General features: G+C 40.3%; 214 protein-coding genes, 3 tRNA genes, 1 other RNA gene and 27 pseudogenes. 103 read left to right on the top strand and 142 right to left on the bottom strand.

Annotated features, from left to right (window positions below):
- Positions 1–939 precede the first annotated feature (939 nt).
- On the top strand, positions 940–1,359 hold the full coding sequence (locus tag JEU79_RS23250; RefSeq protein ID WP_198266316.1) for a hypothetical protein: 420 nt from the start codon (positions 940–942) through the stop codon (positions 1,357–1,359).
- 290 nt (positions 1,360–1,649) lie between these two features.
- On the opposite strand, the pseudogene JEU79_RS23245 reads toward JEU79_RS23250, so the two are convergent.
- Positions 1,650–2,810, bottom strand: a pseudogene (locus JEU79_RS23245) (IS3 family transposase).
- Between the two features lie 90 nt (positions 2,811–2,900).
- Here JEU79_RS23245 and JEU79_RS23240 point away from each other — a divergent pair.
- The 5 genes and pseudogenes from JEU79_RS23240 to JEU79_RS23220 all read left to right on the top strand — a co-directional run bounded on the left by JEU79_RS23240 (position 2,901) and on the right by JEU79_RS23220 (position 7,981).
- Positions 2,901–3,149 carry a PEP-CTERM sorting domain-containing protein gene (locus tag JEU79_RS23240; protein WP_198266315.1) on the top strand — a complete coding sequence of 83 codons (249 nt, stop codon included), beginning with the start codon at positions 2,901–2,903 and terminating at the stop codon, positions 3,147–3,149.
- A gap of 137 nt (positions 3,150–3,286) precedes the next feature.
- Positions 3,287–4,798 carry a sulfotransferase gene (locus tag JEU79_RS23235; RefSeq protein WP_198266314.1) on the top strand — a complete coding sequence of 504 codons (1,512 nt, stop codon included), beginning with the start codon at positions 3,287–3,289 and terminating at the stop codon, positions 4,796–4,798.
- Between the two features lie 5 nt (positions 4,799–4,803).
- A pseudogene (locus JEU79_RS23230) lies at positions 4,804–5,445 on the top strand (IS3 family transposase); the annotation flags it as partial.
- A gap of 165 nt (positions 5,446–5,610) precedes the next feature.
- A pseudogene (locus JEU79_RS23225) lies at positions 5,611–6,770 on the top strand (IS3 family transposase).
- Positions 6,771–7,168: 398 nt separating this feature from the next.
- The gene (locus tag JEU79_RS23220; RefSeq protein WP_198266313.1) at positions 7,169–7,981 is read left to right on the top strand and encodes a tetratricopeptide repeat protein; all 813 of its coding nucleotides are present in this window, start codon (positions 7,169–7,171) and stop codon (positions 7,979–7,981) included.
- A gap of 459 nt (positions 7,982–8,440) precedes the next feature.
- Here JEU79_RS23220 and JEU79_RS23215 read toward each other — a convergent pair whose 3' ends face one another.
- From JEU79_RS23215 to JEU79_RS27855, 3 genes are all read right to left on the bottom strand, one after another.
- A complete protein-coding gene (locus tag JEU79_RS23215; RefSeq protein ID WP_246540691.1) occupies positions 8,441–9,304 on the bottom strand; it encodes an IS3 family transposase in 864 nt (287 codons plus the stop codon).
- Positions 9,282–9,602, bottom strand: a complete 321-nt coding sequence (locus tag JEU79_RS27160) for a transposase (protein ID WP_198263033.1) — start codon at positions 9,600–9,602, stop codon at positions 9,282–9,284. The genes JEU79_RS23215 and JEU79_RS27160 overlap by 23 nt, the downstream gene beginning before the upstream one ends.
- A 488-nt stretch (positions 9,603–10,090) precedes the next feature.
- On the bottom strand, positions 10,091–11,104 hold the full coding sequence (locus JEU79_RS27855) for a M23 family metallopeptidase (RefSeq protein ID WP_281401106.1): 1,014 nt from the start codon (positions 11,102–11,104) through the stop codon (positions 10,091–10,093).
- Positions 11,105–11,201: 97 nt separating this feature from the next.
- Between JEU79_RS27855 and JEU79_RS23205 the strand changes: the two genes are divergently transcribed.
- Positions 11,202–11,645, top strand: a complete 444-nt coding sequence (locus JEU79_RS23205) for a DciA family protein (RefSeq protein ID WP_198266312.1) — start codon at positions 11,202–11,204, stop codon at positions 11,643–11,645.
- 20 nt (positions 11,646–11,665) lie between these two features.
- On the opposite strand, the gene lpxC is transcribed toward JEU79_RS23205, so the two are convergent.
- The 17 genes from lpxC to mraZ all read right to left on the bottom strand — a co-directional run bounded on the left by lpxC (position 11,666) and on the right by mraZ (position 31,454).
- Positions 11,666–12,577 carry a UDP-3-O-acyl-N-acetylglucosamine deacetylase gene (gene lpxC / locus JEU79_RS23200; protein ID WP_198266311.1) on the bottom strand — a complete coding sequence of 304 codons (912 nt, stop codon included), beginning with the start codon at positions 12,575–12,577 and terminating at the stop codon, positions 11,666–11,668.
- Positions 12,578–12,812: 235 nt separating this feature from the next.
- Positions 12,813–13,985 carry a cell division protein FtsZ gene (gene ftsZ / locus JEU79_RS23195; protein ID WP_198266310.1) on the bottom strand — a complete coding sequence of 391 codons (1,173 nt, stop codon included), beginning with the start codon at positions 13,983–13,985 and terminating at the stop codon, positions 12,813–12,815.
- 144 nt (positions 13,986–14,129) lie between these two features.
- Entirely contained in the window at positions 14,130–15,365 is a 1,236-nt protein-coding gene (ftsA, locus tag JEU79_RS23190; protein ID WP_198266309.1) for a cell division protein FtsA, read from the bottom strand.
- An 82-nt stretch (positions 15,366–15,447) separates the two neighbouring features.
- Positions 15,448–16,272: a cell division protein FtsQ/DivIB gene (locus tag JEU79_RS23185; protein ID WP_198266308.1), complete on the bottom strand. Its 825-nt coding sequence runs from the start codon at positions 16,270–16,272 to the stop codon at positions 15,448–15,450.
- A gap of 9 nt (positions 16,273–16,281) precedes the next feature.
- On the bottom strand, positions 16,282–17,271 hold the full coding sequence (locus tag JEU79_RS23180) for a D-alanine--D-alanine ligase (protein ID WP_198266307.1): 990 nt from the start codon (positions 17,269–17,271) through the stop codon (positions 16,282–16,284).
- A complete protein-coding gene (murB, locus tag JEU79_RS23175) occupies positions 17,261–18,229 on the bottom strand; it encodes a UDP-N-acetylmuramate dehydrogenase (RefSeq protein WP_198266306.1) in 969 nt (322 codons plus the stop codon). Before murB ends, JEU79_RS23180 begins: the two co-directional genes overlap by 11 nt.
- A 22-nt stretch (positions 18,230–18,251) precedes the next feature.
- A complete protein-coding gene (gene murC, locus JEU79_RS23170) occupies positions 18,252–19,691 on the bottom strand; it encodes a UDP-N-acetylmuramate--L-alanine ligase (protein WP_246540690.1) in 1,440 nt (479 codons plus the stop codon).
- Positions 19,691–20,809 carry an undecaprenyldiphospho-muramoylpentapeptide beta-N-acetylglucosaminyltransferase gene (gene murG / locus JEU79_RS23165; protein ID WP_198266305.1) on the bottom strand — a complete coding sequence of 373 codons (1,119 nt, stop codon included), beginning with the start codon at positions 20,807–20,809 and terminating at the stop codon, positions 19,691–19,693. The genes murC and murG overlap by 1 nt, the downstream gene beginning before the upstream one ends.
- A 31-nt stretch (positions 20,810–20,840) precedes the next feature.
- On the bottom strand, positions 20,841–22,247 hold the full coding sequence (ftsW, locus tag JEU79_RS23160) for a putative lipid II flippase FtsW (RefSeq protein ID WP_246540689.1): 1,407 nt from the start codon (positions 22,245–22,247) through the stop codon (positions 20,841–20,843).
- On the bottom strand, positions 22,237–23,676 hold the full coding sequence (murD, locus tag JEU79_RS23155; RefSeq protein WP_198266304.1) for a UDP-N-acetylmuramoyl-L-alanine--D-glutamate ligase: 1,440 nt from the start codon (positions 23,674–23,676) through the stop codon (positions 22,237–22,239). The genes ftsW and murD overlap by 11 nt, the downstream gene beginning before the upstream one ends.
- A gap of 14 nt (positions 23,677–23,690) precedes the next feature.
- Entirely contained in the window at positions 23,691–24,773 is a 1,083-nt protein-coding gene (gene mraY / locus JEU79_RS23150; RefSeq protein WP_198266303.1) for a phospho-N-acetylmuramoyl-pentapeptide-transferase, read from the bottom strand.
- Positions 24,773–26,257 (bottom strand): UDP-N-acetylmuramoyl-tripeptide--D-alanyl-D-alanine ligase, encoded by a 1,485-nt coding sequence (locus JEU79_RS23145; protein ID WP_198266302.1) that lies wholly within the window; start codon positions 26,255–26,257, stop codon positions 24,773–24,775. The genes mraY and JEU79_RS23145 overlap by 1 nt, the downstream gene beginning before the upstream one ends.
- A complete protein-coding gene (locus tag JEU79_RS23140) occupies positions 26,257–27,981 on the bottom strand; it encodes a UDP-N-acetylmuramoyl-L-alanyl-D-glutamate--2,6-diaminopimelate ligase (RefSeq protein WP_198266301.1) in 1,725 nt (574 codons plus the stop codon). The genes JEU79_RS23145 and JEU79_RS23140 overlap by 1 nt, the downstream gene beginning before the upstream one ends.
- On the bottom strand, positions 27,978–29,741 hold the full coding sequence (locus JEU79_RS23135) for a peptidoglycan D,D-transpeptidase FtsI family protein (protein WP_198266300.1): 1,764 nt from the start codon (positions 29,739–29,741) through the stop codon (positions 27,978–27,980). Before JEU79_RS23135 ends, JEU79_RS23140 begins: the two co-directional genes overlap by 4 nt.
- A 38-nt stretch (positions 29,742–29,779) precedes the next feature.
- Positions 29,780–30,070 carry a cell division protein FtsL gene (gene ftsL / locus JEU79_RS23130; protein WP_198266299.1) on the bottom strand — a complete coding sequence of 97 codons (291 nt, stop codon included), beginning with the start codon at positions 30,068–30,070 and terminating at the stop codon, positions 29,780–29,782.
- A gap of 4 nt (positions 30,071–30,074) precedes the next feature.
- A complete protein-coding gene (rsmH, locus tag JEU79_RS23125; RefSeq protein WP_198266298.1) occupies positions 30,075–31,007 on the bottom strand; it encodes a 16S rRNA (cytosine(1402)-N(4))-methyltransferase RsmH in 933 nt (310 codons plus the stop codon).
- Between the two features lie 9 nt (positions 31,008–31,016).
- Positions 31,017–31,454, bottom strand: a complete 438-nt coding sequence (gene mraZ / locus JEU79_RS23120) for a division/cell wall cluster transcriptional repressor MraZ (protein WP_198266297.1) — start codon at positions 31,452–31,454, stop codon at positions 31,017–31,019.
- A gap of 511 nt (positions 31,455–31,965) precedes the next feature.
- Here mraZ and JEU79_RS23115 point away from each other — a divergent pair.
- Both JEU79_RS23115 and JEU79_RS23110 read left to right on the top strand, forming a co-directional pair.
- On the top strand, positions 31,966–32,319 hold the full coding sequence (locus tag JEU79_RS23115; protein ID WP_198266296.1) for a hypothetical protein: 354 nt from the start codon (positions 31,966–31,968) through the stop codon (positions 32,317–32,319).
- 59 nt (positions 32,320–32,378) lie between these two features.
- Positions 32,379–33,584 carry an IS66 family transposase gene (locus JEU79_RS23110; protein WP_246540688.1) on the top strand — a complete coding sequence of 402 codons (1,206 nt, stop codon included), beginning with the start codon at positions 32,379–32,381 and terminating at the stop codon, positions 33,582–33,584.
- A gap of 315 nt (positions 33,585–33,899) precedes the next feature.
- On the opposite strand, the gene rnpB is transcribed toward JEU79_RS23110, so the two are convergent.
- Both rnpB and rsmI read right to left on the bottom strand, forming a co-directional pair.
- Positions 33,900–34,273, bottom strand: an RNA gene (gene rnpB, locus JEU79_RS23105) — RNase P RNA component class A.
- Between the two features lie 33 nt (positions 34,274–34,306).
- Positions 34,307–35,179: a 16S rRNA (cytidine(1402)-2'-O)-methyltransferase gene (gene rsmI, locus JEU79_RS23100; RefSeq protein WP_425511199.1), complete on the bottom strand. Its 873-nt coding sequence runs from the start codon at positions 35,177–35,179 to the stop codon at positions 34,307–34,309.
- Between the two features lie 89 nt (positions 35,180–35,268).
- Here rsmI and JEU79_RS23095 point away from each other — a divergent pair, with 89 nt between their 5' ends.
- The 5 genes from JEU79_RS23095 to JEU79_RS23075 all read left to right on the top strand — a co-directional run bounded on the left by JEU79_RS23095 (position 35,269) and on the right by JEU79_RS23075 (position 40,408).
- On the top strand, positions 35,269–37,308 hold the full coding sequence (locus tag JEU79_RS23095; RefSeq protein WP_198266294.1) for a penicillin-binding protein activator: 2,040 nt from the start codon (positions 35,269–35,271) through the stop codon (positions 37,306–37,308).
- Complete coding sequence (locus JEU79_RS23090) at positions 37,292–37,672, top strand: YraN family protein (protein ID WP_198266293.1); 381 nt, start codon at positions 37,292–37,294, stop codon at positions 37,670–37,672. Before JEU79_RS23095 ends, JEU79_RS23090 begins: the two co-directional genes overlap by 17 nt.
- 43 nt (positions 37,673–37,715) lie before the next feature.
- Positions 37,716–38,300 carry a phosphoheptose isomerase gene (locus JEU79_RS23085; protein WP_198266292.1) on the top strand — a complete coding sequence of 195 codons (585 nt, stop codon included), beginning with the start codon at positions 37,716–37,718 and terminating at the stop codon, positions 38,298–38,300.
- 99 nt (positions 38,301–38,399) lie between these two features.
- Entirely contained in the window at positions 38,400–38,996 is a 597-nt protein-coding gene (locus JEU79_RS23080; RefSeq protein WP_198266291.1) for a BON domain-containing protein, read from the top strand.
- 20 nt (positions 38,997–39,016) lie between these two features.
- Complete coding sequence (locus JEU79_RS23075; protein WP_198266290.1) at positions 39,017–40,408, top strand: FAD-binding oxidoreductase; 1,392 nt, start codon at positions 39,017–39,019, stop codon at positions 40,406–40,408.
- A 60-nt stretch (positions 40,409–40,468) separates the two neighbouring features.
- On the opposite strand, the gene JEU79_RS23070 is transcribed toward JEU79_RS23075, so the two are convergent.
- The 6 genes from JEU79_RS23070 to JEU79_RS23045 form a co-directional block, all read right to left on the bottom strand.
- Positions 40,469–40,873 (bottom strand): ClpXP protease specificity-enhancing factor, encoded by a 405-nt coding sequence (locus JEU79_RS23070; protein ID WP_198266289.1) that lies wholly within the window; start codon positions 40,871–40,873, stop codon positions 40,469–40,471.
- Positions 40,874–40,985: 112 nt separating this feature from the next.
- Complete coding sequence (locus tag JEU79_RS23065; RefSeq protein ID WP_198266288.1) at positions 40,986–41,618, bottom strand: glutathione S-transferase N-terminal domain-containing protein; 633 nt, start codon at positions 41,616–41,618, stop codon at positions 40,986–40,988.
- 120 nt (positions 41,619–41,738) lie between these two features.
- A complete protein-coding gene (locus JEU79_RS23060; protein ID WP_198266287.1) occupies positions 41,739–42,470 on the bottom strand; it encodes a cytochrome c1 in 732 nt (243 codons plus the stop codon).
- Positions 42,467–43,708, bottom strand: coding sequence for a cytochrome b (locus JEU79_RS23055; protein ID WP_198266286.1), 1,242 nt, complete (start codon positions 43,706–43,708; stop codon positions 42,467–42,469). Before JEU79_RS23055 ends, JEU79_RS23060 begins: the two co-directional genes overlap by 4 nt.
- Positions 43,708–44,316 carry a ubiquinol-cytochrome c reductase iron-sulfur subunit gene (petA, locus tag JEU79_RS23050; RefSeq protein ID WP_198266285.1) on the bottom strand — a complete coding sequence of 203 codons (609 nt, stop codon included), beginning with the start codon at positions 44,314–44,316 and terminating at the stop codon, positions 43,708–43,710. Before petA ends, JEU79_RS23055 begins: the two co-directional genes overlap by 1 nt.
- Positions 44,317–44,712: 396 nt before the next feature.
- Positions 44,713–45,459 (bottom strand): Nif3-like dinuclear metal center hexameric protein, encoded by a 747-nt coding sequence (locus JEU79_RS23045; protein WP_425511198.1) that lies wholly within the window; start codon positions 45,457–45,459, stop codon positions 44,713–44,715.
- Between the two features lie 198 nt (positions 45,460–45,657).
- Here JEU79_RS23045 and JEU79_RS23040 point away from each other — a divergent pair, with 198 nt between their 5' ends.
- Positions 45,658–46,731, top strand: a complete 1,074-nt coding sequence (locus tag JEU79_RS23040) for a S1C family serine protease (protein WP_214660665.1) — start codon at positions 45,658–45,660, stop codon at positions 46,729–46,731.
- A gap of 176 nt (positions 46,732–46,907) precedes the next feature.
- On the opposite strand, the gene hisC is transcribed toward JEU79_RS23040, so the two are convergent.
- From hisC to JEU79_RS22990, 10 genes are all read right to left on the bottom strand, one after another.
- Positions 46,908–47,990 carry a histidinol-phosphate transaminase gene (gene hisC / locus JEU79_RS23035; RefSeq protein WP_198266363.1) on the bottom strand — a complete coding sequence of 361 codons (1,083 nt, stop codon included), beginning with the start codon at positions 47,988–47,990 and terminating at the stop codon, positions 46,908–46,910.
- Between the two features lie 27 nt (positions 47,991–48,017).
- Positions 48,018–49,325: a histidinol dehydrogenase gene (gene hisD / locus JEU79_RS23030; RefSeq protein WP_198266282.1), complete on the bottom strand. Its 1,308-nt coding sequence runs from the start codon at positions 49,323–49,325 to the stop codon at positions 48,018–48,020.
- 196 nt (positions 49,326–49,521) lie between these two features.
- Positions 49,522–50,154, bottom strand: a complete 633-nt coding sequence (gene hisG, locus JEU79_RS23025; protein WP_198266281.1) for an ATP phosphoribosyltransferase — start codon at positions 50,152–50,154, stop codon at positions 49,522–49,524.
- 44 nt (positions 50,155–50,198) lie between these two features.
- A complete protein-coding gene (gene murA, locus JEU79_RS23020) occupies positions 50,199–51,458 on the bottom strand; it encodes a UDP-N-acetylglucosamine 1-carboxyvinyltransferase (RefSeq protein ID WP_198266280.1) in 1,260 nt (419 codons plus the stop codon).
- A gap of 201 nt (positions 51,459–51,659) precedes the next feature.
- On the bottom strand, positions 51,660–51,914 hold the full coding sequence (locus JEU79_RS23015; protein ID WP_198266279.1) for a BolA family protein: 255 nt from the start codon (positions 51,912–51,914) through the stop codon (positions 51,660–51,662).
- An 83-nt stretch (positions 51,915–51,997) separates the two neighbouring features.
- Positions 51,998–52,327: an STAS domain-containing protein gene (locus JEU79_RS23010; RefSeq protein ID WP_198266278.1), complete on the bottom strand. Its 330-nt coding sequence runs from the start codon at positions 52,325–52,327 to the stop codon at positions 51,998–52,000.
- Positions 52,328–52,366: 39 nt separating this feature from the next.
- Entirely contained in the window at positions 52,367–52,840 is a 474-nt protein-coding gene (gene mlaD / locus JEU79_RS23005; protein ID WP_198266277.1) for an outer membrane lipid asymmetry maintenance protein MlaD, read from the bottom strand.
- 83 nt (positions 52,841–52,923) lie between these two features.
- A complete protein-coding gene (gene mlaE / locus JEU79_RS23000; RefSeq protein WP_198266276.1) occupies positions 52,924–53,697 on the bottom strand; it encodes a lipid asymmetry maintenance ABC transporter permease subunit MlaE in 774 nt (257 codons plus the stop codon).
- A 38-nt stretch (positions 53,698–53,735) separates the two neighbouring features.
- Entirely contained in the window at positions 53,736–54,539 is an 804-nt protein-coding gene (locus JEU79_RS22995) for an ABC transporter ATP-binding protein (protein WP_198266362.1), read from the bottom strand.
- A 235-nt stretch (positions 54,540–54,774) separates the two neighbouring features.
- Positions 54,775–55,458 carry a hypothetical protein gene (locus tag JEU79_RS22990; RefSeq protein WP_198266275.1) on the bottom strand — a complete coding sequence of 228 codons (684 nt, stop codon included), beginning with the start codon at positions 55,456–55,458 and terminating at the stop codon, positions 54,775–54,777.
- 38 nt (positions 55,459–55,496) lie between these two features.
- Here JEU79_RS22990 and JEU79_RS22985 point away from each other — a divergent pair, with 38 nt between their 5' ends.
- The gene (locus tag JEU79_RS22985) at positions 55,497–55,685 is read left to right on the top strand and encodes a hypothetical protein (RefSeq protein WP_198266274.1); all 189 of its coding nucleotides are present in this window, start codon (positions 55,497–55,499) and stop codon (positions 55,683–55,685) included.
- Positions 55,686–55,974: 289 nt separating this feature from the next.
- Here the strand turns inward: JEU79_RS22985 and JEU79_RS22980 are convergent.
- From JEU79_RS22980 to JEU79_RS22970, 6 genes and pseudogenes are all read right to left on the bottom strand, one after another.
- Positions 55,975–57,137: pseudogene (locus JEU79_RS22980) on the bottom strand (IS3 family transposase).
- Between the two features lie 174 nt (positions 57,138–57,311).
- The gene (locus tag JEU79_RS27150) at positions 57,312–57,620 is read right to left on the bottom strand and encodes an IS66 family transposase (protein WP_198262504.1); all 309 of its coding nucleotides are present in this window, start codon (positions 57,618–57,620) and stop codon (positions 57,312–57,314) included.
- On the bottom strand, positions 57,617–58,186 hold the full coding sequence (locus tag JEU79_RS27145; protein ID WP_246540687.1) for a hypothetical protein: 570 nt from the start codon (positions 58,184–58,186) through the stop codon (positions 57,617–57,619). The genes JEU79_RS27150 and JEU79_RS27145 overlap by 4 nt, the downstream gene beginning before the upstream one ends.
- Positions 58,152–58,283 carry a hypothetical protein gene (locus JEU79_RS27850; RefSeq protein ID WP_281401104.1) on the bottom strand — a complete coding sequence of 44 codons (132 nt, stop codon included), beginning with the start codon at positions 58,281–58,283 and terminating at the stop codon, positions 58,152–58,154. Before JEU79_RS27850 ends, JEU79_RS27145 begins: the two co-directional genes overlap by 35 nt.
- Positions 58,277–58,729 (bottom strand): hypothetical protein, encoded by a 453-nt coding sequence (locus JEU79_RS27140; protein ID WP_246540686.1) that lies wholly within the window; start codon positions 58,727–58,729, stop codon positions 58,277–58,279. The genes JEU79_RS27850 and JEU79_RS27140 overlap by 7 nt, the downstream gene beginning before the upstream one ends.
- Entirely contained in the window at positions 58,659–58,937 is a 279-nt protein-coding gene (locus JEU79_RS22970; RefSeq protein WP_198266273.1) for a hypothetical protein, read from the bottom strand. Before JEU79_RS22970 ends, JEU79_RS27140 begins: the two co-directional genes overlap by 71 nt.
- 441 nt (positions 58,938–59,378) lie before the next feature.
- Between JEU79_RS22970 and JEU79_RS22965 the strand changes: the two genes are divergently transcribed.
- The 20 genes from JEU79_RS22965 (at position 59,379) to JEU79_RS22870 (ending at position 75,115) form a co-directional block, all read left to right on the top strand.
- On the top strand, positions 59,379–60,113 hold the full coding sequence (locus tag JEU79_RS22965; RefSeq protein ID WP_198266272.1) for an MlaA family lipoprotein: 735 nt from the start codon (positions 59,379–59,381) through the stop codon (positions 60,111–60,113).
- Between the two features lie 147 nt (positions 60,114–60,260).
- Positions 60,261–61,256: a calcium/sodium antiporter gene (locus JEU79_RS22960; protein WP_343075025.1), complete on the top strand. Its 996-nt coding sequence runs from the start codon at positions 60,261–60,263 to the stop codon at positions 61,254–61,256.
- 35 nt (positions 61,257–61,291) lie between these two features.
- Positions 61,292–61,819: a 3-deoxy-manno-octulosonate-8-phosphatase KdsC gene (gene kdsC, locus JEU79_RS22955; protein ID WP_198266271.1), complete on the top strand. Its 528-nt coding sequence runs from the start codon at positions 61,292–61,294 to the stop codon at positions 61,817–61,819.
- Between the two features lie 38 nt (positions 61,820–61,857).
- Positions 61,858–62,451, top strand: a complete 594-nt coding sequence (gene lptC / locus JEU79_RS22950; protein WP_198266270.1) for an LPS export ABC transporter periplasmic protein LptC — start codon at positions 61,858–61,860, stop codon at positions 62,449–62,451.
- Positions 62,452–62,480: 29 nt separating this feature from the next.
- Complete coding sequence (lptA, locus tag JEU79_RS22945) at positions 62,481–63,065, top strand: lipopolysaccharide transport periplasmic protein LptA (RefSeq protein WP_198266269.1); 585 nt, start codon at positions 62,481–62,483, stop codon at positions 63,063–63,065.
- A gap of 17 nt (positions 63,066–63,082) precedes the next feature.
- Positions 63,083–63,820: an LPS export ABC transporter ATP-binding protein gene (gene lptB / locus JEU79_RS22940; RefSeq protein WP_198266268.1), complete on the top strand. Its 738-nt coding sequence runs from the start codon at positions 63,083–63,085 to the stop codon at positions 63,818–63,820.
- A gap of 448 nt (positions 63,821–64,268) precedes the next feature.
- Entirely contained in the window at positions 64,269–65,807 is a 1,539-nt protein-coding gene (locus JEU79_RS22935; protein WP_198266267.1) for an RNA polymerase factor sigma-54, read from the top strand.
- Positions 65,808–65,968: 161 nt separating this feature from the next.
- Positions 65,969–66,292, top strand: coding sequence for a ribosome hibernation-promoting factor, HPF/YfiA family (gene hpf, locus JEU79_RS22930; protein WP_198266266.1), 324 nt, complete (start codon positions 65,969–65,971; stop codon positions 66,290–66,292).
- Between the two features lie 112 nt (positions 66,293–66,404).
- Entirely contained in the window at positions 66,405–66,854 is a 450-nt protein-coding gene (locus tag JEU79_RS22925) for a PTS sugar transporter subunit IIA (RefSeq protein WP_198266265.1), read from the top strand.
- Positions 66,855–66,865: 11 nt separating this feature from the next.
- Positions 66,866–67,384 carry a hypothetical protein gene (locus JEU79_RS22920; RefSeq protein ID WP_198266264.1) on the top strand — a complete coding sequence of 173 codons (519 nt, stop codon included), beginning with the start codon at positions 66,866–66,868 and terminating at the stop codon, positions 67,382–67,384.
- 66 nt (positions 67,385–67,450) lie between these two features.
- Complete coding sequence (rapZ, locus tag JEU79_RS22915) at positions 67,451–68,305, top strand: RNase adapter RapZ (protein WP_198266263.1); 855 nt, start codon at positions 67,451–67,453, stop codon at positions 68,303–68,305.
- 140 nt (positions 68,306–68,445) lie between these two features.
- Positions 68,446–68,865: a PTS sugar transporter subunit IIA gene (locus JEU79_RS22910; protein WP_198266262.1), complete on the top strand. Its 420-nt coding sequence runs from the start codon at positions 68,446–68,448 to the stop codon at positions 68,863–68,865.
- Complete coding sequence (locus JEU79_RS22905; RefSeq protein ID WP_198266261.1) at positions 68,862–69,128, top strand: HPr family phosphocarrier protein; 267 nt, start codon at positions 68,862–68,864, stop codon at positions 69,126–69,128. Before JEU79_RS22910 ends, JEU79_RS22905 begins: the two co-directional genes overlap by 4 nt.
- Positions 69,129–69,397: 269 nt before the next feature.
- A complete protein-coding gene (gene mgtE, locus JEU79_RS22900) occupies positions 69,398–70,771 on the top strand; it encodes a magnesium transporter (protein WP_198266260.1) in 1,374 nt (457 codons plus the stop codon).
- A gap of 6 nt (positions 70,772–70,777) precedes the next feature.
- Entirely contained in the window at positions 70,778–72,025 is a 1,248-nt protein-coding gene (locus JEU79_RS22895) for a sialidase family protein (RefSeq protein ID WP_198266259.1), read from the top strand.
- Positions 72,022–72,660 carry a hypothetical protein gene (locus tag JEU79_RS22890; protein ID WP_198266258.1) on the top strand — a complete coding sequence of 213 codons (639 nt, stop codon included), beginning with the start codon at positions 72,022–72,024 and terminating at the stop codon, positions 72,658–72,660. The genes JEU79_RS22895 and JEU79_RS22890 overlap by 4 nt, the downstream gene beginning before the upstream one ends.
- A 55-nt stretch (positions 72,661–72,715) precedes the next feature.
- Positions 72,716–73,345, top strand: coding sequence for a sigma-70 family RNA polymerase sigma factor (locus tag JEU79_RS22885; RefSeq protein ID WP_198266257.1), 630 nt, complete (start codon positions 72,716–72,718; stop codon positions 73,343–73,345).
- A complete protein-coding gene (locus tag JEU79_RS22880; protein WP_198266256.1) occupies positions 73,342–74,130 on the top strand; it encodes a hypothetical protein in 789 nt (262 codons plus the stop codon). Before JEU79_RS22885 ends, JEU79_RS22880 begins: the two co-directional genes overlap by 4 nt.
- 34 nt (positions 74,131–74,164) lie before the next feature.
- Positions 74,165–74,782 carry a gamma-butyrobetaine hydroxylase-like domain-containing protein gene (locus tag JEU79_RS22875; protein ID WP_198266255.1) on the top strand — a complete coding sequence of 206 codons (618 nt, stop codon included), beginning with the start codon at positions 74,165–74,167 and terminating at the stop codon, positions 74,780–74,782.
- A gap of 3 nt (positions 74,783–74,785) precedes the next feature.
- Complete coding sequence (locus tag JEU79_RS22870) at positions 74,786–75,115, top strand: glucosamine--fructose-6-phosphate aminotransferase (protein WP_198266254.1); 330 nt, start codon at positions 74,786–74,788, stop codon at positions 75,113–75,115.
- A 196-nt stretch (positions 75,116–75,311) separates the two neighbouring features.
- On the opposite strand, the gene greB is transcribed toward JEU79_RS22870, so the two are convergent.
- Positions 75,312–75,818, bottom strand: coding sequence for a transcription elongation factor GreB (gene greB, locus JEU79_RS22865; protein WP_198266253.1), 507 nt, complete (start codon positions 75,816–75,818; stop codon positions 75,312–75,314).
- Positions 75,819–76,051: 233 nt separating this feature from the next.
- Between greB and JEU79_RS22860 the strand changes: the two genes are divergently transcribed.
- Together JEU79_RS22860 and JEU79_RS22855 are read left to right on the top strand one after the other, a co-directional pair.
- On the top strand, positions 76,052–78,169 hold the full coding sequence (locus JEU79_RS22860) for a carboxy terminal-processing peptidase (protein WP_198266252.1): 2,118 nt from the start codon (positions 76,052–76,054) through the stop codon (positions 78,167–78,169).
- A 312-nt stretch (positions 78,170–78,481) separates the two neighbouring features.
- Positions 78,482–78,700 (top strand): hypothetical protein, encoded by a 219-nt coding sequence (locus JEU79_RS22855; RefSeq protein WP_198266251.1) that lies wholly within the window; start codon positions 78,482–78,484, stop codon positions 78,698–78,700.
- A 104-nt stretch (positions 78,701–78,804) separates the two neighbouring features.
- On the opposite strand, the gene recQ is transcribed toward JEU79_RS22855, so the two are convergent.
- From recQ to dapA, 3 genes are all read right to left on the bottom strand, one after another.
- A complete protein-coding gene (gene recQ / locus JEU79_RS22850) occupies positions 78,805–80,631 on the bottom strand; it encodes a DNA helicase RecQ (protein ID WP_198266250.1) in 1,827 nt (608 codons plus the stop codon).
- Positions 80,632–80,700: 69 nt separating this feature from the next.
- Entirely contained in the window at positions 80,701–81,912 is a 1,212-nt protein-coding gene (gene bamC, locus JEU79_RS22845; RefSeq protein ID WP_214660664.1) for an outer membrane protein assembly factor BamC, read from the bottom strand.
- 67 nt (positions 81,913–81,979) lie between these two features.
- Positions 81,980–82,849, bottom strand: coding sequence for a 4-hydroxy-tetrahydrodipicolinate synthase (dapA, locus tag JEU79_RS22840; RefSeq protein WP_198266248.1), 870 nt, complete (start codon positions 82,847–82,849; stop codon positions 81,980–81,982).
- A 283-nt stretch (positions 82,850–83,132) separates the two neighbouring features.
- On the opposite strand from dapA, the gene JEU79_RS22835 reads away from it, so the two are divergent.
- The 3 genes from JEU79_RS22835 to JEU79_RS22825 are packed head-to-tail and all read left to right on the top strand — an operon-like array spanning position 83,133 to position 85,648.
- Positions 83,133–83,681 carry a glycine cleavage system transcriptional repressor gene (locus tag JEU79_RS22835; RefSeq protein ID WP_198266247.1) on the top strand — a complete coding sequence of 183 codons (549 nt, stop codon included), beginning with the start codon at positions 83,133–83,135 and terminating at the stop codon, positions 83,679–83,681.
- 33 nt (positions 83,682–83,714) lie between these two features.
- Positions 83,715–84,185 carry a peroxiredoxin gene (locus JEU79_RS22830; RefSeq protein WP_198266246.1) on the top strand — a complete coding sequence of 157 codons (471 nt, stop codon included), beginning with the start codon at positions 83,715–83,717 and terminating at the stop codon, positions 84,183–84,185.
- 32 nt (positions 84,186–84,217) lie between these two features.
- Entirely contained in the window at positions 84,218–85,648 is a 1,431-nt protein-coding gene (locus JEU79_RS22825; protein WP_198266245.1) for a PhoH family protein, read from the top strand.
- A gap of 57 nt (positions 85,649–85,705) precedes the next feature.
- Here the strand turns inward: JEU79_RS22825 and JEU79_RS22820 are convergent, their stop codons facing one another.
- The 7 genes from JEU79_RS22820 to JEU79_RS27130 all read right to left on the bottom strand — a co-directional run bounded on the left by JEU79_RS22820 (position 85,706) and on the right by JEU79_RS27130 (position 92,366).
- The gene (locus tag JEU79_RS22820) at positions 85,706–86,680 is read right to left on the bottom strand and encodes a DUF3108 domain-containing protein (protein ID WP_198266244.1); all 975 of its coding nucleotides are present in this window, start codon (positions 86,678–86,680) and stop codon (positions 85,706–85,708) included.
- A gap of 39 nt (positions 86,681–86,719) precedes the next feature.
- On the bottom strand, positions 86,720–87,796 hold the full coding sequence (locus JEU79_RS22815) for an AI-2E family transporter (protein ID WP_343075024.1): 1,077 nt from the start codon (positions 87,794–87,796) through the stop codon (positions 86,720–86,722).
- A complete protein-coding gene (locus JEU79_RS22810) occupies positions 87,793–88,167 on the bottom strand; it encodes a Crp/Fnr family transcriptional regulator (protein WP_198266243.1) in 375 nt (124 codons plus the stop codon). Before JEU79_RS22810 ends, JEU79_RS22815 begins: the two co-directional genes overlap by 4 nt.
- A 216-nt stretch (positions 88,168–88,383) precedes the next feature.
- Positions 88,384–89,823, bottom strand: a complete 1,440-nt coding sequence (locus JEU79_RS22805; RefSeq protein WP_246540685.1) for a YcjF family protein — start codon at positions 89,821–89,823, stop codon at positions 88,384–88,386.
- Complete coding sequence (locus tag JEU79_RS22800; protein ID WP_198266242.1) at positions 89,765–91,297, bottom strand: GTPase; 1,533 nt, start codon at positions 91,295–91,297, stop codon at positions 89,765–89,767. The genes JEU79_RS22805 and JEU79_RS22800 overlap by 59 nt, the downstream gene beginning before the upstream one ends.
- Positions 91,298–91,427: 130 nt before the next feature.
- Positions 91,428–92,012: a hypothetical protein gene (locus JEU79_RS27135; protein ID WP_246540684.1), complete on the bottom strand. Its 585-nt coding sequence runs from the start codon at positions 92,010–92,012 to the stop codon at positions 91,428–91,430.
- Between the two features lie 24 nt (positions 92,013–92,036).
- On the bottom strand, positions 92,037–92,366 hold the full coding sequence (locus tag JEU79_RS27130; RefSeq protein ID WP_246540683.1) for a hypothetical protein: 330 nt from the start codon (positions 92,364–92,366) through the stop codon (positions 92,037–92,039).
- Positions 92,367–92,771: 405 nt separating this feature from the next.
- Here JEU79_RS27130 and JEU79_RS27125 point away from each other — a divergent pair.
- From JEU79_RS27125 to JEU79_RS22770, 5 genes and pseudogenes are all read left to right on the top strand, one after another.
- Positions 92,772–93,374, top strand: a pseudogene (locus JEU79_RS27125) (IS1595 family transposase); the annotation flags it as partial.
- A gap of 166 nt (positions 93,375–93,540) precedes the next feature.
- Positions 93,541–93,591, top strand: a pseudogene (locus JEU79_RS27120) (hypothetical protein); the annotation flags it as partial.
- Between the two features lie 297 nt (positions 93,592–93,888).
- Positions 93,889–94,188, top strand: coding sequence for a transposase (locus JEU79_RS27115; protein WP_246540682.1), 300 nt, complete (start codon positions 93,889–93,891; stop codon positions 94,186–94,188).
- Positions 94,185–94,346 (top strand): hypothetical protein, encoded by a 162-nt coding sequence (locus tag JEU79_RS27110; protein ID WP_246540681.1) that lies wholly within the window; start codon positions 94,185–94,187, stop codon positions 94,344–94,346. The genes JEU79_RS27115 and JEU79_RS27110 overlap by 4 nt, the downstream gene beginning before the upstream one ends.
- A 47-nt stretch (positions 94,347–94,393) precedes the next feature.
- Positions 94,394–94,741, top strand: a pseudogene (locus tag JEU79_RS22770) (IS1595 family transposase); the annotation flags it as partial.
- Here the strand turns inward: JEU79_RS22770 and JEU79_RS27845 are convergent.
- Both JEU79_RS27845 and JEU79_RS27840 read right to left on the bottom strand, forming a co-directional pair.
- Entirely contained in the window at positions 94,742–95,401 is a 660-nt protein-coding gene (locus JEU79_RS27845; RefSeq protein WP_198266238.1) for an OmpP1/FadL family transporter, read from the bottom strand. It abuts the pseudogene before it with no gap.
- Complete coding sequence (locus JEU79_RS27840; protein ID WP_198266237.1) at positions 95,394–96,002, bottom strand: OmpP1/FadL family transporter; 609 nt, start codon at positions 96,000–96,002, stop codon at positions 95,394–95,396. The genes JEU79_RS27845 and JEU79_RS27840 overlap by 8 nt, the downstream gene beginning before the upstream one ends.
- A 650-nt stretch (positions 96,003–96,652) precedes the next feature.
- Between JEU79_RS27840 and JEU79_RS22755 the strand changes: the two genes are divergently transcribed.
- Entirely contained in the window at positions 96,653–97,945 is a 1,293-nt protein-coding gene (locus tag JEU79_RS22755) for an OmpP1/FadL family transporter (protein WP_198266236.1), read from the top strand.
- Between the two features lie 298 nt (positions 97,946–98,243).
- On the opposite strand, the gene JEU79_RS22750 is transcribed toward JEU79_RS22755, so the two are convergent.
- Both JEU79_RS22750 and JEU79_RS22745 read right to left on the bottom strand, forming a co-directional pair.
- Positions 98,244–98,474, bottom strand: coding sequence for a sulfurtransferase TusA family protein (locus JEU79_RS22750; RefSeq protein WP_198266235.1), 231 nt, complete (start codon positions 98,472–98,474; stop codon positions 98,244–98,246).
- 267 nt (positions 98,475–98,741) lie between these two features.
- A complete protein-coding gene (locus JEU79_RS22745) occupies positions 98,742–99,068 on the bottom strand; it encodes a rhodanese-like domain-containing protein (protein ID WP_198266234.1) in 327 nt (108 codons plus the stop codon).
- 96 nt (positions 99,069–99,164) lie between these two features.
- On the opposite strand from JEU79_RS22745, the pseudogene JEU79_RS22740 reads away from it, so the two are divergent.
- From JEU79_RS22740 to soxA, 6 genes and pseudogenes are all read left to right on the top strand, one after another.
- Positions 99,165–100,111, top strand: a pseudogene (locus JEU79_RS22740) (IS1595 family transposase).
- Positions 100,112–100,542: 431 nt separating this feature from the next.
- Complete coding sequence (locus JEU79_RS22735; RefSeq protein WP_198266233.1) at positions 100,543–102,024, top strand: M48 family metalloprotease; 1,482 nt, start codon at positions 100,543–100,545, stop codon at positions 102,022–102,024.
- A 365-nt stretch (positions 102,025–102,389) separates the two neighbouring features.
- Entirely contained in the window at positions 102,390–102,767 is a 378-nt protein-coding gene (gene soxX / locus JEU79_RS22730) for a sulfur oxidation c-type cytochrome SoxX (protein ID WP_198266232.1), read from the top strand.
- A 59-nt stretch (positions 102,768–102,826) separates the two neighbouring features.
- The gene (soxY, locus tag JEU79_RS22725; protein WP_343075023.1) at positions 102,827–103,318 is read left to right on the top strand and encodes a thiosulfate oxidation carrier protein SoxY; all 492 of its coding nucleotides are present in this window, start codon (positions 102,827–102,829) and stop codon (positions 103,316–103,318) included.
- Between the two features lie 24 nt (positions 103,319–103,342).
- Positions 103,343–103,660 carry a thiosulfate oxidation carrier complex protein SoxZ gene (soxZ, locus tag JEU79_RS22720; RefSeq protein WP_198266231.1) on the top strand — a complete coding sequence of 106 codons (318 nt, stop codon included), beginning with the start codon at positions 103,343–103,345 and terminating at the stop codon, positions 103,658–103,660.
- A gap of 17 nt (positions 103,661–103,677) precedes the next feature.
- Positions 103,678–104,532 (top strand): sulfur oxidation c-type cytochrome SoxA, encoded by an 855-nt coding sequence (gene soxA / locus JEU79_RS22715; RefSeq protein ID WP_246540680.1) that lies wholly within the window; start codon positions 103,678–103,680, stop codon positions 104,530–104,532.
- Between the two features lie 264 nt (positions 104,533–104,796).
- On the opposite strand, the gene JEU79_RS22710 is transcribed toward soxA, so the two are convergent.
- Complete coding sequence (locus JEU79_RS22710) at positions 104,797–106,542, bottom strand: SulP family inorganic anion transporter (RefSeq protein WP_198266230.1); 1,746 nt, start codon at positions 106,540–106,542, stop codon at positions 104,797–104,799.
- 506 nt (positions 106,543–107,048) lie between these two features.
- Between JEU79_RS22710 and rnd the strand changes: the two genes are divergently transcribed.
- From rnd to JEU79_RS22695, 3 genes are all read left to right on the top strand, one after another.
- Positions 107,049–108,191 (top strand): ribonuclease D, encoded by a 1,143-nt coding sequence (gene rnd / locus JEU79_RS22705; protein WP_198266229.1) that lies wholly within the window; start codon positions 107,049–107,051, stop codon positions 108,189–108,191.
- Between the two features lie 209 nt (positions 108,192–108,400).
- Entirely contained in the window at positions 108,401–109,543 is a 1,143-nt protein-coding gene (locus JEU79_RS22700; RefSeq protein WP_198266228.1) for a DUF3549 family protein, read from the top strand.
- A 113-nt stretch (positions 109,544–109,656) separates the two neighbouring features.
- A complete protein-coding gene (locus tag JEU79_RS22695) occupies positions 109,657–110,643 on the top strand; it encodes a serine/threonine protein kinase (protein ID WP_198266227.1) in 987 nt (328 codons plus the stop codon).
- Positions 110,644–110,667: 24 nt separating this feature from the next.
- Here the strand turns inward: JEU79_RS22695 and JEU79_RS22690 are convergent, their stop codons facing one another.
- A complete protein-coding gene (locus tag JEU79_RS22690) occupies positions 110,668–110,976 on the bottom strand; it encodes a DUF3301 domain-containing protein (RefSeq protein WP_198266226.1) in 309 nt (102 codons plus the stop codon).
- Between the two features lie 106 nt (positions 110,977–111,082).
- Here JEU79_RS22690 and JEU79_RS22685 point away from each other — a divergent pair, with 106 nt between their 5' ends.
- Positions 111,083–111,730 (top strand): OmpA family protein, encoded by a 648-nt coding sequence (locus JEU79_RS22685; RefSeq protein WP_198266225.1) that lies wholly within the window; start codon positions 111,083–111,085, stop codon positions 111,728–111,730.
- Positions 111,731–111,870: 140 nt separating this feature from the next.
- Positions 111,871–112,719 carry a class I SAM-dependent methyltransferase gene (locus tag JEU79_RS22680; RefSeq protein WP_198266224.1) on the top strand — a complete coding sequence of 283 codons (849 nt, stop codon included), beginning with the start codon at positions 111,871–111,873 and terminating at the stop codon, positions 112,717–112,719.
- Between the two features lie 72 nt (positions 112,720–112,791).
- Here JEU79_RS22680 and JEU79_RS22675 read toward each other — a convergent pair whose 3' ends face one another.
- Positions 112,792–113,211 (bottom strand): OsmC family protein, encoded by a 420-nt coding sequence (locus JEU79_RS22675; protein WP_198266223.1) that lies wholly within the window; start codon positions 113,209–113,211, stop codon positions 112,792–112,794.
- A 269-nt stretch (positions 113,212–113,480) separates the two neighbouring features.
- Between JEU79_RS22675 and crp the strand changes: the two genes are divergently transcribed.
- From crp to JEU79_RS22650, 5 genes and pseudogenes are all read left to right on the top strand, one after another.
- Complete coding sequence (crp, locus tag JEU79_RS22670) at positions 113,481–114,116, top strand: cAMP-activated global transcriptional regulator CRP (protein ID WP_198266222.1); 636 nt, start codon at positions 113,481–113,483, stop codon at positions 114,114–114,116.
- 25 nt (positions 114,117–114,141) lie between these two features.
- Entirely contained in the window at positions 114,142–114,330 is a 189-nt protein-coding gene (locus JEU79_RS22665) for a hypothetical protein (protein ID WP_198266221.1), read from the top strand.
- Positions 114,331–114,361: 31 nt separating this feature from the next.
- Positions 114,362–115,351 (top strand): annotated as a pseudogene (locus tag JEU79_RS22660) (IS3 family transposase); the annotation flags it as partial.
- 368 nt (positions 115,352–115,719) lie between these two features.
- Positions 115,720–116,202: a DsbA family oxidoreductase gene (locus JEU79_RS22655; RefSeq protein ID WP_198266219.1), complete on the top strand. Its 483-nt coding sequence runs from the start codon at positions 115,720–115,722 to the stop codon at positions 116,200–116,202.
- A gap of 43 nt (positions 116,203–116,245) precedes the next feature.
- Positions 116,246–117,520, top strand: coding sequence for a hypothetical protein (locus JEU79_RS22650; protein WP_198266218.1), 1,275 nt, complete (start codon positions 116,246–116,248; stop codon positions 117,518–117,520).
- Between the two features lie 54 nt (positions 117,521–117,574).
- On the opposite strand, the gene bioA is transcribed toward JEU79_RS22650, so the two are convergent.
- The 6 genes and pseudogenes from bioA to JEU79_RS22620 form a co-directional block, all read right to left on the bottom strand.
- Positions 117,575–118,885 (bottom strand): adenosylmethionine--8-amino-7-oxononanoate transaminase, encoded by a 1,311-nt coding sequence (gene bioA, locus JEU79_RS22645; protein WP_198266217.1) that lies wholly within the window; start codon positions 118,883–118,885, stop codon positions 117,575–117,577.
- An 8-nt stretch (positions 118,886–118,893) separates the two neighbouring features.
- The gene (trpC, locus tag JEU79_RS22640; protein ID WP_198266216.1) at positions 118,894–119,697 is read right to left on the bottom strand and encodes an indole-3-glycerol phosphate synthase TrpC; all 804 of its coding nucleotides are present in this window, start codon (positions 119,695–119,697) and stop codon (positions 118,894–118,896) included.
- Between the two features lie 137 nt (positions 119,698–119,834).
- Complete coding sequence (gene trpD, locus JEU79_RS22635) at positions 119,835–120,854, bottom strand: anthranilate phosphoribosyltransferase (protein WP_198266215.1); 1,020 nt, start codon at positions 120,852–120,854, stop codon at positions 119,835–119,837.
- Positions 120,855–121,208: 354 nt separating this feature from the next.
- Entirely contained in the window at positions 121,209–121,787 is a 579-nt protein-coding gene (locus tag JEU79_RS22630; protein ID WP_198266214.1) for an anthranilate synthase component II, read from the bottom strand.
- 1 nt (position 121,788) lies between these two features.
- Positions 121,789–123,342, bottom strand: coding sequence for an anthranilate synthase component I (gene trpE / locus JEU79_RS22625; RefSeq protein ID WP_198266356.1), 1,554 nt, complete (start codon positions 123,340–123,342; stop codon positions 121,789–121,791).
- A gap of 71 nt (positions 123,343–123,413) precedes the next feature.
- A pseudogene (locus JEU79_RS22620) lies at positions 123,414–124,228 on the bottom strand (IS1595 family transposase); the annotation flags it as partial.
- 133 nt (positions 124,229–124,361) lie between these two features.
- On the opposite strand from JEU79_RS22620, the gene JEU79_RS27100 reads away from it, so the two are divergent.
- Positions 124,362–124,931 (top strand): BrxR family helix-turn-helix transcriptional regulator, encoded by a 570-nt coding sequence (locus tag JEU79_RS27100; RefSeq protein ID WP_246540677.1) that lies wholly within the window; start codon positions 124,362–124,364, stop codon positions 124,929–124,931.
- Positions 124,919–125,209: a BrxR family transcriptional regulator gene (locus JEU79_RS27095; RefSeq protein ID WP_246540676.1), complete on the top strand. Its 291-nt coding sequence runs from the start codon at positions 124,919–124,921 to the stop codon at positions 125,207–125,209. Before JEU79_RS27100 ends, JEU79_RS27095 begins: the two co-directional genes overlap by 13 nt.
- A 7-nt stretch (positions 125,210–125,216) precedes the next feature.
- Here JEU79_RS27095 and JEU79_RS22605 read toward each other — a convergent pair whose 3' ends face one another.
- The 4 genes from JEU79_RS22605 to JEU79_RS22590 all read right to left on the bottom strand — a co-directional run bounded on the left by JEU79_RS22605 (position 125,217) and on the right by JEU79_RS22590 (position 126,791).
- Positions 125,217–125,384, bottom strand: a complete 168-nt coding sequence (locus JEU79_RS22605) for a hypothetical protein (protein WP_198266211.1) — start codon at positions 125,382–125,384, stop codon at positions 125,217–125,219.
- 84 nt (positions 125,385–125,468) lie between these two features.
- Positions 125,469–125,810 carry a hypothetical protein gene (locus JEU79_RS22600; RefSeq protein ID WP_198266210.1) on the bottom strand — a complete coding sequence of 114 codons (342 nt, stop codon included), beginning with the start codon at positions 125,808–125,810 and terminating at the stop codon, positions 125,469–125,471.
- A 37-nt stretch (positions 125,811–125,847) separates the two neighbouring features.
- Positions 125,848–126,219 carry a hypothetical protein gene (locus JEU79_RS22595; RefSeq protein ID WP_198266209.1) on the bottom strand — a complete coding sequence of 124 codons (372 nt, stop codon included), beginning with the start codon at positions 126,217–126,219 and terminating at the stop codon, positions 125,848–125,850.
- Positions 126,220–126,371: 152 nt separating this feature from the next.
- Complete coding sequence (locus tag JEU79_RS22590; RefSeq protein WP_198266208.1) at positions 126,372–126,791, bottom strand: hypothetical protein; 420 nt, start codon at positions 126,789–126,791, stop codon at positions 126,372–126,374.
- 198 nt (positions 126,792–126,989) lie between these two features.
- Here JEU79_RS22590 and JEU79_RS22585 point away from each other — a divergent pair, with 198 nt between their 5' ends.
- Genes JEU79_RS22585 through JEU79_RS22575 form a run of 3 tightly spaced genes read left to right on the top strand, consistent with a single transcriptional unit; the run spans position 126,990 to position 128,985 of the window.
- Complete coding sequence (locus JEU79_RS22585; RefSeq protein WP_198266207.1) at positions 126,990–127,451, top strand: DUF255 domain-containing protein; 462 nt, start codon at positions 126,990–126,992, stop codon at positions 127,449–127,451.
- Positions 127,403–128,287, top strand: coding sequence for a thioredoxin domain-containing protein (locus JEU79_RS22580; protein ID WP_198266206.1), 885 nt, complete (start codon positions 127,403–127,405; stop codon positions 128,285–128,287). The genes JEU79_RS22585 and JEU79_RS22580 overlap by 49 nt, the downstream gene beginning before the upstream one ends.
- A complete protein-coding gene (locus JEU79_RS22575; protein WP_198266205.1) occupies positions 128,284–128,985 on the top strand; it encodes a glycoside hydrolase family 76 protein in 702 nt (233 codons plus the stop codon). Before JEU79_RS22580 ends, JEU79_RS22575 begins: the two co-directional genes overlap by 4 nt.
- Before the next feature lie 430 nt (positions 128,986–129,415).
- Here the strand turns inward: JEU79_RS22575 and JEU79_RS22570 are convergent.
- Positions 129,416–130,572: pseudogene (locus tag JEU79_RS22570) on the bottom strand (IS3 family transposase).
- Positions 130,573–130,645: 73 nt separating this feature from the next.
- Positions 130,646–131,140: a hypothetical protein gene (locus JEU79_RS22565; protein WP_198266204.1), complete on the bottom strand. Its 495-nt coding sequence runs from the start codon at positions 131,138–131,140 to the stop codon at positions 130,646–130,648.
- Between the two features lie 521 nt (positions 131,141–131,661).
- Here JEU79_RS22565 and JEU79_RS22560 point away from each other — a divergent pair.
- Positions 131,662–132,060, top strand: a pseudogene (locus tag JEU79_RS22560) (thioredoxin family protein); the annotation flags it as partial.
- A 233-nt stretch (positions 132,061–132,293) separates the two neighbouring features.
- On the opposite strand, the pseudogene JEU79_RS22555 reads toward JEU79_RS22560, so the two are convergent.
- Positions 132,294–133,445, bottom strand: a pseudogene (locus JEU79_RS22555) (IS3 family transposase); the annotation flags it as partial.
- A 158-nt stretch (positions 133,446–133,603) separates the two neighbouring features.
- Here JEU79_RS22555 and JEU79_RS22550 point away from each other — a divergent pair.
- From JEU79_RS22550 to JEU79_RS27090, 5 genes and pseudogenes are all read left to right on the top strand, one after another.
- The gene (locus tag JEU79_RS22550; protein WP_198266203.1) at positions 133,604–133,819 is read left to right on the top strand and encodes a tetratricopeptide repeat protein; all 216 of its coding nucleotides are present in this window, start codon (positions 133,604–133,606) and stop codon (positions 133,817–133,819) included.
- Between the two features lie 6 nt (positions 133,820–133,825).
- Complete coding sequence (tnpA, locus tag JEU79_RS29035; RefSeq protein ID WP_425511197.1) at positions 133,826–134,014, top strand: IS66 family insertion sequence element accessory protein TnpA; 189 nt, start codon at positions 133,826–133,828, stop codon at positions 134,012–134,014.
- Between the two features lie 87 nt (positions 134,015–134,101).
- Complete coding sequence (tnpB, locus tag JEU79_RS22545; RefSeq protein ID WP_198266202.1) at positions 134,102–134,248, top strand: IS66 family insertion sequence element accessory protein TnpB; 147 nt, start codon at positions 134,102–134,104, stop codon at positions 134,246–134,248.
- 281 nt (positions 134,249–134,529) lie between these two features.
- Positions 134,530–134,610, top strand: a pseudogene (locus JEU79_RS29030) (hypothetical protein); the annotation flags it as partial.
- Between the two features lie 60 nt (positions 134,611–134,670).
- Entirely contained in the window at positions 134,671–134,910 is a 240-nt protein-coding gene (locus JEU79_RS27090) for a hypothetical protein (RefSeq protein WP_246540674.1), read from the top strand.
- Positions 134,911–134,978: 68 nt separating this feature from the next.
- Here the strand turns inward: JEU79_RS27090 and JEU79_RS22535 are convergent.
- Positions 134,979–135,722 (bottom strand): annotated as a pseudogene (locus JEU79_RS22535) (IS3 family transposase); the annotation flags it as partial.
- A 136-nt stretch (positions 135,723–135,858) separates the two neighbouring features.
- On the opposite strand from JEU79_RS22535, the gene tnpA (JEU79_RS22530) reads away from it, so the two are divergent.
- From tnpA (JEU79_RS22530) to JEU79_RS22520, 3 genes are all read left to right on the top strand, one after another.
- On the top strand, positions 135,859–136,089 hold the full coding sequence (gene tnpA, locus JEU79_RS22530; protein ID WP_198263189.1) for an IS66 family insertion sequence element accessory protein TnpA: 231 nt from the start codon (positions 135,859–135,861) through the stop codon (positions 136,087–136,089).
- 88 nt (positions 136,090–136,177) lie between these two features.
- Positions 136,178–136,444 (top strand): IS66 family insertion sequence element accessory protein TnpB, encoded by a 267-nt coding sequence (gene tnpB / locus JEU79_RS22525; RefSeq protein WP_198263387.1) that lies wholly within the window; start codon positions 136,178–136,180, stop codon positions 136,442–136,444.
- 163 nt (positions 136,445–136,607) lie between these two features.
- On the top strand, positions 136,608–137,237 hold the full coding sequence (locus JEU79_RS22520; RefSeq protein WP_198266201.1) for an IS66 family transposase zinc-finger binding domain-containing protein: 630 nt from the start codon (positions 136,608–136,610) through the stop codon (positions 137,235–137,237).
- 155 nt (positions 137,238–137,392) lie between these two features.
- Here JEU79_RS22520 and JEU79_RS22515 read toward each other — a convergent pair whose 3' ends face one another.
- From JEU79_RS22515 to JEU79_RS22495, 5 genes are all read right to left on the bottom strand, one after another.
- Positions 137,393–137,581: a hypothetical protein gene (locus JEU79_RS22515; protein ID WP_198266200.1), complete on the bottom strand. Its 189-nt coding sequence runs from the start codon at positions 137,579–137,581 to the stop codon at positions 137,393–137,395.
- Positions 137,582–137,619: 38 nt separating this feature from the next.
- The gene (locus JEU79_RS22510; RefSeq protein ID WP_198266199.1) at positions 137,620–137,862 is read right to left on the bottom strand and encodes a hypothetical protein; all 243 of its coding nucleotides are present in this window, start codon (positions 137,860–137,862) and stop codon (positions 137,620–137,622) included.
- Positions 137,863–137,945: 83 nt separating this feature from the next.
- Positions 137,946–138,188 (bottom strand): hypothetical protein, encoded by a 243-nt coding sequence (locus JEU79_RS22505; RefSeq protein WP_198266198.1) that lies wholly within the window; start codon positions 138,186–138,188, stop codon positions 137,946–137,948.
- Positions 138,185–138,835 carry a transposase gene (locus JEU79_RS22500; RefSeq protein ID WP_198266197.1) on the bottom strand — a complete coding sequence of 217 codons (651 nt, stop codon included), beginning with the start codon at positions 138,833–138,835 and terminating at the stop codon, positions 138,185–138,187. The genes JEU79_RS22505 and JEU79_RS22500 overlap by 4 nt, the downstream gene beginning before the upstream one ends.
- A gap of 59 nt (positions 138,836–138,894) precedes the next feature.
- Positions 138,895–139,137 (bottom strand): hypothetical protein, encoded by a 243-nt coding sequence (locus JEU79_RS22495; RefSeq protein WP_198266196.1) that lies wholly within the window; start codon positions 139,135–139,137, stop codon positions 138,895–138,897.
- 146 nt (positions 139,138–139,283) lie between these two features.
- On the opposite strand from JEU79_RS22495, the pseudogene JEU79_RS29025 reads away from it, so the two are divergent.
- Together JEU79_RS29025 and tnpC (JEU79_RS22475) are read left to right on the top strand one after the other, a co-directional pair.
- Positions 139,284–139,920 (top strand): annotated as a pseudogene (locus JEU79_RS29025) (IS66 family transposase).
- Positions 139,921–140,069: 149 nt separating this feature from the next.
- Positions 140,070–141,023 carry an IS66 family transposase gene (gene tnpC / locus JEU79_RS22475; RefSeq protein ID WP_198266194.1) on the top strand — a complete coding sequence of 318 codons (954 nt, stop codon included), beginning with the start codon at positions 140,070–140,072 and terminating at the stop codon, positions 141,021–141,023.
- Here the strand turns inward: tnpC (JEU79_RS22475) and JEU79_RS22470 are convergent.
- Entirely contained in the window at positions 140,999–145,198 is a 4,200-nt protein-coding gene (locus JEU79_RS22470) for a TIGR03790 family protein (RefSeq protein ID WP_198266193.1), read from the bottom strand. The genes tnpC (JEU79_RS22475) and JEU79_RS22470 overlap by 25 nt on opposite strands.
- Positions 145,199–145,822: 624 nt before the next feature.
- Here JEU79_RS22470 and JEU79_RS22465 point away from each other — a divergent pair.
- The gene (locus tag JEU79_RS22465; protein WP_198266192.1) at positions 145,823–149,410 is read left to right on the top strand and encodes a translocation/assembly module TamB domain-containing protein; all 3,588 of its coding nucleotides are present in this window, start codon (positions 145,823–145,825) and stop codon (positions 149,408–149,410) included.
- A 156-nt stretch (positions 149,411–149,566) separates the two neighbouring features.
- Here JEU79_RS22465 and JEU79_RS22460 read toward each other — a convergent pair.
- Positions 149,567–150,471 (bottom strand): annotated as a pseudogene (locus tag JEU79_RS22460) (IS3 family transposase).
- A gap of 211 nt (positions 150,472–150,682) precedes the next feature.
- On the opposite strand from JEU79_RS22460, the gene JEU79_RS22455 reads away from it, so the two are divergent.
- Complete coding sequence (locus JEU79_RS22455) at positions 150,683–151,213, top strand: hypothetical protein (protein WP_214660661.1); 531 nt, start codon at positions 150,683–150,685, stop codon at positions 151,211–151,213.
- Positions 151,214–151,337: 124 nt separating this feature from the next.
- Complete coding sequence (locus JEU79_RS22450; protein WP_198266190.1) at positions 151,338–151,559, top strand: hypothetical protein; 222 nt, start codon at positions 151,338–151,340, stop codon at positions 151,557–151,559.
- 16 nt (positions 151,560–151,575) lie between these two features.
- Here the strand turns inward: JEU79_RS22450 and JEU79_RS22445 are convergent, their stop codons facing one another.
- The 7 genes and pseudogenes from JEU79_RS22445 to JEU79_RS22415 form a co-directional block, all read right to left on the bottom strand.
- Positions 151,576–152,100 (bottom strand): hypothetical protein, encoded by a 525-nt coding sequence (locus tag JEU79_RS22445; RefSeq protein ID WP_198264586.1) that lies wholly within the window; start codon positions 152,098–152,100, stop codon positions 151,576–151,578.
- A gap of 329 nt (positions 152,101–152,429) precedes the next feature.
- Positions 152,430–153,598 (bottom strand): annotated as a pseudogene (locus JEU79_RS22440) (IS3 family transposase).
- 315 nt (positions 153,599–153,913) lie between these two features.
- Complete coding sequence (locus tag JEU79_RS22435; RefSeq protein WP_214660660.1) at positions 153,914–154,774, bottom strand: Eco57I restriction-modification methylase domain-containing protein; 861 nt, start codon at positions 154,772–154,774, stop codon at positions 153,914–153,916.
- On the bottom strand, positions 154,738–155,013 hold the full coding sequence (locus JEU79_RS22430) for a hypothetical protein (protein ID WP_198266189.1): 276 nt from the start codon (positions 155,011–155,013) through the stop codon (positions 154,738–154,740). Before JEU79_RS22430 ends, JEU79_RS22435 begins: the two co-directional genes overlap by 37 nt.
- A 117-nt stretch (positions 155,014–155,130) precedes the next feature.
- Positions 155,131–155,550, bottom strand: a complete 420-nt coding sequence (locus JEU79_RS22425) for a cupredoxin domain-containing protein (RefSeq protein WP_198266188.1) — start codon at positions 155,548–155,550, stop codon at positions 155,131–155,133.
- A 44-nt stretch (positions 155,551–155,594) separates the two neighbouring features.
- Positions 155,595–155,885 (bottom strand): hypothetical protein, encoded by a 291-nt coding sequence (locus JEU79_RS22420; RefSeq protein WP_198262940.1) that lies wholly within the window; start codon positions 155,883–155,885, stop codon positions 155,595–155,597.
- Positions 155,886–155,919: 34 nt separating this feature from the next.
- A complete protein-coding gene (locus JEU79_RS22415) occupies positions 155,920–156,276 on the bottom strand; it encodes a hypothetical protein (protein WP_198266187.1) in 357 nt (118 codons plus the stop codon).
- A gap of 348 nt (positions 156,277–156,624) precedes the next feature.
- Between JEU79_RS22415 and JEU79_RS22405 the strand changes: the two are divergent.
- A pseudogene (locus tag JEU79_RS22405) lies at positions 156,625–157,549 on the top strand (IS3 family transposase); the annotation flags it as partial.
- Between the two features lie 112 nt (positions 157,550–157,661).
- Here the strand turns inward: JEU79_RS22405 and JEU79_RS27835 are convergent.
- The 6 genes and pseudogenes from JEU79_RS27835 to JEU79_RS22375 form a co-directional block, all read right to left on the bottom strand.
- Positions 157,662–157,793 (bottom strand): hypothetical protein, encoded by a 132-nt coding sequence (locus JEU79_RS27835; RefSeq protein ID WP_281401101.1) that lies wholly within the window; start codon positions 157,791–157,793, stop codon positions 157,662–157,664.
- Positions 157,794–158,222: 429 nt separating this feature from the next.
- Positions 158,223–159,201: pseudogene (locus JEU79_RS22395) on the bottom strand (IS3 family transposase); the annotation flags it as partial.
- 238 nt (positions 159,202–159,439) lie between these two features.
- Positions 159,440–160,066: an IS1 family transposase gene (locus JEU79_RS22385; protein WP_198266185.1), complete on the bottom strand. Its 627-nt coding sequence runs from the start codon at positions 160,064–160,066 to the stop codon at positions 159,440–159,442.
- Between the two features lie 516 nt (positions 160,067–160,582).
- Positions 160,583–161,320: a penicillin-binding protein 1C gene (locus JEU79_RS28200; RefSeq protein ID WP_343075020.1), complete on the bottom strand. Its 738-nt coding sequence runs from the start codon at positions 161,318–161,320 to the stop codon at positions 160,583–160,585.
- A 95-nt stretch (positions 161,321–161,415) separates the two neighbouring features.
- Positions 161,416–162,735 (bottom strand): penicillin-binding protein 1C, encoded by a 1,320-nt coding sequence (pbpC, locus tag JEU79_RS28195; RefSeq protein WP_343075019.1) that lies wholly within the window; start codon positions 162,733–162,735, stop codon positions 161,416–161,418.
- A 32-nt stretch (positions 162,736–162,767) separates the two neighbouring features.
- Positions 162,768–167,780, bottom strand: a complete 5,013-nt coding sequence (locus JEU79_RS22375) for an alpha-2-macroglobulin family protein (protein ID WP_198266184.1) — start codon at positions 167,778–167,780, stop codon at positions 162,768–162,770.
- Positions 167,781–168,172: 392 nt separating this feature from the next.
- Between JEU79_RS22375 and JEU79_RS22370 the strand changes: the two genes are divergently transcribed.
- The 6 genes from JEU79_RS22370 to JEU79_RS22345 all read left to right on the top strand — a co-directional run bounded on the left by JEU79_RS22370 (position 168,173) and on the right by JEU79_RS22345 (position 175,920).
- A complete protein-coding gene (locus JEU79_RS22370; RefSeq protein ID WP_198266183.1) occupies positions 168,173–169,507 on the top strand; it encodes an ABC transporter substrate-binding protein in 1,335 nt (444 codons plus the stop codon).
- A 152-nt stretch (positions 169,508–169,659) separates the two neighbouring features.
- Positions 169,660–170,607 carry an IS1595 family transposase gene (locus tag JEU79_RS22365; RefSeq protein WP_198262526.1) on the top strand — a complete coding sequence of 316 codons (948 nt, stop codon included), beginning with the start codon at positions 169,660–169,662 and terminating at the stop codon, positions 170,605–170,607.
- A gap of 111 nt (positions 170,608–170,718) precedes the next feature.
- Entirely contained in the window at positions 170,719–172,914 is a 2,196-nt protein-coding gene (locus tag JEU79_RS22360; protein WP_198266182.1) for an ATP-binding protein, read from the top strand.
- Between the two features lie 100 nt (positions 172,915–173,014).
- Positions 173,015–173,998, top strand: a complete 984-nt coding sequence (locus JEU79_RS22355; protein WP_425511196.1) for a TRAP transporter substrate-binding protein — start codon at positions 173,015–173,017, stop codon at positions 173,996–173,998.
- An 81-nt stretch (positions 173,999–174,079) separates the two neighbouring features.
- Entirely contained in the window at positions 174,080–174,625 is a 546-nt protein-coding gene (locus JEU79_RS22350; protein ID WP_246540669.1) for a TRAP transporter small permease, read from the top strand.
- Entirely contained in the window at positions 174,622–175,920 is a 1,299-nt protein-coding gene (locus JEU79_RS22345) for a TRAP transporter large permease (RefSeq protein ID WP_198266180.1), read from the top strand. Before JEU79_RS22350 ends, JEU79_RS22345 begins: the two co-directional genes overlap by 4 nt.
- Before the next feature lie 420 nt (positions 175,921–176,340).
- On the opposite strand, the gene JEU79_RS22340 is transcribed toward JEU79_RS22345, so the two are convergent.
- Positions 176,341–176,428, bottom strand: a tRNA-Ser gene (locus JEU79_RS22340).
- A gap of 91 nt (positions 176,429–176,519) precedes the next feature.
- A complete protein-coding gene (locus tag JEU79_RS22335) occupies positions 176,520–178,412 on the bottom strand; it encodes an ATP-binding cassette domain-containing protein (RefSeq protein WP_198266179.1) in 1,893 nt (630 codons plus the stop codon).
- 412 nt (positions 178,413–178,824) lie between these two features.
- Here JEU79_RS22335 and JEU79_RS22330 point away from each other — a divergent pair, with 412 nt between their 5' ends.
- Positions 178,825–179,385 carry a hypothetical protein gene (locus JEU79_RS22330; RefSeq protein WP_198266178.1) on the top strand — a complete coding sequence of 187 codons (561 nt, stop codon included), beginning with the start codon at positions 178,825–178,827 and terminating at the stop codon, positions 179,383–179,385.
- Here the strand turns inward: JEU79_RS22330 and JEU79_RS22325 are convergent.
- The 4 genes from JEU79_RS22325 to JEU79_RS22310 all read right to left on the bottom strand — a co-directional run bounded on the left by JEU79_RS22325 (position 179,375) and on the right by JEU79_RS22310 (position 182,155).
- Positions 179,375–180,010, bottom strand: coding sequence for a TIGR04282 family arsenosugar biosynthesis glycosyltransferase (locus JEU79_RS22325; protein ID WP_198266177.1), 636 nt, complete (start codon positions 180,008–180,010; stop codon positions 179,375–179,377). The two genes, JEU79_RS22330 and JEU79_RS22325, sit on opposite strands and share 11 nt — an antisense overlap.
- On the bottom strand, positions 180,010–180,717 hold the full coding sequence (locus tag JEU79_RS22320; RefSeq protein WP_198266176.1) for a TIGR04283 family arsenosugar biosynthesis glycosyltransferase: 708 nt from the start codon (positions 180,715–180,717) through the stop codon (positions 180,010–180,012). Before JEU79_RS22320 ends, JEU79_RS22325 begins: the two co-directional genes overlap by 1 nt.
- A 48-nt stretch (positions 180,718–180,765) precedes the next feature.
- Entirely contained in the window at positions 180,766–181,725 is a 960-nt protein-coding gene (arsS, locus tag JEU79_RS22315) for an arsenosugar biosynthesis radical SAM (seleno)protein ArsS (RefSeq protein WP_198266175.1), read from the bottom strand.
- Between the two features lie 127 nt (positions 181,726–181,852).
- Complete coding sequence (locus JEU79_RS22310; RefSeq protein ID WP_214660659.1) at positions 181,853–182,155, bottom strand: STAS domain-containing protein; 303 nt, start codon at positions 182,153–182,155, stop codon at positions 181,853–181,855.
- Between the two features lie 817 nt (positions 182,156–182,972).
- Here JEU79_RS22310 and JEU79_RS22305 point away from each other — a divergent pair.
- The gene (locus JEU79_RS22305) at positions 182,973–183,989 is read left to right on the top strand and encodes a GGDEF domain-containing protein (protein ID WP_198266173.1); all 1,017 of its coding nucleotides are present in this window, start codon (positions 182,973–182,975) and stop codon (positions 183,987–183,989) included.
- An 11-nt stretch (positions 183,990–184,000) separates the two neighbouring features.
- On the top strand, positions 184,001–184,591 hold the full coding sequence (locus tag JEU79_RS22300) for a slr1658 family protein (protein WP_198266172.1): 591 nt from the start codon (positions 184,001–184,003) through the stop codon (positions 184,589–184,591).
- A 253-nt stretch (positions 184,592–184,844) separates the two neighbouring features.
- Here JEU79_RS22300 and JEU79_RS22295 read toward each other — a convergent pair.
- The 3 genes and pseudogenes from JEU79_RS22295 to JEU79_RS22285 form a co-directional block, all read right to left on the bottom strand.
- Positions 184,845–185,459, bottom strand: a pseudogene (locus tag JEU79_RS22295) (IS3 family transposase); the annotation flags it as partial.
- Positions 185,393–185,569: a transposase gene (locus tag JEU79_RS29020; protein ID WP_198266171.1), complete on the bottom strand. Its 177-nt coding sequence runs from the start codon at positions 185,567–185,569 to the stop codon at positions 185,393–185,395. The gene JEU79_RS29020 and the pseudogene JEU79_RS22295, both read right to left, overlap by 67 nt.
- 338 nt (positions 185,570–185,907) lie before the next feature.
- A pseudogene (locus tag JEU79_RS22285) lies at positions 185,908–187,068 on the bottom strand (IS3 family transposase).
- A gap of 38 nt (positions 187,069–187,106) precedes the next feature.
- On the opposite strand from JEU79_RS22285, the gene JEU79_RS22280 reads away from it, so the two are divergent.
- Both JEU79_RS22280 and JEU79_RS29015 read left to right on the top strand, forming a co-directional pair.
- Positions 187,107–187,346: a hypothetical protein gene (locus tag JEU79_RS22280; RefSeq protein ID WP_198266170.1), complete on the top strand. Its 240-nt coding sequence runs from the start codon at positions 187,107–187,109 to the stop codon at positions 187,344–187,346.
- 175 nt (positions 187,347–187,521) lie between these two features.
- A pseudogene (locus tag JEU79_RS29015) lies at positions 187,522–188,528 on the top strand (IS3 family transposase); the annotation flags it as partial.
- 388 nt (positions 188,529–188,916) lie between these two features.
- Here JEU79_RS29015 and JEU79_RS22260 read toward each other — a convergent pair.
- The gene (locus tag JEU79_RS22260) at positions 188,917–189,336 is read right to left on the bottom strand and encodes a hypothetical protein (RefSeq protein ID WP_198266168.1); all 420 of its coding nucleotides are present in this window, start codon (positions 189,334–189,336) and stop codon (positions 188,917–188,919) included.
- Here JEU79_RS22260 and JEU79_RS22245 point away from each other — a divergent pair.
- Positions 189,287–190,335: pseudogene (locus JEU79_RS22245) on the top strand (IS3 family transposase); the annotation flags it as partial. The gene JEU79_RS22260 and the pseudogene JEU79_RS22245 overlap by 50 nt on opposite strands.
- A gap of 489 nt (positions 190,336–190,824) precedes the next feature.
- On the opposite strand, the gene JEU79_RS22240 reads toward JEU79_RS22245, so the two are convergent.
- From JEU79_RS22240 to JEU79_RS22230, 3 genes are all read right to left on the bottom strand, one after another.
- Complete coding sequence (locus tag JEU79_RS22240) at positions 190,825–192,138, bottom strand: hypothetical protein (protein ID WP_198266167.1); 1,314 nt, start codon at positions 192,136–192,138, stop codon at positions 190,825–190,827.
- Positions 192,139–192,272: 134 nt separating this feature from the next.
- Positions 192,273–193,478, bottom strand: coding sequence for a type II toxin-antitoxin system HipA family toxin (locus JEU79_RS22235; protein WP_198266166.1), 1,206 nt, complete (start codon positions 193,476–193,478; stop codon positions 192,273–192,275).
- On the bottom strand, positions 193,475–193,753 hold the full coding sequence (locus JEU79_RS22230; RefSeq protein WP_198266165.1) for a helix-turn-helix domain-containing protein: 279 nt from the start codon (positions 193,751–193,753) through the stop codon (positions 193,475–193,477). Before JEU79_RS22230 ends, JEU79_RS22235 begins: the two co-directional genes overlap by 4 nt.
- Before the next feature lie 454 nt (positions 193,754–194,207).
- Here JEU79_RS22230 and tnpA (JEU79_RS22225) point away from each other — a divergent pair, with 454 nt between their 5' ends.
- The 3 genes from tnpA (JEU79_RS22225) (at position 194,208) to tnpC (JEU79_RS22215) (ending at position 196,487) form a co-directional block, all read left to right on the top strand.
- On the top strand, positions 194,208–194,531 hold the full coding sequence (tnpA, locus tag JEU79_RS22225; protein ID WP_198262602.1) for an IS66 family insertion sequence element accessory protein TnpA: 324 nt from the start codon (positions 194,208–194,210) through the stop codon (positions 194,529–194,531).
- On the top strand, positions 194,528–194,794 hold the full coding sequence (gene tnpB, locus JEU79_RS22220) for an IS66 family insertion sequence element accessory protein TnpB (RefSeq protein WP_198263387.1): 267 nt from the start codon (positions 194,528–194,530) through the stop codon (positions 194,792–194,794). Before tnpA (JEU79_RS22225) ends, tnpB (JEU79_RS22220) begins: the two co-directional genes overlap by 4 nt.
- A 163-nt stretch (positions 194,795–194,957) precedes the next feature.
- The gene (gene tnpC, locus JEU79_RS22215; RefSeq protein WP_198263504.1) at positions 194,958–196,487 is read left to right on the top strand and encodes an IS66 family transposase; all 1,530 of its coding nucleotides are present in this window, start codon (positions 194,958–194,960) and stop codon (positions 196,485–196,487) included.
- 280 nt (positions 196,488–196,767) lie between these two features.
- Here the strand turns inward: tnpC (JEU79_RS22215) and JEU79_RS22210 are convergent.
- The 23 genes from JEU79_RS22210 to rlmE form a co-directional block, all read right to left on the bottom strand.
- A tRNA-Met gene (locus JEU79_RS22210) sits at positions 196,768–196,844 on the bottom strand.
- Between the two features lie 65 nt (positions 196,845–196,909).
- Entirely contained in the window at positions 196,910–197,245 is a 336-nt protein-coding gene (locus tag JEU79_RS22205) for a DUF2818 family protein (RefSeq protein ID WP_198266164.1), read from the bottom strand.
- 18 nt (positions 197,246–197,263) lie between these two features.
- Entirely contained in the window at positions 197,264–198,697 is a 1,434-nt protein-coding gene (nuoN, locus tag JEU79_RS22200) for an NADH-quinone oxidoreductase subunit NuoN (protein WP_198266163.1), read from the bottom strand.
- A gap of 121 nt (positions 198,698–198,818) precedes the next feature.
- Positions 198,819–200,363: an NADH-quinone oxidoreductase subunit M gene (locus JEU79_RS22195; RefSeq protein ID WP_198266162.1), complete on the bottom strand. Its 1,545-nt coding sequence runs from the start codon at positions 200,361–200,363 to the stop codon at positions 198,819–198,821.
- 131 nt (positions 200,364–200,494) lie between these two features.
- The gene (gene nuoL / locus JEU79_RS22190) at positions 200,495–202,465 is read right to left on the bottom strand and encodes an NADH-quinone oxidoreductase subunit L (RefSeq protein ID WP_198266161.1); all 1,971 of its coding nucleotides are present in this window, start codon (positions 202,463–202,465) and stop codon (positions 200,495–200,497) included.
- Between the two features lie 4 nt (positions 202,466–202,469).
- Positions 202,470–202,775, bottom strand: coding sequence for an NADH-quinone oxidoreductase subunit NuoK (nuoK, locus tag JEU79_RS22185; RefSeq protein WP_198266160.1), 306 nt, complete (start codon positions 202,773–202,775; stop codon positions 202,470–202,472).
- Between the two features lie 2 nt (positions 202,776–202,777).
- Positions 202,778–203,386 carry an NADH-quinone oxidoreductase subunit J gene (locus JEU79_RS22180; protein WP_198266159.1) on the bottom strand — a complete coding sequence of 203 codons (609 nt, stop codon included), beginning with the start codon at positions 203,384–203,386 and terminating at the stop codon, positions 202,778–202,780.
- A gap of 75 nt (positions 203,387–203,461) precedes the next feature.
- The gene (gene nuoI / locus JEU79_RS22175; RefSeq protein WP_198266158.1) at positions 203,462–203,950 is read right to left on the bottom strand and encodes an NADH-quinone oxidoreductase subunit NuoI; all 489 of its coding nucleotides are present in this window, start codon (positions 203,948–203,950) and stop codon (positions 203,462–203,464) included.
- Between the two features lie 35 nt (positions 203,951–203,985).
- The gene (gene nuoH, locus JEU79_RS22170) at positions 203,986–205,041 is read right to left on the bottom strand and encodes an NADH-quinone oxidoreductase subunit NuoH (protein WP_198266157.1); all 1,056 of its coding nucleotides are present in this window, start codon (positions 205,039–205,041) and stop codon (positions 203,986–203,988) included.
- 15 nt (positions 205,042–205,056) lie between these two features.
- The gene (gene nuoG, locus JEU79_RS22165) at positions 205,057–207,444 is read right to left on the bottom strand and encodes an NADH-quinone oxidoreductase subunit NuoG (RefSeq protein ID WP_198266156.1); all 2,388 of its coding nucleotides are present in this window, start codon (positions 207,442–207,444) and stop codon (positions 205,057–205,059) included.
- 169 nt (positions 207,445–207,613) lie between these two features.
- Positions 207,614–208,891, bottom strand: coding sequence for an NADH-quinone oxidoreductase subunit NuoF (nuoF, locus tag JEU79_RS22160; protein WP_198266155.1), 1,278 nt, complete (start codon positions 208,889–208,891; stop codon positions 207,614–207,616).
- A 12-nt stretch (positions 208,892–208,903) separates the two neighbouring features.
- A complete protein-coding gene (gene nuoE, locus JEU79_RS22155) occupies positions 208,904–209,398 on the bottom strand; it encodes an NADH-quinone oxidoreductase subunit NuoE (RefSeq protein WP_198266154.1) in 495 nt (164 codons plus the stop codon).
- The gene (locus JEU79_RS22150; protein WP_198266153.1) at positions 209,398–210,651 is read right to left on the bottom strand and encodes an NADH-quinone oxidoreductase subunit D; all 1,254 of its coding nucleotides are present in this window, start codon (positions 210,649–210,651) and stop codon (positions 209,398–209,400) included. Before JEU79_RS22150 ends, nuoE begins: the two co-directional genes overlap by 1 nt.
- On the bottom strand, positions 210,651–211,337 hold the full coding sequence (locus JEU79_RS22145) for an NADH-quinone oxidoreductase subunit C (RefSeq protein ID WP_198266152.1): 687 nt from the start codon (positions 211,335–211,337) through the stop codon (positions 210,651–210,653). Before JEU79_RS22145 ends, JEU79_RS22150 begins: the two co-directional genes overlap by 1 nt.
- 13 nt (positions 211,338–211,350) lie before the next feature.
- A complete protein-coding gene (locus tag JEU79_RS22140) occupies positions 211,351–211,827 on the bottom strand; it encodes a NuoB/complex I 20 kDa subunit family protein (protein ID WP_198266151.1) in 477 nt (158 codons plus the stop codon).
- Positions 211,818–212,174, bottom strand: a complete 357-nt coding sequence (locus JEU79_RS22135) for an NADH-quinone oxidoreductase subunit A (protein WP_198266150.1) — start codon at positions 212,172–212,174, stop codon at positions 211,818–211,820. The genes JEU79_RS22140 and JEU79_RS22135 overlap by 10 nt, the downstream gene beginning before the upstream one ends.
- Positions 212,175–212,381: 207 nt before the next feature.
- A tRNA-Leu gene (locus tag JEU79_RS22130) sits at positions 212,382–212,466 on the bottom strand.
- 24 nt (positions 212,467–212,490) lie between these two features.
- Positions 212,491–212,868 (bottom strand): preprotein translocase subunit SecG, encoded by a 378-nt coding sequence (gene secG, locus JEU79_RS22125; RefSeq protein ID WP_198266149.1) that lies wholly within the window; start codon positions 212,866–212,868, stop codon positions 212,491–212,493.
- Positions 212,869–212,928: 60 nt separating this feature from the next.
- A complete protein-coding gene (gene tpiA, locus JEU79_RS22120; RefSeq protein WP_198266148.1) occupies positions 212,929–213,681 on the bottom strand; it encodes a triose-phosphate isomerase in 753 nt (250 codons plus the stop codon).
- 118 nt (positions 213,682–213,799) lie between these two features.
- The gene (gene glmM / locus JEU79_RS22115) at positions 213,800–215,140 is read right to left on the bottom strand and encodes a phosphoglucosamine mutase (protein WP_198266147.1); all 1,341 of its coding nucleotides are present in this window, start codon (positions 215,138–215,140) and stop codon (positions 213,800–213,802) included.
- A 58-nt stretch (positions 215,141–215,198) separates the two neighbouring features.
- On the bottom strand, positions 215,199–215,972 hold the full coding sequence (gene folP, locus JEU79_RS22110) for a dihydropteroate synthase (protein ID WP_246540668.1): 774 nt from the start codon (positions 215,970–215,972) through the stop codon (positions 215,199–215,201).
- 136 nt (positions 215,973–216,108) lie between these two features.
- Complete coding sequence (gene ftsH, locus JEU79_RS22105; protein WP_198266145.1) at positions 216,109–218,070, bottom strand: ATP-dependent zinc metalloprotease FtsH; 1,962 nt, start codon at positions 218,068–218,070, stop codon at positions 216,109–216,111.
- A 175-nt stretch (positions 218,071–218,245) separates the two neighbouring features.
- Positions 218,246–218,866, bottom strand: a complete 621-nt coding sequence (gene rlmE, locus JEU79_RS22100) for a 23S rRNA (uridine(2552)-2'-O)-methyltransferase RlmE (protein ID WP_198266144.1) — start codon at positions 218,864–218,866, stop codon at positions 218,246–218,248.
- A gap of 147 nt (positions 218,867–219,013) precedes the next feature.
- Between rlmE and yhbY the strand changes: the two genes are divergently transcribed.
- Positions 219,014–219,325, top strand: a complete 312-nt coding sequence (gene yhbY / locus JEU79_RS22095; protein ID WP_198266143.1) for a ribosome assembly RNA-binding protein YhbY — start codon at positions 219,014–219,016, stop codon at positions 219,323–219,325.
- A gap of 226 nt (positions 219,326–219,551) precedes the next feature.
- Here yhbY and JEU79_RS27830 read toward each other — a convergent pair.
- The 4 genes and pseudogenes from JEU79_RS27830 to JEU79_RS22070 all read right to left on the bottom strand — a co-directional run bounded on the left by JEU79_RS27830 (position 219,552) and on the right by JEU79_RS22070 (position 222,509).
- Positions 219,552–220,787, bottom strand: a pseudogene (locus tag JEU79_RS27830) (IS1595 family transposase).
- A gap of 7 nt (positions 220,788–220,794) precedes the next feature.
- Entirely contained in the window at positions 220,795–221,067 is a 273-nt protein-coding gene (locus tag JEU79_RS27065) for an EAL domain-containing protein (protein ID WP_246540693.1), read from the bottom strand.
- Between the two features lie 105 nt (positions 221,068–221,172).
- Positions 221,173–221,987 (bottom strand): annotated as a pseudogene (locus tag JEU79_RS22075) (sensor domain-containing diguanylate cyclase); the annotation flags it as partial.
- 171 nt (positions 221,988–222,158) lie between these two features.
- Positions 222,159–222,509, bottom strand: coding sequence for a hypothetical protein (locus tag JEU79_RS22070; protein ID WP_198266139.1), 351 nt, complete (start codon positions 222,507–222,509; stop codon positions 222,159–222,161).
- Positions 222,510–222,674: 165 nt separating this feature from the next.
- On the opposite strand from JEU79_RS22070, the pseudogene JEU79_RS29010 reads away from it, so the two are divergent.
- A pseudogene (locus JEU79_RS29010) lies at positions 222,675–223,837 on the top strand (IS3 family transposase).
- Positions 223,838–224,069: 232 nt separating this feature from the next.
- Here the strand turns inward: JEU79_RS29010 and JEU79_RS22045 are convergent.
- Complete coding sequence (locus JEU79_RS22045; protein ID WP_198266135.1) at positions 224,070–224,558, bottom strand: hypothetical protein; 489 nt, start codon at positions 224,556–224,558, stop codon at positions 224,070–224,072.
- Between the two features lie 248 nt (positions 224,559–224,806).
- Here JEU79_RS22045 and JEU79_RS22040 point away from each other — a divergent pair, with 248 nt between their 5' ends.
- From JEU79_RS22040 to JEU79_RS22030, 3 genes are read left to right on the top strand one after another with little or no spacing between them, the layout of a single operon-like run.
- Positions 224,807–225,778 (top strand): ABC transporter ATP-binding protein, encoded by a 972-nt coding sequence (locus JEU79_RS22040; protein ID WP_198266134.1) that lies wholly within the window; start codon positions 224,807–224,809, stop codon positions 225,776–225,778.
- A 3-nt stretch (positions 225,779–225,781) separates the two neighbouring features.
- Positions 225,782–226,555 carry an ABC transporter permease gene (locus JEU79_RS22035; protein ID WP_198266133.1) on the top strand — a complete coding sequence of 258 codons (774 nt, stop codon included), beginning with the start codon at positions 225,782–225,784 and terminating at the stop codon, positions 226,553–226,555.
- Between the two features lie 12 nt (positions 226,556–226,567).
- Positions 226,568–227,260 carry a DedA family protein gene (locus JEU79_RS22030; protein WP_198266132.1) on the top strand — a complete coding sequence of 231 codons (693 nt, stop codon included), beginning with the start codon at positions 226,568–226,570 and terminating at the stop codon, positions 227,258–227,260.
- Here JEU79_RS22030 and JEU79_RS22025 read toward each other — a convergent pair.
- From JEU79_RS22025 to JEU79_RS22010, 4 genes are read right to left on the bottom strand one after another with little or no spacing between them, the layout of a single operon-like run.
- On the bottom strand, positions 227,235–227,861 hold the full coding sequence (locus tag JEU79_RS22025) for an LON peptidase substrate-binding domain-containing protein (protein ID WP_198266131.1): 627 nt from the start codon (positions 227,859–227,861) through the stop codon (positions 227,235–227,237). The two genes, JEU79_RS22030 and JEU79_RS22025, sit on opposite strands and share 26 nt — an antisense overlap.
- 28 nt (positions 227,862–227,889) lie before the next feature.
- Positions 227,890–228,525 carry a flavin prenyltransferase UbiX gene (locus JEU79_RS22020; protein WP_198266130.1) on the bottom strand — a complete coding sequence of 212 codons (636 nt, stop codon included), beginning with the start codon at positions 228,523–228,525 and terminating at the stop codon, positions 227,890–227,892.
- 27 nt (positions 228,526–228,552) lie between these two features.
- On the bottom strand, positions 228,553–229,938 hold the full coding sequence (gene mpl / locus JEU79_RS22015) for a UDP-N-acetylmuramate:L-alanyl-gamma-D-glutamyl-meso-diaminopimelate ligase (protein WP_198266129.1): 1,386 nt from the start codon (positions 229,936–229,938) through the stop codon (positions 228,553–228,555).
- A gap of 4 nt (positions 229,939–229,942) precedes the next feature.
- Positions 229,943–230,446: a hypothetical protein gene (locus JEU79_RS22010; RefSeq protein WP_198266128.1), complete on the bottom strand. Its 504-nt coding sequence runs from the start codon at positions 230,444–230,446 to the stop codon at positions 229,943–229,945.
- Positions 230,447–230,686 lie beyond the last annotated feature (240 nt).

The following is a 230,686-nucleotide window of genomic DNA, read 5'->3' as shown; positions in this document are numbered from 1 at the left end:
ATTATTACTGTAAAAATCCCTATCCTGTTTAAAATTTTTGAACTACATAGCATAGCACAAACCCAAAGATTAATATGGGTATAATGCTATATATGGGGATAAAATGTGGGAATTATAGGGGATATAAAGAGAACCTTTAGAAGAAATATCTCAAGGTCACTTTTAGACTTACTCATTTAAAAACAAGCATCACGTAACACAAACTATGACAAAACTTACGTACTTTTATACCCAATTGAGCTACTGACTTAACATTTATCGAGTTAATGCAGTTATATTCATAGCGTTTGCACATAAAAATGGAGTTATCTCAATGAAGAAATTTTACTCCTATATTAAGGTGCCATGAACAATTACTCTAAATAGTCTTAATGTAAAAAATTCTGACACTCAACGTTATAAACAAAATTAGGGGAATTCATTCGTAGTGATTCAATAGTTTGATGTCAGATAAATCCTAATTAATTACTCATTAAACACAACAATAATGACACGCTATAGTTTATTCTTAGTTTTATTACTATTATTTTTAGTATTGTCAGCTTTTTTTACACCTTGTTATTCAACAAAGATTGCCCAGAATCAAAACAAACAATTAACACCTAACAATCAACAAGTTAAGGGTTTCGGTCTAAAAAATGCATACAAACTCCGAAGAAAGAGTGCAAGGAAAGTGAACTTTCATACAATGGTTCACTTATTTTTTATCAACATTTTTATTAGTCAAGGGAATTTTTAATGAAATTTAAAAAACTAGCTACATTAACGATGAGTACCGCTATCCTAGCGGGCACAACCGGAATGGCACAAGCCAGCCATTTCAGAGGCGCAGCTATGATACCAACCATTACAAATGGTATCCTAACTGTTGAGTCAACTTCTTTTTGGAGAAAAGGAGCCTCAAATACTGTGAGTCCTACAATCGCAGGCGTTGGCACTATGTCAACAATTTCCGATACTACAGACACAACCGATAGTCGCTATGACATCCGTAATACCGTCAGCACATATGATGTAAGCAATGTTGGCGCACAAACATTAGACCTATCATGGGGCTCTTGTTGTCGTGTTAGAGGCATTAACAACTGGACCGGCAATAGCTCCGTCAGTTGGACAATGAATTCATCCATTGTATGGGATGGCACTAATGATACTGCTCCTATTTTATTTGATTTTAATTCAGTTCAACCTGAAGTTTTACGCGGCAATGCGTATAGCGACAACCTGGGTGCAACAACTGGCAATGCCGGCACAACCTTATCCTACACACAAACATTAAATGGCATTCCTTCACAGCCTCCTGGTTTCACAGTAGATCCTGCAACGGGTGAACTAACAATTGATGCCAGCTCAACTTGATGTGTCAACACTTTTCCGGACAGTTTTCTAAATATTTTTTTGGCTGTTTCAAGTGATTTTTGTCATTTTGTATTTCCTATCATTTTAGTTTCTCATGTTAACTTTAAACAGATGAAGAGAAAGGGCTTTGCCCTCTGGAACGATAGAGCCGTTCCATTCACCCAAGGTATTTTCACAACGGTAATGATCCTGTTACAATATCTTCACGGCACAGGCTGAGGAGTCGATGGCCGTCAACGGTAATATGGGCGGCATTTATGTCGCCTTTTACCCCTCTTCAATCAATCGATTTAAGCTATTTCCTGCTGTATTTCATAATCGACTGGTGACAAATAATCATTAGCCGAATGAAGTCGCTCCCGATTATAAAATACCTCAATATATTCAAATATTGCCTGCTTTGCTTCTACTCTGGTTTTGAATCGACAATGGTGCGTCAATTCAGTTTTCAAACTATGAAAGAAGCTCTCTGATACAGCATTGTCCCAGCAATTTCCTTTGCGGCTCATAGACTGAATTATGTTATGATCCGACAATATTTTTCTATGACTATCAGAGGCATATTGGCTACCTCGGTCAGTATGCCAAAGCAATCCATCCATTGGTTTACGCTTCCATATGGCCATCAGTAAAGCATCATTGACTAGCTTGGCTTTCATTCGCTCATCCATCGACCAGCCAACAATTTGCCTAGAGAATAAGTCAATGACAACCGCTAAATATAACCAGCCTTCCTTGGTGGCAATATAGGTAATATCACCCACATAGTAGCGATCAGGTTGAGAGACAGTAAACTCTCTTTCCAGTAAATTTGGAGATATACGCTTATTATGCTTGGAATTAGTCGTCGCTTTAAAGCGTCTCTTCGTTTTACAAAACAAACCGGCTTTTTTCATTAATCGACCAATTCTCCGGCGGCTTATATGAACGCCTTTTTCAGCCAGTTTTCTTTTAAGACGACGGGTTCCATAAGTCTTGCGACTGTCTTCAAACAGTTTTTTAGCTGCTCAGTAAGCGCTTCATTTTCTTTCTCTCTATCCGTTTTAGGAGAGCTAACCCAATCATAATAGCAACTACGGGAAACATCCATAAAACGGCACAGAATCGTTACCGGGTAATCTTTAGCCTGATCAGTTATCCATGCGTACTTCACAAAGTTTCCCTTGCAAAGTACGCTGTGGCCTTTTTAATAAATCACGCTCCTGAATCACTTTTGCCAATTCTTTTTTCAGACGTTTTACTTCATCATAAATGTGTTCATCACTTCTATTGGCTACCGTCTTCACCGGTTTGGAATATTTACTGATCCAGGTATGTAGAGTATTTACATTAACACCTAGCTCCCTGGCAGTCTGAGAAACGGGTTGATCCGTCTCATTAGCTAATTTGACAGCTGATTCTTTAAATTCTGATGTATAGCTTTTATTCGGTTTTTTTGTTTGATCATTCATTTTAGGTCACACTTTTTATCTTTTAGTTATTTTAAGTTGTGTGTCCGGTTAAGTATAGCCACATTATCCTTCTTAGGTACAGGCGCTAGTTTGGGTGATGTGACATTTGATCCAACCACTCAATTATTCACTTGGGATACAACTGGTTTTGCACCAGGCAGCTATGTTGCCAATATCCGTGCAACTGATGTACCCGGTGGCTTGACTGATGTTGGTCGTATCACCATTAACGTGCTGGCACAACAAACACCACCTCAAGGAATTCCTGAGCCTGCACCTTTAGCAATGATGCTTTTAGGCTTGATTGGTTTAAGATACGCCAAGAAAAGTGTAAAGTAGAAGTCAATTAATTGGTTTCTATTTGATTTAGAACAACAATAGGGGCTATAGATAATCTATAGCCCCTATTTTATGTTGTCGTTTTAGAAGCTGATTTTCATGCGATATAGTCTAAAAAAAGATGATTGGGTATTGTTTTGAATAAACCTATTAGCCGCAATGCAGCTTGCACTTGTGGGAGTGGAAAAAAATTTAAATATTGCTGTGGTAAAGAAAATTCGACACCAAATACATATACAGAAAACATAGCGGAATCATTATCCCTAGGCGCACAAGCCTTGGAAGCAAAAGATTATGCTTTAGCAGAGCCCTATTGCTTAAAAGCTGTCACATTCATGCCATCAAATGCGATCGCTTGCTACCTTTATGCTCTATGTCTTAAACAGCAAAACAAAAAAAATACATCGCTCAAATTTTTTAATAAAGCGCTAAAAAATGGCCTAAAAGATGCGGCTGCGCTTTATCACTATGGTCTATTACTCTTAGAAACAAAAAAACCGGATGAAGCCATAGTACAGCTAAAAAAATCTCTTTCACTCAAAACAAATTTTGCAGAGCCCGCGTTTATACTAGCCAACATTTACTATGAACAATTTAACTTTTTACAGGCAGAAAGATTTTACCAAAAAACACTCTCCATATCACCCAAGCACACTAACGCACTTTTTAATTATGCCCATGTACTTTATCAACAATTCAATTACCCCAAAGCATTGGAATATCTACAGCAATATATTCAAATCATGTCGACTGATCCCAAAGGCTTAGCAGAAATAGCACGGTTATTCGAACAAATGAATGATTTAGAGCAGGCTCATCATTTTGCTGAAAAAACATTAAAGCTTGAACCTGATAACTTAGATGCAACAACCACATTAGTTAAATATTACCGCCGTTCAGGAGAAACAACAAAGGCACTGCAATTATCAGAGTCGCTTAACATAGAAAATTATCCCGAACGGCTACAAGTTCAAGCATGGAATGAGCTTGGACGCATCCAGGAACTAAAGAGTAACTTTGACAACGCTTTTTCTGCTTTCTCTAAAGCTAAAACCTGTTTACTCAATCTTCAAAAATATTTTCCTTATAATGATTTAAACGATTCACTTCAACTCAATCAAACGATAGCAGAACAAACTAAAACTAATCTCATTTTCAATCCAAAAACAACGTCCCGAAAAAGCTATCAAGCTATTTTTATCATTGGCTTTTTCCGTAGTGGCACAACACTCTTAGAAAAAGTATTATCCTCATATCCTGAAGTTGCATCTTTAGGTGAATCCGACTCAATACAGTCAATTGAAAATGATTTTAACCCTGCATTACTTAAAAGATCAGGAAAACAAGAAAGCAAAAAAAACCAGCGTCTGGAGAAATTTCTTGAAGCAAAACGACAGTCTTTATTATCATTTACAAGCAATCAACTAGTCCAATCCGATTATAAATATGTTATTGACAAACAACTGTTTAACCAATTACGCATCCCTCTTATCCATCTCCTTGACCCAAATGCTTTATTTATTCGAGTGATACGACATCCTTTAGATATTGCCATTTCATGTTTTAGCGAAATTTTTTCACAACGCTTTAACTGGTCTTATGACTTAAATACTATATTAGAATATATTATTGAAATGGAAGAAAATTAATGTGAGGCGTTCATATAAGCCGCCGGAGAATTGGTCGATTAATGAAAAAAGCCGGTTTGTTTTGTAAAACGAAGAGACGCTTTAAAGCGACGACTAATTCCAAGCATAATAAGCGTATATCTCCAAATTTACTGGAAAGAGAGTTTACTGTCTCTCAACCTGATCGCTACTATGTGGGTGATATTACCTATATTGCCACCAAGGAAGGCTGGTTATATTTAGCGGTTGTCATTGACTTATTCTCTAGGCAAATTGTTGGCTGGTCGATGGATGAGCGAATGAAAGCCAAGCTAGTCAATGATGCTTTACTGATGGCCATATGGAAGCGTAAACCAATGGATGGATTGCTTTGGCATACTGACCGAGGTAGCCAATATGCCTCTGATAGTCATAGAAAAATATTGTCGGATCATAACATAATTCAGTCTATGAGCCGCAAAGGAAATTGCTGGGACAATGCTGTATCAGAGAGCTTCTTTCATAGTTTGAAAACTGAATTGACGCACCATTGTCGATTCAAAACCAGAGTAGAAGCAAAGCAGGCAATATTTGAATATATTGAGGTATTTTATAATCGGGAGCGACTTCATTCGGCTAATGATTATTTGTCACCAGTCGATTATGAAATACAGCAGGAAATAGCTTAAATCGATTGATTGAAGAGGGGTAAAAGGCGACATAAATGCCGCCCATTACCGTTGACGGCCATCGGCTCCTCAGCCTGTGCCGTGAAGATATTGTAACAGTAATGTGGCTATACTTAACCGGACACACAACTTAAAATAACTAAAAGATAAAAAGTGTGACCTAAAATGAATGATCAAACAAAAAAACCGAATAAAAGCTATACATCAGAATTTAAAGAATCAGCTGTCAAATTAGCTAATGAGACGGATCAACCCGTTTCTCAGACTGCCAGGGAGCTAGGTGTTAATGTAAATACTCTACATACCTGGATCAGTAAATATTCCAAACCGGTGAAGACGGTAGCCAATAGAAGTGATGAACACATTTATGATGAAGTAAAACGTCTGAAAAAAGAATTGGCAAAAGTGATTCAGGAGCGTGATTTATTAAAAAGGCCACAGCGTACTTTGCAAGGGAAACTTTGTGAAGTACGCATGGATAACTGATCAGGCTAAAGATTACCCGGTAACGATTCTGTGCCGTTTTATGGATGTTTCCGTAGTTGCTATTATGATTGGGTTAGCTCTCCTAAAACGGATAGAGAGAAAGAAAATGAAGCGCTTACTGAGCAGCTAAAAAACTGTTTGAAGACAGTCGCAAGACTTATGGAACCCGTCGTCTTAAAAGAAAACTGGCTGAAAAAGGCGTTCATATAAGCCGCCGGAGAATTGGTCGATTAATGAAAAAAGCCGGTTTGTTTTGTAAAACGAAGAGACGCTTTAAAGCGACGACTAATTCCAAGCATAATAAGCGTATATCTCCAAATTTACTGGAAAGAGAGTTTACTGTCTCTCAACCTGATCGCTACTATGTGGGTGATATTACCTATATTGCCACCAAGGAAGGCTGGTTATATTTAGCGGTTGTCATTGACTTATTCTCTAGGCAAATTGTTGGCTGGTCGATGGATGAGCGAATGAAAGCCAAGCTAGTCAATGATGCTTTACTGATGGCCATATGGAAGCGTAAACCAATGGATGGATTGCTTTGGCATACTGACCGAGGTAGCCAATATGCCTCTGATAGTCATAGAAAAATATTGTCGGATCATAACATAATTCAGTCTATGAGCCGCAAAGGAAATTGCTGGGACAATGCTGTATCAGAGAGCTTCTTTCATAGTTTGAAAACTGAATTGACGCACCATTGTCGATTCAAAACCAGAGTAGAAGCAAAGCAGGCAATATTTGAATATATTGAGGTATTTTATAATCGGGAGCGACTTCATTCGGCTAATGATTATTTGTCACCAGTCGATTATGAAATACAGCAGGAAATAGCTTAAATCGATTGATTGAAGAGGGGTAAAAGGCGACATAACATCACAGGATCATTACCGTTGTGAAAATACCTTGGGTGAATGGAACGGCTCTATCGTTCCAGAGGGCAAAGCCCTTTCTCTTCATCTGTTTAAAGTTAACATGAGAAACTAAAATGATAGGAAATACAAAATGACAAAAATCACTTGAAACAGCCAAAAAATATTTAGAAAACTGTCCGGAAAAGTGTTGACACATCAAACTACTTGCCTTACTTAAAAGTTATCCATCACAAGACAAGATTATTAGCTATGAATTAGCCCAAACCTATGCCCTGAATAAAAAGAACGAACAGGCAGTTAAAACCTTACAAGAATTAGCAAAATCAGCAAAAGGCGGCTCTTTATTTTCTTTGATTAAGAACATGGTTGCCATTTATAGTAGCAATAAGCAATATAAAAAAGCGATTGCACTCTTAAAAGACTATCATTCAAAGAATCCAGACATGTTGGGACTCCCCTATCTAACAGCGGAAGTCCATGTTTTAAATGGTGATAAAAAAGAGGCCTTAACGATTTTAGAGCGTTTAATAAAAGAGAAACCGGAGTTCATTCCACCTTATCAATTGGCAAGTCGCATTGCCAAGACAAACGATCCTCGTCAAAGTGAAAAGTATTTTAAACAGGCGGTTGATAACAATCCCTCACAAGATCAGGTATGGATTACATTGGCCAACTTTTATTTCAACCTTGATTCACTCAAAAAAGCGGAACAAACGCTCCGCGAAGGTGTAAAATTAAATCCCAACAGCATTACACTTAAGTTTGAATTGGCCGCAACATTGCAAGAACAGGGGAAATTAAAGGAAGCAAATAAGAATTATCGACTTATATTAGTAAAAGACCCTTCACATTATGCTGCCTTACATAATTTATTAAGTAATTTGGCCCTCGATAAAAATGGCTATAAAGAAGCTTTATCTATTGGAAAAATTATGTTCGACCGAGGCATAACTGAACCTTCAATCTTAGGTGCTTATGGAAATGTCTTACTACGTAGCGGTAACTTCCCTCAAGCAACGCTAGTATTAGAAAAGGCAATAAAGTCTATCACTGATAATTATATTGTGACCGAGCCTAAAGAGTCAGCAAACATCTTTTTGCTTGCAGGACAAGCCTACCTAAAAACAAACAAAATGGCAAAGCTAAACAAGCCTTTAAACGAGCCGTTAAACTAGGCATCAGTGAAAAAGAGAAAAAGTTGATTTCTCAATATTTATAGAGCCCTGTCCCCTAATAGTCATGTATATCATATCAATCTGGGGACAATTTCACGTTGGATTATCGAAATGAATTATTTACATATAACAATAAAAACCTATGCATTTTTCTTTGTATTAATTTTAATGATGTGTCAACACTTTTCCGGACAGTTTTCTAAATATTTTTTTGGCTGTTTCAAGTGATTTTTGTCATTTTGTATTTCCTATCATTTTAGTTTCTCATGTTAACTTTAAACAGATGAAGAGAAAGGGCTTTGCCCTCTGGAACGATAGAGCCGTTCCATTCACCCAAGGTATTTTCACAACGGTAATGATCCTGTTACAATATCTTCACGGCACAGGCTGAGGAGCCGATGGCCGTCAACGGTAATGGGCGGCATTTATGTCGCCTTTACCCCTCTTCAATCAATCGATTTAAGCTATTTCCTGCTGTATTTCATAATCGACTGGTGACAAATAATCATTAGCCGAATGAAGTCGCTCCCGATTATAAAATACCTCAATATATTCAAATATTGCCTGCTTTGCTTCTACTCTGGTTTTGAATCGACAATGGTGCGTCAATTCAGTTTTCAAACTATGAAAGAAGCTCTCTGATACAGCATTGTCCCAGCAATTTCCTTTGCGGCTCATAGACTGAATTATGTTATGATCCGACAATATTTTTCTATGACTATCAGAGGCATATTGGCTACCTCGGTCAGTATGCCAAAGCAATCCATCCATTGGTTTACGCTTCCATATGGCCATCAGTAAAGCATCATTGACTAGCTTGGCTTTCATTCGCTCATCCATCGACCAGCCAACAATTTGCCTAGAGAATAAGTCAATGACAACCGCTAAATATAACCAGCCTTCCTTGGTGGCAATATAGGTAATATCACCCACATAGTAGCGATCAGGTTGAGAGACAGCAAACTCTCTTTCCAGTAAATTTGGAGATATACGCTTATTATGCTTGGAATTAGTCGTCGCTTTAAAGCGTCTCTTCGTTTTACAAAACAAACCGGCTTTTTTCATTAATCGACCAATTCTCCGGCGGCTTATATGAACGCCTTTTTCAGCCAGTTTTCTTTTTAAGACGACGGGTTCCATAAGTCTTGCGACTGTCTTCAAACAGTTTTTTAGCTGCTCAGTAAGCGCTTCATTTTCTTTCTCTCTATCCGTTTTAGGAGAGCTAACCCAATCATAATAGCAACTACGGGAAACATCCATAAAACGGCACAGAATCGTTACCGGGTAATCTTTAGCCTGATCAGTTATCCATGCGTACTTCACAAAGTTTCCCTTGCAAAGTACGCTGTGGCCTTTTTAATAAATCACGCTCCTGAATCACTTTTGCCAATTCTTTTTTCAGACGTTTTACTTCATCATAAATGTGTTCATCACTTCTATTGGCTACCGTCTTCACCGGTTTGGAATATTTACTGATCCAGGTATGTAGAGTATTTACATTAACACCTAGCTCCCTGGCAGTCTGAGAAACGGGTTGATCCGTCTCATTAGCTAATTTGACAGCTGATTCTTTAAATTCTGATGTATAGCTTTTATTCGGTTTTTTTGTTTGATCATTCATTTTAGGTCACACTTTTTATCTTTTAGTTATTTTAAGTTGTGTGTCCGGTTAAGTATAGCCACATTATAACTTCAAACTCTCATTCTCAGACACAGAATAAAAATACAATTGATCACCTACCGGACTTTGCTAGTACGTCACCTATAAAGAATAAAAATGTACTCCTGAGCCCCAATCTCATGCATGAAATTTGCCTAAAATTGACAGAAAGTGAAATTTTACATTACAAATTTAAAGCAACTCAGATAGTAGAATTCCACATTCACTATCATAAAAAAGAACAAGTTTTCTACCCTAAATTTCCAGAAGATTTGCTCAGTCTAAATGACTCTTTTAAACCTCAACAAAACAATAGCTATTGCATGACCTGGCTAAATCGCAGTAAAAACCCTATTGGCATGACTTATAGCTATAATATAAGCGAAATAAAATAAACCACAGATACCTAAAATGCAACAAGGCACTTTCCTGAAGAGTTTAAAAAAATATTATTTTCGTACAGTGTTAATGAATTTTTGTGGATTAACCTGGCGACCATTGCGCAGTACTTCGTAATGCACATGAGGCCCCGTTGAACGGCCTGTCGATCCCATAGTTGCAATGATCTGGCCTTGTTTCACCACATCTCCGACTTTGACTGCTACAGTTTTATTATGGCCATAACGGGTACTTAATTTGTAACCGTGGTCAATCTCAATCAGCTTGCCGTAACCGCTTTGACTTTCAGCCCGGGTCACAATGCCATCAGCAGTGGCCAACACATACGAACCTGATTTACCTGCAACATCAACCCCCTTATGCATCCTTTTCTTACCGGTAAACGGATCTTTACGCTTGCCAAAAAAGGAGGAAACCCAGCCTTTTTCAGCAGGCTTACCAGTGGGTGTTGACACCATGCTAAAATGCTCTGCAATCAATAGACTTTCTAATATGGACAATTGCTTAGTGCGATTATCAATATCCTGTGTAACCTGCGCCATTCTTTTGACAAACTCACTGTATTTAATGTTTTCCATTTGATTTGCAGCAGAGACTGATTCTATAAGACGTTTTTTATTTACATCTGAATCTATAGGTCCCCCCATAGAGGGTTCAAAATCAAAGTTAAAAGCATTTTCATCCAACTCAGCCACTTCGGTTAAACGCTTACCCAAAGCATCCAAGCGAATAATATGCGCCTGTAAACGCGCCAGGCTATTGGTCAATGCGTTGATATTTTCTTGATTATGCTGCTTTAGAGAATCCAGTTCTTCTTGTTGACGTGCTAGTTCTTCTTTATATAGACTGCCAATGATTTGATTCAGCTTGGCTCGAATAGGCTCTACATTTTCTGGTTTATCGAGATCGGCAATTGAAGGGACGTGATCATTGGAAATTACACCCAAATAATAACTCACGACAGGAATACTGAGAAGCAGGAGAAAAGTGACAACAATAAAAGAACGGGACATGTCAATGTCAATCGTGGCACCGCTTCTTTTTCTAACAAAAATTATATTCATATAAGCCTTAATTTAGCCTTTTAACATGACTGGTTATTCAGGATTCATTCCATGATATAATCCGTTAAACTCTTACCTTACTTATTTATCTAACTTAATGAAAAAAATATTTCAACAACCCTCTGCCAGCATCGAGCGCCTCATGCAACATAGTCGTTATCTTGACTATCTTTCCAAGCGCTTACTGACTTACCTGCCAGATGAATTTAGCAATAAACTATCAGTCCTTGGCTTCACAAAAAAAAATCACCAGGTTTGTTTGGTTGTTGGTGCAATCAGTGCGGCTTGGGCCAGCAAACTACGTTTTTATACACCGACCTTAAAGCGTGCTCTCACCGCTGATGCTCAATTCAGCCAGTTACAAAAAATCATCATCAAAGTAGCATCAGCTAAGACTGACACAAAAAAAGCAACAAATTTGCCAAAGTACTCACAAAATGCAGCAACAATTATTCAAGGTAGCGCACAACACATCAGCGACAACGATCTAAAGGCATCATTAATGCGTTTGGCTCAACATGTCTCAAAAACCAATCAATAATATTTTATGCAATTGCCGTTTTATGCACTAGCCATAGACTTCATATAAGAAATGGGTGCTAACTCCTCATCTTCAAAGGTTACTTCTTCCCATGCTGTTTCATCAGCCAGCAGTTTACGTAAAATTTTGTTATTCAAGGCATGACCTGCTTTATGACCGCTAAAAGCACCGATCAAGCTACTGCCTAACAAGTATAAATCACCGATTGCATCAAGGATTTTGTGCTTTACAAATTCATCTTCATAGCGCAGACCGTCTTCATTAAGAATTCGATACTCATCCATCACGATAGCATTGTTTAAACTACCACCCAAGGCCAGATTATTGGCTCTTAGTTGTTCAATTTGATTCATAAAACCAAAGGTTCTAGCGCGACTGACTTCACGTACAAAGGAAGTGGAAGAAAAATCAATCTCAGCACTTTGCGAACGACCTTGAATAACAGGGTGTTCAAAATCAATATTAAAGGACACTTTAAAGCCTTCATAAGGCTCAAAACGTACCCATTTATCACCTTCTTCGACCATAACATTACGCTTAATGCGAATAAAACGTTTGGCTGCAGGCTGCTCAACAATTCCGGCTGATTGCAGTAAAAACACAAAAGGTCCCGCACTACCATCCATGATAGGTACTTCTGGCGCACTTAAATCGATATAGGCATTATCAATTCCCATACCAGCCATCGCCGACAACAAATGTTCAACGGTAGATATTCTGACGCCATCTTTCACTAAAGTCGTCGATAATGTGGTATCTCCAACATTTTTTGCTCTTGCTGGAATCTCCACTGGAGTCTCCAAATCAATGCGACGAAAGATTATGCCAGTGTTTACAGGGGCTGGTCTCAGCGTCAAATACACTTTTTCGCCAGAGTGCAGGCCAACACCTGTCGCTTTAATGCTATTTTTCAACGTAAGTTGTTTTATCATTTACGGTATTCCTAATGGATGATAAAGCTATCAACATCAAAGTGTACCATATTGACTACAAAAATCCTAACTCCCAACCCAGCGGCTTTTGAACAGAATCTATCCATTCATCAACAGCTTGATGCATTCCCTGGCATCATAGCAGCAAAATTAAACACTCCTTATTTACTGCCTAGTTTGTAACCATTGCACACCACTTATACCCGTGACACTTGGCTTTTAGGTCTATACTTTCTCAGTCGTTTTGACGACGTAGAAAAGCAGGAATATCAAGGTATTTCAGATCTTCCGTTTCACTGGTAGCGGTATATTCGTCACCCGATACTTTTTTTGTTAGCATTCTTTCTTCTTCAACAATTGAAGTATGATCAATCGTAGGCACCGCCTGAACTCGTTCACGCTCTGGCTTCACTAGCTTGATTTCCGCTTTTTCTGGCTGTGCCGCTGCTGCGCTCATGCCAATGCCTGTTGCAACAACAGTCACACGCATTTCACCATTCATTTCTGGATCAATTACTGTACCCACAACCACGGTTGCATTATCAGCGGCAAAGGATTTGATGGAATTACCCACATCTTCAAACTCACCAATTGACATATCCATGCCGGCGGTCACATTGACCAAAATACCCTTGGCGCCGGATAAATCGACATCTTCTAACAAAGGACTGGAAATCGCACGTTCTGCCGCATCAGTAGCACGATCTTCACCGGTCGCACTACCGGTTCCCATCATGGCCATACCCATTTCTGACATGACGGTACGCACATCAGCAAAATCCACATTGATTAAACCAGGGCGGGTAATCAGTTCAGCAATACCCTGAACCGCATTTAACAAAACATTATTAGCTTCTTTAAAAGCATCCAATAAAGTCGTCCCCTTACCTAAAACCGCCTGTAATTTTTCATTGGGAATCGTAATTAAGGAGTCAACATATTCTCTTAATTCAGTAATCCCATCTTCTGCCTGCTTCATACGACGAGGACCTTCCCATGGAAAAGGCTTGGTCACCACCGCAACGGTTAAAATACCCATTTCTTTAGCCAGTTCCGCAACAATCGGTGCCGCACCAGTACCTGTTCCACCACCCATGCCCGCAGTGATAAATAGCATATCCGTACCAGCAATCGCTTCCATAATACGTTCACGATCTTCAATTGCCGCTTCACGTCCAACACTTGGATTTGCACCTGCGCCCAATCCCTTAGTCATTTCGTTGCCGATCTGCAATACAGTACGGGCTGATGAATTAGCCAGAGCCTGTGCATCCGTATTTGCACAAATAAAATCGACACCATCCAGGTTGCTATTCGCCATGTGTTCAACAGCATTACCGCCACCGCCGCCAACACCCATCACCTTAATTACAGCTCGATCACTTGATGTATCCATTAATTCAAACATTCCACTTACTCCTTCTTCATAGCCAATGAAGACAAATCATTAAAAAAATATATCATCCAAAATAATCATCCATATTTTGGATCCCTAACGCGTCTATTTAAAACCTAACTACAAATTTAACAACAACACTTACTACAATATTTACTAAAAATTACCTTGAAACCACTTCTTCATTCTGGCAAAAATACTGCCTAAGCCTTTAGCTTCAGAAAATTCAAAACCACTCATTTCCTGATTTTGCTTACCGAATATAATTAAACCCACCCCCGTTGCAAAACGGGGATCCTTAACCATTTCTGTCAGGCCTTCCACTTCCAATGGAATACCGATTCGTACTGGCATATGAAAAACCTCTTCTGCCAATTCAACCGCACCTTCCATTTTCGAACTACCACCGGTTAATACCACACCAGAGGCACAAAACTCTTCCAAGCCACTACGTTGCAACTCATTTTTAATCAGCGTAAACAATTCCTCATAACGAGGTTCAACAACTTCTGCCAAGACCTGACGTGCTAAACGTCTAGGTGCACGATCACCCACACTGGGCACTTCAATTGTTTCTTCCGGATTGGTCAATTGTCGTAAGGCACAGGCATATTTAATTTTTATTTCTTCTGCATATTTTGTCGGTGTTCTCAAGGCAACAGCAATATCGTTGGTCACTTGATCGCCTGCCACTGGAAATACCCGTGTGTGACGAATAGCACCATTAATTAATATCGCTACATCAGTCGTACCACCACCGATATCAACTAGGCAAACACCCAATTCTTTTTCATCATCGGTTAACACAGCACAACTCGATGCTAACTGCTCCAAAATAATATCATCAACTTCTAGGTCACAACGATAAATACATTTAACAATATTTTGTACGGCACTTTCAGCACCCGTCACCATATGAACATCAACTTCTAAACGTACACCCGACATGCCAACCGGTTCACGAATTCCTTCCTGATCGTCAATTAAAAACTGCTGTGGTAATACATGCAAAATGCGTTGATCCGTTGAAATCGCCACCGCCTTTGCCGCATCCATCACTCGCTCTAAATCTTCACTGGAGACTTCTTTGTCTCTAATCGCCACCATGCCATGAGAATTCAGACTACTAATATGGCTACCCGCAACACCCACAAAAACAGAATGAATTTCACAGCCCGCCATAAGCTCTGCTTCTTCTATTGCACGCTTAATAGACTGTACTGTGGACTCTATATTGATGACCACACCTTTTTTCATACCACGCGCAGCATGCTTGCCCATACCAATAATTTCAACATCACCTTCAGGACCTACTTCTGCAACAATAGCAGAGATCTTGGATGTGCCGATATCCAGACCAACGATGAGACGTTTATCATTTCGCTTAGTCATATGCCTTTTTTAATCCTATTCCCTGCTCTGTTTATAAGAGATTTATTGTTATATTTATATTGCACTTATGTTACTTATGTTGCTACTTAATTTTACTTTCGTTACGTTTGCTTACTTCATTCCACTTAACACTAAATCCATTAGCATAACGTAAATCAACTCGTTCAATTGAGCTTAGATAGCGTTTTAACTTGCCAGAAAAAACCTGCACAAAACGCTCTAATTGTTGCATGACATTCTCCTTGCCTAATTGAATGTCAATATCATCAAGCAGATTCACCTCCGTTGAGGTCAACTCAAGAAACCATGCTCTACGTTTGTTCATGCCACATTTTTTTATCGTCAAGGCAATTTTTTTCAAATTGTTATTCATTGTAAAACATTGTTGTAAAACCGTCTCAGCACTGCTTTCAGGGCCTGAAAACAAAGCTAAACGAGCAAATTTTTCTTTCTGATTCATGGTCAATCGGGGTGAAAAAATCACGCCCTCCTGACTCAGAAGATGCAACGTTTTATCAACTGACTGCCAACGTACCACCGGCCTATATTCTGTAATTTCAATTAACAATTTATCTGGCCAAACTTTTCTCACTGAAACCATTTTAACCCAGGGCAGTTTAGCTAATAAATCCTGTCGAAAATAATCGACATTCAAACTAAAAAAACCGCCATTCAATACCTTTGCCGCAACTTCCTGCAACTCTCTACTCTCTTGATTCGCTAATTGATTAACCAGTTCCACTTTTTTAAATGGAAAGTTTCCCGGCTTGACTAACCAATTAACAAAAACACTAGCTACTATCACTAAACTACTCAATACGATTATTAACAATAAGCGAGCTAATAAGTTTTTCCATTGCACCTTCTTTTTCTGAACCTGTTTTTTCTGCTCACTCTTATCTGTCATGCTTGTCTATTATATTGAGTGAGCAGTTAATAATATTTTTACAATTAAATCATCAAACTCAATGCCATTATTTTTTGCCGCCATCGGCACCAAACTATGATCAGTCAACCCCGGTACCGTATTAATTTCTATCAGCCAGGCTTTGTCCTGTTCATCACACATAAAATCAACACGTCCCCAGCCTTGTGCGCCTACACATTCAAAAGCATCAATAACTAATGCCTGATATTGCTTTTCCAGTTGTTCATCCAAACCACAGGGGCAAAGATAAGTGGTATCGTCTGACACATATTTAGCCTGATAATCATAGAACTCACGGGGTGTTTCCAGGCGTATTAAAGCTAAGGCTTGCCCCTGTAAAACAGCACCCGTATATTCTTTACCTGTAATCCATTGCTCCACTAAAATTTCACTATCATATTGTGCCGCCGTATTAAGCGCATCACGCAATGATGTTTTATCATCAGCCTTGTTCATACCAATACTAGAACCTTCATGAGCAGGCTTTACCATCATTGGAAAACTTAATGATTGTTCAATCCCAGCTAATAAATCATCTGTCACTTGTTCAGCAATTACTTCAGACTTTATTAGTTCAAATGCCGGGGTCGATAAACCTGCACCCGCCCAAACTAATTTAGTCCGTAATTTATCCATGCCTATTGCAGAAGCGGCTACACCACAACCACTATAGGGAATATTTAATGCTTCCAAAACGCCCTGAATCACACCATCTTCACCACCACGGCCATGCAAGGCAATAAATGCTGTATCAAATGGATTAGCATTCAATTGCTGACAAATACTTGCCTCTTCTTGTTTAAAGCGTAAATCCAAAGCAAAAGCATCAATGCCTTTACGTTGTAATGCCGCCAAAGCCGCCGCACCACTTTTCAAAGATACGCCTCGCTCGGCTGAATCACCGCCCATAAGAACAGCAACACGTCCCAACTTTGCTAATACCTCTGTCTGCTGATTGTCATTAGCACTAGCGTTCATATTCGGCCTTCTTTTCTCCAATCACTTTGACTTCTGTTTGCAATTTAATTTGGTGTTTAGCAAAAACTGTCTCTTGTATTTTTACTATTAATGTTTCCACATCAATGGCTCTTGCCTTGGCTTTATTAATAATAAAGTTAGCATGCTTAGGCGATACCTGAGCATCATTAATTGAAAACCCTTTGAGCTCACAAGATTCAATTAATCGTGCGGCAAAATCACCCTCTGGATTCTTAAACACAGAACCCGCATTAGCCTGCTTAGTTGGCTGAGTCTCAGCGCGTTTTTTTAACAACTGTTTAATTTTTTCTTTACTTGCTAATAAGCCTTGTTCATCCTGCGGAAATTTAAAATTTGCACTGATAAACCATTCATTGCGTCCACGTTGATCGACAGCACGATATGAGACATCAAATTCATCAACTGTCCGACAGATAATTTCACCTACCTGATTAATCATTTTCACTGTTTCTACATGCCGCCATGTTTCACCACCAAAAGCCCCCGCATTCATCGCCAATGCCCCACCAATCGTTCCGGGAATTCCGGATAAAAACTCTGCACCATTAATGTTTTTATGTGCTGATTTTCTAGCAAATATTGCACAGGCGACTCCCGCCTGAGCGGTAATAAAGCAGCTTTGGCTATCATCATTGTCACAATCAATCTGTAAACTATTTAATACCCCATTGGTATAAATAATGAGTCCTTTAACACCACCATCACGTACCAATAAATTGCTACCTAAGCCAATCCAAACAATAGGTGTTGCCTGAGGCAACAATTTAAATATCATTTGTAAATCAGCTTCACTTTCAGGCTGATAAAAACATTCTGCCTCGCCACCAATACGCCATGTTGTATAGCGTGATAATACCTCATTACATTTTAAAGAACCGTGCAGTTTGTCATCTTCTACTGCTTGAGTTAATAAAGTTTGTAGGGCTGTTTTTATCATTTCTTTATATCAAAGACTACTGCTAATGACTTTTAAATTTTTCAAAAATTGCACTACCTATAGCCCCTACATTACCTGCTCCCAACGTTAATAATATATCGCCCTCTTGGATCATTTCTTCCAGCACTTCATTAATTTGTTCATGTTGTTCAATAAAAATAGGATCAACCTTGCCCCGATTTCTTATTGAGCGACTCAAGGCTCTTGAATCCGCACCAGCAACCACGTCTTCACCTGCTGAATAAACTTCTAATAACAAGAGTTGATCAACCTGGCTCAGGGCATAAACAAAATCTTCAAATAAATCCCGGGTTCGGCTATAACGATGAGGTTGAAATAGCACGACTAAACGCTTCTCAGGCCAACCACTGCGTATCGCATTAATTGTCGCTTCCACTTCCGTGGGATGGTGGCCATAATCATCAATTAACTGTACCTGACGACCGGCAATATCAAGTTCACCATACATTTGAAAACGTCGTCCAATACCTTCAAATTTTCCCAATGCCTGAATAATTTTATCTTTTTCAACGCCTAACTCAATAGCAATAACAATTGAAGCTAGGGCATTTTGCACATTATGTAAGCCTGGCATATTCAAAGTTATTTCAATCCAGTCACTATGCTCACCCTGAGCATTTTTACATGACACTTTAAATGCCGTTTTATTTAATGTTTGTCTAATATCAAAAGCCTGAACATCAGCATTGTCATTATTTAAGCCATAGGTTCTAACCGGCTTACTGATGTCATCCACCAATTCAGCCACAACTTCATCATCAATACATAAAACTGCAAGACCATAAAAAGGCAATTGGTGTAAAAACTCATTAAACGTCGCTTTTAATTTTTCAAAATCACCGCCATAAGTAGCCATGTGATCGGCTTCTATATTGGTCACAACCGAAATCATAGGCTGTAGGTGTAAAAACGAGGCATCACTTTCATCAGCTTCTGCCACTAAATACTTGCTCGCCCCTAATTTAGCGTTAGTACCGGCACTATTCAGTTTGCCACCGATCACAAAGGTAGGATCCATACCGCCTTCAGCCAGGACACTGGCAACCAAACTGGTTGTTGTGGTTTTACCATGCGTTCCGGCAATGGCAATGCCATACTTAAAACGCATCAATTCCGCCAGCATTTCAGCACGTGGAATGATGGGCACTCTTAATGCTTTGGCACGTAAGACTTCAGGATTTTCTGCATTCACCGCCGTTGAAGTCACGACTACATGCGCATCATCAACCTGCTCGGCATTATGGCCTTGATAAATGGTTGCCCCTGCTTTTTCCAGACGTTCGGTTACCTTGCTGCGCTGTAAATCAGAGCCTGATACTTGATAGCCCATATTTAATAAGACTTCAGCAATTCCACTCATACCTGCACCACCGATACCGATGAAATAAATATGTTTGATTCGTCCCATGGACAGTTCAGTATTTTCTGTACTCAAAGTCATTATGCTTGTCCTGCTAAGCGCATACATTCATCAGCCACAACTTCAGCGGCATTATCAATGGAAAGTTCACGTGCTTTTATCGCCATACTTAATAATTTTTTCTTATCTAAGGTCATTAAAATATCAACTAATGTTTCTATTGCTAAGTTATCTTGTTGCACCAAAAATGCTGCACCCTGATCGGCAAGATAAGCCGCATTGGCAGTTTGGTGATCATCCACTGCATACGGATAAGGCACTAACAGTGAGGCCACACCAGCTGCCGCAATTTCACTCACCGTTAAAGCGCCTGAGCGACAAATAATTAAATCTGCCCAGGCATAGTTTTTTGCCATATCATCAATAAATGGCATCACCTCAACAGTTATTGTATCGCTTGATAATTCTGTATAATTTTTCTCTGTTTCAGAGACATTTTTTTCACCACATTGATGTCTAACATAGATTGAATCAAACGCACTTTGTTCTAATAAGCCTTCGTTCTGAATTTTTATCAGCGCCTCAGGTATTTTTTCATTTAAAGCAGTCGCCCCTAAGCTACCGCCGACTATTAAAATATTCATTCCTGCTTTATTCGACGATTTATTTTCAAAACGCACTTCAGGTGTAGCCAATGCCGTAATTTCTTTTCTTACTGGATTGCCAATAACTCTTACTGCATTTGCCTTATCACCAAATGCCCCTGGAAATGCCGCTAAGACACTTTTTGCAAAGCGCAATAAAATTTTATTGGTCATTCCAGCAATAGCATTTTGCTCATGCAAAACCAAGGGTCTTCCTGTTAACCATCCTACAATTCCACCGGGACCAGTAACAAAGCCTCCCATGCCCAATACCACATCGGGTTGCACTTTTTTATAAACCTGCATGGTTTGATACATTGCCCTTAATAATTTAAATGGCAGTAATAAAATCGTTTTAATACCCTTGCCGCGTAAGCCACTAATGTCGATAAAATTGATGGCAAAATCATGAGCAGGCACTAGCTTTGCTTCCATACCCTTTCTTGTTCCCAACCATTCAACATGCACATCTCTTTGTCTTAAAATTTCAGCCGTTGCCAGTGCAGGAAATATATGCCCCCCCGTACCACCGGCCATTATCAAGATACTTGTCATTCTACTTTTAGTGTCATGAGTCTGTGTCATATTAAAAAGCCATTCTCGATTTTAGCTGCGATTTAACGTGTAGTGTTCTCGCATGTTGCCAATTTTTCTTATCCCAAATAAAACTCCCTAGGGGATATTTAAAACGAGTCTCATGCTCTGCTCGTAAAACCAAAGCAATCACCACACACATAATCATCATACTACTGCCGCCATAACTCATCATCGGCAGGGTCAAACCCTTGGTTGGCAAAACCCCCATGTTTACGGCAATATTGACAAAGGCTTGTAAGCCAATCCATATTGCCAAGCCAAACATGACATAGGCAGAAAAAGTTTGCTTCGCTAAATCAGCCTTCCTTGCTAAGACAAAAATGCGGCTCACCAATGCACTAAATAAGGCAATTACTGATATAGCTCCCACAGCGCCTAATTCTTCAGCTAATACTGCAAATAAAAAATCTGTATGACCTTCGGGCAAATAAAATAATTTTTGTATACTATTACCCAAACCCACACCGGTTAGTTCTCCCCGTCCAAAGGCAATTAAGGACTGAGTTAACTGAAAACCACTATCAAATGGATCTGCCCATGGATTCATAAAGGACTGTAATCGCTCCATACGATAAGGTTCTAAAACAATTAACCAATAAAAGCAAAATGCCAATAGTAAAATTAAAATGATAAATTGCCACAATCTAACACCGCCTAAAAATAACATCCCTAATGCCGTTGCAGAAATAACCACCGTCACCCCCAAGTCAGGTTCTAACAAGAGTAATACAGCGACGCCTGCGAGTACCATCATGGGCATAAAAAAACCTTTAATGGTTTTCCTCACGTTTTCATTATGTCTAACCATATAACCCGCCAGATAAATCACCATAGCCAGCTTAATCAATTCTGAGACTTGAAGATTAAATACCCCCATGGGTATCCATCTTGAACTACCATTAATTTCCCGGCCTATGCCAGGAATGAGTACTGCAATTAATAACATCAGTCCTATTAATAAAATAATCGGACCAATACTCTGCCAGAATTTCATTGGTGTAAAAAGAACTGCCGTACCAATTCCTAGCCCTAATCCTGCTGCAATTAATTGTCGATATAAATAATAAAAAGGTTCACCATTATTGCGTTCAGCAATTGAAATTGATGCCGAGCCCACCATAATAATTCCCAAAGAAATAATAGTAATGCTGATTAATAATACCCAGGGATCTAATAACCATTTTTGATTCTCTATATGCTGACTTATCGTAACCGCTACTTTTTTACTACTTTTCTTTTTTACTGCTTTTTTTAATGGTTCTTTTACCGTTTTTTTTACAGATATTTTTACAGATTGTTGATTACGTTTTTCGGCGCTTTGCTGAAACATATCAGTCAAAGAAGGATCATTGGAATGATCCCGTCTGCCATTATTAACAGTAATTTTAACTGGCATTTCTTAACTCCTTTTTCAAAGCCAGTACTTTTTCTTTAAAATCATCTCCACGTTGCATATAATTTTTATACATATCAAAACTGGCACAGGCTGGAGAAAACAAAACCACATCACCGCTATCGGCTAATTTCACAGCGGTTGATACTGCCTCTGACATTGTCTCTACTGCATAAATTGAATCATTTTTTGCACCGGCATTCAGAGCTGATATTTTTATAAGCTCTGCATCAACACCCATTAAAACAGTGGCTTTTATTTTTTCTTCTATGCTGATACCTAAGCCGGTAAAATCAGCGTCTTTACCCTCACCACCCGCAATTAGAATCACTGTCTTTTGGCTATGATTATTTTCAGTAGCCAATGAAAAAGCATTAATGGCAGCAATCGTTGAGCCGGTGTTTGTCCCTTTTGAATCATTATAAAACTCAACGTCATTTACACTGGCAATCCATTCGCAGCGATGAGCCAAGCCCTTATAAGTTTTAATTGCCTTAACTTGCTGTACTTGATCCAGAGCCAAAGGCTCAAGTAGTGCCAATGCCGCTAAAATATTTAAATAGTTATAGGTACCTTTTATTTTAATCTCGGTCGCGGACATAATTTCATTACCAGCATTCATTAATGTTCTATCTGCTTGTAAAAAATAGCTTGTTTTTATCCCCGTATAATCACTGAGTGCTTGTTCACCAAAAGTAATAATTGCATAATTTTCCTGCTTCTCATCTAATGCCCTAATGACTCGCTGGCAGGTAATTTTTTCATCACTATTAACAATGGCATTCTGGGTATTATGATAAATACTTTCTTTAACCTGTCGATAATCATCCAGACTCTTATAACGATCCATATGATCTTCACTGACATTGAGCACCGTAGCTGAAACTGTCTCTAAGCTATCAGTTGTTTCCAATTGAAAGCTGGATAATTCTAAAATATATAAGTCGCTATCTGATGACAATAAATCCAAAACAGGGATGCCTAAATTGCCTCCGGCAATAGTTTTGATGCCACAATCCTGCGCTATTTTTTCTACCAGTGTTGTTACCGTACTCTTACCATTGGAACCGGTGATCGCAATGACGGGCTTTTTAACCACTTGGGCAAACACTTCAATATCACCCATGATATTGCAGCCTTTTTCTGCCAGCGACACAAACAATTTACTGCGAATTGAAACACCTGGACTCACAATAATTTGTTTATATTGTGCAAATGTTGCAAATTCAAAATCACCCGTTAAAATCTCTAATGGTGTAAACTGTTTCTTTACCTCAGCCAATGATGGTGGTGTATTACGACTATCAGCAAAAGCAAAGGGACAACTTCTTGCTTGTAAATAACGCGCACACGACAAACCCGTGCTACCCATACCCACAATTAATGTGGCTGAGCTAAAATCGATTTGTTTGTCATGTGCAATATTGTTCATTTGATTATTTCGTTTTAACGAATCTTTAATGATGCCAAACCAATTAATACCAAAATAACGGTAATAATCCAAAAACGTACAATCACTCTTGGCTCAGGCCAGCCTTTTAATTCAAAGTGATGATGAATCGGTGCCATTCTAAAAATACGTCGTCCGGTTAATTTATAAGAAGCAACCTGTAAAATGACCGAGACGGTTTCCATGACAAAAACACCACCCATAATAAATAAGATAATTTCCTGTCTTACCACCACCGCAATAATGCCCAGACCTGCACCAAGCGCCAAGGCACCCACATCACCCATAAATACCTGTGCGGGGTAAGTGTTAAACCATAAAAACCCTAAGCCTGCCCCTACAAAAGCGGCACAAATTACAACAATTTCACCCACGCCATGAATGTATGGAATGCCTAAATAATTTGAAAAATTATAATGTCCTGTCAAATAAGCAAATATGCCTAAGGCACCTGCCACCATCACTGTAGGCATAATAGCCAAACCATCCAAACCATCGGTTAAATTAACGGCATTACTACTACCCACAATAACCAAATAGGTGAGTAAAATATAAAAAGGCCCCAAATCAATAAAGACATCTTTCATAAACGGGATCAGCAACAGCGTTTCATTTGCAGATTGTGCATTCATATACAAATAAATCGCGGCACCCAAACCAATCAGGCTTTGCCAAAAATATTTATGCCGGGCAATTAAACCCTTAGTATCTTTATGAACCACCTTGCGATAATCATCGATCCAGCCTACAACACCAAACAATAAAGTAACAATTAACACCACCCAGACATAATGATTATTTAAGTCGCCCCAAAGTAAGGTACTCACAGCAATGGCGACCAGAATTAATGCCCCCCCCATAGTTGGCGTACCGGCTTTACTAAAATGACTTTCTGGCCCATCGTCTCTAATCACCTGACCAATTTGTTTATGGCTTAATTTTTTGATCATGTAAGGACCAACTAATAGCGCAATTGATAAGGCAGTTAAAATACCTAAAATAGCTCTTAATGTAAGGTAAGAAAATACATTGAATGCGCTATAGTATTGCGATAAATATTCTGCCAGAGCTAATAACATTATTGCTCATCCTTTTTTATTGGCTGTGCATTGTTCATGTTTTGTTGAATAGCCACATCGTTGACTAAAGCTTCAACCACTGTTTCCATTTTCATACTTCTTGAACCTTTAACCAGCACAACATTATTCTTTTGCAATGTATTTCTTACCTGTTCTATTAGCTTATTTTTATTATTCGAATGCTTTGCTTGCGTCTGATCTTTTTGGCCTAAAACAATTGAATTAAACCCTTTGCTAGTTTCCTCGCTCAGTTCACCAACAGTAAATAATTTTTTAATCCCCATATAGGCTGCATCAATGCCGAGTTGATAATGTAGAGCTTGCGCTTCTTCGCCCAACTCACCCATATCACCTAATACCAAAATAGCTTCACCGTGAATGTCATCAGATACTTGTTTTATCGCATCAATTCCTGCTCGAACAGAGCCGGGGTTAGCATTGTAGGTATCATCAAAAATCAAAGCGCCATTGATGCCTGATTTTTGCTCTAAACGGCCTGCCACATTTTTAAAACTTTCCAGCCCGGCTTTAACATCATCGATTGAACAACCTGTCGCAATAGTCACTGCGGTTGCAGTCAAGGCGTTATAGACATTATGACGACCAAATTGTTGCAGATGAATTGTCTGCTCACCATTCGGCGTTTGCATTAAAATTTCTAAACCATCTGATAATTGTTTATAGTCTGCATGGACATCTGCTGATGGATGCAAGCCAAAAGTCAAACGCTTTATCTGGCCATTCTCACTGGGCTGCTGTTGACAAAAATCCAACCAATAATCAGCAAAATCATCATCGGCATTAATGACTGCAGTACCGTTAGTTTCTAGTCCGGTATAAATTTCAGCTTTAGCCTTGGCAATCCCTTCAATTGAGCCAAAGCCTTCGACATGGGCATGCGTCACATTGGTAATAACAGCAACATCCGGTTGCACAATATTAACTAACTTTTTTATTTCACCTCTATGGTTTGCACCCATTTCGATTACCGCTACTTTATGTGCCTTATTTAATCTCAATAAAGTCAACGGTACACCAATGTCATTATTCAAATTGCCCTTGGTCGCTAATACTGTTTCCTGCTCATGTTTTTGCACACTTGTATTGCCATCTCTTCTAGCAAAGATAGCAGCAACCATTTCTTTCACTGTGGTTTTACCGCAACTACCCGTAATCGCCACAATCGGCAAAGAAAAAGCGGAACTCCATAACGAGGCGATATCACCAAATGCCTGACGGGTATTTTCAACGACAATTTGCGGTAAAATAGAATCACTGCAATGTTCTACCACTAAACCACAAGCCCCTTGTTCTTCTGCCTGAGCAATGTATTCATGGGCATCAAAATTATCGCCCTTGATCGCTACAAATAAGTCACCTTTCTCCAAAGTACGGGTATTAATACTCAGCCGTGAAAACTCACGATCATCGCCAATCAGATCAACACCTAGCGCAGCAGCCGTTTGAGCAAGTGTTAATTTCATTATTTGAACCTGCTGTGGTTAGACATTTGTTTAAAAAAATCTTCAACACAGGCCTTATCGCTAAACGCTAAACGTTCACCATTGATTTCTTGATAATCTTCATGCCCTTTGCCAGCAATCAATAATGCATCACCTTTTTCTAAGATGCCTAATACCGATTCGATGGCTTTTGCTCTATCTAATTCAATCTGTACACAGCTCTGAGAAAGAGAGTCTTGATGTTCAAAGCCATTCACAATGTCAGCTATAATTTCTTCTACTGATTCTGTTCTCGGATTATCAGAGGTCAGCATAATCTGATCCGCCTGTTGCTGAGCAACTTTTGCCATGAGTTGACGCTTGCCTTTATCGCGATCACCTCCACAACCAAAAATGCAGACCAATTTGCCTTTAGTGTGTGCTTTTAAAGCAATTAAACTTTTTTCCAAGGCATCAGGCGTATGAGCATAATCAACCACAACTAATGCTTGACCTTTTTCTTCAAGATCAGGTTTTTCAACATCAGATGCCCATTGAATTTTTTCCATGCGCCCTGGCACAAGCTGTAATTTTTCTACGGCAGCAACAATTGCTTCTATATCATGTCCCTGTGAATGTAAGGCTGTGATTGCTGCCATAATATTTTCAATATTAAAGGCACCAATCAATGACGATTTAACACGATACGATTCATCTTCCAGAGCAGTGATATGTAATTGAAAGTGGATGCCTTCATTGCTCAAGTCAATTTCATCTGCGAAGTACTCTGCACGCTTATCCTTACAAGAATAAGCGAGGACAGGTACAGTATTTTTCTCTTTGGCCAAAGATTCTAAAATCACCTGACTGAATTCATCATCCTGATTCAACACGATCTGTTGCAGTGTTTTACGATGAAACAATTTCAGTTTTTCATTGCCATAGCGGGTCATATCACCATGGTAATCCAGATGATCACGCGTCAAATTAGTCAAAATAGCACAATCAAATTCAACACCATTCACTCGCCCTTGTGCTAAGGCATGTGAGGAGACTTCCATTACTAATGTCTCAGCCTGTGCATCCCGATATTGAGCAATCAATGCCTGCACAGTCACCGCGTCCGGCGTGGTGTGGGTGCTTTGTTCCAATTGACCATAAAAGCCATTACCTAAAGTACCGATGACTGCACAAGTACCGATGACTGCACATTTGTTTTTCTGCTCGTTCATCAATTCCACTAACTGAGCAATAAAATGTGCCGTAGACGTTTTACCATTAGTACCGGTAATGCCGATCACATTCATTTCATGACTTGGCTGCTGATAAAAACGCGCTGCGATTTCACCTATTTTGTCCTGTAAGCCAAAAACAGGGATCAGTGGCACATTAACTGTCTCATCCCCTTTTTTAGCGGGACAGCTTTGGGGCATATTTTTCAGCTCATCAGTCGGCTCCCAAGCGATACAAGTAGCCCCCGAATTAATCGCTTCACCGGCATAGGCAATCCCATGCTGTGAGCCATTTCCTACACTGGAGCAGGCCAAAAACAAGTACTCTTCATGTACTTTCTTACTATTAAGTGATAAGCCTTTGAAAGTAAGGGGGCAATTTTCGACCCTACTAAAATCAACAAAACCATCTAACAGTGACTGTAGATGGTTATGAGGATAGTGCTTGGTCTCTTTTTTTGTTAAGAGCCGTTTATACTCGGCTGGTACGCCAGCCGATATGCCGACTGAACTCACAAAGGGTAAGCGATTCATCCCTGCCTCCCAATATGTTGTTCGATCTGTGTCACTACATCAGGTTGTGCAATGTTATCCGGATCAATATTGAGTAGTCTTAAAGCGCCTGTCATCACGGTTGAAAAGAGTGGTGCAGCAACTAAGCCACCATAATAGACGCCATTATTGGGTTCATCTATCATGACCACGATAGCCATTTTAGGCTCAGTCGCAGGGGCATAACCGGCAAACACAGCGCTATATTTCTTTTTCGTATAACCACCATGTCTGGAGGCTTTTTTTACCGTACCGGTTTTACCCGCGACCTTATACCCTGACACTGATGCCTGTGGTGCTGTACCACCAATGGCAACAACACTTTGCATCATTTTACCCACTTGTTGCAGTGAACGCTTTGACAAACTGACTCGCTGAGTACTGACGACGGGGTCAGCGCCTAATGCATCTGAGTTCTCAGCATCATTAGCACTCTGTGACAAAAATGTAACCGGTATTCTCGTGCCCTGTCTAGCCAGGGTGCCATAGGCGCTAGTCAATTGCAGATTAGTCACGGACATGCCATAACCAAAAGATAGGGTGGCTTGCTCAATTTTTGATATTCTTCTAGGACGCACTAAACGCCCTGACGATTCACCGGGGAAACCACTACCCGTGTCACTACCAAAACCAAAGCTATAATAGGTGTCCCACAATAATGGCTTGGGTAAGCTCAGGGCAATTTTTGAGGTGCCGACATTACTGGACTTCTGTATCACTGTGGATACATCAATCGTACCATAGGCATGGGTATCTTTAATGGTCTTGCCATCAATCATGAACCAGCCATCACCCGTTTTTATCTGAGTGCTGGGGCTATAACGGCCACTATTCAGTGCTGCTGCAATAGAAATAGGCTTCATGGTTGAGCCAGGCTCAAACAGATCCGTTATCGCACGATTGCGATACAATCTTGATTTTCGATCTTGTAAGCGGTTGGGATTAAAGCCCGGCTGACTCGCCATGGCAATCACCTCACCTGTTTCAATATCTAATACCACAATTGATCCTGATTTAGCCTTATGTTGTTGTACGGTTTTTTTTAATTCTTTATACGCCAAATACTGAATACGACGATCCAGACTCAAACGTAGGTTATTGCCTGGCTGAGGGGCTTTGATTTGCTCCTCAATGGCAATAATGCGACCTAAGCGATCTTTAACCACCCGCTTACGTCCTGATTCACCACTTAGCCATTCGTTATAGGCGAGTTCCATGCCTTCCTGACCATTGTCATCGACATCCGTAAAACCCAACACATGACCAAAAATTTCGCCATCGGGGTAGTAACGTCGATACTCTCTTTGTTGATGAATGCCTTTTACATTCAAAGCTAAAATCTGCTGTGCCAAGTCTGGACTAATACGCCGCTTGATATAAACAAATTCTTTATTAGCTCTTTTTTTTACTTTATTTTTTACATATTGGCTATTCAGCTTTAATAATTTAGCCACTTGGTAAAGCTTTTTATTCTCTGCATCAAACTCTTTGGGATTAATCCAAATCGAGGCAACCGGAGTACTAATCGCCAAAGGATAACCATTTCTATCGGTAATCATCCCTCGATGGGCGGTGACTTCTAATTGGCGTAACACCCGGGCATTGCCCTGACCTTGTAAAAATTCATTATTAACGACTTGTAAATCCAATACACGCCAAACCAAAGCACAGGCAACTACAACAAGAATCAAGTAAATAAAATTGATTCGATAGTTCTGTATATAGCTATCTGTTTTCGACACGTTGCTGTCTATCCATTCTTATAACTTATAGCGTTAACTTACCGCGTTAACTCATTTTTTGTCTGCTGAATATAGATAACATCACTTGTTTTTGGCGTTATCATCTGCAATTTTTGTTTTGCTATGCGTTCAATTCGCGTATGGGTTGCCCAGGTGTTTTGCTCTAATTGCAATTGTCCCCATTCAACGTCCATATCGTCTCTTTGTTTTTCTAATTGCTGCAATTCAACAAACAACTTACGATTATAGTGTTTGACATACACCACACTGATAGCAGAAACAAAAGTAACAATCAGTAAAATTAAGATAAATAAGACCTTGCCGCTCATAGTCTTATAATTTACTCGCCACTCTCAATACTGCACTACGTGCGCGAGGGTTTTCAGCCAATTCGTTCTTACTCGCCTTAGCGCGTTTGCCAACCAATTTCATTTTTCGATTGACTTCAACATCTCTAATCGGTAAATCCGGTGGCAATTGCTCACCATCTGCCATGCGCTTAAAAAAACGTTTTACTTTTCGGTCTTCCAATGAGTGAAAACTAATCACTGCAAGATGCCCGTCTTTTGCCAGACAACGATAACTTTGTTCTAGGCAATCATCTAAATCACCCAGCTCATTATTAATAAAAATCCGTATGCCCTGAAAACTACGAGTCGCCGGATGTTTCTTTTTTTCCCAACGCGGGTGCGCCTGCTTAATAATTTCTGCTAATTGACGGGTATCGCTCAATACTTCAGTTTCCCGAGCAATCACAATGGCCTTGGCAATACGTCGTGAATAACGTTCTTCCCCGTATTCATAAATCACATTGGCAATTTCTTCTTCTTTAGCTTTGCTCAACCATTGTGCTGCACTCAGCCCTTGCTGATCATTCATGCGCATATCCAATGGCCCGGACTGCTGAAAACTAAAACCGCGCTGTGGATCATCTAATTGCGGTGAAGACACGCCAAGATCCAATAAAATTCCGTTAACCTGACCGCACAAATTTTGTGAGTTCAGATAGCTTTCCAGTTCTGCGAAGGAGCCATGATGAATGCTAAAACGCGGCTCGTCGGCAAACTTTTCAGCAGCCGTTGCAATGGCCTGTGGATCTTTATCAAAGGCGATTAAACGCCCACTTTCACCAAGCTGTTGCATAATATGCTGTGAATGACCACCGCGACCAAAGGTGCCATCGACGTAAAGCCCATTAGGCTCAATGGCCAATGCTTCAATCGATTCTTCTAGCAGTACCGGCTTATGCTCAAAGCTCATGGTCATTCAATTCACCTAAAGCGAGAGTGATTCAAGTTCAGCCGTTAACTCCAGCTCTTCATCATCTTCCCATTCACGGTTCCAGCTTTCTTCGTCCCAAACCTCAAATTTATTACCGATACCGACCAATACTATTTGCTTATCTAAGCCTGTTTTTGAACGTAAATAAGGTGGTAAATTGATACGGCCATTTTTGTCCATGTCACAATCTGTCGCATGTCCCAGATATAAGCGCTTTATTCTCACTGCCGCTTTATTAACACTGGATAAGCCCACCAGTTTCGCTTCAACATCACGCCATTCATTATGGGGATAAATCACCATGCGTTTTTCAGTGTCTAATGTCACCACTAAATGACCGGCACAATCTTCCATGAGACGTTCTCTATAGCGACTGGGAATCGCTAAACGTCCTTTGGCATCAAGATTGAGTTTGGTTACACCATTTAGCACAAGTACAGCACCGTATTATTTATACATTTTTAATGAATTTGCGTGGATTTTCATGAAAGTTCAAATTTGGCTAAAAAGTCTTATCTATGCTTGAAATAGCCCCTAGATACCACTTTATCCCATTTTGATCCATTTCGATCCACTTTGCCCCACAATGGCAACTATAGAAACTGTTGAGGACAAGGTCAAGTAAAATCGTATAAATTTACCAATTCTTTCTTTAGTGACAATAACTTAGGCGCTATATCAGTAACTTCTCAATAAGTCTGTGCAAAACTTGAAATAAAAACAAAAAAAGTCTTGACAGCATTTTAGAGGACAAAAATTGCATTTTCACTGCCCCATGTAATTTATCCCTATAAATGATCCTGTCGATCTGTCTCAGATCGAAATAGAATATTTTTGAATATTATCTTAACTGAGAGGGAGTTTGATCAACACAGGGCAAACTAAAGAGCCTTAAAAAGCCATGATACAATTGTTTTATTGAAAACAACCTGTATTGATTATAGTGAAAAAATTACCTCCAATTCCAGAGATACCTGAAGAAGAAAAGACACCGGTAGTCCGATTACTCCTTGCTTTCATGGAGCAACAACAGGAAATCATTCAAAACCAACAGGTTGAAATCGATGCCCTTAAAACAGAAGTTGCTAAGCTTAAAAAGCTACCTCCAAAGCCTAAAATAAGAGCCAGTAAATTGCCAAAGGATGATGACAATGATAATCCGACAGGTCATTCAGGAAGCAAGAAAAACAACTCAGGAAATGGGACTAGTAAAAGTCGTAAACGAAAGAAGAAATTGGCTATTCATAAAACCACCGTTATCAAACCAGATAACCTGCCAGAACATTCACGTTTTTAGGGTATCAGGATTATTTTGTTCAGGAGCTGCTGATTAAGCCTTTCAATACTCGTTATCGATTGGCTCGCTATAAAACACCCGATGGTGATACCTGTATAGGAAAATTGAGCTTTGATACACATATAGGACATTTTGGCCATACATTACAGAGTTATATCGTTTATCAATATTATCACCAGAGAGTGACTCAGCCATTGATAATACAACAATTAACAGAATTAGGTTTTGATATTTCAACGGGTCAGATCAATGAGATTTTAATCCATGACAAAGACCATTTTCATACTGAAAAAAATACATTGCTAACTGCCGGTATCAACAATAGTACTTATATCCATGTTGATGATACGGGTAGTCGTCATGATGGAAAGAATGGTTATTGTACTCACGTTGGCAATGAAACCTTTGCCTGGTTTTCAAGTACTCGATATAAGAGCCGGATTAATTTTCTACAATTGTTACGAGGTGCTGCTGTTGATTATACGCTCAACGATGCAGCACTTGATTATATGAGAGCAGAAAAATTACCTCACAAGCCATTGAGCGTTATTGAACAAAGTCATCAGACTTGCTTTGATAATGAAGAAGCCTGGAAATACTATCTGCAGAACAATAGTATCATAACACAACGGCATGTTCGCATTGCCACAGAAGGCGCTTTACTGGGGGCATTAATTAACAGTGGCTTTCCAAGTGATTTGGTGATTGTGAGTGATGATGCAGGACAATTTGATATTTTGTTGCACGCATTATGTTGGATACATGCAGACAGAGTGTTTCAGCGGATACTACCACTCAATGAGCGACATGATAAAGAACTGAACTGGGTACATACTCAGATTTGGGAACTATTTTATGATCTCAAACAATATAAACTTGAGCCAGATGATCCGTTGAAGTCAGCGATTGCTGAACATTTTGATGAATTGTGCCGGACTAAAACAAGCTTTGAAACGTTGAATCAGGCACTGAAACGATTGGCAAGAAATAAAACAGAATTACTGCTGGTATTGGAACGGCCTGATATTCCTCTTCATAATAATTTGAGTGAAAATGATATTCGAGAATATGTTATTAAGCGTAAAATTAGTGGTAGTACACGCTCAAAGGATGGGCAACTTTGCAGAGATACCTTTGTCAGTTTAAAGAAAACTTGTTTGAAACAAGGAATTTCATTCTGGGATTTTATTAATGACCGGATCAGCAAGAGAAATTTGATCCCATATCTGCCTGAGTTGCTGAAAGGTAAAGTTTGTGCTGTTTAAATGCACAGACTTATTGAGAAGTTACCTATATCATTGTTTTTAATAAGGCTAATTTACCGTTAAATCAGTAGCTTATTGATCTTTGCTCATAGAGGCTTTAGGAAATAATGTTGCAGAGAAAAAATGGCATAAAACAAGGAAGATAAAACTAAAAACAAGAGAAATACAGTAGTTGGAAGAGATTTACGCACTAAGCGCCTAATAAAATGAGTTTAGGATAAAAAAAAGGGTAAAACACAAGATATAGAGTGTACTTTAATGCAATACACACTCCATGTTGTGGTTTGTTTTTTGAACAAAAAAACAAAGAAATAAATTTAGAGCTAACCATTAAGCCGGGTTCTGTCGTGGACAGTCATTCATCTGGGACAGGCGTCGCCACCTGCCTCAAGCAACCTACCCGGGAACGATGTGGGCCACATCTGTGTTTTTCACACTGCTCCCCTATTTGGTCTTGCTCCAGGTGGGGTTTACCATGCCGCTACTGTTACCAGCAACGCGGTGCGCTCTTACCGCACCCTTTCACCCTTACCGAATCATACTCAGAGCATGATAAGGCGGTTTACTTTCTGTTGCACTGGCCGTGGGATTGCTCCCCCCAGGCGTTACCTGGCACCTTGCCCTATGGAGCCCGGACTTTCCTCCCTTTCAATACAAGTATTGAAACAGCGACTGCCTCGGTTAACTCTGGTATACATTATCCTAGAATCATATTCAGAAAGCTACTGATCTTTTAACTGCAAAGCATAATTATAAATCTTTTTCTTTTTCTTACCAGTAATTTCAACCGTCAGTTTTACCGCTTGTTTTAGACTTAATTCTTTAAGTAGTGCCTTCAAAGTATGCTCTGTTTGCTCAGACAAAGTATCCCCTTCCGGTGCAGCATAGCCCTGCACAACCAAGACAATTTCACCTTTTTGCTGGTTGCTATCTTCCTTAACCCAGTCAAGAATAGCTTGTGCGCTATCATTTCGAATGGTTTCAAAGGTCTTGGTCAGTTCTCTGGCTAAAACCAAAGTACGTTCTCCGCCCAGTTGCTCACATAATGCCGTTAATGAGGCCACTATTCGATGTGGCGTTTCATAAAACACCATAGTGCGGGTTTCTTTTTGTCGTTGTGCATAAAAAGCCGAGCGAGGACCGCCCTTTGACGGTACAAAACCCTCAAAACAAAATCGGTCAGTGGCTACGCCCGCAGCAGAAAGAGCAGCAATTAAGGCACTGGGACCGGGAATTGGGCTGACTTTAATTTTTTCCTGATGGGCTAATTTTACTAAAAAATAGCCGGGGTCACTGACCAAGGGTGTACCGGCATCTGAAATGAGGGCAATATTGCTACCTTCTTTAATTTGCTGAACTATTTTTTCTGCAAACTGTCTCTCATTATGTTCATGCAAAGCAATACAATGCGTGTTAATATCAAGCTGCTTCAAAAGGTGACCGCTATGACGAGTATCTTCGGCTGCAATTCGATCAACCTGTTTTAGAACATCGACTGCGCGGGGTGAGATATCCTGCAAGTTTCCAATCGGTGTAGCAACAATATATAATTGCCCAGGTGTCTTGTTTGAACCGCAAATTGAATGACTCTTTATATGATTAGGGTGATTTGTACGCATTAATTAATTTCCAAACTTAGGCTTAAAAAAGACTTTAACCTTAAAACATTATCAGCTAAAAAAATATGCCAAAATTATACCAATTTACTGCCATTTTTATCATTATTCTTTTTGTCTCTGCTTGCGATGCCACGAATCCTACAAAAAAAGACACGAAAAAAGCCAATAACACTCATTCTGAGCAAGCCGTAGACGATAGTAGTCTCTCTGGTGATACGCGTGCAAAATTACGCTATGCCGAACAGTTATTTGCCAATGCACAGTCTTCAAGTTCAAAGCAAAAAGGTGATTTGCTGAGCCAGTCTTTATTGATTTGTACCCAGCTCTTAATCGATTCTCAAGATCAAACAAACGCATCGGTTTCAGCCGAACAATATGATTATTCCCTGCAACTCACCGGGAAAATCATGGCACAGCTTAACAGTTTAAAATCAACATCGGGGCTCACACAAGAGCTCACACCCGAACAACAAAACCAATACCGACTTGCTACAGCAGCGATTAGCCTGGTCAATTATCAGGCTGAACAAAGCCTCATGCAGCTTGATATGGATTTTGATTCTATCCACAACGTGCAATGGGCTCAGTATTATCAACTACGTGCCATGGCCAACGCCCAACAAGGACAAGCTGAAAAAGCTGTTAAGGAATTGATCATTCGCCACGGTTACCTGACTTCTGCTAACGCACAACAAGATAACGCCAATCTAATTTGGAATTATCTGGCCAATGTTGACTTACAACAAGCCAATATTCTGGAACAGGCGACGGGTAGCAATGCCAACCTCAGTAATAGTGATCGGGCCTATCTGGGTTGGGTGAAACTGGCAAAAATTTTACGCGACTCACACGATCCGCAAACCATGAACCATGCAATTAATTTCTGGTTGCAAAGCTATCCTGGTCATCAGGCTAATCGTAGCTTTATCAACAATATCATCAAAACGCGTCAAGCATCGGTATTAAACATTCAACACATTGCCGTACTGCTGCCTTTACAGGGCAAGCTTGCCAAACCTGCCAAGGCAATTCGTGATGGCATTATGGCTTCACATTATAAAACTACCCTGTCAGCAAACATTGAATTACGTTTCTATGATACCAGCGGTGATACACCCATCTGGCAAACCTACCAACAAGCTATCGATAATGGTGCTGACTTTGTTATCGGTCCCTTAGCAAAAAGTAATCTTGAAGCACTTTCTGATACCTCAGACCTGAGCGTGCCAACGCTGGCATTAAACAGTCTTGAGGTGGCTAGTGATACAAACAATGCTAATCCAGTGCTACAAGGCAGCCTCAACAAAAAGCAGAAGTATTTATATCAATTTGGTCTATCACCCGAGTCAGCCGCCCAGCTGGTCGCTAAAAAAGCCCGTCAGGATGGTCATTATTATGCCGCGATTATGGCACCTGATAATGTTTGGGGGCAGCGTATGAATACCGCCTTTACTGCTCAATGGCAGGCACTAGGTGGTGTCGTCGTCGATACCGTTGCCTACGAATCTAAGTCACATGATTTTTCAAAAGCAATTAAATCCATGCTGAATATCGACTTGAGTGAAGCGCGCAAAAGAGAAGTAAGTCGTACCATTGGTCGAAAATTGGAATTTACACCACGTCGCCGTCAGGACATTGATATGTTATTTATGGCTGCTTTCCCACGTCAGGCAAAACAAATTCCCTTACAAATCACTTATCATCATGGCGAAACCATCCCCATTTATTCCACCGCACACATTGTTTCTAATTATCAAAATGCCCGACAGAATATTGATATGGATGGCGTCAGCTTTCCTGACATGCCCTTTTTATTAGGCACGCTCAACAATAGTGCCAGTCAGCAAAACACTTATCAAAACACCTTGTACCAGCGTTTATTTGCTTTAGGGGTTGATAGCTATCAATTAGCACCCTATGTTGACTATTTATATAAAAATCCTGCTGAGTCTTTTTCCGGTGACACGGGTAAAATAAGCATCAATAGTGATGGTCATATCGTTCGCGCACTGCCTTGGGCAAGCTTTAAACGGGGTGAAATCAGGTTAGAAAATACCAGTTCGAAGATAAAAACATATAGCAATAATCATGCTGCGCTCAATTAGCGATCACAATACCAAGGGACAGCAAGCCGAATTAATTGCCCAAAAGTATTTGCAGACACAGGGTTTAAGCATAATACAAAGTAATTTTTCCTGTCGCTTGGGTGAAATTGACTTGATCATGCAAGATAATGAATTTTTGGTTTTTATTGAGGTCAGATACCGAAAGAAAACTCACTATGGACACCCTTTAGAAACCATCAACTTTGCTAAGCAACAAAAGATTATTAAAACGATTCAGTATTTTTTACTGAACAAGCCCCAATACAATAACGTGCCCTACCGCGTAGATGCACTGGCGATACACTCTCAAACGCCCACCGGTCAGGAACACATTGACTGGGTAAAAAATGCCATACAAGGCTGAAAATACAGTACAAAAAAGTGAACAATAAGGAAACTAGTCCCCGATGAGCATATCCCGGATAGAAGCAATCTTTACCCAGAGCATTCTGGTCAAACAAGAAACATTCAATACCATTGCAGAAAATATTGCCCTAGCGGGTGATAAAATAGTGCAATCATTACTCAACGAAGGCAAAATAATGGCCTGCGGTAATGGTGGCTCTGCAGCTGATTCACAGCATTTCACCTCAGAGCTCATCAATCGCTTTGAGGCAGAACGTCCGGCCTTGCCTGCAATTGCGCTAACCACCGACAGCTCAACAATTACCTCTATTGCCAATGACTATCATTATGATGAGATATTTGCCCGTCAAATCCATGCCCTGGGGCGTGAACCTGATGTCTTATTAGCCATCAGCACCAGTGGTCAATCAAATAGCATAGTCAAAGCGATAGAAGCCGCTCATGAGCGTGATATGACAGTCATTGCACTAACAGGCAAAGATGGCGGGCTGGTGGCAGGTGTGTTATTGGATGGTGACATTGAACTTCGAGTCCCCGCAGAGCAAACCGCACGCATTCAAGAGACGCATATTACCATTGTTCATGCACTTTGCGACTTAATTGATCATCAGCTTTTTGGGGCTTAGGTGTTTAATGTTTAATGTTTAATGTTTAATGTTTAATGTTTAATGGGTCATTTTAACGAGTCTATCGCACTAAAATATTTTTTTATAACAGGAAGTTCCATGCAACGATTTATTTCTATCAGTCTGATTTTATTTTGCCTTTATTTTCTTGGTGGCTGTACTGCTGCTGTAGTCGGTGGTGCAGTGGCAGGCACCTCAATTGCGATGGATAAACGAACTACAGGAGATTATGTTGAAGACCAAAACATTAAATCTAAATTTACCCATCTTTATTATCAAAATGATGCACTTACCGAGCAAACCCATGTCAATGTCACCAGCTATAATCGTCAGGTTTTAATTACCGGTGAAGCACCAACCGATGAACTCAAACAACAACTTTCTATTATTGCCGGACAAATTAAAAATGTCCGCAAGCATTTTAATGAAGTCGTTGTCGCAGAACCCACCTCAATGAGTGTTCGTACCAATGATTCATATATTACCAGTAAAATTAAAACTTCCATATTCACTCATATTAGTGAATTAGATGGCGCTCAGGTAAAAGTAGTCACTGAAAATGGCAGCGTCTTTCTCATGGGTCTAGTCAACAGAGAGCAAGCCAAGCAAATCACTGAAATCGCTCGCACCACTAATGGGGTAAAACGCGTTATCAAACTATTTGAATACCCCAATCCCCGTGATACACGTATTTAAGTTTTGATAATGGCCTCCTAATGCAAACAGACTTTATTAGCCAACTTAAGGCATTAATTCAGCCAGACGATCGGATTTTAGACGAAGCTCTGTGCTGGAATTATGGCTATGACAATAGTCGTTTGCATGCCTTGCCCGAAGCGGTCATTTTTGCTCGTGACCATGAACAAATTGTCGCTTTAGTCAAGCTCTGCCGAGCACATCAAGTGCCGATCATTAGTCGTGGGGCAGGCACTGGAACAACTGGCGCAACTGTACCTGACAAGGGTGGCATAATTCTCTCCTTTGAACGCATGAACAAGATCCTTGAAATCGATCCTGCCAACCGCCTAATTATTGCTGAACCGGGAGTCACTAATCAGACCATTCAACAGGCAGCGGCAGAACATGGTTTTTTTTGGGCACCCGATCCCACCAGCAGTGCCGTTTGTACCATCGGTGGTAATCTAGCCTATAATTCTGCTGGCCCCAGGGCGGTCAAATACGGTACGACGCGAGATAATGTCTTACAACTGACTTTAGTGACCGGCAAGGGTGATACGCTACGCACTGGTGTCAAAACCACCAAGGGTGTTGTCGGCTATGATTTAACGCGCTTAATCATTGGCTCAGAAGGTACTTTGGGTATCATTACTCAAGCAACCCTTAAATTACTGCCGATTCCACGCGCTAAGCGTACCCTACAGATTACTTATGATTCAATCCATAGCGCCGCGACTGCCATTGCCGCCATCATGGCACAGCCTGTCATACCCTGTGCTTTAGAATTCATTGATAAGCATGCTATTGATATGATCCGCGACTATTCCACTGCTCACCTTCCTGAACATGCCGGGGCCATGTTGATGGTTGAAATTGATGGCAGTGAGAAGGCTCTTGATGAAGATTTGGAAGCCATTATTAAAGCGGCAAAAAACAATGGTCAAAAAAACAATGGCTGTCTGGAAGTCAAACAAGCTCAGTCTGCACAGGAAATTAAAGCGCTCTGGGAAACCCGCAAGGCTCTCTCACCCGCATTAAGAAAAATTGCCCCGAAAAAGATCAATGAAGATGTGGTCGTTCCAGTTTCACGCATACCTGAATTAATTGATGGCTTGGACAAGTTATCACAAAAATATGGTATACCCATTGTCAATTTTGGCCATGCTGGCAATGGCAATATCCATGTTAATTTACTCACCGATCCCGATGATGCTCAGCTACAAATTAAAGCCCATGATTGTCTGCAAGAAGTTTTTGAGTTAGTGCTTGATTTAGAAGGTACGCTATCAGGTGAACATGGTATTGGGCTGGTGAAAAAGGAATATGTAGGTAAAGAACTCGATGCAATTAGCTTGGCTTATATGCAGGCGATAAAAGAACAATTTGATCCGCAGAATATTCTTAATCCGGGGAAAAGTTTTCCTGAGTAGGAAACACCTTAGCCTGCACTCCAGCGTGGGCACAAAAAGCGTGCCCACCCTACACCTTCTCTACTTGACTAAGGTCAAATGCGGTTTCTGAGGTACTTCTTCTTTAGTCGTCTTTTTATCAGGACTAGGCTCAGGCGATAATGGGTCATGATCATCACCCTCTTCAGGGAACATCATGCCACGACCATTTTCTTTTGAATATAAAGCTAGAGTTGCCATGATAGGGACATTGACGATCATAGGCTTACCACCAAAACGTGCATTGAAGCTAACACCATCATTGGTGAGCTCTAAATCACGTGTGGCCGTTAGGCTGATGTTCAGAATAATCTTACCATCCTGAATATGCTCTCTCGGCACAACAACGCCCTCAGCTTCAGCATCGACCAGCAAATAGGGGGTTTGCTCATTATCAGTGAGCCATTCGTAAATACCACGTAATAAATAGGGGCGACTTGGAGTCATAATTAACCTGTTTATTAATTAAATAATAGCGCTATCTTTAAAAGATAGCCTAACAAAAACAAGCTTATCAAACAAAACATCATTCCATTTTGCTTGATAGACTTAGGGGAAATTAAGTAATAATTTCCATATCTTCTTCAACATCTGAAAGACTTTCCTGGAAGGATTCTCTTTCAAATAAACGCTGTGCATACTGAGTCACTGCAATAGCTGAGTCCGGTAATTCAATACACATTTCATTCAGGCGCCATAAAATCGGTGCAATAGCACAATCAACTAAGGTGAATTCCTCAGACATAAAATAAGGCTTCTGTTCAAAAACAGGGGCTATCGTTGCTAAACTTTCACGTAATTCTTTACGCTGTTTAACACCTTGCTTTTCTGTTTTGCCAATCAGTTTTTCAACCAATGGGTCCCAATCTTGTTTGATGCGAATTAGTAACATCTTTAATTTAGCACGGTTGACAGGATCAACCGGCATCAAAGGTGGATGCGGGAAACGTTCATCCAGATATTCCATAATTAATTGAGCATCATATAAAACCAAGTCACGGTCAACCAAAGTCGGTGCCGTGTTATAAGGATTTAGGTCAATTAAATCCTCTGGTAAATTTTCTGAATCAACATTAACAATTTCGTGGTTTATGCCTTTTTCTGCCAAAACCATTCTTACTCGATGACTCAAAAGATCATTCCCATCTGAGAAAAGGGTCATTATTGATCTTCTGTTTGTAAGTTGAGTCATAGTTCCTCCATAGGAAATCTTAAAACGCAAATAGGGGGCATGTAAGCCCCCTTTAAATAACTGCTCTTGCCATCAATATTAAGCTAGCCCAATATTGATGGGGCAATATTTTATCTGATATTAGTGAACGTCTTTCCAGAAATCCTTCTTCATTGCATAAGCAAATCCGAATAGAACAACTAAGAAGATCAGCACATAAACACCTAAGCTTTTACGATAGCTCTGGTTAGGCTCGCCAATATAAGATAGGAAAGTCACCAAATCACGAATCATTGTATCAAATTCTTCAGGTGCCATAGTACCTTTTTCAATGACTTTAGTGCCCACCAAGACTTTTTCGCCTTCATGCTCGTCATAGACAGCTTCCTTAACACCCTCTTCTTTCCAGAAGATATTAGGCATGCCAACATCTTTAAAGATGACATTATTGTGGCCAGTGGTTTTAGAGCTATCTGCATAAAAACCAGTCAGATAAGTGTATAACCAGTCAACACCACGTGAACGAGCCACTAATGACAAATCAGGTGGTACTGCACCAAATGACTGCTTAGCATAGTCATTTGTCATCACGGCAGTCATTGTGCCACCAAACTTAACGCCGAGGTGATTTAAGTTATCCATCACTTCGCCTTCAGTCATACCCAAGTCAGTTGCGACGCGATTAAAGCGTACAAACTTAGCAGAGTGACAGCTCAAACAATAATCGGTGAAAACCTTAGCACCACGTTGCAGTGATGCCATGTCAGTCACATCGACATTAGCAGGTGAGGTTTTAAAGCCGCCACTAGCCATCAGGCTAGAACTCATCATTGCTATTGTTGTTAATAGCAGAACCAGGATTATTTTTTTCATTTCATTGTTACCCTTTCTGGAACTGGTTTGTTTTTCTCCAACTTCGTATAGATAGGCATCAATAAGAAGAACCCGAAGTAATAAACGGTACATAGCTGAGCCAGCAATGTACGACCAGGTGTCGGAGCCATCGTACCTAACGCACCCAAAGTAATGAAAGCAACCACAAAGATTGCAACCAATATTTTATACCAACCCGCACGATAGCGTATTGATTTAACAGGATTACGATCTAACCATGGTAGGAAGAACAACACCACAATTGCAGCACCCATGGCAATGACACCCGGGAAGGCTGAACCAGCAATACTTGGAACCGCACGTAATACTGAATAGTATGGTGTGAAATACCAGACCGGGGCAATATGCTCAGGTGTTTTCAGAGGATTAGCAGGCTCAAAGTTAGCATGTTCTAAGAAATAACCAAACATCTCCGGAGAGAAAAAGACCACGATAGAAAAGAACATCAGGAAGACGATAACGCCAACGATATCTTTCACTGAATAATAAGGGTGAAAAGGAATACCATCTTTAGGAATACCATTTTCATCTTTATTTTTCTTGATTTCAATGCCATCAGGATTGTTAGAACCCACTTCATGCAGAGCAATAATATGCGCCACAATCAGGCCGATTAAAATCATCGGAATTGCAACAATGTGCAAGGAGAAGAAACGATTCAGTGTCGCATCACCAATAACGAAATCACCACGAACCCAAGTACTTAAACCTTCACCAACGAAAGGAATTGCACTCACTAAGTTAATAATAACCTGTGCACCCCAGAAAGACATTTGTCCCCAAGGTAGTAAGTAACCCATGAAACCTTCGGCCATCAGGGCTAAGAAGATTAATACACCAAAGATCCAAACTAATTCACGTGGTTTTTTATACGAGCCGTAAATCAGGCCACGGAACATGTGCATATAAACAATAATAAAGAATGCCGAAGCACCCGTAGAGTGGAAATATCGAATTAACCAGCCCCATTCAACATCACGCATGATACCCATTTCAACGGATTGAAAAGCAACCGCAGTATCAGGCTTGTAGAACATGGCCAGAAAAACACCCGACAGAATTTGGATAACCAAAACCATCATGGCTAATGAACCGAAGAAATACCAGAAGTTAAAGTTCTTAGGTGCATAGTATTTTGAAAGATGATCTTCCCACATTTTGGTCGCAGGAAAACGAGCATCAATCCAGCCCATCAAACCATTGGATTTTTGTTCCATTATGCCTTACTCCCATCTAGACCAATCAGAATAACCGAATCACTCTCAAACTTGTACGGAGGAATGGGTAAATTAAGTGGTGCAGGCATTGAGTGATAGACACGACCAGATAAATCATAGATTGAACCATGACAAGGGCAGAAATATCCGCCTTTCCAGCCTTCACCTAAAGAACCTGCGAAGGGGTTATTCAGGTCAGGCACATACTTAGGTGCACAACCCAGGTGAGTACAAACACCTTCCATTACACAAATCTTGGTATATTTATCATATGAACGGCCGAAATTTTTACAATACTCCGGCTGTCTTGACGCATCTGAATCGACATCAGCCAACATATCGATATCACTTTGTAATACCTTCATGTTAGCATCCGTACGTTTTAATATATAGACTGGCTTACCGCGCCATTCTACGGTGATCATTTGCCCTTCTTCAAGCTTGCTAATATCAGCAAGAACTGGTGCGCCCGCAGCTAAAGCTTTAGCACTGGGATTCCAGGATTTGACGAAAGGTACAGCAACAAAGGCGGCGCCCACACCACCAACCACAGAGGTGGCGGCAATTAGAAAGCGACGTTTGTTATTATTTACAGCGTCTGCACTCATTTACTTAACTCCCAAATACAAGATGTCAACTCGCTTCAAATTAATCAAAAAAACACTTGATTTCTCTTTGCTGAGATTCAGCGAAGAGAAATCGATATAATTTTTTTATGATGCACTTATTCAGGGCATTAATTAGTTTGAAGAGGGTAATTTTTCTTTATTCGATACCGAAAAAATTTGCAGTATTTTCTTAAATGCTGGGGATAATATCAAGTACAATTTCATTATTTACTAATTAAGCTGATATATATCACTATTAAGTCGCTAAAAAGCACTAATTTGCAGAAAAAGCAAACTATCCTAACTTTTCAAAAACACTAAAATAAAGACGTTCAAAAAGGCTATTTTTACTCCATTTTCAGGTGCTTTTAGCTAAGATAGCACCTAAATCACTCCTTAAACGGGATTGAAAATATCAATAAATTGATGTTCCAGTGAAAACTGTTCCGCCAGATGTGCGCCCAAGGCCTGAACACCATATCGCTCTGTTGCATGATGACCGGCAGCAAAGTAATGCACCTTGTTTTCTTTGGCTATATGCCAGGTGTTTTCGGAAATTTCACCACTGATAAAGGCATCAACACCTAAGTCAATTGCCTGCTCAATATAGCCCTGCGCAGCCCCGGTACACAAGGCTACTTTGCTAATATTTCTTGCCGCTTCCACATGCAATGGTTCTCGTCCCAAAACGGTTTGCAATTGCGTCTTAAACGCATGACCTGACTGGGGCTTAACCTGCCCTAACACCGCAATATCATTGCCCGAAAAATAAGCCTCGATGGTCAAACTCAATTTTGCCGCTAATTGCGCATTATTACCCAATATTTTATGCGCATCCAAGGGTAAGTGATAAGCTAATAGGTTAATATCATGTTCTAATAAGGACTTGATACGGCGTTTTTTTATGCCCGTCAAGACAGCATTTTCACCTTTCCAAAAGAAGCCATGATGCACTAATATTACATCCGCCTGTTGCTCAATAGCCGCATCGATCAATGCCTGACTAGCAGTAACGCCCGAAACAATTTTATTTATTGAATCCCCACCCTCAATTTGTAAGCCATTGGGACAATAGTCCTTAAACAAGCTTGTTTGCAGAAGTTCATCACAATATTCCACCAGTTTACTACGATTTATCATAATTTCACTCAAATCTTATGCTATTAAAATGAATACATCATCTACTATTTTGTGTAAAATATCAGCATGACAGCCAAAAATCACTCATCTTCAGTATTTTTTCTTATTTTTTCAGCGGTGAGCGGATTTTTGCTGGCGCTGGGCTATTATTATGTATTTTTGCCCGAGCCTACAATAGCGAATAATGATTCTACACTCAATGTGAATACAGCTTATCCTTTGGCTGCACAGCCAATACAAAACAGCTCTCAAACTGACCATAATCAACCGCCTGCCCCCATTGTGCTCACCAGCTTTGCTCCTGCCGTCAATAAAGCCGCACCGGCTGTGGTCAATATATTTACCCGCAAACGCATTAAACAGGCAAACAATTTATACAATAGTGCCACACTTCGAGCGCTCATCGATAAACGCAATCCCCCTTCGCGTTATAGAGAAGAGAATAATTTGGGCTCAGGCGTCATTGTTTCTCCACAGGGACATATTTTAACCAATAATCATGTTATTTCAGGTGCTGAGGACATTGAAGTATTACTCAGAGACGGGCGATTTTTACGTGCAGAAATCGTCGGTCGTGACTTAGAAACCGATCTGGCTTTATTAAAAGTCACCGCACAAAATTTACCTATCATACAATTTGGTGATTCTTCCAAACTACAGGTCGGTGATATTGTGTTGGCTATCGGCAATCCTTTTGGCCTGGGTAATACCGTGACCTCCGGGATCGTTAGCGCTCTTAATCGCTCTCAATTTCGAGCCAATAATTTTGATAATTTCATCCAGACCGATGCCGCCATTAATCCCGGCAATTCCGGTGGTGCGCTAGTGAATACTCGGGGCGAAATGATTGGCCTGAATACGATTAATATCAGTAATAGTGGTGGTTCTCAGGGCATTGGCTTTGCCATCCCCTCAATACTGGCACAGGATATTATGTATCAGTTAATCACTTATGGTGAAGTACGCCGTGGCTGGATTGGCATTGAAGCCAAAGAAATATCACCCATGCTAGCACAGCAGTTACACAATGAAGCAGGCTTTGGGTTACTGATCATCGGGGTATTGCAAAATGGGCCAGGACAAAAGGCAGGTATACAGGCCGGTGATATTATTACCCATATTAATAATATCAAAATCACCTCAGCTAAAAATGCCTTAAAATTAATCACTAACTTACGCCCGGGGGATATCGCCATCCTTCGGGGGGTTCGACAGAATCAATCCTTTCATTTTAAAGTACTGGCGGAAGAACGGCCTCAAATGTCGGGGTCGTAGGGATAATGCTTGTTAACTATTCAGTAAAATTACCGTATCAGACGTAGGGTGGGCATGGCTTTATCTGCCCACGCTGACCACTTATGTTTACACTTTCAGCGTGGGCATAAAAAGCGTGCCCACGCTACAATTTTATGCTGATAAAGAACTTTATTTACAGCTGGACATTCATTAGCTTAATGCTTAAGAATATCACTTAGGCTTTTGATAAAGGCGGCATTTTCTTGCTCAGTGCCAATGGTCACCCTTAGGGTGTTTTTTAGGGGGCCTGATGGGTTTGCCAGACGCTTGATGAGTATGCCTGATTGTTTCAGGGCAGTAAAAATATCATCCGATTGCCTGTCTGCTATTTTAAACAAAATAAAATTTGCCGCGCTGGGGTATTGAGTAATATTGGGCAGAGCGTTTAAAGCGCTTTGTAATTTTATTCTATCAGCACAGATTTGATCGGTTTGCTGTTGTAGTACGTCGCTATGCTCCAGGGCAAACTCAGCACTGAATTGGGTTAGCACATTAATATTGTAAGGTAGGCGTACCTTGTCAAACTCGTTGAGCCATTCTGGGCGACCGCTAAGTAGCCCTAAACGTAAGCCTGCCAGCCCCATTTTAGACACCGTACGCATGACCACTAAGTTCGCATATTCACCCAACATGGGCATAAAGCTATGTCCCGCAAAGGCATGATAGGCTTCATCAACAACGACTAAGCCCGGCGCCATAGCAATAATATCCCTAACATCCTGTTCAGAAAATAAATTACCTGTGGGGTTATTCGGATAGGCCAGAAAAATAACGGCGGGTTGGTGTTTTTCGATAGCTTCACGCATGGCGGGCATATCAAGCTGAAATTGCTCGTCCAGAGGAATGCCCTGGTAGTGCATATTAGTAAACTGAGCAATCATCTGATACATGACAAAGGTTGGCTCAGGTGCCATCACAACGCTATCGGGCTTGGCCAGTGCCATACAAATGATTTGAATCAGTTCATCCGAGCCATTGCCCAAAATTGATTTCATGCTCTTAGGCACAGCCATGACTTGCTCAATTTTTGCTGTCAATTTGGCTGCAGAGGGATCCGGGTAGCGATTCAGAGGGACATTGGCTAATTGCGATAACCAGAGTTGTTGCATCGCCTCTGGCCAAAGATAAGGGTTTTCCATGGCATCTAACTTGATCATCTCGCCGGGATCGGGCACATGATAAGCATTCAAGGCTCGAATATCGTCTCTAATCCATTCCTTAACTAAAGGCTTAACCAAGTCAGTCATCATCTACTCCATTGGCTTTTAATCGCTTGATTTAATACGATATTCTGCACTACGTGCATGGGCAGTCAAACCTTCACCCCGCGCCATGACAGAAGCAATTTTACCTAATTCAGAGGCGCCATCTTCGGAGCACATAATTAAACTGGAGCGTTTTTGAAAGTCATAGACTCCCAATGCAGAACTAAAGCGCGCTGTTCTGGAGGTGGGTAATACATGATTAGGGCCAGCACAATAATCGCCTAGCGCCTCAGCGGTATAACGTCCCATAAAAATAGCACCCGCATGACGAATTTTAGGCAGAAAAGACTGCGGTTCGTCCACCGATAGTTCTAAATGCTCTGGCGCGATATAATTACACACCTCAATGGCTTCATCCATATCTTTAACATGAATAATAGCCGCACGCTCATTCAAGGAGACACGGATAATATCTTTTCTTTCCATTTCACCTAATAAGCGCTCAATCGAAGCCTGAACTTTGTCTAAAAATGCGGCATCCGGTGAAATTAAAATCGGCTGGGCATCTTCATCATGCTCGGCCTGAGAAAACAGATCCATCGCAATCCAGTCGGGATCAGTTTTGCCATCACAAATGACTAAAATTTCTGAGGGGCCGGCAATCATATCAATGCCGACCGTACCGAATACCATACCCTTGGCTGTGGCGACATAAATATTACCCGGGCCAACAATTTTATCAACCTGAGGTACTGATTCTGTGCCATAGGCTAATGCCGCAACTGCTTGCGCACCGCCCACAGAAAAAACCTTGTCCACGCCCGTAATTGCTGCTGCGGCAAAGACTAATTCATTGATTTGGCCATCCGGAGTGGGGACAACCATGATTAATTCTTTCACACCAGCAACTTTAGCAGGAATAGCATTCATCAAAACAGATGAAGGATATGCTGCTTGACCACCCGGCACATAGAGTCCAACGCGATCCAAGGCTGTCACTTGCTGTCCCAGTAAAGTGCCATCGCTTTCAGTATAGGACCAAGATTCCATTTTTTGTTTATCATGGTAGCGTTGCACTCGTTCGACTGACACTTCGAGAGCATGACGCTGATCGTCAGGCAAGCCATCTAAGGCCTGTTGCAAACGTGCTGGTGAAATTTCTAAGACCGACATATCGGCAGCATTCATGCGATCAAATTTATTGGTATATTTAACCAGGGCTTTATCGCCCTCTCTACGCACATCGGCTAGAATTTGTTTGACCGTTGATTGCACAGAATCATCTGAGACATTGTCCCATGCCAGTAACTCTTTCATTAATGGCCAGAAATTACTATCTGATGATTCAAGACGCTTAATATCAAGCATGATAAACTCCGCAAACTCTTTATAAATTGATAATTCTAATATGTTAGCTTTAACATAATCTCATTGCTATATAGGATCCGTTCAACCTGCTTTACACTTCAAATGTAGGATGTGGTGAGGAACGAACCGCATTCTACAAGTGTAAAGATAAATGGACTTATTTGGTCAGCCCCACATACAGCAATGAGACTAAGCGCTACGAATTGACAGCTTCAGCAATACGCTCAATCAGTTGTTTGACACGATGATGTTTCATCTTCATGGCCGCCTTATTGACTACCAGACGTGAACTAATATCCGCAATATGTTCCAAAGGCGTCAGGCCATTGGCTTTTAAGGTATTACCGGTATCAACCACATCGACAATACGATCAGCCAAACCAACCAATGGTGCAAGCTCCATGGAGCCATACAGTTTAATCACTTCGACTTGAATACCTTTTTCCGCATAAAAGCGCTTGGCGGTATTAACAAATTTTGTCGCAACTCGTAAACGGCCTTTAATGGGCTGATCATCGACAGGACCTGCCGTCATCAGGCGACACTTGGCAATTTTGAGATCCAGTGGCTCATAAAGCCCTTCACCACCATGTTCCATCAGTACGTCCTTGCCAGCAACACCCACATCAGCCGCACCATATTGCACATAAGTCGGTACATCGGTAGCACGAATAATGACCAATTTAATATTGTCATGATTGGTGTCCAAGATCAGCTTACGACTTTTATCCGGATCATCAATAGGATAAATATCGGCATGAGCAAGCAAAGGCAAAGTTTCTTTAAAGATCCGTCCTTTGGATAGCGCTATCGTCAGGGTATCACTCATTTATTCATCTCTTTTTTTCGACTTATTAGTTCTTTAATAATCAATCAGCCTGGCACACGGCGAATGGTGGCACCCAACTGTAATAGTTTTTCTTCAATACATTCATAACCACGGTCAATATGGTATATACGCTCAACTTCCGTTTCGCCTTCAGCAACCAATCCGGCAATCACCAGACTCGCTGAAGCACGTAAATCAGTCGCCATAACCGGGGCGGCAGTGAGTTTATCAACGCCTTTAATAATAGCTGTATTACCTTGTAGATTAATATCAGCCCCCATTCTTTGTAATTCTTGAATGTGCATAAAGCGATTTTCAAACACCGTTTCTATCACCGAACCCGTGCCATCCGCAAGGGCATTCAAGACACAAAATTGCGCCTGCATATCCGTTGGAAATGCAGGATATGGCGCAGTTCTTAAATCAATTGACTTAGGTCGCTGACCTTTCATGTCCAGAGTGATCCAGTCTTCACCGGTTTCAATCTCTGCACCCGCTTCTCTAAGTTTATCTAATACCGCACCAAGATAATTCGGGCAGGTATCTTTGAGTTTAACCTTACCACCCGTAACAGCGGCGGCAACCAGATAAGTACCGGTTTCAATTCTATCCGGCATCACATTATGCTTCGTGGCGGATAGTTTCTCCACCCCTTCAATGGTAATGGTATCTGTTCCTGCACCGGTGATTTTAGCCCCCATTGAATTCAGGAATATGGCTAAATCAACGACTTCGGGTTCACGAGCGGCATTTTCCAAAATAGTCGTACCGTCTGCCAGAGTTGCGGCCATCAGCAAGTTTTCAGTACCGGTTACGGTGACTAAATCCATGGTAATTTTGACCCCTTTCAGACGCTTGGCCGTGGCTCGAATATAGCCATTTTCAACCTTAATATCCGCACCCATAGCCTTTAAGCCTTTGATGTGCTGATCAACCGGACGCGAACCAATGGCACAGCCACCGGGCAGTGAAACCTCTGCTTCACCATAATGCGCCACCAAGGGACCCAAGACCAAAATCGAAGCACGCATGGTTTTCACCAACTCATAGGGCGCTACGTATTTATTAATGCTACGGGTATCAACTTCGACATCCAGATTTTCATCCACCGTAATGGAAACGCCCATACGGCCCAAAAGTTCCAATGTCGTGGTGATATCGTGCAAATGTGGCACATTGCCAATAGTGGTGGCATCATCTGCCAGCAAACAGCCCATAATAATGGGCAGTGCGGCATTTTTTGCCCCAGAAATCCGAATTTCACCATCCAGACCTCCGCCACCCTTAATGAATAATTTATCCATTCAGTACTACCAAACCTTATAAGATTGAACAAAACTGAGAATTTTACCCTTTCTTATAATAATAGTCACTTTAAATGAAAGGATTATTACAAAAACTAAGGTATAAAAAGGAGATTGTTACTTGCTGAGCATTTCAAACCATTAAAATGCTCATTTTATTGGAACTTCTTAGAAAAAGAAGCCTGACAATTGGGTTAAGATTTAGCCAATTCTTAATTTACTGGCTAATTGCCATTCTTTGGGTGTATAGGCCTTAATCGTCAGAGCATGAATTTCACCACTGGTAATTTGAGGATTAACCGTCGCATAAACCATTTGTTGTTTTTTCACTGGCGACAAGCCATCAAATTTCTCTGCCACAACAATCGTGTCAAACATACCATTGTCACCATTGACCGTTACTTCTGCCGAGTCAAAACCCGCTTCGATTAATACTTTAATTTCATCAGTTGTCATAGTTTATCTCTTAATTCGTCTGTTTCAATGTGAACGTACAATAGCTGCTCAGATTAACCTTATATTGTTATGAAAATTCCATATTAGTCATCTTTCAATGACAGTGGCAGAATTTCATTCAGCCCACTAATACAGGCAATTTCATACATTTGTGCAGGCAGGTTAAAAAAAGAAATTTGCTTACCTTCCTGCTCGGCTTCTCGATACCATTCCACCAATAGAGCAAGTCCTGAACTATCAGAACGCTCCAATGAGGATAAATCGATATCAAGAATATCACTATCATCTGTAAACAAAGTACTCTGATGTTGTTTCCAAAGCACCGGTACAGACTTAAAATTTAACTGGCCTTTGAGTATGTAGTGTCCCGAAGCGACTTTTTCAAGCTTTGCAGTTGCAGTTTTCTTACTCATAAAACTTTATACTCATTTCTTTTATCATTCATCAAACATCTATTGATCGTCTTTATCACTGCCCTGACTAAACAAAAACTGACTGATTAATTTTTCCAGAACAATAGAGGATTGCGTTAAACGAAAAACACTGCCTTCTTCAAGATAATCGGGAGCCCCTCCGGGCTCAATACCGACATATTTTTCACCTAACAAACCTGCAGTATAAATTCCCACCGAGGAATCGACTGGCACTTCATCAAAATTAGCATCAATAGTCATTACGACCACCGCTTCAAAAGTAATCGGATCAACCGTAATACTGCTGACACGCCCCACTGTCACACCCGCAATAGCCACCGCTGAGCGTTCTTTTAAACCACTGATATTGTCAAAATTAGCACTCACTGTATATTGCTGACCGGCATTAAAAGCACCAATATTACTGACATTCACCGCCAATACCAGCAATGCCGCAATGCCCACTGCAACAAAAACTCCGACTGACACTTCTAATATTTTTGAATTAGACATTATCCTATTTCCACTTTAATTTATTTTTTGCGTTTTGACTCAAAAGCACTGATTCTAAAGCAACTGATTCTAAAGCACTGATTCTAAAGCATTAGTGCTGTTAATAAAAAGTCTAGGCCAAGCACCACTAATGCCGAGTAAACCACCGTACGTGTCGTAGCCCGACTCACCCCTTCCGAGGTTGGTAAGCAAGTATAGCCTTCATAAACAGCAATCCAGGTTACCACCACACCAAATACCATGCTTTTTATCACCCCACTGGCAATATCTTTCTCAAAATCAACTTTTGCCTGCATCTGCGACCAATAAGAACCTTCATCAACCCCTAGCAAATCAACACCGACCAGATAGCCACCAAAAATTCCCACCGCACTAAACATGGCGGCCAATAAAGGCATACTGATAATGCCTGCCAATAACCTAGGGGCTAATACCCGCTCAACAGGATTGACCGCCATCATCTCCAGCCCCGATAATTGCTCGGTTGCTTTCATTAAACCTATTTCAGCCGTTAAGGCTGAACCAGCACGACCGGCAAATAATAAGGCCGTAACAACAGGGCCTAATTCACGCACCAAAGACAAGGCCACTATAACGCCCAGAGACTCTTCCGCACCAAAATCAACCAGCGTATTATAACCCTGAAGTCCCAGCACCATGCCCACGAAAAAACCTGACACGATGATGATCAACATCGAACGCACGCCCACCGAGAACAATTGCTGAACAATTAATCCGGGGCGTAACATCAACGGAATAAAGGCCAAAATGGTCTGTAAAAAGAGCATCACCTCTCTTCCCAATCGAGCATAAAACTCAATGGTATTTCTGCCTAGTTGTGAAAACCAATCAAACATTATTATTTTCTTGCTTTAGTATATTTTAAGAAAGGGTCTTAGCCCGCCAGCATATCATCTTTATAGGAACGAGCAGAATAGTGAAACGGTACAGGTCCATCTGCGTTACCATGAACAAATTGGTTGACCCAGGGTGAATCAGATTGGTTCATTTCTTCCGGACTTCCATGCCCTATAATTTTACCCTGAGATAGGATGTATATTTTGTCTGCAATCGCCATTGTTTCCTGAATATCATGAGAAACAATTACACTGGTGAGTTGCAATGCTTCATTCATCGCACGGATCAGCTGCACCAAAACCCCCATTGAAATCGGATCTTGTCCCGTAAAAGGCTCATCATAAAGGATCATTTCAGGATCCAGCGCAATGGCACGAGCTAATGCCACTCGCCGTGCCATGCCGCCCGAAAGTTGACTGGGGCTCAAGTGACGAGCCCCACGCAAGCCTACCGCTTCTAACTTCATAAGCACCATATCACGGATCATGACTTCTGGCAGCTCAGTATGTTCACGCATTGGGAAGGCAATATTATCGAACACGCTCATATCCGTTAGCAGCGCACCACTTTGGAATAACATGCCCATTTTTTTTCTAACGTCGTAGAGTTTTTTATTTCTCATGGCCGGAATGTTTTCGCCATGAAAGAGAATCGTGCCTTTTTGGGGTTTTAGCTGCCCACCAATCAATTTTAAGAGTGTGGTTTTTCCTGTACCACTGGGTCCCATAATCGCGGTGACTTTACCCTTGGGGATATCAATATCAACGCCATTAAAAATTTTTGAATGGCCACGAGAAAAATGTAAGTCACGGATACTGACAATATTCTCTTCCGAGCTCATGTTTTCAGAGCGCGTGACTTCAGAGTTAATGTCAGAGGTATTAGTATTTTTGTCAGCGTCCAGCATATACTTAACTATAATCCATTTTCAGTTTTTAAAATTCACGCATGCAAATCACGAAAAGAATCTTGAATTGTAGCAAATAAACACAGCTATCTCTATAGCTATGATACTTGGCAATACCCATGACACTTGGAGATGCCTCGCTGCATTTCCAAGTGTCATGGGTATATATTCACATCAGGCTAGCAAGCAGTTGAGCATTGCGACAATTAGTTAAAGCCTGTTGGCTGGTGGAAAAAATAATATTCATAGTATGGTAATTCTCCGTGATAGTATAAGCCTGGATGGTTTCCAGCAAATGCCTTAGAGCCTTGGGTTCTAAGACATTTGCTGCCTCGACAATAGCAAAACAGGTCTTATTCTTAGCATTAGCCTCAAAACCTACTCCTGCTTCCTGAATAGGGGTAAAGGAACATGCAAAAGTCTCTGCCTGTGTGACAGAAAAACGTTGCGTTAAATTAATGCAATTGATGGGCAGCGCGTTGCTTGTCCCCCATTGCACTAACATCTCCTGTTGCATGGTTTCAGTTAAGTCCGAAAGGTTCAAGGCACAAATAAAGCCTGTATCTGTTCCATCAGCATCAGCAATATCATCCGCTAATTGTTCCAATCCTTCTAAAGCTTGGGCTGCCGTTACTGCACGGGCATTCATATTAGCCAGGCCCAAGTCGGATAAGCTTATTAGTAGCAAGTGAAATTCATTGCTATAATAGCTGAAGCGCCAGTCCTCAGGTAGGTCATCAGGATAAAAATCACTGAGAAGTGCAGGATTATCCAGGCCGGCAATGCCAAAGTTGAATTCGCATTTAGAAACAGTATCTGAAGCTATAGCATCAGAAAGAATAGTAGCACTCAAAACATCACCTCACATCAAGTGTAAAAGAACCCAAAATTATGTCAAAAGTCGTTCAACTGCAACAATTTAAGCAACAGCAACTCAAGAAAAAAAACAAAGCAAACACCTTGTGCAAAAGCGGTTTTCACCAATGGAAAATCATTCATGCTGAGCAGTTTGATGTCAAAAAAGGCAAACTTGTCACCACTTATCAATGTCAACATTGTGCCAAAATAAAAACGACTTGATGTGTCAACACTTTTCCGGACAGTTTTCTAAATATTTTTTTGGCTGTTTCAAGTGATTTTTGTCATTTTGTATTTCCTATCATTTTAGTTTCTCATGTTAACTTTAAACAGATGAAGAGAAAGGGCTTTTGCCCTCTGGAACGATAGAGCCGTTCCATTCACCCAAGGTATTTTCACAACGGTAATGATCCTGTTACAATATCTTCACGGCACAGGCTGAGGAGCCGATGGCCGTCAACGGTAATGGGCGGCATTTATGTCGCCTTTTACCCCTCTTCAATCAATCGATTTAAGCTATTTCCTGCTGTATTTCATAATCGACTGGTGACAAATAATCATTAGCCGAATGAAGTCGCTCCCGATTATAAAATACCTCAATATATTCAAATATTGCCTGCTTTGCTTCTACTCTGGTTTTGAATCGACAATGGTGCGTCAATTCAGTTTTCAAACTATGAAAGAAGCTCTCTGATACAGCATTGTCCCAGCAATTTCCTTTGCGGCTCATAGACTGAATTATGTTATGATCCGACAATATTTTTCTATGACTATCAGAGGCATATTGGCTACCTCGGTCAGTATGCCAAAGCAATCCATCCATTGGTTTACGCTTCCATATGGCCATCAGTAAAGCATCATTGACTAGCTTGGCTTTCATTCGCTCATCCATCGACCAGCCAACAATTTGCCTAGAGAATAAGTCAATGACAACCGCTAAATATAACCAGCCTTCCTTGGTGGCAATATAGGTAATATCACCCACATAGTAGCGATCAGGTTGAGAGACAGTAAACTCTCTTTCCAGTAAATTTGGAGATATACGCTTATTATGCTTGGAATTAGTCGTCGCTTTAAAGCGTCTCTTCGTTTTACAAAACAAACCGGCTTTTTTCATTAATCGACCAATTCTCCGGCGGCTTATATGAACGCCTTTTTCAGCCAGTTTTTTCTTTTAAGACGACGGGTTCCATAAGTCTTGCGACTGTCTTCAAACAGTTTTTTAGCTGCTCAGTAAGCGCTTCATTTTCTTTCTCTCTATCCGTTTTAGGAGAGCTAACCCAATCATAATAGCAACTACGGGAAACATCCATAAAACGGCACAGAATCGTTACCGGGTAATCTTTAGCCTGATCAGTTATCCATGCGTACTTCACAAAGTTTCCCTTGCAAAGTACGCTGTGGCCTTTTTAATAAATCACGCTCCTGAATCACTTTTGCCAATTCTTTTTTCAGACGTTTTACTTCATCATAAATGTGTTCATCACTTCTATTGGCTACCGTCTTCACCGGTTTGGAATATTTACTGATCCAGGTATGTAGAGTATTTACATTAACACCTAGCTCCCTGGCAGTCTGAGAAACGGGTTGATCCGTCTCATTAGCTAATTTGACAGCTGATTCTTTAAATTCTGATGTATAGCTTTTATTCGGTTTTTTTGTTTGATCATTCATTTTAGGTCACACTTTTTATCTTTTAGTTATTTTAAGTTGTGTGTCCGGTTAAGTATAGCCACATTAACTTCGCTATAGATTGATCAAAACAAACTCTCAAGAAATACTTAAAAAAACAATCTTTTTTCTTTTTGTAGGATTTAAACCACGTAACTTCTCAATAAGTCTGTGCATTTAAACAGCACAAACTTTACCTTTCAGCAACTCAGGCAGATATGGGATCAAATTTCTCTTGCTGATCCGGTCATTAATAAAATCCCAGAATGAAATTCCTTGTTTCAAACAAGTTTTCTTTAAACTGACAAAGGTATCTCTGCAAAGTTGCCCATCCTTTGAGCGTGTACTACCACTAATTTTACGCTTAATAACATATTCTCGAATATCATTTTCACTCAAATTATTATGAAGAGGAATATCAGGCCGTTCCAATACCAGCAGTAATTCTGTTTTATTTCTTGCCAATCGTTTCAGTGCCTGATTCAACGTTTCAAAGCTTCAAAGCTTGTTTTAGTCCGGCACAATTCATCAAAATGTTCAGCAATCGCTGACTTCAACGGATCATCTGGCTCAAGTTTATATTGTTTGAGATCATAAAATAGTTCCCAAATCTGAGTATGTACCCAGTTCAGTTCTTTATCATGTCGCTCATTGAGTGGTAGTATCCGCTGAAACACTCTGTCTGCATGTATCCAACATAATGCGTGCAACAAAATATCAAATTGTCCTGCATCATCACTCACAATCACCAAATCACTTGGAAAGCCACTGTTAATTAATGCCCCCAGTAAAGCGCCTTCTGTGGCAATGCGAACATGCCGTTGTGTTATGATACTATTGTTCTGCAGATAGTATTTCCAGGCTTCTTCATTATCAAAGCAAGTCTGATGACTTTGTTCAATAACGCTCAATGGCTTGTGAGGTAATTTTTCTGCTCTCATATAATCAAGTGCTGCATCGTTGAGCGTATAATCAACAGCAGCACCTCGTAACAATTGTAGAAAATTAATCCGGCTCTTATATCGAGTACTTGAACCAGGCAAAGGTTTCATTGCCAACGTGAGTACAATAACCATTCTTTCCATCATGACGACTACCCGTATCATCAACATGGATATAAGTACTATTGTTGATACCGGCAGTTAGCAATGTATTTTTTCAGTATGAAAATGGTCTTTGTCATGGATTAAAATCTCATTGATCTGACCCGTTGAAATATCAAAACCTAATTCTGTTAATTGTTGTATTATCAATGGCTGAGTCACTCTCTGGTGATAATATTGATAAACGATATAACTCTGTAATGTATGGCCAAAATGTCCTATATGTGTATCAAAGCTCAATTTTCCTATACAGGTATCACCATCGGGTGTTTTATAGCGAGCCAATCGATAACGAGTATTGAAAGGCTTAATCAGCAGCTCCTGAACAAAATAATCCTGATACCCTAAAAAACGTGAATGTTCTGGCAGGTTATCTGGTTTGATAACGGTGGTTTTATGAATAGCCAATTTCTTCTTTCGTTTACGACTTTTTACTAGTCCCATTTCCTGAGTTGTTTTTCTTGCTTCCTGAATGACCTGTCGGATTATCATTGTCATCATCCTTTGGCAATTTACTGGCTCTTATTTTAGGCTTTGGAGGTAGCTTTTTAAGCTTAGCAACTTCTGTTTTAAGGGCATCGATTTCAACCTGTTGGTTTTGAATGATTTCCTGTTGTTGCTCCATGAAAGCAAGGAGTAATCGGACTACCGGTGTCTTTTCTTCTTCAGGTATCTCTGGAATTGGAGGTAATTTTTTCACTATAATCAATACAGGTTGTTTTCAATAAAACAATTGTATCATGGCTTTTTAAGGCTCTTTAGTTTGCCCTGTGTTGATCAAACTCCCTCTCAGTTAAGATAATATTCAAAAATATTCTATTTCGATCTGAGACAGATCGACAGGATCATTTATAGGGATAAATTACATGGGGCAGTGAAAATGCAATTTTTGTCCTCTAAAATGCTGTCAAGACTTTTTTTGTTTTTATTTCAAGTTTTGCACAGACTTATTGAGAAGTTACTAAACCACAAAACAACTTATTGATTTAAAAGCAGTTTTTAAAATCACAAATAAATTGTCAATCTTTGTTCACATTTTACAACACAGTTGTTTATTTACTCATAAATTTTGACTATCATATTGTGTCCAATTATGAAGCCAACTCACGTTTAGCGTTCCAAAAACACAATGACAAACAATATGACACATTTAATATTAACAATTCGCCGTCTTTCACTATTCCTAACGATAGCGATAGCCCTTTTTAGCTTAGGATGTGCCACCACCACGCCCGATGGTGACGTTAATGATCCCATTGAATCCGCTAACCGCAGTATTTATAATTTTAATGAAGGCTTTGATAAGGCGATCCTCAAACCTGTTGCCAAAGGTTATCAAAAATTACCCGGTCCCGTGCAAACCGGCACGCATAATTTTTTCAGCAATTTAAATGATGTCGTCGTCGTCTTCAATGACGTGCTGCAGCTTAAAGTAGAACAGTTCTCTTCTGATGCACTACGCCTTTCAGTCAATACCGTATTTGGTGTCTTTGGTCTCATCGATATGGGTACTCCTATGGGCTTGCCAAAACATGAAGAAAGCTTTGCTGATACCCTGGGCTATTGGGGCGTTGCTTCTGGCCCATACATTGTCTTGCCCATCTTAGGACCCAGTAGCTTACGTGATGCGCCATCGCTTGTCGTCGATTTCTTTATGCACCCGCTGAGCTTAGTTTCACCCACTTCAGCAACTGTTGCACTGGCCTCTACCCAGGCAGTCGATGCCCGGGCAGATTTACTGAAAACCACCGACTTTCGTGACCAATTGGCACTTGATCCTTACATCTTTACCCGCGAGTCCTATTATCAATGGCGTCAAAACAGAGTTTATGACGGTGAGCCACCCAAGGTCATTATTGAAGACTTTGAAGAATAATCATTATTCTGCCAGTTTCTCAATAAAAGCCTATAATATCACTCTGATAACCTGCTAAAATGCTCTGCTATGCTCATGCTAGCGGGGCATTTTTTTGCCCCCCCCTACTATGCCCTTATGTTTTGATAGAGGATTAATGATTTACCCATGGAGATGTTATTAAGTAGTCTTGCCATTCTAAGCGGTTTTCTCTTGCTGATTTGGAGTGCTGATCGATTTGTTATGGGTGCATCCGGCATTGCTCTCAATTTTGGCGTTTCCCCGCTCATCATCGGCCTGACCATTGTTGGCTTTGGCACTTCTGCGCCAGAAATGATAGTTTCTGGTGTTGCCGCCTATCAGGGAACGCCCAATTTAGCTGTGGGTAATGCTCTGGGCTCTAATATCACCAATATTGCCCTGGTTTTAGGTATTACCGCCTTAGTTACTCCCCTTATGGTCGATTCCAAAATCCTCAAGCGTGAATATCCTATTATGTTCATGATCATGCTAATCGCTCTAGGCTTGTTATGGGATGGTGAATTAAGCCATAGCGATGGCTATATTCTCATTATCGGTATGTTTGTCCTAATGGGTTTCATCACTTGGATGGGACTGCGCGAAAAAAATCGTACCCATACCCCCAATAATGCACAAGATCCTCTGGATACCGAATTCAGTGAAGAAATTCCCCGGGACATGCCAACCCGCATGGCTTTTTTATGGTTATTCATTGGTCTTATCGTGCTTTTAATCAGTTCACGCCTATTGATTTGGGGCGCAGTAAATATCGCCCACACCTTTGGTGTCAGCGATTTAGTGATCGGTTTAACCATTGTTGCTATTGGCACCAGTTTGCCAGAATTAGCAGCCTCCATCACCAGCGCACTCAAAGGCGAACATGAAATAGCCATTGGCAATATTATCGGCTCAAATATGTTCAATTTACTGGGTGTGCTCGGCATCCCCGGTATCATGACCGGCGCTATCCTTGATCCCAGTGTACTCACGCGTGATTATCCTGTTATGATAGGACTATCTGTTTTATTCTTTGTATTTGCTTATGGTTTTAAGGGTAAGGGAGGCATCAATCGTCTGGAAGGTGCTCTGTTACTGCTTTGCTATACTGCTTATATGATTGTTATCTATCAACAAAGCACCTAACTTGAAAAAATGACAATACTAGGAAAATAGCCAATATGCAGCAAATCACTGCCAAAGCCAGTGTCATTAAATTACTGATCTGCGATGTTGACGGTGTCATGACCGATGGCCGCCTTTTTTTCGGCGATAACGGCCTGGAATATAAAGCCTTTCATGCCCGTGATGGTCTAGGCATCATGATGTTACAACGCTCAGGCATCCCGCTGGCCGTTATTACCGCTCGAACCTCTGAAGTTGTTGCTCATCGCATGAAAAACCTCAATATTGAACTGGTTTTTCAAGGCCAACTCGATAAAGTTCAAGCCTTTGAGCAATTATGCCAACAATTAGCCTTAGCACCTGAAGAAGTGGCCTATGTCGGTGATGATTTAGTTGATCTGCCCGTAATGCGCAGAGTCGGGTTAGCTATTGCTGTGGCAGACGCCCATGATCGCGTCAAACAACAGGCCGATTGGACAACACAACATATAGGTGGCCAGGGTGCAGTTAGAGATGTCTGCGAATTATTAATGCAAGCACAGGGCACGATGGAAGCACAATTTTCTCGTTACCTTCAAGATTAGGCTGGCATTAAAACAATGTCACAACATTAGCATTTACTATGGATAAAAAACTCTTTACATTATTGCTGAGCATTCCGGCAGCATCAATAGCCATCACTTGGTTTGTTTATAACAACGCCACCATTGATCAGTCACAAATTATTTTTCCGCAGCAGAACATACAAAAAAAAGTCGCTGATACTTTTTTTAATGGTGCTGAAATTCTTAATTTCAGTGTGACAGGCATTCCAAAAAGCAAAATCATCGGTGAGCAAATTTTCCACTATCCCGATGAAGAAGATTCAGAAATTGTCCAGCCCAGAATCACTCTTTTTCGTACTCAGGGCCTACCGGTTAAAATTCAGGCCGATCATGGCTGGATAAACAAGGATGGAACTCGCGTCTTTCTCAAGGGTCATACAGTCATTAGGCGAGAAAAGTCACTGAGCAATCAATTTTCTCAATTAGAAAGTCCCGAACTCACCATCTGGCCCAATAAAGACTATGCTGAAACCGATAAAGCTGTCAAAATCACTACTGACTCAACCATTGCCACCGGTGTGGGAATGAAAGCCTATATGGATAAAGAGCGTTATTATTTATTAAACAATGTCAAAGGCCGCCATATTCCGGCCAAGGCCCCAACGGAATAGAAAACCATAGCGATGGAGAACAAACTACGATGAAATCCAGAAAATTTAGCCCTATTTTTAGCAGCACTATTAACGACTCATTGCTGCCAACGCTCTTATTACTCCTAGTGGGCTTACTGCTTGCTCCGGCTAATTTACTTGCACTATCCTCCGATCGCGATCAACCGATTAACTTAGAAGCTGATGCCGCCGACATTGATGATTTAAAAGGAGTCAGTGTTTATACCGGCAATGTGATTCTCACTCAGGGCAGCATGGTGATAAAATCCAGCAAACTCACTTTATATAATGACAAAAATAAAGAACTGGAAAAAGCCGTTGCCGAAGGCACAGCAAAAAAACTTGCGACCTTCAAACAACGCCCTGAAGGCAAAGACAAAGATTTTCGTGCACGCTCAAAAACAATGGTTTACTATCTGAAAAAAGACAAAATTCATCTACTCAAAAATGCCTTTGTATGGCAGGCGGGCGACACTTTTAGCGGCGACAAAATAATTTATAACACCAAAAAAGAAACCGTCGTGGCCTCCAGTGTCAAAAATAAAAATGGCAAAACAGCCACTTCCGGCAGTCGAGTACGTGTCACTATTCAGCCTAAAAGTAATAACAAATAACTAAGTAACGAAAAAACATGTCCAGTCACCTATTAGAACTACGTGCAGAAAATCTCAATAAAACCTTTAAATCACGAAAAGTCGTCAACGATGTTTCCTTCTCCGTACAAAAAGGGGAAGTCGTCGGCCTACTAGGTCCTAACGGCGCTGGCAAAACCACCAGTTTTTACATGGTCGTTGGACTCATAAAAGCCGATAGCGGCCAGATTACCTGCAATGGCCAGGACATGACACGTCTACCTATCCATAAACGAGCCCAACAAGGCATCGGTTATCTCCCTCAGGAAGCTTCTGTCTTTAGAAAGCTGAGTGTCGAAGATAATATTATGGCTATTTTGCAGACTCGCAAAGATCTCAATCGCACCGATAGAAAAGATCGCCTTGAACAATTGCTCGAAGAGTTAAGCATTACCCATATCCGTAAGTCCGAAGGCATCAGTCTTTCCGGTGGTGAACGTCGCCGGGTTGAAATAGCCCGCACCCTCTCCATGGAACCTGATTTTATTTTACTGGATGAACCGTTTGCCGGGGTTGATCCTATTTCTGTCAGTGATATCCAGGGAATTATTTTACACCTGACGGAAAGAAATATCGGTGTGCTTATTACCGATCATAATGTTAGAGAAACCCTCAGTGTTTGTCGCCGAGCCTATATCATGAACGATGGCAGTGTCATCGCAAAAGGTTCACCTGAACGTTTGCTAAACAATGAGCGCGTGCGAGAAGTTTACCTCGGTGATAACTTTAAAATTTAGCGTTTATAGCGATTAATAGTTTATTCACCTTTTTCCCTTTTTTAACAAATTTCGTTACTATTCAGCGTATTGTAACGTACCGAAAGAGTATCCGGTTGAATAGCTTGTCTTTACTTGGTTTTGAAAACAGGGTGTTTTCATAAAGCGTCACAGGGATGTGCTCGTGCGGCCTTGTAAAGACAAGCTATTTAATCGAGTACGGTAATTATACTGAATAAATACCAAATTTCTTCAATTTAATTTAATTGTAAGCAGTTGATATTGTTTAACAATATTTTTTACTTATAAAATAACTCACTTATTTGATCCGTATCAACTGCAATGGCATGTAATTTGCGCTACTATTAAATTAAGGAATACATATTTTCCTTATATACCCCATAACACGGGTTGTAGTGAGTCAGATTGACCACTACAATGACATTGATAGGTAGTAATTATTTAGTCTATGAAACAATCGCTTCAACTCCGCTTAGGCCAGCAACTGACAATGACTCCCCAGTTGCAACAGGCAATCAAACTGTTACAACTATCCAGCTTAGATCTCCAACAGGAGATACAAGAAGCACTGGATAGCAATGTCATGCTTGAAGTCGATGAAGCCAACGACACACAATCCGATAATAACGAATCTAACAACAGTAACACTTCACTTGAAGAACACAGCAAAGTAAGTGCTGACAATGATACCCAAACTTCCAACGATGATTTAGCCACCGAACTCAGTGCCAATAGCATTGACTTTGAAAACACCCAAAATGAAATTCCCAGCGAACTCGCAACCGATTCAAGTTGGGATGATGTTTACGATACCAGTAGTAGCTTTACCGCAGGCCAAACAGCCACCAGTTCATGGAGTGGCGATGATAGCAACCTCTTTGAAAACAATGGTAAAACTGAAGACAGCCTACAAGAACATCTTATCTGGCAGATGGAAATGGCACACTTTAGTGATACCGATCAAAGTATTGCAGAAGCCATTATCGATGCTATTGATGACAGCGGCTACCTCACCCAAAGCTTAGAAGAGTTACTACAGGCCTTCGAACCTGAGGATGAAATTGAAGTTGAAGAAATTGAAGCCGTACTGCATCGCATTCAAAGCTTTGATCCTCCCGGTGTTGGGGCACGCGATCTACAGGAAAACCTATTACTGCAATTGCGGGGATTAGATAGCGATGTCCAATGGCTGAATGAAGCCAAAATTCTAGTATCTCGACATTTAAAATTATTAGCCAGCCGTGACTTTGCGACTTTAAAAAGACGCATGAAGTTAGACGAAGGTAAATTAGCCCAGGTCATTACCCTAATCAAAAGCCTGAGTCCCAGACCCGGCAGTCATATTTCTGACGATAGACCCCATTATGTGACACCCGATGTCTATGTAAAAAAAATAAATGGTGTATGGACTTGTGAACTAAACGCCGAAACTGCACCTAATATAAAGATCAATGAACAATATTTAAACCTAGTTAAAGGCGCTAAAAAAGACAGTGACATGAGTTCCATTAAAGATCACTTACAGGAAGCTCGCTGGTTTATAAAAAGTTTACAAAGCCGTAATGATACCTTATTAAAAGTATCTCGGAGCATTTTAAACTTTCAACAGGACTTCTTTGAATACGGTGAAGAACACATGCGAGCCTTAGTGTTAGCTGATGTCGCAGAAGTGGTGGAGATGCACGAGTCGACCATTTCTCGCGTCACCACACAAAAATACATGCACACGCCCAAGGGTATTTTTGAACTAAAATATTTTTTCTCCAGCCATGTCAGCACAGCAAGTGGTGGCGAAGCGTCAGCCACAGCGATACGGGCCATTATTAAAAAATTCATTGCTGCAGAAAATGGTCGCAAGCCTTTGAGTGATAATAAAATATCAGTCATGTTGGCAGAACAGAACTACAACGTGGCACGAAGGACAGTCGCAAAATACCGCGAATCAATGTCCATACCGCCGTCTAATGAAAGAAAGAGTATTATTTGAGTGCATTATAAAATGCGCTAAGCATTGTAACTAAGGGAGCCATTATTAATCAGACTTATACTTTTTAATAACGCGCCACTTAGATACTAAAAACCGGTAAAAGCGTTTTATTTATTTTTTAAATATCTCTCTTTTATCATCGTTAACGAGGAGCTAATCTTATGCAAGTAGATATAACCGGACATCATATCGACATCACTGATTCACTACGTGATTATGTTAATCAGAAAATGGAACGCGTTGAGCGCCATTTTGATATTGTCAATAATAGTCATGTTATTTTAAGTGTTGAAAAGCAACGTCAGAAAGCGGAAGCAACCCTGATGGTAAAAGGCAACAAAGTATTCGCTGAAGCCGTTGAAGAAGACATGTATTCAGCTATTGACAGTCTCATTGATAAACTGGATCGTCAAGTGAAAAAACATAAAGAAAAAATGACTGATCACCACCGTGGTGAAGTCAGTTTGAAAACCCACGAACTTTAACTGAGTTCGGCTTCACTGTCGCTGTCTTACGTAGCAAAATATCCCAGTAACACAGTGCCAGTGAAGCATTTTCTTATTTATAACTTATACATAAAAAGCAAAATCAATCATCATGAAATTTAGCAATCTTATCAAAATTGATCAGATTCAACTGAACAACCCGTCCAGTAGTAAAAAAAAGGCACTTGAAGCCATCAGCCAAATTATCGCTGATAACTACCCTGAATATAAAATTAACAACGTATTTGAAACCTTGGTCGAACGTGAGCGCTTAGGCAGTACCGGCATTGGTCATGGTGTCGCACTCCCCCATGGACGACTGGCAGAATGTACTGATACTATCGGAGTGTTTATTAGTCTAAAAAACGGCATTGATTATGATGCCATTGACAAACAACCCGTCACCCTACTCTTTGCTCTCCTTATCCCCGATCATTCCACCGAAGAACATTTACAGATACTCGCCAAACTTGCCGAATTTTTTCGTCAGGAAAAAAACCGGAAAAAATTGAGCAATGCCACCTCGCCAGAAACTGTTTATAATTTAATCATTAATCTTTAGTCGATGTTTTAATGCCCCATCTTCCTCAGCATCTTCCTCAGCATGGTGTGCTACTTGAGATTAATGCTATCGGGGTTTATCTGATAGGGGAAAGTGGTATTGGTAAGTCAGAAATAGCATTGCAACTCATCCAAAACGGTGCCTCTCTCATTTGCGATGATGCCCCAGAATTCACCATCAACAGCCCCCAAACTCAGGTCATTGGCCACTGTCCTGAAGACTTTATCAGCCTTATGCATATACATGATTTAGGCGTCATCAATGTTAGGACACTCTTTGGTGAACAGTTTGCTAAGAACAGCTCCCCTATTCACTTTATTATCCACCTGCTCAAAGCAAATGACAGACTTGAAATTATCAACCAACAAACACCCGAACAATTATTACAGCCTAACGACCAGCAATGGCAGTTTCAAGCGATAAACATACCTGGAATCAATCTGCATTTGTACCCAGGACGCAATATCATAGCCATAATAAAAACAGCACTTTTGCAATTTTCTAATTATGATAGGATAGATGCATCGTGACACATGCGTCGTAACAAATACCTTGTAATAGATACCTTATAGAGAACAGCTCAGGAAAATAACAATATGAAACTACAAATCGTCAGTGGCCTATCCGGTTCAGGAAAAACCATTGCCCTGCAAGTGCTGGAAGATTTGGACTACTATTGTATTGATAATTTACCCTTAGAATTACTCTCTGAGTTGGTGAAAAAAAGCCTAAAAAACTGGCATTATCTCGATAAAGTCGCCATTGGTATCGATGCTCGTACTCTGGGTGATAATTTTTCTGAATTTTCCCAAATTATCCAACAAATAAAAGATGATGGCATCGACTGCCATGTGCTATTTCTCCATGCGCAAACCAGTATTTTGCTCAAACGTTTCAGTGAAACTCGCAGAAAACACCCCCTGACCAATGAACTCACCTCACTGGAAGAAGCAATCGATCGAGAACGCCTTATTCTCAGCATGATCCGTGACGAGTCCAATCAACAAATCGACACCTCGACTTGCAATGTCCATCAATTGCGAGACAAAATAAAACTCTTGGATACCTTAAATAGTCAGGCCATTATGGCGCTACAATTTCTATCCTTTGGCTTCAAACACGGCCTGCCCGATGATATGGACATGATGTTTGATATGCGTTGCTTACCCAACCCCCATTGGGAGCCCTCACTACGCCCCTTAACCGGAAAAAACCAGCCCGTGATAGACTTCCTTGATCAGCAAGAAAGTTGTAATGAAATGTTTAATGACATACAGCAATATGTTGAAAAATGGCTCAGTTGTTTTGAAGACAATAATCGTAACTACCTGACCATTGCCATTGGCTGCACTGGCGGACAACATCGCTCTGTTTACATGGTGGAACGACTCACACAACATTTTAAACAGCACCGCGAATCAGTCATTGCCCGGCATAAAGAATTAGTCTAATATCTGCAAATTTAGCTAAGATTTCGCGCTCAAACAAGAGAATAATAGTGAATACAAATCTATCCCCTTTGTCCCCTATCAAAGCAAGGAATTTCAGCATATAATCTTGCCATCTTCCACTTTTTTAAGGGCATGATGACATGAGTGTCACGCTGCTACTCATCACTCACGACAACATAGGCAGTAGTATTCTCAGTACTGCAACCAATATGATGGGCGTTTCTCCCATTGTTTGCCACAACCTAAAAATCACCTCGCAAATGGATATAGAGCAAGGCTATGAATTAGCTCGCGCATTTTGCCACACATTGGGTGACAACGACGAGTTGCTCATTGTGACTGATATTTACGGCTCAACCCCCAGCAATATCGCCGCCAAACTGACCGAAAAAAGAGCCCCTAACAAATGCCTAATCGTCACCGGCATTAACCTGCCGATGTTAGTTCGAATTATGAACTATGCACACCTGAGCTTGCATGACCTGGCAGAAAAAGCTTGTTCCAGTGCCAGTGATAGTATTTTCATTGTTAATCAAACGACTGATTCTGTAGCAAAATGATTGAGCGCACACTGACCATTACCAACAAACTAGGCCTGCATGCTCGCGCTGCAGCCAAACTAGTGACCCTTGCCAGTAGTTTTAAATCCAATATCGAACTCAAAACAAGCACTAAATCTGCCAATGGCAAAAGTATTATGAGTGTCATGATGCTGGCTGCCAGCAAGGGAATAGAAGTCACTCTCGTCATCAATGGCAATGATGAAAAAGAAGCCGTTGCGGCATTAGAACTCTTAATCAAGCATCGCTTTGATGAAGAATAGTTACAAATATTCAATAGCAATATGTTAAACTATTATCTTACATAGCAACATAAAGATTCAGCTCCGCGTATTGTAAGGGGACTGACCCAGTAAGCCCATTTATCTTTACACTTGTAGGATGTGGTGAGTGCAACGAAGCGCATCAAAAACGTTTATTTAAAGCCTTTGATGCGCTTCGTTCCTCACCACATCCTACATTTAAGTATAAAGCAGGTTGATCGGTCCCTTATAAAATACCAATAGAGTATCAGGTAAAAAAAGGGGAGCCAATGCCACTGGCCCAGGAACAACAATTACAAGAGCAACAACTGCAAGAACAACTTGCCCCTGTCTATGTTGCGATTGATAAAGGCCAGGAATCCAGTGTACAGACACTGGTCAACTCTTTACACCCTGCAGAAATTGCCTTTTTAATCGAATCACTACCTGATGAAGAACAACGCGCCCGCATCTGGGCACTAGTTGCCATCGAACTTAAGGGTGAAACCCTCACCCATCTGAACGACTATATCCGTCTACAATTCATCGAATCCATGCCAACCAATGAACTGGTTGTGACCACCCGTACCATGGATCACGATGACATGGCCGACTTATTACCCGACATGCCTGATGTGGTCAGTCGGGTACTTTTGCAATCTATGGAAACCCAACATAGGGAACGTTTAGAATCCGTACTATCCTATGCTGAAGACAGTGCCGGTGGCTTAATGAACACCGATACTATTTCAATCCGCACAGATATTAGCCTTGAAACCGTGATGCGCTATCTGCGTTTTTTAGGCCAAATACCCGACACCACTGATAATCTTATCGTGGTCAATAAGGCCGGATTTTATCAGGGCGTTTTATACCTATCCGACTTATTAACCAGTGATCCCGAATTATCTGTTGCCAGTGTCATGAATACTAAGCTACGCGGCATTAATGCCAGTACCGAGCAAACAGAAGTCGCCGCCTTATTTGAACGTCGTGACTTAATCACTGCGCCCGTTGTCGATGACCTAGGCTATCTGCTGGGACGCATTACCATTGATGATATTGTTGATGTCATCCGTGATGAAGGTGAGCACACTTTTATGAGTCAGGCAGGCTTAAGTGAAGAAGACGATATGTTCGCGCCGGTATTCAGCAGCAGCAAGCGCCGCGCACTTTGGTTGGGGGTGAATTTATTAACCGCCTTGCTCGCATCCAGCGTTATTGGCATGTTTCAAGTTACCATAGAAAAAGTCGTTGCCTTAGCGGTATTAATGCCTATCGTCGCCAGCATGGGCGGTGTCGCAGGCAGTCAAACACTCACATTGGTGATACGTGGCATGGCCTTAGGGCAACTCAGTAGCAAAAATTATCAAAGTCTGATGATCAAAGAATTATCCGTCAGTCTTATCAATGGCATACTCTGGGCATTAGTTTTGGCCATTATTTCCGGTTTCTGGTTTTCCAGTCAAACACTGGCTATCGTTATCGGTTTCGCAGTAGTAATCAACCTAGTGGTCGCGGCTTTTTCCGGTGTTGTTATTCCCTTATTACTCGATAAAGCCGGTGCAGATCCAGCCTTAGCAGGCGGTGTTTTTCTCACCACCGTCACCGATGTCGTCGGCTTTTTTGCCTTTCTTGGTCTTGCCAGCATTATGCTTGTTTAAAACAATATGACTTCATCAACTCATGCCACAAAGACTAATTTAAGTCATAAACTCGTGTTTATTCTGGGCTTGATTTCTCTATTGCCCATCACTGGCTCACTTTTTAATCCTGCCGTCAAAGTTGAGTTTCAACTAAGTCCTTTAAGTGATAACTCAAACAAGACTGGCTTGGATAACAATAAGTCAGCTAAAGACAAGTCAGCTAAAAATAAGGCCTTTTTTCATAGTAGTTTTACCTCCCATGAGTCAACCCTGGAAGTCCATAGTCCCACAGCCATAGAACTGGCGAACAACAATGTGATGGCCTTTTGGTATGGTGGCACACGGGAAGGCCATCAGGATGTCAGCATTTATCAAAACATCTGGGATAATAGTACCCAGCAATGGGGACAAGACAAGGAGCTCATTACCCGTCTATTCACCCGTAATGGTACCTCCCGTTATATTCGTAAATTAGGTAATCCCGTGGTCACTCGCGGGCCGGATAATAGCATCTGGCTATTTTATGTCAGTGTCTCCGTGGGTGGCTGGGCTGGTAGTGCCATTAATTTAACCCAATCACATGACGAAGGGCATACCTGGTCAAGCCCTAAACGACTAATCACCTCCCCTTTTTTGAACCTCAGTACCCTCATCAAAGGCAGCGCCATTCATTATGCTGATGGCAGTATCGGACTACCGGTTTATCATGAGTTATTAGGGAAATTTGGCGAATTATTAAAGCTCAACAGCCAGGGTGAAGTCATTCATAAAACCCGTTTGTCCTGGGGACAAACCTCATTACAACCCATTATTTTCCCTACCTCAGAAAAAAATGCCATTGCTATGATGCGTTATCAAGGCCCCCCTCCTAATCGTATACTCATTCAGCACAGCAGCGATGCTGGGCAAAGTTGGTCAGCCGTAAAAAAAAGCACACTAGCCAACCCCGGTGCGGGAATTATTGGTCTGACTCTGAACGATAATCATGATTTATTATTGGCTTATAATAATGATCCTCAGGAGCGCGATGATCTTTCCCTCGCGATCTCCCAAGATGCAGGAGAAACATGGCAATTGGCACAAGTAGTCGAGAAAAATGTCTTAGTTCCTCCCGATAAGAGCCAGCAGTTTTCTTACCCCTGGCTGTTACAAACACAAAATGGCAACATTCACCTCTTGTATACTTGGCACAAAAGTCACATAAAACATGCAGTGTTTAATAAGTCCTGGCTACTCAGTAACAATTCTAAAACAGCAGGGAAATCACAATGAATTTTCCCATTTTCGATTTTCAAATGCTGCCCTTAAGCAGTATTATTGGGCTTAGTGGTATCTCCCTGCTTTTAGCCGCAATCTTATTACGCCTATTACTCCTTGTTAAAGTCAGTCATCAGAGCAGTTATTTTTTTGCCAGTCTATTATTTGTCATTTCATTTATGCCCATTTCAGGTGATAGTATCAACCTCTACGTGCGTGGACTTATTAATGCTCTCAGTATCACATCGCTGATTTTATTAAGCTATTATTTCAGCACTGCAACGAACACTGAGAAAAGCCAATCCTCGACACCACTACTTTATAGCATCATCGTACTCTGCGGTCTCTTTTTTTACCCCACCGCCTTGGGCTATGGCACAATTGATCCCTATGCTTGGGGATTCATAAATACCGACCATGGTCGCTTAATTCCCACTTTATTTATTATTGTTCTAACCATGCTCATGTGGCTGGCACTCATTAAAAACAACCTGCTATTATTAGTTTGCCTCACCTCAGCCACCCTAGCCTATCAATTAGGCGTATTGGAAAGCCATAATTTATGGGATTATTTATTTGATCCCGGCCTGTTTATTTATGCCCTCCTGTCTTTAGGTAGACTGACTGTAAACAAATACAGTGCAAAATAAAAAACCCTTTTTAGCATCATCTACGTCTATAATTAACACATGGAAAAATGATCAGGTGACAGACGAACAAACGGATGAGCAGTTAATTCACGCCTACCAGCAAGGTAATGTAGCCGCATTCGAGATACTTTATCTGCGCTACAAAAATGCTATCTATCATTATTTATTTCGTCAGACACAATCGACCAGTAGCGCCGATGAATTGCATCAAGATGTATGGCTAAACCTGATCAAATCCCGTTCACGTTTCAAACAGGATGCATCCTTTAAAACCTGGCTCTACACCATTGCTCGCAATCGTTTGCTCGATCATTATCGCCAAAGTAAACACCAGGCATTACATCTGGTTCGCTCATTAGCAGACACCGAAAATGCTGAAGCCGAATTAGACAAGGCCATAGAAAAATCAGGAACAAGCGTCGAAACACCTGACAACACATTGCAAACAGAGCAGTTGCAACAGCGACTACTCCAAGGAATCGATGACTTGCCCCATGAGCAAAGAGAAGTATTTTTATTACATGAAAAAAACGGCTTATCATTAGCAGACATCGCTCAAGTAACCGATAGTTCCTATGAGAGTGTCAAAAGTCGTTTACGCTATGCGATCAAGAAATTACGTCAGCACTTATATCCCAGTATCACGGATATACAAAAACAAACAGTGATCAATAAGACCTTATGAAAAAAACATTTGATAAATCCACCACCGCCACACCAACAGATGAGGTATTTTTTTCCCAATACTTAGAGGGAAACTCCAACCTGTCTGAGCTTTATCAAAGCAGTGATAGTCAAAAACCATCAAGTGAACTGGATAAAAACATCCTCTCTGCTGCCAAAGATGCTGTCAACACAAGCAATAAGTCGTGGTGGACTCAGCCAAGCTCATGGGCAGCCTCTATCGCATTATTTTCTTTAGTCGGCCTGCTCGCAGTCAATACCTGGCAAGCAGAACAACAACTAACGGAAGAAGCAATCCTCCCTCAAGCAGCAATGGAGGCAGTTTCTACATCAAATATAACAGCTGATATGACAACTGATATGACAGAGATGGATAGCATGCCCTCTTTGGCACGCAAAAAGAAATCAAAGCCCAAAGCAAAAGTGGAAAAATCCAGCATAGACACACGTAAATTGCGCTTTGACTCTAATCCAATGCCAAAAATGCAAGCTACACCAAGTGCTTTACCTAGTGCTGCAATGAAATATCAGCAAAGAGTTCAATTCAACAACGCACCGGCTCTTAGTGAGGCAACGATTCAAAATATCATTATTCCTGAGCAAGAAATACTCACCCACAAAAATCAGCACAATACCGACGAAGCGGAACAAAAACTGGTGGAAATAAAACAATTTATCAATAATGGTCAACTCAATAATGCCCGACATGCATTGCAACAATTACAAAAAAAATATCCTAATTACCCCATTGACCCTGTAATTTTGCAACACTTATCCCCACATTGATGATATCAATGACATAAATCTCAAAGTTAAAAATATGACCGAACATAATCCCATCGCAATTAATCTACACAAAAAATCACGCTTACTTGAAATCAGCTTTGATACCGGTGAAAATTATATGCTGAGTTGTGAATACCTGAGAACTCATGGTAAATCAGCAGAAATAAAGAGCGTTAACGAACCTGTTGCTGGCAAAATCAATGTCAATATTGACTCCATTGAAGCACAGGGAAGTTATGCACTAAGACTGTTTTTTGATGATGGCTATGATCAGGGTATTTATTCATGGGAAACACTCTATGAGCTGGGTGAGAATTATGAAAAAAATTGGGCAAACTACCTTGCAACCCTAGAAAAATATCATTTAAATCGTGGGGAAGCAGACAAAACGCATAACGGCCCCGCCATCATAAAAATACTTTATTTTATGGATAAACTCATTGCGTTTACCAAAGAAGAAGAAGAGCTGGAATTACCAGAAAAGGTTAAAACCATTGAAGATTTACTGGCATTTTTAAGTAAGCGTGGAATGCGCTGGGAACGCGCCTTTAAAAATGATAGCGTGCAATTTACCGTCAACAAAGAATTTGCTGAACTCTTTACCGTATTAGAACACGGTGATGAAATAGCGCTGATCCCCAAGGCTCAATAAGCCATGCCCCAACTACTTAAATCCTTGCAAAGTTGGGGGAGTGAGACATTTAAAAGCACCTTAAAAGAAGAACTTCAGACTCTTTCTGATAACGCTTTACCCCTACACCATGCAACCACTCAAGGGGGCAAAGTCGATGCATCCAATATCGCCGCATTAATCAATTCGGCATCTGAAAACAACACTCACATTCAAATCAAAGTCGGCATCTTCTTCAATGAAATCATCGCCGGATGCAATTGTGATGATGATCCCATGAGTGAAAACACTTATTGCGAGCTGCTCGTTTCAATCGACAAATCCACCGCTGAAGCTGACTTTAACCTAAAATAATCAGTTGAATCGTAGCGAGAGCGACTTAGGTGCTAAAGATTAAGGGTTTTACAGGTTATTTTGGCTTTATTCGTAGTCACCCTACGGGTGAAGTCAAAATGTTCTGGAAAATCCTTAAGATTCAGTGCATAAGGCGGTCGCAGTAGGTTCAACTGATTTTTTTAGGTTTAAGCCTATAAACATATAAGCTTACAAACTAAGAAAACGCCTCGTATTGGACACGATTCAAATAATATTCTAGCATTCCTTTAGGACCTTGGAAGACCACGTCATCCCCTTCACGTTTATTTAATATGGCCTGTGCCAGAGGGGAATCCATGCTGATAAAACCCCGCTTTACATCGAACTCATCGGGACCCACTATACGAAATTGCTGTAATGTTCCCGATTCATCTTCCAGCTCCACCCAGGCACCAAAAAAGACTTTTTTCTTATCTTCAGGAATGCGATCAACTGCCACCATATCATCCAAACGTTTCGATAAAAAACGCACTCTAGAGTCTATTTCTCGAAGTTGTTTTTTACCATAAATGTATTCAGCATTTTCACTGCGATCCCCCTGAGCAGCCGCTTCGGAAACAGTCTGCGTTATTGCCGGACGTTTTACTTTCCATAAATAACTGAGTTCTTCTTCCATGCGGGCTTTCCCCTCCGGGGTAATGTATTTTGATGAGGGTGGCCGTGGTGCTCGATAACGTCCCATTGAGTGAAATTCTCTCTAATTTTATGTGAAAAAGTAATATTTTTAACTGTTTTTCATTGATTTCATTTAAAAACCGGTAAAGTATCACTATATTTTAAAAAGATTGCCAGAAACATCAATGAGTGGTGTATTATAAAGGCAGTGAACGGACAATTAAAATCACTGTCTATACTCATAATATCTGAAAATGTAGTTTAACCCGTGTATGACACACAAAACTGAAGAAGTCATTTATGCTCAATAAATTTTTATCCATTGCCATTGCCACGATTTTTCTCAGCACGCCCTTATTTTCTGTTGCTAAAGTTTATCAGACTGAAGAATATATCCATCCCGTTGTACCGGACAAAGAGCATGCTAAACTCAGCTTTGTCATTGCCAAACAACTTCAGTACCAACATTATCGTCAAATGGTATTGGATGACAAGTTATCATCTAAAGTGTTTGATGCCTTTATCAAGTCACTGGATCCCAATCACACTTTTTTTCTCGCTGAAGATATCAAACGCTTCGAGAAGTTTCGTTATCTTATCGACAACAACTTTCGTCGTGGTGAACTCAAAAATGCTTTTACAGCCTTTAACCTTTATCAGAAACGTCATGCAGAACGCTTAGTTTACACCCTTAACCTACTGGAAAACCACTTCGACGAGCTGGATTTCACAACGGATGAAACACTGGAGATCGAGCGAGACAAACTGCCTTGGCCTGCTAATAAGGAAGCGCAAAACAAACTCACCAAGCAACAATTAAAAAATGTCATCATCAGTTTTAAACTGGCGGGCAAAGATGATAAAGAAATTCAGGAATTACTGACCAAACGCTATAAAAATCAACTCAATCGCATCAAACAAACCAATAATGAAGATGCCTTCAGAATCTACATGAATGCTCTCGCTGAATCCTATGATCCCCATACTCAGTATTTTTCTCCTCGCGTGTCCGAAAACTTTGATATCCAAATGAGTCTTTCTTTGGAAGGTATCGGTGCCATGCTACAGTCAGAAGATGGCTATACCAAAGTCAAACGCTTAGTACCTGCAGGGCCTGCAGAAAAAGCCGGACAACTCAAAGCTGGTGATCGCATTGTCGGTGTTGGCCAGGGTGTTGATGGCGAAGTCGTTGATGTGATTGGTTGGCGTTTAGATGACGTGGTACAACTGATCCGTGGCAAAAAAGGCACGACGGTACGCTTAGAACTGATTCCGCAAAAAGACAAAGATGAACATAAAACCAAAACCATTCAAATTGTCCGCAACACGGTCAAACTAGAAGAACAGGCGGCGAAAAAAGAAATCATTGAGATCAGCAATAATAGCATTAAGCAAAAAGTAGGTATCATTGAAATTCCCGCTTTTTACATTGATTTTAAAGCTGCTCAGGCCGGTGATCCCAATTACAAAAGTACCACCCGTGATGTCAAAAAACTCATTAAAGAATTACAAAAAGACAATATCGATGGTCTGATCATCGACCTGCGTAACAATGGCGGGGGTTCACTACAAGAAGTAAACTCTTTGGTCGGGTTATTCATTAAATCCGGTCCCACAGTGCAAGTTAAATCTGCCGATGGCCGTATTGCACAATTAAACGATGATAGTGATGAAATTATCTACAATGGCCCATTGGCGGTTTTAGTTAATCGTTTAAGTGCCTCTGCTTCAGAGATTTTCGCTGGTGCGATTCAGGACTATAAACGCGGGCTGATCATTGGCAATCAAACCTTTGGTAAAGGCACTGTGCAGGCCTTACAGCAATTAGAGCAAGGTCAAATCAAACTTACCCATGCGAAGTTTTACCGTATTTCCGGTGATAGCACACAAAACTTGGGCGTCATTCCCGATATACTTTTTCCGGCCTTATATGACAAAGATGACATCGGAGAAAGCTCCCTACCTGAAGCTTTACCATGGGATCAAGTCAAAAATGCCGACTACCAGCATTATCCTGAATTAAACAAACTCTTTCCTGCACTCAAAGCAAAACATCTACAACGAACAAAAAGTGATCCTGACTTCCGTTACATTGAAGAGACCGTTGCACGTATTGACAAGAAAAAAGATCAAAAAACGCTTTCTCTAAACTATAAAATTAGACAAAAAGAATATCAGGAATCCCGTCAGGAACAATTGGACATTGAAAACAAGCGCCGCATTGCCAAAGGTGAGAAGCCCTTTAAAGACATTAAAGAACTGGATGAAAAGGATGATGTGCTTGGTCTGAATGAAGATCATGATGATGAGAAAGAAAAAGATAAAAAAGACAGTGACAGCCATACCTTCCTAATGGAGTCGGCACATATTCTGTTAGATTTTATTCAGTTAAAACAGGATAAAATCGTTAAGAAATAAGCCTTACCTCCCTCTAAAGCCTATCATGAAATATAAAAATTCATTTATATTTCATGACATTAAATTACACTGGTTACTTTTCAATCAGCATTCATCATCAACATCTTGAATTCTAAACCAATTATAAAATAAGCCCTTTTTTTTCGTTTATTTTCTTGCTCTATCCTTTTTCCTCTTCCATAGTTAACAATACATCTGACAAATTTAATGCGTTTTTCAGATGAGTATCGCTGAATAAATCAGTTGATCCATCTATTCGTAGTGAACTGTAAAATTGCAGCGGTTGTTGTTTAATAACAAAAGGAGTTAAGAATGTTTCATTACACTAAACTTGATATATTTTGCAATGATGTAAAAAAATTCGCAGATGCTGATGGCTATGTGCCTGAAGCAGAAGATATCTGCCAAGATTTCAGCTATCCTGATACGCAATTCAAAGGACTTAAGAACTGGACTCAGCATATACAAAGCTCAGTTCACGCGACACGTTCTGCGCAGCAAAAACTGCATGCTTGGCAGAACCGACTATAAAAGGGTCGCTCGAATAGTTGATTTCGTCGGGTGACAAGGGGAAGGTTTGGGCTTGCAGGAGGACGCTTCGCTTTGGGCGGAAAATCAAGAGCCAAAGCCAAAGCCTATTCCATCGCCATCAGCACTTCAAGAAACTCATCCCCATATTTTTCCAGCTTACTCGCTCCCACACCACTGATTTGGCTCAATTCATGTAGGCTCACGGGATGATGTTCAACCATTTCCATTAAAGTCGCATCATGAAAAATAATGTAGGCCGGTACACCTTGCTCTTGGGCCAGTTCGGTGCGCTTTGTTCGTAGTGCTTCCCAAATCTTTTTTTCTTCTGAATGATCAGAATAACTGGAATAAACGGTACTGGTTTTTTTCCGGCGTGGGGCTTTTTTCGCTCTAACAATGTCCTTACGAAAATGCACTGTCTCCTCACCTCTGAGTATCGGGCGACTATCTTCGGTCAACTTCAGTGAGCCATAACCATCCATATCTACCGCCAATAAGCCTCTGGCCATTAATTGACGGAATACGGAGCGCCACTGTACTTCTGTCAGCTCTTGACCAATAGCAAAAGTAGATACTTCATTATGGCGAAATTGTTCGATACGAGGCGTCAATTTACCCCGCAAGACATCAATTAAATAATTTACCCCGAAACGCTGGCCGGTACGAAACACACAGGATAGTGCTTTTTGTGCCTCAGTCGTGCCTTCCCAGCTTTCCACCGGTTCCAGGCAATTATCACAATTGCCACACCTTGGCTCTGGTTGTTCGCCAAAATAACCTAATAAACTTGCCCTGCGGCAAGAAATAATCTCACAAAAGCCCAGCATCGCTTCTAATTTACGTTGTTCCAGCCGTTTAACTTCTTCAATGGCCTCAGAACTGGATAACATTTGGCGTAACATGATGACATCTTGTAGACCATAGACCATCCAGGCATCAGCTGGTAGGCCATCGCGGCCTGCACGACCAGTTTCCTGATAATAAGCCTCAATACTCTTTGGTAAATCCATGTGTGCCACATAACGCACATCGGGTTTATCAATGCCCATACCGAAGGCCACGGTGGCCACAATGACGATTTCATCTTCCCTTAAAAAGCGTTCCTGATGTAATTGTCGTACATTGGCCGATAAACCGGCATGGTAGGGCAAGGCTTTAATACCCTGCTCTGCTAACCATGCTGCTGTTTCATCAACTTTTTTACGGCTCAAACAATAAACAATACCGGCATCCTGAGGGTGTTCCGAATTGATGAACTGTAATAATTGCGCACGGGCATTATTTTTTTGTTGGACCCGATAACGAATATTGGGGCGATCAAAGCTACTGATAAATAAATCAGCAGCCCCCAGATCCAGACGTAAGGAAATTTCTTTGCGGGTACTTTCATCTGCAGTCGCAGTGAGGGCAATACGGGGCACTTGAGGGAATTGTTCATGCAAGATGGACAGTTGAATGTATTCCGGACGGAAATCATGCCCCCATTGCGAGACACAATGGGCTTCATCAATGGCAAATAAGGCCACATCTATTTGGTGCAAAAGATTCAGTGTGCGTTCCTGACAGAGGCGCTCTGGTGCGACATAGAGCAAGTCCAGTTCACCACGCATTAACTGACCTTCAACGGCCTGTACTTCTTGAAACGATAAACTGGAATTAAGAAATGCCACCGCCACACCCTGCAATTTGAGCGCAGTGACCTGATTATGCATCAGGGCAATCAATGGCGACACCACGATACCCGTGCCAGCACGAACAATAGAGGGGATTTGATAACACAATGACTTACCGCCACCGGTTGGCATCAACACCAGGGCATCCTGTCCGGATATCACCTGATTGATAATGGCTTCCTGCTCACCGCGAAAGGCGCTATAGCCAAAAACGCGATTCAGCACATCAAGTGATGAAGTACTCACAGCAGTCTGCATTGAAGTCCTTGAAAATAGGGAATGGCATAATTTGAAGGACTCGCAAAAGCCCTTCAAACAGTATTCAATTTATCTTAACTGCTCATATAATAGGTTAAGGATACGATAGGAGGTCTTCGATGTATCCGGCTGACCATTAGAATCCAAGACCAGAATAACGGTATCATCACCACGAGAAAAGAGTTTGATTTGGTACTTACTCTGATCAACAGCCACTTTGTCTTTCCAGAACTTCAGACCAGAGAAGAAGCCATCATCATTTTCTTCTGCCAAGGGATCATTGTACTGTACAAAATAAATACCATCTGCACGGCTACGATCTTCCACTACAAAGCTGATACGATCCAGAGCAACGCCGGTACGACGCCATGCACGTGGGAAGGTTTCTTTCACGACTAAGCGTGAATTACCCTGTGCATTTCGAGAAATAGTGGCTCGATCCACTTTCTTGGTTGCTGAGCGAGCCAATAAGGCTTTCGCTTTTTGCTCTTCAACACCCATATAGACCATCATACGACCCAACATTTCTGCTTCTAACTCGGGGTCTCTGGGACGCGATTTCCAAATCGTCCGCTCTGTCGTTTCATTTTCAATTACCTCTTCCATACCATAATGGGTTAGGTAGAGATTAATCTTGTCCGCTTGATCGCCCGTTTCAATACGTACCCGATATTTATCTCGAGTGCCCGCAGAATAGAAAGACTCAAGCACCGTACTTAACGCGGAACGAATAAAATCCTGTGGAATATCAGCACGGTTTTCAGACCATTCTGTTTCTAAAATACCGGTATTCGGGTTCTCACGCTTAATCAGCATACCGCTATTAAGCCAGAATTCACGCATTTTTTCCCATGCCTGAGCCTTAGTCCCCTTAATGACCAGGTAACGCACATCGTCAGCATCACGGACTAGCTCAATATTGTTTTGATCGGGCAATACTTTGTCAACCACGACACGATTACCCTGGCGTTCCTTAGCATAATCCTGATAAGAAGCATTACCACCGGTATTAATATCCGGTACTACCATCATTTCATCATAGGTCGCGGTGGTGAGATCCGGTGGAATTTCCAGGGTAGCCACATCACGACTTTGTTTTTTATAATCTACTTTTCTACCGGCGAAGGTATCATCCAGATCCGGCATAGAATCACAGGCGATCAGTGCAGACGAAATGGCAACAACCAGTGCTAATTTAGCAAACTGATGACTCGCTTTTTCTGAGCTGAGGCTCTTATTATTATATTTAGTCGCACTATATTCAGTCGCACTATATTTCATCATACACCTGTTCTATTGGGTTACTTTTTCAAATCAAATTTATTATGTTCTAGTTATTCTATTCATATCATGATGCTTGCTTAATAGCATCACGAACAACATCATGGTATTGCGCATCCAGCACCGTCAAAGGTAAGCGAATACCATCGGGAATCAAGCCCATTTCATATAGCGCCCATTTTACTGGAATAGGATTAGACTCAACAAATAGTTTACTATGCAGGCCAAGCAAACGGTCATTAATGGCACTGGCCGTTTCTCTGTCACCCGCTAATGCCGCTGCACACATTTCATGCATTGCCTTAGGGGCAACATTGGCAGTGACTGAAATATCACCCTTCGCACCCAAGAGGATCAACTCCATCGCAGTGGCATCATCACCCGAATAAATATCTAACTGGTCGCCACATTCTTCAATAATTTGCACCCCACGCTGAATATCGCCGGTAGCTTCTTTAATGCCCACTATATTGGCAATACCAGCTAGGCGAGCAACGGTTTCTGGCAACATATCAACGGCAGTTCTACCCGGTACATTATATAATATCTGTGGTATGGCAACGCTTTCAGCGATTTTTTTAAAATGCTGATACAAGCCTTCCTGAGTGGGCTTATTATAATAAGGCGTTACTAGCAAGCAGGCATCAACCCCTGCATCCATAGCACATTGAGTCAGTTCAATGGCTTCTGAGGTGGAGTTCGCACCCGTGCCCGCAATGATCGGAATACGATTTTTAGCCATCTCAACAACTTGCTTTAAAACCTTGCAATGTTCTTTTTCATCGAGAGTCGCTGACTCACCTGTCGTCCCCATGGCCACGATAGCATCGGTGCCATTTTCAACATGAAATTCAACCAGTTTTTCTAGGGACGCTTGATCCACACGACCATCTGCATGCATCGGTGTCACCAAAGCAACCATACTGCCACTAAACATTTACCATCTCCAATCATAAAAACTGCCCAAGATACCAACAATGTGGAACAAGGAAAGCCAGAGCCAATTAAATTGCGCCCTATTATCCTTGATTCCCATACAGAAAACCACTGTATATTATAAAAAGCAGGGGCACTAGAGACTCGCTATGAGTGAATTTTGACGTTCTATGCAGTAAACAGATGAAACAAACAATGACAAAAGCTTTATTTCTTCGGCTATGTGGACAATAATTTAGATATTCTATAAATAGTTTATAAACCATAGCGAGATTCACCATTCTATGACAACTCATACTGTAAATAAGTCCAACCAATTGGTTATTTCTGCCATCGGCAGTGATCGCCCCGGCATTGTTAATGCCCTATCCGAAATCATCGTACAGAATCAAGGTAATATCGATGACAGCCGCATGACCGTATTAGGCGGAGAATTTGCCATCATTCTGCTCATCTCAGGCTCTGAAGACGAACTCAAAAACATAGAGCAATTGCTAAAGCAGCAAGCATCATCACTAGCGCTCAATATTATAAGTAAGCATACCAATGATAAAAAGCCTGAACAAAACATCCCCTATATTGTCGAAGTGTTAGCTATGGATAATCCAGGCATTGTCTATAAGTTGGCTGATTTCTTTTCCTCTCGGGAAATTAATATCCAAAGCATGCAAACGGATCGTTATCCAGCACCCCATACCGGTACGCAGATGTTTGCCGTTGAATTGGTGATCACCGTACCACCTACTATTATCGTTAACGATCTCAGAGATGACTTTTTAGACCTCTGTGAAGATATGAATCTGGATGCTTCAATTGAAGCACCAAGACTTTAATTTCAAAAAAATATATTTGATCTAAGGAAATTTATGAGCCAAGTTGAAATCGGTAAAAAAGTGCCTAATTTTTCAGGCCCTGCCACCAGCGACATTGATTTTAAATTCAGTGATTATAAAGGCAGTGCCATATTACTCTATTTTTATCCTCGGGATAATACCCCTGGCTGTACTCAGGAAGGTAAGGATTTTCGGGATAATTATGCCGCCTTTGAAAGTAAGGGCATTAAAATTTTTGGCCTTTCCAGAGACAGTGTTAGAGTCCACGAAGGCTTTAAGGCCAAGCATGAATTTCCCTTTGATTTAATTGCCGACAAAGAAGAAACCATCTGCAATCTATTTGATGTCATAAAAGAGAAAAAACTCTATGGTAAAGTCCATATGGGCATTGAGCGCAGTACGTTTTTGATTAATGCTAAGGGCGTGCTGGTTAAAGAATGGCGCAAAGTGAAAGTAAAAGAACACATTGCCCAAGTGCTTGAAGCCATAGAAACCGAGTTGTAGCTTTTTTAATTAACTAAAAGGAATGCCATACGATGACAGAAGCTGAAAAAAACAATAATCCAAAACGTTTATTTGTCCTGGATACCAATGTATTAATACATGATCCCAGTGCTTTATTCCGCTTTGCTGAACATGATTTGTTCCTTCCCATGGTGGTCTTAGAAGAACTCGACAACAACAAAAAAGGCCATTCTGAAGTGGCAAGAAATGCCCGTCAGGCCAGTCGTTTTTTAGACGATCTGACCTCAGGTTCAACAGCCGAAGAAATCAAGGCAGGCTTGGATTTAAACCTGCGCATTGGCATTGACGAAGACAGCGAAGAAGCCCTCATCGCCAATGGCAAATTATTTCTGCAAACTGAACACATTTCCACCGACATTCCCATCACCCTGCCCGGACAAAAAAATGATAATTTTATTCTAGGCATTACCGTTGCCCTGCAAAAAGATCCCAAACTACCCAAAGTCTCTCTGGTGAGCAAAGACATCAACCTGCGCATTAAAGCCGCAGCCATTGGTATTCATGTAGAAGATTACAATAATGATCAAGTACTTGAAGATGTAAACCTGCTCTATAGTGGCATGTTAAATCTACCGGAAAGCTTTTGGGATTTGCATGATAAAGAAGTGGATAGTTGGTCAGAAGAAGGTCACACCTACCATAAAATAAAAGGCGATGAAGTCAAAAAATGGCTACCCAATCAAATGATCAGTATTGGAGAAGATTCCGCCTTTGAAGCCACCGTCAGAGAAAACAGCAGTGATGGTGCCATCGTTGAACAAATACAACAATATTATTCAGAAAAACAAAATGTCTGGGGCATCACCGCCAGAAATAAAGAGCAGAATTATGCCCTGAACCTATTAATGGATCCCGAAGTCGATTTTGTTTCTCTGGTAGGACAAGCTGGTACCGGCAAGACGCTTTTAGCACTGGCCGCTGGTCTGATGCAGGTGATGGAAAATAAAATCTATCAGGAAATCATCATGACTCGCGCCACGATTTCAGTGGGTGAAGACATTGGTTTTTTACCCGGCACAGAAGAGGAAAAAATGGCACCCTGGATGGGCGCTCTAATGGACAACCTAGAAGTTCTGACCCAAAATGACGACGCCGGCGAATGGGGAAAACAAGCGACCAATGACTTATTGGCAAGGCGGATTAAAATTCGCTCCTTAAACTTTATGCGTGGACGAACATTTTTAAACCGTTACATTATTCTCGATGAAGCACAAAACCTGACCTCCAAGCAAATGAAAACCCTCATTACCCGTGCCGGCCCCGGCACAAAAATTGTTTGCCTCGGTAATATCGCCCAGATCGACACCCCCTACCTGAGTGAAACCACATCAGGACTCACTTTTGTCGTGGATCGGTTTCGTAAATGGGAACATAGTGGCCATATCACGCTCAAACGTGGCGAACGTTCACGACTGGCAGACTTTGCTTCGGATGTGTTGTAATTTGTAGGCTGTGGTGAGTCGAACCGCATCCTACCAATGAAGAATAAACGCTCTCAGCTAGTTCTCCGAGACCGCCATTAAATCAATCTCTAACTTCCCTAAAGGCGCATCCATTGCCATTCTTAGGGGAATTTTTTTCTGATCATCACTGAGCCAGACATAAAAGCGGCGTTCTTTTTTAGCATCGGTCTGAATTTGATATTTTATACCTTGTCGGGATTCACCATTCAGTGAAATTGCTTCGCTGGCCATTCTTTTTACCTGATAAATACGAATATCATCCGATACCGCCACGGCAATTTCTTTTTCTGCTGTGGGCTCAGAAGTAAAATCAAGCGTACGCAAAATATAGATAAGCGATAAGGGGTCAAGCACTTGTGAACGCTCTATTTTATCACCTGACTCCTTGTGAATAAGGGCTTGTTGCTCATCTAATAAGGGATAATTTTTCAGGAAATCAGGCACGGTTCCACCACCCTCTTTTTCCCAGACTTCCTTTGTATCCAGCCCTAAAAATCCCGAGCTTTGTTTTTCCTTTTCACGATTTTTGAATAATTGCGTGATCTTATTTTGCCAGTCCAGCCAGAGAAAATGATGACTCTGATTTTCCCCCACATCCATTTCTTCAACCAACACTGTTCTTTGTAAAGCAGCATCTAAAGTGGTGGTATAGGTATAGCGTACGGGTTGAAACATTTCAGCTTTGGTATAGTTTTCAGTGCTGAGATACAATTCAAACTGATAAGCGGCCTGCTGTTCCGGGGTTTGTTTATTAGTCAAGAAAGTCATACGCACATCAGCTAAATCAGCCCATAGCAAGGAGGTTAAGAGACCTCGATAACTGAGCTTATAATGCAGGATTTCACCCGGGGAGAAAGGGAATTGATTTGCCGGAAGGTTTAAATCTGGAGTTTCTAAATTAGCACTGGCCACAGCATTTGCCTGCACAAAGAACAACAATAGCGAATAAAACACTATGCCAGATAAGCCTCTCGTTTTGTGCTCAGCTTTTATCTGTTTACTATTTTTCATATCAACATTCATTCCATGAACCCATTAAATAAAAAATACTCAGCTCGCTGATTGAGTGCCTGTATTGTCATCCGCTACCGATGGCCAAACAGCGATCACCGAACTCACCAGTGTCCCTAAGGGGATGGCAAAAAAGACCCCCCAAAAACCCCATAAGCCACCAAAAAACAAAATGGCAACAATGATTGCGACAGGATGCAAGTTGACCACTTCAGAAAACAATAACGGCACTAGCACATTACCATCCAATGCTTGAATAATACCATAGGCCAACATCAGCCAAGCAAAATCAGCTGTCCAGCCCCATTGAAAAAAGGCAATGAGAGCCACTGGAATAGTTACTACCGTTGCCCCCACATAGGGAACAACAACCGACAAGCCAACCAGAATAGAAATTAATAATGCGTATTTGAGCCCTAAAAAGCTAAACGTAATAAAGCAAATGACTGAAATAATGGTAATTTCCCAAAATTTACCACGCACATAATTACCTATCTGCTGATCCATTTCACGCCAGACCTGTGTGGACAATTGCGTATCTCGGGGAAAGAAGTTCATAAACCAATTAAGAATAATACTTTTATCTTTTAAGAAGAAAAACACCAATAAGGGCGCCAAAATTAGATAGATCATAATGGTAATACTGCTTTGAATAGAACTCAAGGACAGCGATAATACATGCTTACCCATGGTAGTGACCTCTGATTGTATCAGAGCAAAAAGCTGTAAAACCGAATCTTCAGAAATGAAGCTATAATTAGATGGCAATTGTAAAATCAATTGCCGCCCTTTTTCAATATATTTCGGAGTATCGGTGATCAGATCGGTTACCTGCCCCCATAGAAGCGGGCTGATAATAAATAAGGTCACCATTAAAGCCGTCAAGAAACCAACAAAAACAACAATCACTGAAATCAGTCGATGTTTAATCCACTGATCAAATAAAACCACCAAACCTTCTAATAAATAAGCAATAACAATAGCGGCAAAAACAGGTGCCAGCGTATCGTTAAAACCAATGACAATGGTGAATGCCAGAACTAAGAACACCACCAGAAAAATAATTTGTGGATCAGAAAAATGCCGCTGAAACCAGCGGTTAAAAATATCTATCACTTTGTGTTTCCCTGTCTTTGGCCCGATTTCTCACAGAACGCATCATAGCGTTTTTTGAATAAACTCTCTAGCTCATCAATGACACTCTCTGCCGAGCGCCCTTTGAGGATGTGTTCCGACATTAATGAAGCCGTCTCATCCAGCATGGTATTTTTCTTGAGCATGGGATAAGTGGCCGACAAGCGTTTGATGCCAGCGACCACACGTTCTTCTGCGGGACGTTCAATAACAAGCGGCTCCGCAACTTCAATTATGCGACCATCCTGCTTTGCCTGGGCTAATAAAAAATCAGCAAAAGACAATAGACTATTTTGATCGTCCTGGTCTAAATCTGAAAAAACATCGAGGAGTTTGCTTGCTGATTTGTTCATGGTGGCCTTGATTGTAAGGGTAATGAGTTAGTTGTGACCGTAGGGTGGGCACGCTTTTTGTGCCCACGCTGAGTGTGCATAATAAGCGCTTGAATCAGCGTGGGCAGATAAAGCCATGCCCACTCTACGGTTTTGTATATAAATAATCCTATTTAGTGATGCGCTTCGTACCTCAGCGGCATCCTACGTTTGTTCGATTAGATCAATATTCCGGTATCACATGCCCGCTCTTAACCGGCTCATTATATCACCTTTTGCTTGTTTTAAAATTGAGTTGCGGTCGAGTGAGTCTAATATTGACTGGACAGCAACTTTAGGACCGGCTTCACCCCAAGACTTGCCTTGACGTAAATATTGTTGCGCAGCCTTGCCCACAACTAGAGTACTATAATAGGCCACTGCACCTTGTGCTGAAGCGGTCAGGACTGTGGATAAACCGCCCGTACCGAGTTTCAATGCACTGGAAATAAAATGTATTCCCCAGATAGTGCCGAGTAACAATAGCATTTGGCTGGCAATGGTTGTTATTAATTCCCCGGCCTCTGTTTTACTTAAGGGCAGGCCATACAACTTGGCTAAATGGATCACCAAGGTGACATCAATAATCGCTGCCGCCATTAAATCCGCAACGGGCACCGGGTTTATGGCCACCGCCACCCCTTTAGACACACAATAGGTATGAATAACCTTTTCTGCCAGTTCTTTGCGCACCGCTAAAATTCGCTCACTGACTTGATCAGACAAGTCACTGGCAAATAAGCTGGCATTAATTGCCGCCAGGGTTTTTCCCTCGCCTTTTATAATAGACCACAGACAATTTTTTAGTTCCGCGACATCCGGCGGAAAAATTTTCGTTGTTTCTTTTTCATTGCCCTGTTCATCCACTAAAATATAGTGTTTTTCTGTACTACGCGCAGAGGCGGTGATTATATTTTCAACATCAACCAAACCGGCCACACGCTGTTGCAAACTACTGAGCAATAATTGCTGTTCTTTTTTAATATAACGATCAATTTTATTCAGCACCAAAACCACCGGTCTGGACTCTGACATCACCTGTTTTAAAGCCTGATATTCTGTATCCGTCATATCGCCATCTAAAACAAATAAAATAATATCAGAACGTGTCGCGACCTCATGCGCCATTTTAGCCCGTTGTTCACCCTCTATTTCATTAATACCTGGCGTATCAATAAAAAACACACCGCCTGCTTCATATTCCTGCCAATTAGAGAATTCAGTATTTTTTGTTTCACCATGCAAAGGACTGGTGGTGAATTTTTCTTGACCGATGAGGGCATTTAATAGTGATGACTTGCCGACACTAACACGTCCTAACACAGAAATATGGATATGTTGATGCTCGATTTTTTCCAGCATCTGTTCGATTTGTTGAAAATCGTCCTTGAGTGATTCACGCACCTGATCCGGCACACGGGTATCTTGCAATAAATGGCTGAGACTTTCTTTGGCAATAGAGAGGTGTTGATCGCCAGCACTTTCTGATTGCCCCTCTGATTGGCTTTCTGGCTGAGTTGCTACTTTTTCTATATCAGTTGTGTCTTTGTCCGTCACTAAGACTTTACTATAGGCACGCTCAATCGCGTTGGCGGAGCTTGAGGACCAGTTTGATAAAATCTTTTGTGCGCGATTCAATATTTTCACCCAATTGCTCCTTATACAAATCACTGACTAATGTGGGCGATAACTCACCGGTTACTTCCAAAGTACGGGCAATGGAACGTCCCAGGGTGTCAAAAATCATTCCATAAGCGACGGCATGCATCAAACCACCGGATACCGTGCCAATACCGGGAAAAGCCTTGAGCCCGTTCCCGGCAATCGCCAAGAGTAAGGGCAAACTTTTATCCATACGTAATTGTATCAGTTCAATTAGCTTATTGGCATCAATATCCGTGGCATTTACCTCATAGAGTTTGCATAAATCTTTCACCATCTGTATGCCTAAATAGCCCTGCACCAGAAGATCGGTCCCCGGACTAATCGTTGCCATTGAAGCAACCACGGCTTTTTTAGTATAGCCATTGACCAGTCGTTGACTTTGAGAGAATTTAAACCGGGCATCTAAGTCATCAAGCTTATTATTCATAAGACTGGACACAGATATTTCCCGCAAACGTTCCAATTGTTTTAAGCCTAAGTCACTGATCAACTGTGACACTCGCTCACGCAAGTCATTAACATCAATAGGCAATGGACGTTGCACACGCTCTTCTTCACCATCAGGGGTCAAGCGAATAAATTCACGCGTGCCACCCGCACTCATGGTCACTAGCGATGCAGCCGAATTGATGGCCTGAATACGTTGCTGAATACGTTCAATAATTAATGCCAGCTCTTCAGGCTGATATTGATCGGCTTTATTCAATGCCACTATGCAAGGTTTGGCCAGTGAAAGAATCGGCTGAAGCTCTTGCCATTGACTGGCAGTCAAATCGCCATCACAACAATAAATAACAATATGAGCACGCAATACCTCTTCACTGGCTAAGCTATCTAATTCAGAAAATTGTTCATTTAAGCCCGGCATATCGGTTAGCACCACATCATGACTGGTTTTGTTTTCATCCAGTAGCGACCACTGGTAATGAACAACTTCCTTAGTCGTGCCACCTAAGACACTGCTTGCTATCGATGCTTCACCAGTCAACGCCTTAATCAATGAACTTTTACCGCTGCTAATATCACCAAATAAAGCAATATAAATGCTTTGCTGATCTTTTCTTTGTGCGTATTCCTGAAGTTCAGCCGCTAATGCTGACTGTATAGTGGCTAATTCTTTTTCCTGTGCTGAGGATATTTTTTCATTGAGCGCATCCAGACGTTGACTGCTTGCTTTAATATCAATGTGTTGAGGTGATTTGTTTGCTGTTTTTGTTTGTTGTTTCTTTTTAGGCAGCAATAGACGCCAGAGAATCCCACCAAAAACTAAGCAGGCAAAGGCAATTGCACTGGCATACGTCCAAATCAACCATAGCGGCTTTTGTTGGAGTTGTTCCCAGACCGAAAAGGATAAGTTGGTAACGAAGAGAATAGCAACAAGGAAAATGAAAAATAAAACAGTGAGCGCAATGGCAATTAGCAGACGAGAAGAGGGAAAAAGTTTCATGGGCAAATCATAACAGACTGGTAAGCATTCGTCAGTATCACCGCGTGGGCACGGCTTTATCTGCCCACGCGGTCTGAATGATACATACACGCTAAGAAACTAATTAAACACAAGCCTCCCAGCAATCACCCTAGAAGTCAAAGCCACCTGAAGATTCTTTCTTCTGGCTCTTACCCGAAGCAGCACTCAAGGCTTTTTTGATGGCATCGGGTGACGCCATAATACCCATAAAGCTATTGCTACCCGCCATTGATAAATCAGGGAAGTTCATAGCGATGCGAAATTTAGCACTCAGAGCATAGACCTTACCATCTTCAGCAACAATCATTTCATAAGGAAGGTGAGCGGTAGAACGTGTATCCATGAAATCAACTTCTTTCATAATGGTGGCATCATTACTCATGCCATCAGTCATCGCAACACCAATGATGCTACGTTGCTTGCCCGGAATATCCACTTGAAAGACTTTGCTCACGCCGCCTTTTTTTGCTGCAAGCGCAGCATTAATGCTAGCCATTGCCTTGTCATAACTGCCGTGATCCGATAATAGATCAGGCTCATCAAAATAAGGCATACCAAACATATAGTGATAACCTTGTAAGTCATCTGCTGATAAGCCTTTTTCAGCACCATAGGCCATTTGTTCACCTAAAGCACTTTTTAAACTAGCGGCAACATCTTCAAGCTTGCCCGCCATTTGATAGCTATTGGCCATATAAACAGGATTAGTATAAGTGACCTATATTGTACCTTTCACATCAGTTACTGCAACACGTTGTACGGCACCATAAGCACCTGTCTTAGTGGCTGCGGCATTATTTTTTAATGCATCATTAGTAACAATAATAATATTGGCACCGGCATAAGGTGAGTATTCACCGACAATTTCAAAACCTGCTCCGGTGAGTTTATCTTTGGTACTACTGAGCGTTGCAGCCATATCACCGCTAGCAGCATCGCCCAGATAAAAAGGTTTAAGTTGTTCTGCTTGTGCAATAGAAACACTGAGCAATAAGATTAAAGCAAAGACTTGCATGAAAGTTGATTTGTTTACTAAAGATTTACACATAGGTTTTGTATCCCCCAAAATAAAATAAGAAACTGATTCTCCGACCAGCCTTCTATAATGTAGTTGTTTCGGATCAATAAAGCAATTAGCTAAAGGTCTAATTTTCCACTAGTCGCACTGTGGAATACCGTTATATTGTTTTAAGACATAAAAAAAGGGGTCTTAAAGACCCCTTCTTTTACACTTTTTTACAATGGCTAGGAAAGCTTAGAAATTCCAACCATAAGCAATACCCCAAGCATCCTGAGACATTTCAATGTCAGCTTGACCACCACCAAATGCTAATGGAATTGAGTTAGTTTCACCTTTAACTTTACTTGATTACCCACAAAGCTCCGCCATATTTCGATAATTATACTATAATTATACTATAATTAAAGTATAGATTATGTGTGGAGTAGAATGATGTCAAAAAATAAAATTCAGTTTCAAGAAGGTTATAGTTTATTTGAGCTTTTTAATGATTATGGCACTGACAAACAGTGCCGACAAGCCTTATTTAAATGGAAATTTCCTGATGGATTTGTTTGCCCAGAGTGTGGCAATAAGACTCTATTGCACTCTAGAACATCGCCATCTTTATCAGTGCCACCATTGTCATCATCAGACATCAGCAACCTGTGGGACAATATTTGATAGTACCAAACTGCCTTTATCTAAGTGGTTTTTAGCGATTCATCTTATGACTCAATTGAAGACAGCGGTTTCAGCATTAGAATTAAAGAGACAGCTTAAGGTAAGCTACAATACAGCCTGGAGTATGAAACAAAAAGATCATGCAGGTTATGAAAGAACGTGATGACAGTAAACCTTTATCAGGCATCATTCAAATTGATGATGCCTACTGGGGTGGTGAGCACAGAGGCGGCTCCAGAGGTCGTGTTCAGAAAATAAAACACCGTTCGTTGCAGCCGTTTCTACTAATGAAGATGGACACCTGATTGCAATGAATTTAAATGTGCTTAAAGGTTTAAATCCAGTGAAATAAAACGATGGGCACAAACTCATTCTTGATTACCCAAAAGCTCCGCCATATTTCGATAATTATACTATAATTATACTATAATTAAAGATAATGGAGGAAAGATGTCAAAAAATAAAATTCAGTTTCAGGAAGGTTATAGTTTATTTGAGCTTTTAATGATTATGCACTGACAAACAGTGCCGACAAGCAATATTTAAATGGAAATTTCCTGATGGATTTGTTTGCCCAGAGTTTGGCAATAAGACTTATTGCACTCTAGAACATCGCCATCTTTATCAGTGCCACCATTGTCATCATCAGACATCAGCAACCTGTGGGACAATATTTGATAGTACATGCCTTTATCTAAGTGGTTTCAGCGATTCATCTTATGACTCAATTGAAGACAGCGGTTTCAGCATTAGAATTAAAGAGACAGCTTAAGGTAAGCTACAATACAGCCTGAGTATGAAACAAAGACATGCAGGTTATGAAAGAACGTGATGACAGTAACCTTTATCAGGCATCATTCAAATTGATGATGCCTACTGGGGAGTAGTGAGCACAGAGGCGGCTCCAGAGGTCGTGGTTCAGAAAATAAAACACCGTTCGTTGCAGCCGTTTCTACTAATGAAGATGGACACGATTGCAATGAATTTAAATGTGCTTAAAGGGTTTAAATCCAGTGAAATAAAACGATGGGCACAAACTCATTTAACACCTGGAAGTACTGTTTACTCAGATGGGTTAAATTGTTTTCCTGCGGTTAAAGAAGCTGACTGTAAGCATGTTCCAATCGTCACGGGTGGTGGTGCGGCAATTGTTGATAAAATTGAGTTTATCTGGGTTAACATATGATAGGTAATATTAAAAACTCTATGAAGGAAGCTATCATTATTAACTCAAAACATTTACCTCGGTATCTTGCTGAATTTTGTTATGGGTTTAATAGACGCTTTAACTTAAAAGACATGATGCCAAGGTTTTTATGCTTGGCGATGAAAACGCACCTATGAATGGAAAGCTCCTAAAAATGGCGGAGCTTTATGGGTAATCAAGAACTCATTTAACACCTGGAAGTACTGTTTACTCAGATGGGTTAAATTGTTTTCCTGCGGTTAAAGAAGCTGACTGTAAGCATGTTCCAATCGTCACGGGTGGTGGTGCGGCAAGTGTTGATAAAATTGAGTTTATCTGGGTTAACACTATGATAGGTAATATTAAAAACTCTATGAAGGGAAGCTATCATTCCATTAACTCAAAACATTTACCTCGGTATCTTGCTGAATTTTGTTATCGGTTTAATAGACGCTTTAACTTAAAAGACATGATGCCAAGGTTTTTATGCGTGGCGATGAAAACGCCACCTATGAATGGAAAGCTCCTAAAAATGGCGGAGCTTTATGGGTAATCAAGTAACTTTATTACTAAAAGCATGGTAATAATACATAGAAATTTCACTACCCTGAGGTAAAACATAAGTCATACCAAGACTTGCATGTTCTTCAATCACAGCAGGTGCTAGGATATTGAACATAGTTTCACTTTTGCTAATAGGTTGATCAGCATAACTATAACCAGCACGTAATGTTAATTGCTTGTTCCACTGATATTCACCACCTAACTTATAAACAGTCATGTCATCCCAACCAAAACCAGAACCATTGTTAGTACCAAGGTAGTTAGCAGGGTTAAACATAGGGTTACCAGAATTATTAGGACCCGAATTTAGCTCATTACCAATTGACTTAACATCACTGAAGTTAATTTGTTGAACATCAAAACCAACTAGTAATTGATCAGTTGCCTTCCAAGCAATACCAATACCATAGTTTTCAGGCACATCTAAGTTACCACCTTCTGATAAAAGGCCTTTATAATCACTGAAATCATCCATGCTGACTTCAGAGTTATAAACCACACCAACAGTCAACGAATCAGTTAATTGTCCTTGCCAACCTAAGGAAATACCAAAGCCCCATGAGTCATCACGGCCTTTATTTGTAACATTGTTAGGCGCTTGAGAAACCTGACCAGACGCTGGACCTTGTGAAGCTGTGAAGTTATCCAAGCCCCATGGCCTTAAACTGCTGATATACAGTCACTAAAGAAACACCAATAGAGTGATTTTCATTAACTTTATAGGATAAAGTCGGTAAAATTTTGATTTGCTCTAGATTGATACCTGAAGAAGTTGGCATACCAAAAACTGCACCGGCATTGAAAAGCCCTAAATTACTATAGCTTGTGTTCATACCACCAGCACCAACAACAATCAGGCCAACAGACATGTCATCACTTATCATGTAGTTAAAACCGCCCTCTGGAATATAAAAAGGGCCATCATCACTACCACTATAACTTCCATCAACGGAAGGCGATAGGCCATTTGGAGTCATGAGCCCACCATTACCAGTAATTGTAGCAGTACGATCGGGATCAAATATTTGAATTCCCATATCAAAGCGGTTACCAACACGAACCATTGCTGCTGGATTATCAGCACCAGAGATTGCACTATCAGCCATTGCGATACCAACACCGGCACGACCATTAGCCTTAGTGCCATTACCCATCATGAACATACCATTGGTAGCCATAGCGGTTGTAGGAATAGCAGGAAGTAAAATTGCGGCAGTCACTGCTGCGGCTAGAAAACGATTTTTAATCATTACGGTTGAGCTCCTTTAAAAACTTTTTAGCGTCAGTTAATTTTTTGTGCCTTTATTGCCTATCTATTTATTTAAGCAAGGAAAACAAAAAATCATGATTATATTTATATGAACCAGTGTCTCTATATTAAAGAAGAGAATGTCACGCTTTAGCGTTTGTTATTATTCATACACTGTATTCATGTTCTTTTAGTACAAAATTGGCACGAAATTGGCACAAAATGTTGCAATAACACAACACTTTTCATCAATGTAGGATATTTTGTACACTTTTGTTCTAAATGTCAAGTTAAAACAACATTTAAAATAGCCTAAAGTATTGAGTTTCATACAATTAGTACATAATGGTAATCTAATATAGATTAGACAAAGGTCTAATTCCGAAACCAAACAAACAACAACTTATAGCGCACTTCTATTTTTGTTTTTAACTTTACACCTTAATTGCTGAATATTTCGTGCTAGTTACTGTGTATTTTTTATTAATTTATATCATTATTGTTGCTTTTTATTCATTTTTTTTACGCAAAACCTTGCCTCTTTGCACAATTAGATGTATATTGTATAATAAATACAACACATACTAATAACTAAAATCGCTACGCCATCAACTAATTAGTTTTATTTTGGCAATCAATAGGACATTGAATATGAACAAATCACTCAAATTGGCTATTGCAGCTTCTACACTTATATCAAGCTTATCGCTTAGTAGCCAGGTTATCGCATCTGGTTTTGCTATTATTGAAAACAGTGCCAGCGGCATGGGGCAGGCTTTTGCCGGTGCAGCAGCGGTTGCTGAAGATCCTTCTACTATCTTCTTTAATCCGGCAGGTATGATGTTTTTAGAAGGTACTCAGATGACTGCGGGCATGCATATTGTTGATTCTAATTCTGAATTTAAAAATAAGGGCAATACATTCTTTACGGGCACTAATGAAGGTGGCAATGCTGGAGATACCTTCTTTATCCCTAACTTTTATTATGTGCAAGATTTTGCTGGTAAATATAAAATTGGTTTAGGTGTTAATGCCCCTTTCGGCCTTGGCACTGATTTTGGTGACAAGTGGATAGGGCGTTATGCCTCTACGGAATCAGAACTTAAGTCAATCAATCTTAATCCCTCCATTGCCTTTAGAGCCAATGATAAACTTTCGATTGGTCTGGGTATGAATATTCAATATCTTGAAGCGCGGTTGGAAAAGAATATTAATCAATTTGCTTTTGGCTCTTCTGATGGCAGTCTTTCTGATGGCAGTGTTAAAGTTGAAGGCGACTCATGGGCAATGGGTATCAATGGTGGTTTTATTTATGAATTCACTCCCGCTACTCGTATTGGTGTCCATTATCGCGGTGAAGTCTCTCACGACCTTGAGGGGGATATTAAGTATAAAAACCTTTCTCCTATTTTGACCAATTTTCCAGTATTTGCTAATCAGGATGTAACTGCTGGCATAGACACACCTTCCACATTTTCCATTAGTATGACTCATCAGTTAAATGATCGACTAACACTTTTAGGTGATGTCACTCATACCAAATGGAGTAACTTTCAGGAACTTAAAATTGAAGGCGATAATGGTTCTGTGCCATCACTCGTAGAAGAAAAATGGAGTGATAGCTATCGCGTTGCTTTAGGTATGAAATACCAATACAGCCCACAATGGGTCTTAAGAACAGGTGTTGCTCGTGATGAAACTCCCATTGCCAATAAACGCCGTACCTCAAGAATTCCTGGCGATGATCGCACTTGGCTTAGTTTTGGTGCTAGCTACTCACCTAATAGTAATTTAACGATTGATGTGGGTTATTCTCATTTATGGGTTAAAGATGCCAAAATTAATGAAGAGTTTACCATTGCAGGTATAGGCACAGACTATTTAAAAGGCGAATTCGAAGCTGATGTTGATATTTTAAGTGCTCAGGCGACTTGGAGGTTTTAAGTTTAGTTGGGAATGTTTGATCTTCACCGCGTGGGCACAAAAAACGTGCCCACCCTACGGTCAGAAACAAACTGAGTATAAAGAAGCCGATGTAGCGTGGGCACGTTTTTTGTGCCCACGCTGAAAATGTGAATATAAACTCTCAAGTCAGCATCTCTCAAGTCAGCATGGTACAGATTAATCATGCCCACCTCGACATTTATTACAAAAAACAGGCATAAAAAAAGCCCGTTCTATCTGAGATAGACCGGGCTTTTTTATTAATTCATGCTGTGAAAGCATGAATCAACAACGGAAATTAAGCTTTCTTGATTAAGAACTCAAATTTACCGCCATTTTCACTGCTTTCCATTAACTCGTTACCCGTCTGGTTAGCAAAAGCTTCAAAATCTTTTACAGAACCTGGATCAGTTGCGATAATGTGAAGCACCTGACCAGCATCTAATTCTGCTAAGGCTTTCTTAGCACGTAAAATTGGTAGTGGGCAGTTTAAACCTGAAGCGTCTAATTCTTTATCAAAGTTAGCCATTAATATTCCCTCGTCTCTTTATTTATGAGCTTATGAGCATCGTCTCTGTATGAGTATCGATGAGCGTTTATGAATATGATATGCCTCTTAAAAACAATTACTGAGCCATAACATAATGTCTATTAAGTTTGTGAACACTGATTCTAGCCTAAATAATCGCTAATCACCAGTTTCTCTACCCAAGTATTCTAATATACTTTAACAGCATTTAACAAGCCTGCCAAAAGAGATAGGCCGAACGGCCAATCTCTTGCTAAATCTGCCCTTTTATACCGCGATGGGCAAGCCCATTTGCGCCCAGGTCACAATGCCGCCACGCAAGTTAAAGACATTATCAATGCCCTTAGAAGCCATGAAAGCACAGGCCTGAGCAGAACGTGCTCCGGTCTGACAATAAAAGATAATGGTATCTTCATTACTAAAGTCTTCTACTTTCAGCGGGATTATATGTAAGGGTAGGTTCTCAGAACCCCCGATCTTGCCACGAGCCACTTCTGCCGGTGTGCGTACATCAATCAGCTTGACATTGTCCGGCAAATTTTCCAGTTGACGACTTAGCTCATTCGCATCTATTTCTTTCTTGATTACCCACAAAGCTCCGCCATATTTCGATAACTATACTATAATTATACTATAATTATACTATAATTATACTATAATTAAAGTATAGATTATGTGTGGAGTAGAATGATGTCAAAAAATAAAATTCAGTTTCAAGAAGGTTATAGTTTATTTGAGCTTTTTATGATTATGGCACTGACAAACAGTGCCGACAAGCCTTATTTAAATGGAAATTTCCTGATGGATTTGTTTGCCCAGAGTGTGGCAATAAGACTTATTGCACTCTAGAACATCGCCATCTTTATCAGTGCCACCATTGTCATCATCAGACATCAGCAACCTGTGGGACAATATTTGATAGTACCAAACTGCCTTTATCTAAGTGGTTTTTAGCGATTCATCTTATGACTCAATTGAAGACAGCGGTTTCAGCATTAGAATTAAAGAGACAGCTTAAGGTAAGCTACAATACAGCCTGGAGTATGAAACAAAAGATCATGCAGGTTATGAAAGAACGTGATGACAGTAAACCTTTATCAGGCATCATTCAAATTGATGATGCCTACTGGGGTGGTGAGCACAGAGGCGGCTCCAGAGGTCGTGGTTCAGAAAATAAAACACCGTTCGTTGCAGCCGTTTCTACTAATGAAGATGGACACCCGATTGCAATGAATTTAAATGTGCTTAAAGGGTTTAAATCCAGTGAAATAAAACGATGGGCACAAACTCATTTAACACCTGGAAGTACTGTTTACTCAGATGGGTTAAATTGTTTTCCTGCGGTTAAAGAAGCTGACTGTAAGCATGTTCCAATCGTCACGGGTGGTGGTGCGGCAAGTGTTGATAAAATTGAGTTTATCTGGGTTAACACTATGATAGGTAATATTAAAAACTCTATGAAGGGAAGCTATCATTCCATTAACTCAAAACATTTACCTCGGTATCTTGCTGAATTTTGTTATCGGTTTAATAGACGCTTTAACTTAAAAGACATGATGCCAAGGTTTTTATGCGTGGCGATGAAAACGCCACCTATGAATGGAAAGCTCCTAAAAATGGCGGAGCTTTATGGGTAATCAAGATTTCTTTTATACCTTGCATTAAAACAACCCCCTGTACAAAATGTCAGTATCTATTATAGAATTAGCCAGATTGACCACTATAAAAAAGTATTTGATTATATAGTAATATACCTGAGTATTTCAAGTGGTTATTTTCAGGTGCTTATTTCAATTATAGGGACAGATTAAATAAGCCATTTATCTTTACATTTGTAGGATGCGGTGAGTGCAACGAACCGCATCAACGATGCCTGTTTAAAAACATTGATGCGCTTCGTACTTCAGCAGCATCCTACCCTAGATAGCATTGAACTAATGTTCAACTGAGTTATCTAAAAACAGTTATCTAAAAACATTCGGTGAAGCTTCTATTTCACCATTACCGACTAAACAACCGAGTATGTAAATACAAGGATAGTGGACAATTTCTATTTGTGAACCTTTTTTTGAATAACAATCGCTTTTTTTTAATACTCCATCTCTTTCTCTGCCTGAGTCTGATTTATCGCCCCCTATACGCCAAAGAAATTGAGTTGCCGGATATGGGCGCATCATCCAGTGTCGCTTTGACCCCCCATATGGAAGAGCAGATTGGTCGTGATATCGCCACCCAAATCCGCAACTCACATCAGGTGATCGATGATCTGGAAATCAATGAATATTTGCAAAACTTAGGCTATTCACTGGTGGCCAATAGCGATGATGCCTATCAAAATTTTCACTTCTTTTTAATTGGCTCAAACCAGATCAATGCTTTTGCCACCCCCGGTGGTGTGGTTGCTGTCTATAGCGGACTGGTGCTGACCACCGACACAGAAAGTGAGCTGGCATCGGTACTGGGTCATGAAATTGCCCACGTCACCCAGCGCCATCTAGCACGTTCCTTTGAAAAAGCCAGCCAGTTTAGCCTACCACTCATGGCAGGGATGATTGCTGGTATTTTACTCGGTGCAGCCAGTGGTGATGGTGGTCTAGGGGCAGCGGCAGCCATTGGCTTCTCCGCCGCTGGCCAGCAGGCACAAATCAATTATACTCGTGCTAATGAAAAAGAAGCGGATCGCGTTGGTATGCGCTATTTGGCATTGTCAGGCTATGATCCTGAAGGTATGCCCAGCTTTTTTCAAAAATTAGAACGCAAAAATCGCTATGTGGGCAAAGATTATCCTGAGTTTCTCCGTACTCACCCGATTACGGTCAATCGAATAGCGGAAGCAGCGCAACGGGCGGAACAATACAAACGCAAGATGTCACATTTTAATAGTTCTTTAAATTACCGTTTAATGAAAGCCAAGTTGACCGTTATCAGTGCTGCCAGAACGAAACAGGCCTTGCAATACTATCGTGCCAGAACGGAAAAAAATAGCCTGGCCATACACCCCGAATATTATTACGGCTATGGACTGGCCTTATTTAAAAAGCAACACTACTCACAAGCCATTAAAGTATTTCGTGCGCTCAAAGCCTCAGCACCACAAAATATGGTTTATACCAATGCACTGGCAAAAGCTTATATTGCTAGCGAAGAAAAAGCAGCCGTTAATGCCGGGCTGAAGTTATTATCAACGGCGAGTAAAAACAATCCTTATAATTTAGTCATTACCGCTAATTATGCTTATGCACTGATGCAAACGGGACAATTAAGCGAAAGTATTCTATTGCTCGAAAGTTATAATAATAATAATTTTAAGCACCCGGCTATTTATAAGCTACTGTCCAGAGCCTTAGGCAAGGATAAACAATTGGTCAAAGCCCATATTGCTGAGGCGAATTACTATTATTATAGTGGCCTGCTGGATGCCGCCATTGAGCAATTAGACATTGCCCGTAAAATCATGCCTAAGAATGATTTTTACACACTCTCAAAGCTCAATGCACGTAAACGCGCCATTGAAGAAGAAAAGGCGCTCTACGAGCTTGATGATGAGTAATTTGTCTATTTTTTGAACATTGTTCACGTTTACCCTAATGACCCTATATTTTATCAAGTTTCATTTTGCCTCATTAAGCATTTAATCAATCAAAACAACAATTTAAGATTTTGCTAACTTACTAATTTTGCTATAAGTTAGCTGCTTTTTCCTTTTTATACCTGTCAGGTATTGTATTCATTCATTAATACTGCTATTTTTACATCTGTTCAAAATGAACAAATTTTAAAATAACCCCTATCACTTGTACCTAACAATGATTTTTTGCAGAGATACCTTCCGCATCAAAGCATTTTTTAAGTCAGTATTAGGAATAAAACGAGTCACCTCACGGGGCGGGATAACTTTTTAATTAGGAGGAGTCGATGCGAAGTTTTTCAAAAATCGTATCTACAACATCAATTATTGCTGTTGCTATTACCGGTTTAGGCTTAGCCTCAACCACTGTTAATGCTGCAGGAACCAGCAAAGCTGATTTGGAAAAAGGCCAGGCATTAGCCTTTAATCGTAAAAAGGGCAATTGTCTTGCCTGTCATAGTATCAAGGGAGGCAAATTGCCTGGCAATATTGCGCCACCTCTGGTTGCTATGAAAGCACGTTTTCCTGACAGAGCGGTTCTAAGAGCACAAATTTTTAATGCAAGTGCCAAAAACCCAAATACAATTATGCCTCCTTTTGGTCGTCACAAGATCATCAGTGAAAAGGAAATTGATTTGATTACTGATTTTATTCATCAGCTTTAATTCCGATTTGATTCTGGAGTCTAGGATAAAATAACAGCAGAAAATAGATTTATGATAATGTGAGAAAATTGTTAAAAAATGCTTCAAAAGCCAAAAGGCTTTTTTTAAAAAGCAGCCTAAGTGCTAGTGTAATAACAATAGCAATTGGGGCGGGGTTTCTTACTCCTATGCGGGCTTTGGCCACATGGAATGAAGCAGCTTTTAAAACCAACAATTTACCCACAGCCATTAAATCTGCTTTAGGCAGTGATTTATCAGAAGCCAGTAATAAAATCACTATCAAAGCACCTGATATAGCCGAAAATGGTACTTTAGTACCCGTGACTGTCAGTAGCTCCTTAGAAGATGTGAGTGCTATCACCCTCTTCTCAGAGAAAAATAATGCACCTTTGGTTGCACAATTTGAACTGGACAAGGACTGTGATGCCTTTATCGCAACGCGAATAAAAATGAATATGACATCTAATGTCATTGCCATTGTTACCGCAAAGGGCAAACACTACAGCACACGCAAAGAAGTCAAAGTCACCCTTGGTGGTTGTGGCGCTTAAGTGGCGATTAACAGGTTAATTGATATGAGGAAAAGTTCGATTAAAATCCGTGCTCAGTTTAACAACGGCACGATATTAGTTAAGGCTCTGATCAGCCATCCAATGGAAACTGGTTTACGTATAAATAAAAAAACGGGTCAACCAATTCCAGCAAAATTTATTAAAAATGTAAAATGTGTGTCTAATAAAAAAGTACTATTAAATACTCACTGGGGTGTTGCTGTTTCAAAAAACCCTTATTTGTCATTTAGGTACTCTGGAGGCAGAACAGGCGATATAATCAAACTCACCTGGACTGATAATACTAACCAGACAGACAGCATTGAAGCTAAAGTAAAATAGCAAGGATAACATCTAAAATGAAAGCATCCAAAATGAAGAAAGCAGTATTAGCTTTAACCGCCGCTGGTGTCCTGGGAGGCCTGGTCAGTACTGCGATGGCAACCACACCTTCGGAAGATCTACACAATTTCCGTGATTATTTCTACAAGAAATTTCCCGGTGTATCACTGAACGAATTTGGTAATGGTGTTTATGGCATCGATCCAAAATCAAGAGAAACATGGGAAGCAATTGAAGAATTTCCTCCTTATGAAATCGCGATTGATCAAGGTGAAGAACTTTTTAATACACCTTTCAAAAATGGCAAAACCTATGCTTCTTGCTTCAAGAACGGTGGTATTGGCATTCGTCAAAACTTCCCTTTCTACAGCAAAGCTGAGAAGCAAGTAAAGACACTTGAGCAAGTGATTAATGAGTGTCGTACTAAGAATGGTGAAAAAGCACTGAAATGGAAGAAAGGCAAACTTGCCGCTATTTCATCTTACATGGCTTATACTTCTCGTGGCAAGGTCATGAATGTTAAGACACCTAAAACTGCTGATGAAATCAAGTGGTATGAAAAAGGTCGCAAACACTTCTATGGTAAGCGTGGTCAGTTAAATATGTCTTGTGCTAACTGTCACGTGGATAATGCCGGTAACTATATCCGTGCTGATATCTTAAGCCCTGCATTAGGTCACGTATCTCACTTTCCTGTTTACCGTGCTAAATGGGGTGGTTTAGGTACTATGCACCGTCGCTATGGCGGTTGTAACAAGCAGGTTCGTTCTTTACCATTGAAAGCACAGAGTGATGAGTACAAAGCATTAGAGTACTTCCATTCATATATGAGCAATGGTATTGAAGTAAATGGCCCTGGCTCTAGAAAGTAAGGGTTCTAGAAAGTAAGCTTGAAAAAGTAAATTTTCTTAAAACCTAAGCTTGATAAAAGCCCCTTATCTGGATGACAGATAAGGGGCTTTTTTTATAGCTGTAGGGTGGGCATGGCTTTATCTGCCCACGCTGACTCAAGGCAAATCTTGTATTCACACTTTTCAGCGTGGGCACAAAAAGCATGTCCACCCTACAAATGCTGAACACCCCAGTGCAGCCTGCCTCATTCTGAATTTAACCCAAAAACCTGTTTCGACCCCCTTTTATGCTGTCTTTCTGATGATCTGCTTAGGGAAAGTTAAAGGGCAATTAGCCGAATCAAACTCAGAAGATTCTCCGAGTCGTTTATAGATTGCTTCCAGCGCCATGTCTTCATTGGCAAAGATATTTTCCTGACCAATTTCATCAAACAAGCCCGTGCGGCGAAGCACTAGCAAGATCTGACGTTTTAGACCACTGAATACCAACTGAATATTATTTTCTTTGAGACGTTCATTCAAGTGATGTAAGACTTCTTCACCGGAGGCATCTAATTGATTAATTGCATCACCGACGACTAAAATATATTCGGCTTTTGGCTTATCACTCACAGCTTCAAGAATGGCATCTTCAAAAAAGGCAACATTGGCAAAGTATAAAGAACCATCAAAACGAATGGCGATAATTTGATCAGAAGTTTTCAGATCATTGACTTTCACATCGCGTAAAGTACCATCTTTATAACGTCCTAAAATCGCCACACGCGGACTCATAGTACGATAAAGATAGAGCAAAATTGCCAGTCCGCCGCCAATCATAATGCCCTTATCAAGATGTGGAGCAAAGCCCAAAGTCGCAACAAAGGTTACAATAGAAGCAATACCATCATGCTTTGATGCATGCCATGCATGAATCATTGCTTTGAAGTTAATCAGACCAAAAACAGCGGTCATGATCACTGCCGCAAGTACTGCCTTGGGCAGGTGATGCAGTAGCGGTGTAAGAAACAGTAAGGTGACAAGAACAATAATACCAGTATAAACCGATGACATTCCTGTTAATGCACCGGCATTTATATTCACCGCTGAACGAGAAAAAGAACCACTGGTTGGATAAGATGAGGTCATAGCGCCTAACATGTTTCCCAAACCCTGACCGATTAATTCCTGGCTGGGATCGATACGCTCTTTGGTTTTTGCCGCCATGGCCTTGGCAATAGAAATCGCTTCCATAAAGCCAATGAGGGAAATAACAATGGCACTTGTTACTAGAGTGCCAAATACTTCCATATTAAAAGTGGGCATCGCAATCGATGGTAGGCCTTCTGGAATCACTCCTACCACAGCGCCGTTCATGCCTTCAAAATCAATGACCCAACTAATCAGAATTGTCCCGGTAACTGCAATCAATACACCGGGGACTCTAGGCCATTTTTTTCTGGCAAACATAATACCAGCAATAGAACCCAGGCCAAAAATCAAGGTTAGTAAATGCGTTTCATCCAGATTTAGCACCACCCCCCAGATGTCATTGATAAAAAACTCACTGCGTTCTTTTTCAACGCCAAAGATCTTATTAACCTGAGATAGGGCGATGATAATTGCTGCCGCATTGGTGAAGCCCACGATAACGGGATGTGATAAAAAGTTGACGATAACGCCCAGTTTGAAGACCCCCAGCATAAACTGGAACACTCCAACGAGAAAGGCTAGCATGATTGCCAAAGAAACAAATTCTGGTGAGCCAACCACCGCTAATGGCGTGATTGCTGATGCAGTCAATAAAGAGACAACTGCCACCGGCCCCGTGCCAAGCTGGCTCGATGAACCCCATAGTGCAGCAATCATGACTGGAAGAAAGGCGGCATACAAACCAAAATACGCAGGCAGTCCAGCGAGAGATGCATAGGCCATTGATTGAGGAATAAGCACCAGAGCGACAGTGATACCGGCAATAATATCTGTCTTGACGGTATTTCCAGTCATTGGAAACCATCTTAAAAATGGTAGAACGCGTCTGATTGAACTCATTATTTATGCGTACCTAGCTGTTTGAAAAGATCAAAGATAAAACCTATACCCATGACACTTGGAAATGCAACGAGGCATTTTGACTAAGAGCCGATTGATTGTATAAGTACTACATGATTAAGGCTTTTAGTTAAAATAACGAAGTCTGCATTTCCAAGTGTCATGGGTATATAAACTTTGACCATAGAGTTAGATAATAATTGCAGGGAGAATGACGTTCTTTAGGCAGGTAAATACAGACGCTAAGACCTTAAAAAGGGTTTATTTTAGCAGCTACTTGCTATTCTCTTAGCAATGTAGATGAGTATTTTATTATATATCCATACTAAATTCAATGGATTTAGACTGCTAAGCAGTCGCTTATGCTGTACTCAAAAAAATATTAAACAACTTTCATGAGTGAGTAAATTTAACAATTAGAATATCTTAGCCACGCTAATTAAGTTAAAATAAACGCCATTATTATTTACCGACACCACTCTTTTATATAAACAGACAGGTCATAAATGCAAGTTCATTTTATTGATAATCAAGCCAGTTTAGCCGCCATTTGTCAGCAATTCGCTCAAAGTGAGTTTTTAGCACTGGATACTGAATTTGTCAGACAAACCACCTATTACCCCATTTTAGCCTTGCTTCAAGTCTGTGATGGCGAGCAAATTGCCATCATCGATCCCCTGGCTATCGAAGACCTCAGTCCTCTGATGACGGTGTTGTATAATAAAGATATTCCCAAGGCCATTCATTCCGCTCGGCAGGATATGGAAATTTTTTATCATCTCAATGATGCAGTACCTGAGGCACTCTTTGATACTCAGGTCAGTGCTGCTTTATTAGGCTATGGTGAACAAATTGGCTATGCGGCCTTAGTGAAACTATTATTGAATGTCGAGTTAGATAAATCACAAACCCGCACCGACTGGCTCAAGCGGCCATTGACTCAAAAACAAATTGACTATGCTGCTGACGATGTGCGCTATCTGGCAAAACTCTACCCGGTACAAAAACAAAAGCTTCAGGATTTAGGCCGTCTTGAATGGCTGCAAAAAGACTTTCAATTTCTGTCCAATAGCGCTACCTATACCCCTTCTCCCGACACGATGTGGAAAAAAACCAAGGGCATGAATCGGCTCAAGAAACAAAAACTGGCGGTGTTAAAAAATCTAGCGGCCTTTCGTGAAGACTTGGCGATACAACAAAACCGTCCCCGGCGCAGAGTCATGACCGATGAGTTACTTATTGCGCTGGCAACCAATCCACCCGGTGAGCTCAGTGAATTACAACAACTTCAGGGTTTGAGCCATAAGTTTCTAGAGTATAATGGTGACACCCTTATCAAGCTGATACAACAAGGTCTAGATACTCTTGATGACGATTGTCCGAAGCTACCGAGTTATGACAAGTTGAACCAAAATGAAGAGGCACTAGCAGATTGTTTGATGGCCATTGTGCATTTGTCTGCCAATAATAACAATATCAGCCCACGCTGCTTATGCTCTCGCAAAGACTTAGATGCTCTGATCAAAGGCAAGCGCGACTTAGCCCTATTATCCGGTTGGCGCAATGAACTGATTGGCAAACATTTACTACAGTTTTTAGCAGGCAAAGCACAGCTCAGCTACAATGCCGGTCAACTGGTCTTTAATTAGTGTCCATTCGTTTATTCTAGAATCATTTGATAATTATGACCGTAGGGTGGGCATGCTTTTTGTGCCCACGCTGAAAGTGTACATAATAAGCGCTTGAGTCAGCGTGGGCAGATAAAGCCATGCCCACCCTACGGTTCTTTATATAAAAAACCTATTGACGGATGGACACTAATTAAGCTCAGGGTATAATCCATAATGGAAAGCACTTTATGAAAGCAATGCGTAGTTTTAACCAGTTTTTTTCTGAAATTGACTGTCAATTTCAATGCTATAATTTAGGGCGCATTGTCTCTACTGTTGAAAAAGCCGATTTTATTGACTTTGAAGAGACCCGCATCCCCTGGCAAATGCCCTTCTTGCAACACGCTTGGTTTGCCCTGCTGTTCTGGAAAAACAAAGCTCATGGGGAAAACAAAGTCGATCTGCAAGCCAATGAAGCGCAACAGCATGTCTGGTTTATTAAATTACCATTAGATGAGCAGGCAAAACTGAATCTCGCTGCCCGTGATGATTTTTTGCGCCGTCTATTTGAAGTGCTGGGGAATTATCTCACCTTATCTCAGGAGCAAAAAAGCGATAATACTGAAGATAAGCTGAACGCATTGCAAAAAGCGATGCAAGATAACCCCTATGGTTTTACTCCCAAGCCTGAGCAAATGGCCAATTTTCATGCCATGGTACATAAGCAATTAAATTTACCGACCTCTGAGTTTTATTCCAGCACGCAAAATTATCTGGCCAAAATAGCAGACGACACCAAGCATGACAATGACTGGCAATCATTAGGCATACAAGGTTTTGCAGATATTTGTGCTCGTCTGGATGAAAGCGACACTCTTAAATATAATAATGAAAAGCTGATCAACAATGCCCTATCTCAGCTTCCCATCGAACCTTTTACTGCACTTTGTAGTTGCTTGGAAAATTATAAGATTAGCCACGACATGAGCGATATTATTTTCCAGCGCCTGAACACCCTATTGAGCAATGCACCAGCGGAACTTAATCAATGGTGTCTTGCCATAACACGAGCAAACGCACAAGCAAGCGTTTCAGACAAGCAAATTAAATTATTACAAACTGTATTAGGCTCAGCGGTTAAAGCTGATATTGAATTACTCGCCAGTCTGGCTGGTCGTAGCTGGCACGCAGTCACTCAGCCGGAAATACTACCCGATTTCCTTGAAGCTCTGGCACTTGCTGAGAGCGAATATCCCGGTGCATTTAAAGCGATTGTCGCTGACCTCATGTTTATTCCGGGGCTACGGGAGGTTATTTTAGCGGCTTTTCGTTCTCCGGAACGTTCGCCACAACTGAGTCAGGCAATCGGCTCTTTTTTTAAAACTTTATAAATTTAGTAACTACTCAGAGTATTACAAAGCACAATCTGATACGGGAGTTTTACTGATATAGTTCATGATTTTTTACACCCATAATTACTTATAACACGATCAATAGGCAAGCAATGACCGACTCAATTGAAGATTATTCCAAACTCGATCCCGATGCAGTGCTCAATGCTGTTGAAAGCAAAGGTTATTTATCCGACGCCCGGATATTGGCACTCAATAGTTATGAAAACCGGGTTTATCAGGTTGGTATTGAAGAAGAAGCTCCCATTATTGCCAAATTTTATCGCCCCGGGCGGTGGAGTAACGAGCAAATATTAGAAGAACATCTTTTCTCTCAGGAACTGCACGAACTGGATATCCCTGCAGTACCGCCTATTTTTTTAGACAATGAAAGTCTCTTTGATTATAAAGGCTATCGCTTTGCACTGTATTTGCGCCGAGGGGGACGCGCACCAGAACTGACCGATATGGATCACCTCTATTGGTTAGGCAAATTAATGGGACGCATTCATGCAGTGGGAAAAGCGTGTCAATTCCAACACCGCCCTACCCTGTCGATTGAATCATTTATCATGCGACCCTTTGAATACATCCTTGAACATGACTTTATGCCAGCGCTATTTGTTGACTCCTATAAAGCCATTGTCAGTGATATTTTGCATCACGTGCAAAGCAACTACAAACAGTTTGCACCGCAATTAATTCGCCTCCACGGTGATTGTCATCCGGGCAATATTTTATGGACAGACAATGGCCCGCACTTTGTTGATTTTGATGATAGTCGTAATGGCCCTGCGATTCAGGATCTTTGGATGCTACTTTCCGGTGAACGCCAGGAACAGGAAATGCAATTACGAGAAGTATTAGAAGGCTACGAAGAGTTTTGTGATTTTGACCGCAGTGAAATCAATCTGATTGAATCACTGCGCAGCATGAGAATCGTCCATTATGCCGGTTGGTTGGCCAAACGCTGGGATGATCCTGCCTTCCCAAGAGCTTTTCCATGGTTTAACACGGAACAATTTTGGGGTGAGCATATTTTGCAACTCAAAGAACAACTCGCTATTCTACAGGAACCACCCCTGCAACTATACCCATGATACTGGGGTATATATCCTTAGGGACTAATCAATACGATAAGCATCCATATCGATCCCCTCAAACTTAGTGCCACTGAGTTTGACATAGCCTTTATAACGGCTATCGCCATCACTACTGAACTCAAATTCATAGACTCTACACAATTGCATATAGCCATGAGGATGACGACATAAGCGTAGCTTTATCACATCCAGCGTATCATCAAGAAACTGCAGTTCCAGCCTTGCGCAGGCTGATTTTGCCTGCCCATAAGCGACCTCGTAAGCACTCACAGAATTCCACCAATACCAGATTAATCCGGCTATAGAAAAAAAAACAATATAATTAAGCATCAATATTCTACTAAAACCCTAAAAATTTAATATTTCCCTTGCAACATCTGATATAGCAAGCTATCCTAGAACATGATAAATCATTTTTAAAAGAAAAGGGATCGTTATGTCTATGAAAAAGCTATTTGCTATGTCAGCTATTGGTTTAGCTATAGGTATTGTATCAGCTTCAGCCACTGCTGGGGGTGATGGTTTTGTTGAAAATTATGTCACTACATCTTATGGTGAAGTGTGGAAAAATAGTTATGGTGAGTGCTGGCGTGATCGTTTCGCTGCCACTGATGTTAAACTAGAAGAATGTGGTTACGAAAAGAAAATGGGCGTTGCTGAAGTTATCGTTGCTAATGACGTTAAAGAAGTTGTTATGACTGATAGTGCGCCTGCATGTCCAGATATTATTGTTCTGAAAAACCTGCACTTCGCATTTGACAGCACTACAGTTAGTGACATTGATAAGTCAAAGCTAGAAGAAGCAAGAGATTTCATCCGTGCAGAAGTACCTGAAGGTTGTCATAAAACAGAAACTGTTCTAGTAACAGGCCACACTGATAGTACTGGCCCAGAAGCTTATAACCAGAGCCTTTCTGTAAGACGTGCTGAAGCAGTTATTAACTTCCTGAACTCAATTGGCGCACAAGCTACTTTTGTTGCTGAAGGTAAGGGCGAAAGCGATCCTATCGCTGATAACTCTACTAAAGAAGGTCGTGCTGAAAACCGTCGTGTTGTTATCGACATCGACACTAGCAACAACTAAGCAATTAGTAAGCTAGAGTGACTCGGCTATCAAGCTTGATAGCCGAGCACACAGCCTTTATAAAAAAGCTGTAACAGTTAATCTGTTACAGCTTTTTTTATTTCTCAAGCAATTTAATTTTCGGGTATTTTTCGGGTACGATGATACGCATTACTGCCACACAAACGGACTTATATAAAGCAGCCAAAGACCTTGCTCAACAATGGGGCTTTCATTTTGTCTCAATGGCCGATCAGGCTGACACCGAAAATTTTCAGCTACAACTCACACCACAACGACTACAATTACTGCAAACAGATAAAAAATCACCCGGCCCTATTGCAATTGATTTTGCCACAGGACAAGTTGCACATAGACGGCTTTTTGGTGGCGGTAAAGGTCAAACGATTGCCAAAGCCGTTGGCTTAAACAAAGACAGCAACCCACTCATTCTTGATGCGACGGCCGGTATGGGCAAGGATGCGTTTGTCTTTGCTTCACTGGGTGCACAAGTCATCATGATGGAGCGCTCGCCAATATCTGCTGCACTTTTGAGTAATGCGCTACAACGCGCCACAAGTGATACATCCATTGCTGAAATCATCGCTCGCATGACACTAATTTATGGCGATGCCCGCGAATTAATCCATGTCCAAAATAATAGTCACAACAGCAATAACAGCGACAATAAAGACTTTATTCACTTCAAACCCGGTAGCTCTTTTTTTACTGATCAGTTAATTGCCCAGCCTGATGTGATTTATTTAGATCCGATGTTTCCTCATAGAAAGAAATCGGCATTGGTAAAAAAAGAAATGTTAGCCTTTCAACAACTGATAGGCAATGATGATGACAGCGGTGAACTCTTGACTGCTTGCCTGCCGCTAGCCAAAAAGCGAGTTGTCGTTAAGCGCCCCATAAAAGCACCTTATCTCAATCAACAAAAACCATCATTGTCGATGAATATGAAAAAACACCGCTTTGATATTTATTTTACGCACCTTAATTAACCTGAGTTCAGTAGTAGGGTGGGCATGCTTTTTGTGCCCACGCTACGCCTACAATCATTTTGGCTCTACTATTTATCTTGTTTCAACAATCTCATAATCATGAGTAATTTCCACCGTTTGCGCCAGCATAATAGAAGCCGAACAATACTTGGTTGCCGATAATTCCACTGCACGTTCCACCATTTTTTCTTTCAAATTATTGCCACTAATCACAAAGTGAATATGAATTTTGGTAAATACTTTGGGGTCGGTTTCTGCTCTTTGTGCATTTAATTCCGCCACACAATCAGTGACATCCTGGCGTGAGCGTTTAAGAATAAGCATCACATCAAATGAAGTGCATCCCCCGAGTCCCATCAACATCATCTCCATAGGACGAATCCCCATGTTGCGGCCGCCTAAATCTGGCGGCCCATCCATGACCACAGCATGACCACTGCCAGACTGCCCCATAAACATCATGTCTTCAACCCACTTTATTTTTACATCCATCGACTTAGCCTTTTTTTTCTATAAAACACAGGGCAACATTATTTCATGACTCGTAGCTTAATATCTACTTTATTAAGCACTTAAATGTGACATCAACTAAAGATTTCTGATTAAATTATCGCACTTTTCTATTTTCATGCTATTCTATTATAGAGATGAGCATGAGGCTCAATAACTTTTTCTTTTGCAATACACTTTTTGTATAAAGATTGGCCACAACCGTCATTTTGGAATTATCCAAATCAACCATAAAGTTAAAGCAGACTAGTATGTCAATAATAAATCTAAAAGAAGAAAACCCTGCCATTACCGAATTTTTGACTCATTGCCACAAGCGAAAATATCCGAGCAAGAAAACCATTATTCATGCCGGCACTGAATCAGATACCTTATACTATATTGTTAAAGGCTCCGTTTCTGTTTTATTAGAAGATAAGGACGATCATGAAATCGTGCTCGACTACCTAAATGATGGTGATTTTTTTGGTGAAATGGGCTTATTTTCACAACCTGCCAATCGTAGCGCCTGGGTTAAAGCCAGAACCGATAGTGAAATTGCCGAGATAAGCTATAGCAAATTTAATGGCCTACGCCAAAACATTCCAGATGTGCTGTTTGAAATATCCACACAAATTGCCAATCGTTTACGTAAAACCAGTCGTAAAGTGGGTGACTTGGCCTTTTTAGATGTCACTGGACGTATTGCTGGCACTTTATTAGAGCTAGCCAAACAACCCGATGCCATGACACATCCTGATGGTATGCAAATTAAAATCACTCGTCAAGAACTGGGAAAAATCGTCGGTTGTTCACGTGAAATGGCCGGTAGAGTCCTGAAAATTCTTGAAGAGCAAAACTTAATTTATGTCAAAGGCAAAACCATTGTAATTTTTGGCACACGTTAATCATTACGCGTTATAGGTTCAAACCATGAGTATTTCCATTACTTACTACTCTGATGTCCTGTGCATTTGGGCATATTCTTCCAAAATAAAAATAGATGAAATAAAAAAGCAATTTGCCGAGCAGGTAGCAATTGATTATTGCTATACGCCTTTATTTGTTGATATGCACCAGACATTAGTAATGTGGCTATACTTAACCGGACACACAACTTAAAACAACTAAAAGATAAAAAGTGTGACCTAAAATGAATGATCAAACAAAAAAACCGAATAAAAGCTATACATCAGAATTTAAAGAATCAGCTGTCAAATTAGCTAATGAGACGGATCAACCCGTTTCTCAGACTGCCAGGGAGCTAGGTGTTAATGTAAATACTCTACATACCTGGATCAGTAAATATTCCAAACCGGTGATAACTGATCAGGCTAAAGATTACCCGGTAACGATTCTGTGCCGTTTTATGGATGTTTCCCGTAGTTGCTATTATGATTGGGTTAGCTCTCCTAAAACGGATAGAGAGAAAGAAAATGAAGCGCTTACTGAGCAGCTAAAAAACTGTTTGAAGACAGTCGCAAGACTTATGGAACCCGTCGTCTTAAAAAGAAAACTGGCTGAAAAAGGCGTTCATATAAGCCGCCGGAGAATTGGTCGATTAATGAAAAAAGCCGGTTTGTTTTGTAAAACGAAGAGACGCTTTAAAGCGACGACTAATTCCAAGCATAATAAGCGTATATCTCCAAATTTACTGGAAAGAGAGTTTACTGTCTCTCAACCTGATCGCTACTATGTGGGTGATATTACCTATATTGCCACCAAGGAAGGCTGGTTATATTTAGCGGTTGTCATTGACTTATTCTCTAGGCAAATTGTTGGCTGGTCGATGGATGAGCGAATGAAAGCCAAGCTAGTCAATGATGCTTTACTGATGGCCATATGGAAGCGTAAACCAATGGATGGATTGCTTTGGCATACTGACCGAGGTAGCCAATATGCCTCTGATAGTCATAGAAAAATATTGTCGGATCATAACATAATTCAGTCTATGAGCCGCAAAGGAAATTGCTGGGACAATGCTGTATCAGAGAGCTTCTTTCATAGTTTGAAAACTGAATTGACGCACCATTGTCGATTCAAAACCAGAGTAGAAGCAAAGCAGGCAATATTTGAATATATTGAGGTATTTTATAATCGGGAGCGACTTCATTCGGCTAATGATTATTTGTCACCAGTCGATTATGAAATACAGCAGGAAATAGCTTAAATCGATTGATTGAAGAGGGGTAAAAGGCGACATAAATGCCGCCCATTACCGTTGACGGCCATCGGCTCCTCAGCCTGTGCCGTGAAGATATTGTAACAGGATCATTACCGTTGTGAAAATACCTTGGGTGAATGGAACGGCTCTATCGTTCCAGAGGGCAAAGCCCTTTCTCTTCATCTGTTTAAAGTTAACATGAGAAACTAAAATGATAGGAAATACAAAATGACAAAAATCACTTGAAACAGCCAAAAAAATATTTAGAAAACTGTCCGGAAAAGTGTTGACACATCATAGAAACAAACTGGGCTAACAAAGGTGACTTGCAAGGCTACAATACAGCCATGCTGCAGTTACAAAAAAAATTCCCGCATATTGAAGTACACCCTGAAATTGGCCTAAAAAACCTGCCTTATTCTTCTGCTTCATGTCATTTATTTTTAAAATCCATCCAGCTATTGGAGCAATGCGGCGAAATTGCCTCTTCAGATCCACAAACAAGCCTGATGGGACAAGCCGATTGGCTAGTTCGACTCGCTTATTTTCGCGATGCTCTGGATATTTCCAACAATACTCAACTCATGCGTATTGCAGAACAACTTAATATCCCTAGAAGCCCTATTGAAAAACTGCTAAACAATGGTGAAGGAATGGCCGCTTTATCATCCTGCACCACTAATGATAAACAAAAATTAATTGAGGGCAGCCCCTCTTTTGTTTTTAATGAGGGCAGACAGCGACTTTATGGTAATATTGGCTATCATATTATTGCAGCGAATATCAAAGCCTTATTAGAAGTACCTGAAAACAAGCCTTCGTGGTATTAGTTAAATATTAAATCGCTATTTTTTTGTTCATCCAAGGATACCAATGAAAAAAATTGTCATTGCTTTGTTTGTTATTAGTATCGTCTCTTTTGGCGCTCTTAAGGGTGGCTTATGGTATTTCACCCAGCAGTTTGTCGATAATCAGATTTTTCATGCCAAACCTTTCGCACAAATTTCTTATGATGAAATAAAAACCTCATTTGCTGGCAGCGCCACAGTCACTGGCATTAAAGTCTACCTACCACTATTTGATGATAGTATTTCCATAGAATCCGTGCAATTTATTGCGCCGGATCTTATGACCCTAATCACTTTAAACAATCAATTGGAAAATAAACAAATACCTGAATCTTTAAATTTGATCATCACCGGTGCTTCCGTCAATCTCACCGGCAAACTCATGAAAATGATTGATAACCCAGACATTGAACCCACACAAATGGAAGTTTTTTCCACCCTTGCCTGTGGTGATGTTTATCGTATCGGTAGTCAGGCATTGGCAAAAATGGGCTATGATACTCTCACCAGTGATATTTTATTAAAATACCACTTCAACGCCCGTAAAAAAACCCTCAATTACACACTAAACAATGACATTCGAGACTTTAGCCGCATCAATATCAGTGGTGAATTAACAGGAGTTCGTGATCTCAATTCATTTACGAACAAGACGATACAGCCTGGAGATATAACACTGGAAATTTCCGATGACTCTTATATTGAAAGAAAAAATCGTTTTTGCGCCAGCAAAAGCAAACTAAGCATTGATGAATATATCAATGAACATACCCTTCAAGTAGAAGAATATTTATTATCCTATGGTGTGGAAGCCGAAGAAGGTTTGCTCAATGCCTATAAAACCATTCTCAAAACCCACGGTACAATTACCTTAAAAGCCGATCTCAGTGATCTCACTGGTACTGAAGAAATTGTGACTTTTGAACCTAACGATTTTATTCAGTTTGTCCGCCTAAAACTATTCGTTAACAATAAACGCATTAATGAAATTTCTATTCATGTTGACAAAGAAAAACTCATCGAGTCCGCAACCAATAAAGAAGTTGAGTTAGAAACGCCGGATCAAATCAAGAAAAAACAAGCGATCATTATTAAAAAATATCGTCCTGTTGCTATAGAGAATCTTGTTAATTTCAATGGTTTTAGAATCAAGCTCGTGACCACTAAAGACAAAACATTTAAGGGAAAATTAAAGATCGATCATCCAAGGATTTATAAGGTGGTCACGCGTTTACGTTCGGGGAATATTACCTATCATATCCCGATTGATACGATTAAATCTGCTGAGATTTTTAATTAGTGTCCATGCGTAAATAGTAGGGTGGGCATGGCTTTATCTGCCCACCCTACGTTTTTATTTACTCAAGACTTGATATATTGCGCGGGTCAATTTGCTTAAGTCCTTAGTTTCGATAATAAACGGGGGCATAATATAGACTAACTTATTAAAGGGGCGAATCCACACGCCTAGGGCAACAAAGTCTGCTTGCATGGTTTTCATATCAACCGACTCTTTTAATTCCACAACACCAATAGCGCCCTTAACCCGCACGTCTTCAACACAATCTAAACTTCGACAAATAGCCAACTCATCCTGCAATTGTGCTTCTATGCGAGCAATAGAATTTTTCCAGTCACTCGACAAGAGTAGCTCAATACTGGCATTGGCCACCTGACAGGCTAAAGGATTGGCCATAAACGTTGGCCCATGCATTAAGATACCCGCGCCATCAGCACTGATTCCCTGTACCACTTTTTGCGTTGTCATCGTTGCGGCCAGCGTTAAATAGCCCCCTGTTAATGCCTTACCCAGACATAGAATGTCAGGTACAATACCTGCCTGTTCATAGGCAAAGAGGCTTCCCGTTCGCCCAAAACCAGTCGCTATTTCATCTAAAATAAGCAACACATCATAGTCATCACAGATCGCTCTGAGCTGCTGTAAATATTCCGGGCAATAAAAACGCATACCGCCCGCCCCCTGAACCAGAGGCTCAATGATCACTGCTGCTATTTCAGCTTGATGCTGTTGTAAAAGTTGTTCCAGTTCAGCAATATTACTCGATCCATCCTCTGCACAATGGGGCTCAGGAGCAAAAAAATGTTGTGCTAAAATCCCTTGAAATAACTGATGCATGCCATTAAGCGGATCGCAAACCGACATACCACCCAGGGTATCACCATGATAACCGCTGCGCACGGTGAGCAGTTTTTGCTTACTCGTTTTCCCCTGCGCCTGAAAATATTGCATGGCCATTTTTATCGCCACTTCCACCGCCACAGAGCCTGAATCAGCAAAAAAAACATGCTGCAATGGTTCAGCCGTCAATTCAATTAATTTTTTCGCTAAAGTGACCGCAGGCAAATGCGTCAAACCACCAAACATCACATGAGACATGGACTGAATTTGCTGCTCCAAAGCAGCATTTAATACGGAATGATTATAACCATGAATTGCCGCCCACCAGGAAGACATCCCATCAATTAACTCACGACCATCAGCTAATTTAAGGCGCACACCATGAGCGGATTCAACAGGATAAGTCGGCAGAGGATCGCTCATGCTGGTATAGGGATGCCAGAGATGCGCCTTATCGTAGGCGAGCCATTCTGATGACGATGAAAAGGAGCTGATTTTATGAGCAGATGGTATATTATCAGACATGTAAGGGCTTAGAAAAAAAGCTCAGCAAGTTTTTCACCCGGTTGCTCAGCGCGCATAAACGACTCACCGACCAAAAAGGCATTGACCTGATGACTCTTCATCAAGGCCACATCTTCAGGCAAATGAATGGCACTTTCAGTCACCACAATACGATCATCAGCAATTTTATCTAATAATTCAATGGTGGTATTCAAAGTTGTTTCAAAGGTGCGTAAATTACGATTATTAATGCCCAGCAAGCGTGTCGGCAACTTCAAAGCCCTCTCCAACTCAGCTAAATCATGTACTTCCACTAACACATCAAGTGACAGTTCATCTGCCAAGGCAGCAAACTCACTCAATTGCGCATCACTGAGACAAGCGACAATTAATAGAATTGCATCCGCACCCATTAAACGTGCTTCATAAATCTGATAAGTATCAATAACAAAGTCTTTACGCAATACCGGCAATGAACAAGCAGCTCTCGCCTGTTGCAAATAAGCATCACTACCCTGAAAAAAATCAATATCCGTCAAGACCGACAAACATGCTGCACCGCCTTGCTCATAAGATTGTGCAATTTCAGCAGGCACAAAGTTTTCCCGAATCAGCCCTTTGCTTGGCGAGGCTTTTTTTATTTCCGCAATCACCGCCGATTGACCGGCATTAATTTTAGTTTCAATCGCCTGCACAAAACCACGCGTATCCGCCACTCCATCCAGAGCCGCTTTTACATCTGCTAAGGATTTAGCTGCACATAAAGCATCCACTTCCTCACGCTTACGATCTAAAATTTTAACTAAAATATCCGGTGGATTTGTATTATTCATAATAACTTCTTACTTGTTTAACTAATGTTTATTCTGAACTCGTAGGGTGGGCATGGCTTTATCTGCCCACGCAGTCCCAAAGTTTATATTCATTCCGCGTGGGCAGATAAAGCCAGCCCGCCCTACGTTTGCCATATTTACAAAAAAGACTGCGTTAAACTGGCCAAACGAGCCATCTTATCCTTAGCCGCACCCGAAGCAATGGCTTCACGCGCCTTATCAACACCCGCTTCCAATGACTCACTCAGGCCTGCACAATAAATAGCTGCACCAGAATTCAAGGTCACAATATCTCTGGCCGCACCCGCCTGATCAGACAACACCGACTGCACCACCTGCAAAGATTCTTCAGCACTATTCACCATAATGTCATCTATATTGCCACGACTCATACCAAACTGTTCAGGCGTAATAGAATATTCACTCAACTCACCCTGCTTTAATTCACAAACAAAGGTTTCGCCCGCCATACTGATCTCATCCATACCATCCGCAGAATGTACTACCATGACATGATCGCTGCCTAGATTTTTTAACACCTGAGCCAAAGGCACTAACCACTGCTTAGCAAACACACCCAACAATTGATTGGGCGCACCCGCTGGATTAGTCAGAGGTCCAAGCAGATTAAACATCGTGCGAATAGCCATTTCTTTGCGCGGCCCAATAGCATGTTTCATGGCACTATGATGCAAGGGCGCAAACATAAAACCAATGCCTAATTCTTCAATACACTGTTCGACTTGATGGGAACTAATATTCAAATTGATACCTGCTGCTTCCAGAATATCAGCACTACCAGAAGTACTGCTCACAGAGCGATTACCATGCTTGGCCACTGTACCACCCGCTGCGGCAACAACAAAGCAAGAGGTGGTAGAAACATTGAAGGTATGTAAGCCATCACCGCCCGTACCAACGATATCGATTATGTGTTCGCCGGAAACTTTAACCGGTGTAACCAGTTCACGCATCACACTCGCAGAAGCAGTCAATTCATCAACCGTTTCACCTTTCATGCGTAAAGCAACCAATAAAGCGGCTATTTGTGCTGAAGTCGTTTCTCCGGTCATGATCTCACGCATGACGTGTTCCATGTCAAGGATAGAAATATCTTGTTTTTCGACAGCGTTTGCGATGGCTGTTTTAATATCCATTGGTTTTTAACCTTTATTTTAATGCTATACATTAATACCGATGGCGGGCAGTGCCCACCAGTTTGCTTCATTGTTCCTAAACAAACTGGTGCTTGTTTCGGGACAGCTCAAATAAGCCAATTTATCTTTACATTTGAAAAATCTAACAAGTGCCCATCCGTAAATAAGTTTTTTTATATAAAGAACCGTAGGGTGGGCATGGCTTTATCTGCCCACGCTGACTCAAGCGCTTAATATGTACACTTTCAGCGTGGGCACAAAAAGCCATGCCCACCCTACGGTCACTTAAACAAGTACCCATAGCCTTCACACTGCTAATTTAAAAACTCCAATTAACAACGCAACAACTATCAACTACATATCCAAAAACGACTGCAACATCTGATGTCCATGCTGGCTCAATATCGATTCCGGATGAAACTGCACCCCTTCAATAGCCAGCTCCTTATGACGAACGCCCATAATTTCATCCATATTCCCCTGCTCATCTTCCGTCCAAGCCGTAATTTCCAAACAATCTGGCAAGCTAGCCTTGTCAATCACCAAAGAATGATAACGCGTAGCTTCAAAAGGCGAAGGCAAGCCCTTAAATACACCCTTATTATTATGATGCATCATCGAGGTCTTACCATGCATGATCTCACGGGCATGAACAATCTTACCGCCAAAAGCCTGACCAATACTTTGATGTCCCAAACAAACCCCTAAAATAGGGATCTGACCAGAGAATTTTTCAATCGCTGCAATAGAAATTCCCGCTTCATTCGGCGTACAAGGCCCCGGAGAAATCATCAAGTGATCCGGTGCCATTTGCTCAATCTCAGTCACCGTAATTTCATCATTACGATACACCTTAACATCCGCTTTTAATTCGCCCAGATACTGCACCAGATTATAAGTAAAGGAGTCATAGTTATCGATCATTATCAGCATATTATTTCTCCTGCTTACATTGTTCATTAGCATTAGAATCCAAACCACATTCAGCCATGGCTACCGCACGAAAAACGCCTCGACCTTTATTCATCGTCTCATCCCATTCATTTTGCGGCACCGAATCAGCGACAATGCCTGCCCCTGCCTGAATATGTAGTTGCTTATCTTTAATCACTGCGGTACGAATGGCTATCGCCGTATCCATATTGCCCGACCAGGAAATATAACCCACCGCACCGGAATAAATACCCCGCTTCACAGGTTCTAATTCATTGATGATTTCCATCGCACGAATCTTCGGTGCGCCACTGACAGTGCCCGCAGGAAAAGTCGCCTTCAGTGCATCCATAGTACTCATATTCTTATTCAACTCACCTTCAACATTAGACACAATGTGCATCACATGTGAATAGCGCTCAATAATCATCTTATCTGTTAATTTCACCGTGCCAATTTCAGAGACCCGACCGGCATCATTACGCCCCAAATCAATTAACATTAAATGCTCTGCCAATTCCTTCGGATCGGACAGTAAATCCTGCTCTAATTGCTTGTCTTCTGCATCAGTTTTGCCTCTGGGTCGAGTGCCGGCAATAGGACGAACAGTAATTTTACCGTCTTCAACACGGGTCAAAATCTCTGGCGAAGAACCGACAATATGAAACTCAGCCAAATCCAGAAAATACATATAGGGCGATGGATTTAAACTTCTTAAAGCACGGTATAAATCTAACGGTGGTGCATTAAAAGGAATCGACATGCGCTGAGAAACTACCACCTGCATAGCATCTCCTTCAACAATATATTCCTTAATACGTGCCACGGCTTTTTTAAAGCCCGCTTCAGTAAAACCCGAAACAAAATCGCTTTCTTTCACCTGAGTGACTTTTGAATGCGCTTGATAGGCTGTATCCGACTGGCGTAATTGATTTGCCAAGGCCTTCAGACGTTGCGTCGCTTTCGTCCATTCCTGTTCAGCATGGGCGACGGCATCTTGCACTACATCCTGAGCATCAAAATGCGCATGCACTATAAGGTAAAGCTTGCCACTGAGATTATCAAACACCAGTACTTCTTCTGACACCATTAATAAAATGTCCGGTGTGCCCAGAGGATCATCTTTATGCGTATTTTTTAATCGAGGTTCAATATAACCAATGGTTTCATAGCCAAAATAACCGACTAAGCCACCGGTAAAACGAGGCAAATCAGACTGCTCTGAAAGATGTTCGGGGATATTGTATTGTTGCTGATACTCTTCAATCCAGGCTAGGGGATCATCATGAGACAACTCATCAATAAGCTGACCATCATGGGTGACTTTAATCAGTCCGTCATCAACAGTGATAATGGTTTTACATGGCAATCCAATAATGGAATAACGCCCCCATTTTTCACCGCCATGGACAGATTCTAATAAATAGGAGTATGGGCCTGAGGCTAACTTGAGATAGGCGCTGAGGGGGGTATCTAAATCTGCCAGAATTTCATGCACAACCGGAATACGATTATAGCCTTCGCTGGCGAGTTTTAAAAATTGTTCTTTAGTCACAATCGACATAATAATCACTCAATAAATAACAAATGAATTGGTTTTATATTCAGTAGCAGACGTTGCTACTCATATAAGCATAGACTTTCTTGATTAATGGAATGATAGCTTCCCTTCATAGAGTTTTTAATATTACCTATCATAGTGTTAACCCAGATAAACTCAATTTTATCAACACTTGCCGCACCACCACCCGTGACGATTGGAACATGCTTACAGTCAGCTTCTTTAACTGCAGGAAAACAATTTAACCCATCTGAGTAAACAGTACTTCCAGGTGTTAAATGAGTTTGTGCCCATCGTTTTATTTCACTGGATTTAAACCCTTTAAGCACATTTAAATTCATTGCAATCGGGTGTCCATCTTCATTAGTAGAAACGGCTGCAACGAACGGTGTTTTATTTTCTGAACCACGACCTCTGGAGCCGCCTCTGTGCTCACCACCCCAGTAGGCATCATCAATTTGAATGATGCCTGATAAAGGTTTACTGTCATCACGTTCTTTCATAACCTGCATGATCTTTTGTTTCATACTCCAGGCTGTATTGTAGCTTACCTTAAGCTGTCTCTTTAATTCTAATGCTGAAACCGCTGTCTTCAATTGAGTCATAAGATGAATCGCTAAAACCACTTAGATAAAGGCAGTTTGGTACTATCAAATATTGTCCCACAGGTTGCTGATGTCTGATGATGACAATGGTGGCACTGATAAAGATGGCGATGTTCTAGAGTGCAATAAGTCTTATTGCCACACTCTGGGCAAACAAATCCATCAGGAAATTTCCATTTAAATATATTTGTCGGCACTGTTTGTCAGTGCCATAATCATTAAAAAAGCTCAAATAAACTATAACCTTCTTGAAACTGAATTTTATTTTTTGACATCATTCTACTCCACACATAATCTATACTTTAATAGTATAGTATAATTATAGTATAATTATAGTATAATTATAGTATAATTATAGTATAATTATAGTATAATTATAGTATAATTATCGAAATATGGCGGAGCTTTGTGGGTAATCAAGAAACCTATAGTTTAAGTTTGTTACTCAAATATCAATTGATAGAAATCATGGCATTATGGGAAGGTCGTTTAACAGCGACTCATTTAGTCAATGCGTTTGCGATTGACGTCAACAGGGCTCGAAAATTATTGAACGTTATAGAACTGAAATATCAGATGAGAATTTGGTTTATGACAAACACCTCAAAGGTTTTAAGCCCACTGACAATTTTAAGCCCGGGCTCTTTTGATGAATATATGCAATTGCTTAATAGTAACAATGATTTAAGCGCTCATCTCAGCTATTTGAAAATGGAGGCAGCTAATACAGAAGTCATTTTTTCACCTGCAAGACATATTGTACCTGAAAATATTCGCCCGATTATTGCTGCAATCTATCAGATTGACCGACTTGATATTCAGTATTCATCTTTTACCTCTGGCACAGATGAAGGGCGTGTTATCACTCCTCATTCATTGGTGTATTCGGGTTATCGCTGGCATGTACGTGCGCATTGTGAAAAAACAATGATTATCGTGATTTTGTTTTGTCTCGTATTAGTTCGGTGCCCGAAGTAGTATTGCCTTCGGAGCATGGGGTTGAGGGTGATATCGCATGGAACACACACATTATCTTAAACATTATTCCCGATCCACGTTTGTCTGAATTTCAACAAAGTATTATTGCTCGTGATTATAATATGAAGAAGCAAACCTTAGAAATCACGACTCGGGCAGCACTGGCCAACTATTATTTGCAATATTTGCGCATGACACCCAGCCTCCCCGAACAGTCTCCCGAAGCACAGCAACTGGTATTGGAAAACTATGAGCAAGTAAAACAGTATTTATATTAGCCTGAGCTTATTGCCTTTTCATCGGGCCGATATAGGATTTGGAAATCACGATATTATCAATGGCCATGTGTTGATCATAGGGGGTGTTTTTAACACCGCCATAATATAAACCAAAGTCGGCGACATCAATATTAATGTAGTCCATGTCAGTGAAACGCACATTGGTTTTTTTCAAACACCAAACGACCATCAACCCAGCCTCGGACTATGCCATCTTTGGCACCGGATGAACCTTTGATGTTTTTGCCATCGCGGGTATTCATGGTGACTTGTTGCTCAATGCTATGCCATTGACCTTTTTGATCAAACCATTGGGGGTTTTGTTCCACCGGATAGCATCACCATAAGCACCACTTTGATCGGCATGATATAAATAGGTGGTGAATGGGGTATAGCCCTCTAATGGATTATTGCCAAAGGGAACTTCTTCGGCATAACCGCCACGGGCAGACCAACCATTAGCGCCGTTAGTGGTTCGACTGCCCCAGCCTGCGGCATAGGCTGTGTTAACTTGTCGTCCAGAGATACCACCAGGACGTTTGCCACCTTGTTGTTTAATGTTTTCACCCCAGGTTTCACTGAGAAAGATGTAGATCCGCACAAACAATTCGTCGGTTTGCTGCTGGTTGAAAAATTACCTACTTTCTCGCCAATACTGACCCCATAATTTCCCAAACCCTGAGTATTGGGAGGCCCGTCTTCATATTTGATTCGCAGGCAGAGCGCATTGCCATTATCCATTGCTTTATAGCCGGGAATGCCGGGTGCAGGAGTCGATTGACTGCCATCTTTTGTCGGCCAACGGGGGATAAATCATCACATGACCAATAGTTTTTGGCATGACCACCGGTTGCCGTAGGCGATAAATATTGTCCTCCATCCACGACATCATTGCTATCAAATGAATCGTGCAAATACACATCAGGATGATTGGCAATGCCTTTATCATTGGGATACTGTGCAGCCAACCCCTGAACTGGAGCAGTATTATCCCATTGTGTCGTGGTCACGGCGAATAGGCCATGCACGGAATCACTATTGGTATATTGTGCGGTGGTGGTTAGTTTTAATTCAGCGCTGCTGATGAGCTTGCCTTTCAGTGACTCTAGATCAAACCATAAGATGATATTATTGGTATTACCCGCATACGCTTGACCCGCTGTCAGCGTAGAAGCATAGGGAGGTAAGGTGAGTATCCACTTGAAAAAGTCAGTGTGCCTGAATTTTTGTCGTGACTGTCAGCAAAGGGGCGGACATTACTTAACAAGCGTCCATTGCGGTAAACACGATAGGCTGATACCGCAATATTGTCACTGGCGGCATTCCATTGAATGATAACTTGAGAGCTATTATTGGCCGATATTGACTTGAGCTGCTTAGGAATTGAGGGGGCAATGACGTCATTGGCAGTGGTCATGATAGACAGTTTTAAATGACTGGTCATGCCCGTGTTTGATACAGCCGTTGCAGCAATTGCTTGTGTACCGCTCAAAACAATAAAGAACGGGACTAATAATAGTGCTGCAACGATATGCTGATGCTTTTTTTGTATTTCATAACGACTACCCCAGTAAACATTCATGCTATTTTTTAATATCATAAGCGATTAAGAAAACATTTATGAGATAAAGTACAAAAATGAACATTTAACCAAGTTAGTTTCGTAGCGTGGGCACGTCTTTTGTGCCCACTCTACGCCTATCACACCACAACTTGAAAATAAGCTGATACAAGCCTATAAAGCTAAAAATTCCGATTATCAGGCTCACACTGAGCATTTTTGTGGGACAAAGCAGCCCTGTTATATCAATCGTTTGATCTTGAAGACTCGCCCTACTTATTACAACACGCCCATAATCCCATCAATTGGTTTGCCTGGGGTGAAGAGGCTTTACAAAAAGCCCAACGAGAAAACAAGCCTATTTTTCTATCCATTGGCTATGCCACCTGCCATTGGTGTCATCGTATGGAAAAAGAAAGTTTTGATAATCCTGAAATTGCGCAATTCATTAATCAACATTTTATTGCCATTAAAGTGGATCGTGAGCGACGTCCTGATATTGATGAATTGTATGCCATGGCGGTGCAGTATTTTCAGGGGCAGCAAGGCTGGCCAATGAGTTTATTTTTAACGCCCAATGCTGAACCTTTTTTTTTGGTGGGGGTTATTATTCTTTCACTGAGTTTAAGCAATTGTTACAAACACAAAACAATGACTGGCAAAACAAACAACAGGAATTAACTCAGCAAGCTCAACAATTAATTAAGGATTTGCATCAACACAGTCAAAGCAATCAGCAGAGTAGCTCATTAGATGAACCACTCAGAAGACGTGCAATTAAAGATTTATTGAGTTTTACTGATGGTTATCATGGTGGCTTTGGTGAAAGTCAGAAATTTCCTCGTGAACCTTGGTTAGACTTATTTTTAGATGATAGCTATCGCTATGATTATGTAAAAAACAATGATTCGTTGACTGCTTTGACGACCAGTTTGGACTATATGGCACGTGGTGGTATTTATGATCAATTAGGTGGAGGCTTTCATCGTTATAGCACTGACCCTTATTGGAAAATTCCTCACTTTGAAAAAATGCTGTATAACCAGGCTTTATTAGTGCCCTTGTATTTATCAGCTCACCAGCTCACAGCCAATAAAAATTACTTACGCGTGGCCAAGCAAACACTTGACTTTGTTTTAAGCGAATTACACTCACCTGAAGGGGTTTTTTATTCCGCTTTGGATGCAGATACTGAAGGTGAAGAAGGTAAATATTACCTTTGGACATTGGGTGAATTTGAACAAGTATTAAATGATTACAACTATAAGCAAAATAGTGAGAAAAATAATGAGCAACAAATAGATAAAGAAATTTCCCGTGAAATTTTGCTGTCGATACCTATGGTGAGTTACAACAGGATAATATTTTATATCTGTCACAATCACTCGCTGGTTTTGCTCAAGATTTCAAAATACCGGAGGAAAAGTTCTATCCTTATGTGGATAAACTGCGCTCCATCTTATTACTGGCTCGCAATCAGCGTAGCAAACCCCATCGGGACGAAAAAATCATTATGAGTTGGAATGCGCTAATGATCAGTGCTCTGACACAGGCTAGCCAAACCTTAGAGCACCCAGAATACCTATCAGTGGCGAAAAAAGCCGCTGACTTCATTTGGCAGAAAATGGCTCAGGATGATCAACAATCATGGTATCGGGTAAATTTTAAGCATAATAATTCAGAACCGGCACAATTAGAAGATTATGCTTTCTATTTGCAGGCCTTAATCGGCCTCTATGACGCAACTCAAAATACACTCTGGCTTCAACGTGCACAACAATTATTAGAGGTGATGCGACAACAACTATGGGATGCTAAAAAAGGCGGTTTTTATAAGACTGCGATTGATAAGAAAGCCCCCTTACCCATTCGTAACAAATCCGCTTTTGATAAAATTCTGCCATCGGGCAATGCCATTGCAGCAAAAATGTTGCTTCGACTAGCCCGCAGAACGGGTGAACAAAAATATAAGGACGATGCCAAACGTATATTATCAGCCTTTGCCAGTGATGCAAAGCAAACACCCAGTGCTTTTTCCAGTCTCCATATCGCCGCCCATGAATTACGTCAGGGTGAGCATCAACTACCTGTTTATGGTGCTAGGGGTAAGCTAGTCGTTACTGCCTCGCTAAAAGAACAACCAAATGATGAGTATTTATTAGTCATTGACATTAATATAAAAAACCCTGGCATATTAACTCAAACCAACCATTAGAAGATAATCTCATCGCCAGTAAAATTGAATTATCTGACAATAGTCAATGGCAGCTCAAAAAAAAATACACTACCCCATGCCTGAAACTGTTAAACTTGATTTTAGTGATAAGCCTTTAAGTTTGTATCAGGGAAAGACTAGGATTACGGCAATAATAGAACGAACTAAGACCACACAAAGCTTTGATGTGTCCAAGTGATTTTTGTCATTTTGTATTTCCTATCATTTTAGTTTCTCATGTTAACTTTAAACAGATGAAGAGAAAGGGCTTTGCCCTCTGGAACGATAGAGCCGTTCCATTCACCCAAGGTATTTTCACAACGGTAATGATCCTGTTACAATATCTTCACGGCACAGGCTGAGGAGCCGATGGCCGTCAACGGTAATGGGCGGCATTTATGTCGCCTTTACCCCTCTTCAATCAATCGATTTAAGCTATTTCCTGCTGTATTTCATAATCGACTGGTGACAAATAATCATTAGCCGAATGAAGTCGCTCCCGATTATAAAATACCTCAATATATTCAAATATTGCCTGCTTTGCTTCTACTCTGGTTTTGAATCGACAATGGTGCGTCAATTCAGTTTTCAAACTATGAAAGAAGCTCTCTGATACAGCATTGTCCCAGCAATTTCCTTTGCGGCTCATAGACTGAATTATGTTATGATCCGACAATATTTTTCTATGACTATCAGAGGCATATTGGCTACCTCGGTCAGTATGCCAAAGCAATCCATCCATTGGTTTACGCTTCCATATGGCCATCAGTAAAGCATCATTGACTAGCTTGGCTTTCATTCGCTCATCCATCGACCAGCCAACAATTTGCCTAGAGAATAAGTCAATGACAACCGCTAAATATAACCAGCCTTCCTTGGTGGCAATATAGGTAATATCACCCACATAGTAGCGATCAGGTTGAGAGACAGTAAACTCTCTTTCCAGTAAATTTGGAGATATACGCTTATTATGCTTGGAATTAGTCGTCGCTTTAAAGCGTCTCTTCGTTTTACAAAACAAACCGGCTTTTTTCATTAATCGACCAATTCTCCGGCGGCTTATATGAACGCCTTTTTCAGCCAGTTTTCTTTTAAGACGACGGGTTCCATAAGTCTTGCGACTGTCTTCAAACAGTTTTTTAGCTGCTCAGTAAGCGCTTCATTTTCTTTCTCTCTATCCGTTTTAGGAGAGGTAACCCAATCATAATAGCAACTACGGAAACATCCATAAAACGGCACAGAATCGTTACCGGGTAATCTTTAGCCTGATCAGTTATCCATGCGTACTTCACAAAGTTTCCCTTGCAAAGTACGCTGTGGCCTTTTTAATAAATCACGCTCCTGAATCACTTTTGCCAATTCTTTTTTCAGACGTTTTACTTCATCATAAATGTGTTCATCACTTCTATTGGCTACCGTCTTCACCGGTTTGGAATATTTACTGATCCAGGTATGTAGAGTATTTACATTAACACCTAGCTCCCTGGCAGTCTGAGAAACGGGTTGATCCGTCTCATTAGCTAATTTGACAGCTGATTCTTTAAATTCTGATGTATAGCTTTTATTCGGTTTTTTTTGTTTGATCATTCATTTTAGGTCACACTTTTTATCTTTTAGTTATTTTAAGTTGTGTGTCCGGTTAAGTATAGCCACATTATTTTCACTTCCTGTTCCCGTGCCAACACCACTCGCTGGCACAACATGAAAGATTTGTCCTGTGCTGGGCTTTTTTGGGCACAGGCCGTGTGATGATAGATAAGGTACGATTGTCACTACCACCTTCCGGATCACTCAAATCAAGATTCACCTCATAATTAGTACCGGGCTGTAAAAATAACACTGAACCCGCCAGTGTATTAGCAGCATTAAAATCCACACGATAAAGTGGCAACATGGTTTGCCACTGACGACTGCCACGCACTCGGTATTTAACCAGACACACGGCATTGTGGTTATCATCACCGGTGATATTCCATTCAATACTGATAGATTTCTGTGTGGCATGGGTATTTAGCATACCCGGTACGGTATTATTTGCAGCATAGACAGAAGATATTTGTAGTAATAAGCTTGTTAATAAAAACAATTGCAGGCACTTAATTACTGGATGACAGGTCAAGCCTCGAATCAATACATCGACAGGGTGGGCACTCAAGATAGTCTCCTAAATTTAACAAGAATGGTGATTTACCAAAGCTATTACAATTTAAGGGTCAAAACTGCTACTTTGTAGACAATTTAGGCAGAAGTGGTTTGTTTATGGTTAAAGTGAGAACAGGTTGAAACATAATTTAAGGTGCTGCCCTAAAATCCAGCATGATTAAACCTAAAATAATCAGTTGAATCGTAGCGAGAGCGACTTAGGTGCTGAAGATTAAGGGTTTTACAGGTTATTATGGCTTTATTCATAGTCACCCTACGGGTGAAGTCAAAATGTTCTGGAAAATCCTTAAGATTCAGTGCATAAGGCGGTCGCAGTAGGTTCAACTGATTTTTTAGGTTAAAGCAAGTAACAACCATTCTGACACAAGGGGCTAGCTTGAAAAAACCAGTAGTGATAGCTAAGCAAGGTAACATTCGCTAAAATAAGCCAAGGCAATCGATATACTTTATCTAATGATGAGAAAATAATATGAGCAACGATGTATTTGTGTTTGAAGTCAACAAAAAAGCTTTGATCAGTATGTTTTATTAAATTCACATAAGATCCCGGTGATCGTTGAATTTATGGGCGTTTGGTCAGGCCCATGCATCGCAATGGATAATATTTTATCCGGACTGGCAAAAGAGTTTGCTGGACAGTTTATTTTTGCCAAAGTAGACATTGATGAACAAGCTGAACTCGTAAAAGAACATAAAATCGAAAACATCCCCACTTTGATGGTATTTAAAGAGGGTAAACTGATTCGCACTGAAGTCGGAGAACTGAAAGAAAATGAGCTTCGTGCCATCCTAAAAGATTACGACATTTGTCACGAAGCCGATTTGATCCGTGAACAGGCTCGTGAAAAACATCTGATGTGTCAACACTTTTCCGGACAGTTTTCTAAATATTTTTTTGGCTGTTTCAAGTGATTTTTGTCATTTTGTATTTCCTATCATTTTAGTTTCTCATGTTAACTTTAAACAGATGAAGAGAAAGGGCTTTGCCCCTCTGGAACGATAGAGCCGTTCCATTCACCCAAGGTATTTTCACAACGGTAATGATCCTGTTACAATATCTTCACGGCACAGGCTGAGGAGCCGATGGCCGTCAACGGTAATGGGCGGCATTTATGTCGCCTTTTACCCCTCTTCAATCAATCGATTTAAGCTATTTCCTGCTGTATTTCATAATCGACTGGTGACAAATAATCATTAGCCGAATGAAGTCGCTCCCGATTATAAAATACCTCAATATATTCAAATATTGCCTGCTTTGCTTCTACTCTGGTTTTGAATCGACAATGGTGCGTCAATTCAGTTTTCAAACTATGAAAGAAGCTCTCTGATACAGCATTGTCCCAGCAATTTCCTTTGCGGCTCATAGACTGAATTATGTTATGATCCGACAATATTTTTCTATGACTATCAGAGGCATATTGGCTACCTCGGTCAGTATGCCAAAGCAATCCATCCATTGGTTTACGCTTCCATATGGCCATCAGTAAAGCATCATTGACTAGCTTGGCTTTCATTCGCTCATCCATCGACCAGCCAACAATTTGCCTAGAGAATAAGTCAATGACAACCGCTAAATATAACCAGCCTTCCTTGGTGGCAATATAGGTAATATCACCCACATAGTAGCGATCAGGTTGAGAGACAGTAAACTCTCTTTCCAGTAAATTTGGAGATATACGCTTATTATGCTTGGAATTAGTCGTCGCTTTAAAGCGTCTCTTCGTTTTACAAAACAAACCGGCTTTTTTTCATTAATCGACCAATTCTCCGGCGGCTTATATGAACGCCTTTTTCAGCCAGTTTTCTTTTTAAGACGACGGGTTCCATAAGTCTTGCGACTGTCTTCAAACAGTTTTTTTAGCTGCTCAGTAAGCGCTTCATTTTCTTTCTCTCTATCCGTTTTAGGAGAGCTAACCCAATCATAATAGCAACTACGGGAAACATCCATAAAACGGCACAGAATCGTTACCGGGTAATCTTTAGCCTGATCAGTTATCCATGCGTACTTCACAAAGTTTCCCTTGCAAAGTACGCTGTGGCCTTTTTAATAAATCACGCTCCTGAATCACTTTTGCCAATTCTTTTTTCAGACGTTTTACTTCATCATAAATGTGTTCATCACTTCTATTGGCTACCGTCTTCACCGGTTTGGAATATTTACTGATCCAGGTATGTAGAGTATTTACATTAACACCTAGCTCCCTGGCAGTCTGAGAAACGGGTTGATCCGTCTCATTAGCTAATTTGACAGCTGATTCTTTAAATTCTGATGTATAGCTTTTATTCGGTTTTTTGTTTGATCATTCATTTTAGGTCACACTTTTTATCTTTTAGTTATTTTAAGTTGTGTGTCCGGTTAAGTATAGCCACATTAATCTTGCTGGTGAAACATCAGCAGCCATTTTGCTTTTGACTGATGCGATTAAAGCTGATCCAGCCAATACTCTGTATTGCCATGGATATGGTACAAATATTTCTCGACATTGGTGAGCTAGAACAAGCCAGCAATTTATTTGCCCGGCTACCTAAAGCTAGTCATGAAACTGAAATGGGTAAGGCTTTAATGGCCAACTTACATTTGCCACACTTGCCGCCAAACTCGACAGTGTTGAGGCGTTACAAAACAAGCTCAGTATTAACCTCAGTGATTTTGATGCCCAATTTGATTTAGCTATTCATCAGGAAGCGATGGATCAGCTGTTGCTACAGCTTCTATTGTCAACAACATAAGATACCCTCTCATATTTTTAGCTATTATCGAAAGAAGTTGGGTTATGTTAGCTCATCAAAACAGGTCAACACCAACAATCAACTCATTCCCATTAATTTACTGGCCAATTCCCCACAAGCAATGCAATTAAAGTAAGCCATACCAATGGTTTCAGTTTGAAATCAATTCTGATACGAACCTGAATCAGCTCAAGTCCATTCTGGATTTGCTCAGGACTGTTTCATGATAACGGGCATCACAGTCAATCAGGTTTATCTGGTTTCTGGTGTTACCGATATGAGAAAAGCAACCAATGGGCTATCACTGATTGTCTCAGAGCAATTGGAACACAATCCCTTTGATGGCAGTGTCTTTGTTTTTGTAATCTGAAATTCATGGTCTGGAAAACAACTAAAAAAGTCCCTTTAGATGCGCATTAAACAGAATAAATACAAGCATTTAACGCTCATTTTTAGTATAATATAACGCATGAGTTCAACAGACAAAATACTACCAGAAGAGATACCAACGCTCAAAAACAGGGTGCTTGAACTCCAGTCAAAAGTGGACTGGTATGAGGAACAATTTCGTCTGTTGCAACATAAACGGTTTGGTACTTCCAGTGAAAAGAAGTTCACCCCGACTTCTTTAATGAGGCAGAAACGTTCGCCGAAGAAGCACCGGAAGTCCGTGAAACCATTACTTATGAGCGTAAAAAGCCCGGTCGTAAGCCTTTACCTAAAGACCTACCTCGTAAAGTTGTTCGTCATGAGTTATCTGAAGCAGAACAAGTCTGTGACTGCGGTCATCACTTGCATGAAATTGGTGAAGTGATGTGTCAACACTTTTCCGGACAGTTTTCTAAATATTTTTTGGCTGTTTCAAGTGATTTTTGTCATTTTGTATTTCCTATCATTTTAGTTTCTCATGTTAACTTTAAACAGATGAAGAGAAAGGGCTTTGCCCTCTGGAACGATAGAGCCGTTCCATTCACCCAAGGTATTTTCACAACGGTAATGATCCTGTTACAATATCTTCACGGCACAGGCTGAGGAGCCGATGGCCGTCAACGGTAATGGGCGGCATTTATGTCGCCTTTACCCCTCTTCAATCAATCGATTTAAGCTATTTCCTGCTGTATTTCATAATCGACTGGTGACAAATAATCATTAGCCGAATGAAGTCGCTCCCGATTATAAAATACCTCAATATATTCAAATATTGCCTGCTTTGCTTCTACTCTGGTTTTGAATCGACAATGGTGCGTCAATTCAGTTTTCAAACTATGAAAGAAGCTCTCTGATACAGCATTGTCCCAGCAATTTCCTTTGCGGCTCATAGACTGAATTATGTTATGATCCGACAATATTTTTCTATGACTATCAGAGGCATATTGGCTACCTCGGTCAGTATGCCAAAGCAATCCATCCATTGGTTTACGCTTCCATATGGCCATCAGTAAAGCATCATTGACTAGCTTGGCTTTCATTCGCTCATCCATCGACCAGCCAACAATTTGCCTAGAGAATAAGTCAATGACAACCGCTAAATATAACCAGCCTTCCTTGGTGGCAATATAGGTAATATCACCCACATAGTAGCGATCAGGTTGAGAGACAGTAAACTCTCTTTCCAGTAAATTTGGAGATATACGCTTATTATGCTTGGAATTAGTCGTCGCTTTAAAGCGTCTCTTCGTTTTACAAAACAAACCGGCTTTTTTCATTAATCGACCAATTCTCCGGCGGCTTATATGAACGCCTTTTTCAGCCAGTTTTTCTTTTAAGACGACGGGTTCCATAAGTCTTGCGACTGTCTTCAAACAGTTTTTTAGCTGCTCAGTAAGCGCTTCATTTTCTTTCTCTCTATCCGTTTTAGGAGAATGTCCAACTGGGTGCTTAAATCAGCTGAATTACTGTAAACGTCAATTAAAACCCACGTTCACAATAAGCTTCAGTTAGCTCAAACTATGATCTTCAATTCGTAATTTGGAGATACAAATGAGCAACTATTCAAAAGATGCTTCGATGAAGCAACACATAGAGGCCTGCCAAGCCAGTAACTTAAGCCAGGCAGTTTATTGTCAACAACATAAGATACCCTCTCATATTTTTAGCTATTATCGAAAGAAGTTGGGTTATGTTAGCTCATCAAAACAGGTCAACACCAACAATCAACTCATTCCCATTAATTTACTGGCCAATTCCCCACAAGCAATGCAATTAAAGTAAGCCATACCAATGGTTTCAGTTTGGAAATCAATTCTGATACGAACCTGAATCAGCTCAAGTCCATTCTGGATTTGCTCAGGACTGTTTCATGATAACGGGCATCACAGTCAATCAGGTTTATCTGGTTTCTGGTGTTACCGATATGAGAAAAGCAACCAATGGGCTATCACTGATTGTCTCAGAGCAATTGGAACACAATCCCTTTGATGGCAGTGTCTTTGTTTTTTGTAATCGTCAGCGAGATAAACTTAAAATACTGTACTGGGAGCGTAATGGTTTCTGGCTTTACTATCGTACACTTGAAAAGGGAAATTCCAGTGGCCGATGGAAAAAGAACAACCCACTCTTTCGTTAACACTGAGAGAATTACAGTGGTTACTGGATGGTTTATCTTGCACACAACACCATGCTCACCCTGAAATTCATGGTCTGGAAAACAACTAAAAAAGTCCCTTTAGATGCGCATTAAACAGAATAAATACAAGCATTTAACGCTCATTTTTAGTATAATATAACGCATGAGTTCAACAGACAAAATACTACCAGAAGAGATACCAACGCTCAAAAACAGGGTGCTTGAACTCCAGTCAAAAGTGGACTGGTATGAGGAACAATTTCGTCTGTTGCAACACAAACGGTTTGGTACTTCCAGTGAAAAAGAAGCCCACCCCGACTTCTTTAATGAGGCAGAAACGTTCGCCGAAGAAGCACCGGAAGTCCGTGAAACCATTACTTATGAGCGTAAAAAGCCCGGTCGTAAGCCTTTACCTAAAGACCTACCTCGTAAAGTTGTTCGTCATGAGTTATCTGAAGCAGAACAAGTCTGTGACTGCGGTCATCACTTGCATGAAATTGGTGAAGAGACCTCAGAGCAACTGGAAATTGTTCCTGCTCAGGTATATGTTGTAGAACATGTTCAGGTTAAATATGCCTGTCGTGCTTGTGAGGAAGGCGTTAAAACTGCTCCTAAGCCTGCACAGCCCATTCCTAGAAGTTTTGCATCACCCAGCCTGCTGGCCTATATCATTGTTTCTAAATTCCTAGACAGCTTGCCTCTCTATCGACAGGAAGCGATATTTAAACGCTATAAGATAACACTTTCCAGAGCCAGTATGTCCAACTGGGTGCAGCAAAACTCGGTGAAGTAACTTATTCTTATGAATTAAGCTGAAAACAGCATTTTTTGTTTGCCTGATGCTTTTTAATTTTTTTTTTTGTTCTTTCTTTCTAAATAGCAGGCACGGGAGATGCTGCGTTTAATCGACGCATTTTCCCTAAAATCGGGGTGCATAATGGCACCTTGTCATGACTGTCTATGTTCTTTATGAAGACAACAGTCACAATGGATTTGCTTAGAGGAATACGTGCCATCAATAACACAAAGCAATGTGTTGGGTAATATGGCATACTCTTCAAGATGCTTATGTCGTCTGAGTCGTTCAAATAAATCTTTAAATGCAGGTGCAAATGTTTTAGAGGGTATGAGATCCAAAATGTCTCTTAGTTGACTATTTTAGAATTTTTTCAACATTAAAAAAGAGTGCGTAAATTATTTTGATTCTGTTCCTCTTCCATCTGTTTCTGAAATTCACTTAAAGAGGGATCTTGAAAATACATGCAGGCAAAAGCACTCATAAGCACATCATGTTGACTGTAATCACACTTTCCTTGTACTCGGCTATCTTTGATTGCATGAAAGTGCAGTGAGATGGCCTGTTTCAGGGCAGAAAAACTTAAATGTTTTTTTGCTGACTTAAAGAGGCCAAAATTCACAGTACCAAGCATATAAAAGGGAAATATTTTTTAACATGAAGTGTAACTTCTCAATAAGTCTGTGCATTTAAACAGCACAAACTTTACCTTGTTTTAGTCCGGCACAATTCATCAAAATGTTCAGCAATCGCTGACTTCAACGGATCATCTGGCTCAAGTTTATATTGTTTGAGATCATAAAATAGTTCCCAAATCTGAGTATGTACCCAGTTCAGTTCTTTATCATGTCGCTCATTGAGTGGTAGTATCCGCTGAAACACTCTGTCTGCATGTATCCAACATAATGCGTGCAACAAAATATCAAATTGTCCTGCATCATCACTCACATCACCAAATCACTTGGAAAGCCACTGTTAATTAATGCCCCCAGTAAAGCGCCTTCTGTGGCAATGCGAACATGCCGTTGTGTTATGATACTATTGTTCTGCAGATAGTATTTCCAGGCTTCTTCATTATCAAAGCAAGTCTGATGACTTTGTTCAATAACGCTCAATGGCTTGTGAGGTAATTTTTCTGCTCTCATATAATCAAGTGCTGCATCGTTGAGCGTATAATCAACAGCAGCACCTCGTAACAATTGTAGAAAATTAATCCGGCTCTTATATCGAGTACTTGAAAACCAGGCAAAGGTTTCATTGCCAACGTGAGTACAATAACCATTCTTTCCATCATGACGACTACCCGTATCATCAACATGGATATAAGTACTATTGTTGATACCGGCAGTTAGCAATGTATTTTTTTCAGTATGAAAATGGTCTTTGTCATGGATTAAAATCTCATTGATCTGACCTGTTGAAATATCAAAACCTAATTCTGTTAATTGTTGTATTATCAATGGCTGAGTCACTCTCTGGTGATAATATTGATAAACGATATAACTCTGTAATGTATGGCCAAAATGTCCTATATGTGTATCAAAGCTCAATTTTCCTATACAGGTATCACCATCGGGTGTTTTATAGCGAGCCAATCGATAACGAGTATTGAAAGGCTTAATCAGCAGCTCCTGAACAAAATAATCCTGATACCCTAAAAACGTGAATGTTCTGGCAGGTTATCTGGTTTGATAACGGTGGTTTTATGAATAGCCAATTTCTTCTTTCGTTTACGACTTTTACTAGTCCCATTTCCTGAGTTGTTTTTCTTGCTTCCTGAATGACCTGTCGGATTATCATTGTCATCATCCTTTGGCAATTTACTGGCTCTTATTTTTCGGACTACCGGTGTCTTTTTCTTCTTCAGGTATCTCTGGAATTGAGGTAATTTTTTCACTATAATCAATACAGGTTGTTTTCAATAAAACAATTGTATCATGGCTTTTTAAGGCTCTTTAGTTTGCCCTGTGTTGATCAAACTCCTCTCAGTTAAGATAATATTCAAAAATATTCTATTAATTACTCAAACCCTTTTATAATCGGTTGTTGTATTATCTCATTAGGCAGAAAATCATCCAGGCCGATGAAACAACGATGCGAGTGATCCATGATGGACGTGAGAATTGCCCTAAATCTTATATGTGGCTCTATCAAAGTGGCGGCTATCATTCCAAGTGTCCCATTGTTTTGTATGAGTATCAGCCTACTCGTGCAGGCCAACATGCCAAAACCTTTTTTAACGGGGTTTTCAGGTTACCTGCAAACGGATGGCTTTCCCGGTTATCATATATTCGAAAATGAGAACAGTGAAGTCACTTTATTAGGCTGCATGGCACATGCTCGTCGCAAGTTCCATGATGCCTATTACCCAAGAACAGTCAGAAAAAGCCTGGCATGGTACAAATGGCGATCAGTAAAATTGCTAAATTGTATGCGATTGAAAAACAAATCAAACCGCTCAATGCTGAACAACGTTACCTGATCCGTCAGGAAAAAAAGCAAACCACTACTGGATGACTTTAAAAAGTGGTGTGATGATAAAGTGACTAAAACAACAAAAGACAGTAAGTTGGGTGTCGCTATTCGTTATGTGATCAATCAATGGAAGTATCTGACTGTCTATCTTGAAGAGGGCAACCTCCAGATTGATAATAATTGGCAGAGCGGCGGATCTTTGTGATTGGGCGCAAAAACTGGGTCATGAACCAAAATCCTCGTGGTGCTGATCAATCGTGCAAACAGCGAAAGCAAACAACCTAGGCCTTTTTAACACACATTCTGACTGAGTTAAAGGCATTATGATGATGAGGCTTTAGAGCAATTGTTGCCATGGAATTTGTGATCAGCCATGATGATACGACGTGGGAAGAATACGAATTACTCAAACCCTTTTATAATCGGTTGTTGTATTATCTCATTAGGCAGAAAATCATCCAGGCCGATGAAACAACGATGCGAGTGATCCATGATGGACGTGAGAATTGCCCTAAATCTTATATGTGGCTCTATCAAAGTGGCGGCTATCATTCCAAGTGTCCCATTGTTTTGTATGAGTATCAGCCTACTCGTGCAGGCCAACATGCCAAAACCTTTTTAACGGGGTTTTCAGGTTACCTGCAAACGGATGGCTTTCCCGGTTATCATATATTCGAAAATGAGAACAGTGAAGTCACTTTATTAGGCTGCATGGCACATGCTCGTCGCAAGTTCCATGATGCCTTAAAAGCATTACCCAAGAACAGTCAGAAAAAGCCTGGCATGGTACAAATGGCGATCAGTAAAATTGCTAAATTGTATGCGATTGAAAAACAAATCAAACCGCTCAATGCTGAACAACGTTACCTGATCCGTCAGGAAAAAAGCAAACCACTACTGGATGACTTTAAAAAGTGGTGTGATGATAAAGTGACTAAAACAACAAAAGACAGTAAGTTGGGTGTCGCTATTCGTTATGTGATCAATCAATGGAAGTATCTGACTGTCTATCTTGAAGAGGGCAACCTCCAGATTGATAATAATATGGCAGAGCGGCGGATCAAACCCTTTGTGATTGGGCGCAAAAACTGGGTCATGAACCAAAATCCTCGTGGTGCTGAGGCCAGTGCTATTTTATATTCAATCGTGCAAACAGCGAAAGCAAACAACCTAGAGCCCTTTGCCTTTTTAACACACATTCTGACTGAGTTACCTAAGCTGGGCAGGCATTATGATGATGAGGCTTTAGAGCAATTGTTGCCATGGAATTTGACTGAAAAAATTCAGCCTTTAAATAAAGTGGAATGATACGTCAACGTGGGAAGTTTTGACGTATACAGTAAAGCATAGCGTACGCCAAACTTAGAGTTAGCATTAAGCGGATGGCTTCCTTTGCGGTATTCAAAGAGATTAATCACGCCATCATTGTCTGCATCAACAATACTATCATTGAGCAGTGGATTCGTACCAACAGCAATTTCCCAGCCATCCGGCATAGTGTCCCCATCCGAATCTTTAGCAATAGCCGCTTCGATAGTATTACCGTAAAAACCCATATTTAAACGACGTCCAGCATGTTCCAAAGGTGCTTTATAGCGTGGACTCCCAGTATCAACTCCCGGTGAAGCAGGCTGTAAATGATAATCACCAATGGAGGCATCAACAAATAGAGGATCACCACTTAAATTACTACTAAAGCCTGAAAATTGGCCATCACTGAGCAATGAATTCCATATTTGAAAGCCATAGGCATCCTGCAGATCAATATCATTTGCCAAAATAGAATTATTGACGCGTAGATAAATCCCCTTATTCCATTTAATGCCTATTGGAAAACCAACAATCGTAGAGCTTTCTATATTCAATGCCGTTCTAATATAGTTTCTACTTCCATTGGCTGAAATAGCCATGCCTGCAGCACCTCGATTGACCACTAAGCCATGCTCAATGGTCATCTTGGTATTCAGGTTCATAGTAATCGGCTGAGATAAATACAGCTCAACATTGCTCATGGTTATATTGCGACCTGAATACAGGTTAAATTGCCCCGATAGGGTTAATTTTAAATTATATAAACCACCCCATTTAACCGCATTAACAAAGACAAAACTACTGCTTAACTCGGCACTGCGGTCTATCGGCCCTTGTATCCTCACAGATTTAAAAAAGCCAAAAAAGCCCATTGAATATTGTCCGGAAGCCAATTGAATGGTGTCTCCATCTGAAGCAGCTCTCATGGCACGAGACACACTTGCAAAAGGTGCCTCTAAAGAACCATCATTCGTATCTTGGCCAATCGTGGCATCCACATAAAGCGTATTCGTTATAGGTGTTGAAGTCGCGTCATTGGGTAAGGAATAACGCAGATATTCAAGAATATTATCCGCCCCATCCTTATCAGGATCCTCACTGGCATCATCAGCATAAGTCTTGGTACCATAGGCAAGTTCCCAATCATTGCTCATGCCATCCAGATCGGTGTCCTCAGCAAGTAAGGGATCGGTATTGTTAGTGATTTCCAAACCATCATTGACATGATCACGATCAGTATCAGCTAAAATTGGACTGGTTTTGTAAAGATTTATTTCATCAAAATCACTCAGCCCATCCTGATCTGTATCATCTGAAGAGGGATTAGTCTTTAAATTAAACTCTTCCAGATTCGTTAGACCGTCATTATCTGAATCTAAGTCGGCATCATTGACCAAGGGATCCATGACACTGTATTTAGCTTCCCATGCGTCATTCATACCATCGCCATCAGTATCTTGATTGTTTGGGTTCGTGCCGATTTGAATTTCCCTACCATCGTCCAAACCATCACCATCCGAGTCTGCAATCTTTGGATTCGTCAGATAAAGTTTCAACTCATCCACATCCGTCAGTCCATCCTGATCAAAATCAGAGGTATTATTGGCCACGGTAACGGGATAATAATCATAAAAGGTTTGTGACTTTGCTGTTAACATGTTTTCACTGTTCACAGCGAGTCGTAAAGTGTATAGACCAACGTCTAAAGCACTAAGATCAATCGCCCCTAAATTAAGCGCTCTTTCACCACCCACACCTGACAGGTTACTTGCTTGCCAGCTACCTTCCTGATCACAGACAAAGAAATCCTCTCCTGAGCAATAATCAACATTATATTGAGTGCTAACGACAGAACTATCATTACCATTGAGTGTATCAGCCATTAATTCATCACCATCGGCAATAAAGTCATAGCTATTTGTGTAGTGAAATTTAACGGCAATAGGCGAATAAAGGGGATCACCATATAGCATACCGCTATTATAGCGTTCCGCAAACCAGACCGAATCACCCAAAGGCAAGCCGCGCATAAAATAAATCAAGGTTTCCTGAGGATGTCTATCAAAGGAATGGCCACCTGATTGATGATGACTGACGCTGCCCCAAAAAGCCGTACCATTGAGACGACTTAAGAAGTTAGCCGCATGATCACCGGCAGAAACCTGTTCATGACCCTCATTAAACGAAGCATTGCGTAAAACAATGGGTTCTAATGTATCTGTCTCAACAATTTGAACATCATCAAGACCAATACCTCCGGCATAACTGCCGGCTGTTTCTATGCGAACTCTAAAACCATCATAATTACCCGCCCAAGGCGTATTTAAAAATTCTGCACTCACACGAGCAGAACAACGTGTATCATTGGCACAATTACTGCGGGCAGTGGCATGTTTATTTGGATCAATAGTAAAAAAAGCTTCTACTTCTACCCAGTCTGTATTACCCAGAGGAATTTTATGAGGCACGGCAGAATCAACTAAACTGAAGTTTTGACTGCCATAAGACACTTGAAAGAAACCATAATCCGGCTCTTTGACATATAAATTGACTCTCAATTGAGTCAGGCGATCAATATATTCAGCCTTGTATTTGAGAGAAATACGATAGCGATGAGGTGCAAGAACATCATTTGTTTTACTAGCAAATTGAGTGCGATTAACAAAGCCAATAATCCGCTGATCATTAACGCAAGCATCCATCACAGACAAGCTTAAATCACTATAGCATTGACTATTGGCTGTCGCATTTGAATCACCAAACCAGACACTTTTACCATCGCCATCGGCACTATCATTTATAATTTCTGGAAAAGCTAAATTATTGACATCACCACCACCTTGATGGGTCCAATAAAGCTCAGTCGATGCGGTAGTTTGATACCAGGCTGTGGGCCAAACACCCAGAAAGGAAACAGGATAAGATTGAAAATTATAACCAATAAAACCTTCTGCGACACCTGCACATTGGGTGTTAATCTCTTTAAACACGTCAGTGGATTGCTGTTCACAGGCAAGGGGATCATCACTGTTTTTACACAACACCACAGAACAGGTACTATCACGACGCCAATTCATAAAACCAGAGAATTTACCATTGGTTGGCTGACCATCTAAAGAACCAAGATAAACCAAAGCATTATCGACTAGCGCTTGCCTGCCCGACTGATGCCCCGGCATTAAATCTTTACCATTGGTTAGCTTCACCACGCATTCCTGTGGTGATTTTCCAGTAGTTGAGCCCGCAGGATTATCAATATGCGTCAAACATTGATTGTTATCAACAAAACGTATTCCATTATTTAAGAGGGTTGTCAGATCATTGTATGCGCCAAAAATACCATGCTGGTATTGCCAGCCAGTACTACTATTGCCATACACATATTGATTAGGATAAGTGCGACTATAATCAAGCCAAGAGGCTCGACCGCCGGTACTACCAAATTTTGAGCCATAGTGCTTACCATAAATACCATTCTTTTCTGCAGCAATGGCTCTATCCACTAGCGCTTTAGCAGAGTCTGTACTGAGGCCATCAATACGACCAACGATTAATTCCCCATCGATTGCCGGTTCAACAGTTCTCATTCCCCTGCCATCAGCAAATGCTGTGGCACGAATATTGGAGTTAAAGGCAACATCCTTAGCGTAGTAATTCACCAACCAATGACGTAAGTAATTATCAATTGAAGTAGGGCCTCTTGCTGAACTCAGCGTTGAACCATCAACAACAACACGAGATGGTACACCACGAGTCATTACCAGATATTTGATTTTAGTCTCTGCCCGAATTTGCTCCATACTCGCTTGACAATAGAGCAAGGATTCACTGGTAGAAGGACAATCCAGAGGAATGATAGAGGCGTTTTTAAAGGTATTGGTACGCATAAACTGAATAATTTGATCACGCATGATCTTAAATTCAGTCCAGGTCAAAAAATAAGACGAAGGGACTTTAAGATGAACGATGTTATTTTTTCCAACACCCCGTTGTTCGGCATAATATTTGCCCACTACACATGAATCTTTGGCATTATCATTAACGATAATTAACACATCATCTCTATTGCCTATTGCAGGCAAACTATCATCACAGGCAGCAAGCACCTGTGTGCTGAACATCATTGAAAGCATTGTAACAGCACAAAACAATCGAACCACTTTAAAAATCATCACTTCACCCTCTGTAAAAATTGCTGAAAATCAAATAATCAGGAAATTTAATCAGAGATTGATGTCAAAGATCATCACAAATAATCTTTTAAAATGAACAAAAATAAAGGTAATTGGCTAATGGAGTGATTTACAAAGCGTATAGCTTACAACGCTGCATAAATATTATATTATGGCCATCAAGTTCCCTATGATTTTTTGGATATTGAACACTTAATCAGAACTCCCGATCTGATTACCCCCTAAATGACAATATCGCTACCCAGTGACATCCTAATCTCTTGGTTTAACCTAAAATAATCAGTTGAATCGTAGCGAGAGCGACTTAGGTGCTGAAGATTAAGGGTTTTACAGGTTATTTTGGCTTTATTCGTAGTCACCCTACGGGTGAAGTCAAAATGTTCTGGAAAATCCTTAAGATTCAGTGCATAAGGCGGTCGCAGTAGGTTCAACTGATTTTTTTAGGTTTAAGTACATTGCCATTGCACATAAATTTGTTCAATAGGTGTAAATCCTTATAAAGTTCTTATTTGGTTAATCTCACACTATGGAACGCTTAAAACACTTCTTATTTATTAGTGATTGATTTATCATGCTATTTTCAGCTCAAAAAATGTGATTTTTATGTGCTCTAAATGGCGTATTCTTAGTTTTTTTCTAGTCAGTATGGGCTTAATCCCTATTATTCTGCTCATGGGATTCTTTATCCCAGGTGTACAGAAATATCTGATTGAAGAGCCTCTGCAACCTTTTATTGCTGAGCTTGGTGTGAGCGAGATAAGTGCTGAGACACTTTACATTAGCCCCTTTTCAATTGAAATCAAACAGCTTCACGTGCAATATGAAGGCATTGAAATATCAATTAATCAGCTTGACAGTGAATTTTCACCCTTTAGCCTATTATCCAATCGCATCAAAATTAATCAGTTAATTGCCGATCAGATTATAATTAATGATCAGTCCCTAGCCATGCCAGCAGATGACAGCAAAAGCTTACCTTTTTATGGCCTATTCCCGTATTTTGATAGTGGCTTTGTTTATGAGATAAAGCGATTAGATATACAGGCGCAATACACCTCTAAAGTAACTGGGTTTGTGCAACTTTCACTGATAGCTCTGGATGTGGACGAAAACACTCAGAACCCCATTGTTTTAAAAATAGATGCACAACAACTAACTGCAATTCCTAATATTAAGGGGCTCTCATTAAATGCATCCATTGCCCTGAGGCAACAGACTGATGCCCCAGTCAATGCACAACAATCCTTTATTGATCTGGTATTAACCCAAACGGATAATAGTAAACAATTTATCTCCACTCAACTCACAATGAGTCAATTAGCCAAGCCGGACAAATGGCAATCTTTTCCTTTTACTAACAAGCGTAATAATTACCTTAAAGAACGTTTGCATCCTGAAGCCATTGAATTACAAATTACTCATAGCGATGAACAAAACAAACAATTAGCCTTGGTTAAATATAAGGGACGCTACGATGGCAATGAAGGCATTATTTCCGGTGACTTAAAATTACAAATAGCCAAAGATTTCACCCAACAGTTAAAACCCTTGTCTCTACCCGATATAGATGGTTTTATGGAAGCTAAATTTGCCTATAACATCCGTTCAAATGAAGGCAATATCAAACTGATTAATGAGTTTAATGTCAGTCACTACGTCAATAAAAAAGACTCATCCTTACCGAAAAAAATAGAGATATTCAGTCATCTATCCGCTCAGTTAGATGATAGCCATTTACAGGTCAAGCGATTATTTTTAGATCTAATAAGCAATAACAAAAAATACATTAACATCTTCACTCATAAAGCCCTATCTATACAGCTGGATAACTTGAGTGCTTTTATTTCTCAGGAAAACAGTGAGCTCTTTCAGTTTAATATTAATCAACTACCACTTAAATGGTTAAATGACTTTATCCCTGAACAAATCATTCAAGAAGGAATCCTTGACACTGAAATTAACCTTGCCATTGAAGATAAAGCGTTAAAACTCATTACTAAGCGGCCTATTAATATACATAATTTAAGCATCATTGAAAAAAATAGTCCTGATGCAGAAGAACATCATCAACAACATCTACAACAAACGGCTCTCCTATTTAAACAAAATATCAGTAGTGACTTAGCCATTCATTTAGATGAAAATAATTTCAATGCCACAATAAAAAAACTCAGCTTTTTTCACCATGATAAGGTACAAAACAATAATCCAATTCAGCAACTCTCCTCTTCAATCAAACTGAATATAAAATCCCCCATGACATTGATTCATGCGACTAATCCTCCGATTGATTACACATTAGAAACAGACGGCGATATTAACCTATTAGCCATTAGCAAATTACCCTTGTTTTCTCAAAAAGAAAAAGAACTGTCCCAAGAAATTTCTCTGACTGAACTATCAAGCACCTTACCCAAGGCCATAGCCTTGAAGTACGCTTTTGCAGCGCAAGGAAATGCTGCCACGATAAACTTAAGTCATGCTGAAGTGTCACTCAATGCTGGCAACAGCCCCAAGCAATCAAAAACGATTATTTCCTTGATAGCAGCACCCAATATAAACATTCAACTCAATGCAACTAAGAATGAACAATTCAAGCTACTCACATCAGGCAAACTATTAACGGCCAAGGTTCAGAATTTTAAATTCAACTGGTTGTCCCCCATCATTCAGCAAGTTACTGCACCCTATACTTTTTCCGGTCAGCTTGCTCATTTAGATATGACACTCTCTGCACAAAACAAGCTTGATGAGCCATCATACTCAGTGGATATCAGCACACTTAAATTCAGTGATTTAAAAGCCTTTGAAGACAAACAAGGCTTATTTGAAGACATCAATATCCACTCAAAAATACAGGCTCACTATGCTAACAATCAATTATCTATTCATTATCCCTCATTAAAAATCTTCAAAAACAAAACCCAGCTGCTTAATAATAGTGGCAAAATCAGCATCAACAACCTTAATGCTAAGGATAAATCCAAGCAGCACATCAGTATATCAGGCAAGCTGGATAGTTATTTAGAACAATTAATGCGTTTAAAGCTTGTAAATTATTACACTAAGAAAAAAGCAGGGCTGACTCAGCCCTCTATATTGAATGCCCGCTATCAATTAAAACTACAACATAATAATTTAACCATTAATCAATCCAAACTCACCATCAGTCATCCGGAAAGCCAGGGTAAATTGGTATTGACCACGCATAAAGCAATCACATTATCGTTAAAAGATAAACAACATAACTTTTCACAAGATGGTCACTTAAGTTTTGAACTCATTAACTTTGATTTAAAACCCTATGAAACAATTTTTCCTCAAACACAAGTTTCATTTCAATATGCCAATGGTTTATTTGATTTAATTCAAACTAAGAAACATCAAAGAATTGTTTTGCAAAAGCCCTTTAAAATCCATAATATTCGAATTGCTCATAAGAATAAGACAATTTTTAATCCGTTTGATCTTAATCTGGATTTTTCTGCTCAACAACATAAAAATATTGCACAAGGTGAAATAAAAAAACTTTCTATACAGTTTATTGACAACAAAGATAAAAAAGAAGCGCTGAGCCTACAGGCAAACTTTCAACTGGATATGGATAAAGAAATTATTCTACAAAAACTTGATGGTAGTTTGGATCTACTCATTACCCAATTGCTGAAACAACCTGGAGTAATGCCTCATAACACCTTAGCGCAAGGCTCGATGCAAACTCAGTTTTCCTTAACTAATAATCAGTTAAAACACCACTGGTCTATTAAGAACCTGGTTGACAACAAAGGAGAACAACTGGTCGAAGCCATTACAATAGAGGGTACAGGACAGATAAAAAACAAACACAATTTCAGTTTGAATTTACCTATAGTAATGCAAAGTGTTTCCGGAACATCCCAATTAGATTTTAAAACACAAACCAGTATCCACAATAAAAACACCCAAGTCGATATGAGTATTAATGGCCATGATGTCTTTCTAAATGACTTATTAAAACTATTAGCCGCCATTGATCCTCATACAGATAACGAAGATGAAGACCATATAAAAGAGGACAAAAAGAAGTCTCCAGCACAGCAAGCACCCACATTAGCTAAAGGTCTGGATAAAACACCAGCCAAAAAACCTTTCTGGCGTAGTGGTGTTGATTACAGTGGACCCCATTGTCAAGACAGCTTTCTCAAATATTAAGATATAATTCTGTTGGTTATTTATAGTATTAGTCTTATCCACATATCCACAGGTCTGCCAGTAGTCCAGAGACGCTTGCGATATATCTCAGGGCTACTGGCTTGGCCTGTGGATATGTGGACAAGGCGGTTGCCAGTAAAGTTGATTATCCTCTCATCATGCTGCCCGTTTTAAGTCTGGAACAACTTCTTTCATCACGCCATAGATCTCTGCAGGCGTTTTTCCACCGTGTGTACTGTGTGGTCGTTCATGGTTGTAAAACTCAAAATATTCCTTTAATGAGCTCTTTAGCTCATCAATACTTTGGTAATCCTTGAGGTAAATTTCCTCATATTTTACACTTCGCCAGAGTCGTTCAATCATAATGTTTCCGTAAATACGTGATATCTGTGCACCAAACCTGGTTATTCCTATTAATATCAATTCCTTTGAGCAAATATGGATAGAGGTTATTTACTTTGCAAGGCTTGCTGGTATTGGGTTTTGGTGCCACTGAAACCAATCCCATGATCCGCATAAGCCGTTGAACTTTTTACGATTAATTTTATAACATTTCAATCTTAATGCATTACGAATTTGACGACTGCCATAGAATGGATGTTTTATGTACAACTCATCAATCAAATTCATTAATGTTAAATCTTTATTTTGCAGAGGCTTTTTAGGTTGATAGTAATAGCTTGAACGGTTCAGGCCGATAAGCTCACATTGTTTTTGATGCTCAACTGAGGGTGCTCTTTTTCTATGCAACACCGCTTTTCTGCTCTACTCAGTTGAACATCTTCAACTTTTTTGACAGCCAGTCAGCCTCTACTTTTAGTTGACCTATTTGGCTGTACAGGTGTTCTTTTTCCTTTTCATGTTCAGCATCTTTATTCTCTAATTTTTTTTGAAAAAGTATCGGCTGCACCATCAAGCATCTGCTTTTTCCAGCTATTGACCTGGGTGGTGTGCACTTCAAATTCTGACGCAATTTCTGCGACTGTTTTTTGACCTTTCAAAGCCTCAATGGCTACTTTTGCTTTAAATTTGTTGTTGAATGTTTTTCTTTTTGTGCTCATTTTTTTGTTCCCCGTTAGGTTAGCTCTTATATCTTAACCTATTGTCCAGTTTTCGGGGTCCACTATAGATATTTCAGCACAGCTGAAAATTGATCAATTATATTATAGTGATTATATGTCATATCAGGATATAAGGGGCGAGTTAATTATTGATGATAATACCTTTCACGCTAAAGATTTAAGGATTAAATTTCATAATAGTCCCATGAAATTGGATACCCGCCTCGAATTCACCGATAAACAAGCTCGACCTTATGACATCCAATTTAAAACCTCATTAGCTCAGTTTAAAATTGGGGATTTTCTCAAAGAATTAAACCCGAAACACGTGCCCCGTGCCGATGGTGTCTTCGATGTGAATTTTGAAATCTTTGGTGATGTGAGTAATTTAGGACAATGGCGCAATGAACTACTTTTTAATTTACTGATCGAAGGACGTGACGGGGTTTATCATTTGATTCCGGCCAATGACATCATGATGCGCTCCAGTGGTACAGCAATGGTCATTGTCGGTGAAGTGGTATCAGTATTACCCACGTCTGGATTTGGTTTAGGCATTGTCAATAGAGTCATTCACTTTGCCAAGGACATTGACTATGATTTTATTCGTATGCACTTAGTAAGAAACAAAGACTTGAATACGACCATTAAAGAATTCAATATCGTCAGTCCCGAACTCCATCTGATTGCAACCGGGGAATTTCATTTAAAGAAGATACCCGCTTATTCGATCAGCCCATGAAGATGACTGCACAGCTCAATCTTGCAGGTGAAGGTGCAGCAATCTTCTATGGCCTGGGTTTATTAAAAAACAACAGGATAAGTTCGGTTTTTGGCTAGGCCCCACCATTAATTTTTCCGGAACAATGAACAATCAAACTGATAATTTTAATGAGATCATCAATGAAGCGAAAGCCGGCACTTTAGCAGGTGGTTTTACCAATCCCTTCTCCGGTCTGGTAGGCAATTTTAAATACCGCTGGTTTGATGATGAACCTCAATATGAAAGCCTTTATACTGAGGCTCATGATGAAGCCCCTATAGATAAACACAAGCCGATAAACAAAGGTGTTGATATTTTTGTATAAAAACACCCATATTTGCTCAAAGTAATGAATTTCCAAGTTTAGAAATAGTTTTTAACAATGCTTGTCTTTTGATTTTGTTATCTTCATTATGTGCTACTTCACTTAATGCTGATAACTCTTTATGTTTCTTATTATCTGCATCAAATTCTGGTAAATTCATGTGTTTAAACACATTACCCACTTGAATTGAAATATTATGACTATCAATAAAAGCTTGTACTGTAGAGCTGTTTAGTAAACCACAAAGATAATAGGCTGGCTCTGAATCATAAAAATCAACAAAAAACAATTTGTGGTCGGGAACAAAAACTTTTTGACCACTGATAGGATCGTTACCTTTTGTAATGACTGCCGCTCTAAATGATTTATTGCCAGGCTGTTCAGGCCATACCACTTTAAATGGTGCGAAAGTATAACTGCCAACATTTGAAATACAGAAATAAGGTGCGTGTTCTGTCATTCGTTTGCTATATGTTGATCTTAAAATAAGCTGGTCTTGATAGGTGCTAAAAAATCCTTCACACTTTGGTTTGTCTTCCATGTCATTTTCACAATCTTCTAATAACTGTTTTGTGATCCCTGATGTGTCAACACTTTTCCGGACAGTTTTCTAAATATTTTTTGGCTGTTTCAAGTGATTTTTGTCATTTTGTATTTCCTATCATTTTAGTTTCTCATGTTAACTTTAAACAGATGAAGAGAAAGGGCTTTGCCCTCTGGAACGATAGAGCCGTTCCATTCACCCAAGGTATTTTCACAACGGTAATGATCCTGTTACAATATCTTCACGGCACAGGCTGAGGAGCCGATGGCCGTCAACGGTAATGGGCGGCATTTATGTCGCCTTTTACCCCTCTTCAATCAATCGATTTAAGCTATTTCCTGCTGTATTTCATAATCGACTGGTGACAAATAATCATTAGCCGAATGAAGTCGCTCCCGATTATAAAACACCTCAATATATTCAAATATTGCCTGCTTTGCTTCTACTCTGGTTTTGAATCGACAATGGTGCGTCAATTCAGTTTTCAAACTATGAAAGAAGCTCTCTGATACAGCATTGTCCCAGCAATTTCCTTTGCGGCTCATAGACTGAATTATGTTATGATCCGACAATATTTTTCTATGACTATCAGAGGCATATTGGCTACCTCGGTCAGTATGCCAAAGCAATCCATCCATTGGTTTACGCTTCCATATGGCCATCAGTAAAGTAAAGCATCATTGACTAGCTTGGCTTTCATTCGCTCATCCATCGACCAGCCAACAATTTGCCTAGAGAATAAGTCAATGACAACCGCTAAATATAACCAGCCTTCCTTGGTGGCAATATAGGTAATATCACCCACATAGTAGCGATCAGGTTGAGAGACAGTAAACTCTCTTTCCAGTAAATTTGGAGATATACGCTTATTATGCTTGGAATTAGTCGTCGCTTTAAAGCGTCTCTTCGTTTTACAAAACAAACCGGCTTTTTTCATTAATCGACCAATTCTCCGGCGGCTTATATGAACGCCTTTTTCAGCCAGTTTTCTTTTAAGACGACGGGTTCCATAAGTCTTGCGACTGTCTTCAAACAGTTTTTTAGCTGCTCAGTAAGCGCTTCATTTTCTTTCTCTCTATCCGTTTTAGGAGAGCTAACCCAATCATAATAGCAACTACGGGAAACATCCATAAAACGGCACAGAATCGTTACCGGGTAATCTTTAGCCTGATCAGTTATCCATGCGTACTTCACAAAGTTTCCCTTGCAAAGTACGCTGTGGCCTTTTTAATAAATCACGCTCCTGAATCACTTTTGCCAATTCTTTTTTCAGACGTTTTACTTCATCATAAATGTGTTCATCACTTCTATTGGCTACCGTCTTCACCGGTTTGGAATATTTACTGATCCAGGTATGTAGAGTATTTACATTAACACCTAGCTCCCTGGCAGTCTGAGAAACAGGTTGATCCGTCTCATTAGCTAATTTGACAGCTGATTCTTTAAATTCTGATGTATAGCTTTTGTTCGGTTTTTTTTTTGTTTGATCATTCATTTTAGGTCACACTTTTTATCTTTTAGTTATTTTAAGTTGTGTGTCCGGTTAAGTATAGCCACATTACCCCTTATTAGGCACCAGTACATATAAATCTTTTTTGATTGAGACATAACATTCCTGTATATCTCCAGCCCCTTAACTAAAGGATATAGAAAATCAGGTTCTATCCAAAACTTTCTTGCTGGTTTTACTTTTTCATTTCTTCCAAAGTCAGGGCAGGTTTCAATTTGCACCAAATTATTATTTTTATTTGTATCAATAATTTTTACAAAATAAATACCATTTAATTCTGTGGTTACTCCTTTTCTGCCGTTAACCCAAGTGCTTGCACCAGTGATCTTTTAAATGCTTTAAAACCACCTTTCGGTGTAATAGCCCATGGTGAATCACCTCCCGTAACAGGGGTTGCCTCACACTTATCAATGTCAACTGAATCAAGAGCTTCTTGTTTTGTGAGGTGAGCAGGGATTGCTTTTTATTTCCTTTAGCCGCTTCCCATATAGCATAGGGTATAGGATATTTTATTGTGTTACCTTTGCATTTTTTAGCAATAAAAATAGCTGTTTTATTGGCTGCATCAGGAAATGGCTTTAAAGCTTTTAGATCATCAATCCCTACAGGTTGAATGATCTGATTATTTCCGATATAAAATGATCGAAAACCTGCTGAAGATGGTGATTGAAAATGAGTTTGCGTGATAACAAATGCTAAAATTCCGTCTTCATCTTTGAGCCATTTATCTGCAACGGTATAGGTGATCATTCCTGATATATCAAGTTCATTTCCACCATGAAATTTTGTTTTTGAGAAAATTCCATAATGATCACAGGTTGGCTTTATACGTTCACGGTATAATTCGGGTAATTTTGACCATCTGACCCAAGGTGGATTACCAACAACCACATCAAACTTTCCTGCAATAGCAGACCAGAAGAAATTACGCACTATACGAAACCAGATACCATTCCAGTTTCTTTCATGTAAATCCAGAATTTTTTCATAAGTATGCTTGAGTGGTGATCTCCATTCTTTCATTTCATTGGATGTAATTAATTTTTTTTGTATTAATTTTTTTTCTGTCTCACGCCACTGAGTACTTTTTGAAACTAAATTATCCATTAGTAAAAATACGGAATCTAAACGACTTCTATCAAAAGCCAATTCTGAAGGCAATAAAATTTCAGATCGGCTACTTCACTACCAATTTTATAAGAGACAATCAATTCATCTTTTTTAGGATTTCGAGCTGGGGAATACACTGCATCCGCTAAAAGAATCGGTATTTCTATATCTGTTCCTTTGTTATTGTCTAATAAATCAGAAATAGCGATTAATATATTCACTCGGGCAGTCTGGACTGCTAAAGGATTTAAATCAAAGCCCCAGACATTGTTTATGATGTGTTTTAACACTTCTAAATCACCCCACCCATCATCTGTTGCTTGTATTTTTATTTTCCTGATTAAAGCCAGTAAGAAAGAAGCTGAACCACATGTTGGATCAAGAAATCGTTGAGTTAAAAAATTTTTTTACATTGATTCTATCCAGAGTGACTTCAACCAACCATTCTGGTGTATAAAATTCACCCAGACTTTTCGTAGCTCATTTGGCACGAGATCTTGATAAAACGACTTAAGAACATCTTTTGAACGTGCGGAAGTTAATTTATCCGCTCTATACATGGAGAATGAAAGCAAAATACCTTTTAATCCATCAATTATTTTGGCTTGATGTTGTTTCAATCTTGCAACATCAAGATACCAACTGAAAATAACTTCTTCTCCAAACCCATTTATTCCAGCACCAGAAAAGAAATTACCCTGTTCAATTTCATATTCCATTCGGTCAATTAATAATTGACCATCAAGGCTGACTGTTTCTCTGATAAATCCTTTATAAGTGGTTAGTGCATGTTCGGCAACAACTTCTGCACCAAGAATTTTTATCAAAAGAGAGTTGTAAGTATGTATGACAAAAAGTGCAACAGGGATCTTCAATTCTTCAGACTTTTTTTGTTCAGAGAAATTGACTTGAAATCAATATTATCAAGAATCCCATTCACTTGGCTGATGGAAAGATTTGATGTTTGTCCATAAAGAGCTTTCCACTCTTCAAAGATCATTTTTATTTTATTATTATTTTTCTTTTCCAGTCGCTCTGATAATGCGTCAGATAAAGCCTGTAACATATTACAGCCAGCATCAGAACTATGACCAAAATCAGTGATTAGATTTTCTGATGTAACAGGAACCCATTTACAATCAGTCAGAGCCTTAACTATCAAAGATACACTGGATTCACTTAATGGTAATAATGCATCATGAACTATTTTTCCTCGGCTGTACCGTGCAAATGCAATATGCTCTGCATCGGTAACTATTCAATATAATCCTCATTGTCGAGGGATTCGAGTTTAGCACGAGTCGGGATATATTTTTTAAGCGATCAAACACCGCATTTTTAAATGCAGAACTGGAAGTACTGCCATTAAATAAGCCCTTATCCTTAAATTCAATAATAACTCTGTTATAACTGGCATCAACTCTTTGCCTCTCCATTTGAAAAGGAATATTTAAAGCATCACCAATAATCTTTATCCATCCCTGGCGTACTTCTGTTTCATTGAGCCAGTTACCTTTGTCTTTCTTAAGTTGTTTGAAAATTGTTTTATTCATAATGGCTCATAGTTAATTAGGTGAAAAATAAATGATGTCTTCTGGACTAACAATGCCTTTTGCCAGACCTAAACGCATAGCGGGTGTTTTTTTGTCTTTTCCTGCAATACAATAATTATAATAAACTCGGAATATATCGAGTAACTTAACAATGTTCTTTGGGTTGTAAGCAGAATACCCATACCACCTTCTGCCAGAACTGCTGGCAGATGAAATAACTCGCTCTAATAATGATAATCTACGTCTAACCTGCATAAAAAATTATCAATCCCATGGAGGCATGGAGGCTTAAAATTAAAAGATAAAAAGTTGACCTAAAATGAATGATCAAACAAAAAAACCGAATAAAAAGTGATTCAGGAGCGTGATTTATTAAAAAGGCCACAGCGTACTTTGCAAGGGAAACTTTGTGAAGTACGCATGGATAACTGATCAGGCTAAAGATTACCCGGTAACGATTCTGTGCCGTTTTATGGATGTTTCCGTAGTTGCTATTATGATTGGGTTAGCTCTCCTAAAACGGATAGAGAGAAAGAAAATGAAGCGCTTACTGAGCAGCTAAAAAACTGTTTGAAGACAGTCGCAAGACTTATGGAACCCGTCGTCTTAAAAAGAAAACTGGCTGAAAAAAGGCGTTCATATAAGCCGCCGGAGAATTGGTCGATTAATGAAAAAAGCCGGTTTGTTTTGTAAAACGAAGAGACGCTTTAAAGCGACGACTAATTCCAAGCATAATAAGCGTATATCTCCAAATTTACTGGAAAGAGAGTTTACTGTCTCTCAACCTGATCGCTACTATGTGGGTGATATTACCTATATTGCCACCAAGGAAGGCTGGTTATATTTAGCGGTTGTCATTGACTTATTCTCTAGGCAAATTGTTGGCTGGTCGATGGATGAGCGAATGAAAGCCAAGCTAGTCAATGATGCTTTACTGATGGCCATATGGAAGCGTAAACCAATGGATGGATTGCTTTGGCATACTGACCGAGGTAGCCAATATGCCTCTGATAGTCATAGAAAAATATTGTCGGATCATAACATAATTCAGTCTATGAGCCGCAAAGGAAATTGCTGGGACAATGCTGTATCAGAGAGCTTCTTTCATAGTTTGAAAACTGAATTGACGCACCATTGTCGATTCAAAACCAGAGTAGAAGCAAAGCAGGCAATATTTGAATATATTGAGGTATTTTATAATCGGGAGCGACTTCATTCGGCTAATGATTATTTGTCACCAGTCGATTATGAAATACAGCAGGAAATAGCTTAAATCGATTGATTGAAGAGGGGTAAAAGGCGACATAAATGCCGCCCATTACCGTTGACGGCCATCGGCTCCTCAGCCTGTGCCGTGAAGATATTGTAACAGGAGTGTTGACACATCATAACCATGCCTGATGGTCTTCATCATAGTCACCATAATCAGTAAGATAACAAATCGCTTTTTCTGGTTCAGACATATTAGGAAAAGGGTGTAAAAGCCATTTATCTTTCCAGTTTCCAATTTCCTGCATGTTTTCTAATCGATCTTTTATTATTTTTAATTTTATTTTATTTTTTGATAAATCAGGGTGTTCTTTTGCTGATCTGAAAAATAGTTCCTGGAATCATTTAAAGTTCTCCGCTTTTCATCAACAGTTAAATCCTTTGTTATTCGAACATAAAAAGCATCACAGTGATGTGTCATCGGACAGTTTTCTAAATATTTTTTTGGCTGTTTCAAGTGATTTTTGTCATTTTGTATTTCCTATCATTTTAGTTTCTCATGTTAACTTTAAACAGATGAAGAGAAAGGGCTTTGCCCTCTGGAACGATAGAGCCGTTCCATTCACCCAAGGTATTTTCACAAAATACCTGTTCAATATCTTCACGGCACATTCAGCCGATGGCCGTCAACGGTAATGGGCGGCATTTTGTCGCCTTTTACCCTCTTCTCAATCGATTTAAGCTATTTCCTGCTGTATTTCATAATCGACTGGTGACAAATAATCATTAGCCGAATGAAGTCGCTCCCGATTATAAAAAATACCTCAATATATTCAAATATTGCCTGCTTTGCTTCTACTCTGGTTTTGAATCGACAATGGTGCGTCAATTCAGTTTTCAAACTATGAAAGAAGCTCTCTGATACAGCATTGTCCCAGCAATTTCCTTTGCGGCTCATAGACTGAATTATGTTATGATCCGACAATATTTTTCTATGACTATCAGAGGCATATTGGCTACCTCGGTCAGTATGCCAAAGCAATCCATCCATTGGTTTACGCTTCCATATGGCCATCAGTAAAGCATCATTGACTAGCTTGGCTTTCATTCGCTCATCCATCGACCAGCCAACAATTTGCCTAGAGAATAAGTCAATGACAACCGCTAAATATAACCAGCCTTCCTTGGTGGCAATATAGGTAATATCACCCACATAGTAGCGATCAGGTTGAGAGACAGTAAACTCTCTTTCCAGTAAATTTGGAGATATACGCTTATTATGCTTGGAATTAGTCGTCGCTTTAAAGCGTCTCTTCGTTTTACAAAACAAACCGGCTTTTTTCATTAATCGACCAATTCTCCGGCGGCTTATATGAACGCCTTTTTCAGCCAGTTTTCTTTTAAGACGACGGGTTCCATAAGTCTTGCGACTGTCTTCAAACAGTTTTTTAGCTGCTCAGTAAGCGCTTCATTTTCTTTCTCTCTATCCGTTTTAGGAGAGCTAACCCAATCATAATAGCAACTACGGGAAACATCCATAAAACGGCACAGAATCGTTACCGGGTAATCTTTAGCCTGATCAGTTATCCATGCGTACTTCACAAAGTTTCCCTTGCAAAGTACGCTGTGGCCTTTTTAATAAATCACGCTCCTGAATCACTTTTGCCAATTCTTTTTCAGACGTTTTACTTCATCATAAATGTGTTCATCACTTCTATTGGCTAAAGTCTTCACGCTGTGATCCAGGTATGTAGAGTTTTAATAAATCACGCTCCTGGAATCTGACTTTTGCCAATTCTTTTTCATTAGCTAATTTGACAGCTGATCTTTAAATCTGATTCATAGCTTTTATTTGGCTGTTTGATCATTCATTTTAGGTCACACATCTTTTAGTTATTTTAAGGTGTGTCCGGTTAGTCTATCCACGCTAACATAAAGTCGCTTTATATTGCTTTTAATTAACCTCTGTTCTCTTTCTGATACAAAGGTGCATGCACTGTTTATGCAGAAAATCAATTTTTGCATAAACAGTCGCCATACCAACATCAGCAACTTCACAGATTCGCCTTAAAGGGGATTTATTCATTAGAAGTTTGAAAATAAGATTGTTTTTATGAGGCTGTTTTTGACCAGTTGTAGATTGTTTAACTGAAAATGTTTTCTTACAAGACTTGCATCGATAACGACTAGAACCTGATTTTGTTTTCCCAAAAGACTGGTAAAATTCTTTTCCTAACTTAATACTAATGAGATTATTTTTACATGAATTATCAGGGCATGACACCTCTGGAGTTTCTTTTAAATATTCTTCAATTCGCTGTAATTCATCCCAAATTCCTTGATTGCTCTTAACTGGGAATAACTCATTACAAGACTTGCAAATCAGTTTAGTAACTGGCTTTCGACTACCACTTGATAATTTGTAGCAGTCTTTTTGTGATTTATGGAGTTTAACTTGGCTTTCTGTGCTGGCAGGAACACCATAATTTTGGCACAATGGATTTTTGCAAAAATTAACCTGAATATCGTTAATTTCAACTGGAATTCTTGGTTGTTTTATATCAGAAGATATTTTATCCATTTAGATATCCCCTTAAATGTTGATTTTACAAGAATAATAGCTTAATTTATCGCATCTATCAACACCTTTATTTATCGGCTTGAGATAAACAAGAAGTAGGTAAACAAGAGGCTGAAAAACAAGTGTTAAAAAAGCAACCGTTAAAGATTCAGAAAAAAGTGCTTTCCATAAAGTCCAAAACACCTTCGTTTTTTGATGAAACATTCTGATTTAATGCTTAAACCTAAAAAAATCAGTTGAACCTACTGATTATTTTAGGATTAAGGCTGTTAGTTAGTGCCCACCCGTAAATAGGTTTTTTTATATAAAGAACCGTAGGGTGGGCATGGCTTTATCTGCCCACGCTGACTCAAGCGCTTATTATGTATACTTTCAGCGTGGGCACAAAAAGCGTGCCCACCCTACGGTCAAAATTATCAAATAATTTTAGAATAAACGGATGGACACTCGTTAAATACAAAAACCTGATTTTCAAGCATTACGATTTTAAGTGTATAACAAAATTATATTCTGTCACTAAATTTGCACAAATAAACTGACTTTATGACTCTGACCGCTTTGATCGATGGTATAAATCTCATAGTTTCCGGTTTTTTCAAGGGTGTATGTGAGGACTGCTCGTGTCGCACTAGAATTGACCGGCTTACCATTGACAAACCAATATAAAGCGCCGGTCCCACCCTGAGCCTTGAGGTTAATCGACAAATCAGAAACACTTCCCGCAGGTTTTTTTATTCGCTGCCCCTGAGAGATTGAGGTGATTTTTAGTTCATCCAGACTTGTTCCTAAATCAGGACTCATTGCCAGTACTGGGGGCACGGTCTTATCAAGTAACCATGATAATTGTATTTTTGGGCAGTGCTGGGTATCTGAAAAGTGTTGAGTATCCGAAAATAGTGTACCTGATGGCCAACAAATCAATGCCTGAGTCACTGAGTCAGGCTTTTTTTGTAAGTCAATGCTTGGAGAATGAGTGTCCGGTAAATTGCGACTCACTGATTTCAGTAAAGGGACTGCATTTTGCGAACCATAATGTCCTGGAACAGGTGTTCCATCAGGTCTCCCTGTCCAAATACCAATGGTATAATCTGTCGTCATACCAATTGCCCAGGCATCTCGGAAGCCATAACTTGTGCCTGTTTTCCAGGCGATGAGCTGTTGCTTGCCCGAGCGCTGAAGCAGATTTGAAAGTCGATTTCGTGTCGGTATTTGCGCAAGAATGTCACGCACAATCCATGCCGCACCGGCTGACATTAAATGGTTTTCAAATAATGGCGTCTTAGGAGTAAATCTTAAACGCCCTGCATTACCGCTGCGAGAAAAGGCACTATAGGCTGATACTAACTCTTCTAAACGTGTACCCGCACACCAAGAATAATGGCTAAATTCGGCCGACTGTTTTTGGGTAATCTTAATTTAAGACCGGCATTTTCTAATTGCGAATGAAATACCCCCGGCCCAAGAAATTGCAAAACCTGAACTGCCGGCACATTCAATGAACGCTGTAATGCTTCGCTGACGGTCACCACACCGGAAAAAGTCTGGGTGAAATTTTCCGGACGATAACCACCGGCATTAATCGCTTCGTCTCTAAGCATAGAATGTGAACTAATTAAGCCCTTATCCAAGGCCATCGCATAGAGAAAGGGTTTCAAAGTGGAGCCCGGAGAGCGTATAGCACGGATCATATCGACCTGACCATAGCGTTGTTGATCGTAAAAATCAGCAGAGGCCACATAAGCTTTGACTGCCATTGTATGGTGATTGACGACTAACACCGCCGCCGAGCTTTTTTTGCTCAGCTGGCGACTATAATCTTTAACCACCCGTTCCAAATTGGCTTGTAAATCCGCATCAATGGTCGACCTTAAGGAATGCCCTGAAACAACTTGTGATTTAAGACGTTGCGCAAGTATAGGTGCCAGCATAGGGTGTGAGTCGAGATAAGGTAATACTATTTCCAGCTTGGCTTCAGCAAGTTCATCAGCACTAATGTAAGCAAAGTGCTGTAACCTGGTCAGCACTTTATTTCTTGCCCGTTGGGCACGTTGTGGATGTCTATCAGGCCGTAAACGACTGGGGGATTGGGGTAACACACTCAATAAAGCAGCTTCTGCCAGACTCAATTCTTTAGCACTTTTACCCAGATATGCATAACTAGCAGCCTGAACACCCTCTATCGGCCCACCAAAGGGCGCTAAATTAAGGTATAGAGTCAAAATTTCTTCTTTACTATAATGCCATTCCAGTTGCAGAGCTCGAAACACCTGCTTTAGCTTGCCATGCACACTGCGTGAATGCGGATCGAGTAGTCGAGCGACTTGCATCGTCAACGTTGAACCACCGGAAATAATACGCCCGTAATATAAATTTTGCAGGCTGGCACGCAGTATAGACAGAGGATTGAAACCGGGATGATACCAGAACCAGCGATCTTCATAAGCCAGGAGGGTATCAATATATAGTGGTGAGACTTCAGCTAATGCGACCGGATAACGCCACACTCCCTGCGCATCAGAAAAAGCCCGCAATGGTGTGCCATCTTCAGCCGTAATCACCTTGGCAAACTGCTCATCAAAATTCATTTTGTCGGCAATGGGCGATATTTTATCTAGGCTAATAAAAGCAATAAAGCTGAGGGCAACTAATATTAAAATAAATTTTAGCAAAATATTTATTCTGTTCATCAACAAGCCCGACCTCACATCTTGTAATTTTGATTTATTACCCGTTGTGCTGCTGGGGTTTCACCAATCGCACGGATATAAGGACGATACATGTCTTCTGCATAAGGCGGTGGCACATTATATTCACCTGGTGTCACTGCACGGAGTAAATAATAGAGATGTTGCGTACCATGAGCAGGCAAATCAATTGCCGCCACATAGCGATCATCACGCCAGGTCTGATATTTGATATGATTGCTTGACACTCTATCGAGTAATGACTGTCCATTAATATGAAATTCATCCAATTTAATACTGTGCAGCAAATTTTGATTTTCAATTTCAAAGCCCGCAGGAATCAAATCAACGACTAAAGCATCCTGAATACGGTTTTTAGCCTGTAATGATAGCTCTACAATGATTAACGCCCCTACTCCAACTTGCTCAGGCAGAATCATTTCACCCTTGGTATTGTAGTATGTACGGTTAATATTAAAATGACTAAAATCAGGCTGAGGTGATTCAAGCGTATAAGCACTTAGTTCTAGTTCAGAATATAAACGTGACTGACTTAAGGATTTAACTGCTATACCCTGATCTATTTCAGAGCGCTCATCAGAATTCAGTGTATAGAGAAAGTCACCACTAGCAGAGATATTTTTATCCTGCATGGCCAGTGTTAGAATGGCTTGCCAGGATGGCTGCTCATTATCCATTAATGCAATACCCGTCATAAACAGCGCATTACGTTCTTGAGTACTTAAATACTGGCGTTTTGTTAGTTCATCCTGAAGTTGTATCAATAAACCTTCTATACCAACATGGTTCGGCTGAAAGCGTATTAATGCTTCGAGCATTAAACTGACATCTCTCAATACACTGCCATAATCCCCCAGATACCAATGACTATCACGCTGAATGCTCAATGCTTTGCTAATCGCAGCATCACCTCGCTTATGATCCCCCTGACGACTTAGAGCAATACCAAGATGCATTAAGGGCAAGCCTGAGCGTGCATCATTGGCATGGTAATCATAAAGCGTTCTCATCGTGCCTAAAGGGGCTTGTTTTAATGTTGATAGAACATAGGCCGCATAAGACTTATATGCCAGGCTTAAATGTTCAGGATAATCACTAAAGCGTGAATCATAGGCAGGCCGTGTACTGCGCAGATAAAATTGCAAACGTTTCAGCGCCGGTTTTAACACTGCCTTTGGCACTTCATGTCCCTGCGCTCTAGTTTGAATTAAGAAATGACTGGCATAGGCTGTTAACCACTGTTCTTCACTGCTGTGATTGTTCCAAAGTCCAAAACCGCCATTAGTTAATTGTTTTGCACTGAGACGCTGTACACCTTGCTTGATGTATTTCTTACTTTGACTTATATCAATCCTGACATTGTTAATTTTTAATTCATTAAGACCTAATTTTTCCAGATTAGATGCATTCACAAATAACCAAGGAAACGTACTACTGGTGGTTTGCTCCAGACAACCATAGGGGTATTTTAATAAGTGTGATAAATGTGTCGCCAGTTTCAGTGGCGGTTGATCTGACACAATCAGCTTAGCAAGCAAGGTTTCAGACATCAGATCCTCCGTCATTAATTTCAAGTTTACTGACTTTCCCGGAGCAATAACTTTGTATTGTTTTCTAATAATAGCAGGCCAAGCAGGTCTAATGGCTAACTGCCATTGTCGTTGCATAGCAATTTCATTGGATTGCTTTGAGTTAATTGCCAGCGTTATATTTGCCAGTCCAAACACAGCATGGCTTGTTATCTGAAAGTCTAACACCTGCTTTTCGCCCGGAGCTAAAAGCAAGTCTCGTGTATCATCGCTAATTGCCAGCAATGCATCTGCCTTGAGTGTTAAATGAATAGCTTGTTCTTCATCACTCAGATTATGCACATCCAAAGTCAATTGTGATTCATCATTGGCCGCTAAAAAGCGTGGCATGGATAATTGTGACACTAAGGGCGAAGCTACGGTAACAGCCTGTTCAAGTTGCCCATAGGAGTCTTCATTAAAAGCCAGCGCCATAAGCCGTAACTGGCCATTAAAGTCGGGGATATCCAGAGTAATTTTAGCAATCCCCTGCTCATTAAAAGTAACTGGTTGCTGAAATAATGACACGATTTTTACTTTTGCTTTTTGCAAATTACCCGCACTGGCAATATCCATGTCACCACCAAAACGCTGTTGACCTACGATGCCTGTGCTCGCATCCATTATATTGCCATAGAGATCTAGGCTATCCACATTATAACGACGCTGTGAGAAAAACCACTTGAATGCATCGGGAGTAGAAAAGCCACTCACATTCAATACCCCAACATCCACAGCTGCTAACGTCACTTTAGTGATTTTATTGTTTCTTCTTAGAAAGCTTGCAGCTAATTGAAGCTCTACCTCTAAAGAAGAAAGTGGTTTTGTTTTTTCTGGCACCACCATACTGAATTGAATTTGACGCTGACTTCTATCTAAGGGCAAATGGATTAAGCCAACTGCCCGCTTTACCTTAATGACATTGTTTTCCCCAGGCTGGTTAAAGAGTATGGTCGAAATATAAATATCATGTTGCTGCCAATGTTTTGCAATAGGAATACTCAACTGCAATTCATTAACATTCTTTAGCTCAATTTCCTGTTGCCATAATTTACCCTGATTATTTTCAACGAGCACCAAGCATCGGCCACTAAAAGGCGACTTAATCAAAAGCTGGACTCTATCTCCAGTCTTATAACTGGCTTTATCCAGACTGAGGTTGATTTTGTCAGGCCGGGTTATTTTTGCTTGTTCATTGTCGTAATACCATGAACCACCCGCATTAAATACATGACTGGTGGTCAATTTTGTTTCTGGATTAAAAATTTCTAAACGATACTCACCCCATTCAACCGGTACTTCGAGTACGGTTTTTTGTGCAGATTTAATACTTAGGACTTGTTTATAAACCGGATGTTGTTTTTCACTATAGTCCATTTGCCAATGACCGGAATCATTATAAGTCCAATAATAATCACGCCTATTTTTTATCAAGGTCACTTGTAAATCACTGGCAGAATACAATTGTCCGGATTTATCGGCATTAATCACATCAAATTTAAGCAAGCTATCAGCCTGTGGCTCATCACTATGAGGACGAATTCCCAGCAGCGTTTTAGCAGGCCAAAGACGAAACTTTGTTTGACGTTCAATTGCTCTGCCACCAGTCTCAAACAAACTGGCCGAGACCTTGATAACAATGGGTGACTGAACATTTTTCCAGCTTGGAGTGATTTTTAAATTGAGCTTGCCCTGCTTATCTAATTGAGCTTCTGCCAGATCATAATTATCATTTGCTCCCTTTTCTTCGGCCAAACCAAAAAAATAATCAGGCTGTGACTGCAAGGCATGCTGATCGATAACGGTTCTAACACGACTTTCCAGACGATTGCCCGCTGCTGGCGCACCGTATAAGTATTGTCCTTCAACAGCAATAATAAGATTTTTTTCCTGCACAACAAAGTGCTGTTTTTCTACATCACCTGCTGACGAAAGACTTAATTTCATCCGTTCAGGGAGAAAATCTTCCACCGAAAACGACCATTTTTCAGTGCTCTTATTGCCGGGCAATTGCACTTCAATATGCCAGAGGCCAGTGCGAGCATTTTTATCTAATTGTAATGCATGGTGGTAATAGCCCAGTTTTTCAGCATGCCATATAAAACGTTCAACAATTTGCCCATCCTCTTGTTTGATCAGTGCTGGTAAAGATATCCCTGGGATACTACGGCCATCAGCATCCCGCAAAAGCATACTGATTTCTACCTTTTCTCCTGGTCGATAGAGATCTCTGGGGGCATAAATAAAAGCTTCATTTTGCTGCGCAATTCGTTGGCCCACATTAAACTCTGACAAGTCCAATGCTGGGCGATGCAATTGTACCAATGACATTTGCAGATCTTTTTGTGCCAAAATACTATGAGCCTTTTTTAAGTGGTCACTAAAAGAATAGCTACCCTGAGCATCGGCCTGAATCACTGTTAATATTTTACTGTCCTTGTCTAACAAACTCAGACTGACATCATTCATGGCAGCGCCGGTGACGATTGAGCGCACATAAACATCCAATTTTCCGGGATAGCGTCTGACATGTAAGCCAATATCACTGCGCACAAAATAGGTGACAGCCTGTTCATAATCATAAGTGCCCGAAGGCTTCATTACCGCCATATAAATGCCCGCAGGCTTTAACTCAGCGATTGAATCAATCTCTAAATTTACCCGCTCACGTTTATTTTTTTCAATCGCCATATCAAACCGAGCAGAATAAACCAGTTGCGATTTATCTGCATAATGCTGTAATTGATAAGCCCCTCTACGCCCACCACGCCATGATTCTAAAAATTCAACCATACGGTCATTTTTCACCCGGTGAAATTCAATATCAACTTGTTTGATATTAATGCTATAAACAGGCAAGCCCTTAGCATGACTTAGGGGTAAAATGCCACCATCATGAGCAAAGCTCACCGAAGCCACACGGGATTTGGTCTTTATCTCCTTTTTATAGCGTTTACCTAAGGTTTGCTGATTAAGCGCTTTGAGATTGGCGAATACTGTTAACAAATAATCAGTTTCCGGTTCAATATTTTTGAAAAATAATTCTCGGCCATTTTCTGCCAATATCCATGCTCCATCAACCCGCTCACCATCCCTACGCTCCAAGACAAAGTAGGATTGAATGTCTTCACGCCTATCCAATGGCACCGATAGAACAATAGCCAGACTACTCACCCCTTTATAATCACGTTCTGTAAAATCAATAATTTCAAATTTTGTATCCTTATAACTTGCAGGAGAATTATCTTGAACGGGGGTATGATTATTTGATACTTGACCAATCTCAGATAAAACCGCTGATTTTTCTTTTTCTGACCAGGACTTATCTTCTTCACAGCCTAACAAAAACAGCAACATTAAGAGCATTAGACATTGATAGACTAGAAACTTTGGCGCATCAAAGCGGTTTAATTTTATAATTCTGGCGGTTATTTTTGTCATACCTATACCTGTAAACTTATAATTAATGGCTTTATTTGAAAGAAAAATTTAATAAAAAAGAAAAAATACATAAAATCGCTCATTTCACTTTCTTAGTGACATTCTTGACTATACTCATCATACAAAAAACATCTGAATTAATACTGAACTCAAAGCGATGAATTCTGCTCAATTGTGGCAAAATTATGGCAATAACTTGGAATTATTGCCGATGAAATAAAAAAAACACCGAATCATAAGACAAGTCCTACATTTATGGAACAAATTGTACTCTACTAACTTGAGCTAGCATCAGACTTAGGAGTAAACTTCTATCAAACCCATTACGATGATATTGAATGCCAACATTTAAGCAAAATCTAAAAACCACATACCCACTTTTTATAGCATTAATGATTTTTTTAATATCATTGTCCTCTCATGCTGATCTGCATAAAGTATCGCTACAACTCAAATGGAAACATCAGTTTCAATTCGCGGGCTATTATATGGCGCTTGAAAAGGGATTTTATAAGCAAGTTGGCCTAGAAGTCGAAATCAAAGAAGCAAAACTAGGAATCAACCTGGTTGATGAAGTCCTTAACGGACATTCAACCTATGCAGTGGGTAGAACCAACTCCCTCATTGATATCTCTCAGGGTAAAAAAATTGTTTACCTCGCCGCTATTTACCAATCATCACCCTTGGTATTAATGGCCTTGCAAAGTGCCAACATTAAAAAAATTACTGACATTAGAGATCTACGTATCATGCTCACGGGAGATAAAGAAATTGATGCCGTTCTCATTGCGATGATGCTATCTCAGGGTATTAATTATAGTGATATTCAATTACAGGCACATTCTTATAATATTAACGATTTAATTCAACACAAAACTGACTTAATGACCGCCTACATTTCCAACGAGCCTTTTTTACTGAGAGAGAAAGGCATAAAAAGTATCCTTTTTCACCCCAAAAATTATGGTTTTGACTTTTATAATGACCTATTGTTTACCAGCCAACAGACAATTGATAAAGACCCAGAGCAAGTTAGAAATTTTAAAGCCGCCTCCCTAGAAGGCTGGAAATATGCCTTTGATCATATTGAAGAAACAGTTGCCATTATTTTAAACAAATACAATAGCCAGAACAAAAGCCGTGCCGCTTATATTTTTGAGGCCAACGAACTAAAAAAACTGGCTTATTATCATACCGATCAATTAGGTAAAATAGAGCGCAAGACTTTAGAAAAAACCTATGAAATTTATAAAATTCTTGGTCTGGCAAAAGGTGACATCAACCTTGATAAGGCCATTTATCAAAAAACCGATAATGAGTTGAACCTTAACTATCAGGAATTAAAATATTTACAAGCCAAAAAAGTGATCAATATGTGTGTCGATCCAGACTGGCTACCCTTCACTCATTTAAAAAATGGTGACTATACCGGTATCAGCGCAGATATTTACAAGCTCATCAAAGAAGAGCTACCGATACCACTTAAAGTCATTGAGACTCAATCCTGGTCACAAACCATTACTTTTGCCAAGGCCAGAAAATGTGACATCATTGATTTCGCCATTAAAACTAGTGAAAGAGAAGTTTATCTTAATTTCACTGAGCCCTTCCTAAAAGTGCCTCTGGTCATCGCGACTCGCCATGAAGTCCCTTTTATTGCTAACTTTAAATCATTGCAAGAACAAAAATTGGCATTGTTGAAAACTATGCTTTTATTGACATACTGAAAAATCCTATCCCAACATTCAAATTGTCGAAGTAAAAAGTTTAAAAGATGGCTTACAAAAGTTACTTGATTACCCACAAAGCTCCGCCATATTTCGATAACTATACTATAATTATACTATAATTAAAGTATAGATTATGTGTGAGTAGAATGATGTCAAAAAATAAAATTCAGTTTCAAGAAGGTTATAGTTTATTTGAGCTTTTTAATGATTATGGCACTGACAAACAGTGCCGACAAGCCTTATTTAAATGGAAATTTCCTGATGGATTTGTTTGCCCAGAGTGTGGCAATAAGACTTATTGCACTCTAGAACATCGCCATCTTTATCAGTGCCACCATTGTCATCATCAGACATCAGCAACCTGTGGGACAATATTTGATAGTACCAAACTGCCTTTATCTAAGTGGTTTTTAGCGATTCATCTTATGACTCAATTGAAGACAGCGGTTTCAGCATTAGAATTAAAGAGACAGCTTAAGGTAAGCTACAATACAGCCTGGAGTATGAAACAAAAGATCATGCAGGTTATGAAAGAACGTGATGACAGTAAACCTTTATCAGGCATCATTCAAATTGATGATGCCTACTGGGGTGGTGAGCACAGAGGCGGCTCCAGAGGTCGTGGTTCAGAAAATAAAACACCGTTCGTTGCAGCCGTTTCTACTAATGAAGATGGACACCCGATTGCAATGAATTTAAATGTGCTTAAAGGGTTTAAATCCAGTGAAATAAAACGATGGGCACAAACTCATTTAACACCTGGAAGTACTGTTTACTCAGATGGGTTAAATTGTTTTCCTGCGGTTAAAGAAGCTGACTGTAAGCATGTTCCAATCGTCACGGGTGGTGGTGCGGCAAGTGTTGATAAAATTGAGTTTATCTGGGTTAACACTATGATAGGTAATATTAAAAACTCTATGAAGGGAAGCTATCATTCCATTAACTCAAAACATTTACCTCGGTATCTTGCTGAATTTTGTTATCGGTTTAATAGACGCTTTAACTTAAAAGACATGATGCCAAGGTTTTTATGCGTGGCGATGAAAACGCCACCTATGAATGGAAAGCTCCTAAAAATGGCGGAGCTTTATGGGTAATCAAGAAAAGTTAAAGATGGTGAACTATTTGGTTATATCGGTACGCTGGCAGGTATCGCTCATATTTTTAAAAACGAATACACCGGTGAATTAAAAATCACCGGACGCTTTATGGAAACCTGGGACATGGACTCGGCAGTACGTAATGATGATGAAATGTTATTACAGATTTTACAAAAAGCCATCAATCATATTGGTCAGGATAGGATTCAAAAAATCATTAATAAATGGATCAGCATAAAATATGAAAGTGAAGTTGATTATAGTTTAATTTGGCAAATCCTCTTTGTGGTCTTTGTTCTCGTCGTCTTTTTATCTTATCGCCAAAGAGAGTTAAAAAAACACAATCTACAATTAGAAGAGCAAAAAGAGCTCTATAATTTAGTGTTTGAAAGTTCTTCTCATGCCGTGCTTTTATTCGATACCAGTAGCAATCAATTTTTCAATTGCAATTCACAAGCCGTTAAAATGCTCAAGGCTCATTCAAAAAATGAAGTTATCAATATGCTACCTGAAGAGCTATCACCCCATACCCAACCTGATGGGCGTTTAAGCGCTGAAAAATCCAGAGAAATGGTTTCTCTGGCCATTGATAAGCCCTCCCATACCTTTGAATGGAAACATCTGAACATGAATGGGGATGAATTTTGGGTAGAAGTAGTTCTGACTCATATCTTGCTCAATAATCGTGGCGTAATTCATGTGCTCTGGAAAAATATTGACGAGCAGAAAGAAGCTGAACGACTCTTGATTGATGCTAAAGAAAATGCCATTGCTGCCACCTTGGCGAAATCTGAATTTTTAGCCAATATGAGTCATGAAATACGAACACCGATGAACGGTATTATCGGCATGACCCATCTAGCACTTGAAACTGACTCCAGTAGCAAGCAAAAGAAGTTTTTGCAGATCATTGATAAATCAGCAAAATCATTGCTAGGCATCATCAATAACATTTTAGACTTTTCCAAAATGGAAGCAGGAAAGCTCAGCATAGAAAAAATCAATTTCGATTTGCCTGCATTAATTAACGATGTTGTCGATAAGCTAAAATTTAAAAGCATTGAGAAAAACATTCATTTAAGCATCAATTATGATTCACAATTGGGCAAGCATTTTTATGCGGATGATTTAAGGTTGTCACAAGTTTTAATGAATCTCATTGATAACGCCATAAAATTTACGCCTGCCGGTAAGGTAAGCCTATCTGTCAGTAAAGTCAGCAAAAATTGCCTTCGCTTTGAAGTGAGCGATACCGGTATTGGCCTCTCAACTGAGCAACAGAGAAAACTTTTCCAATCTTTTTCTCAGGCCGATGCCAGTACCACGCGCAAACACGGTGGTACTGGCCTGGGATTATTTATTTCAAAAAATCTAGTCGAAATGATGGGTGGTAAAATCTGGTTGAAAAGTGAACTCGGTAAGGGTAGTCATTTTATTTTTGAAATTAAAATGGAAGAAATTCCTACTGACACTCATGCTCCAGAAAATTTAAAGCCTGCCATGAGTGCCGATTTAAATCAATCATCAGAAGCAGAACTCACTGCCACACTCAAACAACAAATTAATACACTTAACGGAAAAATCCTCCTCGCTGAAGATAATCAGATTAATCAAGAAATTATTTTAAGCTTACTTGAGGAGAGTAAGCTCAGTATAGATATTGCCAACGATGGCCTAGAAGCCACCGAAAAGTTCAGCAATAATCACTATCAATTAATTATCATGGACATTCAAATGCCTATCATGGATGGCTATGAAGCAAGTCAGATAATTCGTAAACAAGATAAAAACATTCCTATTATTGCCATAACAGCCAATGCCCATTTTGAAGATTTGCAAAAAACCATGCAAGCAGGAATGAATGAACATCTCAATAAGCCCATTGATGTCAATACGCTCTATGAAGTGTTGATAAAATATATCTCGGGTGAAACGACAGCGGAAAAGACTGTCTCTAAAAAATCACCTCATGATTCTGAAGAGGCCGATTTTTTAGCCGGTTTTAAAACCCTTGATACTGATTTGGGGCTTTCTTATTTCTCTGGGAATACAAACATTTACAAAAAAATATTAACTAAGTTCGCTCACGGCTATCGAAATACTGACACCTCAACGCTGAATAATGATGAAATAAAAAGACTGACACATACAGTACGAGGTCTCAGTGCAAATATTGGTGCAACGGCACTTAATACATTAACCGTCCAATTGAACGAAGTGCAAAATACTCAGCTAATCGAGGCTTTTTCCCATGCCCTATCCGCTGTAATCGCTGAAATTGATGACAAACTGAACTTACAGTGAAAATAATCTATATCAAGACATAGACAAGATAGATTCTTAGTAGTATAAATAAGACTGTTAACACACTTTATTACAATCAAAATTAGGAATAACTATGCCTCTGATTAAAATATTTTCGGTATTAATCATTTGTTCTCTCGCGTTTTCTAACACCTTGATGGCAAAAGAAATTGTCATTAAATTTTCTCATGTCACCACTGAGAAAACCCCCAAAGGCAAAGCTGCCAAATACTTGCAGGAATTAGTTGCACAACGACTCAAGGGAAAAGTCAGAATTGAAGTTTATCCCAATTCACAACTGTATAACGATAAAGAAGTACTAAAAGCGCTACTTTTAGGTGATGTACAGCTTGCTGCCCCTTCTCTATCTAAGTTTGGCAAATACACCAAAAAATGGGGTCTATTTGATCTGCCGTTCTTGTTTAAAGACAATAATGCAGTTGCCTGTTTTACGGGTGGCCCAGCGGGTCAGGCATTACTCAATGCAGCCAATAACAAAGGTTTCCAAGGTTTAGGCTATTGGCTTAATGGTATGAAGCAACTTTCTTCTAACAAACCTCTCATCGTGCCTGATGATGCCAAGGGTGAAAAATTTCGTATTATGAGCTCGGATGTATTAGAAGCGCAGTTTAAGGCCGTGAATGCCAACCCACAAAAAATGTCTTTTTCAGAAGTGTATAATGCCTTGTCAACTGGCGTTATTGATGGTCAGGAAAATACCTGGTCAAATATCCGCACCAAAAAATTCTTTGAAGTGCAAAGTGATTTCACAGAATCTAACCATGGCGTTTTAGAATATGTATTAGTGACCAGTACTGAGTTCTGGACTTCACTCCCTAAAAATATTCAAACTGAACTAGCCGCCATTATTAAAGAAGTCACCTTAAAAGAAACACAATGGGCACTTGAAGCAGCCGAGGCCGATAAAGAGTATATTATTGCTTCTGGTCGCACCAAAGTTCACACTTTAACCAATGAACAAGCTGCACTGTGGGCAACCGCAATGAAGCCAGTATGGAAAAAGTTTGAAGATAATGTCGGCATCGATAAGATTAATGCCGTACTGAAATGCAATAAGATGTAACGAGTATTGCTCTCCCGAAGCATTCACCTTTCATTCGGTGAATGCTTACTTCTTTATCTGTTCTGTTGTTTTTGAGCTATCATGCATAAACTAATCGATTATCTTGAAGAAGGTTTTATTGCCTTCTTACTCACAGCCATGACACTGGTCACTTTTTCACAAGTTGTTGCACGCTATGTCTTCAACTCCGGCGCAGTGTGGGCACTCGAATTAACCACCTACCTTTTTGCCTGGCTGGTCATGTTTGGAGCCGCCTATTGCGTCAAAAAAGGCGTACACATTAGTATAGACTCTTTTGTCGATCTGTTTTCAAAGCGTACCCGAAAATATATCACGCTCAGTGCTATTGGATTTTGTCTACTCTACTGTGCCATTCTCTTCAAGGGAGGATGGGATTATATTGCTAAATTAAAACTCATCGGCATCGAAGCCGAAGACCTGCCCATTGAAGAATGGAAAATAAAAATCATTTTACCTGTCGGTTTTGCACTGATCTTTTTCCGCTTACTCGAAGTTGCCTGGAAAGTCTATAAGGGCGAAGTTGAGACGATGCATTTTGTCAATGAGACAGACCAATTACTGGAAGAAATCAATCAAACTGAAGCACTAGAGCAAACCAAAAAATGACCGCAACCGCCCTTTTTATCATGCTTTTTTTCTTTATGCTCATTGGTGTACCGGTCGGTTTTTCGCTTGGACTTGCCAGCACTCTGACCATCTTAATATTTTCTGATGACTCCATGGCTTCTCTGGCTGGAAAAATTTTCACCGCCATGGAACACTATACTCTTATGGCTATCCCATTTTTTATTTTAGCCTCAGCCTTCTTAACTACAGGAGGCGCTGCACGTCGTCTGGTTGATTTTGCCGTAGACAGTGTGGGTTGGATACGTGGTGGTTTGGCGATGGCCTCAGTCTTAGCCTGTATGATGTTTGCTGCAGTATCCGGTTCATCACCTGCCACGGTCGTAGCCATTGGTTCCATTGTTATTGCCGGTATGGTACGTGAAGGCTATACACAATCTTTTGCCGCTGGAGTAATCAGCACCGCTGGCACCATGGGTATTCTAATTCCCCCTTCTATCGTCATGGTGGTTTATGCCGCGGCCACTGATGTTTCTGTAGGTCGAATGTTTCTTGCCGGGGTTATTCCCGGGCTCATGATTGGCATCATGATGATGATTACTATTTATTTCATTGCCCGCAAAAAGAACTTTCCCAATGTCCCGTTTAAGGGTGGTAAACAACTCCTGCATTCTGCAATCAATGCTTCCGGTGGATTATTTTTGATTGTGATCATTATGGGAGGTATCTATGGTGGTATCTTTACTCCCACTGAAGCTGCCGCAGTAGCCGCTGTCTATGCCTTTATCATTGCCGTTTTTGCTTATCGGGATATTAAATTTTCTCACGTACCCAAAGTGATCATTGATGCTGGCAAAACCAGTGTCATGCTGATGTTTATTATTGCCAATGCACTGTTATTTGCCTTCGTATTAACTTCTGAACGCATCCCGCATGAAATCGCTGAACTCATTATTTCTATCGGTTTGCCCACCTGGGGCTTTTTATTAATCGTCAACATCATGTTGCTTATCGCCGGTAATTTTATGGAGCCATCAGGAATTTTACTGATTATGGCGCCCATTCTATTTCCTATCGCGATTCAACTCGGTATCGATCCTATCCACTTGGGGATCATTATGGTCGTCAATATGGAAATCGGCATGATTACCCCACCTGTGGGGCTTAATTTATTTGTCACCTCAGGCATTACCGGCATGAGCATGATTGAAGTCATTAAGGCAACCTACCCCTGGTTACTACTACTTTTAAGCTTCCTGATGATTATTACTTATGTCCCTGAAGTGTCATTGTTCTTACCCACCTTACTCATGGGTCCTGAAACAGTCAATATGTAAACCATTAAAACTTTATTTTTCGATAAGCGATCAAGTGACCCTAAACACTTGATCCTTTGTCGGCAAAATCTGACACTTATTTAAAAAAAATCCTACACATTTTACTCATCTATCCTACATTAGAAAAAACTAATTAATGTTATCATTGAAGTTCTACTTCTGAACAATTGGAATGAATCTAATGGAATTGGAACAACAACTCAAAACGGAGATTTTGGAACTACAAAATCTAATTTCACCCAACAATCAACAAAACACACCTAAACATTTAATCAAAATGTACCAAAGTTTAATCAAATCAAAAAAAAGAAAAACTAAAACAGTTGCTTGTTTTCTCATAAATAAATAGCAGGCTTACCTACTTGTGTTTCAGGCATAAAAAAACCACCTACTCGTTTAACCAGTAGGTGGTTCTAAATATGGCGAAGAGGGGGGGATTCGAACCCCCGAAACCTTACGGTTTACACACTTTCCAGGCGTGCGCCTTCGGCCACTCGGCCACCTCTCCAAGGTCGGGAAGAATAAACCACCTTAGCAAATAAAGCAAGCAAAATTCATCCCAAAAACAAATAGCTAAGCAGTTTATATTAAAAACTCACTTAGCTACCTGACTTCTTTTCTTCCAGCTCATCCCAACGAGTATAAATCGTATCTAATTGCTGATTTACGGCTTCCAGTTCTGACAGTTTTCTTGCCACATCACCCTGATCCTGTTGATAGAACTCAGGCTGAGCAATTTGCGTTTCAAGTTCAGCCTGTTGGCTTTCCAAAGTCTCTATTTTGGCAGGCAAATTATCCAATTCACGTTGCTCTTTATAGCTCAGCTTAACTAGAGGCTTAACTTGAGCATTCACAACAGCAGACACCGGCGCATTGGTCGATTTACTCACTGGAGCTACAACTGATTTTCTCTGTCTAAGCCAATCATCATAGCCTCCGACATACTCATTGATGCCATCAGCCTCAAAAACCAATGAGCTGGTGATCACATTATTCAGAAAAGCACGGTCATGGCTGACAATAATTAAAGTACCCTTGTATTCAATCAGAAGTGATTCTAATAATTCCAGCGTTTCACTGTCTAAATCATTGGTTGGCTCATCAAGTATCAGTAAATTAGCTGGCTTGGTAAAAAGCTTGGCTAATAACAAACGATTTCTTCCCCCCCCGGAAAGGGCTTTTACTGATACTTTTGCACGTTCTGATGAGAATAAAAAATCACCTAAATAACTAAAAACATGGCGGTCACGGCCATTAATACTGACAAATTCCCTACCCTGCCCGATATTTTCAATAATGGATTTTTCTTCATCCAATTGGTTACGCAACTGGTCAAAATAAGCAATTTCCAATTTAGTCCCGAGTTTTACCTGACCGCTCTGAGGGGTCAATTCACCCAAAAGCAGGTTAAGCATAGTGGTTTTACCCACACCATTTGGACCGATAATACCAATGCGATCACCACGCATAATCACTGTTGAGAAATCTTTTACTATTACTTGTTTATCATATTGATAGCTAATATTATCGACTTCGACCACCAACTTACCGGAATTTTTCTTATCATCTAATTCCATCTTCGCCTTGCCCTGTAAATCGCGTCGCTCACTGCGTTCATTACGCATGGCCTTCAAGGCTCTGACACGCCCTTCATTACGAGTACGACGGGCCTTAATGCCCTGTCGGATCCAGACTTCTTCTTCGGCAAGTTTTTTGTCAAATAGATCATTGGCTTTTTCTTCGGCATGAAGCATTTCTTCTTTACGACGCAGATAGGTTTGGTAATCACCGGGGAAAGAAACGAGTTGACCACGATCCAATTCAAGGATACGTGTCGCAACATTTTGTAAGAAAATCCTATCGTGAGTAATAAACAACACACAGCCACTATAGGATTTTAAAAAGTTTTCCAACCAGAGTATGGATTCAATATCAAGGTGGTTGGTTGGTTCATCCAGCATTAAAATATCAGGTTCAATGACCAATGCCTTTGCCAGCATCACTCGACGCTTTAGACCACCGGATAAATCTTCAATCAGACTATCAGCTGATAATTGCAAACGAGAAATCGTTTCTTCTACTTTTTGCACCAAGGACCAGCCATTGACTGATTCCAGCTCATGCTGAATTTTTTCCATTTTGTTCAGCGCTTGCTCATCACCATTGGCCACATCATGGAGCACATGATTATATTCCTGTAGCAATCTTGCTGCATCGCCCAGTCCAGAGGCAATAATATCAAACACACTGCCTCTCGCTTCATGAGGTACTTCCTGAGACAAGGAGGAGACGATGAGACCATCTTTTTTTCGTACATCACCCTCATCTGCCTGCATTTCTCCCTGAATCAGGCGCATCAGGGTGGTTTTCCCCGTCCCATTCCGACCGATCAAACAAACCCGCTCACCCATTTCCAGGGAAAAATTGGCTTTGTCTAATAAAACGTGGGTACCAAAGGCCAAACAAAGGCCATCTATTGAAAAAATTGACATAAAAAACTCACTTCAGCTAATAATGCAGGGAAAAAACTGCGCTTAGAATATAGTAAAAACCCCCTTTATGGAAGGTTTGTTCATAAGCGCTATGATCCTAAAAAAATCAGTTGAACCTACTGCGACCGCCTTATGCACTGAATCTTAAGGATTTTCCAGAACATTTTGACTTCACCCGTAGGGTGACTACGAATAAAGCCAAAATAACCTGTAAAACCCTTAATCTTCAGCACCTAAGTCGCTCTCGCTACGATTCAACTGATTATTTTAGGATGATGGATAAATAACGAATAAGACCTATAATAGAGAAAATAGATAATAAAGAATGGACTGGTAATATAAAATGCGACAATTTCTACTCGTGTTCTTGATAATTTTTAGTACTCATTTATTGCAATCCTGTAGCAGTGAAATGGGTATTAAAGCGAATAATGCTCTCAGCGATGCTAGCAATACCTTGCGTAGCACCACCATTCAACACGAAGAAGTCGCCTACAACCCCGACACAGGGAAAATTGAAAATCGTCGTTATTCACAGTTTTATCAATTAAAAACCGACATTGTACCCGCAAGATTAGAGTTATCTCTGGTCACACAATTGCTAAAAAAATCTGTCCCCGGTGGTTATAGCATTAAAGAATTCACCCGCCGACAACAGCCCAGTGACTATTTAGCTGATAGTCATACGCAACTCTATCTGAAAAACATCACCGATAAGCCCATTACTTTTGATTTGCGCGCTCTCAGTATTGAGCACCAAAAGCTCCCTTTTTCAGAGCGGCAACTTTCTATTCCGGGCAAAGAAAGTCTTTCTATTGAGTTAGGCAGTGTGCGTATTGATCTGAGGTTAATTACTCTTTTTACCCGCATTGAATACATCGTCCAAGCTCAGGGCATAGCGAAAGATCATCAGGAAAAAGAGTTTGATATGCACCGCATGATCAAAAAATACCCCGAAAAACCTAAGCAATAAAGTCTTTAAATTCATCATGTAAGCTAAGATACTTCAAATCAGCTTTAATATCAACATCATGTTGCACTGATAATTCTTGCCAACTCAAGTCGCTACCTGCTAGCGCAAGTCTCGACTGTTGCATCACCTTATCGGTTCCCCAATCAATGTCGATAAAAACTTCTTTCACAACGCGTATTGCACCAATCAACACATACCCACCATCAGAGGCTGGTGAAAAAACCATGTCATTATGCTCAAGAGCATCAATTGCCTGCTGCAATAAAGATTGCTCAATCGAAGGACAATCTGTCCCAATGAGAATAACCTTAGAATATTGCGCCAACGCAGTAGCCAGCGCATTAAACATTCTTAACCCTAAATCAGTCCCCTCCTGCACCGTCAATTCAAAGTGTTGAGCATGCTTCATCTGCATAAAATATTGTTGCTCACTCTCAGGAGTGATGCACAGGCGCATAGGTGACAATGAAGCTGAAATAACATTGTTTATTGTATAGTCTAAAAGACGCTTATAGAGTTCGGTGGCGCGATCTGCGCCTAGGGCGGGTATCAGACGCGTCTTAACCTGCCCAAGCACCGGTTCACGAGCAAAAATAATGATAAGCGCATCAGGCTGAGTCAACATTAGGAACGCCCCGGATAATATTTTTTTAGTAATTGCTCCGGTTTTACGCCGAAAAAATACTGTAGCCTCATTTGCCACATCAATAAAACTGTTTTCATGATGCCCTTTTCTTCCCATCGTCGTGATGAGGTAATAACCGGGGCTTTAATGCAAATAATGGCCTGTTGTTTACGCAAGCGTTGACTGAACTCAATGTCTTCCATGATATCAATGAGAGGGATACCATCTACTTTGCGGTACAGTGATTTTGACACAAAAATTGCCTGATCACCGGTCGCTATTCCCGTCAGACAGGAGCGCCAGTTCATCATAGCTTCAATAATACGGAAAAACCAATGGCTACCAGAGAGGTGGACGTTAAAACGTCCCCAGAAATCAATTTGAGTGGGCTGTAGAACCTGGCTCAGAGTCTGCAAAACAATTTGAACGGCATTGGCGGGTAATAGCGTATCAGCATGAAGAAAGCAAAATATCTGACCGGCGGCCATTTTTGCCCCCAAAATCTGCTGCCTTGCCCTGCCTTTCTCTGTGCTCATCATGCGATCCACATAGGGACGCGCCAGTTCACGGGTGTTATCCTCACTCTGACCATCCACTAAAACTACCTCATGACCCTGCTCACGCAACACTTGCAAAGGCTGCAAAAAGGCAACAATAGCATGCGCTTCATTCAAAACAGGGATGATAAAGGAAATTTTTTGCCACATAGAATGCCTGCGTGTCTGCTGATACAAAGCCCTAGTTTAAACAAAAAGCTAGCTTAAAGCGCCACCACAACTACTACCCTGACCCGCAGTGCAGGCATAACAATGCCCAGCTACAATAATGTCACGCTGCTTCACATCATCGAGAGACACCGAGCTAATGTGTAGTTTACTGTCGTCATTTATTAAGGGTAAATCCAGCATCTGATTAAAATCACAGTCATAAATAAAGCCCTGCCAATCAATACTGAGATGATAACGACACATCAGCCCATCAAGATTAGCGGGTTGATAAGCACTTTGTAAGAGTTCCATATAGGGATGAAACGCTTGTTTGGATAAAAGCATACTACCAAAGCGTTTCACGGGCACATTGGTAATGGTAAACAATTGATTGAATTGTATGTCAAACTCATTGGCTAAAAATAATTTATAGTCTTGTTCCAATTGCGCCTGATCAGGTGCAAGTGATGCCCCCTGAGGGTTGTAGACAAGATTCAATATCAAGGCGCTATCCGGCTGTCCATAACCCAGTTGATTTAGACCTTTTAAAGCCTCGATACTACTTTCAAAAACACCATTACCACGTTGTTTATTAACATTTTCTTCTAAATAACAAGGTAAAGAGGCAACAATTTCCACTTGCTTGTCCGCTAGTTCCTGCATCAGGTGTTCATAGCCTGGTTCAGTCAAGATCGTGAGGTTGCAACGATCAATTATCTTCACACCCAATGCGTGCAGACTGGCAATAATAAAGGAATATTCCGGGTGCATTTCTGGTGCCCCACCGGTTAAATCAACCGTCTTGATTTGGTTGTTTTCAACAAAATCTAAAATCTGCATCAGTACTTCATGAGACATTTCTTCTTTGCGCTTAGGGCCTGCATTGACATGACAATGCAGGCATTGCTGATTACAACGATAACCTAAGTTAATTTGCAGGATATCAATGCTTTTTCGCTTAATGGCAGGAAAAGAAATTTTATTAAGAAGAGAAAGGGTTTCAAGCATGTTTTGAACAACTTATATTGACGAGTAACAAATCATAAACAGCATAGCAGATATGCTTATTTATGACATAAAAATGACAGGATGATAACAGTTCTAACTCTTATACCCGTGCTACTTGGAAATGGAGCTATGGCAGGGTGACAAGCTGATCAAAATTTGCACTTTCAAGGATTTGAATCACTTCTTCATTCGCATTGACAATTTTAATGCGCTCTTTATTGCGTTCAACAAATTCCCATAAGGCTATAATCATTCCTAAAGCAGAAGAGTCAAGATAATCTGAGTCTTTAAGATCAAGTACATATTCTTGTACCGGATCAATATCGGTATAGGCACGACGAAATTCAGATGCCAAGGGAAATTGAAATTTTCCCATAATTTTAATGGTCAATGCATTTCCACTATCTGATAGATTGGTAAGAATTGACATCAGTATAGGCTCTCCGATAAGGCTAAAAATTTTAAAATAAAATGCCAATCATTTTGGCTGTAGATAAGCCTACTATAGAACGAAATTAAAAAAAAATCATCAATTACAAAATAAAAATAATGATTTCCTTATTTTTTCCACCACTTGAATCAATAGCAATGGTCATAAAAATGTAAAATTCCTTTAATCTTTAGAAAACAGCGAGTTTCATGAGTTTTTTAATCTAACTACAGCTAATTTCAAGATTAAAAAACCACTCTAATATTTATCCACAAAATCTGTGGATAAGTCTGTGCATAAAGCGTTAATATCTTTCTTGAAACATTACTGTCATTACAAATAGCATAAACTGCTCACTTTTTAACCAATAGAAATAAAGCCTTATTTACAACAACTTATCTTTCATTTAAAGAAACAACTTTATGTAAAACCGCTAATTCATTGGATTTTAGCTTCTGAAGCACAAAAAATGAATAAAGTTGAATAAAAATATTATTTCTGTGGAAAAAAGCACCCTAAAAGCCGTTTATAACTAACAAAAAATCACATGATTACAGAACTATTACAGCTTTAAGTTATAAGCAATTGATAGTTAGAGACATACCATAAAAAAATTACTTTTTCTCACTTCTAATAGAGATTATTCAGCTAATAACATCGCCCATTAAAAAGATCAAGCTTCATATTTTCAATTAAATGATTGAAATATTTCATTCATTTACTATAGTTATCACATAACAGGATGATATTTTGAGCATGATTATGGATACGATAAAAAGCTTATTTAAAATGGATACCTTTTTTTATTAAAACAATAATGACAAAAAGTGAAATAAATACTCCAGCTACGACTAAAAAAAATGATTTAATTGAAGTTAAACCCATGAAAAAAGCCGTTGATTTACTGGATAGACAAAAACTGGATCTGGAAATAGCACTGAGCACAGCCATTGAGCACGGTGATATTGTCGAAGAACAGCTTTTTCTCGTCAACGATCAACTAAAATCAGAGGTAGAAGACCGCCGTCAGGCAGAAGAAGCCTTACGTCAACTGCTTATAACGATTAATCAACAAAATAATGACCTTGAAATAGCATTAAAAACCGCTATTGAGCATGGTGATGCAATTGAAGAACAGTTTTATGACATCAACAAGCAACTCAATAGTGAGATATGTGAGCGACAGGAAATAGAAGTAAAATTACAATCAATGGTTTTAAATTTAAATTCTCAAAAAAGTGATTTAGAGCTTTTAGTTGAGACCATTGCAAGTCATGGCGATGAAATAAATTCTCAGATGGAAGAGCAGCTCTCATCTGCAGAGACAATGGCCTATACGGATGGGCTGACCGAGATATGGAATCGGCGTTATTTTGATGAAACATTCGAAACTGAGTGGAAACGTAATACCCGCTCTAAAACACCACTTTCTTTACTGGTTTTAGACATTGATCACTTTAAACATTTTAATGATGCTTTTGGCCATGCATCCGGCGACAAATGTTTAAAAGATATATCAGCAGCGCTATCCAATATCCCCAGAAGAACAGGTGAATTTGTAGCCCGCTATGGTGGTGAAGAATTCGTCATTGTTTTACCTCTTATTGATTTAACCAATGCATTTATAATGGCAGAACACATTCGACAAACAATCGAAGATTTGGCCATTGTACACCCCAAAACAGATTGTGGTTATGTCACTGTCAGTATTGGGGTCGCTTCAACCATTCCCAAACCACATGACAAAGCACAGACCTTATTTGACAAGGCCGATAAAAATCTTTACATGGCCAAAGCAATGGGTAGAAATCAAATTGGAACAGATAAAAACTAGGACCCCCATAAATGATAGAAATAGATGAAACAATTGGTTGTTTTTCAGATATTGAAAACAAATTATCAACAGGAGAGAATTTACAGCTTGGATTTCTGGCCAACTCCATCCCCTTGAAAGAAAGGTGGAGAAATAATGGCTTGTCTGCTGATTTTATGGGTGATTATGCCACCACCTTCTTCCCAAAGAATGAGAATAATCCCGAAACAATTGCACGTCAGGCTGAAATAAAGTCCGCAGTGTCTTATGTGGCAAATGAATTATTAGAAAATGCCATGAAATACAGTGATAAGGGTGATAATTGTTTAATAAGTATCAGCTTAATTTTTGAAGACAATCAAATTATTTTGACCGAATCGAATTCAGTGGCTATTTCATCCGTACAGAACTACAAAAGTTTTGTTCATAAATTAAGTCAAAGTGATCCCATGGAAATGTATCTTGAGCAATTAGAAGCAAAGGCATTAGATGATAATATGACTTCAGGGCTTGGCTTCCTCAGTATGATTAATGATTATAGTGCAGAACTGGCTTGGCAATTTAAATCATCCAAAACACAAGATGTCATTTCTGTAACCACTGAAGTTCGTTTACCCATTTAGTCTAGACTCACACAACTTAAAATTTCCAAAAATAGATTTAAACATTAGGATGTAGTACAGTGGACCCCATTGTCAAGACAGCTTTCTCAAATATTAAGATATAATTCTGTTGGTTATTTATAGTATTAGTCTTATCCACATATCCACAGGTCTGCCAGTAGTCCAGAGACGCTTGCGATATATCTCAGGGCTACTGGCTTGGCCTGTGGATATGTGGATAAGGCGGTTGCCAGTAAAGTTGATTATCCTCTCATCATGCTGCCCGTTTTAAGTCTGGAACAACTTCTTTCATCACGCCATAGATCTCTGCAGGCGTTTTTCCACCGTGTGTACTGTGTGGTCGTTCATGGTTGTAAAACTCAAAATATTCCTTTAATGAGCTCTTTAGCTCATCAATACTTTGGTAATCCTTGAGGTAAATTTCCTCATATTTTACACTTCGCCAGAGTCGTTCAATCATAATGTTATCCATTGCTCTGCCTTTGCCGTCCATGCTGATTTTTATATCATTGGCCTTTAGAACACCTGTAAATGCTCTGCTAGTATATTGAGCACCTTGATCCGTATTGAAGATTTCTGGCTTTCCATATCGTCGCAGTGCTGTTTCCAGACTACTGATACAAAAGCTTTCTTCCATGCTGGTTGACACTTCCCAGGACAGCACAAAACGGCTACTCCAGTCCATAACAGCACTTAGGTAGACAAATCCATGTGGCATCCGTAAATACGTGATATCTGTGCACCAAACCTGGTTATTCCTATTAATATCAATTCCTTTGAGCAAATATGGATAGAGGTTATTTACTTTGCAAGGCTTGCTGGTATTGGGTTTTGGTGCCACTGAAACCAATCCCATGATCCGCATAAGCCGTTGAACTTTTTACGATTAATTTTATAACATTTCAATCTTAATGCATTACGAATTTGACGACTGCCATAGAATGGATGTTTTATGTACAACTCATCAATCAAATTCATTAATGTTAAATCTTTATTTTGCAGAGGCTTTTTAGGTTGATAGTAATAGCTTGTGATGTGTCAACACTTTTCCGGACAGTTTTCTATTTTTGGCTGTTTCAAGTGATTTTTGTCATTTTGTATTTCCTATCATTTTAGTTTCTCATGTTAACTTTAAACAGATGAAGAGAAAGGGCTTTGCCCTCTGGAACGATAGAGCCGTTCCATTCACCCAAGGTATTTTCACAACGGTAATGATCCTGTTACAATATCTTCACGGCACAGGCTGAGGAGCCGATGGCCGTCAACGGTAATGGGCGGCATTTATGTCGCCTTTTACCCCTCTTCAATCAATCGATTTAAGCTATTTCCTGCTGTATTTCATAATCGACTGGTGACAAATAATCATTAGCCGAATGAAGTCGCTCCCGATTATAAAATACCTCAATATATTCAAATGTTGCCTGCTTTGCTTCTACTCTGGTTTTGAATCGACAATGGTGCGTCAATTCAGTTTTCAAACTATGAAAGAAGCTCTCTGATACAGCATTGTCCCAGCAATTTCCTTTGCGGCTCATAGACTGAATTATGTTATGATCCGACAATATTTTTCTATGACTATCAGAGGCATATTGGCTACCTCGGTCAGTATGCCAAAGCAATCCATCCATTGGTTTACGCTTCCATATGGCCATCAGTAAAGCATCATTGACTAGCTTGGCTTTCATTCGCTCATCCATCGACCAGCCAACAATTTGCCTAGAGAATAAGTCAATGACAACCGCTAAATATAACCAGCCTTCCTTGGTGGCAATATAGGTAATATCACCCACATAGTAGCGATCAGGTTGAGAGACAGTAAACTCTCTTTCCAGTAAATTTGGAGATATACGCTTATTATGCTTGGAATTAGTCGTCGCTTTAAAGCGTCTCTTCGTTTTACAAAACAAACCGGCTTTTTCATTAATCGACCAATTCTCCGGCGGCTTATATGAACGCCTTTTTCAGCCAGTTTTCTTTTAAGACGACGGGTTCCATAAGTCTTGCGACTGTCTTCAAACAGTTTTTTAGCTGCTCAGTAAGCGCTTCATTTTCTTTCTCTCTATACCGTTTTAGGAGAGCTAACCCAATCATAATAGCAACTACGGGAAACATCCATAAAACGGCACAGAATCGTTACCGGGTAATCTTTAGCCTGATCAGTTATCCATGCGTACTTCACAAAGTTTCCCTTGCAAAGTACGCTGTGGCCTTTTTAATAAATCACGCTCCTGAATCACTTTTGCCAATTCTTTTTTCAGACGTTTTACTTCATCATAAATGTGTTCATCACTTCTATTGGCTACCGTCTTCACCGGTTTGGAATATTTACTGATCCAGGTATGTAGAGTATTTACATTAACACCTAGCTCCCTGGCAGTCTGAGAAACAGGTTGATCCGTCTCATTAGCTAATTTGACAGCTGATTCTTTAAATTCTGATGTATAGCTTTTATTCGGTTTTTTTGTTTGATCATTCATTTTAGGTCACACTTTTTATCTTTTAGTTGTTTTAAGTTGTGTGTCCGGTTAAGTATAGCCACATTAAAAACTATAGCTTACAAGCGAGCCAATTTCTTGTTGCCCGAGAAAAACTCACTGAAATGTCCTTAAGAGAAAGTCAGAAAGAACACCTGGCCAAACAACGTATCCAATTAAAAGAATCTCAGAATTTTTTGGATAATGTTATTAATGCTATTCGAGAGGGTGACAAAAAAAACTGCCAGAGCAAATATTCTCAAGGCTCAGGCTTTAAATAAGTACGTCATTGACGATCTACAAAGAATGAAAGATGTACAGCAGTCCATTGCCGAAACTGCAGTCTCCGACTCAGCAGAAGCAATGAGAAAAGCACGGACTAAAATAATCAGCTTAACGATCATTATAGTTATTATTGCCTCTATTCTTCTTGTTGTGGTTGTGTTGATTAATGTGGATGAGACGGATCAACCCGTTTCTCAGACTGCCAGGGAGCTAGGTGTTAATGTAAATACTCTACATACCTGGATCAGTAAATATTCCAAACCGGTGAAGACGGTAGCCAATAGAAGTGATGAACACATTTATGATGAAGTAAAACGTCTGAAAAAAGAATTGGCAAAAGTGATTCAGGAGCGTGATTTATTAAAAAGGCCACAGCGTACTTTGCAAGGGAAACTTTGTGAAGTACGCATGGATAACTGATCAGGCTAAAGATTACCCGGTAACGATTCTGTGCCGTTTTATGGATGTTTCCCGTAGTTGCTATTATGATTGGGTTAGCTCTCCTAAAACGGATAGAGAGAAAGAAAATGAAGCGCTTACTGAGCAGCTAAAAAACTGTTTGAAGACAGTCGCAAGACTTATGGAACCCGTCGTCTTAAAAGAAAACTGGCTGAAAAAGGCGTTCATATAAGCCGCCGGAGAATTGGTCGATTAATGAAAAAAGCCGGTTTGTTTTTTGTAAAACGAAGAGACGCTTTAAAGCGACGACTAATTCCAAGCATAATAAGCGTATATCTCCAAATTTACTGGAAAGAGAGTTTACTGTCTCTCAACCTGATCGCTACTATGTGGGTGATATTACCTATATTGCCACCAAGGAAGGCTGGTTATATTTAGCGGTTGTCATTGACTTATTCTCTAGGCAAATTGTTGGCTGGTCGATGGATGAGCGAATGAAAGCCAAGCTAGTCAATGATGCTTTACTGATGGCCATATGGAAGCGTAAACCAATGGATGGATTGCTTTGGCATACTGACCGAGGTAGCCAATATGCCTCTGATAGTCATAGAAAAATATTGTCGGATCATAACATAATTCAGTCTATGAGCCGCAAAGGAAATTGCTGGGACAATGCTGTATCAGAGAGCTTCTTTCATAGTTTGAAAACTGAATTGACGCACCATTGTCGATTCAAAACCAGAGTAGAAGCAAAGCAGGCAATATTTGAATATATTGATTGAGTTGAAGAGGGTAAAAGGCGACATAAATGCCGCCCATTACCGTTGACGGCCATCGGCTCCTCAGCCTGTGCCGTGAAGATATTGTAACAGGATCATTACCGTTGTGAAAATACCTTGGGTGAATGGAACGGCTCTATCGTTCCAGAGGGCAAAGCCCTTTCTCTTCATCTGTTTAAAGTTAACATGAGAAACTAAAATGATAGGAAATACAAAATGACAAAAATCACTTGAAACAGCCAAAAAAATATTTAGAAAACTGTCCGGAAAAGTGTTGACACATCAGGCTTAAACGATAATTAATGAAAATAAAATTAATGAGCCATGAAAAATTAGGTCTAGAACCTATTTATCCAGTAGCATTAAATGCGGGCAAAAAATACCATCATTAAAGATTCGGCATGAATATTTTATGGCTTGAACGCGTTAAAGCAATATAAAGTTCATTTGATTCCTGAATACTAAAGCCTGTTCCACCATTGAGCATTTGTTGTTTTCTATTATTAGGCAGCACATATATTTGTTCACATTCCATACCTTTGGAGTGTTTCATTATAGAAATAATATGCTTTTTATTAGCAGGTTTTGCTTTTTCTAAGGTTATATTAAGATGTTCTTGTCTGTAGCCTTTTATTAACATGTCATTAATACGTTCCATTAAAAAATTTTCTTTTGATTTTACATCTACATAGGTTTGCCAATTTTTATAGCCTAAAAACTCCGAGTGGGTAATTTTTCCATTATCAATATAATGTGGCTTAGGTGTTAATGTAAATACTCTACATACCTGGATCAGTAAATATTCCAAACCGGTGAAGACGGTAGCCAATAGAAGTGATGAACACATTTATGATGAAGTAAAACGTCTGAAAAAAGAATTGGCAAAAGTGATTCAGGAGCGTGATTTATTAAAAAGGCCACAGCGTACTTTGCAAGGGAAACTTTGTGAAGTACGCATGGATAACTGATCAGGCTAAAGATTACCCGGTAACGATTCTGTGCCGTTTTATGGATGTTTCCGTAGTTGCTATTATGATTGGGTTAGCTCTCCTAAAACGGATAGAGAGAAAGAAAATGAAGCGCTTACTGAGCAGCTAAAAAACTGTTTGAAGACAGTCGCAAGACTTATGGAACCCGTCGTCTTAAAAGAAAACTGGCTGAAAAAGGCGTTCATATAAGCCGCCGGAGAATTGGTCGATTAATGAAAAAAGCCGGTTTGTTTTGTAAAACGAAGAGACGCTTTAAAGCGACGACTAATTCCAAGCATAATAAGCGTATATCTCCAAATTTACTGGAAAGAGAGTTTACTGTCTCTCAACCTGATCGCTACTATGTGGGTGATATTACCTATATTGCCACCAAGGAAGGCTGGTTATATTTAGCGGTTGTCATTGACTTATTCTCTAGGCAAATTGTTGGCTGGTCGATGGATGAGCGAATGAAAGCCAAGCTAGTCAATGATGCTTTACTGATGGCCATATGGAAGCGTAAACCAATGGATGGATTGCTTTGGCATACTGACCGAGGTAGCCAATATGCCTCTGATAGTCATAGAAAAATATTGTCGGATCATAACATAATTCAGTCTATGAGCCGCAAAGGAAATTGCTGGGACAATGCTGTATCAGAGAGCTTCTTTCATAGTTTGAAAACTGAATTGACGCACCATTGTCGATTCAAAACCAGAGTAGAAGCAAAGCAGGCAATATTTGAATATATTGAGGTATTTTATAATCGGGAGCGACTTCATTCGGCTAATGATTATTTGTCACCAGTCGATTATGAAATACAGCAGGAAATAGCTTAAATCGATTGATTGAAGAGGGGTAAAAGGCGACATAAATGCCGCCCATTACCGTTGACGGCCATCGGCTCCTCAGCCTGTGCCGTGAAGATATTGTAACAGGATCATTACCGTTGTGAAAATACCTTGGGTGAATGGAACGGCTCTATCGTTCCAGAGGGCAAAGCCCTTTCTCTTCATCTGTTTAAAGTTAACATGAGAAACTAAAATGATAGGAAATACAAAATGACAAAAATCACTTGAAACAGCCAAAAAATATTTAGAAAACTGTCCGGAAAAGTGTTGACACATCAATAAATTCAAAAGCACTTAACACGACACTTCTAATTTCGTTAATGCTGTCATCCAAAATATAAATCGGCACACCTTTTGAGAGAGCACTTGAGCAGCAAACAAAGCAGACCAGACATCTTCTACTAAAAATAATGTTTTCTTTTCTCTGATCCCGATTCCCGACTCCAGATCAGCCCATGAACAATTGTGTACTCCAGATCAGCCCATGAACAATTGTGTATCTCTGTTTCTTATAATCCCGCAAAATTCCGCTTCGTTTTGGTCATATCCGCCTGAAACCAGCACCTTGTTTATTAATCCATTGACCGATTCACTTAAACGCTCAGAATCACTGAGTTTATCCATATGTATTGTATGTTTAGGACTATAAATTTTTTTCTTTGTGTCATAGTCAAAACTCCACTCATTGAAGTATTTCGTTGATTGAAATCGATCACCAAAGAGGATTGATTGAGTGTTGTTATGACGACAGGATTTATATTGTCCAGTGAGACATTTTATAATATAGAGCATTGAGGGTGGAATATCCTGAGATTCATCCACCAAGATCAAGTCATAATCAAAGCCATTCAAATTCTTAATACGATTTTGTACATATTTAAGATGATGATTTCGATGCACAGAAATATGTTGCTTGACGTTTTTAATTAACCCCCAGTACTGTTTGGCATATTCAAGAATAATTGATTTTTTTGTCTCTTGACAATAGTTTGGCACTAAATTTTTTTTGAAAGAAAGTTCAGATGAATAACAATAATTGTTAAGCGTTTCTGAAATTAATTTAAAATCAAATCGCTTTGTTGCAAGATTACCGACCAATTCAAGTTTATTAATAATAAGCTCTTCATTCATCGACATTAAAAACTTCTTACCCCACTTCACACGGGGTATAATCAGTTGTTCACAAAAATCAAAATAGGTTAATCCCGTTAAATTGGTGTAATCATAAAACTTAGCATTAACATTTTTCGTCAATTCTATAGACCCGGATAACCAGATAATTTTAGCCGAAGGCATTAATTGACAGAGCAATTTTGCTGCATTATAAAGTAGCGTTGTTTTTCCTGAGCCTGCAACCCCATTAATATTCATCTTATGAATATTTTCAATGTCTTGTATTTTTGAAAGCATCCTTTTTTGTTCAAGATTCTCTCTTAGATTATCACCTTTGATGGTAAAGAGTTCAGGGTCTTTTTTTATGTATCTCATTTCAGTGGGCTGCAAAAATATGAACCCCAACCTTTCTAAGCCATGATACGAACTCAGAACATCTGTATAATTAATACCTTGAATGACATTCCAACACTGTTCAACAGATAATCGGCTTATTTTATTACTTAAATGACCAACGACCTCCTCTATTTCTGCTGTTATTTTTTCAAGAGATTGTGTATTTTTGATCAACTCATCTGCAATACTGAGAAATACCATAATAGTCGTAATTTCTGGATTAAGAATTTCTCTGGATTTTTCTGAATCAAAAAAAATCAATGAAATAAGTTGTTTGCTCATTTTTAATTCTGTATTAACTGTCATCTCTTATTTATAAGCCTTAAATCACATGAATTAATAACAAACACCCAAACTTTGAACTCGCACTTTTTTTACTTACCCAATCAAAGTTATAGCCCTCTATAATTTGACATTCAAACAACAAGTTTACACACCGCCATATGTTTTTTAATCCGAGTTAAAATTTCACTGGGCAAAGGATAGTGTAACTGGTTTTTGTTCCAAATATCATGAACAGCCTCAACGGTTTCCTTTACTGCACTCAAAACCAGATATTTCGGTACCTGCGCTTTTTTTACCAGCTTTTCAAAATGAGCCAAGGATATACTGCCCATGTCTTTCGTTCCAGATAAATTCAAAGCCAAGCTGTCATTTGGAATATACGGTACGGTTGATACATAATCGTAGGCTGGTGCTAATTGCGGTGTTTTGCCGTCAGGGTAAATAAATGACCAGTTTTTAAGATGCATATCACCATTACCAATGATGATATTGAAAACAAGCCGCCGTATAAAATCAACCAACCCAGCTTCTCCCGTCAACGTCCAGACCATATTTGCAATATTGGCATAACTGACTTTGCTATATTTAGCATTAGGGAACAGGCCATATACTTGTGCAAAATCTTCAATATGAATGCGCATACCCTTTGCACCACGATCAAACCGCTTTATTGCCAGCGCCTGATTGCCACTGAGTACACCAAGATCAGGTAAGCCAGCCACATCGCTCAAATCAATTAAACGTGTCTCTGGCACGTTTATGCCGATTTCGCGTGCTAATTGCAGCATTGACCATTCATTCTCTGGAACAGAACCAAAGTTTTGTGCAGGTAACTTAATAATCCAACCACCACCAACGCCACCGGCAGGAATGGTTAAACCGCCTGTACTTTCAGCCATTGCTGAGAATTTTAACTGTACACCAGCCAAAGAGAAGCGATACGGGGCATTTTCCTGTATCATTCCACCTTTCTCACTCTCCTTCAGATTAGTCAAAGCATCAATAGGTCTGACAATAACAGCGCCAGATAAATCTTCTCCCAATAACTCTATGAGCTTAAATTCTCTAGCGGGCTTTATTCCACCACGTGTGGCGAGATAATCGCGTAAATGGCCTTCGGGAAGTAAATTCGAGAAGAAAGGAGGTAACTTTGTTTGTACTATTTTGCTTTCAGGAATTAAATCCCCGGAACGTGTAAAAAATGACTGACTGAGAATTGGCCTATTTGCTTCGTTTAAATATGCTTCTTCAAAAGCAAAAAAACTACGATCGCCCGTAACAAGAGTGAGTGTCCCAACCAGCATATCGCCAAGACGTACTTCAAGACGTTCTGTCATAGCTCGTTTTCCTCATCAAGTGACCACATAGGCTTCTGGCTATCTTCACCGCTTATAAGGGACTTAATGACTGGCAACAACTCCCTTGGCACCAGCAATAATTCCTGATCCAACAAGCGCGCCATATCTGTTACAGTAGATAACCTTGGGTCAGTCGCGCCTTGCTCAATTTTCGAGATGTGGCTTTGGGGCAGTCCAAGTTTGCTTCCAAATTCCGATTGCTTGAGTTTTAGCTCAAGACGACGTTTCTTTAGTGATTTAAGTATCTCATCCATAAATATATACTATTACATATATAAAATATTGTAAATATGTAATTACATATACCGCTAACCTAATTACAAATAAATTTGGAGAATAATGGCGCATCCACTAATGGTGTATCAAAACAACCTGAGGGGCTTAAACGGGAGTCTTTTTCCAGGATTTGGTTTAAGGGGTACCGTCAATGTATTCTATACCCATTATCCTAGAAAAATCAGTTGAAAATGGATTATAATCACAAGCTATTGAAATAATAGGATAAAATCATGGTGATGAGAAAAAACTACAGGGAATTTATAAGCGATTAAATCACTTTTTTAAACAACTTAAAGCAATTGCTCCGCAGTTAACTTTTAATGAATGTTGGCGTCTTATTTTAAATGTAAACGTCAATTAAAACCCACGTTCACAATAAGCTTCAGTTAGCTCAAACTATGATCTTCAATTCGTAATTTGGAGATACAAATGAGCAACCATTCAAAAGATGCTTCGATGAAGCAACACATAGAGGCCTGCCAAGCCAGTAACTTAAGCCAGGCAGTTTATTGTCAACAACATAAGATACCCTCTCATATTTTTAGCTATTATCGAAAGAAGTTGGGTTATGTTAGCTCATCAAAACAGGTCAACACCAACAATCAACTCATTCCCATTAATTTACTGGCCAATTCCCCCACAAGCAATGCAATTAAAGTAAGCCATACCAATGGTTTCAGTTTGGAAATCAATTCTGATACGAACCTGAATCAGCTCAAGTCCATTCTGGATTTGCTCAGGACTGTTTCATGATAACGGGCATCACAGTCAATCAGGTTTATCTGGTTTCTGGTGTTACCGATATGAGAAAAGCAACCAATGGGCTATCACTGATTGTCTCAGAGCAATTGGAACACAATCCCTTTGATGGCAGTGTCTTTGTTTTTTGTAATCGTCAGCGAGATAAACTTAAAATACTGTACTGGGAGCGTAATGGTTTCTGGCTTTACTATCGTACACTTGAAAAGGGAAATTCCAGTGGCCGATGGAAAAAGAACAACCCACTCTTTCGTTAACACTGAGAGAATTACAGTGGTTACTGGATGGTTTATCTTGCACACAACACCATGCTCACCCTGAAATTCATGGTCTGGAAAACAACTAAAAAAGTCCCTTTAGATGCGCATTAAACAGAATAAATACAAGCATTTAACGCTCATTTTTAGTATAATATAACGCATGAGTTCAACAGACAAAATACTACCAGAAGAGATACCAACGCTCAAAAACAGGGTGCTTGAACTCCAGTCAAAAGTGGACTGGTATGAGGAACAATTTCGTCTGTTGCAACACAAACGGTTTGGTACTTCCAGTGAAAAAGAAGCCCACCCCGACTTCTTTAATGAGGCAGAAACGTTCGCCGAAGAAGCACCGGAAGTCCGTGAAACCATTACTTATGAGCGTAAAAAGCCCGGTCGTAAGCCTTTACCTAAAGACCTACCTCGTAAAGTTGTTCGTCATGAGTTATCTGAAGCAGAACAAGTCTGTGACTGCGGTCATCACTTGCATGAAATTGGTGAAGAGACCTCAGAGCAACTGGAAATTGTTCCTGCTCAGGTATATGTTGTAGAACATGTTCAGGTTAAATATGCCTGTCGTGCTTGTGAGGAAGGCGTTAAAACTGCTCCTAAGCCTGCACAGCCCATTCCTAGAAGTTTTGCATCACCCAGCCTGCTGGCCTATATCATTGTTTCTAAATTCCTAGACAGCTTGCCTCTCTATCGACAGGAAGCGATATTTAAACGCTATAAGATAACACTTTCCAGAGCCAGTATGTCCAACTGGGTGCTTAAATCAGCTGAATTACTCAAACCCTTTTATAATCGGTTGTTGTATTATCTCATTAGGCAGAAAATCATCCAGGCCGATGAAACAACGATGCGAGTGATCCATGATGGACGTGAGAATTGCCCTAAATCTTATATGTGGCTCTATCAAAGTGGCGGCTATCATTCCAAGTGTCCCATTGTTTTGTATGAGTATCAGCCTACTCGTGCAGGCCAACATGCCAAAACCTTTTTAACGGGGTTTTCAGGTTACCTGCAAACGGATGGCTTTCCCGGTTATCATATATTCGAAAATGAGAACAGTGAAGTCACTTTATTAGGCTGCATGGCACATGCTCGTCGCAAGTTCCATGATGCCTTAAAAGCATTACCCAAGAACAGTCAGAAAAAGCCTGGCATGGTACAAATGGCGATCAGTAAAATTGCTAAATTGTATGCGATTGAAAAACAAATCAAACCGCTCAATGCTGAACAACGTTACCTGATCCGTCAGGAAAAAAGCAAACCACTACTGGATGACTTTAAAAAGTGGTGTGATGATAAAGTGACTAAAACAACAAAAGACAGTAAGTTGGGTGTCGCTATTCGTTATGTGATCAATCAATGGAAGTATCTGACTGTCTATCTTGAAGAGGGCAACCTCCAGATTGATAATAATATGGCAGAGCGGCGGATCAAACCCTTTGTGATTGGGCGCAAAAACTGGGTCATGAACCAAAATCCTCGTGGTGCTGAGGCCAGTGCTATTTTATATTCAATCGTGCAAACAGCGAAAGCAAACAACCTAGAGCCCTTTGCCTTTTTAACACACATTCTGACTGAGTTACCTAAGCTGGGCAGGCATTATGATGATGAGGCTTTAGAGCAATTGTTGCCATGGAATTTGACTGAAAAAATTCAGCCTTTAAATAAAGTGGAATGATACGTCAACGTGGGAAGTTTTGACGTATACTTTTAAATAAAGCAATGGAGAAATTTGACCTAAATTCTGATAAACAGCGGCAAGTTGCACTTCCTATACCAGCCTAGAAAAAAACAATTAAATTGAGAGAGAAATTATGCTGGATTTCGTGTCATGGCAGGGTCAACTGTGGTTTTTAGGATGAACAGGCCATATTGGGGTCATAGACGGGCCATGAAAATTTTCGACCAGACATAAAAAAAGCAGTTACTTTTAAGTAACTGCTTTTCTTAAAGAAAATTGGTAGCGGGGGCAAGATTTGAACTTACGACCTTCGGGTTATGAGCCCGACGAGCTACCAGACTGCTCCACCCCGCAACTGATGAAGCGTATTATACGGTCTTTTATCTGTTATGCAAGCGCTATTTAATAAAAAGGTAATATTATTTTAAATGCTTTTTTAGATCGTATTGATAGATGAAACCGGGCAAGGCAAAAACGACAAATAAACAAAGCGTTATGGCATAAAATTCCCAGTTTTCGGCAAAATTCCAAAATTCCCACACCTTTGCATAGGCTGCACCATGGAGTTTGGTTTCCAGACCAATAGCGATAGCCATGACAATAATATAGAGCAGGAACCATTCGCTAAAGCGTAGCCAAAAAGGTTTATTGCCTTTGGCCTCTTGCACCAAAAAGACCTTATCAGTTAGAAAAGGAATATTGGCTGCAATGACAGTGACAATAAAAAGAATGAGAATAGCAATTGAAGTGGTCATAAATTACTCTAGTAAGAATTACCCAATAAAAGCACTAACACATAGAGTAATTAGAGCCGTTGGGTATAGTCCAAGCGCCAAAATGGCTAAGCCATTGAGGCTCAGTGTAAACTGAATATCCATGCTGGCCTGTAGTGGTGTTTCATCGATAGGCTTATCAAAATAGACAGCTTTAATGACACGTAGGTAATAATATGCACCGATAACCGAGGCAACGACACCGACAACGGCAAGCCAGACTAAACCACTATTGACGGCTTCTTGTAAGACTGCAATTTTTGCCCAGAAACCAAGGAATGGAGGAATGCCTGCCATGGAAAACATGATTGCCATCGTCACAAATGCAAACCAAGGGCTCTTTTGATTGAGGCCTTTGAAGTCTTCAATATTTTCTGCTTCAAAACCTGCACGACTGAGTAAGACGATCATGCCAAATGCGCCAACACTCATGATGGCATAAACGATGGCATAAAACATCGCTGCGCCATAACCAGCCTCAGTGCCTGTCAGCACCCCCATGATGATGAAACCGACATGAGAAATGGTTGAATAAGCCAGCATCCGTTTAATATTTGTCTGAGCGATGGCAACAATATTACCTAGCACCATCGACAAAACAGAGAGTATGACTAAAATCATTTGCCAGTCGGCATGCATATCGTAGAGACCATCGACTAACAAACGATACATCATGGCGAACGCAGCAATTTTTGGTGCGCTGGCAATGTATAAGGTGACTGATGTGGGTGAACCATGATACACATCGGGCATCCACATGTGAAAAGGCACTGCACCCAGTTTAAAGGCAACACCAAGAATAATGAACACCAGACCGAAGCTCATGACCACACGGTCAGCACCGGAAACAGCATTGTTTATAGTAGCTAAATCCAGTGAACCGGTGACACCATAAACCATCGACATACCATACAGTAGCATTCCTGAAGCGATTGCGCCTAGAATGAAATATTTCATCGCGGCTTCTGATGCTACTATGGAATCACGTTGCATGGCAATCATTGCGTACATAGATAAGGACAGCAGTTCTAGTCCTAAATAAACGGTCAGGAAATTGCCTGCTGAAACCATCACCATCATACCGATGACGCCAAACAAGCCCAATATAAAATATTCACCCTTGTAGATATTTCTATCTTTCAAATAATCTTTAGCATAGATAAACACGGCAACAACGACTAGGCTAATGACTATTTTTAGTATGCTTGCCATTGGATCTAAAATAAATGAGCCGTGAAATGTCACCACGGTTTCTTGACTGTAATTTGAATACGATAAAAAAGCAGTTGCGATAAGCGCAATGATAGACAGAATATAGGTAGCGCCTCTGCTTTCATCTTTTAGAAACAAGTCAACGATTAGAATGACACAAACCATTGCCAGTAAAAATATTTCTGGCAATGCCGGCATAAAATCTGGTGTTACAAAATTCATAGTGTTTTTACTCTAGTCCTGTTTGACTTTAAACTTTACTGCTTAAAGCACAACCCCCTGTCCCCCTTCTAAAGAAGTGAGAAGCTAAGAAGTAGTGCCATTCTCAATTTATAAGCTATGCCTAAGGCAATACTGGTATCTTGGGTATGGATATATGTGCGACCAAGTTATCAATCGTTGCATGCATCACTTCTAATAATGGTGCGGGGTATATACCAATGATTAATACTGCGATGGCAAGCACTAGCATCATAAAGAATTCCCGTCCTGACATATCTTTGAGGTTTTCTACCTGCTCATTAGCAATCGGGCCAAAGACAACGCGCTTGATCATCCATAAGGTATAAGCAGCACCCAAAATTAGAGTAATCGCAGCTAGGAATGCATACCAGAAATTCGCTTTAAAACTGGCCATAATGACCATGAACTCACCTACAAAACCTGAAGTACCAGGTAAGCCCGCATTAGCCATAGCAAAGAAAACGGCAAAGGTGGCGAAGACAGGCATGGTGTTAACGACACCGCCATAGTCCTTGATCATACGGGAATGCATTCTGTCATATAAGACACCGACGGAAAGGAACATGGCAGCGGAAATAAAACCATGAGAAATCATTTGTACCATACCACCTTCCAAGCCTAAGACTGCACCTGAGGCAGAGCCGGTATTTTCAGTGATTTTCCATAATAGGAAGAAGCCTAAAGTGGCAAAGCCCATGTGAGAAATAGAAGAATAAGCAATCAGCTTTTTCATATCAGTCTGAACTAAGGCTACAAAGCCGATGTAAACAATCGCAATGAGCGACAATAAGATAACCAGCCAATCGAGCGTCATACTGGCATCAGGAGTAATAGGTAAACTAAAACGCAGGAAGCCATAGCCACCCAGCTTTAACATGATAGCCGCCAGTATGACTGAACCACCCGTGGGTGCTTCAACGTGAGCATCAGGTAACCAGGTATGTACTGGCCACATGGGGACTTTGACCGCAAAAGCTAATAAGAATGATAAGAAAATCAAGATTTGTGGTGTCAATGCTAATGGTAATTTATGTAATTCTTGAATATTGAATGTGCCTACACCATTTACATCGGCCGCATGCATATACATATACAGCAAGGAAATCAGCATAAAGACTGAGCCAAAGAAGGTATAAAGGAAGAACTTAATAGTAGCATAAACCCGTTTTGGTCCGCCCCAAATACCAATAATAACGAACATGGGAATGAGTAAGGCTTCCCAGAATACGTAGAACAGCATGGCATCCATGGCTGCGAACGTACCAATCATCAAGCCTTCAAGAATTAGGAAAGCGGCCATATATTGGGCGACTTTGTAGGTAATGACCTCCCAACCGGCAATAATTACGATGACGGTCATAAAGGTGGTGAGCAAAATGAGTGGCATGGAGATGCCATCAACGCCGACATGATAGTTAATATGGAAGCTACTAATCCATGGAATCAGTTCTTCGAACTGCATACTGGCAAGACTGGTATCAAACTGAGTGTAAAGAGGTATAGACAGCGCGAGTGTAGCCAAAGAAACCAGCAATGCCAGTACTTTGGCTTCTATGCTGTTTTTACTTCCAGTTGCCAGCACTAGCATCCCACCAATGATGGGAGTCCAAATCACCAGACTCAATAACGGCAAATTTGAAAACATGAATTAAATACCTTTTTCCTAAAATCTTTATTTTAAATTAGTCAGCTGTTTCTCAGGAATTATTCCGGAATAACAACCGACTTAAAGCAACCCATCAGCCCCCTTTGAAAAAGGGGGGAGTCAGGAAACTTCTATTTATATAGAACTAAACCCAGTAAACCAATTAAGCCTAAAATCATTACAAAGGCATAATGGTAGAGATAACCCGTTTGTACATGGCGAATCACTGAAGATAACCAGCCAACACTCTTAGCTGAACCATTTACGACTAAACCATCAATCAGCATGGTATCACCAAATTTGGAAAATATATTACCCAGACCACGTGTACCACCGGCGATGACTTTTTCATTGAATTTATCAAAGCCATATTTATTATCTAAAATATCATAGATCAGGCCGAATGAATTTTTGATCTTCGCGGGCAGTTCAGGTTGCTTCATATACAAATACCAGGCAGTCGCAATACCGGCAACCATTAGGAAAAATGGTGCGGTCATTAAGCCATGAAGCACCATACCCCATGGACCATGATAGTCTTCTTTAAGTTGTCCTAGGACATCGTGTGCTTCCTGAACAAATACCACATTAGTGAAATAATCACCGTATAAGACATTGCTGATCGTCAAGCCACCAATAATCACTGATGGAATAGCCAGCAAAATCAAAGGAGCAGTCACCACCCATGGCGATTCTTTTAGATGCTCTTTGGTATGATGATCCATACGTTCTTCACCATGGAAGACAATGAAAAACAATCTCAGGCTATATAAAGCGGTAATAAACACGCCCTCTAACACGGAATAATAAGCAAATGTGGCACCGGGCAATGTCGATAGATGAACAGCCTCGATAATGCTGTCTTTGGAGAAAAAGCCGGAGAAACCGGGAAAACCAATCAATGCAAGAGTACCCAATAAGGATGTCCAATAAGTAATGGGCATGTATTTTTTCAAGCCACCCATCTTACGAATGTCCTGCACATGGTGCATACCGATAATCACTGAACCTGCCGCCAAGAATAATAAGGCTTTAAAGAAGGCATGGGTCATCAGATGGAAAACCGCCGCAGAATAGGCCGATGCACCTAGGGCAACGGTCATATAACCTAATTGCGACAGTGTTGAGTAGGCAACAACACGTTTGATATCATTCTGAATAATGCCTAAGAAGCCCATAAACAAGGCAGTGATTGCACCGATAACGAGTATAAACGACAGGGCTGTTTCCGACAGTTCGAATAAGGGTGACATTCTAGTCACCATGAAGATACCGGCTGTTACCATGGTCGCTGCGTGAATCAGAGCAGAAATAGGTGTTGGGCCTTCCATTGAATCCGGTAGCCAAACGTGTAAAGGCACTTGAGCTGATTTACCCATTGCACCGATAAAGAGCAGGATACAAATCACGGTCATCATTGACCATTCTGAACCGGGAATAATTTCAATGGTTTGGCCTGCCTGTGAACTCGCAGCAGCAAAGACTTGGGCATAATCCAAGGAGTCAAAGACCATTAGCACGCCTGCAATGCCAAGAATAAAGCCAAAGTCACCCACACGGTTGACTAGAAAGGCTTTCATATTAGCAAAAATAGCGCTTTCTTTTTTGTAGTAAAAACCAATCAAGAGATAAGAGACTAGGCCCACAGCTTCCCAGCCAAAGAATAATTGCAGGAAGTTATTGGACATCACTAACATATACATGGAGAAGGTAAACAGAGAAATATAACTGAAGAAGCGTTTATAGCCGGGATCATCACTCATATAACCAATGGTGTATAAATGTACCATCAGGGAAACAAAGCTCACTACAACCAGCATCATTGAGGTGAGGTTATCCACCATGAAACCAATTTCGAAACGAATGCCATCGCTGACTAACCAGGTGTAAACGGTTTCATTGTAAGTGGCAGCACCATCAAAGGCGAAGTATTTAAAAACAAACAAAGCCAAAACAAAAGACAAGCCAACACCGGCAATCGTAACTGTATGTGCCACTGCCTTACTGATATAAGCATTAAATATACCCGCAATTATGGAGCCAATCAGTGGCGCCAGAACGATGGCTAAATAAACTTGTGAGTCACTATAATTTTCAAACACTGGCTTAACCTTTCAATGTATCAAGTTCTTCAACGTTAATCGTGCGTTTATTTCTAAACAAGACGACCAGAATTGCCAAACCAATTGCGGCTTCTGCGGCGGCAACCGTGAGAATAAAGAAAACAAATACCTGACCAGCGGTATCGTTTAAATAATGAGAGAAGGCAATAAAGTTAGTATTCACAGCCAGAAGCATCAGTTCAACACACATCAATAAGATAATGATGTTTTTTCGATTGATGAAAATGCCCGCCATACTAATAGAAAAGACAATGGCACTGAGTACCAGAAAATGAGTTAAGCTTAGCATGATTAACGACTCCCCTTTCTAGCCTGTGACTCGACTTTAACCACCCGTAGGCGATCAGTACTTTTCACTGCCACTTGGTCTTCAATTTTTTGATGTTTGGTATTGGGACGACGTCTTAGAGTCAAACTGATGGCTGCAATAATGCCCACCAAAAGAATGACTGCGGCGATTTCAAAGGCAAACACGTATTCGGTATAAATGACCTTGCCCAGCTCTAAGATATTACTATACTCAGCCGTATGTGGTGTTGGTGGCTTGAAGCTTTCAACACCGAAAACACCGCCGCCAACCACATAATAGATGGTGCCAAACATGGTTAAGGCTACGATGATTGCGATGGGCAGGTTTTTCACAAAACCGGCTTTCAGCTCAGCGATATTGATATCCAGCATCATGACCACAAATAAGAACAACACCATCACCGCGCCAACGTAGACGATGATCAAAATCACTGCGAGAAATTCAGCTTCAAGCAATAACCAGACAACTGCCGAAGCAAAGAAGGTCAGCACCAGAAAAAAAGCGGCTCGTACCGGATTGTTTACGGTGATCACCATCAGCGATGAAATCACCATAAAGCCTGCAAAAAAATAAAAAAGGATTGTTTCCATAAACTCTTCCACGTTGGACTGCTTTAGCAGCCGATTCGTTGCTCTTTATTTGTTAATTAATGATTTCTGTTACTACTAGCGATAGCTTGCATCTGCTGAGCGATCTAGGGCAATCTGATCTTCGTATTTATCCCCGACGGCTAATAACTTTTCTTTGGTCATCAATAAGTCGCCCTTTTCTTCGCCATGGTATTCAAAAATACGTGTTTCCACGATGGAGTCAACCGGGCAGGATTCTTCACAGAAGCCACAAAAAATACATTTGGTTAAATCAATGTCATAACTTTTAGTACGTCGTGTACCATCTTCACGTTCTTCCGACTCAATGCTAATCGCTAGTGCAGGACAAATAGCTTCACAGAGTTTGCAGGCAATACACCGTTCTTCACCATTGGCATAACGACGTAGTGCATGCAGTCCTCGAAAACGAAATGACTGCGGCGTTTTTTCTTCTGGATACTGAACGGTTATTTTCTTTTTGAAAAAATAACGTCCGGTAATACCTAAGCCTTTAAATAGCTCAGCCAAGAAAAGACTATTTAAAAATTGTGTCAATTGTTTCACTAACTTATCCTTTAACCTAAGCCTTAACCATTTTCTTAACCCTTAACGAACCAAGGTGCTAATTCTGCGTAATACATAATACCCACAACATAAATCCAGACAATGGTAATGGGGATAAAGACTTTCCAACCTAAGCGCATGATTTGGTCATAACGATAGCGCGGGAAAGTGGCTCTGAACCAGAGGAACAAGAACATAAATATCGCCGTTTTAGCTAATAACCAGACAATGCTGGAAGCAGCAAGGAAGGTCGAACCTAAGCTAAGAAATTCCATACCTTCAAACGGTGATAACCAGCCGCCCATAAATAATAAGGCGGCCATAATAGAAATCAGAATCATATTGGCATATTCAGCTAGGAAAAAGATAGCAAATAAAATGCCTGAGTATTCAACGTGGAAACCGGCAACAATTTCTGACTCGCCTTCTGCGACATCAAAGGGTGCGCGGTTGGTTTCAGCCACGCCGGAGACAAAATAAATCACAAATAAGGGTAATAAAGGCCACATATACCAGCCCCAGATGCCGGTACCGCTTTGTCCCGCAACAATATCACCAATATTGAGACTTCTTGCTGCCATGACCACACCTACTAAGGCGAAGCCCATGGCGATCTCATAAGAAACCACCTGCGCAGCTGTTCTCAGGGTACTCATAATGGCGTATTTTGAGTTGGATGACCAACCCGCCAGAATCACGCCATAAACACCAATGGACGTCATGGCTAAAATATACAATAAGGCCACATTGATTTCTGCTAAAACCATTTCAGCACCAAAGGGCACAACAGCCCAAGCAGCCAAGGCGGTAGAAATCGCTAAGGTCGGTGCAATGATAAATAACACTTTATTGGCGCCGGAAGGAAAGATAATTTCCTTGAACATCAGTTTCATGGCATCTGCTATCGGTTGTAACCAACCTCTGGGGCCGACACGATTCGGTCCAATACGCACTTGCATATAGCCGATAACTTTTCGTTCAGCATAGGTAAAATAAGCCACGGTCAATAGTAATGGCACCAGAATCGCAATGATCTTGACCAGTATATTAATTACCGGTATTTCGTATATGGATAAAATCAAGTCTAACAAAATAATTTGCTCCGCCTATTCAGCTACGTTGGTAGTGTTGCTTGTGGAAATCAGTTCAATGGTATCAAAGCCACCACATAAAGAAGCTGCTGCATTAATGCCTGCAGGTAGATAGACACAATTATCAGCAATGCTATCGTCTATGCTAAGGGTTATTTCAACCGTATTATCACCTTGCTTGGCTGTTACCGTCTGCTTATCGTCTAGTTTCAGTTGACTGGCAAGTTGACTATTAACTTTGGCAAATTCAACCTGAGCATCTTCAGTCAGGTTCAAAGCTGTCGCTCTACGAGTCACAGCATCAACTCGATAAATGGGTAGTTCTGCAATGCGTTGCAGTCCTGTTGAATCCGCACTTGAATCAGCCGGACAAGCCCAAATGACTTGATTGCTTGCCTTGCTGGTTTCACTTTGATCGTCTTTAACTGCGTTGCTGGCTTTTAGTTCATTGATAATTTCTTCTGAGCTTTGATAGTCAAAGCCATCAATATCAAACAAATTACCCATGACGCGTAATACTTTCCAGCCCGGTTTAGACTGCTCATAAGCCTTGCTAACAGCCGCAAAACTCTGCCAATTACCTGCGACATTAATCAAAGTACCCGAGGCTTCAGTGATTGCAGAAATAGGTAAGATAACATCGGCATTTTCTTTTATTGCATCAGTCACATAGGCATTCATGAGCACCACAAAATCAGCCTTTGATAGGGCATTATGCACTTGAGCCGGATTTTCAATATCATAGTCCGATTCAACACCGTATAGTACATAAGCTTTAAGGCCATCGGCAAGCATCGCCTGGGTATTCAAGCCTTGTGTCTCTGAAGCTGTTGGTAGCACACCCGTAAGATAGGCAGCACTGGTATTTGCACCCGGTGTTAAATAACTCAAGGTCGAATGAGTTGCTTCAGCAATGTAACTGGCTAGCATGCGTAAAGCAGCATAGTCCGGCATAGACTGGGCAATTGTGCCTAACATGACTATCGAGTTTTCTGCACTGGCTAATTGTTCAATGCAAGCTTGGTGAGCTTCACTCACTTTAGCTGATGCGACTAAGGCCGCTAAACCATCGGGCGCATCGGCTGAGGATTTATCCAAGGCCGCTTTTGCCAAAGATTTCAGTTCATTAAAAAAGTCTTTTGGCGCAATAATGAAGTCCTGTGCGACAGCAAAAATAAAGTCATAGCGTACGGAGTTAACAAAAGACAATTGTGCACCTTTGAGGCTGGCTTGTCTCAGCTGATGACCTAAAATCGGTTGTTCTTTACGGATGTTTGAGCCTATCAGCAAAGCAGCTTGTTGCTTTGCAATGTCCGCAACGGCCATGCCTAGCCCTAGAAAAGCCGGATCTTGGGCATCACCACTAAAGTCCGTTTGACGTAAACGGTGATCAATATTGTCACAGCCAATACCGCGCATCATTTTTTGTAATAGGTACATTTCTTCTGTCGTGACAGAAGGTGAGCAAATACTGCCAATTTGTGTTTTGTCGCTAACGGCTTTGAGGCCATTGACTGCAAATTGCAGGGCATCATCCCAACTGACTTCTTGCCATTCCCCGTCTTTTTTAATCAAGGGCTTACCGAGACGTTCATCACTGGCTAGGCCTTCAAAACTATAACGGTCACGATCTGAAATCCACTGGTCATTGATGTTTTCATTTTCACGGCCAATAACCCGCTTGATTTCGCCACTCTTTACCTGCACATTACTATTAGAACCAACGCAGTCATGCGCACCAATACTATCGTTACTGGAAAGTTCCCAAACGCGATAATTAAAGCGTGACACCTTGGAAGTTAAAGCGCCTACCGGACAGAGATCTATAATATTGCCGGATAGTTCTGAATTGACACTCTTTTCAATATAAGTGCCGATTTCCATCCATTCGCCACGCCCCGTTGCACCTAATTCACGCATGCCGGCAATTTCCTGACCGAAGCGTACACAACGAGTGCAGTGAATACAGCGAGTCAGCTCGGTGGAAATGAGTGGCCCTATGTCTTTGTCTCTCACCACGCGCTTCAGTTCTGCATATTGTGAACTATCACCACCATAACCAATGGAAAAATCTTGTAAATCACACTCTCCACCCTGATCACACACGGGGCAATCTAATGGATGATTGATCAAGAGAAATTCCATCACTGCTTTTTGTGCGGCGAGTGCTTTGGTAGAACGAGTGTTTACCACCATACCATCCGTCACTGGCGTAGCACAGGCAGGAATTGGCTTGGGTGCTTTTTCAACTTCAACCAGACACATGCGGCAATTGGCCGCAATGGACAGGTTTTTATGATAACAAAAACGGGGTATAGCAATACCAGCCTTATCAGCTGCTTCAATTAGCATCTGACCCTGCTCGGCTTCGACTTTTATACCGTTGATTTCAATAGTTACCATATTAAATACTCGTAAATCCATCTCTTATAGAGAATTAGTTTAATTTATTTGTTTCTGTAGAAGTACTTGCTCGTTTTCATCTAGCTTTCTCTTTTTCAAAGGAGCAACCCCTCAGCCCCCTTCTGAAGAAGGGGGAAGTAAAAGCAAGTACTTCAATCTTTAATGATTATCAGCTTCCGGGGCCGACCATGCATTTTTTGTGTTCGATGTGATATTCAAATTCATCACGATAATGTTTCAAAAATCCTTTCACTGGCATTGAAGCGGCTTCACCCAGAGCACAAATTGTGCGCCCCATAATATCGCCTGCGACCTTATCCAGTAAATCAATATCTTCGGGCTTGCCCTGACCGTGTTCAATACGATGCACTACGCGAGATAACCAGCCTGTGCCTTCACGACAAGGGGTACACTGACCGCAAGATTCTTCCTGATAAAAGTGTGATAACCGCGCTAGCGCATTAACCATACACACTTTATCATCAAGGATAATCACTGCGCCTGAGCCGAGCATCGAACCGGCATCACGAATGCCATCATAGTCCATGGCAACATCCATCATCAAATCACCGGGGATGACCGGTGAGGAACTACCGCCGGGAATAACGGCTTTGAGTTTATAGCCATCTTTCATACCGCCACACATTTCCAATAATTCGGAAAAAGGCGTACCCAAATCGATTTCATAGTTACCCGGGCGCTTAACATTGCCTGAGACTGAAAAGATTTTCGTGCCACCATTGTTAGGCTTGCCATGTTCTAAGAACCACTGACCACCTTTTTCCACAATGACCGGAATCGATGCCAGCGTCTCAGTATTATTAATCGTCGTTGGCCTGCCATACAGGCCGAAGCTGGCAGGGAAAGGCGGTTTAAAACGCGGTTGCCCTTTTTTACCTTCAATCGACTCCAATAATGCGGTTTCTTCACCACAAATATAAGCACCGCCACCTAAATGACCATGGAGTTCAAAATTGAATTCAGAACCAAAGAGCTTATCACCCAGATAGCCCGCTTCACGCGCCTCTTTTAAGGCATTGTCAAAACGAGTGAAGGGTTCCCAGAATTCGCCACGGATATAGTTATAGCCAACATCAGCACCAATACAATAGGCCGCAATGGCCATGCCTTCGATGAGTTGATGAGGATTGTAACGTAGGATATCACGATCCTTACAGGTACCCGGCTCACCTTCGTCTGAGTTACAAACAATGTATTTTTGCCCTTTTGCCTGACGAGGCATAAAGCTCCACTTCAAGCCAGTAGGAAAGCCCGCACCACCACGACCACGTAAGGCAGAGGTTTTCACTTCTTCAATAATGTCTTCTGCAGGGATCTTCTCGGTCAGAATTTTCTTTAATGATTCATAACCACCGACACTGAGATAGGATTCCAGTGTCCATGGTTCATCAAGATGTAATGTTCTAAAACAAACTTCGTTTGCCATTCAATGCTCCGCTTACTTCAGACCGTCTAGAATTTTGTCAATTTTTTCAATGTCCAGGTTTTCGTAATAGTCTTCACCAATTTGTAACATCGGTGCGCCAGAACAAGCGCCTAAACATTCAACTTCTTTAAGGGTGATGAGATTATCTGCTGTGGTTTCACCCAATTTGATATTTAATTTGTCTTCCAGATGTTCAACAATTTCACCTGAGCCACAGATCATGCAGGAGATATTGGTGCAAACACAGACTTTATGCTTGCCAACTGGTTTGTGTTCAAACATGGAGTAAAAGGTCGCGACTTCATAGACATGAATTTTATCCATATCCAGATAGTCTGCCACCGCATCCATTAACTCAGTGGTCAACCAACCACCATTTTGTTCTTGCACCATTCTCAGTGCAGTCATCACGGCAGATTGTTTTTGATCAGACGGGAACTTGGCCAGCCATAAGTCAATTTCTGCGCGTGATGTTGCGTTAATAAGTTCGTTCTTCGCTTGGGACATTATCTGTCGATCTCCCCGAAAACAATATCTAAAGTACCGATAACTGTCACCACATCAGCCAACATATGGCCCTCGGTTAAAAAGTTAATTGCGCCAAGATGGGCAAAACCCGGCGCTCTGATTTTCAAGCGATAAGGTTTGTTAGCCCCATCTGAAACAATATAAGTACCAAATTCACCCTTGGGGTGTTCTATGGAACTATAGGCTTCACCTTCTGGCACACAATAACCTTCAGTGAAATGTTTGAAGTGGTGAATCAGGCCTTCCATATCGTTTTTCATGTCCATACGATCTGGAATGGTGACCTTGTGATCATCATGAACGACTGGGCCGGGATTAACTTTAAGCCATTCAATACATTGGCTGATGATTTTATTTGACTGACGCATTTCTTCCACACGCACCAAATAACGATCATAGCAATCACCATTAGTACCCACGGGAATATCAAAGTCTAATTTGTCATACACTTCATAAGGTTCCATTTTACGCAAATCCCAGGCAATGCCTGAGCCACGTAGCATGGGGCCAGTAAAACCGAGATTTTTTGCTTCATCCGCAGTAACGACACCAATATCAACCGTTCTTTGTTTCCAAATACGATTATTGGTCAGCAGAGTTTCATATTCATCAACATAGCCGTCAAAACGCTCGGTAAAATCTTTTAAGAAATCCAGCAATGAGCCCTGACGATTGGTATTTTGCTCATCAACTTCTGCTTGCGAATGCCATTGTGAGGCTTCATATTGTGGCATGCTATCAGGCAGGTCACGATAAACGCCACCTGGACGATAATAGCTGGCATGCATTCTTGTGCCGGATACCGCTTCGTAGGCATCCATTAGATCTTCACGTTCACGGAAGCAATATAGGAACATGGTCATCGCGCCAACATCTAAGGCGTGTGTACCCAACCACATCAAGTGATTTAAAATACGTGTCACTTCATCAAACATCACGCGGATATATTGTGCCCGTTCTGGCACTTCGATTTCCAGTAATTTTTCAATCGTCATACAATAAGCATGTTCATTACACATCATGGAGACGTAATCTAAACGATCCATATAACCAATGCTCTGGTTATAGATACGACTTTCTGCTAATTTTTCTGTACCACGGTGTAATAAGCCAACATGGGGATCAGCTCGTTGAATCACTTCGCCATCCAGCTCTAAAACCAAACGCAGTACACCATGCGCGGCAGGATGCTGTGGACCAAAATTGAGGGTATAGTTTTGAATTTCAGACATTAAGCACTTTCCTCTTTTTGCTCACTGCTTCTATTGGCTTGCATACGTTCTTCATAGCGATTGTCATCACGAATAATTCGCGGGATGTTCACTCGCTCTTCCATAGTGACGGGTTCATAGATCACCCGTTGCTTGTTTGCATCGTAGCGCATTTCCACCTGGCCAACCACGGGAAAATCTTTACGCAGTGGATGGCCAATAAAGCCATAATCAGTCAGAATACGGCGTAAATCAGGATGTCCTGAGTACAAAATACCGAGCAGATCAAATGCTTCACGTTCAAACCAGTTAGCACCGCTCCAAAGAGGAACAACGGAGTCAACTATAGGGAAATCATCGTCCAACCAAGTTCTAACACGAATACGGTGATTATTGCTCACAGATAATAGGTGATAAACCGAGGCATAGCGTGTTTTGCACTGTTTAGAGTGTTTACTCTTAGTATCATTAGCATTGGTCACACCATCTTTTGCCACAGCATAGCCGCTATAATCAATACCACAAACATCAATAATGGTATCAAAGCCCAGCGCCTCATCATCTCGAAGTATCTGACAAATCTGAATGAGACTTTCTTTGCTTACTTCAATCGTCAACTCGCCATGTGCAACGGTGGTTTCTACCGTTTCGATTTCTGCCAGTGTGGCAGTCACTTTGTCAGCTAGTTCAGAGTAATATTGCGACATTCAATGGGTTCTCTTATCTTGCAATCGTATTCGTGCGTTTGATTTTGTTTTGCAGTTGAATAATGCCATATATCAGCGCTTCAGCTGTAGGTGGACAGCCCGGCACATAAATATCAACCGGTACAACTCGGTCACAGCCTCGAACAACAGCATAAGAATAGTGATAATAACCACCACCATTAGCGCATGAGCCCATGGAAATGACCCAACGAGGTTCTGCCATTTGATCATATACTTTTCTTAAGGCCGGTGCCATTTTATTCACCAGCGTACCCGCCACAATCATCACATCTGATTGCCTCGGACTGGGGCGAAAAACGATACCAAAGCGGTCAAGATCATAACGCGAAGCACCTGCTTGCATCATTTCAACGGCACAACAGGCCAGACCAAAGGTCATTGGCCACATGGAACCGGTTCTTGCCCAGTTAATGAGTTTATCAGCGCTGGTGGTGATAATACCTTCTTCTAAAACACCCTCTATTCCCATTCAAGCGCACCTTTTTTCCACTCGTAGATAAAACCAACAACTAACAGCCCTAAAAATATTGCCATCGCAACTAATCCAAACGTACCGATACTATCTAAGGCTACAGCCCATGGGAATAGGAAAGCGATTTCTAAATCAAAGATTATAAATAGAATGGCAACGAGATAATAACGAACATCAAACTTCAAACGCGCATCTTCAAATGCTTCAAAGCCACATTCATAGGGGGAGTTTTTTTCACGATCGGGGCGATGCGGGGATAGCATTAAACCCATTGCTGTCATCCCGATTCCTACTAGGAGACCTACTCCCATAAAAATCAATACGGGAAGATAGTTTTCAAGCATATTAGCGCTCCTTACTTAATCCGGGTAATGTATCCCAGACACTAATATTAATTCTGTTTTAGTTAGGGCTTTTGCTCTAACACAAGAGGACTAAAGATACCTTAAAGCATAATTAACTGCAATGAAAAGCACTCTTAAATTCGGCTTTTTTTATATCTTAGTTAATGACCATTCTTAATACATGGTCATGGGTATACACAACTAAATTGGTGCCGATGGCCGGAGTCGAACCGGCACAGCTCTCGCTACTACCCCCTCAAGGTAGCGTGTCTACCAATTTCACCACATCGGCTAATATTGTTTACGCTTGCTTCGATTACTCTGTAGGCAAGGTAGGCTTATCTGTTGTTTCAGCTGGCGCATTACTATTGACCGGTAAGGCTGGCTTATCTTCAGATTGAATTTGTTCTACTCTGTTTAACACTTCAATGGCTTCTGCTTTTTGTGCAGACACCTGTCCTGACAAATAAGACAGAAACAAGCTGGTAATAAAAAATGCTGTCGCCAATATGGCCGTTGTCTTGGTCAGGAAGTTACCTGACCCCTGACTACCAAAAACCGTTGAAGAAGCACCACCGCCTCCTCCGCCACCAAAAGCTGCACCGGCATCGGCACCCTTACCTTGTTGAATAAGGATTAAACCAATGAGTGTCACTGCGATGACAATGTGAACGGCCAGTAGTACTGCTTCCATAATTTTTTACCAGTTATCTCTTCAAGTGTTAAGAGTATTTTAAATAGAATTTATTTGTAACTATTGACCAGCCTGGCAAACAGCCAGAAAGTCTTCTGTTTTCAATGATGCACCACCAATCAGGCCGCCATCAATATCTGTTTGTCCAATCAACTCTTTGGCATTAGCAGGATTCATGCTGCCACCGTATAGAATTTGAACTTTTTCTGCAATAACCGCATTACGCTTAGCAATATGCTGACGAATAAAGGCATGGACTGACTGTGCTTGCTCAGGTGAAGCTGTTTTGCCGGTACCAATAGCCCAAACAGGCTCATAAGCAATCACTGAATCGGCAAAGGCATCATCACCCTGAGAGCTAAATACGGCATCGATTTGACGCGCACACACTTCTTCGGTAATGCCACCTTCACGTTCTTCCAGTGTTTCACCAATACAGAAAATTGGAATAATGCCGGAATTTTTAACCACAGCAAATTTTTCTGCCACTACGTCATCTGTTTCACCGTATAAAGTGCGACGCTCGGAGTGACCAACAATAGCATATTGACAGCCAAAGTCTTTAATCATGTCGATGGATGTTTCGCCAGTGAATGCACCCTTAAGTTCGGTACAAACATCTTGTGAGCCAACAGAAACATTGGTTCCACCCGCCACTGCGGTCACATCTGCGATATAGATAAAGGGAGGGCAAACTGCCACCTCTACGCCGTTTAGGGATTTTGCTCCTTCAACCACGCCATTGATTAATTCTTTTACGCTCTCTCTGGAGCCATTCATTTTCCAATTGCCTGCTACTAATGGTGTACGCATCATCATTCCTAATTTTTATTCAGCGCGAAATGATACCTTTACTGACCCAAAAAATCAATTCTATGGGGCAGATAATGATCATTTTGCTTCATTATTAATAAAATATTGCTACTCTTGCCTAAGCAAAGGCCATTTCTACGACTTTAGCCAGTGCATTGGCTTCGCTCATCACCTGTTGTGCATCAGAACCCTCGATCATGACACGAATCAGTGGTTCTGTACCTGAGGCACGTAATAATACTCTGCCTTTATCCGCCAGACGTGCCTCTGCCTCACTCACCGCCTTGGTCACTTCAGCCGAACTAAAGGGATCCAGTTTTTCTTTGATCCGCACATTGATCAGCTTTTGGGGATATTTATCCATGCCTTTTTTTAGTTCATGCAAGGTTTTATTGCTATCGGCAATCGATGCTAATACTTTTAACGCGGCAACAATGCCATCACCCGTGGTTGATTGATCTAAGCAAATAAGATGTCCAGAGGATTCGCCGCCCAGCGTCCAATTATGTTCTTTCAATGCTTCCATGACATAGCGATCACCCACATCAGCACAAATAAATCCTAACCCTTCTCTTTTCAGCGCGACTTCCATACCGAGGTTGCTCATCAGTGTACCAACCACGCCAAAATCGCTATGGCCTAATTCTTTTTTCTTCGCTATGGCCATAATAAACAGTAATTCATCACCATCAATGATTTCACCCAGATGATCCACCATCATCAAACGATCGGCATCACCGTCTAAGGCAATACCTAAGTCAGCACGATGTTGTAATACCGATTGTTGTAAGGCTTCAGGGTAGGTCGAACCCACTTTTTCATTGATATTGACTCCATCGGGTTCATTGCCAATAGCAATCACTTCTGCACCTAATTCACCAAACACGCTGGGTGCGATGTGATAAGCCGCACCATGAGCAGTATCAACAACGATTCTTAAATCATTAAGTTCCATAGAATATGAAGTCGTGCCTTTGCAGTATTCAATATAGCGACCAGCAGCATCTCTGATGCGCCGCGCCTTACCCAATTGTGCAGACTCGACTGTCTGCATTTCATTTTCTATCTCAGCTTCAATGGCATGCTCAATCTCATCAGATAATTTAGTGCCATCCGCTGAGAAAAATTTAATGCCATTATCATAATATGGATTGTGTGAAGCACTAATAACAATACCCAATTGGGCATTCATCGTCCGAGTCAAATAAGCAATACCCGGTGTGGGCATCGGGCCGGTTAACAGGCAGTCTATGCCTGCTGCCGATAATCCTGCTTCTAATGCTGATTCATACATATAGCCAGAGATACGGGTATCTTTACCAATAACCGCCTTGCCTTTGCCTTGTTTGGCCAGTACTCGACCCGCCGCCCAACCCAGTTTCATCACAAACTCAGCTGTCATTGGGTACTCGCCTACTTTGCCTCGAATCCCATCTGTACCAAAAAATTTTTTCTTCATTATTCTTTTCTGTATTTGTTTCTAAATTGTTTATCACGGGTATATATTAAATAACCAGCTACTCACTCAATGCCAAAGCAACTTTGATGGCATCGACCGTTTCTGCAACATCATGTACTCGAATGATAGCAGCGCCTTTAGTCACCGCCAACGTTGCTAGTGCAAGACTACCGGATAAGCGTTGCGCGGTTTCTTTACCCGTAATTTGTCCAATCATGCTTTTACGCGAAGCACCGACAAGCACTGGCACTTCAAGCGTGGTAAATTGCTCAAGGGCTTTAAATAGTTTGATATTATGCGCTAATGTTTTGCCAAATCCAAATCCTGGATCAATGATAAGCTGATTTTTAGTAAATCCCTGCTGTAAACATTGCTCAACTCGCCTCATAAGAAAGTCTTTTACCTCATGCACAACGTCAGCGTATTGTGGGTTCTGCTGCATCACTCTAGGCTCACCCTGCATGTGCATTAGACATACTGGCAGCCCCGTTTCTTGTGCTGCCTTAAGAGCGCCCTCAGCCTGCAAAGCCATCACATCATTGATTAGACCGGCGCCTGCTTTCGCTGCTGAAGTCATCACTTCTGCTTTGCAACTATCAATGGAAATAACCACGTCCAAAGTCTGATGTATTTTTTCAATGATCGGAATAACACGATCCAGCTCTTCTGATATGGACACCGGACTTGCACCGGGACGTGTGGATTCACCACCAATATCAATGACCTGCGCACCATCAATACACATTTGTTCTGCCTGACACAGCGCGGAATCAGTATTGGTGAACAAGCCGCCATCGGAAAAAGAATCGGGAGTGACATTGAGGATCCCCATAACAATAGGGCTTTCGAGAGAAAGTGATTTATTGGCGCACTTTATTTTAATAGATTGCAAGCTAACAGGTAGCATTGAAGATAGGTCTATCCTTGAGGTTTATCGGGTGAGCAAAGCTCACCCTGTTGGTTAGGCGTTAGTGTTGATCAGCGGTACCGCCAATAGATTTATCAGAGTCATCTGAGCTTTTTGCCACTTTTTCCTCTGTGCTCGATTCTTTTACATCACTGCTAGCACTAGAACCACCATCTTTGTCGTCATAATCAACATCAGTCCAGCCTTTTGGCTCACGAGGCTCTTTACCTGCCATAATGTCATCGATCTGATGACGATCGATGGTTTCATATTTCATTAAGGCATCGGTCATCATATGTAATTTATCCATATTATCTTTTAGAATTTTCTCTGTGCGCTGATAGTTTTCATCAATCACACTACGAATTTCTTCATCAATAATATGAGCGGTTTCATCTGACACATTTTTATGCTGAGTCACCGAACGCCCTAGAAATATTTCACCTTCTTCTTCAGAATAGGATAAAGGCCCCAGCTTAGCAGACAAGCCCCATTTCGTGACCATATTACGCGCTAGCTCCGTTGCACGTTCAATATCATTACTGGCACCAGTGGTTACCATGTCACTACCATAGATCAATTCTTCTGCTACACGACCACCAAACAAGCTGGAAATTTGACTATTCAGCTGCTCTTTGCTCAGACTATAGCGATCTTCTTCGGGTAGAAACATCGTCACACCCAAGGCTCTGCCACGAGGGATAATGCTCACCTTATAAACAGGATCATGTGACGGCACTAATAAGCCCACAATCGCATGACCAGATTCGTGATAGGCCGTCATTTTCTTTTCTTTGTCTTTCATCACCATGGACTTACGTTCTGAGCCCATCATGATTTTATCTTTAGCTTGTTCCAGGTGCCCCATTGTCACGGTACGAGCATCTTCTTTGGCAGCAAATAAGGCTGCTTCATTCACCAAGTTGGCTAAATCGGCACCGGAAAATCCCGGTGTACCACGGGCAATGTATTTTGGTTGCACATTGTCATCAATAGGTACTTTACGCAGATGCACTTTAAGAATGCGCTCACGGCCTCGGATGTCAGGCAGCGGTACAACGACTTGACGGTCAAAACGACCGGGACGTAATAAAGCCGGATCCAGTACATCAGGACGGTTGGTTGCAGCAATAACGATGACGCCTTCATTACCTTCAAAACCATCCATTTCGACTAATAGTTGATTGAGCGTTTGCTCTCTTTCATCATGACCACCGCCTAAACCAGCACCACGATGACGACCAACAGCATCGATTTCATCGATGAAGATAATACAAGGCGCATGTTTTTTAGCTTGCTCAAACATATCACGAACACGCGATGCACCTACACCAACAAACATTTCAACGAAATCTGAACCAGAGATAGTAAAGAAAGGCACTTTAGCTTCACCAGCGATGGCTTTGGCTAATAATGTTTTACCTGTACCTGGACTACCTACCATCAAGACACCACGAGGTAATTTACCACCTAACTTAGTGAACTTTGCGGGGTCTTTTAAGAAATCAACCAGTTCCGACACGTCTTCTTTGGCTTCATCACAACCTGCAACATCAGCGAAGTTAACTTTGATTTGGTCTTCGCCTAATAACTTGGCCTTACTTTTGCCAAATGACATTGCCCCACGGCCACCGCCACCACCTTGCATCTGGCGCATGAAATATACCCAGATACCAACGATGAGTAGAATTGGGAAAGAGGAAATGAATAATTGCACCAATAAGCTTTGCTGCTTAGGTGGTTCACCGACAATTTTTACCGTATTGTCTAATAACACACCAATCAAGGCACGATTATCTGTTTCAGGGCTATAGGTAGTAAAATGTTTGCCATCCAGTGTATTGCCGGAAATAACACGGCCTTCAATCTTAACCTCACTAACGGAGCCACGCTCAACATTCTGGATAAAATCAGAATAGCTCATTTCTTTAGGCCCGGTAGTCGGGGTGAAGTTACTGAAAACAGACATGAGGATGATTCCAATCACCACCCATAATAAGATATTTTTTGTCATTTCGTTCAAAACGAATACTCCAACATTTTCGTGTTATTTGCACAATTTTATTATGCGGTTATAGAATAGTTTTGCAGTTATAAATATAGTTATGCCGTTATATTAGCAAATCTCATCGAGTCAGACACTTTATTTTGTTTGTTGTTCAAAATAAAGCATTGAAAACTCGGTTAAATCTAGCACATTAACCTTTAAAGCCTTTAGCCAACAAGTATAACTCCGACGAGCGAGAACGAGAGGCATCAGGCTTGCGGGTGATTACTTTTTGGTAGCGCTTGCGTAATTCGGCTAATAGAGGTTGAAAACCTTCACCCTGGAAGACTTTCATCAGAAGTGAGCCCTGAGGCTTTAACACCTGATCGGCCAAGTCAATTGCTAATTCTAACAAGTACATACTTTTGGGCTGATCCACTGCCTTTACACCTGTTACATTGGGTGCCATATCCGAAATAACAAGATCTACAGGCTGATTATTTAACACCTTAAGCAATTCTTCCAGCACTGAGTCTTCCTGAAAATCACCCTGAATAAACTCCACTTGTGCCAGTTGATCCATCGGTAAGATATCCAGTGCTACCACCTTGCCCTTGCTGCCAACAAACTGGCGAGCCACTTGTGACCAACCGCCTGGGGCTGAACCCAGATCGACGATGTTCATGCCCTGTTTGATCAGTTTATCTTTTTCCTGAATTTGTAATAATTTATAGGCAGCCCGAGAGCGATAGCCATCTTTCTGTGACTTTAGCACATACTGATCTTTAAAATGTTCTTGCAACCATTCTGAACTACTTTTACTACGTGCCATTGTTTAACACCATAAATTCTATACCCATAAAATTTCCAAGTACTATAGATATATTCTGATTAAATATGTATTTTACCGTGAAACCCTGCTTGGTACACGTTATAATTAGGCTTTTATTCCTTAAAGTCTATCAGGTCAGTCAATCCTATGTCGAAACCAGCGTCACTTAATAATAAACAAATCCGTTTTCTACGTGCAGAAGCCCATTCAATGAAGCCAGTTGTGCTTATTGGTGCTGCAGGTTTAACGGATAATGTCGTTAATGAAATTAATTATGCTCTGGATGATCATGAATTAATTAAAGTACGTGTCAATGCTGATGATCGGGATGATAAAAAGTCGATGATTGATTCTATCGTACGTCAAACTGATAGTATTTTGGTGCAAGCAATAGGTCATATTGGTATTTTTTATCGCCGCAACGAGAAGAATCCAGTGATTGAGATTCCTAAGAAATAAGCTCACTTTCATGTTCTCATTTCATGATTATTTTAACCTAAAAAAATCAGTTGAACCTACTGCGACCGCCTTATGCACTGAATCTTAAGGATTTTCCAGAATATTTTGACTTCACCCGTAGGGTGACTACGAATAAAGCCAAAATAACCTGTAAAACCCTTAATCTTCAGCACCTAAGTCGCTCTCGCTACGATTCAACTGATTATTTTAGGTTTAAGTTTCTTGGCTAAGCTTCTTCATTTTGCCTCAAAATATCTGGCAGTGGCTTACCAATAAAATACCCTTGTGCATAATCCACATCATATTTGACCAGCATATCTAAAATATCCTGACTCTCAACAAACTCAGCAACTGTCTGCTTGCCTAAACCGTGTGCCATTTCATTAAGCGCTTTTACAAAAACCTGATCTTCATCGCTATAAGGCAATTGACGAATAAACATTCCATCCAATTTCACATAATCAACAGGCAATTGTTTTAAATAGAAAAAAGAGGAAAAACCTACCCCAAAATCATCCAGGGCAAAATGACAGCCCAAATCTTTAATTTCATACATTAAGCGCTCTGCACCAACAATGTCTGACACCGCTGCCGTCTCAGTCACTTCAATAATAAGTCGTGATGGTTCTACATCATGCTCTTTTAGTAATGACCGTATTAGCACTGAAATTTCAGGATTGTCCATTGCTTTGCCTGATAAATTCACTGACAAACTAATACTTGATATCATAGTGTTAACCCAGATAAACTCAATTTTATCAACACTTGCCGCACCACCACCCGTGACGATTGGAACATGCTTACAGTCAGCTTCTTTAACCGCAGGAAAACAATTTAACCCATCTGAGTAAACAGTACTTCCAGGTGTTAAATGAGTTTGTGCCCATCGTTTTATTTCACTGGATTTAAACCCTTTAAGCACATTTAAATTCATTGCAATCGGGTGTCCATCTTCATTAGTAGAAACGGCTGCAACGAACGGTGTTTTATTTTCTGAACCACGACCTCTGGAGCCGCCTCTGTGCTCACCACCCCCCAGTAGGCATCATCAATTTGAATGATGCCTGATAAAGGTTTACTGTCATCACGTTCTTTCATAACCTGCATGATCTTTTGTTTCATACTCCAGGCTGTATTGTAGCTTACCTTTAAGCTGTCTCTTTAATTCTAATGCTGAAACCGCTGTCTTCAATTGAGTCATAAGATGAATCGCTAAAAACCACTTAGATAAAGGCAGTTTGGTACTATCAAATATTGTCCCACAGGTTGCTGATGTCTGATGATGACAATGGTGGCACTGATAAAGATGGCGATGTTCTAGAGTGCAATAAGTCTTATTGCCACACTCTGGGCAAACAAATCCATCAGGAAATTTCCATTTAAATAAGGCTTGTCGGCACTGTTTGTCAGTGCCATAATCATTAAAAAGCTCAAATAAACTATAACCTTCTTGAAACTGAATTGGGTAATCAAGAACTAATATCCAGACCTTCCTCAACGAAACCACCCAATGCTTTTATGGCTTTCCTCATCACTAATTGATCAATTTCATCAATAATGCCCAATTGCTCTGCTTCTGGAATAAAAAAGTCAGGGGCTTGTACTGTACCATCTTTTTCCAACATCCGAATCAATGTTTCGTAACGTTTTATTTCACCTGTTTTTATATTCAAAATAGGTTGAAAATAGAGTGTAAAGCGATCTTCTGCAATGGCTCGCTCGATACGCTCTTTTCTTTGCATCAATTGATTAGCATGCTCACGACCTTTATCACTAGAAGAAAAAATGTGGTAACTCCCACGTTTTTTATCTTTTGCCTGATACATAGCCAAATCGGCATTAGCCATTAGATCTGGAATATTGAAGCCTTCATCCGGGAAAATAACAATACCTATACTCACTGAAATCTTATGCGTCCCTCCTAAGATACCGGTCTCTATAGAACGTACATTATCAATAATTCTTTGGGCAACATTTATTGCCACAGCCTCATCCGCATCTTCAATGACAATTGCAAACTCATCACCCCTAAACGAGCAATTAAGTCAGGTCGTTTAATAATCGATTCAAGCCTCTCAGAAATAAGCTTGAGCATTTTATCGCCGGCTTGATGCCCTTGACTATCATTCAAATATTTAAAATGATCGACATCGAAATACAATAAAGCACCACTTTTTTCATATTGACAAGTAATAGATAATATACGTTCCATATCTATTTGAAAACGACGGCGATTGACCAATCCGGTTAAGGGGTCATGATCTGCAATCCATTCCAACTGCTCCTGTGCCACTTTACGCTCAGTGATATCCAGTCCAACTGACAACATAACCGTTCCGTCATCACCATAAATAGAAAGTAATGAGTGATACCATGACACACTGCAACGGGAAGCTTTAGGGCTATATATTTCAGCTTCATGATGAAAATGAGCACGTTCACCACAACGAATTTCATTGAGTTTTTCAACAACCTCACGTTTTAAGTCATTCTTAACCAGGATATCATCAAAAGAAGTATCAATAATATCATCTGATTCATAGGCAATTAGAATCATACCTTTAGAATTAAGCCTTTTTATTTTTCCATCTTTGTCCTGAGTAAGAATAATAGCCTGAGTTGTTTCCAATAGGCCTGAAATAAACTCCTTCTCTTTTGCCAACTCATTAGAACGTAATACCAGCCCCTGTGTTTTTGCTCAACTTGCGTTTGCAAGCCCTCCAATTGCTCAGATAAATCAATCACTGAACTGGATAGCACGCCTATCTCATCATCAAACAATAATTTATTATGTTTAAAGTTTAATTGTGTTCGAATATCTGCATAAGAACTTTTAGCAAATAAGGGCAGTACTTTCACTATGTGTGAGTATTTTTCGCATAGGCAGCCACAAAATAGCAAACAATAATATCTCTGATATCAATAAGCCTAATAAGCCCGTATTAAATGTTTTTAAAGTCATGATATCAATTGCTTCTAATTCTTGGGTAATATCACTGATCACCAAAGTCATGGTGTTTTCTTTGCTTCCCATATCATTGAGTGGAAATAATTGCACCTCATAGGTTTTATTAAGCCAAGTAATTTGTAGCGAATGATTAATTGACTGAGTTAGACTGTATTGTTGGGAAAAATTTTCCATCAATACACTCTGCTGTTCTGCATGACTCACCGCTAGCAGCATTGCACTCCATTTTTTAGAATAATGGATTCATCCACCGCTTTATTAAAGTCTTTTATATGCGAAACTAGGCCAATATCCGCATCAGAAATACTGGCAAATTAATGTGGCTATACTTAACCGGACACACAACTTAAAACAACTAAAAGATAAAAAGTGTGACCTAAAATGAATGATCAAACAAAAAAACCGAATAAAAGCTATACATCAGAATTTAAAGAATCAGCTGTCAAATTAGCTAATGAGACGGATCAACCCGTTTTCTCAGACTGCCAGGGAGCTAGGTGTTAATGTAAATACTCTACATACCTGGATCAGTAAATATTCCAAACCGGTGAAGACGGTAGCCAATAGAAGTGATGAACACATTTATGATGAAGTAAAACGTCTGAAAAAAGAATTGGCAAAAGTGATTCAGGAGCGTGATTTATTAAAAAGGCCACAGCGTACTTTGCAAGGGAAACTTTGTGAAGTACGCATGGATAACTGATCAGGCTAAAGATTACCCGGTAACGATTCTGTGCCGTTTTATGGATGTTTCCCGTAGTTGCTATTATGATTGGGTTAGCTCTCCTAAAACGGATAGAGAGAAAGAAAATGAAGCGCTTACTGAGCAGCTAAAAAAACTGTTTGAAGACAGTCGCAAGACTTATGGAACCCGTCGTCTTAAAAAGAAAACTGGCTGAAAAAGGCGTTCATATAAGCCGCCGGAGAATTGGTCGATTAATGAAAAAAGCCGGTTTGTTTTGTAAAACGAAGAGACGCTTTAAAGCGACGACTAATTCCAAGCATAATAAGCGTATATCTCCAAATTTACTGGAAAGAGAGTTTACTGTCTCTCAACCTGATCGCTACTATGTGGGTGATATTACCTATATTGCCACCAAGGAAGGCTGGTTATATTTAGCGGTTGTCATTGACTTATTCTCTAGGCAAATTGTTGGCTGGTCGATGGATGAGCGAATGAAAGCCAAGCTAGTCAATGATGCTTTACTGATGGCCATATGGAAGCGTAAACCAATGGATGGATTGCTTTGGCATACTGACCGAGGTAGCCAATATGCATCTGATAGTCATAGAAAAATATTGTCGGATCATAACATAATTCAGTCTATGAGCCGCAAAGGAAATTGCTGGGACAATGCTGTATCAGAGAGCTTCTTTCATAGTTTGAAAACTGAATTGACGCACATTGTCGATTCAAAACCAGAGTAGAAGCAAAGCAGGCAATATTTGAATATATTGAGGTATTTTATAATCGGGAGCGACTTCATTCGGCTAATGATTATTTGTCACCAGTCGATTATGAAATACAGCAGGAAATAGCTTAAATCGATTGATTGAAGAGGGGTAAAAGGCGACATAAATGCCGCCCATTACCGTTGACGGCCATCGGCTCCTCAGCCTGTGCCGTGAAGATATTGTAACAGGATCATTACCGTTGTGAAAATACCTTGGGTGAATGGAACGGCTCTATCGTTCCAGAGGGCAAAGCCCTTTCTCTTCATCTGTTTAAAGTTAACATGAGAAACTAAAATGATAGGAAATACAAAATGACAAAAATCACTTGAAACAGCCAAAAAAATATTTAGAAAACTGTCCGGAAAAGTGTTGACACATCAGAATTTTTTTCACAGCATCTGATAATTGGACACCATTCCAAGTCACTAGCGCCTGTTCCGTTTCTTGAAAATAGTAAAGACTGTTCAGCCCATATTCAATTTGTAATAGAGAAATATGTTCTTTGATAATTTCTTGTAATTGATACTGGAACGATTTGCTTGGCACATTTGTAGTGATTTTTAATAACGGAATCAGATAGGACAATTGTCTCATCCTATCAAAGCTATTTTTAACTAAACCTTCAAACTCTCTTTCATAAGTTTGCTGGGTTTGAATACGATTCTGGTCAAATTGTAAGAGAATTTGCTTATAAGTCACCATAGTGACTGCAAAATTAACAATAATTAAGACGAGACTAATCCCTAACACCACTTTCCATTTCAGGCTTAAAAATAAAAGTTTCTTCGGGGTTTGTTCAATTGAAGTCATTATTTGAACTTCTTTGCCTTAATCATGAGAAAAAACGGGCTTATTAAATCACGGGTATAGTATGAATTAAAAATAGTTAATAAATAGCTAATTAGCAAGAAAGTAATGAGTTACAATCCTAGAATAACGATTTATTTTTTAAAATTATGACTAAGGCCTGATTTTTGCTTAATAACTTAGCTTGAAAAAATACCAGTCCAACCTCATTTTAGATAGATCGATCACTAATAATAACCCAAAGACAAAAAATGAATGCACTAGAAATAACCAATCTAAGAAAAACATATAGCAACGGTTTTGAGGCATTAAAAGGTATTAACCTGCAAATCAAGCAGGGCGACTTTTTTGCTCTGCTGGGGCCTAATGGTGCTGGGAAATCAACCGTCATTGGTATTATTTGCTCATTGATAAACAAAACTTCCGGATGGGTAAAAATACAGGGCAATGACTTAACTCAGTCCCCACACAATGCCAAGCAATACCTGGGTGTCGTACCGCAGGAATTTAATTTTAATGTCTTTGAACCCGTAGAAGAAATTCTGGTCAATCATGCTGGATATTATGGAGTAAATCGTCCCGAGGCATTCAAACGTGCTGAAAAACACTTAAAACAACTAGACCTATGGGATAAACGTAAAGCCATGGCACGAGAGCTTTCTGGCGGCATGAAACGACGTTTAATGATAGCCCGAGCCTTAATGCATAATCCGCAAATTTTAATTCTTGATGAACCAACTGCCGGTGTCGATATTGAAATACGCCGCACAATGTGGGATTTTTTACAAGGCCTCAATGCCCAGGGTACGACCATCATTCTAACCACGCATTACTTGGAAGAAGCCGAATATTTATGCAAAAATATCGCAATTATTGATCAGGGAAAAATCATCAAGAACTGTGCGATGTCTGAACTCTTATCAGAATCTGCCAGTGAGTGTCTAATTTTAAGCTTAAAAAATGCCATTGATAAAGCACCGATTTTGGGTGATTACTCCACTCACCTCAAAGACAGCATGACCCTGGAAGTCGAGATAAAGAAAAGTGAAGGTGTTAATTTACTCTTTAGTTTGTTGAATAAAAATAATATCGAAGTACTCAGCATGCGCAATAAAAGTAATCGTTTAGAACAATTATTTTTACAATTAGTTGGAAAAAAAGAAAAACAGACCAATAAAGCTAACACAGCAACTGACATACAATCCGACACAATGGGCACTTAAGCAATGTATTTAAAAGAAAATCTGACGGCTTACAAAACGATTCTCATTAAGGAAATTTTACGTTTTTCACGCATTTGGTTGCAAACACTGCTACCACCCGCTATTACTATGGGACTTTATTTTATTATCTTTGGCCAACTCATTGGCTCACAATTAAATGATATCAATGGTTATAGCTATATGGATTATATCGTGCCCGGTTTAATCATCATGTCTATTATCAGTAATTCTTATGCCAATGTCGTGTCTTCCTTTTATGGCACAAAGTTTCATCACCACATTGAAGAGTTACTTGTGTCACCCATATCAAATATCACCATTATTGCTGGATTCATTTCCGGGGGGGTCGCAAGAGGCTTGATTGTCGGCGTGATCGTAACCCTAGTATCATTATTTTTCACTCGTATATCAATCGATAGTTATCTCATTACCTTTATCGTAGCACTCTTAACATCAATTCTTTTTTCACTAGCCGGTTTAATTAATGCCATCTTCGCCAATAGTTTCGATGATATTTCTATAGTGCCCACCTTTGTTTTAACACCTCTGACCTATCTGGGCGGGGTATTTTATTCCATTGAGATGCTGCCTGAGATTTGGCAAAACATATCCCTAATCAATCCTGTACTCTATATGGTGAATGCTTTTCGCATGGGAATGCTAGGTGTATCCGATGCCAGCCTTCCCATTGCACTATTGATTATCATCGCTTTTATTGCGCTTCTCACATCAATCTCCTTGTGGCTACTACACAAGGGTATTGGCATAAAAAAATAACATGAGCTAATAATGGAGTTTTTATATTCAATTGATTTTTCTGAGCTGATAAAACAAAGCCAATATACTGGTTTGATTGTGTTCTTAATCGCCTTTTTAGAAACCTTCTTACTTATTGGCTTTTTTTTTCCCGGCTCAATTGCCCTCATTGCCATTGGTGGATTGATTGCCTCTGGGCATCTGGATTTATGGCCCACATTATTTTGGGCTTTTGCCGGGGCCGTCATTGGTGATAACTTGAGTTTTTGGATTGGTGTTTACTTTCAAGCACCGTTAAAAAAAACGCGGCTCTACCAAAAACATCAAAGCGAATTTGCCAAGGGTGAAGAATTTTTTCATCAATATGGTATTTATAGTGTTGTACTGGGGCGCTTTATCGGCCCGATTAGAGCAGTGATTCCGGCAATAGCTGGAAGTCTTGGTATGTCTGGGCGTTTATTTTTTCTGGTGAATATCTGCTCTGCACTTTTATGGGCGCCCATTTATATTCTACCAGGCTATTTTGCCAACGATATTTACCATGACTATAAACAACACTTACAAATTGATTTTTGGAGTCTACTATTGATCGGCAGTAGTGCCATCATTGCACTATTTTTCATAAAAGAATTGCAATGTAAAAAAAAGCAACGATTCACTTATTTAGCATTGCTCATTATTATCATTTTATTACTGGGCATCACTCAGACAGCATTCCCAGATTAAGCATTTCATCATAAAGCAGAGAAAGTCGAACCATGGGTTCATTCAATTCAAGCAATTGCTGTTTTTTTTCCATTGATAAGGGCAACAACTCACTTAGCCTCGAACCCACCCATGAGGCATCATTATATTTTTTTGTCAGCGTTATATACGGATGTTGTAATGCAGCAAATATTTTCTTGAGTACATTCACCATAGGTAAGTACTGCTCCGGCAAAACAACTTCAGATTCTTTATTTATCAGCTCTACTTCTGCCACAATGAGTTCATTTTTCTGAACCTGTTGGCTTAACACCTTGAATTTCTGCTCACCTTTCACAGAAATGCCCAATAAACCGTCTTTGCGGTATTCCCAAAACGTAATTTGCACCAAGGTACCCACGCTATAAATATCTGGGGCACGCCCCACTTCGCTACCCTCTTTTATCAAACAAATACCAAAACCACCCTCTTTTTTCTCACATTGAGTGAGCATATCAAGATAGCGAGACTCAAAAACCTTTAAGGCTAATGCACCTTCTGGTAAGAGCATAGATTTCAATGGAAACAGAGGTAACGCCTTTATCACTAAAGCACCATCATCCTTAGTACGCATATCGTTCATAGTTTTAGCTCAGTTTATTCAGAGAAAATTAATCGCCCCAACGGGGAATTAGATTTTGTTTTATATCTAAATGATCCAATATTCTGCCCACAACAAAATTAACCAGATCGGCAATTGTTTCAGGTTGTTGATAAAAGCCCGGAGAAGCAGGCATAATCGTCACACCCATTTGACTCAGTTTTAGCATATTCTCAAGATGAATTGATGACAAGGGCATTTCCCTGGTCACTAAAATTAATTGTCGTCGTTCTTTTAGGATCACATCAGCAGCACGTTCAATCAGATTATTACTGGCACCATGAGCAATAGCAGACAAAGTGCCCATAGAACAAGGACAAACTATCATTGTTCGAGCGGGGTTTGAGCCACTGGCTACCGGTGACATCCAGTCAGTTTTACCATAAACATTGAGCTGTGGTCGCAAATTTGATGATACATCGCTGTTTTCAATCACATCAGAAAAATAATCGACAAAAAAAGCCGGTAAATCAGCATCATTTTCCGGTACCTGCAAGCCTAATTCCGTCTTAATCACCACTTTAGCCGCACTAGACAACAATAAATTGACACTGACCTGAGCAGCTAACAAATTACGTAACAATTGAATAAAATAGGGAGAACCAGAGGCACCCGTTACTGCCAATGTGACCACTCGCTCAGTCATTTAAAGAAACCATTTAACATCACCTGATTAAGACTGTAGACCATCTAATAATTTTTCATGAATCCCACCAAAACCACCATTACTCATCACCAACAAATGATCAGTCGCCTTTGCTTCAGTCAGAATATCCTGCAACATTTTATCCATATCAGTATAACCATGGCCTCTTTCACCTAATAATTCAAGCATATCAGCAAATTTTGTCTGCGAATCATCGGCAAAATATACAAAAACCACATCAGCCTGATCTAAAGAAGCTGGTAGCGTTTCGTTATGTACCTGCATTTTCATGGTATTAGAACGAGGTTCAAGGATAGCAATAATACGTTGCTGCTCACCCACTTTACGACGCAAACCATCAATTGTGGTAGCAATTGCTGTGGGGTGATGTGCAAAATCATCATAAACCGTAACCTGACTTACCTCTCCCCGAATTTCCATACGCCGTTTAACATTTTTAAAACTTGCCAGCGCTTCAAGCGCATATTTAACAGGTACGCCTGCATGACGTGCCGCCGCAATGGCGACTATAGCGTTACTCACATTGTGCAAGCCTGACAAATTCCAACGAACAATCCCCTGAGATTGCTTATTCCAAAAAACCTCAAACTCAGAGCCATCACTTTGACCGCCCTGTTCATTAGCAAGCAATTCAAACGACCATGCCTTATCACCTTGCTCATCAAGCAAAGCTTCCTTTTCACTCCAACACCCCATATCCAACACATCTTCTAGCGCTGAATCATTTTCCGGATAAATTAATAAACCATTACCCGGTACAGTTCGAATCAAATGATGGAATTGTTTTTTTATCGCTCCTAAATCCTCAAATATATCTGCATGATCAAATTCAAGATTATTCAATATCACCGTACGAGGATGGTAATGGACAAACTTTGAGCGCTTATCAAAAAAAGCCGTATCATATTCATCAGCCTCAACGACAAAAAAAGGCAAATCACCACTTCTTGCTGAAACACCAAAATTTTCAGGCACCCCACCAATCAAGAAACCGGGATTTAAACCCGCATCTTCAAGTATCCATGCCAACATACTGCTGGTTGTTGTCTTGCCGTGAGTCCCGGCAACAGCAAGCACCCAACGTTGTTGTAAAATATTTTCAGCTAACCATTGTGCCCCTGAAGTGTAAGTAATGTTCTGTTCCAATACATATTCAACAGCAGGATTACCTCTGGACAAAGCATTGCCAATTACCACAACATCAGGTTCAAGACGCTTAATCACATCCGGTTCAAAACCTTGGATCAAATCAATACCCTGCTCTTCCAACTGTGTGCTCATTGGAGGATAAACATTAGCATCCTGTCCCGTTACTTTATGACCTTCAGCGATTGCCAATAAGGCCATCCCGCCCATGAACGTGCCACAGATACCAAGAATATGCACATGCATATTATTAAACTCCTAATAAATTAATCGACAAAGTATTAAAGGTAATAAAATAAGTGATTGCTAAAGCAAAACCCAAAAAGAAAGATACATTTAATGCATACTTATAGAGGTGGGCATAGATAGACAATACCCAAAAAATCAAAACCAGATTCAAAAGACCATAACTATCATCAGAGATAACACCTGATTTCCATAAAAACAGAATTGGGAGAAATAACAGAACATTAGTGAACAAACTGACACCCATAAAAGTCGTCGCTAATTGTAAAAACCGAGACTTCAATTTGAACATCATCAGCCAAAACCAACTAAAGGCAAATAACACAACAACCGATAAACTGGAGAGAATAACCGCAGGCAAAAAAGCATAAATACTCAGACCCAAAAACACTTCCAGAACAAAGTTTGCTGCCAATAATAATAGTAATAAATTATTAGCTGCGGGCACATCTTGCGGGCCTTTTTTAAATCGACAAATATCTGCAAACAGACGAAATAATGCTTCCATATGATCTTGAAATAATCCTAAAAAAGTCGTGAGAATAATGTTTTATAATGTTAACACTAGTGGTGGGTTAATGCTAAATGATTAATGTTGAATTTTTAATGTTCCTGAGTTCAATTAAAAGCATTAAAAATATTAGCTTGATGCGCATCGTCCCTTAGCAGCATCCTACGTTTCAATAAGCTTGTACATTAAGCGTAACATGAGTTTATCAAAAAGCCTGTGGTTGCTTATTATTGGCAT

The organism is sulfur-oxidizing endosymbiont of Gigantopelta aegis (genome assembly GCF_016097415.1).
GTDB lineage: Bacteria > Pseudomonadota > Gammaproteobacteria > GRL18 > GRL18 > GRL18.
The sequence above is the reverse complement of the archived record's forward strand: the minus strand, read 5'-3'. Positions and strand labels throughout refer to the sequence as shown.

Coding starts and splice junctions, on each gene's coding strand:
- tnpA (WP_198262602.1), top strand. CDS start 194,208: ATGAGCAACCATTCAAAAGATGCTTCGATGAAGCAACACATAGAGGCC.
- JEU79_RS28200 (WP_343075020.1), bottom strand. CDS start 161,320: ATGTCAGCCGGTGCGGCATGGATTGTGCGTGACATTCTTGCGCAAATA.
- murD (WP_198266304.1), bottom strand. CDS start 23,676: ATGAACAATATTGCACATGACAAACAAATCGATTTTAGCTCAGCCACA.
- JEU79_RS22320 (WP_198266176.1), bottom strand. CDS start 180,717: ATGTGGCAAAAAATTTCCTTTATCATCCCTGTTTTGAATGAAGCGCAT.
- nuoF (WP_198266155.1), bottom strand. CDS start 208,891: ATGGCAAACGAAGTTTGTTTTAGAACATTACATCTTGATGAACCATGG.
- JEU79_RS23140 (WP_198266301.1), bottom strand. CDS start 27,981: ATGAATCGCTTACCCTTTGTGAGTTCAGTCGGCATATCGGCTGGCGTA.
- JEU79_RS22700 (WP_198266228.1), top strand. CDS start 108,401: ATGAAAGCAATGCGTAGTTTTAACCAGTTTTTTTCTGAAATTGACTGT.
- JEU79_RS23205 (WP_198266312.1), top strand. CDS start 11,202: ATGAAAAAAATATTTCAACAACCCTCTGCCAGCATCGAGCGCCTCATG.
- JEU79_RS22140 (WP_198266151.1), bottom strand. CDS start 211,827: ATGGGAATAGAGGGTGTTTTAGAAGAAGGTATTATCACCACCAGCGCT.
- JEU79_RS22360 (WP_198266182.1), top strand. CDS start 170,719: ATGGAAACCTGGGACATGGACTCGGCAGTACGTAATGATGATGAAATG.
- JEU79_RS22875 (WP_198266255.1), top strand. CDS start 74,165: ATGACCGAACATAATCCCATCGCAATTAATCTACACAAAAAATCACGC.
- JEU79_RS22675 (WP_198266223.1), bottom strand. CDS start 113,211: ATGGATGTAAAAATAAAGTGGGTTGAAGACATGATGTTTATGGGGCAG.
- JEU79_RS22020 (WP_198266130.1), bottom strand. CDS start 228,525: ATGACTGAGCGAGTGGTCACATTGGCAGTAACGGGTGCCTCTGGTTCT.
- JEU79_RS22550 (WP_198266203.1), top strand. CDS start 133,604: ATGGATATGGTACAAATATTTCTCGACATTGGTGAGCTAGAACAAGCC.
- mlaE (WP_198266276.1), bottom strand. CDS start 53,697: ATGTTTGATTGGTTTTCACAACTAGGCAGAAATACCATTGAGTTTTAT.
- JEU79_RS22825 (WP_198266245.1), top strand. CDS start 84,218: ATGACAGAAGCTGAAAAAAACAATAATCCAAAACGTTTATTTGTCCTG.
- JEU79_RS23085 (WP_198266292.1), top strand. CDS start 37,716: ATGAGCATATCCCGGATAGAAGCAATCTTTACCCAGAGCATTCTGGTC.
- JEU79_RS22305 (WP_198266173.1), top strand. CDS start 182,973: ATGACAAAAAGTGAAATAAATACTCCAGCTACGACTAAAAAAAATGAT.
- JEU79_RS22965 (WP_198266272.1), top strand. CDS start 59,379: ATGACACATTTAATATTAACAATTCGCCGTCTTTCACTATTCCTAACG.
- JEU79_RS22325 (WP_198266177.1), bottom strand. CDS start 180,010: ATGTTGACTCAGCCTGATGCGCTTATCATTATTTTTGCTCGTGAACCG.
- tnpC (WP_198266194.1), top strand. CDS start 140,070: ATGGAATTTGTGATCAGCCATGATGATACGACGTGGGAAGAATACGAA.
- soxZ (WP_198266231.1), top strand. CDS start 103,343: ATGAGGAAAAGTTCGATTAAAATCCGTGCTCAGTTTAACAACGGCACG.
- JEU79_RS27130 (WP_246540683.1), bottom strand. CDS start 92,366: ATGTGTAAATCTTTAGTAAACAAATCAACTTTCATGCAAGTCTTTGCT.
- murB (WP_198266306.1), bottom strand. CDS start 18,229: ATGATAAAAACAGCCCTACAAACTTTATTAACTCAAGCAGTAGAAGAT.
- JEU79_RS23145 (WP_198266302.1), bottom strand. CDS start 26,257: ATGAAATTAACACTTGCTCAAACGGCTGCTGCGCTAGGTGTTGATCTG.
- JEU79_RS22350 (WP_246540669.1), top strand. CDS start 174,080: ATGCATAAACTAATCGATTATCTTGAAGAAGGTTTTATTGCCTTCTTA.
- JEU79_RS22855 (WP_198266251.1), top strand. CDS start 78,482: ATGTTTCATTACACTAAACTTGATATATTTTGCAATGATGTAAAAAAA.
- JEU79_RS23180 (WP_198266307.1), bottom strand. CDS start 17,271: ATGAACGCTAGTGCTAATGACAATCAGCAGACAGAGGTATTAGCAAAG.
- JEU79_RS22465 (WP_198266192.1), top strand. CDS start 145,823: ATGTGCTCTAAATGGCGTATTCTTAGTTTTTTTCTAGTCAGTATGGGC.
- bamC (WP_214660664.1), bottom strand. CDS start 81,912: ATGAAATATAGTGCGACTGAATATAGTGCGACTAAATATAATAATAAG.
- mpl (WP_198266129.1), bottom strand. CDS start 229,938: ATGCATGTGCATATTCTTGGTATCTGTGGCACGTTCATGGGCGGGATG.
- JEU79_RS22910 (WP_198266262.1), top strand. CDS start 68,446: ATGAGTGTCACGCTGCTACTCATCACTCACGACAACATAGGCAGTAGT.
- murA (WP_198266280.1), bottom strand. CDS start 51,458: ATGGATAAATTATTCATTAAGGGTGGCGGAGGTCTGGATGGTGAAATT.
- JEU79_RS22755 (WP_198266236.1), top strand. CDS start 96,653: ATGAACAAATCACTCAAATTGGCTATTGCAGCTTCTACACTTATATCA.
- JEU79_RS22330 (WP_198266178.1), top strand. CDS start 178,825: ATGGGTATTAAAGCGAATAATGCTCTCAGCGATGCTAGCAATACCTTG.
- JEU79_RS22590 (WP_198266208.1), bottom strand. CDS start 126,791: ATGAATGTTTACTGGGGTAGTCGTTATGAAATACAAAAAAAGCATCAG.
- JEU79_RS27140 (WP_246540686.1), bottom strand. CDS start 58,729: ATGATAATCCGACAGGTCATTCAGGAAGCAAGAAAAACAACTCAGGAA.
- murC (WP_246540690.1), bottom strand. CDS start 19,691: ATGACTTTGAGTACAGAAAATACTGAACTGTCCATGGGACGAATCAAA.
- JEU79_RS22230 (WP_198266165.1), bottom strand. CDS start 193,753: ATGGATGAGATACTTAAATCACTAAAGAAACGTCGTCTTGAGCTAAAA.
- JEU79_RS23080 (WP_198266291.1), top strand. CDS start 38,400: ATGCAACGATTTATTTCTATCAGTCTGATTTTATTTTGCCTTTATTTT.
- JEU79_RS22345 (WP_198266180.1), top strand. CDS start 174,622: ATGACCGCAACCGCCCTTTTTATCATGCTTTTTTTCTTTATGCTCATT.
- JEU79_RS22135 (WP_198266150.1), bottom strand. CDS start 212,174: ATGCTTGAAAACTATCTTCCCGTATTGATTTTTATGGGAGTAGGTCTC.
- JEU79_RS22995 (WP_198266362.1), bottom strand. CDS start 54,539: ATGAGCTCGGAAGAGAATATTGTCAGTATCCGTGACTTACATTTTTCT.
- JEU79_RS23070 (WP_198266289.1), bottom strand. CDS start 40,873: ATGACTCCAAGTCGCCCCTATTTATTACGTGGTATTTACGAATGGCTC.
- JEU79_RS22650 (WP_198266218.1), top strand. CDS start 116,246: ATGAAAAAAATTGTCATTGCTTTGTTTGTTATTAGTATCGTCTCTTTT.
- JEU79_RS27145 (WP_246540687.1), bottom strand. CDS start 58,186: ATGAAACCTTTGCCTGGTTCAAGTACTCGATATAAGAGCCGGATTAAT.
- greB (WP_198266253.1), bottom strand. CDS start 75,818: ATGGGACGTTATCGAGCACCACGGCCACCCTCATCAAAATACATTACC.
- tnpA (WP_198263189.1), top strand. CDS start 135,859: ATGAGCAACTATTCAAAAGATGCTTCGATGAAGCAACACATAGAGGCC.
- hisD (WP_198266282.1), bottom strand. CDS start 49,325: ATGCTTGATATTAAGCGTCTTGAATCATCAGATAGTAATTTCTGGCCA.
- crp (WP_198266222.1), top strand. CDS start 113,481: ATGTCAATAATAAATCTAAAAGAAGAAAACCCTGCCATTACCGAATTT.
- JEU79_RS23185 (WP_198266308.1), bottom strand. CDS start 16,272: ATGACAGATAAGAGTGAGCAGAAAAAACAGGTTCAGAAAAAGAAGGTG.
- JEU79_RS22240 (WP_198266167.1), bottom strand. CDS start 192,138: ATGAGCAAACAACTTATTTCATTGATTTTTTTTGATTCAGAAAAATCC.
- petA (WP_198266285.1), bottom strand. CDS start 44,316: ATGAGTGCAGACGCTGTAAATAATAACAAACGTCGCTTTCTAATTGCC.
- trpD (WP_198266215.1), bottom strand. CDS start 120,854: ATGGATATTAAAACAGCCATCGCAAACGCTGTCGAAAAACAAGATATT.
- JEU79_RS22195 (WP_198266162.1), bottom strand. CDS start 200,363: ATGTTTTCAAATTTGCCGTTATTGAGTCTGGTGATTTGGACTCCCATC.
- JEU79_RS22030 (WP_198266132.1), top strand. CDS start 226,568: ATGGAGTTTTTATATTCAATTGATTTTTCTGAGCTGATAAAACAAAGC.
- JEU79_RS22710 (WP_198266230.1), bottom strand. CDS start 106,542: ATGAGTTCAATCAGACGCGTTCTACCATTTTTAAGATGGTTTCCAATG.
- yhbY (WP_198266143.1), top strand. CDS start 219,014: ATGTCGAAACCAGCGTCACTTAATAATAAACAAATCCGTTTTCTACGT.
- JEU79_RS22205 (WP_198266164.1), bottom strand. CDS start 197,245: ATGACCACTTCAATTGCTATTCTCATTCTTTTTATTGTCACTGTCATT.
- JEU79_RS27160 (WP_198263033.1), bottom strand. CDS start 9,602: ATGAATGATCAAACAAAAAAACCGAATAAAAGCTATACATCAGAATTT.
- JEU79_RS22935 (WP_198266267.1), top strand. CDS start 64,269: ATGAAACAATCGCTTCAACTCCGCTTAGGCCAGCAACTGACAATGACT.
- JEU79_RS22680 (WP_198266224.1), top strand. CDS start 111,871: ATGATACGCATTACTGCCACACAAACGGACTTATATAAAGCAGCCAAA.
- JEU79_RS22145 (WP_198266152.1), bottom strand. CDS start 211,337: ATGTCGCAATATTACTCTGAACTAGCTGACAAAGTGACTGCCACACTG.
- JEU79_RS22575 (WP_198266205.1), top strand. CDS start 128,284: ATGAGTTGGAATGCGCTAATGATCAGTGCTCTGACACAGGCTAGCCAA.
- mgtE (WP_198266260.1), top strand. CDS start 69,398: ATGCCACTGGCCCAGGAACAACAATTACAAGAGCAACAACTGCAAGAA.
- ftsL (WP_198266299.1), bottom strand. CDS start 30,070: ATGAGCGGCAAGGTCTTATTTATCTTAATTTTACTGATTGTTACTTTT.
- nuoK (WP_198266160.1), bottom strand. CDS start 202,775: ATGCTAAGCTTAACTCATTTTCTGGTACTCAGTGCCATTGTCTTTTCT.
- JEU79_RS27135 (WP_246540684.1), bottom strand. CDS start 92,012: ATGGCCAATAGCTATCAAATGGCGGGCAAGCTTGAAGATGTTGCCGCT.
- lptC (WP_198266270.1), top strand. CDS start 61,858: ATGGATAAAAAACTCTTTACATTATTGCTGAGCATTCCGGCAGCATCA.
- lpxC (WP_198266311.1), bottom strand. CDS start 12,577: ATGATAAAACAACTTACGTTGAAAAATAGCATTAAAGCGACAGGTGTT.
- tnpC (WP_198263504.1), top strand. CDS start 194,958: ATGAGTTCAACAGACAAAATACTACCAGAAGAGATACCAACGCTCAAA.
- JEU79_RS22035 (WP_198266133.1), top strand. CDS start 225,782: ATGTATTTAAAAGAAAATCTGACGGCTTACAAAACGATTCTCATTAAG.
- JEU79_RS22415 (WP_198266187.1), bottom strand. CDS start 156,276: ATGAATAAAACAATTTTCAAACAACTTAAGAAAGACAAAGGTAACTGG.
- JEU79_RS22470 (WP_198266193.1), bottom strand. CDS start 145,198: ATGATTTTTAAAGTGGTTCGATTGTTTTGTGCTGTTACAATGCTTTCA.
- JEU79_RS23075 (WP_198266290.1), top strand. CDS start 39,017: ATGCAAACAGACTTTATTAGCCAACTTAAGGCATTAATTCAGCCAGAC.
- hisG (WP_198266281.1), bottom strand. CDS start 50,154: ATGAGTGATACCCTGACGATAGCGCTATCCAAAGGACGGATCTTTAAA.
- rapZ (WP_198266263.1), top strand. CDS start 67,451: ATGAAACTACAAATCGTCAGTGGCCTATCCGGTTCAGGAAAAACCATT.
- tnpB (WP_198263387.1), top strand. CDS start 194,528: ATGATAACGGGCATCACAGTCAATCAGGTTTATCTGGTTTCTGGTGTT.
- arsS (WP_198266175.1), bottom strand. CDS start 181,725: ATGCTTGAAACCCTTTCTCTTCTTAATAAAATTTCTTTTCCTGCCATT.
- JEU79_RS22905 (WP_198266261.1), top strand. CDS start 68,862: ATGATTGAGCGCACACTGACCATTACCAACAAACTAGGCCTGCATGCT.
- JEU79_RS22665 (WP_198266221.1), top strand. CDS start 114,142: ATGAGTATTTCCATTACTTACTACTCTGATGTCCTGTGCATTTGGGCA.
- ftsA (WP_198266309.1), bottom strand. CDS start 15,365: ATGACTAAGCGAAATGATAAACGTCTCATCGTTGGTCTGGATATCGGC.
- JEU79_RS22450 (WP_198266190.1), top strand. CDS start 151,338: ATGAACAATCAAACTGATAATTTTAATGAGATCATCAATGAAGCGAAA.
- JEU79_RS22630 (WP_198266214.1), bottom strand. CDS start 121,787: ATGCTGATAATGATCGATAACTATGACTCCTTTACTTATAATCTGGTG.
- JEU79_RS22365 (WP_198262526.1), top strand. CDS start 169,660: ATGTCAAAAAATAAAATTCAGTTTCAAGAAGGTTATAGTTTATTTGAG.
- JEU79_RS22445 (WP_198264586.1), bottom strand. CDS start 152,100: ATGGAAGACAAACCAAAGTGTGAAGGATTTTTTAGCACCTATCAAGAC.
- JEU79_RS22810 (WP_198266243.1), bottom strand. CDS start 88,167: ATGAACAAATCAGCAAGCAAACTCCTCGATGTTTTTTCAGATTTAGAC.
- JEU79_RS23090 (WP_198266293.1), top strand. CDS start 37,292: ATGCTGCGCTCAATTAGCGATCACAATACCAAGGGACAGCAAGCCGAA.
- rnd (WP_198266229.1), top strand. CDS start 107,049: ATGCAAGTTCATTTTATTGATAATCAAGCCAGTTTAGCCGCCATTTGT.
- JEU79_RS22040 (WP_198266134.1), top strand. CDS start 224,807: ATGAATGCACTAGAAATAACCAATCTAAGAAAAACATATAGCAACGGT.
- tpiA (WP_198266148.1), bottom strand. CDS start 213,681: ATGCGTACACCATTAGTAGCAGGCAATTGGAAAATGAATGGCTCCAGA.
- tnpB (WP_198263387.1), top strand. CDS start 136,178: ATGATAACGGGCATCACAGTCAATCAGGTTTATCTGGTTTCTGGTGTT.
- JEU79_RS22820 (WP_198266244.1), bottom strand. CDS start 86,680: ATGAAAAATAGTAAACAGATAAAAGCTGAGCACAAAACGAGAGGCTTA.
- JEU79_RS22045 (WP_198266135.1), bottom strand. CDS start 224,558: ATGACTTCAATTGAACAAACCCCGAAGAAACTTTTATTTTTAAGCCTG.
- JEU79_RS23095 (WP_198266294.1), top strand. CDS start 35,269: ATGCCAAAATTATACCAATTTACTGCCATTTTTATCATTATTCTTTTT.
- JEU79_RS22375 (WP_198266184.1), bottom strand. CDS start 167,780: ATGACAAAAATAACCGCCAGAATTATAAAATTAAACCGCTTTGATGCG.
- JEU79_RS22695 (WP_198266227.1), top strand. CDS start 109,657: ATGACCGACTCAATTGAAGATTATTCCAAACTCGATCCCGATGCAGTG.
- JEU79_RS27855 (WP_281401106.1), bottom strand. CDS start 11,104: ATGAATATAATTTTTGTTAGAAAAAGAAGCGGTGCCACGATTGACATT.
- murG (WP_198266305.1), bottom strand. CDS start 20,809: ATGACAAGTATCTTGATAATGGCCGGTGGTACGGGGGGGCATATATTT.
- JEU79_RS27840 (WP_198266237.1), bottom strand. CDS start 96,002: ATGATTAAAAATCGTTTTCTAGCCGCAGCAGTGACTGCCGCAATTTTA.
- JEU79_RS22890 (WP_198266258.1), top strand. CDS start 72,022: ATGAATTTTCCCATTTTCGATTTTCAAATGCTGCCCTTAAGCAGTATT.
- soxX (WP_198266232.1), top strand. CDS start 102,390: ATGCGAAGTTTTTCAAAAATCGTATCTACAACATCAATTATTGCTGTT.
- tnpB (WP_198266202.1), top strand. CDS start 134,102: ATGATAACGGGCATCACAGTCAATCAGGTTTATCTGGTTTCTGGTGTT.
- JEU79_RS29020 (WP_198266171.1), bottom strand. CDS start 185,569: ATGAATTTGATTGATGAGTTGTACATAAAACATCCATTCTATGGCAGT.
- JEU79_RS23065 (WP_198266288.1), bottom strand. CDS start 41,618: ATGACTCAACTTACAAACAGAAGATCAATAATGACCCTTTTCTCAGAT.
- JEU79_RS22335 (WP_198266179.1), bottom strand. CDS start 178,412: ATGTCAATTTTTTCAATAGATGGCCTTTGTTTGGCCTTTGGTACCCAC.
- JEU79_RS23010 (WP_198266278.1), bottom strand. CDS start 52,327: ATGAGTAAGAAAACTGCAACTGCAAAGCTTGAAAAAGTCGCTTCGGGA.
- JEU79_RS22750 (WP_198266235.1), bottom strand. CDS start 98,474: ATGGCTAACTTTGATAAAGAATTAGACGCTTCAGGTTTAAACTGCCCA.
- JEU79_RS22010 (WP_198266128.1), bottom strand. CDS start 230,446: ATGGAAGCATTATTTCGTCTGTTTGCAGATATTTGTCGATTTAAAAAA.
- recQ (WP_198266250.1), bottom strand. CDS start 80,631: ATGCAGACTGCTGTGAGTACTTCATCACTTGATGTGCTGAATCGCGTT.
- nuoN (WP_198266163.1), bottom strand. CDS start 198,697: ATGAATTTTGTAACACCAGATTTTATGCCGGCATTGCCAGAAATATTT.
- JEU79_RS22385 (WP_198266185.1), bottom strand. CDS start 160,066: ATGGATAAAATATCTTCTGATATAAAACAACCAAGAATTCCAGTTGAA.
- JEU79_RS22520 (WP_198266201.1), top strand. CDS start 136,608: ATGAGTTCAACAGACAAAATACTACCAGAAGAGATACCAACGCTCAAA.
- JEU79_RS23055 (WP_198266286.1), bottom strand. CDS start 43,708: ATGGAACAAAAATCCAATGGTTTGATGGGCTGGATTGATGCTCGTTTT.
- ftsZ (WP_198266310.1), bottom strand. CDS start 13,985: ATGTTTGAATTAATGGATACATCAAGTGATCGAGCTGTAATTAAGGTG.
- JEU79_RS22895 (WP_198266259.1), top strand. CDS start 70,778: ATGACTTCATCAACTCATGCCACAAAGACTAATTTAAGTCATAAACTC.
- JEU79_RS22870 (WP_198266254.1), top strand. CDS start 74,786: ATGCCCCAACTACTTAAATCCTTGCAAAGTTGGGGGAGTGAGACATTT.
- kdsC (WP_198266271.1), top strand. CDS start 61,292: ATGCAGCAAATCACTGCCAAAGCCAGTGTCATTAAATTACTGATCTGC.
- JEU79_RS22685 (WP_198266225.1), top strand. CDS start 111,083: ATGTCTATGAAAAAGCTATTTGCTATGTCAGCTATTGGTTTAGCTATA.
- trpC (WP_198266216.1), bottom strand. CDS start 119,697: ATGAATAATACAAATCCACCGGATATTTTAGTTAAAATTTTAGATCGT.
- JEU79_RS23060 (WP_198266287.1), bottom strand. CDS start 42,470: ATGAAAAAAATAATCCTGGTTCTGCTATTAACAACAATAGCAATGATG.
- JEU79_RS22835 (WP_198266247.1), top strand. CDS start 83,133: ATGACAACTCATACTGTAAATAAGTCCAACCAATTGGTTATTTCTGCC.
- JEU79_RS22920 (WP_198266264.1), top strand. CDS start 66,866: ATGCCCCATCTTCCTCAGCATCTTCCTCAGCATGGTGTGCTACTTGAG.
- JEU79_RS23220 (WP_198266313.1), top strand. CDS start 7,169: ATGGTTGCCATTTATAGTAGCAATAAGCAATATAAAAAAGCGATTGCA.
- JEU79_RS27065 (WP_246540693.1), bottom strand. CDS start 221,067: ATGCAAAGAAAAGAGCGTATCGAGCGAGCCATTGCAGAAGATCGCTTT.
- mraY (WP_198266303.1), bottom strand. CDS start 24,773: ATGTTATTAGCTCTGGCAGAATATTTATCGCAATACTATAGCGCATTC.
- JEU79_RS22925 (WP_198266265.1), top strand. CDS start 66,405: ATGAAATTTAGCAATCTTATCAAAATTGATCAGATTCAACTGAACAAC.
- ftsW (WP_246540689.1), bottom strand. CDS start 22,247: ATGCCAGTTAAAATTACTGTTAATAATGGCAGACGGGATCATTCCAAT.
- bioA (WP_198266217.1), bottom strand. CDS start 118,885: ATGTCTGATAATATACCATCTGCTCATAAAATCAGCTCCTTTTCATCG.
- JEU79_RS22985 (WP_198266274.1), top strand. CDS start 55,497: ATGTCAAAAGTCGTTCAACTGCAACAATTTAAGCAACAGCAACTCAAG.
- JEU79_RS27110 (WP_246540681.1), top strand. CDS start 94,185: ATGATAGGTAATATTAAAAACTCTATGAAGGAAGCTATCATTATTAAC.
- JEU79_RS22025 (WP_198266131.1), bottom strand. CDS start 227,861: ATGAACGATATGCGTACTAAGGATGATGGTGCTTTAGTGATAAAGGCG.
- JEU79_RS22860 (WP_198266252.1), top strand. CDS start 76,052: ATGCTCAATAAATTTTTATCCATTGCCATTGCCACGATTTTTCTCAGC.
- lptA (WP_198266269.1), top strand. CDS start 62,481: ATGAAATCCAGAAAATTTAGCCCTATTTTTAGCAGCACTATTAACGAC.
- soxA (WP_246540680.1), top strand. CDS start 103,678: ATGAAAGCATCCAAAATGAAGAAAGCAGTATTAGCTTTAACCGCCGCT.
- glmM (WP_198266147.1), bottom strand. CDS start 215,140: ATGAAGAAAAAATTTTTTGGTACAGATGGGATTCGAGGCAAAGTAGGC.
- JEU79_RS22300 (WP_198266172.1), top strand. CDS start 184,001: ATGATAGAAATAGATGAAACAATTGGTTGTTTTTCAGATATTGAAAAC.
- JEU79_RS22370 (WP_198266183.1), top strand. CDS start 168,173: ATGATTTTTTTAATATCATTGTCCTCTCATGCTGATCTGCATAAAGTA.
- hpf (WP_198266266.1), top strand. CDS start 65,969: ATGCAAGTAGATATAACCGGACATCATATCGACATCACTGATTCACTA.
- JEU79_RS22070 (WP_198266139.1), bottom strand. CDS start 222,509: ATGCTGCTAGCGGTGAGTCATGCAGAACAGCAGAGTGTATTGATGGAA.
- JEU79_RS22235 (WP_198266166.1), bottom strand. CDS start 193,478: ATGACAGAACGTCTTGAAGTACGTCTTGGCGATATGCTGGTTGGGACA.
- folP (WP_246540668.1), bottom strand. CDS start 215,972: ATGGGGATCCTCAATGTCACTCCCGATTCTTTTTCCGATGGCGGCTTG.
- JEU79_RS22800 (WP_198266242.1), bottom strand. CDS start 91,297: ATGAAACTTTTTCCCTCTTCTCGTCTGCTAATTGCCATTGCGCTCACT.
- JEU79_RS22830 (WP_198266246.1), top strand. CDS start 83,715: ATGAGCCAAGTTGAAATCGGTAAAAAAGTGCCTAATTTTTCAGGCCCT.
- rlmE (WP_198266144.1), bottom strand. CDS start 218,866: ATGGCACGTAGTAAAAGTAGTTCAGAATGGTTGCAAGAACATTTTAAA.
- JEU79_RS22880 (WP_198266256.1), top strand. CDS start 73,342: ATGAAAAAAACATTTGATAAATCCACCACCGCCACACCAACAGATGAG.
- JEU79_RS22655 (WP_198266219.1), top strand. CDS start 115,720: ATGCTGCAGTTACAAAAAAAATTCCCGCATATTGAAGTACACCCTGAA.
- JEU79_RS23250 (WP_198266316.1), top strand. CDS start 940: ATGTCAACAATTTCCGATACTACAGACACAACCGATAGTCGCTATGAC.
- JEU79_RS22150 (WP_198266153.1), bottom strand. CDS start 210,651: ATGTCTGAAATTCAAAACTATACCCTCAATTTTGGTCCACAGCATCCT.
- rsmH (WP_198266298.1), bottom strand. CDS start 31,007: ATGACCATGAGCTTTGAGCATAAGCCGGTACTGCTAGAAGAATCGATT.
- nuoG (WP_198266156.1), bottom strand. CDS start 207,444: ATGGTAACTATTGAAATCAACGGTATAAAAGTCGAAGCCGAGCAGGGT.
- JEU79_RS22180 (WP_198266159.1), bottom strand. CDS start 203,386: ATGGAAACAATCCTTTTTTATTTTTTTGCAGGCTTTATGGTGATTTCA.
- JEU79_RS22310 (WP_214660659.1), bottom strand. CDS start 182,155: ATGTCAATTCTTACCAATCTATCAGATAGTGGAAATGCATTGACCATT.
- JEU79_RS27835 (WP_281401101.1), bottom strand. CDS start 157,793: ATGCAGGAAATTGGAAACTGGAAAGATAAATGGCTTTTACACCCTTTT.
- nuoE (WP_198266154.1), bottom strand. CDS start 209,398: ATGTCCCAAGCGAAGAACGAACTTATTAACGCAACATCACGCGCAGAA.
- JEU79_RS22960 (WP_343075025.1), top strand. CDS start 60,261: ATGGAGATGTTATTAAGTAGTCTTGCCATTCTAAGCGGTTTTCTCTTG.
- secG (WP_198266149.1), bottom strand. CDS start 212,868: ATGGAAGCAGTACTACTGGCCGTTCACATTGTCATCGCAGTGACACTC.
- JEU79_RS22690 (WP_198266226.1), bottom strand. CDS start 110,976: ATGCTTAATTATATTGTTTTTTTTTCTATAGCCGGATTAATCTGGTAT.
- mlaD (WP_198266277.1), bottom strand. CDS start 52,840: ATGTCTAATTCAAAAATATTAGAAGTGTCAGTCGGAGTTTTTGTTGCA.
- dapA (WP_198266248.1), bottom strand. CDS start 82,849: ATGTTTAGTGGCAGTATGGTTGCTTTGGTGACACCGATGCATGCAGAT.
- JEU79_RS23015 (WP_198266279.1), bottom strand. CDS start 51,914: ATGACAACTGATGAAATTAAAGTATTAATCGAAGCGGGTTTTGACTCG.
- lptB (WP_198266268.1), top strand. CDS start 63,083: ATGTCCAGTCACCTATTAGAACTACGTGCAGAAAATCTCAATAAAACC.